Genomic DNA, 170446 nt, shown 5'->3' with positions numbered 1-170446 from the left:
ACAACGTGGTGGGCGCGCGGATCGTGCCGGTGTTCGCCGCCGACCAGGGCGCGTTCTTCGCCTTCACCCTCGGCATCGTGGGCATCATGGGCGGGGTGTTCCAGATCAACCCGATCTGGAACCTGGGTCCCTACAACCCCTCGCAGGTGTCGGCGGGTTCGCAGCCGGACTTCTACATGATGTGGACCGACGGCATGGCCCGGTTGATGCCGCCGTGGGAGCTGTACATCGGCAACTACACCGTGCCTGCGGTGTTCTGGGTCGCGTTGATCATGGGCTTGGTGTTCGCCGTCCTGATCGCCTATCCCTGGATCGAGAAGCGGCTCACCGGCGACCGGGCCTACCACAACTTGCTACAACGCCCGCGTGACGTGCCCGTTCGCACGGCGATCGGCGCGATGGCGATCGCGTTCTACGTGGTCCTGACCCTGTCGTGCGTCAACGACATCATCGCCTACAAGTTCGATATCTCCCTGAACGCGACCACGTGGGTGGGCCGGATCGGCATTCTGCTCGGACCTCCGCTGGCCTACTTCCTGGCCTACCGCATCTGTCTCGGGCTGCAGCGCAGCGACCGCGCGGTGCTCGAGCACGGCATCGAGACCGGCGTGATCAAGCGCTTGCCGCACGGCGAGTACATCGAGGTGCACCAGCCGCTCGGCCCGGTGGACGAGCACGGTCACCCGATCCCGCTGGAGTACCAGGGCGCGCCGGTACCGAAGAAGATGAGCAAGCTGGGCGCGGCGGGCAAGCCGGGCACGGGCAGCTTCCTGCGGGCGGATCCGCGCGAGGAGAGCGAGCGGCACTTCGCGACCGAGCACGAAGAGGAACGCAAACAGCTCGCCGTGCTGCGCACGGTTCAGCAACGGGTGAACGGTGACGGAAACGGCTCCGGCCACCGATGATTCGAGGGCACCGCCCCTCCTGCCCGAAAACCGCGAAGGCCCCGAGTCCACGCGACCCGGGGCCCGCTTTGCCTTGTTCAGGCGATTCCGGAGCGGTTCAGCCGCGCCGGAACTCTCCCGTCGAGACCCCCGTTAGGAATGCATCCCACTCACCCGGCGCAAACGCCAAGACCGGGCCACTTCCACTGTCCTTGGTGTCACGAACCGCGACACTGCCGTCGACGAGAAAAGCGACTTCCACGCAGTTCCCATCCGGACCGCTGTATGTGCTCTTGCGCCACACAGCGCCCGTCCAATCAACCTCCACGGCACTAGCTCCTTTGCTGCGTCGAGAGCGAGATTTCTCCTGACATCGTTCCAGCTAGCATCGGTACCCGACTCCGGAAGCCGAATCCCGTGGTGCACTCCTCGCCGGAGCGCACATTCTCGGTGCGTCGATATCGCACATCGAGTTCGAGAGGAAATTAACCTCGCGCGGGGCCTGTCCCCGCGCGGTAACACTAGCAGGTCCCTCGAAAGTTTGCCGGGCTCTTGCCTATTCAATCATCGCAACCACACACGTTTGCGAAGCAGGGAAGTTGCGGGAGCATTGCCAGCCCGTGGCATTCATTCCCAGCACCGGCGTACCACAATGTATTTAACGGATGTGATTGCTCTGTTATCGGACGACAATTCGCGCACGGCCACGGGCCGCGTCGACGCCGCGGCGGCGGCCGTGCATGATGGAACCTATGGTCGAACGCGCTCGCGACGACGCAGGTCGTGCCCGTAATGCCCGTCCGCGCGACCGCCTCGGGCGTCCACTGCCTCCCGGCAGCACCGGAGTTGCCCGAATTCCCGACGATCTCGATCTTCCACCCCAGCAAACCTTGGCCTTCGCCCAGCAACTGCTGGACGACGGACTAGCATTCAACGCACATGAGGTTTTAGAGGCCGCGTGGAAGAACGGACCGTTCGCCGAGCGGATGCTGTGGCAGGCGCTCGCGCAGTTCGCTGTCGGGCTAACCCACATACAGCGCGGAAATCCCAAGGGAGCGCGTACACTGCTCGCCCGCGCTGTGTCGCGGTTGACGGCATACCGCCCCGAGAGTGGGCAGGCGCCCTACGATATCGACCTCACCGGACTGGTCGCGCACGCCGAATCACTACTCGCCACGCTGGCGGCCGGCGACGAACCGTCCGAGGCCGACCTGCGGCCGCGTCTGCGCGTCTGACCGCCCGGCTTTTACCATGGCCGACGTGCGCACCTCATCGTCTACCAGCCGGGCCCGTGCCTGAGCCGGGCGCGGGCCGGTATGCGCCGAGCCCGTCCGGGGACCTGCACCTGGGCAATCTCCGCACCGCGCTGCTGGCCTGGGCGTTCGCTCGCTCCACCGGCCGCCGGTTCCTGCTCCGCATCGATGATCTGGACCGGGTGCGCCCCGGTGCGCAGCAGCGGCAGCTGGAGGATCTCGCCGCGATCGGCGTGGACTGGGACGGACCGGTGGTACGCCAGTCCGATCGATTGCCGCGGTACGAGGCGGCCATCGAACGCCTCACCGCCGCCGGGCTCACCTACGAATGCTTCTGCACCCGAAGGGAAATTCAGAAGGCCGCGTCGGCGCCACACGGGCCGTCGGGCGCCTACCCCGGCACCTGTCGCACGCTGAGCGCGTCGGCGCGCGACCGGTGGCGCGCCGAGGGCCGCCCGGCCGCGCTGCGCCTGCGGGCCACCGCGACGCAGTTCGAAGTGCACGACGAGCTGCACGGTCGCTACCGCGGTCCGGTCGACGACGTGGTGCTGCGCCGTGGCGACGGCATCCCGGCCTACAACCTCGCCGTCGTGGTCGACGACGCGGCACAAGGCGTGGACCAGGTGGTGCGCGGTGACGACCTTTTGCCGTCGACCCCGCGACAGGCATACCTCGCGACGCTGCTCGACCTTCCGGTGCCGCGCTACGCCCACGTGCCGCTGGTGCTCAACACCGAACGGCGTCGACTGGCGAAACGGGATGGGGCGGTGACACTCCGCGAACGCTTGGCGCTCGGCAACACGCCGGAGGAAGTAGTCTCGGCACTGGCCGCTTCGCTCGGCTGCGCCGCGACATCGTCGTCCGAGCTACTCGCGCGTTTCGACGCCGGGCGGCTACCCCGCGAACCATGGATACTCGACGTGAATGGGTTGTTGCAACGCAGCCGATGTCCGTAACGTACGCATCGTCCAACTACTGATCAATCGACGAGGACAAACAACTATGACAAGCGGTGGGTACGACCCCAACCAGTATCCGCAGGGCGGGCAGCCGTACGGGCAGCCGTACCCGCAGGGCGGCGACCAGTACGGTCAGCAGCCTCAGTACGGGCAGCAGCCGCAGTACGGGCAGCAGCCCCAGTACGGGCAGCAACAGCCGCAGTACGGCCAGCAGCCGCAGTACGGGCAGGATCCCTACGGTCAGTACCCGCAGCAGCCCGGGTTCAACAACTACGGCGGCCAGCCGGGCGATCTCGGCACCCGCATCGGCGCCCGCGTCATCGACGCGATCATCCTGATGATCCCGTACTTCATCCTCTACCTCCTGGTCAACAACTCGGTGGGCCTGACCATCGGTCTCGGCCTGGTCTGGACCCTGGTCCAGCTCGGCTACTTCGTCGGCATGGAGACCTCGCAGGGCACCACGCTCGGCAAGAAGATCCTCGGCCTGAAGGTGCTCGCCCCCGGTGGCGCCGCGAAGATCGACCCGGTCACCTCGCTGAAGCGCAACGTGTTCGTCGCGGCGAACATCATTCCGTGCGTCGGCGGCCTCGTCTCGCTCGGCTTGGCGATCTACATCATGGTCACCATCTCGCAGGACCCGAACAAGCAGGGCTGGCACGACAAGTTCGCGGGCGGCACCCAGGTCGTCAAGGCCTGATCCGCCACAGCGGCACCGAATGCGTAGGGGCGCACCCGAATCGGGTGCGCCCCTGCTGCTTCCCGGCCCGCGCCGCTACGCGCTGGTCGCTCCCGCGATGATCACGACGACGAACCACAGGATGCCGAGCACGATCGCGCCGACGCCGATCCAGATGCCGGCCAGCGCCATGCCGCGCCCTTCTTGACCGCTCTGCTTGATCTGGTTCAGTGCGACCACGCCGAGGATGATGCCGACGATCGAGCCGAGCCCACAGGTGACGAACCCGACCAGCGACGAGATCAGCGCACCGATCGCCATGCCGTTGGTGCCCTGCGCCGGGACGCCGTAGGGCTGATAGGGACTCTGATAGCCGTAGTTCGGCTGGGGGTACGGCTGTTGCTGATAGGGCGGGTACTGCGGTTGCGGAGGCGGCGTCATCGGCTGCGAGGGCGGCTGTACCGGGTACTGCGGCGCCGACGGGTAACCCGACGGCGGCTGCTCAGGGCTCGGGTACTGCGGCACCGAGCTCTGCCCACCGGACTCCGGCGACACGCCTTGGCCGCCGTACTGCTTCCACCACTCGTCGGAATCGCCGGGATTCGTCATTGCTACAGCGTATTCCACAACCTGGTTGGATGATGCGGGTGAGTGAGTCGAAAACCACCCAAGAGCACGGCGGGCCTGGGCGCCCCGCGGACCATGCGGCATTTGCCCAGGTGGCGCGGGGGTACTACGCACCGATCGTGGCACTGTTCACTGCGACCTTGATCATTTCCAATATCTGCGCCACCAAGGGGGTGGAGTTCCTCGGCGATCGCTCGGTGTCGCTGGGGCCGCTGCAAATCCTGCCGATCGCCACCGACGGCGCCTTCTTCCTGTTCCCGCTGGCCTACATCCTCGGCGACGTACTGAGCGAGGTGTACGGCTTCCGCGCCACTCGGCGCGCCATCTACTACGGCTTCGCCGGACTGCTGCTGACGGTCGTCTGCTTCGCCATCGCCATCCGGCTGCCCGCCGCGGGGTTCTACGAGAACCAAGAGGCGTTCCGCACCGTCCTCGGGACGACGCCGCGCCTGGTCGTCGCGGGTCTGGCCGGGTACTTCGTCGGCCAGCTGCTCAATTCCGCGACGCTGGTGCTGATCAAGGAGCGGACGAAGGAAAAGTACCTGTGGGCCAGGCTGATCGGGTCGACCATCGTCGGCGAACTCGCCGACACGCTGATCTTCTGCTCGATCGCCGCGGGCGCCATCGGTATCGACACCTGGCAGCAGTTCGTCAACTACGTGATCGTCGGCTTCATCTGGAAAACGCTCTGCGAGGTAATTGTGCTTCCGATCACCTACCGGGTCATCGCGTTCCTCAAGAAGCACGAACCCACCTACGCGCCCACGCAAGGCGATCCGCTGCGCACCTGACGAAATCACACAGAACTTCTCCCACTCCCCCAGCGGCCCAGTGTCTCGGCCTTGTGTTCATCGAAGTAGCCGCCCTCGATGCTGTCCCGGATACGGTCGACCAGGCGAATCGTGAATCGCTCGTTGTGGATCGTGCACAGCGTGGCCGCGAGCATCTCCTTGGCCTTGAACAGGTGGTGCAGGTAGGCGCGCGTGTAGTTGGCGCAGGTGTAGCAGTCGCAGTTCTCGTCGATCGGGGTGAAGTCGCGACGGAAACGGCTGGTGTTGATGTTGAACCGGCCGGTGTCGATGTAGATCGCGGCGTTGCGGGCAACCCGGGACGGGTTGACGCAGTCGAAGGTGTCCGCGCCGTTCTCGACGGCGGTGAAGACGTCCTCCGGTTCGCTGATGCCCAGCATGTGACGCGGTTTGTCCTCGGGCAGCTCGTCGCAGCACCATCCGACGATGGCGCCCAGGTTGTGCTTCTCCAGCGCGCCGCCGATGCCGTAACCGTCGAATGCCGTTCCCCCGCTCGCGCGAATCGACTCGAGCCCGCGACATGCCTTACGGCGCAGGTCCTCGTACTGCGCGCCTTGGACGACGGCGAACAGCGCCTGGTACGGGCGGTGGGTGCGGGCGGCGGTCAACCGCTCGTGCTCGTCGATGCAGCGCTGCGCCCACTCGTGCGTTCGCTGCACCGAGCGCTCCTGGTAGGCACGGGTATTGAGCAGGGTGGTGAGCTCGTCGAAAGCGAACATGATGTCGGCGCCGAGCTGGTGCTGGATGCCCATCGACACCTCGGGGGTGAACCGGTGCGCCGAGCCGTCGAGGTGTGAGCGGAACGTGACACCGTCGTCGTCCACGGTGGCCAACCGCTCTTTGCCGGGTGCGATCACGTCGTCGCTGCGGACGTCGACCGCCTCCATCGCCAGCACCTTCTTGAAGCCCACACCCAAGGACATCACCTGGAACCCGCCGCTGTCGGTGAAGGTCGGTCCCGGCCAGTTCATGAACGCGCCCAGCCCGCCCGCTTCGTCCACGATGTCGGGGCCCGGCTGCAGGTAGAGGTGGTAGGCGTTGGCCAGCAGCGCCTGGGCGCCGAGCTCACGCATGGTCTCCGGCAGCACCGCCTTGACCGTCGCTTTGGTGCCCACCGGGATGAAGGCGGGCGTGGCGATCGGACCGTGCGGCGTGGCGATCACCCCGGACCGGCCGTGCCGCCCGTCCAGGCGCGTACCGACGGTGAAGGAGAAGGATTCGGGACCGGGCACCCCGCTATCCTCGCAGTTCGCCGATCGCAGACCGCGGCAGGCCGCCGGTCGGCGCCGGTGGCCGGATCACACCACTCCCGCGAACTGGGCGTTGTACAAGCGGTAGTACGCCCCGCGTTCGGCGAGCAGGCGTTCGTGCGTGCCGTGTTCCACGATCCGGCCCGCTTCCATGACGACGATCAGATCGGCGTCGCGAATGGTGGACAGGCGGTGGGCGATGACGAAGCTGGTCCGGTCGCGACGCAGCGCGGCGGTTGCATGTTGCACCAGCACCTCGGTGCGGGTATCCACCGAGCTGGTCGCCTCGTCCAGGATGAGGATCGACGGTTTGGCCAGGAACGCGCGCGCGATGGTGATCAGCTGTTTCTCGCCCGCGCTGACCCCGGAGCCCTCCTCGTCGATGACCGTGTCGTAGCCGTCGGGCAGGGCGTGCACGAAGCGGTCGACGTAGGCGGCGCGCGCCGCGGCGAGGATATCCTCCTCGCTCGCGTTCGGGTTGCCGTAGGCGATGTTCTCCCGGATGGTGCCGCGGAACAGCCAGGTGTCCTGCAGGACCATGCCGATGCGCGAACGCAGGTGGTCCCGGGTGATCTCGGTGATGTCGACGCCGTCGACCGTGATCGCGCCCGCGTCCAGTTCGTAGAACCGCATGAGCAGGTTCACCAGCGTGGTCTTGCCCGCGCCGGTCGGGCCGACGATGGCGACCACATGGCCGGGCTCGGCCACCAGGGAGAGCCGCTCGATCACCGGCTTGTCGGGTTCGTAGCGGAACGAGACGGCCTCGAATTCCACCCGGCCGCGGTCGACCGGGCGGGCGTCGGCCATCACCGGGTCCGGACTCTGCTCCTCGGCGTCGAGGATCTCGAAGATCCGCTCGGCCGAGGCGACGCCGGACTGCAACAGGTTGGCCATCGCGCCGAGCTGGGTCAGCGGCTGGCTGAACTGGCGGGAGTACTGGATGAACGCCTGCACCTCACCGAGCGAGAGGCTGCCCGTCGCGACTTTGAGGCCGCCTACCAGCGCGACCAGCACGAAGTTCACGTTTCCCAGGAACATGATCGCGGGCATGATCAGGCCCGAGATGAACTGCGCTTTGAAGCTGGCCTGGTAGAGCTCTTCGTTGCGCTGGTCGAACTCCTTGCCGACCTCGCGGTTGCGGCCGAACGCGGTGACCACCTCGTGCCCCGTGTAGGCCTCCTCGACCTGGGCGTTGACCAGTCCGGTGTACTTCCACTGGTTGACGAAGTGCGGCTTGGACCGTTTCGCGATCTGCGCGGTGACCACGATCGCGGCGGGGACGGTGAGCAACGCGATCACCGCGAGCGCCCACGAGATCCAGAACATCATGACCAGGATGCCGAGCACCGAGAACACCGAGATGAGTAGCTGGCTCATGGTCTGCTGCAGGCTCTGGGAGACGTTGTCCACGTCGTTGGTCACCCGGCTGAGCACGTCACCGCGCGGCGCGGAGTCGAAGTAGCGCAACGGAAGCCGATGGATCTTGTCCTCGACGTCGCTGCGCAGCCGCTTCACCGTCCGGTTGATCACGATGTTGAGCAGGTACCCCTGCAACCACCCGAAGACGGCGGCGCCGATGTACAGCGCGAGCACCACGGCGAGAACCCGGCCGACCGCGCCGAAGTCCACTCCCACGCCGGGGACCACGTCCATGGCGCCGAGCATGTCCGCGAAGGTGTCGTCGCCCTCGGCTCGCAGCGCTTCGATCGCTTGTTCCTTGGTCACGCCGGGCGGCAGTTGCTTGCCGACCACGCCGTCGAAGACCAAGTTGGTCGCCTTGCCGAGAATGTAGGGGCCGAGGGTGTTCAGCACCACCGACGCGAGGACGAGCGCGATGATCAGCCCGACCTGCAACCGTTCCGGGGCGAGCCTGCGCAGCAGTCGTTTCAGGGATGGTCCGAACGATTTCGCCTTGCTGTCCGGAGCACCGGGACCGGGCATTCCGGGTCTCATCGCGCCTCCTCGGCACTCAGCTGCGACTCGACGATCTCCCGGTACTCCGAGCAATCCCGCATGAGTTGCTCGTGGGTGCCGACACCCGCCATCGCGCCGTCTTCGAGCACCACGATCTGGTCCGCGTCCCGGATGGTGGCTATCCGTTGGGCGACGATCAGGACCGAGGCGTCGGCGGTCTCCGGCTTCAGCGCTTCGCGCAGCCTGGCGTCGGTCGCGACGTCGAGCGCGGAGAACGAGTCGTCGAACAGGTACACCCTCGGCTTCTTCACCAGCGCTCGCGCGATGGCCAGCCGTTGACGCTGACCTCCGGAAACCGTTGTGCCGCCTTGGGCGACGGGGGCTTGCAATCCCTCCGGCATCTCCCGCACGAAATCGGCGGCCTGCGCGATTTCCAGCGCACGCCATAGTTCCTCGTCGGTGGCGTGCGGATTGCCATAACGCAGATTGCTCGCGACCGTGCCGGAGAACAGATACGCCTTCTGCGGGACGAGGCCGATCTGCGCACGCAACACCTCGAGGTCGATATGGCGGACGTCGGTGCCGCCGACGTAGACCGCGCCGTCGGTGACGTCCATCAACCGGGGGATCAGGTTGACCAGTGTGGTTTTCCCGGAGCCGGTGGAGCCGACGATCGCGGTGGTGGTGCCGGGACGCATCTGGAACCGGATGGCTCTCAGCACCGGCTTCTCCGCGCCGGGGAAGGCGAACTCGGCGAATTGGATGTCCACGACGGCCGGGTCGTCGGTGAACGGCTGCGGCAGGCGCGGCGGGTGGACCGAGGATTCGGTGTCGAGCACCTCGCCGATCCGGTCGGCGGAGACCGCGGCGCGCGGCGCCATCATGGCCAGGAACGAGGCCATCATCACGGCCGTGAGGATCTGCATGATGTAGGACAGCAGCGCGGTGAGCGAACCGATCTGCATGTGCCCTTCGTCGATCGCGTGCCCGCCGAACCAGATCACCGCGACGGCGGTGACATTGCTTATCAGCATGACTGTGGGGAACATCAGCGCCATCAACCGGCCGACGCGCACCGCGGTATCGGTGAGTTCGGTGTTGGCCAGGCCGAACCGCCAGGTCTCCTGCCGTTCCCGCACGAACGCCCTGACCACGCGGATGCCGGTGATCTGCTCGCGCAGCACCCGATTCACCTCGTCGATCCTGGCCTGCATGTCCCGGAAACCGGGCACCATCTTGGAGATCAGCACGGCCATGGACAGCCCCAGCGCGGGCACCGCGATCAGCAGCAGCCAGGACAGACCCAGGTCTTCGCGCAACGCCATGATGATGCCGCCCACGCACATGATCGGCGCCATCACCAGGATGGTCGCCGACATCACGACGAGCAGCTGAACCTGCTGAATATCGTTGGTATTGCGGGTGATCAGGGAGGGCGCGCCGAACATCTTCACTTCCCGCGCGGAGAATGTGCCGACGCGGTGCAGCAGCGCGCCGCGCAGGTCGCGGCCGGCGCCCATGGCGGCCTGCGCGCCGATATAGACCGAGGCGGCCGACGCGACGATCTGCACGCCCGTGACCGCGAGCATCCACAAGCCGGTGGTCCAGATGTAGCCGATATCACCTTTGGTGACGCCGTTGTCGATCAGGTCCGCGTTCAGGCTGGGCAGATACAGCATCGCGATGACGGAGATCAGCTGAAGCACAACGACCCCCGCGAGCTGGGCGCGGTAGGGGTACAGATGTGTGCGTAGCAGTCTGGTCAGCATGATGAATCGCAGGCTACCGGCTGTCGGCGCGATACGTCGTGGAGATTCCTGACCTGCATGAATGCTCTCCCGTCGGGGTGTGCGCGGAGTCAGCGGCGCGCCCAGGCGCCGGGATCTTCGGTGAGCGCTTCGACGAATCCGGGCAGCCGGTTGCTCGCGATGTCGGCGATGGTGACGTTCTCCAGCACCGCCCGGATGTTGACCCGCAGCGCGATCCACACCCGCTGCAACGGCTCGGCCGCGCCGGAATAGTGGACGTCCTCCGGTCGCGCACCGCGCACCGAGGCCAGCGGGCCCTCGATCGCGCGGATCACGTCGGCGATGGAGATCTCGGCGGCGGGCCTGGCCAGCCAATAGCCGCCGTCCGGACCGCGTCTGCTGATCACCAGTTCGGCTCGGCGCAATTCGCCGAGCACGGACTCGAGCACTTTGGGTGGAATTCGCTGGGCGGTCGCGATCGCTTCGGCCTTCACCACCGGTGCGACCTGTACGAGCGGTGCGCCGAGCCCGAGCACGGACTGGTCGAGCCGCGGCGCACTTGCGATTTCGAGCAGCGTTCGCACCGCGTAATCGACCTTCGCGGTGATGTGCACAGCGATGACTCCTGGCGTCGAGGTGGGATAGCTCGAATCTACGCGGCGCCGCCACCTGCCAGCACGCAGGTCGCGGCATCCAGCAGTGAGGATTCCACCACCGAATCGTCCGCACCAGGCACGAGTTCCTTGGACACCAGCGCCACCCCGATCACCTCGAGCGCCGCGCAGGCGCGCAACTGCGCCTCGTCGGTGGCGTCCGGTCCGGCCAGCCACTCGCGCAGCGCCCGGCTGGCGTCCATCAGATCCGGATAGCGGTCCGCCATGACGTTGACGATCGCGACGGTGTCGCGCACGACGAGCGCACCGGCGTCACGGTGATGGATGAGGCCGCGCAAGTAGACCCGCAGGACCTGGCGAATGCTCTCGGCGTCGTGCGGCACCTGGTCGAGATCGTCGACTACCGAACGCATGTGATCGACGATCGGATCGATGATCGCCAATAGCAGATCGAGCTTCGACGCGTAGTGATAGTAGAGTGACGCCTTTGTGATTCCTACCGCATCCGCGACCTCGCGCAGGCTGGTCTGCTCGAATCCTTTGGCGCCGAACAGCTTCATCGCGGCCTCGCGAATCGCGCTTTTAGTGCCTCCACCTGCGGCGACAGCGCCGGGTGTGTCACGCACAGACATCCGATGATCCTCTCATCACCTTCACATCGAGCGAATATCGCCCGGCAGAATAGAGGTTGTACCTCCGCTTAGCTCCTGGGTAGTCTACCTACCGCACGGTAGGCAGAAAGCGTCAGTGGAGGCGGAGACAGGCAGGGCATCTCCGCGAGAGTGCTGTCTACACGCAGAACCAGCACGATCCCAGTCATCGCTAGGAGAAACCACTCGTGTCCGTTTATCTGTATAGATGGGGAAAGTTCGCTTTCCGCAGGAAATGGATAGTCCTTCCCGTCTGGCTCGTCTTGTTCGTGCTCCTCGGTGGCCTCGGAGCACAGCTCAGCAAGCCGATGACGAACGACTTCAGCCTGCCGAACCTGCCCTCCGAACGCGCCAACGAGATCCTCGACAAGCACTTCCCCGGCGCCTCCGCCGCGTTCAAGTTCGACGCCGTCACCGGCACATACGTCATCGGCGCGCTCGAGGGGCAGAAGCTGACCGACCCGGCGAGCCGTGCGGCGCTGGAAGCGTTCATCGCCAAGCTGGGCCAGCTCGACATCGTCGATCACAGCAAGCCGGTGGTCGACCCGGTCGAAGCGGCCGAGCAGATGGGCTGCCTGTCCGCCCCTGATCCCGCGCAGTGCAGTGGCGCGCCGCTGAACGTGCTCAGCAAGACCGCGCCGGAGACGGTGGCGGTGATCAACGTGCCGTTCACGATCAAGACATTCACCGACGTGACCGACGAGCATCGCGCGGCGGCCTACGACGTGGCCGCCGACGCGCGCAACGCCGGGCTCACCGTGGAGATGAGCGGCTCTATCGCGCAGAAGCAGGAAGCCCCCAGCGGCAAGTCCGAGATGATCGGCATGGCTGTCGCACTGCTGGTGATGATCGTGGCGTTCGGCGCGATCGTCGCCGCTTTCGTGCCGATCGTCACCGCGATCGTCGGCCTCGGCGCGGCCACCTCGCTGATCATGGTCGGCACCTCGGTGATCGAGGTGCCCAGCTTCACCACGTTCCTCGCCTCGATGATCGGCATCGCGTTGTCCATCGACTACGCGCTGTTCATCGTCTCCAGGTACAAGCACGAACTGGCGGTGCAGGATTCGCCGGAAGAGGCCGCGGGCAGCGCCCTCGGCACGGCCGGTTCCGCTGTGGTGTTCGCCGGCCTGACGGTCATCATCGCGCTCGCGGGCCTGAGCGTGGTCGGCGTCAAATTCATGACGTTCATGGGTCTGGGTGGCGCGATCGCCGCCGCTTTCGCGGTGCTCACCGCGATCACGCTGATGCCCGCCCTGCTCGGCGCGTTCGGCCGCTTCCTGTTCAAGCCGAAGTTGCCGCTGATCGCCCAGCACGACCCCGAGGACGACAACTCGGTCACCAACGGCATGCGCTTCGGCAGGCTGATCGGCAAGGCGCCGTGGGCCGCGCTGCTGCTGAGCATCGTGGTGCTCGGCGCGCTCGCCGCCCCCGCCACCGGCCTGAACCTCGGCCTGCCCGGCGAGGACAGCATGCCGAAGACCTCGACCGTCCGCAAGGCCTACGAGCTGCGCACCGAGGGCTTCGGCGAAGGAAGTAACGGCATACTGAACGTGGCCGTCGATCTGGCCGACGTCCCCGCCGACAACCGCGATGCGGCGGTCGAGGCGCTGCGCACCAAGCTCGCGTCGTACCCGGGCATGGATTACGTGACCGCGCCGCAGTGGAGCGAGGACAAGCAGGGCGCGCTACTGGACGGTGTGCCGAAGTCGGGACCGAACAACCAGGCCACCAAGGACCTGGTGCAAGACGCCCGTGAAGCCGAAGGCGCGCTGCGGGCCGAGTACGGCATCCAGTACGGCGTCACCGGGACCACGGCGATCTACGCCGACATCGACCATGTGCTGCTCAGCAAGATCGTGCCGTACCTGGCGATCGTGGCGGGCGCCGCGTTCGTCCTGCTGATCCTGGTGTTCCGTTCGGTCCTGGTGCCGCTCACCGCGGCGCTCGGCTTCCTGCTGTCGATGGCCGCGACCTTCGGTGCGACCGTGCTCGTCTTCCAGGAAGGCGCGCTCGGCCTGATCGAGGATCCGCATCCGCTGGTGAGCTTCCTGCCGATCATGCTGATCGGTCTGGTGTTCGGTCTGGCGATGGACTACCAGGTATTCCTGGTGACCCGGATGCGCGAGGAGTTCGTGCACGGCAAGTCGCCGACGGACGCGGTGGTCGCCGGTTACCACCACGGCGCCCGCGTGGTGACCGCGGCGGCGATCATCATGATCTCGGTGTTCGGTTCGTTCCTGATGGAGACCGACGTGACGGCCAAGTCCATGGGCTTCGCCTTGGCGGTCGGCGTGCTGCTGGACGCGTTCGTCGTCCGGATGGTGCTGATCCCGTCGTTGCTGGTGATCATGGGCAAGTGGTCGTGGTGGATGCCGAAGTGGCTCGACCGCATCCTGCCCGACATCGACGTCGAGGGCACGAAGCTGCGTGAGTTGCAGCAGCGTTCGGCCGAGACGGCGAAGCAGCCGGTCGGCGTCGGCTGATCCGACAACCGTCACTCGGCCCCGCACCCGGATCTCTCGGGCGCGGGGCCGAGTGCGTTTCAGGAGCTGGGTTGCGGAAGTTCGCACGCGCCGACTCTCGGGTTCACCCCGACGTAGTTGAGCGGACCGGCGAGGGCGGTGAGACCGATCGTGCCCCAACCGGCGCAGTTGATCGGAGGGCCGCTGTCGAAATAATGCCGCTGACCGGCTGCCAGCAACCCGATCGCCAGCCATGCCAGCAGCAGGAACCCGAACAGTTGGGAGCCCGCCCCTGGACCGCGCCTGGCACGCGCACGGCGTTCGTAATCGCGCATCTCATCGGCTCCTTCCGTGCTCCTCCCATGGGGCGGATACCCGGAATGCACACAGTTACCTAAATAATCGCTGGTAAAACCGCATGAGTGCATCTTTAGCTAATATTCAGCTTACGCAATGTGAGACCCGACCGTGTCACTTGCCGCCCCACCTCACACGACAACGGACGGCCAGGCGGCGCACCGCGCCTGGCCGTCCGTCCTCAGTGACGCTCGACTACGGACTCGGCTGTGGGACGTTGCAGTCCTCCACCTTCGGGTTCACGCCCATGTAGTTGAGCGGCCCCGCGATGACCGTGACGACGACGGTGCCGAAACCGGCGCAGTTGACCGGCCCGCTGTCGAAATAGTTGCGTTGTGCCGCGGCGATCACGCCGATCAGCAACCAGACCAAAACGATTATGCTTCCGATTCTCATGTTTCTCTCGCGCATCGTTCCCGCGCGGATTGTCCGACGGCGCATCTGGCATCGCGTCCTTCCCGCACTTACCGTATCGGGCGTATACCCCGGATTCCGTCCGATATCCGTCGCCGCACGGCAATTTTCGGGCCTTGTCGGGGTACGGGCGGGCGTGGGTCGTCCGCTGGTACCTTCGGCGAGCGTGGCGCTGCTGCAGTGGTCGATTCCCGGGTGGGTGATCCTTCTCGTGCTAGTGGCGGTCTACGAGCTGACCGTGAACAAACGCCGCAGGCGCCGCCGCGCTCCGGTTTCCGGCACGTTCACCGACGAGTTCACCGCGCTGTTCTACGCGACCAAACGTATGGAACTGGATCACCGGGAATCGGTGTCCATGCTGCGCGACGAGCAGGAGGGGGACGCGCCCCCACTGGTCGCGATCGACCTCGACCGCCGCAAGGTTGTGCTGCGCAGGAACGTGAGCGGATAGCGAATTCCCCTGCACGCCTGCGAAGGCGACGGTGCTCGGAGCAGAATGAGGCCCATGCGTGGCTCGATGAGTGAGAGATGGCAACGGTTCGGCGAGCACCTCGAGTCCGCGCCGGGGCGGTTGCCGAGCGGGGTCCGCAAAGTCCTGCGCGCGAGAACCGCCGCGACCGCGGACTCGCACGAGGACATCGCGCCGGAACTCGCCGCCTTCGCCGAACTCGTGGCCGACCGGTCCTACCGGGTCACCGAGCAGGACATCGCGGCGCTGAAGACCGCCGGGCACGACGACGACGAGATCTTCGAGGCGACCGCCGTCGCCGCCTACGGCGCGGCGGACCGGCGCTTGCGGGCCGCGCGCCGAGCGTGGGAAGGATAAGAAGATGTGGCTCGAGGCTGTACGGTCCGGGCACGACCGGCCGACCAGATTCATGCTGTGGACGATGCGGCGGTTCAGTGGCGTCGAGGTCCCCGCGGTGCTGAAAGTGCTCTTCTATCGGCATCGGTTCTTCGGCTCGCCGCTGTCGGAGTCGATCCAGGACGTCATGCGCGGACCTTCGTACTGGACCGTCGCCGAACGCGAGATCTTCGCGACGCACACCTCCCTGGCCAATGAGTGCCCGTTCTGCGCCACCTCGCACGAGGCGATCGCGGGCGCGTACGTCGACGCCGACGTGGTGACCCGCGCGCTGGCCGACGGCGCGGACTCCCCCCTGCGCCCCGAAGCGCGCGTCATGCTCGGCTTCCTCGCGAAAATGGCCCGTGACCCGGACGGGTTGACTCCCGAGGACGCCGCGGTGGTCCGGCTGGCGGGTGTTTCCCGAGATGCGTTCGACGAGGCCGTCTGGGTGGGCACGTACTTCAACGTGATCAATCGGATGATGAACGCGGTCGGGGCGGGCCCGCTGGAGGGCAGGCAGCCCAGCGTGAGCGCCCGATTCATCAAACTCGCCGGCTACCGCATGCCGGCGCCGGTGACATTGTTCTCACGCGGGGTCTGACCGGCGTTTCGAGCGATCCGCTCGCGTACCGGATGGTTTTGTGTTCTCCTCGAATGGTGAGCCAAGTCCACTTGGGGCACATTTTTCACATCGCCGGCAGTCCTGCTGCCGACGATGTTCCGACCGCGCTGGTCGACGTGCCGGACGGGGCTCTGATAATCGACGTTCACGGCCGGGTCGCATTTTGTGGATCACGCTCCGATATCCCGGCCGAGTATCGCGTCGAAACAGTGTTCGATCATCGGCCCGGATTCCTGCTTCCCGGGTTCGTCGACACCCATGTTCATTTCCCCCAGACCTTCGCGGGTGACGCTTACGGCGGTGGCCAACTGCTGGAGTGGCTGGAATCGTGCATCTATCCCGCGGAATCCCGGTACGCCGACCCGGAATTCGCACGGTCGGCGGCCGCCGAATTCTGTACACGGCGCATCGCCGCGGGCACCACGGCGGCGATGGTCTTCGGCTCGGCGTTTCCACAGGCGCAGGACGCGCTGTTCACCGAGACGCGCAGGTGTGGTCTACGGATGGTCGGCGGGCGCGGTATCCAAACGACGGGAGAGCGCTCGGCGGCAGCCCTGATCACCACCGAGGACGACGCCATCCGGCTGACGAGCGAGGAGATCGACAAATGGCACGCGGCCGACACCGGTGACATGAACACCGCGCTGTTGCACGTGGCGATCGTGCCACGCTTTTCTCTGGCGGTGACTCGCCGGACCTTGGAAAACCTCGGCGAATTGTACGATTCGGTGCGCGGACGCGGCGTCTATTTCCACAGTCACCTCAACGAGAACAACCGTCCGGGAACCGGCGAAGTCGACGCCACCAAGCAGGCGTACGGCGTGGCCACCTATCTCGACACCTATGACGGCAAGTTCCTGCCCGGTTCCGCGGCAGGGGGCAAAAGCCTGCTGGGCAGGCGCAGCATCCTCGCCCACTGCGTGCACTGCCAGGACGTCGAGCTGGGGCGGATGGCCGAAACCGGCACGTCGGTCGCGCACTGTCCGGTGTCCCAGCAGTTCCTCGGCTCGGGCACCATGCCGTGGAAGCGGACGCTCGCCTCGGGAGTCACGGTGGCCGCGGGCACCGATTACGGCGGCGGCGACGAATGGCTGATTCCCCAGGTGCTGTCGGCCGCGTTCAAAGTGCACATTTCCGAACCGGGAGAGCACGGCGTCTCGATGCACCCGGCGGAAATGCTGTTCACCGGCACGCTGGCGGGCGCGCGTGCCTTGGATATGGAAAATCGGTTCGGGAATTTCGACGTCGGTAAGGAAGCCGATTTCGTCGTTGTCGAACCGGCGCGCGTTCCGGCGCTGGAAAGCATGCTGGCGCACGGCATTCGTTCCGAAGACCCCGCACTGGCCCGGGATCAGACGCTGTTCGCGTTGCTGATGGGCATCCGCGAGCCCGCGATCGCCGAGGTCTACGTGCAGGGTCGACGCATCGACGTCCTATAGCTTTCGATGACCGCCACCGCCACCGCCGTCACGGTCTTTCACCGACCGGCGCACGACGCGGATTTCCGGGCGTGGTCGGCCAGGATGACCGAAATCGCCCGATGTGTAGACGGATTCGTGAACTCCTCTGTGTCGGTTACCGAACACCCGCTGTTCGAGCCGGGATTCAGCGTAACGTTCCGATCCGAGCCGTCGCTGCACGAATTCTTGGATTCGACCGAACGGGCGAGCGTCCTTTCCGAGGGCGAATCCCTCGGCTTCCACTGCAAGAGTGCGGATCTGATCATCGTCGAAGGCGAGTCACCGCCGCCCGGTATCGGCGTATTCCGGCACAACGTCGCGCCCGGCAAGGAAGCGGAATTCCAGGCGACCGAGGCGCGTCTCGTCGCCGCGAGTTCCAGGTTCCCGGGATTCGAAGGCGCCGCCTTGTTCCCGTCCGACGGAGGTCGGTGGTTTTCAGTGCTCCGCTTCCGCACGGCACGGCAGTTGTCGGAATGGATGCGCTCGTACGAACGCGCCGCCGCCTTGCCGGAATTGCGCTCGAAGCTGACCGAGGACTTCACCGTGGACGCGCACACCACGCCGTTCGGCTCTACGGTGCGAACGGTCGGCGGCGAGACCAGGATGACCCCGACGTGGAAGACCGCGATGCTGGTGTTGCTGGTGCTGTACCCGACGGTGATGGTGCTGTCGCGCTTCTTCGGGCCCGTGCTCGACCGGCTCGGTGCGCAACCGTGGCTGGCGTTGTGGCTGAGCCAGATCGTGAGCGTGGGCTTGATGAGCTATTTCCTGTCGCCTGCGGTCGCCACCTATTTCCGCCGGTGGCTCGATCCGGTCGACGGTGCGGGCCGCCGGATCAGCATCGCCGGGGCAGCGGTGATCATCGCGCTCTACGCGCTGACGCTGCTGCTGTTCGCGTCGGTGCGATGGTTGCAGTACTGGGACTACAACGACTGAACGGCTCAGGACAGGTCGAGATGGCGGTTCATGGACATCGCCGCCTCGGCCAGCTCGGGGAGCTCGAGCACGGTCACGCCCGCCTGCCGCAGCTTCTCCACACCGACGCAATTCACGACGAACGTGGACGGCTCACGCCACGCGATCACCACGACCGGGATGCGTGCCCGCAGTATCCGGTCGGTGCACGGCAACCGGTCCTTCGTCGCGCGTTCCGAGCAGGGTTCCAGCGTGCTGTAGAGCGTGGCCCGCCCCAGCCGCGGATCCTCCGAATCGAGCTTGCCGAGCGCGGCCTCCTCGGCGTGTTGCTTCGGGTCGGACTCGCGGGAGTAGCCGGTCGCGATCTCCGCCCCGTCGGCGACGATCACCGCACCCACCGAGAACGCGCCCTCGGCCACCGGGCACAGTCGCGCGAGCGCGATCGCCCGGTTCATCCAGTAGTGGTGGTCGGGCTCGGTCACCGGGACGACCTCCTTCAGCGGTCTATGCAGAAGAAAAGCCCCTCACCTGGTCGAACAGATGAGGGGCTGGAGCGGTGGCGGAGGGATTTGAACCCTCGGAGGGGGGTTACCCCTCACACGCTTTCGAGGCGTGCTCCTTAGGCCGCTCGGACACGCCACCGCCGACAACCATACCGGACCCTCGCCGGATCACTAAATCGCCAGGAGGCATCAGCGCTGGGTGCGGAAGAACGCGTCGAGCAGCGCCGCGCATTCGTCCTCCAGCACGCCGCCGCGCACCTGGGGCCGATGGTTGAGACGACGGTCACGCACCACGTCCCACAGCGACCCGACGGCGCCGGTTTTCGGCTCCCACGCACCGAAGACCAGACGGCCGACCCGCGCGAGCACCAGCGCGCCCGCGCACATGGTGCACGGCTCCAGCGTGACGGCGAGGGTCGCGCCCTCCAGCCGCCATCCGTCGCCGTGTACCGCGGCGGCACGGCGCAACGCCAAGATCTCCGCGTGCGCCGTCGGATCGCCGAGCGCTTCTCGCGCGTTCGCGGCGCGCGCGAGTTCCCTTCCGGTGGAGTCGAACACGACGGCGCCGACCGGCACGTCACGATCACCGGCGGCCGCCGCGGCGTCGATCGCGGCGCGCACCATTTCGGCGTCCGAAAGGCTCGGGCCGTCCGGTAGAACGCCCACGTCAGCGCGGCAGTTTGTCCAGCACCGCGGCGAGTTCGTCGGCGAAGCCGAGACGCTGGGCGATCATGCCGAGCTGCTCGTCCGGATAGAGCTCGGTCTCGGCGAGGATGACGCTCAGTACCGGTTCGGGCAGGCCGAGATCGGCCAGCACACCGAGGTCGCCCTCCTCCCACGGCTCGACGTCGTCCAGTTCGTCCGGGTCGATATCGGGGATTTCCACGTTGAGCGCCTCGAGCACGTCCGCGGCGATGTCGTAGTCGATCGCGGCCGTGGCGTCCGACACCAGCATCCGGGTCCCACTCGGCGCGGGTCTCAGCACGATGAAGAACTCGTCGTCGATGTCGAGTAAGCCGAACACCGCTCCGGAGCTGCGCAAAGCCTTCAGTTCGTTTTCCGCGGCGGACAAATCGGTGAGTGCGTCCCGGCTCAGCGGACTGCACCGCCATTTGCCTTCTTCGCGGACAACCGCCACTGCGAACCCTTCCACGTCGTCGTAATCGTCCGACGCCGCCCTGTTCGTGCCCGAGCGCTGTGCTGCCATGGCCGCAACGGTAGTCTGCTCGAGCTCAAATGTTGAAGTCGTATGCCAATCTGTTCCGGTGACTTCGGTGAAGAAAGCACCCGTATGCGTCCTCGGGACCGGTTTGATCGGTGGGTCGCTGTTGTGCGCGGCCGTCGCCGCGGGTTACGACGGCTGGGGATACAACCGCTCAGCGACGGGGGCGCAGGCCGCGCGCGCCGACGGGTTCGATGTCACCGAGGACTTGCCCGCCGCGCTGCGCCGCGCCGCGGAGACCGACGCGCTGATCGTCGTCGCGGTGCCGATGCCCGCGGTGGACCACATGCTCTCCGCGATCGCGACCTACGCGCCGGACTGCGCGCTCACCGATGTGGTGAGCGTCAAGGCGCCGGTCGCGGCCGCCGTGCGCGCCCGCGGTCTCGCCGACCGGTACGTCGGCGGTCACCCCATGGCGGGCACCTCCGAATCGGGGTGGGCCGCCACCGATCCCGCGTTGTTCCGCGATGCCGTGTGGGCCGTCGGCGTGGACGAGGGCACGAAGGTCGACCCGTGGACCCGCGTGGTGCGCCTGGCGCTGGATTGTGGCTCGGTGGTCGTACCGGTGGTGGCCGCGGAGCACGACCGCGCCGTCGCGCGCATCTCCCATCTGCCGCATGTGCTGGCGGAGGCACTGGCGCTGGCGGGCGCCGCGGGGGGTGATCTCGCGCTGGGACTCGCGGCCGGGTCGTTCCGGGACGGCACCCGGGTCGCGGGTACCGCCCCCGATCTGGTTCGCGCCATCTGCGAACCGAATTCGGCCGCGTTGCTGGAAGTGCTGGACGAAACCCTCACGGTCCTCGGCGACGCGCGCGACAGCCTGCGCGAGGAACAGTCCCTCGCGGATCTGGTCGAGGCCGGGCACGACGCGCGACGACGCTACGACTCCGCGCGGCGCCGGCCGATCACGGACATCCGACCGGGCGAGCGGGATTGGCTGGAAGACCTGCGGGCGGCAGGCGAGCGCGGTGGCGTCATCACTCAGCTGAGTTGACCTTCCGCCCACCGGCGCCGCCTCAGATCCGCTCGGCCAGGCCCGGGTAGTCCAGGAGGAAACCGTCCGCGTCCACCGTGACCGTCGCGCTGGAGACCGGCGACAGCACGCTGATGCCGCCGGCGGCGCTGCTGTAGATCAGCGTGGCCTCCTGCACGAGCAGGTCGGGCAGGCGCACATAGACCACCGGGACCTGGACTTCCTCGACCGCGTGCTGCAGGTCGTAGCGCCGGATCGGCAGGGTGTTGAAGAACGGGCTGAGCACCACGTCCACGTCGAGTGCCCCGGCGAAGGTGGAGCGGACGTGGTTGCCGCCCGCGTCGACGAGCCAGTAGTTCTCCTCGTCGCGGGCGATCGAGGCGTGCCGCTCACCGGCGGCGGTCGTGGTACGCAGCGACAGTCGTTTGGTCGCGCCGTTCTCGTCGGTGACCAGGTCGTAGGAGGCGCTGAACGCGGGGTGGTCCGCGCTCGCGCCGCCGATCATGCGCCCGGCGGCGCGGATGCGGTTGCCGTTGAGTTGCACCCGCACCGACTCCATCCGCGTCGCGTCGTGGGCGCGCCAGGTGAGGATCGCCGGCCACCGGGATTCCTGCGGGCTCGCGGCGGGGCGCTCGGGGTCGGAGGCTGGGGTCGTCACGTATCTACCGTAAGCGACACCCGGCCCCGGCCCGCACAACCGTCGCTGATCACACGAGCGACTCCCGCCAGGCGGCGTGCAGGTCGGCGAACCGGCCGGTCCCCGCGATCAGGGCTTCCGGCGCGCCGTCCTCGACGATCCGGCCGGACTCGAGCACCAGCACCCGGTCGGCGATCGCCACCGTGGACAACCGGTGGGCGATGATCACCGCCGTGCGCCCGCGCAGCACGGTCTCCAGCGCCCGCTGCACCAGCCGTTCACTGGGGATGTCCAGGCTCGAGGTGGCCTCGTCCAGCACGATCACGGCGGGATCGGCCAGGAACACCCGTGCGAACGCGACCAGCTGCCGCTGCCCGGCCGAGAGCCTGCCGCCGCGCTTGCGCACGTCGGTGGCGAAGCCCTCGGGCAGCGCCTGCACGAAGTCGTACAGACCGACCGCGCGCGCCGCGGCGTACACCTCCGCGTCGGTGGCCGTGGGCCTGCCCAGCCGGATGTTGTCGGCCACCGAACCGGAGAACAAGTAGGACTCCTGGGTGACCATCACCACGTTGCGGCGCAGGTCGGCGTCGGAGAGATCACGCAGGTCGACGCCGTCCAGGGTGACCACGCCGCCGGACGGGTCGTAGAACCGCGTCAGCAACTTCGCCAGTGTCGACTTGCCCGCACCGGTCGCACCCACCAGCGCGATCACCTGCCCGGCGGGAATGTCCAGGGTGAACTCCGGCAGCACCGGTCGCGTGCGGCGGTCGGACTTGCCGAAGATTCCCGAGTCCGAGTCCGAGTCCGACGGCACCGCCTCGGCGTCTTCCCCCGCCTTCGGCGCCCCGGCCGAGGCATGACCGGTATCGCCACCACCGGAATCGGCCGTGGGCGCGCTTCCGTAGCCGAACCACACCTTCTCCATCCGCACCGCGCCGGACGCCTTGTCCAACGCCACCAGGTGCGCGGGCTCGGGCACCGACGGCTCCTCCTCGAGCACACCCGAGATCTTCTCCAGCGCGGCGGCCGCGGACTGGTAGGCGTTGAACACCTGCGCGAGTTGGTCCAGCGGACCGTAGAACTCGTTGAGGTACAGCAGGTAGGCCGCGAGCACGCCGACCGCGAGGTCACCCTCGATCACCCGCCAGGCGCCGACCACGATGACGGTCACCGTGGTCAGGTTGCCGAGCAGTTTGGTCAGGCCCGCGTAGTCACCCATGCCGCGCATGGCCGCGGTGGTGGCCTGGCGGTATTCCGCGTCCTCGACCGCGAGCACCGACTCGTTGCGCTGCTCCCGGCGGAACGCCTGCACCGCCCGCATGCCGCCCATCGACTCGACGAACTGCACGACCACCTTGGCGATCGCGCCGCGCGTGCGGCGATAGCCCGCCCGCTGCCTGCGCTGCGCCCAGCGGGTGACCACCACCAGCGGGACGAAACCGGCCAGCACGATCGCGGCGAGCGCCTGGTCGAGATAGATCAGCAGCACCGCGATGGTCAGCACCGACAGGATCGCGCTGAGCGCCTGGTTGAGCGCGCTCTCCAGCAGTTCCTGCAAGGTCTCGATGTCACCGGTCAGCCGCGCGACCACCTTGCCCGAGGTGTACTTCTCGTGGAAGGCCACGCTGAGTCGCTGCATGTGCGTGAACGAACGCACGCGCAGATCGAACAGCACGCTCTGGCTGAGCCTGCCGGACACGCGCAGGAAGGTGAACGTGCTGACCACGTTCAGCAGGACCGAGCCGAGGTAGCCGGTCACGGTCCAGGCCAACGGCGCCCAGTTCCCCTCGGCACCGCGCGCGATGCCGGTGTCCAGCGCGTAGGCGACGAACAGCGGCGCCGACACCATCGCGGCGTTGTCCAGCACGATGAGCAACAGCCCGAGCGCGGCCAGCTTGCGGTAGGGCCGGACCAGATCGAGCAGCAGGCGCCGGGAACGACCGGCCAGCACCAAGTTGCCGGTCTGGGTGACCTCCTTGTCCTCGCTCGCGATGCCGCGCCAGTCCCCCGCCTCGTCCGCGCGTGCGGGATCACTCTGCGGAGTGACGTCTTCCGTGTCGACCGCCGTGGTACTCATCGCTGCTCACCTCCCATGAGTTCTCGGTAGTTCCTGCTGGTACGCAGAAGATGCTCGTGGGTTCCCTCGGCGACGATCCGGCCGTCGGCGAGCACCGCCACCCGGTCGGCCAGCGCCGCCGTGGACGGACGATGCGCGACCAGCAGCGTCGTCGCATGGGCCAGCACGGTGCGCAGGCGTTCCTGCACCCGCTCCTCGGTCTCCACGTCCAGGGCGGACAGCGGGTCGTCGAGCACCATGATCCGGCTGCGCTCGCCCGCACCGGTGAGCACCGCGCGAGCCAGCGCCAGTCGCTGCCGCTGGCCGCCGGACAAGCTCAGGCCCTGCTCGCCGATCCTCGTGTTCAGGCCCCAGGGCAGGTCGTCCACGAACTCGGTGGCCTGCGCGACATCCAGCGCGCGGCGCACGTCGGCGTCCGTGGCCGCTGGGTCGCCGAGCGCGACGTTCTCCCGCACACTCGCGGAGAACAGCACCGGGTCCTCGAACGCGACCGACACCAGCGAGCGCAGGCCGGCGACTCGCATCGCCGCGATGTCGATGCCATCGATGGTGATGGCGCCACCCGTCACGTCGTACAGGCGTGGGATCAGGTTCAGCAGTGCGGTCTTGCCGCTACCCGTCGCACCGACCAGCGCCACCGTCTCACCGGGACGCACTCGCAGCGACACGCCCCGCAGTACCTCGCCTTCGGCCTCCGGAAAAGCGAAATGCACTTCGTCCAAACATAATTCGCCGCGAATATGCTCGGGCGGATCCACCGGGTCGGCCGGGTCGGTGATATCGACCGGGGTGTCGATGATCTCCCAGTACCGATCGGCAGCGGTACGCGCGTCGTTCAGCTCGGCGAGCAGGAAGCCGGTCCAGATGATCGGCCACTGCAGGAAGGTCGCCAGCGTGATGCCCGCGATCAAGGTGCCCAGCGTCATCGTGCCGTGCGCCACCGCGTAACCGCCGTAGCCGAGGGCGAACGCGATGGCCAGCTGCGGCAGGCTCACCATGCTCGACCACAGCGTCGCGTCCAGGCGGGCTTTCAGCAACTCGGTCTGCCGCAGCTCGTGCGCCTGGGCGGTGAAACGGCGGCCGAAGTACACGCCCCGCCCGAACGCCTTGAGCACCCGCACGCCCTGCGCGGACTCCTCGGCCGTGGTGGCCAGGTCGCCGGACTGGTCCTGCGATCGCCGCGAAGCCAGCGAATACCGGCGCTCGAAGCGAATGCAGATGGCGGCCAACGGAATCGAGATCACCACGAAGATCAGGCCGATCTGCGGGCTCAGCGCGATCAACACGAGCAGGCCGACCGGGATGATCACGGTGTGGATGAGCAAGAACGGCCCCGCGAAGGAGACGAACCGGCGCAGGGTGGCCAGATCGTCGATCGCACGCGACAGCAACTGCCCCGACTCCCACGCGTCGTGCCTGCCGATCGCCAGCGCCTGCAGCTTGCGAAAGATCCCGGCGCGCAGAGTGATCTCGAATCGAGTGGCTGGAGCGGCGATCAACCAGCGGCGTCCCCACACGCCGGCCGCCTCCAGCAGGCCGAGCACCAGGACGACGGCCACCGGCCCGAGCGCGCCCGCGAAATCACGATGTGCGACCGGGCCATCGATGATCCGCGCGATCATCAGCGGAATCACCACGGCGGTCAGGCCGGCCAGCAGTGCGAGTCCGCTGGCGGCGAGCAGGATGCCGACGTGCGGACGCAGGTACGGCCAGAATCGGCGCAGTGAGTGCAGGCGGCCCGTGGCGGCGGGCCGCCGCGTTCTGTCGACCTCCGGTTCGGCCGACGAAACGTGCAGCGCGACAGACAAAACTCCCCCTCGAGGTATGTGACTGGCGGCAGAGAGCGGGACCTCCGGTGATGTTGGCATCGGAGTCCGACATTCCAGGGTCGCACCGCGGCGTGCCTCGACCAACCGATTTTCCGGCCGCCGCCGGACATCCGCGCTCGTCGAGGCGCCGGGTTCGACACTCATTCACCAAGCCAACAACCTCGAGCGAGCTCGAGGTCAAGCCGCGCGGATCTACACCCGGTCGTGTGCTGATCGTCGCTGGTCACCGACCCCGACCGCTACCGCGAGGTGGTGTCGTTCCCCCCGTTCCGGTTCTAGTTCACGACCACGCTCTCGGACTCCCACTCCTGCGGCGCGTCCGGGAACGCTTGCTGCTGATGACCGCCGCGCAGCGTCCCTTCCAGATAGGCCGCCCGGCAGGCGCGGCGGGCGATCTTGCCGCTGGAGGTGCGCGGGATCGAGCCCGCGGGCACCAGCAGCACGTCCCGGACCATGACGCCGTGACGGCGCGCGATCGCGGCGCGCACGGTGTCGGCGACCGGCTCCGACTCGAGCTTGCCCGCACGGGTGTTGCGCTCCGCGACGATCACCAACTGCTCGGAGGTGTCCTCGGCGTCGAACGTCAGACCGGAGTGGCTGCCCTGCTCGAAGACCAGCGCGGGCAATTCGTTGGCAGGCACCGAGAACGCCGCGACGAAGCCGGGGCGCAGCGCCGTGCTGCATTCCTGGGCCGAGAACTCCAGATCCTGCGGATAGTGGTTGCGGCCGTCCACGATGACCAAGTCCTTGACCCGGCCGGTGATGTACAGCTCGCCGTCGAGATACGCGCCGAAATCGCCGGTGCGCATCCAGTTGGCGTCCTGCGGCGTGCCCTCCGCGTGACTGCCCTCCGGCAGCCGCTCGGCCAATTTCGCGCGGAAAGTGGCCTTCGTCTCCTCGGGACGCCCCCAGTAACCGATGCCCATGTTCTCGCCGTGCAGCCAGATCTCGCCGACCTCACCGTCGCGTCGCTCGGTGCCGTGCTCCGGGTCGACGATCACCGCCCACTGTGACCGCGCTACATAACCGCAGGACACCTGCGCGATCGCGTTGTCGGCGTCCGGCGCGACCTCGACCATCCGCCCCGCGTTCAGCTCGGCTCGATCGACATGCACGACCTTCGCCTTGTCCTCGGCCTTGGTGGCGGAGACGAACACCGTCGCCTCGGCCATGCCGTAGCACGGCTTGATCGCCGTCTCCGGCAATCCGTACGGCGCGAACGCGTCGTTGAATTTCTTCATCGACGACACCGAAACCGGTTCGCTGCCGTTGATCAGCCCGATCACATTGGAGAGGTCCAATTCCTCGCCGGGCTTGGGCTTGCCGCGCGCTGCGGCGTGCTCGAACGCGAAATTCGGTGCGGCGGCGAAGGTTCCAGCGCCGTCGGAGGCCGCGGCAAGTTCTTTGATCCAGCGGTAGGGCCGGCGTACGAACGCGCTCGGCGACATGATCGTGATGAATCCACCGCCGACGGTCGGCAGAATCACCGCGAGCAGGCCCATGTCGTGGAACAGCGGCAGCCACGTGACTCCGCGCGAGTTCTCCGTGACGCCGATGGCGTCGATCATCTGCAGCAGATTCGTGCCCACCGCGCGGTGGGTGATCTCCACACCCGCGGGCGTCCGGGTGGATCCCGACGTGTACTGCAGGTAGGCGACGCTGTCGATGTCGATGTTCGGGCGCACCCAGGAGACGCCGACACTGTCCGGGATCGCCTCCACCGCGATGATGCGCGGCCGCTCCGGCGGCGGCAGGTGCCGGAAGAACTTCCGCACACCGCCTGCCGCGGAACCCGTCGTGAGGATCACGGCGGGTTTGCAGTCACCGAGCACCGCGTGCAAGCGATCGGTGTGACCCTGTTCCTCCGGATCGAACAACGGAACCGCGATATTGCCCGCGTACACCGCGGCGAAGAGCGAGACGACATAGTCGAGCCCTTGCGGGGCGAGAATCGCCACCCGGTCCCCCGGCTGCGTGACCTGCTGCAACCGGGCCGCCACCGCGCGCAGGCGCACACCGAACTGCTGCCAGGTGAGTTCGTGGTATTCGCCGTCCTGTTCCCTGGAGTAGTCGATGAAGCGGTAGGCGAGGCCATCGCCGTTCTCGGTGCTGTGCTTGTCGACGAAGTCGATCAGGGTCCTGTTCCCGCGGATTTCGATCTTGCCCTGATCGTTCAGAAAGTCGTCGAAGGTTTCGTCGATCATCGCCTTATCCTTTTCCAGCGCACAGACACTCGGGCCGTGCAATGACACCGAACACAGGTCGATAACGAAGCGTCGGGAAGGCTAGCAGGTGTCCCGGCCACCTGGCGGTCAGTACCGGCCGAAGGCGAGCGCTACATTGTGCCCGCCGAATCCGAAGGAGTTGTTCAGGGCGTAATCGATACGGCCGGGCCGGGCCGCGCCGTGCACCACGTCCAGCTCGATCTGCGGATCCTGATTGTCCAGATTCAGCGTGGGCGGCACGATCTCGTCCCGCACGCTGAGCACCGTGATCACCGATTCGAGCGCGCCGACCGCGCCGATGGAATGACCGAGGGCCGATTTCGGCGCGTAGACCGACGCATGGTCGCCCACCGCCTGGTGGATCGCGCGCGCCTCCGCCGTATCGCCGATCGGCGTGGCTGTCGCGTGCGCGTTGACGTGCGTGATGTCGCCCTTGGCCAGACCGGCCGTCCGCATCGCCCGCGTCATCGCGCGCGCGGCGCCGACGCCCTCGGGGTCGGGCGCGACCAGATGGAAGCCGTCGGAGGTGACGCCCGCGCCCATCAGCCGGGCGTGAATGGTCGCGCCGCGCGCCTTGGCGTGCTCCTCGGTCTCCAGCACCATCAGCGCGCCCGCCTCGCCGAACACGAAACCGTCGCGGTCGGCGTCGAACGGACGCGAAGCGCTCTTCGGCGCGTCGTTGCGGGTGCTCATGGCGCGCATCATGGTGAACGCCGCGATCGCGATGGCCTGGATCGAACCCTCGACGCCGCCGGTGACCACCACGTCGGCGTCACCCATGACGATCATCCGCCACGCGTTGGCGATCGCCTCCGCGCCGGACGAACAGGCCGACACCGGCGTCGACACCCCCGCGCGGGCACCGAGTTCCAGCGCGACGCATGCCGCGGCGCCGTTGGGCATCATGGCCTGGACGGTGTACGGCGAAACCTTGCGGTAGCCCCCGTTGTGCAGCTTGTCCCGAGCGTGGATGAGCGCCTCGGGTCCGCCGAGCCCGGTGCCGATGGACACCCCGAGACGGTGCTTGTCCACTTCGGGGCTGCCCGCGTTGCGCCAGACCTCGCGCCCGAGCACGATGGCCAGCTGCTCCACGTAGGCGAGCTTGCGGCGCTCGTCCGGGTCCAGGTACGCGGTGGGCGGCACCTTCAGATGCCCGCCGATGCGCACCGGCAGCTCGAATTGGTCGATGAAATCGTCATCCAGGGTGTCGATGCCGCTGTCGCCGTTGAGCAGGCCCTTCCATGTGGAGTCCACGTCGGCCGCCAGAGACGTGGTCGCCGCCAGGCTGGTGACCACAACGGAGGGGAATTGTCCGTTCCTGCTGGAAGGCAAAGGCATGTTTTCGCTCACTTTCCCTAGCGTCGCTCTGGAACTTCGTCGAGCAAAAGCAATGCGCGAGCGCGCCACCAGGATCGTGGGCGGCCCGCGGTGGAACGCAGGCGGATCGACCGGTCATCACGTCCTGTGCGACCACCCCTGTGCATTATTGGAAAAACGCACCGATCGCACCGCGTGACACGCGGACCGTACCAGGTGCCGGGGACGATGGTCCCGATGTTCGGGGATCGCCCCGGGCCGACTCGAGTAACCTGCTCCCCGGGCACGGGACGCGTGGGGGCGTCCGGTGTGGACGCGAGAAAGGGAAGGTCGTTGACGGGCGTGCGGATGGTCGGGCTGTTCGCCGGGATCGGCGGACTCGAGCTCGGCCTCGGCAGGCACGGCTGGCACACCGAGCTGCTGTGCGAGATCGAGCCCGGCGCCCAAGGCGTGCTCGCCGCCCGATTCCCGGACGTGCCGCTGCATTCCGACATCACCCGGCTGCGCGCCATCCCGGCGAGGACGGAACTGGTCGCGGCGGGATTTCCGTGCCAGGACCTCTCCCAGGCGGGACGAACCGCCGGAATCACCGGCACGCGCTCGGGTCTGGTCGACGAAGTATTCCGGCTGGTGCGCCGCAAGCGCGGCCCACGCTGGCTGCTGATCGAGAACGTGCCGTTCATGCTGCAGCTGGGCCGCGGCGCAGCCATGCGGCACATCACCGGCGCGCTCGACGAACTCGGCTACACCTGGGCCTACCGGGTGGTGGACGCCCGCGCGTTCGGCCTGCCCCAGCGCAGACAGCGAGTGCTCATGCTGGCCTCCCGCACCGAGGACCCGCGCGGCGTGCTGTTCGGTGAAGACGCCGGTCCACGGACCGTCGGCGATCCCGCGTTCGACCCGTGCGGTTTCTACTGGACCGAGGGGGTGCGCGGCCTCGGCTGGGCGGTGAACGCGGTGCCGACGCTGAAGGGCGGCTCCGCGCTCGGCATCGCCAGCCCGCCCGCGGTGCGGCTGCCGTCCGGGGAGATCGTCACGCCCGGCATCGCCGACGCCGAACGCCTCCAGGGCTTCGACGCGGGCTGGACGGCGCCCGCGACCGACGTGCCGGGTGTGCGGAAGGGCCACCGCTGGAAGCTGGTCGGCAACGCGGTGAGCGTTCGGATGGCGTCCTGGGTGGGGGCGCGGCTGGCCGCTCCGCTCGATCCGATCCCCGGCGATCAGCCGCTGGCTCCGGGAACGCCGTGGCCGGTCGCCGCGTGGGGTCACAACGGTGCGGCTTATCGCGTGCCCGTCTCCACCTGGCCGGTGCACGAGCCCTACGAGGACCTGACCCACTTCCTCACCGACGCGCAGTTGCTCTCCGCCCGTGCGACAGCCGGATTCCTGCGCCGGACCACCATGGGCAGTCTGCGTTTTCCGCCCGGATTCCTCGCCGACGTGGAGAGCCATCTGGACCGGATGGGCGGTTGGGCGGCATGACCCAGCGGCCCGCTACCGACGCCGCCACCAGCGCCCGGATGGCGCGCCAGCGGCGCACCGGCACCGATGCCGAACTCGCGCTGCGCCGGGAACTGCACCGCCGCGGGCTGCGCTACTACGTCGACCGCGCACCGATCCGCGGGCAGCGACGACGCGCCGACCTGGTGTTCCCGCGCCGGCGAGTCGCCGTCTATGTGGACGGCTGCTTCTGGCACCGCTGCCCGCAGCACGCCACCGATCCGAAGAACAACGCCGACTGGTGGGCGGCCAAACTGGCCGGAAACGTGGCCAGGGATCGAGCCACCGACGCCGCGCTGATCGCGGCGGGATGGCACGTGATCCGCGTCTGGGAGCACGAGGATCCCGTCAGCGCGGCCGACCGCGTCCAAGCCGCGCTGTCAGCGGCGTCGCACCCGCACGAGTGAACGTGGAGCGTGGGCGGCCAGGTAGCCGGACACCACCATCACCGTCATGACCGCGATTCCGGCGGCGGCGGCGGTCGCGAAGCCGAGCATGGGGAACCTCCTCGAGTTGCAGCTGTCGTCCAGCGTGCCGGGCGAAGCTGACAAGACCCTGTGTGCCGGATGGTAATGACGTGTGCGGCCCGCCGCTGCCCGGCGCGCTCGAACACGCCGCACAATGGAAACGTGGCGGGTGGCTCGCAGACCTCCGTTCGGCGTATCCGACCGGCATCGGTGCTGGTCGCGGCCGCGATCGCACTCGCTGGGCTCTGCTATTCGTCCTGGGTCCTCCAATTCGCGCTGAAAATCGACCTCAACCCCCTCGACTCCTTCCTCAGCGAACTCGACGCGGAGGGCAAGCCGTACCGGGAGGTGTTCGCGACCGCGGACCTGATCGTGGGCGCATCGCTCATGCCCGCGGCCATCGCGGGGCTCCTGTCGTTTCCCCGACGCGGGTTGACCACCGTCGGCTGGATCGCGCTGTTCTGCTTCGGCGCGGCGACCATCGCCGACGCCCTGCTGCCGCTGCGCGACTGCACTCCCGGCGAGAGCGGGTGCGGCGGCCCGAGTGAACTGTTCCCGCAACTGCACCAGCCGCACGCACTGACGAGCACACTGGCCGTCACCTCGATCGCGGTCGCGGCGTTCACCTTCGACCTGGCCGCGTTCCGCTACCGGCGATTTCGGGTGCTACGCGAATTCGGCCTGGTGGTGTTGGTGATCGGGTCGCTGGCGACGGTGTGGATGCTGGTGGCCGACAACCTGCCCGGCAACCACGCCCTCGGGATCGCGCAGCGCATTCAGGTGGGCGCGATGTCGCTGTGGTTGATCGCGCTGGCCGCGGCGGTCGTCGTGGAAGAACGGGAGCGGACCGAACCGGGCTGATACCTACCCATTGCCGCACATCGTGTGGCAACATGTCGGCCACCCTCGCGGCCAGCGGAGCGTTGCGGTATTCGGAGCGGGCCGGTGACCTCGGTGGATACGGGAACGCGAGGCGGCGTGCGATGCTTTCGCCCATGAGCGATCGCGTGAACATCTCCTCGGGTTCGGAGTTCGAAGACATCGTCGGCTACTCGCGGGCGGTCCGGCTCGGCAATGTCATCGCGGTCAGCGGGACCACCGCTTCGGCCCCCGGCGGCACGGCGGTCGGCGGCGACGACATCGGCGAGCAGACCAGGGAAACGCTGCGGCGCATCGGCTCCGCCTTGGAAGAGGCGGGTGCGAGCCTGGCCGACGTGGTGCGCACCCGCATCTTCGTCACCGATATCGCACGCTGGCCCGAGGTCGCCAAGGCGCACGCCGAGGTGTTCGGCGAGATCCGTCCCGCGACGGCCATGTACGAGATCAAGGCTTTGATCACCCCGGCCCTGCTGGTCGAGATCGAAGCCGACGCGATCGTCGGCGGGTAGTCCGCCCCTCCTCTGCGAACCCGGCCTGTCGTCGGCGGCGGACCGGGTTCTCCCTCGCTATGGTCGAAACCGTGACCACCGCCGCCTCACAGACCCCCGTGCAACTCGACACCGTCGCCGAGGCGACCGCCCGCCTGCTCGACACCATCCGCGGCCTCGATGAGCACGCCGTCACCGGCCCCTCCGCACTGCCCGGCTGGACCCGCGGCCACGTCCTTGCTCATCTCGCCCGCAACGCCGACAGCTTGGTGAACCTGCTGCTGTGGGCGCACACTGACGTCGAGATCCCGCAATACGCCAGCGCTTTCCTGCGCGACCACGACATCGAGGCGGGCGCGGCCCGTCCGCTCACCGAGCATCTGGCCGACAACGAGGCCGCCGCCACCCGCTTCCTCGCCCTCGCACGCTCGCTCACCGACGACGCTTGGCGAGCGCAAGTCCGCACCCGCCAGGGCCGGCCGATCCCGGCGACCGAAATCCTGTGGATGCGTCTGCAAGAGGTCGAAATCCACCACGTCGACCTGAACGCGAACTACCACCCCTCCGACTGGCCGTCCTCCTTCGTCACCCGCATCCTCTCCCAAGTCACCGCCGACCTCACCCGCCTCACCGCAGACACCCCCCTCGAGCCGTTCACCCTGCGCGCCATGGACTCCGACTACACCGCCACCATCGGAAGCTCCCCCGCCACCCACACCATCTCAGGCCCGTCCTCGTCCCTCGCCGCGTGGTTGATCGGCCGCAGCACCGGTTCGGATCTGACCGGCGACCTGCCGAGCCTGCCCGCCTGGAAGTAGATCCCGCACCGCCGGCTACGAAGGGTTGTTCCGATGCACCGAGTGGCTCATCGACCCATCGGTTGGGTTGACGAGGGTCGAAGGAACCGATGGACCGAGTCGGCGAGTCGGCGCATCTCCTCGCCTGCTTCCAGCGCCGTGACCACGGTTGCGGTCCAGCTGTCCGGGCGCGAGCAGGTTTTCGATGATGGGTACCAGCGGTCGGCGACGACGAGTGTTCCTACGTTCCATCGAACCTTGTAGTCCAGCTGCCGCCTTAATTCACCCCACCCCGCGTCGGCGATAGAGCCGGCCAAACGGCGGTTACGCACCATTCCGGCGATATTCAGATTCTCTACGACGATCGTCCCGTAGCGGGCGGTGAGCGCGGTCGTCAGTTTGTGCAGTCCATCAACTCGTGCCCGCACTACCCTCGCGTGCAACCTCGCGATCCGGCGATTGGTGGATCGCAATCGCTTCGATGGCTCGTCGCGCGAATCCGAGCTCGCCGCAAGACGGCGGCGAGCGGCCTGGCGTTGCAACCTCCGTAACTTTTTCCGGGCCTTGTCGAGATGCTTGGGGTTCGGCAGCATCCCCTCTCTGTCGGTCAATCCGCGTACAGGCTCGGAAAGCACCGCTAGATGCTTTACTCCGAGATCCACGCCCACTACGGCATCCGGGCGACCAGCCTTGTTCGCCGATCGCTCCACCTCCACGGAGAACGATACGAACCAACGTCCATGTCGCGAAGACACGGTGGCCGAGCGAATTCGTGCAGTGCCGTCATCGAGTCGGCGTGCGAGCTTCCGGGTCGATTCGCAGGTCCGCACAATGCCGATCCGGGGAAGCTTCACGTGGCGTCGGTCAGCGGCGGCCAGCCCCATCGCCCCGGTGGTGAATCGACACGATGCGCCGGTTCTCCGACCTTTGAATCGCGGAAAGCGGGAACGTGCGCCACGGCGGTTCCCCGCACGGGACGAGGACCAGTTGGTGAGGGCAGTCGACAGATTCGCTATGCCGCTGGAATACGCTTCCTTCGAGTTCTCCCGCCACCAGGGAGCGACTTCGCCCTTTACCTGGTTCCAGCGTTTACGCAGCTCATAGGCCGACCATCCCACCGCTGGCGTCAGCTCGCTTTCTGCGATGCCGTAGGAACGCTCCGCCGCTCGCTGCCGAAGGTTCACGCTAACCAGGTCAAGCGCCCAGTTGAACGCGAATCGCTGCGCCCCGCAGTGGGAGAGCAACATTGCCACCTGACTGGGGGTCGGATTCAAAGCGAAGCGATATGCCTGCACTACATGTACGACCAGCACGTCACCGCTGACACTCATACGCCGCCCCCGTATAGCGATATCCGATTACGCCCCCGAACTCGTTCCCCTACCTTCGCGTCTGGGTCCCACTGCCGCGGAGTCGCCCCGCTGGCAAGCTCCCGCCCACGCTCCAACGTAATGAGAATTGCACCGAGGCTCCCGGCGTGACCGCCGAAAGCCTCAGTTCGGTGCGCCCGGAGAGACTCGAACTCCCAACCTTCTGATCCGTAGTCAGATGCTCTATCCGTTGAGCTACGGGCGCATGTGTTATTCAGTTGTACCCGGTTTCCCGGGCGTGGCGGAGGCGAGAGGATTTGAACCTCCGGTCCCCGTGAAGGGACAACTCATTAGCAGTGAGTCCCATTCGGCCGCTCTGGCACGCCTCCTGGAGCCTTCTCTTCGAGGGCACCGGTCCTTTCGAACCGCCGAGCCCAAAGGTTACAGCAGCTACCGTTCAGATCACAAAACGGCTGGTCAGCGCAGGTTGCTGTCGAACCAGTCGAAGATTCTGGTCTGCGAATCGACGGTCTCCATGTCCTCGTCCGCCTCGGGGGTGTCGGCGCGGTGGTGCAGGCCGGGGTAGGTGACGACCAGGCTGGCGACCGCGGCGCGGGCGGTCGCGTCACGCAACTGGTCGACCTGGGCGGGCGGGGTAGCCGGGTCGTCGACGCCGAACAGGCCGAGCCACGGCGCCTGTAGGTGGGGAGCGGCGCGCACCAAGGCGTCGGCCTGGTCGGTGAGCGGCTCGATGATGCCGGGCGAGGCTACGCTCACCGCGGCGCCGATCGGACGATTGGTCGCGACGAGGAACGCGGCGGTGCCCGCGGAGTCGAAACCGAGCACGCCGATGGTGTCGGGAAACACCCCGCGCCGGGTGAGCCAGTCGAAGCAGGCGTCGAAGTCTTCGAACAGCTCGTCGCCGAAGACCCCGCCGCCCGCCTGGCCGTCCTCGCGATGGAAGAGTTTGGGTGCGACCACCGTCCATCCCTCGCCGGCCAGTGCGTTCATCAGGTCGCGTAACGCGCCGGTGAACTCGCCGGACTCGTGCAGCAGCACGATTCCGCCACGGGCATTTCCTTCCGGCTCCACCACCGTGATGGGCACCTGCCCACCGCTGGTCGGCCGCACTTCTTCCCGGTCGCTACCCCGCAGCGGGGCCATATCGTCGTAGGTGCCCGACATGAAACCAGCCTAGGGCGAGTTGCTGATCTTCGGTAGAAATTGCACGTGAGGGCCTATCGCCCAGAGATTTTCCGGTAGGCCGATCAGGCCTTCCACGGCACGGATTAGGGTTGGAGTGTGACAGCGCAGATCCGGCCGGACCTCGAATCGATCCCGGCGTACACCCCCGGCCGCAGCAATCCCGGCGCGGTCAAATTGGCCAGCAACGAGACGACCGTCGGTCCGCTGCCCGCCGCCGCGAAAGCCATCGCCGAGGCGGCCGAGCTGGCCAACCGGTATCCGGACAACCAGGTCACCGAGCTGCGCACGGCGCTGGCCGAGTTCCTGGGGGTCGGCTTCGACAATATCGCGGTCGGGTGCGGCAGCGTCGCGCTGTGCCAGGAGCTGGTGCAGATCACCTGCGCGTCGCCGTCCGACGAGGTGCTGTTCGCGTGGCGCTCGTTCGAGGCGTACCCGATCGTGACGAAGGTGGGCAACGCCACCGCCGTGCAGGTACCGCTCACACCCGGCCAGGTCCACGATCTGGACGCGCTGGCCGCCGCCGTCACCGAGCGGACCAAGTTGATCTTCGTCTGCAACCCGAACAATCCCACCGGCACCGCCGTCGGCAAGGCGGCGCTGGTCCGGTTCCTGGACGCGGTGCCGTCGCACGTGCTGGTGGTGCTGGACGAGGCGTACTACGAATACATCCGGCTGGCGGACCGCCCTGACGGCGTCGAGCTCGGCCGGACCAGGCCCAATGTGGTTGTGCTGCGCACCTTCTCCAAGGCGTACGGCCTGGCCGGGCTGCGAGTGGGCTACGCGGTGGGCGACCCGGCCGTGATCACGGCCCTACTGAAGGTGCACATCCCGTTCAGCGTGAACCGGCTCGCGCAGGCGGCGGCGATCGCGTCGCTGGAGGCCCGTCACGAGCTGCTGGATCGCACCGACCTTCTGGTCGCCGAACGCGCGCGCGTGCGCGACGCGCTGGTGACGGCGGGCTATCCGGTGCCGCCGAGCGAGGCGAATTTCGTCTGGCTGCCGCTGGGCGCGCGCAGCGCCGAGTTCGGCGAGGCGAGCGCGACGGCCGGCGTGCTGGTGCGGCCGTACGGAACCGACGGGGTGCGTGTCACCATCGGTGACCCGCACGAGAACGACCTGTTCCTGAGCTTCGCCGGTGCGCCGGATGTGCTCGCGCGGTTCCTGGGTTAACGAACGCCGATCGCGGGCGCGATCGTGGGCCACGAGAGGGCCAGCTCGTCCTCCCAGTACGGCCAGGAGTGCGTACCGGTGGCCCGGAAATGCGCGGTGACCGGAATGTCGAGGGACCGCAGTCGATCGGTGAGCCGCCTGGTGCAGGCGTTGGTCGCGGCCTCCAGCGGCCCGCCGAACGTGATGGCGCTGGGAAGGTCGACGTTCGGGTTGCCCGGCACGTCGTGCACGCCGGGCAGGCCGCTGCCGACCGAAAGATAGATCGTCTTGCCGCGCAGCGCGTCCGCGTGCAGGGTGACGTCGTGCGCGAGCCAGGCCGGATCGTCCTGCTTGCCGAACATGTTGTCCGGCTCGCCCATGTAGGTGGCGACCACGGCGCGCGCCTGCGCCTGGCCGATGTCGGTGCCCATCGAGAAGCAGCCGCTGTGCGCCGCGATCGCGGTGTAGAGCGCCGGTTGCCGGAACGCCAGCATCATCGCCGCCTCCGCGCCCATCGAGACGCCCATGACGGCGTTGGTGCCGTTGCCGTCGAACTCCGCGTCGATCAGCGGAGGCAGCTCCTTGGTCAGGAACGTCTCCCACTTGTTCGTGCCGAGCACCGGGTCGGGCTGCTGCCAGTCGGTGTAGAAGCTGGCGGGACCGCCGACGGTGAGCACGACGTTGACGTCCTTGTCCGCGTAGAAGCGGTCGGCGTGCCCGAGTTCGGTCCAGTTGTTGCTGTCGGGGCTCGCGCTGCGGCCGTCGAGCATGTACACGGTCGGACGCGGGCGCGACTGGTCGCGCGGCAGCAGAACTTGCACTTCGACCACCCGGCTCATCGCGGGCGAGGCGACGTAGACCCGTAGCCACCGATCGTGGATCGGTTCGATGCGCTCGATCCGCGCGATGGAGGGTCGCTTGGTGGTCGGCTCGGCCGGGCCGGGACCGTCGGAGGACCCACTGTTCACCGGCGGCGGTTTCCCGGGGACCGCCGTTACCTGGGAAGCACCCAATCCCACCGCACCGGAGACAAGTGCGGCGCTTATCAGGGCGCTGGAGACCCAACGCCGCACCGCGCGCCGAGACAGCATGCGACCCATCCTGCCAGAGCCCCCGCAGGTGGGACGACAGCCGTCGCCCTGGCGGGGCACGCGTGTGGCGCTCATCGCGCGGCCAGTCCGTCCTGCCAGCGTCGCTCCACTCCGGCGAATCGCCAGACCGCGACGGCGACCGCCCAGGTGAGCACGAACAGCCCCACGATGATGTAGCCGAGATCACCCAGGTCCAGATTCCCGACCCAGGCGACCACACCCGACTCTACTTCGAGTTTCTCGGCGAAGATGGAGACGATTTCCTGCCCTCCGATCAACAGCGCGACCGCGACCGACAGGCCGGTGATCACCAGGTTGTAGTAGATCTTGCGCACCGGCCGAGCGAAGGCCCAGTCGTAGGCGTAGCTCATGAACGACCCGTCCAGCGAATCGAACAGCGCCATGCCCGCCGAGAACAACACGGGCAGCACCAGAATCGAGTACCAGGGCAGCCCGGTCGCCGCGGCACCGCCCGCGATCACCAGCAGCCCGACTTCGGTGACGGTGTCGAAACCGAGGCCGAACAGCACGCCCACCGGATACATGTGCCGCGGCTCGCGGACGAGACCGATCACCGGCCGCAGCACCCGGTTGAGCAGGCCCCGGCTGTCCAGCTGTCGTTCCAGCTGCGCCTCGTCGTACTCGCCGAGGCGCATCTGCTGGAACACCCGCCAGATGCCTACCAGCGAGGCCAGATTCAGCAGGCCGATCAGGATCAGGAACGCACCTGACACGCCGGTTCCCCACAGGCCCGTCCAGCGTTGCAGGGCGGAGTCCTCATCCTCCAACCCGGACGCCAGCGCCCGCACGCCGAAGGCGAGCAAAGCCACCAGTACGAAAACTACGGTGGAATGGCCGAGCGCGAACCAGAAACCGACGGTCTGGACCTTTTGTTTCCCGCTCTCCGCCACGAGCTTTCGCGTGGTGTTGTCGATCGCGGCGATATGGTCGGCGTCGAACGCGTGCCGCATGCCGAGCGTGTACGCCGTCACTCCCAGGCCGACGCCGAATACCGAACCACCGATCACATAGTGGCCCGGCACGACGAACAGCAGAAGCGTCCCCCAGCCGAGGATATGAAGCACGACGACGGTGATCGCCATACCGATGACACTGCGCACGAGCGAACCCCTCAACCCTCGAAAAGCAGATCGGGTCAACGATACTGGACACCGCCGATTCGGGCCCGCTTCTTCTGCCGACCCAGCAAATCCAGCAAATCCAGCAAATCATGGCACACCGTCAGCACACCCGCCGTACGCTGTGCGGCGAGCCTCCTCCGGGTATCGAACTAGGACGGGCATGATCGCGCATCCATACCATCAGCACCGAGGTCATCGCACTATGCCGTGGCGTCCGAAGTGGACCGTCCGCCCGGTTTCCAGTCGTGGACATCGCGCCGGTATTCGAGTAAGTCCCGTTCCGAGGCTATTTTCTGGCATCCGTTCCGAGTGCCGTCGTGGGCCACCTGCCGCGAATCGTTGCCGCCCGCGCTTCCGCGCGAATTCTCTGCTCGACTCGCCTGTTTCATCGCAGCACCAATGCCCGACCGGAGAAAATCGTGAATCCAGTGTCACCCGTCTCCTCGATCGAGAACGAATCGCACACAGAACCTTTCATCCCCGATCTGCGACGCCGCATGCGGGAGTGCGACGAGTTCTTCCGGCTGCCCGAACTGGCGCACTTGAGCGCTCAGCGCAGGCGTGGCGCGCTCGAGCAGCTCGAACAGACCGGCGCCTATCTGCAGACCGCCGAGGAGATCCTGATCGGAGCCAAACTCGCCTGGCGAAATCACGCGCGCTGCGTCGGCCGGAAACATTGGCGCTCCCTCAAATTGCTCGACGCCCGCCGCGTGCGCTCGGCCCGCGAGCTGGCCGAGGTCTGCTGGCAGCACCTGCACATGGCCACCAACGGCGGCGCCGTCCAGTCGATGATCACCGTCGGCCCGCCGCGGCAACCGGACGGCCGCGAGTTCCGCATCGTCAGCCCGCAGATCATCCGATACGCGGGCTATCGCAACGGGGATGGCACGGTCACCGGCGACGCCGCCAATATCGAGCTCACCGAATTCGCCGTGCAGCTCGGGTGGCAGGGGGCCGGAACGCCTTTCGACATCCTTCCGTTGCTGATCAGCACGCCGGACGAGCCGGTCCGCTGGTTCGAGATCCCGCCCGAGCTCGCACGCGAGGTGGAACTCGAGCACCCGGAGTTCGAGTGGTTCGCCGGTCTCGGACTGCGCTGGCACGCGCTGCCCGCGGTGTCGAACATGAATCTCGAGGTCGGCGGCATGACGTACCCGTTCGCGCCGTTCAACGGCTGGTATCTGGGCGCGGAGATCGGCGCGCGCAATCTCAGCGACGCCAACCGCTACAACATGCTCCCGCTGATCGCGGAGATGATGTGCCTGGACACCAGGGCCGAGCGCAATCTCTGGCGCGATCAGGCCCTGGTCGAGCTCAACCGCGCGGTGCTCTACAGCTTCCGCAAGGCGGGCGTGTACATCGTCGACCACCACACCGTCGCCAAGCAGTTCTGCGATCACGTCAAGCGCGAGGAGGCCGCGGGCCGCGCCTGCCCCACCGACTGGTCCTGGATCAACCCGCCGATCTCATCCGGGCTGACCCCGACCTTCCACCGCTACTACGACCCGCCCGACCTGGACATCCGGCCGAACTTCGTCCGCAGGGATTTCGATGCCGACATAGGGCTGTGACCACATTGCTGGAAGCCCGGTGCTTGTCCATGCCACGAAGATCGAAGTGCCGGTTTCTTTGCGGAGACGGAGGGATTTGAACCCCCGGTCGCTCTCGCGACGCTCGCTTTCAAGGCGAGTGCATTCGGCCGCTCTGCCACGTCTCCAGGGACCTGATCGTAGCGGACGCCTCAGCCGGAGTGCTTGCCGATTTCCTCGTCGACGCGTTCGAAGACGTCACCGATCACTTCGAGCTGGGCGGGGGCCAGCAGGTCGATGAAGTGGCGGCGGACGGCTTCGACGTGGCCGGGCGCCGCGGCTTCGAGGCGGCGCATGCCCTCGTCGGTGAGTTCGGCGAGCACCCCGCGGCCGTCCTCGAGGCAGGTGTTGCGGCGGACCATCCGCTGGGCCTCCAGCCGCCGGATCTGATGGGTCAGCTTGCTGCGTGAGGACAACACGCCGTCGGCCAGCTCGCTCATCCGCAACGAGCGGTCGGGCGCCTCGGAGAGCAGGACCAGAATCCGGTATTCGGCGACGGTCAGGTCACTATCCCGCTGCAACTGACGATTCAGCGCCGTCATCAGGCGCTGGTGGCCGTCCATGTACGCGCGCCAGGCACGCTGCTGGGCCGGGGTCAGCCAGCGGGGCTCGGCCACGACACGACCGCTCGGTTCGGGATGCACGGTGGCCATTCTATGCCCGGCGAACTGCGTAAATGATCGGCTGCCGCAGGTCAGCGCACCATGGACAGCAGTGCGCGGCTCACCGCGGCCGGGTTCGTGCAGCCGGAGAGGCCGAGCGCGGAGTCGAAATCGGCGAGGAGGATTCGAAGCGCGTGCCGAGCCCCGGTGGCGCCGGCGAGGCCGAGGCCATAGGCCCACGGCCGCCCGTACAGCACGGCCTTCGCACCCAGGGCCAGCGCGACGAGCACGTCGGAACCGGTGCGCACTCCGGAGTCGAACAGCACGTCGGCACGGTCGCCGATGGTGGCGACCACCGCGGGGAGCGCGTCCAGCGCCGCGATCGAGCCGTCCACCTGACGGCCGCCGTGATTGCTCACGACCACCGCGTCGGCGCCCGCGTCCACCACCTGGCGCGCGTCGTCGGGATGCAGGATGCCCTTCACCGCGATCGGGAGGTCGGTCCATTCGCGCAGCCGCGCCAGATCGGCGAGCCGCAGCGTGTGGTTGCCGAACAGCCCGGCCCAGATGAGGATGGCCGTCCGCATCGCCTCGTCGCTCTCCTCCGGTGCGGCGGCGAGTTTGCCCCGGAACACCGGGTCGGACAGGTAGTTGGCGATGCCTTTGCCGTGCAGGAACGGCAGGTGCGCGTGTTCCAGGTCGCGCGGCCGCCAGCCGAGGGTGGGGGTGTCCACGGTGACCACGATCGCCGAAGCTCCGGCCCGCTCGGCACGCCGGACGAACGAGCACGCCAGTTCGTCGTCCGCAGGCCAGTACAACTGGTACCACCACGCACCGGCCGCCGCGCCCACGTCCTCGATGGTCGAGGAGGCCGCGGTGGACAGCACCGTGCCGATGCCGAGTTCCTTGGCGACCTCGGCCACGATCACCTCGCCGCCCTCGTGCAACAGTTCGAGGACGCCGATCGGCGCGGTCAGCACGGGCGCGGCCAGCTTGGTGCCGAGCACCTCGACCGACAGATCCCGGGCGCCCGGGCCGGTGGAGCCGCGCAGCATCCGGGGAAGCAGGCGGTAGCGGTCGAAGGCGGACCGATTGGCCGCGGCGGTGCGCTCCGCGGACGCGCTGCCCGCGACGTACGCGAAGGCGACCGGATCCAGCCGCTCCCGCGCGAGCGATTCCAAACCCGCGGCGCTCATGGGCAACTCGGGGGTCACGTCACCCAGCCCGCCCAGGTAGATCTCGTTCTGAAAGTCGATGAAGCCGCCGCTCACCCCCGGAACGGTAGTCCGTGACGCCGGTCACCGCAGGCCGCTTGCCAGATTGCGTTCCCGCGTTCCGTTTCCGCGCCACGCTCGCCGCACCGCGCCCATCGGTCCGACTCGGGGGTCCGCGCGCAGCGCCGCGTAGCGGCGGAGCACTATGGCACGGTGCGCGCGATAGATCTGAAGAGTTTCGGCGGCCCCGAGGTGATGTCCTGGGCCGAGGTGCCGGATCCGGCGCCCGGCCCTGGGGAAGTGCTGATCGAGGTGGCCGCGGCGGGCGTCAACCGTGCCGATCTGTTGCAACGTCAGGGTTATTACCCGCCGCCGCCCGGCGCCAGCCCGTTCCCCGGCCTCGAATGTTCCGGTGTCATCGCCGAAATCGGCGACGGAGTGCGTGAGTGGACGGTGGGGGATCGGGTCTGCGCGCTGCTTTCCGGCGGTGGTTACGCCGAACGGGTGGTGGTGCCCGCGACGCAGGTGCTCGCGGTTCCGGACGGCATGGACCTGGGCGCGGCGGCCGGGTTGCCCGAAGTGGCGGCGACCGTGTGGTCGAACCTCGTGATGACCGCCGATCTGCGCGCGAACCAGCTGGTGCTGGTCCACGGCGGCGGCAGCGGGATCGGCACGCACGCCATCCAGGTCGCCCGCGCCCTCGGCGCTCGGGTGGCGGTGACCGCCGGATCGGCCGAGAAGCTGGCGCGCTGCGCGGAGCTGGGGGCGAGCGTGCTGATCAACTACAAGGAGGACGACTTCGTCGCGGCGGTGCGCGCCGAGGAGTCCGGCGCGGGCGGCCCCGGCGCGGACGTCATCCTGGACAACATGGGCGCGGCCTATCTGGGGCGCAACGTCGACGCGCTGGCCGAGCACGGCAAATTGGTGGTGATCGGCATGCAGGGCGGGGTGAGCGCCGAGCTGAATCTGGGTGCGCTGCTGCGTAAGTGGGGCACCGTCCACGCCACCAACGTGCGCGCGCGGCCCGCCACCGGTATCGGCAGCAAGGCCGAGATCGTCGCCGAGGTGCGCGGCCGGCTGTGGCCGCTGATCGCCGACGGCACGGTCGCGCCGGTCATCGCCGCCGAACTGCCGATCGAGGAGGCCGCCGACGCGCACCAGCTGCTGGACTCCGGTGAGGTGTTCGGCAAGGTGGTGCTGCGGGTGAAGGAACTCTGAGGGCGGCGGCGCCGCTCACTCCAGCGCCAGCAGCGCTCTGCCGAGCTGGTCGATCTCGAACTTGGTGGTGTAGGGCGCGAGGCCGATGGTCACCGCGCCGCCCTCGTCGTTGACGCCGAGCGCGTCCAGCAGCCTGCTGCCGCCGTGCACGCCGCTGACCGTGCCGATCCGGTTGTCGGCGAGCTTGGCCGCGACCTTCTCCGCCTGCATGCCCGCCAGCGTGAAGCTGACCGTGGGTATGCGGGTGGACGCGCGGCCGATCACGGTGAGACTCGGGATCGAGTCCAGCACACTCATCAAGTGCTCGAACAGCTGGTCGTGATAGTCCTGCAACGAGGTGATCGACATCTCCAGGCGTTCGCGCCGAGTGCCGCGCGCTCGCTCGTCCAGCCCGGCCAGGAAGTCGATCGAGGTGGTCAGGCCGGCCAGCAGCGCGTACTGATGCCCGCCGACCTCGAGTCTTTCGGCGCCCTTCGCATAAGGGTTCAACGACATGGACGGGATCCGGTCCAAGAACGCGGGGTCTCGGAAGACCAGCGCGCCGATCTGCGGACCGCCCCATGCCGGTGCGCTCAACGCGACGACGTCGGCATTCAGTTCATCGATGTCGATCAGGGCGTAGGGCGCGGCGCCGAACGCGTCGGCCACCAGCAGACCGCCCACCTCGTGCACCCGGTCCGCGGCAACCCGCACGGCGGGAGCGGAGCCGACGATCGGCGAGGCGGCGGTGAGCGCGACCAGTCGCGCGGTGGGCCCGATCAGTTCCTCGAATTGCCACGACGGCATCTCACAGGTCTCGATCTCCACCTCGGCCCAGCGCACGTGCGCGCCGTAGCGGTTGGCGATGCGCAGCCATGGCGCGACGTTGGCCTCGTCGTCCAGCCGGGACAGCACGATGCCGGTGCCGAGGCCGAGCCGGGAACTCAGCGATTCGGCGAGCCAGGCCAGCAGGACCGCGCGGTCGGGACCGAGCACGACGCCCGCCGGATCTCCGCCGACCAGGTCCGCGACCGCTTCGCGGGCCGCGTCCAGGATCGCTGCGCTGCGCACGGCCGCGCCGTGGCGTCCGATATGCGAAAAGGAAGAGGTTCGAAAACCCGTCGAAACCGCGCGGGATACCGCGTCCGGAACCAGCATGCCGGCTTGCGGGTCGAAATGGATCCAGCCGTCGCCCAGGGACGGTATCAGGCCCCGAACCCGCGCGACGTCGTAAGTCATGCTGGCCACTCTAAGGGCAGCGGGCGAGCCTGTGTAACCGCGTTCCCCTCCGCATCGTGGCGAGAGCACAGCGACCTGGGACTCAGCATGGCGACCGACTTTCGACAAATCCGAACCACACGACCCGAACAGAATAGAACGCCGACCTCGCACGGCGGCGTGGACCGGTGACGGGCGCCGAACCCCGTACCGACGCCCGGCGCGGGAGCACCGGCTTAGCGCGTTCGGACCGGACACGACATGATAGGGACCATGACGCACTCGGATGAGGCACCGGACCACATCGTCGTTGTCGGACCCGACGGCAGGCCGTTGGCCATCCCGGCGGCAGCCGGATCGGATGCGCCCTTCACCGCGCAGGTGGTGACCGACGACGATAGTAAGGACAAGTCGGACGACCGGGGCGACTCCGGCGAAGCGCTCGCCGACATGGTCGAGCAGCCCGCGAAGGTCATGCGGATCGGCACGATGATCAAGCAGCTGCTGGAGGAGGTACGGGCCGCTCCCCTGGACGACGCCAGCCGCATTCGCCTCAAGGAGATCCACAAGTCCTCGGTGCGTGAGCTGGAGCAGGGGCTCGCCCCCGAACTGCGGGAGGAGCTCGAGCGGCTCACCCTGCCGTTCACCGACGACACCGCCCCGACCGACGCCGAGCTGCGGATCGCCCAAGCCCAGCTGGTCGGCTGGCTGGAGGGCCTGTTCCACGGCATCCAGACCGCGCTGTTCGCCCAGCAGATGGCGGCCCGCGCCCAGCTCGAACAGATGCGTCAGGGCGCGTTGCCGCCCGGCATCCACGCCGCCGACCCGCGCGGCGGCCAGGCCGGCCACGTCACCGGCGGTTCCGGCCAGTACCTGTGAGACCGGCGACGCGGTGTGCCACACGGTGGTCGTAAGCCGCAGGGGTAGTCTCGTGCACCGTGCCCGCCGCTGCCGCTCGCTCCGACTCGGTCTCCGACCCGGGTGCGGTGCGTCCTGAAGAGAGCTCAGTTGGTTCCGATGACCAAGCGCGTTCAGATGACAGCTCGCCGACCTCCTCGGCCGAGCACACGGTGCGTTCCGGCGACGACTCACCGGAGTCTCCGGTGAGCGCGGCCGCGCCGCAGGCGCAGACCCTGCACTCCGGAGCCACCGAGGCGAAGATCGTCTCGGACTCCCAGACGTTCCGGCGGGCGTTCCAGGACTTCGCGGGCGGATTCTCCCAGCGTGAGCTGTGGCTTTCGCTCGGCTGGCAGGACATCAAGCAGCGTTACCGCCGCTCGGTGCTCGGCCCGTTCTGGATCACCATCGCCACCGGCCTGCAAGCCATCGCGATGGGCGTGCTGTACGCGGCGCTGCTCGGCCAGCCGCTGCGCGAGTACCTGCCCTACGTGACCGTCGGGTTGATCATCTGGAATGTGATCCAGGCGAGCATCCTCGAGGGCTCGGAGGTCTTCATCGCCAACGAGGGCCTGATCAAACAGCTCCCTTCCGCGCTGAGCGTGCACGTCTACCGGCTGGTGTGGCGGCAGCTGCTGTTCTTCGCCCACAACATGGTCATCTACGTGGTGATGCTCGCCGCGTTCGGCGTCTGGCGCAATCTCGGTGTGGCCAGCCTGATGGCGATCCCGGCGATCGTGCTGATCTTCCTGAATTCCATGTGGGTGTCGATCGTGTTCGGCATTTTCAGCACCCGCTACCGCGATATCGCGCCGATTCTCGGCAGCACCACGCTGATGCTTTTCGTGCTGACTCCGGTCATGTGGACGACGAAGACCCTGGAATCGCAGATCGGCACCGGCGATCGCGCGAAACTGGCCGAGATCGTGCCGACGTTCCACTATCTCGAAATCGTCCGGGCGCCCCTGCTCGGCGAACCTCAGGAACTGCGGCATTGGCTGATCGTCGGCGCGATCACCCTGGTGGGCTGGGTCGTGGCGATCTTCGCCATGAAGCAGTACCGTTCGCGCGTGCCGTACTGGGTATAGGAGCGCCCCGATGAGTCGTGTGAGTATCGAAACCCAGGACGCCTGGGTCGAATTCCCGATCTTCGACGCCAAATCGCGGTCGTTGAAAAAGGCGTTCCTCGGCAAGGCGGGCGGCGCGATCGGGCGCAACAAGTCCGACGTCGTCGTGGTCGAGGCACTGCGGGAGATCAACCTCTCGCTGCGCGAAGGCGACCGGGTCGGCCTGGTCGGCCACAACGGGGCGGGCAAATCGACGCTGCTGCGCCTGCTTTCGGGCATCTACGAACCCTCGCGCGGCAGCGCGCGCATCCGCGGGCGGGTCGCGCCGGTGTTCGACCTCGGCGTCGGCATGGACCCGGAGATCTCCGGCTACGAGAACATCATCATCCGCGGCCTGTTCCTCGGGCAGACACGCAAGCAGATGCTGGCGAAGATCGATGAGATCGCCGATTTCACCGAGCTCGGCGAGTACCTGTCCATGCCGCTGCGCACCTATTCCACTGGTATGCGCGTGCGCCTGGCCATGGGCGTGGTCACCTCGATCGATCCGGAGATCCTGCTGCTCGACGAGGGCATCGGCGCGGTGGACGCGGAATTCATGAAGAAGGCCCGGCTGCGGTTGCAGTCGTTGGTGGCGCGTTCCGGCATCCTGGTCTTCGCCAGCCATTCCAACGAATTCCTCGCGCAGCTGTGCGATACGGCGCTGTGGATCGATCACGGTCAGATCCGCCTGCGTGGCGGCATCGAAGAAGTGGTGCGAGCCTATGAGGGGCCGGAGGCGGGGAATCACGTCGCGACCGTGTTGCGCGAAATGGAAGCAGAACGGGCCGCCTCGACCGAGCCGGAGGCCGGGGCGAACGAACGAGAATTGGAGCGGAACCAGGCATGAGTGGTCAGGCCCGGAGACGGCAGCGAAGTGTGACCACGCAGGGCCCCACTCATGCCGACAACAGGCACAGCATGAGTGGTCAGGCCCGGAGGCGGCAGCGAAAGGCGACAGCATGAGTGAGCCGACCGGGCAGGACACCCCGATCGACGAAGGGGCGCAAGCCCGGATCGGCTCCGCGCCGGAGGAGGGCGTCGAACTCGACGACCTCACCGCCCCGCTCCCGACGGAATCCGCGACGCCGAAGCCGGACTCGCAGCAGCGCATCGTGGCCGTCGTCGTCACGCACAAGCGCCGCGAACTGCTCGCCGAGTCGCTGAAGGTCGTCGCGTCCCAGTCCCGGCCGGTGGATCACCTGATCGTGGTCGACAACGGCAACGAGCCGGAGGTCGCCGACCTGGTGCGCGACCAGCCGGTGGAATCGACCTACCTGGGCTCGGCGCACAACCTCGGCGGTGCGGGCGGATTCGCGCTCGGCATGCTGCACGCGCTGAGCATGGGCGCGGACTGGGTGTGGCTGGCCGACGACGACGGCAGGCCCGAAGGTCCCGACGTGCTGTCGGTCCTGTTGGACTGCGCGAACCGGCACGGCCTGGTCGAGGTCTCACCCGTGGTCTGCGATATCGATGAACCCGACCGCCTCGCCTTCCCGCTGCGCCGCGGCGTGGTCTGGCGACGGCTGCGGTCGGAACTCGGCGACGAGGATTTCCTGCCCGGCATAGCCTCGCTGTTCAACGGCGCGCTCATCTCCGCGCAGGCGGTCGACGTGATCGGCGTGCCGGATCTGCGCCTGTTCGTGCGCGGCGACGAGGTGGAGGTGCATCGCAGGCTGGTGCGTTCCGGGCTGCCGTTCGGCACCTGCCTGCAGACGGCGTATCTGCATCCCAACGGCGCGGCCGAGTTCAAGCCGATTCTCGGCGGCCGGATGCATACGCAATACCCCGACGATCCGGTGAAGCGCTACTTCACCTACCGCAACCGCGGTTACCTGATGTCCCAGCCCGGCATGCGAAAACTGCTGCCGCAGGAATGGATCCGTTTCTCCTGGTTCTTCCTGGTCACCCGTCGCGACCCGGCCGGCCTGAAGGAATGGTTCCACCTCCGCTCCCTCGGTCGCCACGAGCAGTTCGGCAAGCCCGACTGATCGGTGGACTCGCACACTCGGTCCCTGCCATCGGCTCAGCGGGTGCGAGGCGCACGTTCCGATAGATGGAACGGAAATTCGGTTGTGCGGAGCGCGGGCGAGTGCCAGAGTTGGTGCACTGCGAGAGAAGTAAGGAGGTGTGGACCGTGTCGAGGAACGTTCGGTTTGTCGTGTCTTGGCGAGCTGACCTCGGTCATGCCGCCACACGAAACTCCTGCTCATTCTCCGCTCGCTGAACCCCTCGTCGGGTTCAGCGCCCGACGAAGGATTCCTTCCATCATGGTCGACCACGACCTTCTCGTCCCTTACGGCTGGACCGAAGCCGTTTCCGCCCGGTACGCCTCGATGATCAAGGAAGGCTGTGTGCCCGCGCGAGTGATCCGCATGGATCGCAGTGAATGCGACGTGGCCACGCCGACCGGGCTCGCTCGCGCCCGCTGCCCGCGCCCGGATTACGAGGTCAGCGGGCTGTGCACCGGAGACTGGGTGACCGTCGACGCCACCTCGGCGGTACGCGGGTTGCTCCCGCGCCGGTCGGCGATCGTGCGGTCGTCGGTATCCGGCCGGTCGCAGGGCCAGGTGCTCGCCGCCAATGTCGACACTGTTCTGATCTGCACCGCCGCCGACGGCGACGTGGACCTCGGCCGCATCGAACGCATGCTCGCGGTGGTCTGGGAAAGCGATGCCCAGCCGATCGTGGTGCTCACCAAAGCCGACGCGGCCTATGACGTCCCGGTCGAGGAGGTGCGCGCCGTCGCGCCCGGCGCGGCCGTGCTCGAGGTGAGCGCGAACACCGGCGCGGGCCTCGATGTGCTCACCGCGATGCTCGGGGGCACCGTCGCCTTGATCGGGCCCTCCGGTGCTGGGAAGTCGACCCTCGCCAACGCACTGCTCGGCGCGGAGATCTTCGCCACCAACGCGGTCCGCGATGTGGACAAGAAGGGCAGGCACACCACGGTGCACCGGGAGTTGCGCCCCCTTCCCGGCGGCGGCACGCTGATCGATACCCCTGGGCTGCGCGGTATCGGATTATGGGACGCGACCGAAGGGATCGAGAAGACCTTCAGCGACATCGAATCCCTTGCCGCTCAGTGCCGTTTCGGCGATTGCGCACACCGCGGCGAACCGGGGTGCGCGGTGCGGGAGGCGATCGACAACGGCGAGCTCACCCAGCGCAGGCTAGACAGTTACAACAAGCTGGCGCGGGAGAACGAGTGGATGCAGGCGCGCACCGACAAGCGGCTGCAAGCCGAACGCGATCGGGCTTGGCGGGGCATCACCAAGCAGCACCGCAAGATGTTCCGGGAGAAGAACTCGCGACGCTGATCGAGCGGGGGCACGGTAGGGTGCCCCTCGCATCGTTCGCTATCTGGGAGGGATAGATGAGTCAACCCGGCGGGTACCCGCCACACGGCCAGCAGCCCGGCCAATGGCCTGGGCAGCCGGCGTTCGGTCAGCAGCCGGCAGTCGGCCAGTACCCGCCTCCGCAGGCGCCCGCGCAGTACGGGCCGCCCGCGGGGCAGCATCCGAGCCAACCGCATCTCGCTCAACCCCAGCTGGGGCAGCCGCCGTACGGACAACCCGCGCCGCAATACGGCCAGCCGCAGCCATACGGTCAGCCCCAGCAGTTCGGGCAGCCGCAACCGTACGGCCAGCCCCAGCAGTTCGCTCCGCAGCAGGGCTATGGCCAGCCCGCCGACCCGCCCGGCATCACCATCGATGCCTCGTACTCGATCTGGACGTTCCTGCTCGCGCTGACCAAGCCGAAGATCCTGGTCAACGGCCAGCGGGTGCCCAATACCCGCTGGGGCGCGAATCACATCCCGGTCGGGCCCGGCCAGTATCACGTCCGGGTCACCACCCCGTGGTTGTTCGACATGGGTCCGGCGAATGTGACCGTGCCGATCGCCGAGGGACAGGCCACGCGGTTCTACTACAAAGCGCCGGTGGTGATCTTCCTCAACGGCGCGATCGGACCGGTTCCGCAGAAGGCGCCGGGCATGTTGTTCCTGTACATCGTCTGGGCATTGGTCGCAGTGATGTTCCTGCTGAACATCCTGATCATCGCCACGATCTGAATCGCGGAGAGGGCACCGGCGCGCCGGTGCCCTCTCTTCGCACACCCTATGCAACTGGTTGCATAGGGTGGTGGTTTACGATTGGTCTGCAAGCGCGTACAGCCGCCGGCTGCTGCCCGCGGCGGAAACGAAGGAGCAGGTCACATGACGGAACCGGGATCCAAGCCGCTAGCGGGCCGGACGATGATCATGTCCGGCGGCAGCCGCGGCATCGGGCTGGAGATCGCCAAGCGGGCCGCGGCCGACGGCGCCGACATCACGCTGATCGCGAAGACCGATCAGCCGCATCCCAAGCTTCCCGGCACCATCCACACCGCCGCCGCGGAACTCGAGGCGGCGGGCGGGCAGGTACTGCCGTTCGTGGGTGACGTCCGGATCGACGAGTCGGTGGCCGAGGCGGTCCGGCAGACGGTGGAGCGCTTCGGCGGCATCGACATCGTGGTGAACAACGCCTCCGCGATCGACTTGTCCCCCACGGACGCGCTGCCGATGAAGAAGTACGACTTGATGCAGGACATCAACTGCCGGGGCAGCTTCCTGCTGTCCAAGCTGAGCATCCCGCATCTGCGCGAATCCGCGAAGGCGGGGCGCAACCCGCACATTCTCACCCTGTCCCCGCCGCTGAACCTGGACCCGAAGTGGGCGGGCATGGCGCTGGGTTACACCATCGCCAAGTACGGAATGTCATTGACCACGCTGGGGCTGGCCGAGGAACTGAAGAACGACGGCATCGGCGTCAACTCGCTGTGGCCGCGCACCACCATCGCGACCGCCGCGGTGAAGAACCTGCTCGGCGGCGAGGAGATGATCTCCACCTCGCGCACCCCCGACATCTACGCCGACGCCGCCTACCTGGTGCTCACCTCGCCCGGCAAGGAGAACAGCGGCAACTTCTATATCGATGACGAGGTCCTGGCCGCCCACGGCATCACCGACCTGGACAGGTACCGCGTCACCCCGGGCGACGCCGAACTCACCACCGACCTCTTTCTCTGACCTCTGACCGCCTCCAGGCCGCAGTCAGGTGCAGCGACGGCGGCCTGCAGTGGGGAACGGGCAAGTCAGCCCGTCCCCCACGTACCAACGCCGATCAGCTGTCGCGCCGGGAGTTCTCGATCCCGTACAACCGCTCCCAGTTCTCCCGGCTGGTGAGCTCCGGCATGGCGGCGCGGTACTGCGCCTGCAGGGCGGGCAGTTCCCGGCGCAAACGACGCAGCACGCGCACCATGCGGCGCAGCAACCGCATCGCGCGGGCCTTGTCGCGCCTGCGCACCCGGACGCCGGACTGCGAGGCGTCGGTGACCACCACGTGGTCGAACAGCGAGACATGCCACCAATAGGCGTCTTCCCTGGTGACGCCGATGATGCCGTGCTGGGTGCGGCCCAGCCACTGGTTGATCGCGCGCTTGATCAGCACCAGCAGCGCGCGGCTGGGTTCCCCACCGGCTCGACGCAGGGTGATGTCCGCCGAGCGGACCGGCGGCGTCGCAGCGGGGTGCTTGATCGTCTCGGGGTAGTCGGCCCGGCTGGTGCGCGCGGCGGCCAGCGCTTCGATACCGCCGTCACGCAACACCTTCGGGCCCTCGAGGAAGTCCTCGATGCCCTGCAAAGTGGTGTGCACCAAGCCGTACTGCATCGCCACCAGCTGCTCGGACATCTCCCGGAACAGCTTTCGGCTGATCTCCTTCCCGTCCAGTTCCGCGTGCATGGAACCGACGATCAGCGAGTTGCGCGTGCTGAAGTAGCGCGCCCAGTCGTCGTAATCCTTCCAGTAGAAGTCCGCGTGCCAGACCGCGGCGTTGGGCAGCGTGACGGTGACGAAACCGTGCTCGCGCGCCCGGACGCCGTACTCCACGTCGTCCCACTGGAAGAAGATCGGGATCGGCAGGCCGATCTTCGCGACCACCTCGGCCGGGATGAGGCAGGTCCACCACGCGTTGTAGCCAGCGTCCACGCGGCGTTCCTGGTTCTTCTTCAGCATGCTCGTGTTGCGCAGCGCCTTCGGCACCTTCTGGCCGTGCCGCAGTCGGTGCAGGTGCACCTCCTCCGCGCCGACGTTGAGGTAGTCGGGGTTGAGCAGGAACAGCATCTGCGCGCCGACCAGCGTCGGCTCGACCGTCAGGTTGGCGAACGCGTTGAGGCGCAGCACCGTCTCCGGCTCGCACAGGATGTCGTCGTCCATCAGGATGACGTCGGCGTGCTCGTTGACCGCGGACACCTCGTAGAGCCCGCGGGTGAAGCCGCCCGCCCCGCCGAGGTTCGGCTGGCGCAGGTAGCGCAGCTTTCCTTCGAAGACCGGCACGACCTCCTGGTAGCGCGGCCGGTTCTCGACCAGATCGGTGCCTTGGTCGACCACGTACACCGCGTCGATCGCGGCGAGCACGGTCGGGTCGGAGGCGAGCGCCGCGACCGTCTCGGCGCAGTCCGCCGCGCGGTTGAAGGTGCAGATCGCGATGGCGACCGGGCGAACGCGCTCCGGCGCGACGCCGGTCCAGGTCAGCTCCGCGATGCCGAGCGCGCCGCCGATGGCGTCGAACTCCAGCCACAGCGCGCCGCCGTCGACGTACTGGTCGAGCGGGGCGCTCAGCGTCACCGAGCCGCTCGCGTCGACCCGGGCGTTGTCGATGATTCTGCGGTGGCCCGCGATGTCGGAGGCCACCAGGCGGATCTTCGCCTTGGCGACCACGTCGAGCACCATGGTGACCCGTACTTCGGTGACCGTGGTCCAGCGCTGCCAGTAGCTGGCGGCGAACCGGCCGAAGTAGGTGTTCGTGTGCGCGGTCGCGCCCTTGTCCAATCTCAGTGTGAGGCGTTCCCGGTGCGCGCCGCCCTTCACGACGGCGTACAGCTCGTCGCTCACTCGCGCCGACGGACCGGTGAAGATACCGCGCTGCAGCACTAGCCGGTCCGGCGCCCGATGGTCGGCCCGCAGCGCGGCAGGCGCCTCAGCGGCCGTCGAGCGATCGTTTGTTTCGGTAACGGCCTCGATAGCCGACTGATCCATGAAATCCTCGAAATTCTCATTGTGCCGGACGGGACAGACACGCCCCTCGATGCCTTCACGGCGGGGGTGAGGATATCAACCGCCCTCTGCGCTTGCCCGCCGTACAGCCACGCCGACGTGTGCTCGAACAATTGCTAAACGTTCGCCGATTCGTTTTCGGTGGCGCTGCCCGTGCCTGCGCGCGTCCCGGTGAAGACGAACTTGTCGTAAGCCCAGTACCGGAATACCACGGCCACGATCTGCCCGATCAACGTACCGGAGATGTTGTCCGACAGCGGGCTGGACAGGTCGAGCACGTACCGGGAGAAGCCGAGACAGCCCAGTTGCAGGCCGATCGCGACCACGTTGAACACGGCGTACAACAGGTATTCGCGCCCGGGATTGTCGGTCTGTTTGTGCGCGAAGGTCCACCACTTGTTACCGAAATAGGTCACCACCGTCGCCACCGCGATCGCGATGATCTTGGCCGGGAGTGGGTAGTGATAGAGCACGCCCTCGCCACCCCAGAAGACCAGGAGGTTGTACGTGCCCGCGTCGACCAGGAAACCGATCGCGCCGACCACCAGGAAAGCGCCGCCTCTGCGCAGCGCGGTGAGCACCTTGCGAAGGACCGTTGCGGTCTCCTGCGTGACTGGCTCGCCCGCGGGTGCGGTGGACTCACTGGATGGCACCGCCCGACGGTACCGCAGGCTCGGGGAACCGCCCGCGAGGGTGAATTCCGCTCCCGCGCGCGGTGAGGTCGGCCACGCACGAGCTGTGAGTTGCCTGTACCCTCCCCGTGTTCCCACATTCACCACCGATCGCGAGGATTGACCCGGGTGGACTCCACCGAGCTCCGTATTGCCGCCGTGGTTCCGTGTCACAACGAAGAGGCTTCGGTCGCCAAGGTCGTAGCCGATCTGCAGGCCGCTGTGCCGGGAATCGTCGTCTACGTCTACGACAATCTGAGCACGGACAAGACCGCCGAACGGGCCCGTGAGGCCGGGGCGATCGTGCGGCACGAACACACCAAGGGCAAGGGCAATGTGGTGCGCCGCGCCTTCGCCGACATCGAGGCCGACGTGTACTTGATGATCGACGGCGACGACACCTACGAGGCCTCCGCCGCGCCGCTGATGATCAAGACGCTGCTGGACGGCCCCTACGACCACGTGCTCGGGGTGCGCAAGCAGGACGAAGGCGCCTCGGCCTACCGCACGGGACACGAGACCGGCAACAAGGTGCTCAACGGCGTGGTCGGAAAGGTGTTCGGCGACAACGTCGAAGACATGCTCTCCGGCTTCCGGGTGTTCTCCCGGCGGTTCGTCAAGAGCTTCCCCGCCGTGTCGCGCGAGTTCGAGATCGAGACCGAGCTCACCGTGCATTCGTTGCACCTGCGGGTGCCGCAGACCGCCGTTCCGGTCGGCTTCCGCGATCGCCCGGCGGGCAGCGAGAGCAAACTGCGCACCTACCACGACGGGTTCAAGATCCTCGCCCTGATCATCGGGCTGGCCCGGCACGAGCGGCCGGTCGCGTTCTACGGCTTGTTCGGCACGCTGAGCTGGCTGGTGTCGATCATCCTGACCATTCCGATCGTCGTCGAGTTCTACAACACCCACGAGGTGCCGCGATTCCCGACGCTGTTCCTCGGTTTCACGCTGTTGCTGCTCGGCAGCCTCGCGTGGACCGCGGGCCTGATCCTCGACGGCATCCGCCGTTCCCGTCACGAGGCCGCGCGCCTGGTCTACCTGCGCTACGCCGCGGTGGGCGCGGAGGACTTCCGCACCTCCGGCGACGGCGCTGCTGCCCGTGACGGCGGAGCCCTGCGTTGACGACCTCGGCGGATCCGACCGCGACGCCGGACAAGGATCTGAACGAGCCCGCGGACACCGCACCGCTACCCGCGACCGACACCGCACCGCTACCGGCGGTGGACGCCGAGGCCGCGAAGGCCACCGGCACGGACCGGGCGGCCCGAGGTTTCGCACACCGAATGGTGACGCGACTAGGCGGGGCGACGATCGCCTTCACCCTGCTGGCAACGATCTTCGGCGCGCTGTTCACCGTCCTCACCCCGCCGTTCTGGGGTCATGACGAGATCACGCAGTTCGGCCGGGCCTACCAAGTCGCGCACGGCGGATTGCTGCCCCAGCGGATCCACGACGATCGTGGTGTCGCCTACGGCGGCGATGTCCCGTCCAGCATAACCGTGCTCATGGGCTACGCGCTGAAGGACTACACCACCAACCCGGACGAGCCCGACCCCATGGTGGGCGACCCCGGCCGCTACGACCAGTTGACCGGAGCCGCGGTCTCGGACGCCACCGAACCGGTCTGGTTCACCAATACCGCCGCCTACTCGCCGGTCCCTTACATCCCGGCCGCTATCGGCATCCGCCTCGGCGAGCTCTTCGGACTCGACGTGGGCGGCCTGCTCCTGCTCACCCGCCTCGCCGGGCTGGTGGCCTACCTCGCGGTGGTCGGGTTCGGGCTGTACGCGTTGCGCGCCCACCGGGTGCAATGGCTGGCGTTCACCGTCGCGGCGCTGCCGATCGCGGTGTTCCAAGCGGGCACGGTGACCGCCGACACGATGACCAACGCGCTGGCCATCATGGTCTCCGCGCTGCTGGTGAAAGCCATGTTCCTCGGCGAGCGACTGAACCGGGTCGAGATCGGCGCGCTGTTGGCCGCGACGATCCTGCTGCCGGTGAGCAAGCCGACCTACGTGCTGCTCGCGCTGCTGGTGGCCCTGGTGCCCGCCGATCGGTTCGGGTTCAGTGGCTGGCGGCGCGGGATCCCGTGGGCGTTCGCCGCGACCGGCGCGCTCGCCTTCGCGGTGTGGATGAAGATCGCGGCGCCGACCGGCGACGGCATGGGCCTGATGCGGCCGCAGCACCAGTGGCACTCGGTGCGTCCGGGCGACCAGCTCAGCGGCATCCTGCGCGATCCACCGGAGTTCGCGCACGTGTTCGGCGAGAGCATCGCGCTGCGTGACCAGCGCTGGTTCAGTCAGTTCTTCGGGGAACTCGGCTTCGCCTACGTCGACGTGCCCGCCCTCTCCATGCTGGCCTGCCTGCTGGCGTTCGCGGTGAGCATCGGCATCGCCGAACGGATGACCGCTCCGGCCTTCCGCCGCACCCTGATCGTCGCGCTCACCATGGCCGCGAGCGTCGCGATGATCTACGTGACCCTCTACATGTCGTTCACGCCGGTCGGCTACTACATCGTCGACGGCGTGCAGGGCCGCTATTTCGTGCCCCTGGCGATCGTCGCGCTCGCGGTGCTGCTGCGCTGGATGCCGTTGCGGCTCACCGATTCCGCGGGGAAGACCCCCGCGCTGGGCCCGGCCGTCACCGTACTGGTGGCGACGAGTGTGGCGCTGGTCGCGGCGGCGGCGAAGTACTACACCATCGTGTGGGGCTGAGCGGCAGGAGAATTCGACAGTGGCGCTCCGGGGCTGGTCCCCGGGGCGCCACTGTCGTTCAGTCGCCCGCCGTGCTGAGCGTCCGCTCGCCTGCCGCGAGATAGGCGCGCTCGGTGTCGGCCTTGTATGGGCGCCACCAGGCTTCGTTGTCCCGGTACCACCGGATGGTCGCCGCCAAGCCGGCGCGGAAGTCCGCGTACCGGGGCCGCCAACCGAGTTCGGAACGCAGCAGTGTGGCGTCGATGGCGTAGCGCTGGTCGTGGCCGGGCCGGTCGGTCACGTGGTCGAAATCGTCGGGGTCGCGGCCGAATTCCGTGAGGATCATCCGCACCACGGACTTGTTGTCGAGCTGGCCGTCGGCGCCGATCAGATAGGTCTGCCCGATCCGGCCGCGGCGCAGGATCTCCCACACGGCGCGGTTGTGGTCGTCGACGTGGATCCAGTCGCGTACCTGGTGCCCCGCCCCGTAGAGCCGAGGACGCACGCCATCGATCAAGTTCGTGATCTGGCGCGGAATGAACTTCTCCACGTGCTGATAGGGCCCGTAGTTGTTACTGCAGTTGGAGATCGTGGCCCGCACGCCGAACGAGCGGGTCCACGCGCGCACCAGCAGATCGCTCGAGGCTTTGGTGGCCGAGTAGGGGCTGGACGGGTTGTACGGCGTGGTCTCGGTGAACGCCGGGTCGTCCGGGGCGAGGTCGCCGTAGACCTCGTCGGTCGACACGTGGTGGTAGCGCACATCGTGCCTGCGCACGGCTTGCAGCAAGGAGTAAGTGCCGATGATGTTGGTCTGTACGAACGGCCACGGCTCGGCGAGGGAGTTGTCGTTGTGCGACTCCGCGGCGAAATGCACCACCGCGTCGACCCCGCTGACCAGTTCGTCCACCAGGTCGAGGTCGGCGATGTCACCGTGCACGAAGTCGATGCGGTCGGCCACCGGCCCCAGCGAGGCCCGGTTCCCCGCGTAGGTCAGGGCATCCAGGACGATGACGGTCGTATCCGGATGGTCGGACACGACCTGCTGGACGAAGTTCGCGCCGATGAACCCGGCGCCGCCGGTGACGAGCAATCGCACCCCATGACTGTACGTGGGGCCGGGTCGCCCCGACGACGGACTCGGGAACCGGTGCGGCGGAAGGCCCACCAGGTTTTCCAACTGTGACCTTCGTCTCACCTTGCTCCCAGAGGCTGGAACGCGCGGAGCGGTCTATTTCTGGAAATCCCCGGTCAGCCCCCACATTTCCGCTACCCCACCATGTCGTGAGTCACGGCGGTGAACAAAATTTGAATAAATAGTCACAACGGGTTCACCACTCGTTAGCTGGTCTAGATTTTGCTCATCTAGTCCCCTCCGAACGCTTTCACATCGAGGTTCCAAACAAATGCTGATGAGGAAATTCGCCGCGACGTCGGCACTGCTGATCGCGGCCCTCGGCGTCACCGCCGGCACCGTGAACGCGGCTCCGGCCGCCGAAGCCGAAAACGGCGCGGTGAACTTCACCGCGCAGACCACCGACACCCAGTCCATCATCTCGACCGATGCCGGTTCCATGGTCGTGGAGGATGGTGTCTTCAAGGTCAAGGCCGCCAACGGTGATGTCCTCACCGGCATGCCGCTGACCTTCCGGGTGGACGAGTTCGAGTTCCCGATCGCTGCCGAGATCGCGGACCGCACCGCCACCCTGACCCCGCAGTTCGACCTGGCGCACGCGACTTACAAGCCGGTCGCCCTCCCGTTCGAGGACAAGGCGCCGTGGAAGAGCGAGTACGACCGTGAGGTCGCCGCGTTCAACCGCTTGAAGGACACCATCTCCACCGGTGCCGCCATCGGCACCCTGGTCGGCGGCATCGGCGGCGGCGCCGTCGGTTGCGTGCTCGGCGGCATCGCCGGCGCCACCGTTGCCTCGGCGACCATCATCGGCCTGTTCGGCCCGTTCATCCCGGCCGCCGCCATCGGCTGCCTCGGCGGCATCCTCGCCATCGGCGCGCTCGGCACCCTGGCGGGACAGCTGCTGATCACCGCCCCGGTCGCGATCGGTGCGGCGATCCAGTACTTCACCACGATCAACCAGCCGTTCACGCCCGCCAAGTAAGCATCGGCTGAACGCACACAACTGAATTCGAAAACGGAAGCCCCGTCCGCGTTATCACGCGGGCGGGGCTCCGTTATTCCTATCGCTGGCCCGAAGGTGAACACTCGCTGAACAAAATGGAACTTATTGATTTTCCCCGGGCTGACCTGCACTATCAAGAACAGATAATATCGATCCGAATCCAGAGTGCCCTGGGCGCACGCGCCGAACGGCGCACCCTGGACAGGACGCGAGCCCCGTCCCGGCGCGATGCGGGGCGAGGCTCGCCTCGAAAGGCCGAACGGTCAAGCCGTTCGTGCCTGTTGGTCGTCCGCGACGCGGGCCCGCACGAAACGCGAGACCCGCGCCAACGCCGCCCTGCTCTCCGGCAGGCCCGGCGCGATGCTCATGAAGGCGTGGACCTGGCCGCGCCACAGCTCCAGCGCGTTCGGCACGCCCGCGGCGGTGAGCCGCTGCGCCATCAACTCGGAATCGAACCGGAGCACCTCGTCCTCCGCCGCGACCAGCAGCACGGGCGGAAGCGCGGACAGCGTCGCGTTGACCGGCGAAAGACTCGGATCGAGCAACCCGTCGACCTCGGCGCCGAGGCGCACCACCGCTTGCAACGCCGACAACGGGATGTACGGGTCTCGCGAAACATTCACGTAGTCCCGCTTCGCCGCGTAGTCCAGGTCGAGCAGCGGGCTCAGGCCGACCAACCCGGCCGGCGCGGGCAGTCCCGACTCCAGGGCCAGCAGCGCCGTCGCGAAGGTGAGGTATCCGCCCGCCGAGTCGCCCGCGAAGACGATCCGCGCCGGATCCGCGCCATGGCGCAGCAGCCAGCGGTAGGCGGCCAGGCAGTCGTGCACCGAGTGGGTGATGCGCGTGCCGGGCAACTGGCGGTACTCGACGTTGATCACCGGCAGCCCGGTGCGGCGGGCCAGGCTCCCGGCGATCGGCCGGTGGCTGCGGGTACTGCAGATCGCGAAGCCGCCGCCGTGCATGTAGAGCACCGCGCCGTGGCGTAGCGCACGCGCCGCACCGGCCGGGCGAAGGATCTCCAAGCGCAGACCGTGCAGCGTCACCTGTTCTCGATCGATGCCCTGCGGCTGCGGACGCAATCGCGCCAGCCCGTCCACCGTGGCGGCGCCGAACGGAATGGTCGCCCTGGTGACCGGCAGCGTCCGCAGCATCGGCCGCACCACGCCCATGCAGGCGGCCAGCAGCAAGCGCGATTGCGCGCTGGGGCCTTCTGGATTCATCACCACGCCGGGCTCGCCGTCTCTGCTCGCCATCGCGCACCTACCTAACAACTGGCGCGCCGAATCACGACCGGACCGAGGTCGCCCAGGCGAGCTGTCGGCGCTGACATCTCACGCAGTGTCTTTTCAGAACACCACGCGCACCGTGACCTACGCAACAGAATCGCTCGATACCCCCGGAAGCGAAACGATCGTGACCGAATCGAGGACTACTCGGAACCTCACCGAATCCCGGCGCCGTGAAACTGGCAGACTCCATGCATGCGCGGAATCATCTTGGCGGGCGGCACCGGCTCCCGGTTGCACCCGATCACGCGCGGGGTGAGCAAGCAGCTGGTCCCGGTCTACGACAAACCGATGGTCTACTACCCCCTTTCCACGCTGATGCTCGCGGGGATCAGGGACATCCTGGTGATCACCACCCCCGAGGACGCAGCGGCGTTCCGGCGGCTGCTCGGCGACGGCGCCCAGCTCGGGCTGTCGCTGAGCTACGTCATCCAGCCGGAGCCGGACGGCCTGGCCAGGGCCTTCGTCCTCGGAGCCGACCACATCGGCGGTGATTGCGCGGCGTTGGTACTCGGCGACAACATCTTTCACGGCCCCGGCCTGGGCACCAGTCTCAATCGCTTCCACGGGATCGACGGCGGCGCGGTGTTCGCCTACTGGGTGTCCGACCCGACCGCCTACGGCGTCGTGGAGTTCACCGAGGGACGCGCGGTGTCGATCGAAGAGAAGCCGAAGGTCCCGCGGTCGAACTACGCCATTCCCGGCCTGTACTTCTACGACAACGACGTGGTGGAGATCGCCCGTTCGCTACGTCCGTCGGCGCGGGGCGAGTACGAGATCACCGACATCAATCGCGCCTACCTGGAGCAGGATCGGCTGAGTGTGGACGTGCTCGCCCGCGGCACCGCCTGGCTGGACACCGGCACCTTCGATTCCCTGCTCGACGCGGCCAATTACGTGCGCACCATCGAGGAGCGGCAGGGCCTGAAGATCGGCGTGCCCGAGGAGGTGGCCTGGCGGATGGGCTTCATAGACGACGATCAGTTGTGCAGGCTCGCCGAACCGATGGTCCGTTCCGGTTACGGCCGCTACCTGCTCGATCTGCTCGAACGCGGACGGGACTGGTGAGCATGGAATTCCGGGAACTCGCGGTGCCCGGCGCGTGGGTGATCACTCCGCGCCAGCACGGTGACGATCGCGGCATGTTCCTCGAAGGGTTCAAGGCCTCGGAGTTCGAGAAGGCGACGGGGCGGCCGTTCGACCTGCGGCAGGTGAACTGTTCGGTGTCGGCGGCCGGGGTGCTGCGCGGCATCCACTACACCGAGGACCCGCCGGGTCAGGCCAAGTACGTGACCTGTGTGCGCGGCGCGTTCCTCGACGTGGTCGTGGATCTGCGCCGCGGCTCGCCGACCTACGGGCGCTGGGACAGCGTGCTGCTCGACGACGTCGACCGCCGCTCGGTGTTCCTGTCCGAAGGACTCGGCCACGCGATCCTGTCCCTGGAAGACGGATCGACGGTCACCTACCTGTGCTCCCTGGAATATCAGCCCGAGTTCGACCACGACATCGATGCGTTCGACCCCACGCTGAGCATCGAGTGGCCGCGGGTGGGGCGGGACGGCCGTGAACTCACCTTCGTCCGCTCCGCGAAAGACACTGTCGCGCCGCCATTTTCCTGAGCCGCTGACGGCACAGCGGACATAGCCGGTCGAAACCCGCACCGGCAGAGCGACTGCGAGACAGCGCCGAGCGCCGCCACCCGGTGTGGTGACGGCGCTCGGCGACCGGTACGACGGTCAGCTGACGAGTTCCAGCTCCTTCGTCTCCTCCGCCGCCCGCTCCCGGCCGCGCGACCGCGGCGTGAAGGCGAGCAGGGCGACGAGCGCGCCGACGATGGACACGCCCGCGGCGAACTCCAGGCCCGGGCGGTAGGTGTCGAGCATCCCGGCGGCGGAGATGTCGGCGTGCGCGCCGGAGGCGATGATCGCGGTGGTCACCGCCAGCACGATGGCCGCGCCGACCTGCATGGACGTCTGCAACACCCCGGCCGCGAGGCCCTGCTCATCGTCATCGATGCCGTTGGTGGCCTGGATGTTGATGGCGGGGAAACCGACCCAGCCGATGCCGATGAGCAGCACGGCGGGCAGCAGCATCGTCAGGTAGGAGGGCGCGGTGTCCAGCCGCAGGAACAGCAGGTAGCCGACGGCCATCACGACCATGGTGACCGCGATCACCGGCCCGGTGCCGAAACGATCCACGAGCTTGTCGGAGAAGAACGCCGACAGCACGACCAGCAGACCGACCGGGAGCAGCGCCATCGCCAGCTTCAGCGGCGACCAGCCGAGGGTGTCCTGCATGTAGAGGGTGACGATGAACTGCCAGCTGAAGTAGGAGCCCGCCACCGCGACGATCGCGAGACTGGCGCGGACCAGCGAGGACTTGCGCAGGATCCCGAGGCGCACCAGCGGGTAGCGCACCCGCTTCTCCACCGCGACGAATCCGGCGAAGAGCGCGACGACCGCGAGGAACGAACCGATGGTGCGCGCCGACGCCCATCCGGCTTCCGGCGCGGCCACCACCGTGTAGACAAGCAGCAGCATGGCCGCGGTGGACAGCAGCGCCCCCAGCAGGTCGTGTCCGCCTTCCTCGGCGGGCTTGTCTTTGGGCACCAGCACGTAGGCGGCGACCAGCGCGGCGACCGCGATCGGCACCGGCAGCAGGAACGTCCAGCGCCAGCCGACGCCGGTCATCAGCCCGCCGAACAGCAGGCCCATGGAGTAGCCGCCCGCGCCGAACACCGTGTAGATGGACAGCGCCTTGTTCCTGGCCGGTCCTTCGGCGAAGTTGGTGGTGATGATGGACAGGCCGGTGGGCGCGGTGAACGCGGCGGCGAGGCCCTTGATGAAGCGGGTGAGGATCAGCAGCGGGCCGGAGCTGACCAGACCGCCTGCCAGCGACGCGACCGCGAAGACCGCGAGCGCGATCAGGAAGATCTTGCGCCGCCCGAGCAGGTCGGCGGTGCGGCCGCCGAGCAGCAGCAGACCGCCGTAACCGAGCACGTACCCGCTGACCAGCCATTGCAGGGTGGACGTGGACAGATCGAGTTCCGCGCCGATGGACGGCAGGGCGACGCCGATCATCGAAACGTCGAGGCCGTCGAGGAACAGCACGATGCACAGCGTGATCAGCATGCCCCAAAGCCGGGCTGACCATCTGGTCGGATCGGTCGCCTGCGCGGCCGAGAGCGTTGCCGGTGAAGTCATGCGGGGAAGATTACATGCGTGCGCATTAAATGCCAACACATAAGATGCAGTTGCATGAACATGGCGTGCCCACTAAGATGGGGCCATGTCGAAGCCGACCACCGTGAAAACGGCCCGGGGCGCTGCCGCGCCCACCGGGCTGGTTGGGGAGTGGCGGGAGCTGCTCGACCGGCACGCGGCGGTGAGTTGCGCGCTCGAGAAGGCGCTGCAGAACGGTCATTCCATCGGGCTGAGCGAATTCGAGACTCTGGATCGGCTGGTCGACGCGAACTGCGGCGATTACCGGATGAGCGATCTGGCCGGCGACATCCACCTCAGCCAGAGCGCGCTGTCGCGGGCCGTCGCCCGATTGGAGCGCGACGGTCTCGTCCGGCGCACCATGTGCGCGCAAGACCGTCGCGCCGTGTTCGTCTGCCTCACCGAGAAGGGCCGCGAGGTCTATGAACAGGCCGTGCCCACCCACCGGGCCGTGCTGAGCGATACCTGGGATCTGCCGGGCCCGCCGAAGTGCTGATCAGCGCCGGATAGAGGTCCGGTTCACAGCGACGCGCGTGCCTTCTCGATGCCCGCGCGAGCGTCGACCGCCGCCGCCTCGATACTCGCGAATGCCCTGCGGAAACGCGCGATCTCAGGCTCTTTGTCCACATACACCGGCCCGGTGAACGCCTCGACGTACACCACCGGCGGTTCGGGCGGCTCGCCGGAACGCACTCCGGGGAACTCCAGCAAGACGAATCGGCCTGAGGTCAAGCCGTCGTGATAGCCACAGTCCATCGGCACCAGCCGGATCCGGATGTTCGGCAACTCGCCCATGCGGAGCAGGTGGTCGAGCTGCTCGGCGGCGACCGCCGGGTCGCCGATGCGCCGTCGCAGCACCGCCTCATCGATCAGCGCGTCCAGGCGCAGTGGCGCGTCGGCGCGGGTGACCAGTGCTTGCCGGGCCTGGCGTAACCCCACCCTGCGGTCGATCTCGTCGGCGGACAATTCCGGATATGCCGCCGCGAACACCGCGCGGGTGTAGCCCTCGGTCTGCAGCAGGCCGGGGACGAGTTCGTTCTCGTAGGTGAACAGCCTGGTGGCCGCCTCTTCCAGCCCGATGTAGACGTCGAAGCCTTCCGGGATCACGTCGCCGTAGGAGGTCCACCATCCCTTGGCCTTCGTGTCGCGAGCCAACGCGCGCAGCGGTTCGAGCAGTTCGGGCGGCGCGCCGTAGACCTTGCACATCGCCTCGACATCGAGGCCGCGCAGCGAGGTCTGCCCGGTCTCGATCCGCCAGATCTTCGCCTCCGACCATTCCAGCTGCTGCGCGGCCACCCGAGTGGTCATCCCGGCCCGATTGCGCAGATCGCGTAGTTGCCTGCCGAGCTGCCGCCTCGGCATGGTCGAACCGGTCGTCCCTTGCGGTAAAGCCATGCTTCCCCCCTGTTTCGCCCTTGTCCGGCCGCACCGTGAACCATGCCCGGTCTGCGACGCGACCCACCCTCCCGGACACCCACGGTGGATGTGCCGGGTATCCGAACAGCATTGTCGACAGTGAAACTCACACTGGTCACTGTGCGTGTCTCAGCTAGGTCGTTGTCTCCAGCGAGTCAAAACACTTCCGGACGGCGCGTTTTCGTCCCCTACCTGCGCGGGTTTCGCTTGCGGAAGCGCCAGAACTGCACCGCCCGAACGTCTTCGGACAACTGGTTGACCGGCTCGGCCACGTCCGACAACGCCTGGAACAGATCATCGGCCAGCTCGCTGATGTGCTCCACCCTGGTCGCCAGGCGGGAGGCGTTCACCAGGAACTCGAGCATCAGCCGGACGGCGGCCGCGATGGTCAGGCCGAGCGGCACGCCGAGCACCGCCGCGAGCACGCCGAGCACCGCGGACACCCGCCACGCCGAAACCGTCAGCGTGATGGGGACGGCGAAGGCGAACACCAGCCCCAGGATGTAGGCCAGCGGCAAGAGCGTGCGGGTCGCCGGGCGGTGGAACTGCACGTCCACCAGGGCGCGCGCGGCCGCGGAGCTCCACTGCACGAACGCGCGCGGGCTGCGGAACGGCTCGGAGTGCTCCTCTTCGTCGGCGGCGGCCCCCGACCGCCGCTCGGCCGCCGACTCCTTCCACGCGAGCCAGCGCGATTCGGCCTCGAACTCCGCCGCGTCCGCCGCCTGGCCCTCGACGGGCGCACCGATGCCGTCGGATTCGTCACTCATCTCGTGTCCTCCTCCGGACTTGACGCTCATGCTGTGTCTTCCTCGGCATGCGCGGGCCCTCCGTGGTCACGCGAGCTACCGCCTCCAGGCCTGACGCTCATGCCGGAATCCTCCTCGCACGAGGCGACCGGATCCAGCCGGAAGCGCACGAGACCGGAATTTTCGCAACGGCAACATCAATCACACCATCCACAGCAGCCTCGCAGCTCCGGCACAGCGAGCGGTCCGGCTCGCGGCCGAATATAGCTGCGTGGCAGCCATTACGAGCCACCTGGAAGTGCCCGGCCGCACGCGGACGAACCCCCTCGGAAATGAGACGTAGGCGACACTCCGGAAATTCTTCCGAAGTTCGCGTAACGCTCGCGGCGGCCCCCGCCGATACGACCCATGAATGCAGGACCCAGAGATCTACCGGGGAATGGAGAAGACAGTGCGCACCACGTTTCCGACTTCCGTCACGGCGGCCGAGCTGACCGCCGCTGCGCAGGACTACAACCAGCGCGGGTGGACGGTCGCCGAAACGGCCAACGGTCTGAGCCTGATCACCGACGACGACCTGTCCGGCATCGAGGTCTCCGGCGAACTGGCCGGCGAGGTCCGCCGCTTTCTGCGGGCGAACAACCTCTCCGGCGCGGTGATCGAGATTCCCGGCTCGGAGCGACGCGAGATCCACCTCGTCACCGGCGTCCGCAAGGCCGAGATGGCGTTGCAGGCGCTGCGCGAGGCCGGCGCCACCGTGTACACCGACGGCGCGGGCATCCCGCTGCCGCCCACCCAGCTCTCGGTCGGTTCGGCCTGCTGGGGCGTGTCGCCCGCCGAGGCCCGTTGGGTGCCGCCGGTCGTCGCGATCGCCGCGGCCGTACGCGCCGCCACCGCGTCGCGCCGCGCGAAGCTGACCATCGCCTGCTGAACGACGCGTTTCTGATCGACTTCGCCTGCTGATCGCGGGTCGGGGCCGCGCTACCCGGCCTGTTTGCGACCGGTATCCGTCCCGGCGCTCCGGATCCCCACCCCGGAGCGCCGCCGGGTACCGGTCGTTTGGCGTCGCCGATTTCAAGCGTTCTCTTTTCAGTTCCACCGCCGGACGCCAAGATGGGGTATGGCCCCGATCACGCAATCGCGCAATCTGCTGCGGACCTGCCCGCTCTGTGAGGCGGTCTGCGGCCTGGAAATCACCCTGGACCCAAGCGACCACGTGACCTCCGTCCGCGGCGACCGCGACGATCCCTTCAGCAAGGGCTTCATCTGTCCCAAGGGGGCCAGCTTCGGCCATCTCGACGAGGACCCGGACCGGGTCACCGAACCGCTGATCCGTGATCGCGCGACCGATACCTGGCGCACCGCGACCTGGGACGAAGCTTTCGACCACATCGCCGAGCGGTTTCCCGCCGTCGTGGCCGAGCACGGAAACCAGTCGGCCGCGGCCTACTTGGGCAATCCCAACGCTCACACTGTGGCGGGCACGCTGTACGTGCCGATCCTGCTGCGCGCCTTGGGCACCAGGAACATCTATTCGGCCAGCACCGCGGATCAGATGCCCAAGCAGGTGGCCAGTGGGCTGATGTTCGGTGACCCGCTGACCGTGCCGGTGCCCGACCTGGACCGCACCGATTATCTGCTGATGCTCGGTGCGAACCCGCTGGAGTCGAACGGCTCGCTGTGCACCGCACCCGATTTTCCGGGCCGATTGAAGGCGCTACGTAGCAGGGGCGGCCGTTTCGTGGTGGTCGATCCCCGGGTGACGCGCACCGCGAAACTGGCCGACGAGCACCTGTTCATCCGGCCGGGCAGTGATGCCTACCTGCTGTTCGGCATCGTGCACACGCTTTTCGCCGAGCAGTTGACCGACCTGCGCGTCGATGTGACCGGGCTGGAGGAATTGCGCACGGCCGCCGCCGCGTTCGACCCGGAAACGGTCTCGGCCCGCACGGGCGTCCCGGCGGCCACGATCGTGCGGCTCGCCCGCGAGCTCGCGGCGGCCCCGACCGCGGCGGTGTACGCCCGCATCGGCACCTGCACCGCCGAATTCGGCACCATCACCCAGTGGCTCGTCGAGGCGATCAACGCGCTGACCGGAAACCTCGACTCCCCCGGCGGCGCGATGTTCGCCACCGCCGCGGCCGGCGGCATCCCGCGCACCAGGCCGTTCCGCACGGGGCGGTGGACCAGCCGGGTTCGCGAGCTGCCCGAGGCGATGGGCGAACTGCCCGTCGCGACGCTCGCCGACGAGATCATCACACCGGGGCAAGGCCAGATCCGCGCGCTGATCACAGTCGCCGGGAACCCGGTGCTGTCCGCGCCGAGCGGGGCACGCCTGGACGAAGCGTTCGCCCAGCTCGACTTCATGGTCAGCGTGGACCGCTATGTGAACGAGACCACCAGGCACGCGGACGTCATCCTCCCGCCGCCGCGCCCGACCCAGTCCGCGCACTACGATTTCGCGCTGTTGCAGTTCGCCGTGCGCAACTACGCCCGCTACTCGCGGCCGCTGGTGCCGCTGGGTGACCGGCCGTCGGAGCCTGCCGTGCTGGCTCGTCTGGCCGCCGCGCTGACCGGCAGGCCGCACCGCGGCTCGGATGGGATCGATCCGCTCACCGCTGTGGATGAATTCGTGATCGCGGGCCTGCTGCAGAAGGCCGGGCTCGCGGACCGGCGCGGCGACCTGATCGGGGAGACCAGCACCGAGCAGCGCATCGACCTGATGCTGCGCCTCGGGCCGCACGGCGAATGGAACGGCGGCACACTCAACCTGCGAGTGTTGCTGGACAACCCGCACGGCATCGACCTCGGTCCATTGCAACCGCGCCTGCCGGGCGTGCTGCGCACGGCGACCGGACGCGTGGACCTGGCCCCGCAGCCACTGCTCGACGACGTGGCACGGATGCGGGCGCGTCTGTCCGACGCCGCCCCGGAGATCGTGTTGATCGGGCGGCGGCAACTGCGGTCCAACAACAGCTGGATGCACAACATCGCGACGCTGGTGAGCGGATCGAATCGCTGCACCCTGCACATCAATCCGGCCGACGTGGCGCGACTCGGGCTCGGCGACCGAGCGGTGGTGAAGTCCGCAGCCGGGACGCTGACGGTCCCGCTGGAGCCGACCGAGGCCATCATGCCCGGAGTGGTGAGCCTGCCGCACGGCTGGGGCCATATCGACAGCACGCAGACCGTGGCCCGCGAGCACGCGGGCGTCAACGCCAATGTGCTCACCGACGATTCGGTGATCGACGCACCCTCCGGCAATGCCGTGTTCAACGGGGTTCCGGTCACCCTGATCCCCGCCTGAGGGCACCGCACATCACTTGGCAAATCCCGACCGGCCGGAAATAATTCCGGCCGGTCGGCTCTTAGCTAATCTATGGAAATCCTTGCGTGACACGGGAATCGCGGGCATCATCTACGTGGATTTCGACGTTTTACCGTGCGCTCCTCATCTAAAATTGGCGCGATCTCGGTGCGGCCGCGGTTCAACGTCGAGCCTGGCGGACCCCGGATTCCGGCGACCAGAGGGGGCGGCAATGCCCGGCACACACAACGGCAGCGATGGCGAGCGTGAGCTGCAGGAACGGTACGGAACACAAGATCGAGCCCAGCGTTTCTACGACGATCAGGTGCTCGATCGGCTCAATCCGACGATGATCGAATTCATCGGCCGGATGGATATGGCGTTCATCGCCACAGCGGACAAACGCGGCGAATGCGACTCGACTTTCCGGGCCGGGTTACCCGGTTTTCTGCACGTCATCGATGAGCGCCGAATTGCCTACCCGGAATATCGTGGCAACGGCGTGATGGCCAGTCTCGGCAACATTCTGGAGAACCCGCACGTCGGGATCCTGCTCATCGATTTCGTGCGGGACCTCATCGGACTGCACATCAACGGTTCGGCACACATCGTCTCAGACCCCGCCCTCCGCAGCGTCGTGCCCGACCTGCCCGTCAACCACAAGGGCCGCGCCGCCGAACACTGGGTGGTGGTCGACGTGGAAGAGGCGTACATCCACTGCCGCAAGCACATCCCGCACCTGGTGCCCGCTTCGCGCGAACAGCGCGAGTGGGGCACCGACAACGTCCGCGCCAAGGGCGGCGACTACTTCGGCGCGAAGGCAGAGAAGACCGAACTGGCAGGCTCGCTGTTCACCGGTGCCTGAGAGCCGGTATGCGCCCCAGCCCGCCCAGCATCAGCCGTTCCTCCGGAGATCGCGGGCGCAACGCGGGGCCGTGAGGCCACCAGTCGCCCACCTCGACCAGACCGGGTTCGACCAGTTCCAGACCGTCGAACAAGGCGGCGATCCGTTCGCGAGGGCGGAACCAGCCCGAACCCAGCCCGTGGACGAAGCGGTTCTCGAGTTCACGGGCGAGCCGATGGGCGACGGGATTGTCGGCCGGGTCGAGGTAATGGTTGAGCGCGATATATGAACCGGGCGGCAGGATCTCGGTGTACTCGCGGACGATCCGGGCGGGGTCGAGTTCCTCGGGCACATGGTGCAGGACGCTGGACAGGATGACCGCGAGCGGCCGATCTCGCTCGAGGTGATCGGCGGTCTCGGACAGGACGTTTCGCGGTCGCGTGAGATCGGCCTGCACGTATTGGACGCCCGCATGCCGTGCGAGCAGCGCACGGCCGTGGGTGCAGCAGAGCGGGTCGTTGTCCACGTACACCACCCGCGCTCGCGATTCGTGCTGATGCGCGACTTCGTGAATGTTCCGGAAGGCGGGCAGTCCGGCTCCGATGTCCACGATCTGGTCGATTGCCGCTTCGCAGACGAGATAGCGCACGACGCGGTCGAGCCAACGCCGTGTCGTCAGCGGCACTTCTCGCATCCGAGGGGCGATCCGCAGGATGTCGTGGAAGAAACGGCGGTCGACCTCGTAGTTGTCTTTACCGCCCAGGCTGTAGTCGTGGACGCGGGCAATGCTGGGGCGGGTGGGGTCGGGCCCGACCGGCGAACGCACTCCGGGGACGGGCGATGATCCCGTCCCCTCCTCTCCCGGCAGGCGGGACCAGGGGCCGTTCACGCCGACACTCGACGCTCGACGACCAGCGGGCAGGTGGTGGGCAACGCCCGGGCCTGCATCCACGTCACAGTGCCCGCCACCTCGGCAGCGCGCGGACGCTCGCAGCACACCCTTTCGTGACCGATGCGACGCTCCAGCACCGCCATCGCGATCAAGTAGTTCGCCGTGAACCACAGGACGGCGACCCCGGCGATGACGCTCGCGACCATCACCCGCGAACCTCGAACGGCTGGTCACCGCTTCGCGGCATCGAACGCGACCCACGCCAGGGCATCTGATCAGCCCACGCCCGGATCGCCCGCACGACAGCGACGCCGGAGGGGCGAAACGAGTTGGCAGGCGGCTCGATCCACTGCCGAATCGCCCCCGCCGACGCGGTAGGCGACGGCAGCGCAATAGTCGCCCCCGCACGCGCAACCGACACATCCAGCCGGAACAGCTCGGCGAACAGCCGCATATCGTCGGTCTCACCGAGATCGGGCCGAATCAGGAACGTCCACCTGCCCGAGCGCGGATGACCGACGATCGGGCCTACGGAATTGCCCTGGCCGTGCAGGTGCGCCCGCACCGCCTGCCCCAGCCGCGCGGGCATCGTGATGCCCCAGACGCTCCCCGCACGCACAACGATCCGCCCGAGCCCAGGCGGGTCGATGACAGCGGGCAAACCGCATGCCCGCCGGTAGAACTGGCACCGCGACACCGGAGTGTCCTCGAACGGCTGATGGTCCATCTCGAAAGCCCCCTACTCGGATCGAACGTCATGTGGAGCGCGCCCGGTGCTTCCCGCGGGATCGGAGAGCCACTTCTCAGCCCTTTCCGACCAGGGCGCGTACGTCAAGTGGAGCATCCGTACAACCGCTGAGACCCAACTACTCTGAATATTCAGCACGATTTTTCTGAAGCGCCAGCGTGTGATTCAGCCTGGATGCGAGGATTCTCCGAGGTGGAGAAAGCCGAGATCAGAAGGGGTGGAGAATGGAAGGCTCTACGGTTCCACGCAGACAGCTGGGTCGCCACTTGCGCGAACTTCGAACGGGGGTCGGACTCACGATCGCGAACGCGGCCGAACTCATGCAATGGAGCCCGACGATGTTGCAGCGGGTCGAAAAAGGGCAGGTAGACAAGGTCCGGGACGCAGACATCAAAGAGCTGTGTCGGATCTACGACGCAGCTCCGGAGCAGATCGACGCACTGGTCGGCTTAGCGCGCCAAGCGAACGCACCCGAGTGGTGGCATGCCTACGGTGATCTCATCCCTGAGAACTTCGATGTCTACGTGGGGTTGGAGAACTCCGCGAAGCGATTGACTGTGTACCAGTCCGAGCTGGTCCCTGGCCTGCTTCAGGTGCCTCGGTACATGCAGGCGCTCATCACTGCCAAACGACCGGACGAGCGTGCGTCAGAGATCGAGCGACGCGTTCAACTGCGAATCAAGCGGCAGTCTTTGATCACGCGGCCGGTTGGTCCGGTTGAGATGGACGTGGTCATTCACGAGTCGGTGCTACGCCAGATCATCGGTTCCAAGAGGGCGATGACGGAACAGACGCGTGCTTTGCTCGACTCCAGCCGTCGAGCGAACATCACGCTCCGGGTTCTGCCGTCCGACGCGGGCTACCCCACCGGTGATCAGATCGGCCCATTCACAATCCTGGAATTCGGCACAGACAGTAAGGGCCGTCCGATCGAGCCGCCCGTCGTGTATATGGAAGGCTTCACGGGCGCGCTCTACGTGGATAAACCCGGCACGGTGCGGCGGTATGGTGAGGCATACGAGGTGCTCCGGAGCGCGGCCATGGACGTTCAGGACAGCCGCAGACTTCTCCGGGAGCTAGAGAAGGAGTACGGGCGTGATCAGTGACCTATCGGAAGCACGGTGGTTCAAGAGCACCCACAGCGGAGCCAGCCAGGATTGCGTCGAAGTGGCATTCCTCGACGGTGACAAGATCGGCGTTCGCGACTCGAAGAACCCCACCGGCCCCGCACTGGTCTTCACCCCCAGCGAATGGGACGCCTTCACCGCAGGCGTGACGGACGGCGAGTTCGACCGCCCCTAGCCACACCACCAACACGGCCCGGTCCGACTCGACGGTCAGGTCGGGCCGTGTTGCATGCTCCGCCGTGGCGTCGAGCGAGGAGCACACGGGAGTTCGACCGCTCCTGAGTCGGGTGATGCACAGCGCCGCTCCTTCCCAGTGCGTGACAGGTTGGCCCGGTTGAACCTTCGGCGTCGAACAGAATGGCTACCATGAGCCGACTTCCTACGCTGTCCGCCCCGGAGATCGCTACAGATCGTCTCGTGCTGCGCAAGGCGCATGACAATGACCGTGCGGGACTCATCGACCTACAGACCGATCCCGCGGTTCGGACCTACCTCGGTGGTCCACGCTCTCGCAGCGACGTCGAGCAGTACCTCAACGCGATCGGCGTCGCCAACGTGACGGCCGCTCCCGGTGTCTACGTCATCGCCGACAACAACACGAATCTCCTCATCGGGACGCTGATGCTCTGCCGCCGGTCTGCCGATCAACCCGGACACGTGACCGAGGACGGCGAAGAACTGGAACTGACCTATGTCCTTCGCCGCGATGCCTGGGGTGCCGGGTTCGCGTTCGAAGCCGCGTCCGCCGTGCTGCGCGCCGCCGCCACCGAACTGCCCGACCAGCCGGTTCTGATCGTCACCCAAACCGCCAACGACCGTTCATTGAAACTCGCGACCCGTCTCGGTTTTCAGCCTGTGGGTACGTTCGAAGCATTCGGCGCACTACAGACCCTCGCGACCGCACGCCTGCATTCATTCAAGGTCTGATTCCACCCGGATCAGATGCGTCGCTGATCCATATCTCCGTCCAGTATGCGAAGAGTTTTTCGAACGGCGGGGGGTTCGTAGCGGTCGGTAAGGCTCCGCGATCGGCCTGTTCACACGCTCCTCGAGTTCGGCACGGACAGCGAGGACGGTCCCATCCGTAAGGGCACGGCTGGTCATCTACTGACGCCGACCGGTCCGCTTTCCGTCCGCATGTCACAGGCGGTCGAGCTGTCTCGTCTCGGGTTCCGACAGGTTCTGAGAAGAACGCGCCTCCCCGAGCAAGGAGCAGACTATGAGCGAGCAGATCACACACCAGAAGGTGGCACTGGTCACCGGAGCGAACAAGGGAATCGGCCGTGGGGCTGCCGAACAACTCGCCGCGCTGGGCATGACGGTTCTGATCGGCGCCAGGGACTCCCGGCGCGGCGAAGAGGCCGCCGCGGCGGTGCGAGCGACCGGCGGCGACGCGCACGCGGTCACCCTCGACGTCACCGATCAGACCGTCGTCCAGGAGGCCGCGCGGCAGGTCGAGGAGCGCTTCGGCCACCTCGACGTGCTGATCAACAACGCGGGCATCACCGGCTCCGGACAGGTCTCCCCCGCGGACGCCTATGATCAGGTCCCCAGCTCTGTCGACCTGGACATGGTCCGGACGGTGTTCGAGACCAACGTCTTCGGGGTGATCGCGGTGACCAATGCCATGCTTCCGCTGCTGCGACGGTCACCGGCGCCGCGGATCGTCAACGTCAGCAGTCACGCCGCGTCGCTGACCCTCATGAGCGACCCGGACGGCCCCTTCGCGGCGCTGCTGCCGTCGGCGGCGTACTCGCCGTCCAAGTCCGCGCTGAACGCCCTGACCGTGCACTACGCCAACGAGCTGCGGAAGGAAGGCATCCTGGTCAACGCCGTCGCCCCTGGCTACGTCGACACCGACAGCAACAATCACACCGGGTTCCTCACGGTCGCGGAGGGCGCCGCGATATTGGTGCGCCTGGCCACGCTCGGTGCGGACGGACCGACCGCCGGATTCTTCAGCGCGGAAGGCCCGGTGCCCTGGTGATGCCTGCCCACTATGGACCGGGGCGCGGGCGACAGCCACGCCGCGCCCCGTGGCTACCAAGGATCGAGAAGGAGCAGGCGTGAGTCGGATCGAGGAGTTCCAGGAGCTTCGGCCACTGCTGTTCTCCATCGCCTACCGGCTCCTGGGCAGCGTGAGCGAAGCCGAGGACGCGGTCCAGGAGACCTGGCTGCGCTTCGCGGCTTCCCCGACCGAACCCGACTCGACCAAGGCGTTCCTGTCGGCCACCGTGAGCCGGATCTCGATCGATGTGCTGCGCTCGGCACGCGTTCGCCGGGAGGAGTACGTCGGGCCGTGGTTCCCCGAGCCGCTGCTGGCCGACCCCTACCAGGACCCGCAGCGCTCGGCGGAGCTGGCCGACTCGTTGTCGATGGCGGCTTTGCTGCTGCTGGAGCGGCTCAGCCCGCTCGAACGCGCGGTGTTCGTGCTGCGGGAGGTATTCGGGTTCGGATTCGGCGAAGTCGCCGCCGCCGTGGGGCGCTCGGAGGCCGCGTGCCGACAGCTCGCGGTGCGGGCACGCCGCCACATGGACACCGGCAGGCCCCGATTCGAAGCCGACCGAACCGAGCGCGAGAAGCTCGCCGGGAGATTTCTCGACGCCTTCCGGGACGGGGACGTCGACGGGCTGACCGCGCTGCTGGCCGCCGACGTCCAGATGGTCGGCGACGGCGGCGGCAAGGCCCCGCAATGGGCCGACCGCTTCGTCGGCGCCGAGAACGTGGCCCGAGCGCTCGCCGCGCTCCTCCCGCTTTTCGCCCGGATCGGAGCGCATGTGGAGCCGCACCAGGTGAACGGCCAGCCGGGCGCGATCTTCCGCGACCGGGACGGCAAGGTCCTCAACACCTGGGCGCTCGACATCCTCGACGGACAGATCCAGACGATCCGCACGGTGAACAATCCCGACAAGCTCGGGCACGTAGGTCCGGTAGGGGATGCTTGGGCGGCACTGCGTGAAGTGAATCAGACCGGCAAGCTGATGAATTGAGACACTCTGACGCCCTTCGCCGGTCAACCCCGCTCGGTCGCCACGGTTACCCCGTGTCAGGTCGGCTCGCGGAGAAGAGCATTGATGTCCAGAGTTTGAAGGTGTTGTCGTACGCGCTCGGCGAAGGCCGGCGCTCCGGCTGCCTTCAGTCTCTCCGGTAGTGAGACGCTGCTGGTATCGCTCCTGCGAACGTAGTAGACAAGTTGTTCCGCTGTGACCGCCCGGACGATCTGGGGTGCCGAGTCATCGATGAGTTCGAAAAAATCGTCGGCCGAGTAGATCTCGTACGGAAGATCGTCCATGCGGGTGAAGTGTTCGACGTTGTCGGTCAGAAGGATGTCGACATCGGCATAGACCGCAGCGCAATGGACGTGAGCATCACCCACGTCGGGATAGGCGATGGTACGGTCGATCGTATAACCCGTTATCCGCCCTTTCTCGAACGTGTTCTCGAGTGTGCGTCGCACGCCGCCGACTTGGGCGTCATCCAGCAAGGGATTCTTCTTACGTAGGTGATAGTGGAACTCCACCATGATGTCGTCGGTCCACATGACCTCGAACATCTCATTGCCTGGATGAAGGTAGAGCAGCGCCAGCCAGTCCCGTAGCGTGCGGGAGAACAAAACGTTGGCATCGACAAGAACGTTCGTCCCCCGCCCGCTGACCATGACGGACATCGTACAAGCGGACGGAGCGCCACTCAGCGCTTACAGGATCGACCAGATAGCGCCCTGGCGGTCAGTAGACCACTCCGAGCTCGTCCTCGAGTTCGCGCAGCCGATCAAACGCCTTCCGTTGCGCAGCACGCTGAATCTCTCTGTGCGCCAGAACATCCCTGCTGAAAAGACGCGTGTGCGAACCGACCCTGTGGGAAGGCAGCTTGCCCTCGTTCACCAGCTTCATCAAGGTCGGCCGCGAGACACCCAACATCTTGGCGGCGACAGTCGTAGTCACCTCGTTCGGGAGACTGCCCACGGTTACGGTGCAGCCTCGGCTGATGAGGTCGAGGATCTGAGCGATCAACGCGGTGAGCTCGGCGGGCATCTTGACAGACTCCCCATCCCGGACTTCGACTGCGATAGTCGCGTGCGCCGATGCGGCACCGCGCGCCTTCTCCACTCGATCCTTGAAAGCCCGAGCCTGCTCCACCTCACTGGCACTGATCGACAGAACTGCCTTTTCGTGGCGAATGCCGGATGCACCCATGGGACTCGAACTCCTCTCCGCTCTCGCAGGTACTACCCAACGTAACCTCTTGCACTTATAAGTGCAATCGCTCCGAGCCCGGGTTCGTCCCCGATCTAGCGGATCTTGAAGATCACCAACCGCTGGACGACGAAGTTGATGACGGTCGCGGTGCCCTGGGCGATGACGAAGGCCAGCGGCTGACGCCACCATTCCTCGGGGAGGGTGAAGTAGAGGCCCGCGTTGATGCCGACCTGCACCGCGAAGGTCACCGCGTAGAGCAGGACGACGGCGAGGAAGCGGGCGCGGCTGGGCGGGGCCTGGAAGGTCCAGCGGCGATTGATCAGGTAGGCCGTCGTGGTGCCCGCCACGAATCCGATTGACTTGGCGACGTTGACCGGGAGGCCGACGAGATTGAGCAGCAGGCTGTAGAGCCCGTAGTCGACGACGGCCGAGAATCCGCCGGTGAGGGTGAACCGGACGATCTGCGTCTTGAGGTCGACATCGGTGCTCTGTTCGATTCGGCGCTCCCGGGACCCTGCGTGGTTACGCACGCTGCCTCCTTCGGGCCCGTCGCTCGCGCCGCCAGGCTCGTCGACCAGCGGCAACTCTGCCGGGAGCGGCAGGTGGGGTTCGGCTTGCACGCCGATGAGCGTAGCGGCGAACAGGCGACCGCACGGATTCGGTTCTGAACGACGCGTACGTCACTACCCATGGGTGTAGCGACCCCGTCCCCATCTGCCGTCATACCTGTAGCCTCTATGCCGATGTCCACGAAAGCTCCGACCGCCACCAAGACAACCGGGAACGACAAGGGCGCCGGCGTCACGAACGACGACCCCGCCGCCGGGAACGCGTTCACTCTCCCGACGCGTACCCGTACGTTGACCGGGTGGGGTCGCACCGCACCCACCTCTTCCGAAGTGCTCTCGACCAGCGATCCCGAACTGATCGCCAAGGCTGTGGCCATGGTCGCCGAGGACAACGACGGCAAGCCCGCCCACCTGCGGCGCGGCGTGATCGCCCGCGGCCTCGGCCGCTCCTACGGCGACCACGCGCAGAACGCGGGCGGCCTGGTCGTCGACATGACCGCGCTGAACAACGTCCACCGCATCGACCGCGACACCCGCATCGTGGACGTGGACGGCGGCGTCAGCCTGGACCAGCTCATGAAGGCCGCGCTGCCGTTCGGGCTCTGGGTGCCGGTGCTACCCGGCACCCGCCAGGTGACCATCGGCGGCGCGATCGCCTCCGACATCCACGGCAAGAACCATCACAGCGAGGGCAGCTTCGGCAACCACGTGCGCTCGATCGATCTGCTGACCGCCGACGGGCAGGTGCAGCACATCACGCCGAAGCGCAACGCCAAGCTGTTCTGGGCCACCGTCGGCGGCAACGGGCTCACCGGCATCATCCTGCGCGCGACCATCGAGATGGTGCCGACGGAGACCGCCTACTTCCTCAACGACGGCGTGAAGACCACGACCCTCGACGAGACCATCGCCGCGCACAGCGACGGCAGCGAGTCGAACTACACCTACTCGAGCGCCTGGTTCGACGTGATCAGTCCGCTGCCCAAGCTGGGCCGCGCCACGATCACCCGGGGCAGGCTGGCCAAGCTCGACGAACTGCCCAAGCGGCTGCGCAGCAAGCCGCTGAAGTTCGACGCGCCGCAGCTGATGACCGTCCCGGACATCTTCCCGAACTGGACGATGAACAAGTTGACGCTGATGTCCATCGGCGAGGCGTACTACCGGATGGGCGGCAACTACACCGGCAAGGTGCAGAACCTGACGCAGTTCTATCACCCGCTGGACATGATCGCGGAGTGGAACCGCGGCTACGGCTCCAACGGCTTCCTCCAGTACCAGTTCGTGGTGCCGACCGAGGCGGTCGAGGAGTTCAAGCGGATCATCATCGATATCCAGGCGTCCGGGCACTACTCGGCGCTGAACGTGTTCAAGCTGTTCGGGCCGGGCAACCAGGCCCCGCTGAGCTTCCCGATGCCGGGCTGGAACATCTGCGTCGACTTCCCGATCAAGCCGGGCCTCAACGAGCTGGTCGGCGAACTCGACCGGCGGGTGCTCGAGTTCGGCGGGCGGCTGTACACGGCGAAGGACTCGCGGACAACCGCCGAGACCTTCCACAAGATGTATCCCCGGATCGACGAGTGGATCAAGGTCCGCCGCAGCGTCGATCCCACAGGCGTTTTCATGTCCGATATGGCGAGAAGGCTGGAGCTGCAGTGATCAATGCCGTTGGTAACCCGCAGTCGATTCTGCTGCTGGGTGGCACCTCGGAGATCGGCTTGGCAATCTGCGCGGAGTACCTGAAGAAGGGGCCCGCGCGCATCACCCTCGCGGCGCTGCCCGGCGATCCGCTGCGTGAGGCCGCGGTCGCCCAGATGAAGGCAGCGGGCGCGAGCCAGGTCGACGTCGTCGACTTCGACGCGCTCGACACCGACGGGCACCCCAAGGTGATCGACGCCGCGTGGGACACGGGCGACGTGGACGTCGCCATCGTCGCTTTCGCCCTCGACGGCGACCCCGAGGAACTGTGGCGCAACCAGCGCAAGGCGGTGCGGGTCGCCCAGGTCAACTACACCGCCGCGGTTTCGGTCGGCGTGCTGGTCGGCGAGAAGATGAAGGCGCAGGGCTTCGGGCGGATCATCGTCCTGTCCTCCGTCGCCGGTGAACGGGTGCGGCGCTCGAACTTCGTCTACGGGTCGACCAAAGCCGGCCTGGACGGTTTCTACCTCGGCCTCGGCGAGGCGCTGCGCCCGCACGGCCCGCGCGTGCTGGTGATCCGGCCGGGGATGGTGCGGACCAAGTTCTCGGCGCATGTCAAAGAGGCCCCGCTCACCGTCGACAAGGAAGATGTGGCGGCGCTGGCGGTCGCGGCCTCCCAGAAGGGGAAGGAACTGGTCTGGGCGCCAGGCGGCTTCCGCTACGTGATGATGGTGCTGCGGCACGTCCCGCGCGCGATCTTCCGCCGACTGCCGATCTGAGTCTCGGCGAACGGGCTCGGACCCGGTGCCCGCGTGGTCATCGATCACGCGGGCATTTATCGTTCGACGAGTCGACCCAGTGATTCCGGAGGCGCCATGCGAGTAATCGAGTGTGACGAGCGCGGAGCGGTCCGTTGAGCACGGTGACCACGACGGGTGACGCGCCCCCGCGCCCCGCCGAGCCGGCGCGCCCGCCGAGCCGGACGGCGCTGCTGCTGCGGCAGGTCGCCTCCGGAGCCGGTGAGGCCGCGCTCGCGGCGACCGTCGCCGCGGTGGTGGCCGCCGCCGGGCTCGTCGCGTTCTCGATGGTGCAGTGGCCCGCGTTCAACTCCTCGAACGTGACCAGGGCGCTGACCACGGTGGGGCAGGTCGGCGCGGCGGTGATGCTCGCGGTCGCGATCGCGCTGCTACGGCTGCACAAGTGGCCGTGGGCCGCGAAACTGCTGTCCTGGGCCGGGATCTCGACCTTCGTCACCTTCACCCTCGGCATGCCGCTGGCGGCGACCGAGTTGTATCTGTTCGGCGTCTCGGTGGATCAGGAATTCCGCACCGGATTCCTCACCCGGCTCACCGATTCCGCGGCGCTGCGCGACATGACGTACGCGGATCTGCCGCCGTTCTACCCCGCGGGCTGGTTCTGGATCGGCGGGCGCGCGGCGAATCTGCTCGGCATGGACGGCTGGGAGGTGTTCAAGCCGTACGCGATCGGCTTCCTCGCGGTGGCCGCGGTCGTCGCGCTGGTGCTGTGGTCGCAGCTGATCCGCGCGGACTGGGCCGTGGGCGTCGCGGCGGCGAGCACAGCGGTGACGGTGGCCTATGCCGCGCCCGAGGCGTACAGCGCGGTCATCGTGGTGCTGCTGCCGCCCGTGCTCGTGCTCGCCTGGGGCGCGCTGTACCGGCCGCAGGAGGACGTCCGGTCGGGCTCGACGGCGGAGGATGCCGATCGCACCGCCGGTGGTTGGGGCGCGGTCGTCGGCACCGGACTGTTTCTCGGCTGGGCGGCCACGTTCTACACCCTCTACTTCCTGGTCGCCGCCTTCGCGGTCGCTGTGATGGGGCTGCTGGCGGCCGTGCTCGCGGTGCGTTCGCAGCGCGCCGCCGACCATCCACGCCGCGCCCGCGCGGCAACCGGCTCGGGCCGACCCGCGTGGCGCGCGGCGGTGCCGCCGCTATCTCGGCTGGTGGTGATCGCGATGATCTCCGGTCTCGTCGCCCTTCTCGTGTGGGCGCCGTACCTGGCCAAGGCGCTGCGCAGCACGACCGCGAGTTCTGGCACCGCCCTGCACTACCTGCCGGAAGCGGGCGCGCGGCTGCCGCTGCCGATGTTCGAGTTCTCCCTGCTCGGAGCACTGTGCCTGCTCGGCACGGTGTGGCTGGTGCTGCGCGCCGCGTCGTCGCGACGGGCCCAGGCGCTGGGGATCGGGGTGGCGGCGATCTACCTCTGGACGCTGCTGTCCATGGCGGTCACCGCGGCGGGCACCACGCTGCTGTCGTTCCGCCTCGAGCCGGTGCTGCTGGTGCTGCTGTCCGTCGCGGGCGCGTTCGGGTTCGTCGAAGGCGCGCGGGCGATCTATCAGGCGTTGAACGAGCCCGCCCGGTTCCGGCTGATGGCGATCGTCGTCGCGACGATCGGCGCCTTGGCCTTCGCCCAGCACATCCCGCACGTCCTGGCCTCGGAGATCACCACCGCCTACACGGATACCGACGGCGACGGAAAGCGGGCCGATCAACGGGCCCCTTCGGCGGTGTCGTTCTATCCGAAGGTAGACGCGGCGCTCACCGCGCAGACCGGTCGACCACGCTCGGACACGGTGGTGCTCACCGCCGACACCAGCTTCCTGTCCTTCTATCCCTACTTCGGCTTCCAGGCGCTCACCTCGCATTACGCCAATCCGCTCGCCGACTTCACCGGCCGCGCGGGAGCCATCGAGGGCTGGAGCAAGCTGAAGACGCCGCAGGAACTGCTCGACGCACTGGCCGCGAGCCCGTGGCGCGCGCCGGACGCGTTCCTGTTCCGGCGCAGCGGCGACGCCTACACCTTGCGGCTGGCCAAGGACGTCTACCCGAACGACCCGAATGTGGCTCGCTACACGGTGAGCTTCCCCAAGGAACTGTTCGCCGACGCGCGTTTCACCACCACCGACATCGGGCCGTTCACCCTCGTCACCGTCCGCCGCTGACCTGACCTCCGCCACTCCCCCGAATTCGCTGCGATTGAACTCGCGCGAAGTGGTTACCCCTCTCGTTTGTCGGTCCACGCACAGCGTGGTTGGGTACGGAGGCGCTGTCGAGGAGTGATGCCCGGGTGACACGAGCACAGGACGTCGAGTCCGGCGAACAGGCGGGATCGGCGGCGGTCGCGGTCGCGGCGGACGAGGCGACGGCGGCCGGAGTGCTCACCCGCCCCGTGCGCGCCCGCCGGATGCCCCGCCTTCGAATCAGCGGCGATCCGCTCGTCGGCGTCGGCTACCTGGCGCTGGCCGCGGCGGTGCTCTCGGGCCAGTGGCGCGACACCGACAGCGGGTACCTGATCAAAAGCGGTCAGGACCAGACGATGTGGGAGTGGTTCTTCGCCGTCACGGCGCACTCGGTGGCGACTCTGAGCAACCCCCTCGGCACGCACCTGCAGAACTTCCCGGCCGGGGTGAACATGATGGCCAATACGGCCATGTTCGGCGTCGGCGTGCCGCTCACACCGATCACCCTGCTTTTCGGACCCACTGTCACGTTCGTGCTCGTGCTCACCCTCGGCCTGGCCGGGACGGCGTTCGCCTGGTATCGCCTCTTCGCCCGGGAACTCGTCGACGCACGGGTCGCGGCGGTGATCGGGGGACTGTTCTGCGGCTTCGCGCCGGGAATGATCTCGCACGCCAACGCGCACCCGAACTTCGTCGTCTTGCTGCTGCTCCCGATCATCGCGGGCCGGTTGATCCGGATGGCGCGACGAGCGGCCGGGACGGAGCCGGACCGGCCGCACGGACGGGTGCGCGATGCCGTCGTCCTCGGCCTGCTGGTGGCCATGCAGATCGCGCTCGGCGAGGAACCGCTGTTGATCTTCGTGCTCGCGTTCTCGCTGTTCGCGGTCGTCTACTACCTGCATTCGCCGGGCACCGCGCTGCGCGTGACGCGGCGGATCACCCCCACCCTCGGGCTGGCCGCCGTGATCACGCTGGCGCTGGCCGAGATCCCGCTGTGGTGGCAGTTCTTCGGTCCGCAGAGCTATCGCTCGATCGACCACGGGCCGATGGGCAACGACCTCGAAGCGCTGGTGCAGTTCCCGTCCGAATCGCTGGGCGGGGTGTTCGCGCCCGGGGAGAACGTGGCGATCAACCCGACCGAGCAGAACGCGTACTTCGGCTGGCCGCTGCTGCTCCTGGTGGTGTTCACGCTGGGACTGCTGTGGCGCGACCGTCTGGTGCGTGCCGCGGGCGTGGTGATCGCGGTCTTCGGCGTGCTGTCGCTGGGCGCGGTCGCCACCATCGGCAAACAGCCGACCGGCATCGAACTGCCGTGGCGATGGGCCGAAGAGGTGCCGCTGCTGAACACGGTGCTGGAGAGCAGGCTCAGCATGGCCGCGATCCCCGCCATCGCGGTGGTGCTCGCGCTGGCGAGCGAACAGGCGGTGCGCACCTGGAGGCAATCGGCCGGAGACTGGAAGCCGCTCGCGTGGTTCGCCGCCGTCACCTGTGCGCTGCTGCCGCTGACGCCGACCATTCTGCCGGTGGTCGCACGTGCGCCGACGCCGGATTTCTTCGCCGACGGCACGGTCCGCCGCTACGTCGGCGACGGCTCGGTGGTCATGGTGCCGCCGCCCCGGCCGCCCGACGCGCGGGCGCTGCGGTGGCAAGCCGACGCCGGCTTCTCCTTCCCCTTGGCGGGTGGTTACTTCGTCGGCCCGACCAGCACGACCGGGAAAGGCATCTACGGCCCCGAGACCCGCCCGACCACCGCGCTGCTGGTACAGGCGCAGGACACCGGCGTGGTGCCGCCGATCGACGCCGACGTGCGTGCCCGCGCGCTGGAGGATCTGCGGTACTGGCACGCCGACGTCCTGGTGCTGCCCGCGACGAAGAACGGTGATGTGCTGCGCGAGACCGTCACTCAGCTGCTCGGATTCACGCCGACGCGAGTCGAGGACGTATGGCTTTGGGACGTTCATACGCTGCGCTCGTCGGGGGCAGTCGGGATCACACCGGACGGTAGCTAGCATCAACCACCGTGCGACCGGACCGATCTTCTCGAGCGTTCACCCGTATCCGCTGGATCGCCCTCGTCTCCGGGCTTCTCGGATTCCTGCTGGCGTTGCTGGCTCCGCTGCTGCCGGTACGGCAGGATCGGGCGAGCCTCGACTGGCCCGAGCCCGGCGCGGCGAGCGTCGCGGCGCCGCTGGTGTCCTACGAGCCGCTGCGGTTTCGCGCGACGCTGCCCTGCTCGCTGACGGGCGAGATCGGAGCGGCGGGCACCCTGCTGTCCACCGCTCCGGTGGCCTCCGGTCAGGCGGCGACCAAGGGGCTGGTGGTCTCGGTCGCCGACGGAGCGCTGTCGGTTGTGCTGCGGGACGTCCCACTGCTGTCGGCGCCGCTGGCCGAGGTCGGCTCCTGCGCCACGCTAGACATCGAGTCGAACGCCGCCGCGACGACCGCCGAACTCACCGGCGTGACCCGGCAGGACGGCACGCCGTTCCGGTCCACGGTCACCCGGGACATCCGGCCGCAGATGGTGGGCGTGTTCACCGATCTGGACGCCGGGCGGCTCACCGGCGCGCAGGTGCACGCCGACATCGACTCCCGTTTCTCCTCGACGCCGTCGCCGCTGAAGCTGGCCGCGATGATCGCCGCCGCCGTATTCACGCTGGTCGCTCTCGTCGCACTGCATCTGCTGGACACAACCGACGGACGCAAACCGCGGCGGTTCCTGCCCGCGCACTGGTGGCGGGTCACTCCCGCGGACGGCGTCGTGCTGGGGATATTGGCGCTGTGGCACGTCATCGGGGCGAACACCTCCGATGACGGCTACATCCTGAACATGGCGCGCGCCTCCGAGCACGCGGGCTATATGGCGAATTACTACCGATGGTTCGCGGTGCCCGAGGCTCCGTTCGGCTGGTCCTACGAGGTGCTGGCCTGGATGGCGCGGATCTCCGACGCCAGCCTGTGGATGCGGCTGCCCACCTTGCTGGCCGGGGTGATCTGCTGGCTGGTGATCAGCCGGGAGGTGCTGCCGCGCCTCGGCGCCAGGGTGCGGCGCAACAAGGTCGCGCTGTGGACGGCGGGCCTGGTGTTCCTCGCCTTCTGGCTGCCCTACGACAACGGTCTGCGCCCCGAGCCGCTGATCGCCGCGGGCGCGCTGCTCACCTGGTGCTCGATCGAACGCGCCATCGCGACCGGACGGCTGCTGCCCGCCGCGGTGGCCGTGCTGATCGCCGCGTTCTCGCTCGCGGCGGGTCCCACCGGTCTGATCTGCATCGCGGCGCTGATCGCCGGCTCGCGACCGGTGCTGCTGATCATCATCAAACGTGCGCGCGGGGTCGTCCCGGTCCGGACCGGCCCCGACGCGGACGCGGCCGCCGCGGGCTCCGCCGAAGCCGCGGCCGCGGTGAACGCGCCCGCGGACGTGCGCAAGCCGTCCCGAGCTGCCACGATCTTCCGATTCGCCGCGCTGCTCGCACCGGGCCTTGCCGCGGGCACGCTGGTGCTCATCGTGATCTTCGCCGACCAGACGCTGGCTACGGTGCTCGAGGCCACCCGCGTTCGCACGATCGTCGGCCCGAACGTCGCGTGGTTCGACGAGCGCACCCGCTGGGACTCGCTGCTCATGCTTTCGCCCGACGGTTCGCTGGCGCGGCGGTTCGGCGTGCTGGTGATGTTGCTATGCCTGCTGGTCTGCGTGCTGCAAGTACTGCGCAAAGGACGGATTCCCGGCACCTCTCGCGGCCCTTCGGTGCGCATTCTCGGCATCGTGTTCGCGTCGCTGTTCCTGATGATGTTCACCCCCACCAAGTGGACGCACCACTTCGGCGTGTACGCCGGACTGGCCGGATCGCTGGCCGCGCTCGCCGCGGTCGCGGTGGGCACCACCGGCATTCGCTCGCCGCGCAACCGCGCCCTGTTCGCCGCCGCCGTGCTGTTCCTGCTCGCGGTGACCTTCACCGGATCGAACGGGTGGTGGTACGTGTCCAGCTACGGTGTGCCGTGGTGGGACAAAGCGCCGCTGATCGCCGGTAAGGGGCTGTCCACGTTGTTCCTCGGCCTCAGCGGCGTCGCGTTGCTGGTGGCCATCTGGCAGCACTACCGCGAGCCGTACCGGCGCGAGAACGCCTCGGCGCCACGCCGATTCGATCGCTGGGCGTCGGCACCGCTGACCGTGGCCGCCGCACTGCTGGTGATATTCGAGATCGCCTCACTCACCAAAGCCGCGGCCACGCAGTACCCCGCGTACTCGATCACCAAGTCGAACGTGGAATCGATGCGCGGGGATTCGTGCGCCTTGGCGAACGAAGTGCTGGTGGAGACCGATACCGCCGATTCGCTGCTGCAACCGTTGACCGGATCGCCCGCGGACGGATTGGCGGCGCAGAACAAGGGATTCACACCGAACGGGGTCGCGCGTGACCTCACCGCCGACGCCGAGGAAACGGTCAGCGGCGGCGCGAACTCGGTGGAGGGGGATTCCGAGAACAAGACCACCAAGACCACCGGCGCGGGCACCGGAGGCGGCACCACCGAGCAGGTGGGCGTCAACGGCAGCTCCGTCGCGCTGCCGTTCGGCCTGGACCCGGCCGAGACCCCGGTGCTCGGCACCTACCAGGACGGCGAACAGCAGCAGGCGAAGCTGACCACCCAGTGGTACCGGCTCGACCTGACCGACAGCATGCGCCACGACCCCGCCTACCAGGTGCTCGCGATCACCGCTGCGGGCCGGATCCGGTCGGTCGACGCCGACGGCGTGCTCACCTACGGGCAGGAACTGCACCTGGAGTACGGCGTCCGCGGCGCGGACGGCGAGGTGCGCACGCTCGGCTCGATCGACCCGCTGGACATCGGTCCCGCGCCGTCCTGGCGCAACCTGCGGGTGCCGCTGGATCAGCTGCCGGTGGAAGTGAACGCGGTGCGGCTGGTCGCGGTCGACAACGACATCACGCCCAAGCAGTGGCTGGCCGTCACCCCGCCCCGGCTGCCCAAGCTGGCGACGTTGAATTCCGTGGTGGGATCGCGGGATCCGGTACTGCTCGACTGGCACGTCGGTCTGGCTTTCCCGTGCCAGCGGCCGTTCGACCACAAGGACGGCGTGGGCGAGATCCCGCAGTGGCGAATCCTGCCCGACCGCGTCGGCTCCGACGCCTCCAACGCCTGGCAGGACGACATCGGCGGCGGCCCACTCGGCTGGACCGGCCTGCTTCTGAAATCCCAGACCGTCCCCACCTACCTCGACCGCGACTGGGCACGCGACTGGGGCTCCCTCGAAAGATTCACCCTCTACGATCCGGACGCCGAACCCGCCACCATCGACGTCACCGTCGAAACTCGCGACGGCCTCTCCAACGACGACCCCATCCGCATCCGCTGATCCGGCGGTGGGACGCTGATGCGCACCGAATCGCACAGCGTCCCACCGTCGATGACTCCACTGACTACGCGGCCGTGTGCCCGGTAACGGCTGATCAGGGCACTAGGACCAGGCGGCCGCGGAGGCCTCCGGCGGCCAGGCGTCGGTGGGCGTCGGCGACGGAGGTGAGGGGAAGGGTCTCGGCTACGCGGAGGGTGAGTTCGCCCGCATCCACTCGCGCGACCAAGTCGTCGAGTTGGGCACGGTCCGCCCGGACCAGGACCGTGCGCACATCGATGCCACGCAACGGGATCGGGGTGTTGGGAACGCTGATCGACACGAACCGCCCGCCGCCGCGCACTGCCGCGAGGGTCTGCGGGCCGAGTGCGGCGGCGTCCAGGGCGGCATCGACGCCGCCGGGGATCAGCGTGCGTACGGCATCGGGGAGGGACGCCTCGCGAGGAACGAAATCGGTGGCGCCCAGCGCACGGACCGTGTCCTCGTCGGCGGGCGAGGCCGAGGCGACCACCCGGACTCCGCGTGCCGCCGCCAGTTCGACGGCGAAACCGCCTACCGCTCCGGCCGCTCCGGTGACCAGCAGCGTGTCGGTGGACGCCGGATCCAGCGCGCGCACCGCCTGGATCGCGGTGAGACCGTTGAGTGGAATCGTGGCCGCCTGCACCGCGGACACCGAAAGCGGAGCGGGCGCGACGTTCCCGGCCTCCAGCACCACGTAGTCGGCTTGCGCGCCGAGAGAGACGTCGAGCCGGTCGCTGATGCCGATCACTGACTGACCCACGGTGAACTCCGTGACACCCGCTCCGATCGCGTCCACCGTGCCCGCGACATCCCAGCCGATCCCCCACTGCTCGCGCGGCGCGGCGAACGGCGTGCCGCCCACACCCGCACGCACCATCAAATCCACGGGATTCACCGTCGCCGCCGCGACCGCGATGCGGATCGTGCCCGGACCCGGCTGCGGCGTAGGCACTTCCACGATCTCCACCACGTCCGTCCGGCGGACTACTACTGCACGCATGACGTTCCTTTCTCTCGTCCGCCGACCAACCTAAGAGCAGTTACTATCTGTCGGGTAGTAGTTACCTGGAAGTGCATTAGAGACAGCGAGGTGCTCCGATGGCGACGATGACTGCGGCGCAGCGCCGTGACATGGCCAAACAGCGATACGACGCGTACATCGCCGAGTGCCCCTCCCGGCAGTTGCTGGACCGCATCAGTGACAAATGGGTGAGCCTGGTGCTCGCCGCGCTCGCCGACGGCCCGCTGCGCTACGCGGAGCTGAACCGGACCATCGCGGGCGTGAGCCCGAAGATGCTCACTCAGACGCTGCGCGTACTGGAGCGCGACGGCTTGGTGGAGCGACGGATCACCGCGGAAGTCCCGGTTCGCGTCGACTACGAACTCACTGCGCTGGGCCACAGCCTCCAGCCCGTCATGAGCGCGGTGAAAGCGTGGGCGGAGGCGCGCATGGACGAGGTGATCGCCGCGCGGGCGCGTTACGACCGTTCCGGGCAGTAAACCGGTTGTCCGGTCTGAAAAATATGCTCCCACCTGTGGCTATGCATCGCAGGACGAATCGGGTCGCCGGCCTTAATCTGAATGCCATGACAACGGCATTCGATGATATGGATCTGCGCGATCTTGTCGGACTGCTCAGCGAAGAGGAACAACGGGAGCTGCGGCCTGCGGTGCTGCGCGTGCTCGGCCGCCTCCCTGCGCAAGAAGTGCTCCGGCGCGAGCTCGGTCTTCGACTGAAGGTCTGAGCGCCCGGTACAGCACCGGCGTAACACGGCAGGGCCGCCGCGCGGGATTCTCCTGCGCGGCGGCCCTGTGTCTGGGCTCGGGCGCCGCTCAGCCCGATAGCCGGCTCGCAGCTGACGCTATTCTCGCGAGTGCGCCGCAGCGCGGATGTCCTCGGCGCGTGCGGATGCTCGAGCGAGGCGGCCGTCTGTGGTGATCAACGGGATGTCCAGTTGCTCGGCGAACTCGACATAGAGAGCATCGCTCAGCCTGAACGCAGCCCGCCGGGTCCAGGCACCTTTGGTCAGGTTCAGTAGCGGATGGCGAGTCAGTGGCGCGCGCGAGGCGGCTGAGTGCGGTTTCGACGTCGGTATCGGTCAAATCGCCCGCTCGGTTCAGTCTCCCCAGCGCGTACACACTGATGTGTGTATAAATCGCTCAGCGGGCGGGCTGGCTCGGGCCGCGTGGTGACAACGACAGGGCCGTCGGATCGGCGGTTATACCGACGCGACGGCCCTGTGCTGTCCAAGATCCCCCGGTGGATCAGAACACTCGCAGGTTGCCCGGGGACCACAAGCCCGAGCGGGTCACCGTGCCGGTGTCCAGCTTCGCCGGGGCCGCGTTGCGGTCGTACTGGTCGTAGCGCTCCAGTGAGCCCCAGTCACGCGCCCAGTCGTCCTTCAGATAGGTGGGCATGGTTACGGACTTCGCCAGCATCTGCGCGAACCCGAGCGGGCCGCCGAATTCCTCGGCCTGCCAGGTGTTCGTCGAGCTGATGGCAAGCGGACGGTCCGGCAGGATGCGGTAACCGGGCACCTCGGCCACGCCGTTGCGGTGATCGAACGGCCGCTGGCACGGGAACTGCAAGCCCACCGCCCAGTCGAGCAGAATCGGCTGCTGCGACCCCAGCAAGCTGTTGAGCGACCGCAACTCCGGCATCCGCGGCGGCGTGAACGCCAGCCACTGATCCCCGATCAGGATCGGGTCGTTGGCGACGATCCGGACCGCGTCGGCGTCGGGCGCGATCTCGTCCACCGGCACCCGCAGGTTGCGCCAGGACGGGAACGGGCCGATGTCGCGCGGCAGGTAGGTACCGAGCTTTTGCACGCTGCCGTCGGGCAGCCGCTTGCCGTAGTCGACGGTCAGCGACTGGCCGTACTTCATCGCGCCGGTGTCGTCGAAGGAGAGGATGCGTCCCGCTGCCGAGATCACCACCAGCGGCTTGTCCGCCGAACGGGCGGGCAGCTGGTACCAGCTCGAAGTGACGTTCGCGGGCTGCTGCACGCCGTTCTGGTAGCTGCCGAGGATCGGCGTGGTCGCCGGGTCCAGGCCGAACGGCAGGGCGACGGTGGAGCCGTTGACGCCGAGCGCGCCCTGACCGCCGCCGGTGCCCGCGCTCTGCCCCTCCGCGAACGCCGCGCCGACCGACTGGGTGGAGGTGTTGCCGGTGCCCGGCTTGACCTCGACACTGTCGGCGGACAGATCGTTGGGCACGCCGTTGGGGTCGAATCCGACCGGATCGACGCCCGCGAGCGGGTCGGCCGGATTGGTCAGCGGGCGCGCGGGATCGATGATCGGCTCCAGCTTGCCGCCGTTGGGGTCCGGCTCCACGAGCACGTCGTTGGCCAGGCCGCAGGTGCTTCCGCCGAGCGCGTCGATGTTCGACCGGGCCAGCGAGTACGCCGGATACTGCGAGACCGCGCCTTTGACCAGCGAGAGCACCTCGAGCGCGACCATCAGCGCGGCGACCACGGTCAGCGGAATCGCGGCGAACCGGCGGATGCGCCTTCCGCGCGCCGTCTTCGCCGACGGTTGCGGCTTGGTGTAGTCCTCCCGCAGCGTGTACCAGCCGACCAGCGCGAGCGCCAAGCCGAACAGCATGAGCATGATGGTGTTCGACTGGTAACCGTGCAGCGAGATGCGCTTGTCGAACCACGGCACGCCGAAGCTGGAGACATACCAGTAGCCGTTGATGCCGGAGAACGCCACCGCCAGCACGAACAGCAACCCGGCCAGGAAAATCGCCCGGTTCTTACGGGCCCGCAGCGCGCTCGCCGAGACCGCGACCGCGGTGACCGCCGCCAGCGAGCCCGCGATGCCCGCGTAGGCGCCGAAGTGGTGGGTCCACTTGGTCGGGTTGAACATCATGAAGAAGATGGTTCCGAAGACCACGCCCATCAGCCGCCAGGTCGGCCCGCTCGCGATACCCGGCACCTGCCTGCGCCGCAGCAGCACCAGCATGGTGGTGAACAGGCACAGCAGCATCACCAGGAAGGCGAACCGGCGCGACAGCGAGCCGTCGACCGTCTCCACGAACAGGTAGTAGTAGCGCAGGTAGTCCTCGTACCAGGCCAGGTTCGGCCCGGTCACCTGACGCACTCGGTTGGCTTCCTGAATGCCCGCGAACGTCTGGTCGCTGTAGACCACGGTCAGCACGAGCACACCCGCGGCGGCGATCGGCGCGAGCAGCGGCAGCGTCGAACCCCACCGTCCCGCGCCCACCGCCGCGAACCGCCGATGCTTGCGCACCACGATGCGCACCATGGGACGGATACCGGCCAGCAACGCCGCCACACACATCAGGCCGGTGGGCGCGGCGGCCAGCGTGAACGCCGCGACCAGGATGGCCACCGCGGCGGGCAGCAGGCGACCGGTCGCGATGGCCCGCTCGATCGACACCCAGGTCAGCAGCGCGCCGAGCGCGACGATCGGCTCCGAGCGCAGGCCGTTGTCGAACGGCAGCCAGAACGCCAGGAACACCAGTCCGCCGGTCCACAGCGCCACCTTGCTGGTGCGCACGCCGCGGCCGAGGCGGGGCACGACCTCGCGGCTGATCACAAGCCAGCACAGGATCGCGCAGGCCAGCGCGGGCAACCGCACCCAGGGGCTGGCCGTCGAGATCTCCGCGAAGACCTCGATCACGTAGTAGTACCAGCCGAACGGCGCCTCCGGCACGCCGTACCAGCGGAAGTAGTTGGCCATGTAGCCCGCGTGCGGGGCCACCCGCACCATGCTGAGGATGTAGCCGTCGTCGGAGGTGTTCGCGCCCGCGAAGTGCCACAGCAGCAGCGTGCCGACCACCGCGCCGTCCGCCCAGGTCGGCTTCAGCCAGTTCGCGGGCAGGAACCGGCGGTGCCCGCGCCCGTCACTGCTGTCGAGACGGGCCAGCGCCGCCAGCGCGATCAAGGTGCACAGCACCGCCGCGATCATCGCGATCAGCTTGATCGCGGTCGGGCTCGAGGAGAACCGGGTGTCGACCGTCATGTCGAACGCCAGTCCGGCGGGCGCCGCGCCCTTCAGATCGGAGAACACGCCGACCACCTGGGGCCGCAGATCGCCGCTGAGCTGCCCCTCCACCGGTACGGTGACCAGCTCGCTCGCCCCGGGCGCCCCACCCTCGACCGGCCGCTCAACCTGCTTGGTGAGCCCGTTGAACACACCGTAGGTGCGTTCGCTGTCGGAGCTGATGCTCAGCGACGTGCACTCGCCCATGCGGCTCCGGTCGGCGGACACCACGACCGCGTTGCGGTCGATCACGTCCACCGATGTCTCCGAGACCCGCACGAACAGGGCCTCCAGCGCGGCCCGGTCGCCCTGCGGCGGCGCGGTGGCCAGCAGCATGCCGCCCCGCTCGGGCAGCTGGGCGATCGTTTCGCACGGGATCGTCGCCTTCAGGTCGATCGGGACCTGCGACATCAGCGGCGCCTGGACATTGCCGATCGTGCCACCCTGCGGCCAATTCAGCACCGCGGTGGTCTGCGTGACCGGTAAGAACGGCGTCGCCAATGCGAACAGAGCGCCGAGCAACCCGGCCAGGAGTGCGATGAGGCGGGCGGTCCGGAAATCGTTCGGGTTCACCACCGGGGCAGCGGGTGGTTTCGTCAGAACAGCGGTTGCGGCGTCGGGCACGGTTGGCAATGCTATCTGCCCGTCTGTTCGCGCGGGCGGCGCGTGGCCGGGAGAAATCCCGGGTCCTCAGTATGTTCGGAACAGACTGCCAGAATGTTGTGCCGACGGGCTGGAAAATGTCGTCCGGAACCCGCTATGGGCGGCCAACAGACCCCGTAGTGCTGACCGATGACGAGCACAATGGAAAGGTGGGCCTATGACCAAGGTTAATCTCACGACGAACTACGGACCGATCGTCCTCGAACTGGACGATCAGAAAGCGCCGAACACGGTGCGCAATTTCGTGGACTACGTGAACGCGGGCCACTACAACGGCACGATCTTCCACCGCGTCATCCCCGGCTTCATGATCCAGGGCGGCGGGTTCGAGCCCGGTCTGCGCCAGAAGGGCACCAACGCCCCGATCCAGAACGAAGCGAACAACGGCTTGAAGAACACCAAGTACACCGTCGCGATGGCGCGTACCAACGACCCGCACTCGGCCACCGCGCAGTTCTTCATCAACGTCTCCGACAACGATTTCCTCAACCACTCCGCACCCACCCCCGCGGGCTGGGGCTACACCGTCTTCGGTGCGGTGAGCGAAGGCACCGAGGTGGTCGACAAGATCGCGGGCGTCGCCACGTCCTCGGCGGGCATGCACCAAGACGTGCCGGTCGATGACGTCGTCATCGAATCCGCCACCGTCGGCTGATCTTTCGGCACATACGACGCGAATCGGGCCGCACCTCAGAGGGGTTGCGGCCCGATCGTGTTCCGGATGCTACAGCGGCAGCAGGTGGTGCTTGCGCGGGTTGCGGGCAAGCGACTTGTCCCGCAACAGCTGCAGCGCGCGACGCAGTTCGAGCCGGGTCGTCGACGGCTCGATGACCGCATCGATGTATCCGCGCTCGGCGGCCACCCACGGCGTCGCCACCGTGGCGTTGTAGAAATCGATCATCTGCTGGCGAATCGCCGCGCGCTGGTCCTCCGGCGCGGCGTCGATCTGCTTGGCCCCGATCAAGCTGACCGCGCTCTCGGCGCCCATGACCGCGATCCGCGCGGTGGGCCAGGCCAAATTGACGTCGGCGCCCAGCTGCTTGGAGCCCATCACGGCGTAACCGCCGCCGTAGGACTTGCGGATCACCACGGTGACCTTCGGCACCGTCGCTTCGACGTAGGAGAACAGGAAGCGGCCACCACGCTTGATGACGCCGATCTTCTCCTGTTCCACGCCGGGCAGGAAGCCGGGCGTGTCGACAACGAACACCAGCGGGATCTCGAACGCGTCGCACAGGCGCACGAAATGCGCTGCCTTGTCCGAGGCACGCGCGTCCAGCGCGCCCGCGTACACCATCGGCTGGTTCGCGACCACACCGACGCTGCGTCCGTCCACCCGGGCGAACCCGGTGATGACGTTGCGGCCCGCCGACGCTCCGACCTCGTGGAAGGCGCCGTCGTCGAAGATGCGCAACAGGATCTCGTGCATGTCGTACCCGGCGTTGTCGGAGTCCGGGACGATCGAGTTCAGTTCCAGGTCGCTGTCGGTGGTCTCCGGCTCCAAGCCGGGATTGACGATCGGCGCCAGTTCCTGGCAGCTGGTGGGCAGGTAACTCAGGTAATCGCGCACCCACTCGAACGCGGCCGTCTCGTCCTTGGCGACGTGGTGGATGTTGCCGTACTCCGCCTGGCTGCGCGCGCCGCCGAGTTCCTCGAGGCTCACGTCCTCGCCGGTGACCTCCCGGATCACCTTCGGCCCGGTGACGAACATGTACGCCTCTTCGGTCGCCACCACCACGTCGGTGTTGATGGGCGCGTAGACGGCGCCGCCCGCGCACTTGCCGAGGATCATCGAGATCTGCGGAACCAGACCGGACAACGGCTCCTGCCGCCGCCCCAGCTCGGCGTACCACGCCAGCGAGGTCACCGCCTCCTGCACGCGCGCGCCGCCGGAGTCGTTGATACCGACCACCGGGCACCCGACCTTGGCCGCGTACTCGAGGATCCCGGCCACCTTGCGCCCGAACATCTCGCCGACCGAACCGCCGTAGACGGTCTGGTCGTGCGAGAACACCGCCACCGGCCGGCCTTCCACCAGGCCGTGCCCGGTGACCACGCCGTCGCCGTAGAGCGCGGCGGGATCACCCGGTTTGCGCACCAGCGCACCGATTTCCACGAAGGTTCCCGGATCGAGCAGCATGTTGATCCGGTCGCGGGCGCTGGGGATACCCTTCTTCGCTCGCTTGGCGACCCCCGCTTCACCCGCCGGTTCCTGCGCTAGTTCCAGTCGCTTGCGCAGGTCGGCGAGTTTTTCGGCAGTAGTGCTCACTTGGCCCCTTTCGCCTCGATCGCGGCGAGCTTCGCGGTCAGGTCGGCTCCGATCTTCCCGATCCGCGGTTCATCGATGATCTGCAGGTGGTCGCCGGCGATGTGGACGACCTCCAAATTCGGGATGTACTCGTCCCAGCCGCCGTTCGGCACTCGGTCGGCGAAGCGCGGCTCGAGCTCGATCATCCCGTCGTGATAGCGATCGGCGAGGTAGAGCACGACGTTGCCGTCGTAGTGCGAGGGTTGCGTCCGAGCGAGATGGCGACTATCGATCCACGAGGTGCGCTGGTGTTCGAGCACGCCACCGGGGATCTTCGCGCCACTGATTTTGATCAGGTCGCTGATCATCTTGAACTGTTCTTCGTCGGAGGCCGCTGCCAGCGTCTCCAACTGATCACGGTCCAGCTCGCCGTCGACACCGTAGGTTTTCTTGGCGAACGCCTGGTAGCGCTCGATCCGGCGCACGCGCTCCTCGGGACTGTTGTCCTCGCCCTGAGTCGGGATGGCCAGATCGATCAGGCCGACCATGCGCACGTCCGCACCCTCGGCGCGCAGCAACTGGGCGGTCTGCATGGCCAGCACCGCACCCAGCGACCAGCCGTACAGCACGAACGGACCGTCACCCTGGATCTTGCGCAGCTCGGGCAGGTACTGGCGCGCCCGTTCCTCGATCGACCCGTCGACCCGTTCCAAGCCGTACATCGGCGTCTCGGCGGGCAGTCGCTTCATCAGCGGTTCGTACACCAGCGTGTTCCCACCCGACGGATGGAACACGAACACCGGCACGGCGTTCGAGCCCTCCGCGCGCGGTCGCAACGGACGGACGAAACCGTCCACATCCGCGCCGCTGTCCTGGAGTTCGCGGACGATGTCGGCGAGCTGCTCGATGGTCTCGCAGTCGAGCACGTCGTCGACGGTGACCTCGGCCTTGACCCGCTCGGTCAGGCGCGCGGCCAGTTTCTCCGCGGTGTCCTCGTCGAGGATCGGCAGCGTGTTGAAGATGCCTCCGGCCGACTTACCGGTGACAACCGCCCAGGTGGCGAAGGTCAGGCGCTCGGCGGCGTCGCGCGGCGGGACGTCGTCCTCGTCGGTGGGCTGCTGCGCGCCGCCGAACACCGCCGCCGGAGCCGCCTGGGCAACCGGTGAGGCGGAGGGAGCAGTGTCGGTTTCGGGAGCCCTGTTCGCATCCGGCGTAGTCGCTGCCGCGGGCGCCGAATCGGCCTCTGCGACCGCGCTTTCCGGTGTGGCATCGACCTCCCCGGCCGTACCGGCGTCCGGCGACGCGCCCGCCACCGCGGCGACCGGGTCGGCTCCGGTGGCCAGGGCGGCACGAGCCGTGGCGATGAAGTCGGCATCGACGGTCAACTCGCCGGCGCCGCCCGCCGCCTTGTCGGCGGCCTGCTGTTCGGCGATCGCCTGCACCTCGTCGCGGTGCTCGATCGCGTACCGCAGCACCTTGCCGACCTCGTGCAGGCTGGCGTCGCGCACGGCCTGCACCTGCAACTGCGGGATGTCGAACTCGTACTCGACGCGGTTCTTGATGCGCATCGCCATCAGCGAGTCCAGACCGAGTTCCATCAGCGGGATCTCCATCGGCAGATCCTCGACCGCGTAACCCATGGACTCCGCGACGATCAGCGCGAGCCGCTCCTCGACGGTCTGCGTGCCGTTCGGATCCCAGCGGTCACCGAAGGTCTCCACGACCTCGATGTCGGCATCGCCCTGCGTCTGCGCGGCAATCGCCGGAATCGGCTCGGCCGCAACAAGTTCCGGCAGCGGGGCGCCGGAGGTGACGACGGCGTCGAACACCGAGCGGAAGGCGTTGCCCTCCTTGGCGTGGACCTGCACCGAGGCGCCGCCGGGATGCGGGGTCAGCGTGGTGGTGAGGGTGCCCGCGGCCGGGATCGGCGCGTGCGGGATCGCCGCGCCCAGCGAGACGTCGCCGAGCACCTGCGCCGCGGCGGCTGTCACCAACGCGGCGAGATCGGTCACGGCGGACGCCTGCACCTCCCACACGTGCCTGCCGTCCGGCAGCGCGACGTGCGCGCCGGGAACCCGGCCGTTGCCACCCGTGGACAACCGGACCTTCGGCCAGTACTCCTTGCGCACGAACGTGGTTCGCGGCACGTCGGCGTAATCGCCCGTGCCGAGCAGCGAGAACAGGTCCACCTTGTGCCCGTGCACGTACAGCTGGGCGAGCGCGGCGATGACGCCCGCGGACTCGTCCTCCTTGCGCTTGAGCGTCGGGATCAGCTGCGCGTCGTGCACGCCCGCCGCGAAAGTGGTGCCCAGCACCTGCATGAGGGCGACGGAATTGGGCGCCAGCTCCAGGAACGTGGTGTGGCCCGCGTCCACCGCGAGCTTCACCGCGTTGGTGAAGTACACGCTGTGGCGCATGTTCTTGACCCAGTAGTCCTCGTCGTGGATCGGGTCGCTGCCGGTGCGGAAGTACTGCTCCTTGTGCACCGTCGAGTACAGACCGGCCTTCAGCTTGGTCGGCTCGATGCCGGCCAGTTCCGCGGCCAGCTCGCCGAGCAGCGGATCCATCTGCGAGGTGTGGCCCGCGCCGCGGGTTTGCAGAACCCTTGCGAACTTGCCCGCCGCCTCCACCTTCGCGACGATCGCCGCGACCTGCTCCTGCGGGCCGCCGATCACCGTGTTGGTCGGCGCCGCGTACACCGCGACCTCGACGTCCGGGTAGTCCGGCAGCAGGTTCGCGACATCGTCGGCGCTGTACTCGATGAGCGCCATGTTGCGCACGTCGTCGTCGCTGATCATCTGCTCGCCCTCGCCCATCAGGCGGGAACGGGCGCAGATCACGCGCACGGCGTCCTCGAGTGCGAGACCACCGGCGATGTACGCGCCCGCGACCTCGCCCATGGAGTGGCCCACCACCGCTTCGGGCTCCGCGCCGTGCGCGCGCAGCAGAGCCGCCAAGCCGACCTGGATGGTGAAGATGCCGACCTGCGAGGTGCCGACGTTGTAGTCCTGGCTGTCGTCCAGGAACAGCTCGCGCACCGAGTATCCGGCCTCGTCCTGCACCAGCTCGTCGACCTCGTCGACGGCCTCGGCGAAGATCGAGTTCTCCAGGTAGAGCTGCTTGCCCATCTTGCGGTGCTGCGCGCCGAAACCGGCGAGCACCCACATGGGTCCCATGGCCGCGGGCGCGTCGGCGGTGAAGACGCCCGGACCCGGCTTGCCCGCCGCGATGGCGCGCAGTCCCGCGATCGCCTCCTCGTGCGTCTTGGCGAGCACCACGCCACGCGAACGCCAGTGACTGCGCTTGGCCAGCGACCGCGCCACGTCCGCGAGCGGGGTTCGCGCGCCCGCCTCGGACTCCAGCCAGTCGGCCAGCTCGGCGGCCGCGCGGCGGCGACGTGACGGCAGGTAACCCGACACGGGCAGAATCTGCGGCAGCGGCTCGGTGCGCTCGGAGGTCCATTCGGCGACGGGCGCGGCGGCTTCGACGGTCGCCTCGGTCACCGCGTCGATGGCGTCGGATTCCGCTTCCCGGTCTTCCAGCGCTTCCTCGTCCAGCTGTGCCTCGAGCTCGGAGAACGGCGCCTGGGTCTCGGCCGCGGCAGGCACGTACTCCTGCACGACGATGTGCGCGTTGGTGCCGCCGAAGCCGAAGCCGGAGATACCGATAGTGGCCTTGCCGCTGTAGCGCGGGAACTCGGTGGGTTCGTCGACGATCTTCAGGTGCGCCTGGTCCCATGGAATGTAGGGGTTCGGGCCGGCGAAGCCGATGTTCGGCGGGATGACGTTGTGCTGCAACGACATCACCACCTTCGCCAGGCTCGCCGCACCGGCGCCCGACTCCAGGTGACCGAAGTTGGTCTTGGCCGAACCGAGCAGCGCGGGCTTGTCGGCGTCACGCCCCCGGCCCACCACCCGGCCCAGCGCGTCCGCTTCGATCGGGTCACCGATCAGCGTGCCGGTGCCGTGCGCCTCGATGTAGTCGACCGAGGACGGTGCGATGCCCGCGTCCCGGTAGGCGCGGCGCAGGACCTCGGCCTGCGCGTCCGGGTTCGGGGCGAGCAGGCCGTTGGACCGGCCGTCGTTGTTGACCGCGGATCCCTTGATCACGGCGTAGATCGTGTCGCCGTCGCGCTCGGCGTCGGCCAGGCGCTTCAACACCACCAGCCCGCCGCCCTCGGAACGGACCATGCCGTCCGCGTCGCTGGAGAACGCTTTGATGTGGCCGTCCTTGGCTACGCCGCCGTTGGCGTCGAAACCAAGCGTGGCCATGGGCGCGAGCAGCATGTTCACGCCACCGGCCAGCGCCAGGTCGGCCTCGCCGTTGCGCAGCGCCCGCACCGCCTCGTGCACGGCGACCAGCGTCGACGAGCACGCGGTGTCGACGGCCACCGACGGGCCGCGGAAGTCGAAGAAGTAGGAGACCCGGTTCGGGATGATGGAGCTGACGCTGCCCATGATCGCGTACGCCTCGGCCGACGCAGGCACGTTCGGATCGCGCTCGCTACCCAGCCCGAGCGCCGCGAGCAGCATGAAGTCGTTGCCCGAGGAGCCGATGAACACGCCGACCGGCTCGCCCTTGAGATCGCTGGCCGGAATCCGGGCGTGTTCCAGGGCCTCCCAGGTCAGCTCCATCATCAGGCGCTGCTGCGGATCGACCCGCTCGACCTCGACCGGCGACATGGCGAAGAACTCGGCATCGAAGCCTTTGACGACCTCCTGATCGAGGTAGCCGCCCTTGGTGTTGGCCTTCTCGATCGCTTCCGCCAGCTGCGGCTCGGCCATGAACTCCGACCAGCGTCCCTCCGGCCGCTCCCAGATGCCGTCACCGCGGCCGATGAGGAAATCCCACGTCGACTCGGGGGTGTCTCCCGCGCCGGGCAGTCGGGTCGACAGACCCACGATCGCGATGTCGTGCGCCTCGCCGGGACGGTAGCCCGCGGTGTAGAAGGCGTCGTCCTTGGATTCCTCCGGCACGTCCGGCTCACCGTTGATGATCCGCTCGGCCAGCGCGGCGATGGTCGGATGCTGGTACACGATCGTCGCGTTCAGCATCACGCCGGTCAGTTCCTCGATGTCGCCACCGAGGGCGATGGCATCGCGCGAGGCGAGCCCGAACTCCTCCATCGGCCGGTCGACGGTGATCTGCTCGATCGGTTGCCCGGTCGCCTCGGAGACCCAGCGCCGCAGCCACTCACGCAGCTCCGCCACCGACATGTCGGTCGGCGCGCCGCCCGTGGCGGACGCGGCCGGGGCCGCCGCGTCGGCGACGGTCTCCGCGGACGGGGTGTCGGTCGTCTGGGGGGGCGTGCCCTCGTTGTCAGCCATCAATTCCTCAAGCTACCTGTCTGCGTACCGGGCGTACCGTGAAATGACGCCCGGCGCGTGGGAAGGTCGGCGCCGAGCGTCGATGGTCGGTCCGAGGCCGCCCCTGGCAATTACTCTTCCGGTGCATCGGGGAAAGCCTGCTGGGTGTAACCACCCCGCAGCGTTCCCTCCAGATAGGCCGCCCGGCAGGCGCGGCGGGCGATCTTGCCGCTGGAGGTGCGCGGGATCGAGCCCGCGGGCACCAGCAGCACGTCTCGAACGGTCACGCCGTGGCGCTGCGAGACCGCCGCGCGCACCGCGTCGGCGATGGGCAGCGGATCGGCTTTACCCGCACCCGGACCCCGCTCGCCCACGATGACCAGCTGTTCGGAGGCGTCGTCGGCGTCGAACTGGAGGCCGGAATGGCTGCCCTGCTCGAACACCTCGGGCGGAAGCTGGTTGGCGGGCACGGAGAAGGCCGCGACGAAGCCGGGCCGCAGCGCGGTGCTTGCCTCCTGCGCGGAAAACTCCAGGTCCTGCGGGTAGTGGTTGCGGCCGTCCACGATCACCAAGTCCTTGACGCGGCCGGTGATGTAGAGCTCGCCCTCGAAGTACACGCCGTAGTCGCCGGTGCGCATCCAGTTCGCGTCCGGCTCGGTGCCTTCGGCGTGGCTGCCCTCCGGCAGGCGCTCGGTGACCTTGTTCTGGAACGTCGCCGCGGTCTCGTCGGGACGACCCCAGTAGCCGATGCCCATGTTGTTGCCGTGCAGCCAGATCTCGCCGACGTGCCCGTCGGGCAGCTCCCGGCCGCCGCCACCGGACTCCACCGACTCCGGATCGACGATCGTCGCCCACTGCGAGAGCGCGACATAACCGCAGGACACCTGCGCGATCGCGTCTTCGTGGGATGGGTCGACCTTCACCATGCGGCCCGCGTTGAGCTCTTTGCGGTCGACGTAGGTGACCTTCGCCTCGTCTTCGGCCTTGGTGGCGGAGACGAACAGCGTCGCCTCGGCCATGCCGTAGCAGGGCTTGATCGCGGTCTTGGGCAGGCCGTAGGGGGCGAACGCCTCGTTGAACTTCTTCATCGACGAGGTGGTCACCGGCTCGCTGCCGTTGATCAGACCGATGACGTTGGACAGATCCAGCGACTCGCCGTTCTTCGGCAGACCACGCGCCGCGGCGTGCTCGAACGCGAAGTTCGGCGCGGCGGCGAAGGTTCCGGCGCCGTCGGAGACCGCGGCCAGTTCCTTGATCCAGCGGTAGGGGCGGCGTACGAACGCGCTCGGCGACATGATGGTGATGTACTTGCCGCCCACGGCGGGCAGGATCACCGTCAGCAGGCCCATGTCGTGGAACAGCGGCAGCCAGGTGACGCCGCGCGAGTTCCAGTCCAGGTTGATCGCGTCGACCATCTGCAGCAGGTTGGTGCCCACCGCGCGGTGGGTGATCTCGACACCGGCGGGCACCCGGGTGGAGCCCGAGGTGTACTGCAGGTAGGCGATGTCGTCGATCGCGATGTCCGGCCGCACCCAGCTCTCGCCGACGCTGTCCGGGATCGCGTCCACCGCGATGATGCGCGGGCGCTGGGCGGCGGGCAGCGAGCGGAAGAACTGCCGGACCCCGGCCGCGGAGGAGCTCGCGGTCAGGATGGCCGAGGGCTCACAGTCGCCCAGCACCGCGTGCAGGCGATCGGTGTGACCGGGCTCGTCCGGGTCGAACAGCGGGACCGAGATGGTGCCCGCGTAGATCGCGGCGAAGAAGGAGATCACGTAGTCCAAGCCCTGCGGCGCGAGGATCGCGACCCGGTCGCCCGGGTTGGTCACCTGCTGCAGTCGAGCGGCCACCGCGCGCAGCCGAATACCGAACTCACGCCACGTCAGCTCCTGCGCCTCGCCGTCGCGCTCGCGCGAGTAGTCGATGTAGCGATACGCCAGGGTGTTCGCGTCGTTCCGGGTGTGCTTCTCGACGTGATCAACCAGGGTGTGATCCTCGGGAATGCGGATGTTCCCGGTTTCGTCCAGGTAGTCGTCGAAAGTCTCTTCCATTCCTTCTTCTCCTCCGAGGCACACGCAGCAAGACGGCGAGAACGCCGCTTTTACCTGTGAGGCCCCGACTCGCTTTCGCCCGCGGGTGCTCCAAGTGCAGAGCCGGCCTGCAGATTTTGTGCGGTCTGCGCGGTGACCGCTATCGGCTAGATGTACTCAAACCAGGGTCATGTTACAGAGAAGACCGGCTCACTCGTCCCGCAGCAGGGGAATAACGGGGGCGAACGCGTCCATCTGGGTGGGGAATACACCGACGTAGGACATCGAGGTGAGTTGCCGCACACGGCGGATCTGCTCGGCGATCTCCTCGAATGTCCCGATCGCCACGTAGGGCGAGTTCAGGATGTCCTCGACGGACAGCTGAACGTCGACCTCCAGGTTCGGGTGCAGTCCCCGGTCCAACGCCGACAACGCCATCTCCGCGGTCTTCTCGCGATCGTCGGTGATCACGACGGCGGTGATGGCCCAGTTCAGTTCGATGTCGGCGAACCGGTCACCGGCGGCCTCCTTGATCAGATTCACCTTTTCCACGGCCTTCTCGATGGTGATGCCGGAGAGCAGGCCCTTGCCGTTCTTGGTGGTCACCGGAACGACGGAGACGATGTCGGCGTGCTTGGCGGCCAGGCGCAGCATCTTCGGACCGCCGCCGCCGGTGCAGATCGGCGGGCGCGGGCCCTGCCGCGGCCGCGGCGTCCCCTTGATGCCGCGGACCTGGTAGTGCTTGCCTTCGAAGGTGCACTCCTGGCCGCGCAGTAGCACGTCGAGAATGGTGAGCGCCTCGTCCAGCTTCTCCAGCCGGACACCTGGCGACTCGTAGGCAATGCCCGCGTTCTCGAACTCCTCCTTGATCCAGCCCGCACCGAGGCCGACCTCGAGCCTGCCCTTGGACAGCACGTCGATGGTCGCCAGATCCTTGGCCAGCACGACGGGGTGGCGGAAGCCGTTCGCCAGCACCGACGTACCGAGCCGGATCTTCTCGGTGGCCTGGGTCAGCGCGCCGAGCGCCGCGATCGGCCCGATCTGCTCGCCGAGGTGATCGGGCACCACGAAGGTGTCGAAGCCGTACTCCTCGGCCTGCTGAGCGGTCTGCACGAACTTGCGCGCACCGCCCTCCTGCTTGTTTCCCTCGCCGGCCGCCGCGAAGCGGAACGGGCGCAGCGGAGTGCCCAGCGCGGTCAACGCAGCATCCGCGTCACGGCTCTCCGTGGTGGCCGGTGCGGCGGCTTCTGTCATGAACTCATGCTCCTGGCTGTAAGGAAAATACGGGCGCGACGCCCGCCCTCGGTCTGCGCTGCGCTGGCGCCCGGCGTCGCGATCACCAGCGCACTTTACAGCGTGCTTCCCGACTCGAGTTGTGCTTGTCACGCCAATCGGGTGCGGGGTATCTCACGGCCTGTGAATTTTCACGAATGAGGGGGATGCGGCGCTGCTTCGATGAGACCTGCGGCCCAGTTGGCCGTCCACTGCGTCGCGGTGGTGCCGTCGCCGTCTACGACGAAACCGTTGTAGAGGGCGTGCACGGGGTTCCCCGCCGCGCGGACCAGGGCGTTCACGCTGCCGAGGATGTTCCACGGGCTCAGTGCCTCCCGCGGCGCGTCGCAGATCAGATCGCCCGGCGCGCACATCGTGTAGGTGCGATCGGCCAGCGCGCCGAAGCCCCCTTGACGCGGACCGGTCATCGTGATGCCGGGCACGTTCAACCCCCTCAGCGCTACTTCGGCACCCACCCCGGGCGGAGGCGTGCCGATCTGGATCGCCTGGCCCGGACCGTTCTCCCCGGTGCGGCGTCCGTCGGCGATCAAAGCCACGCCGAGCACCAGGTCGGCGGGCACAGGGCCGTCGCCCGCGCCGATCTGCGCGGCGACGTCACCCGCGATCACCGCCCCCTGGGAGAATCCCGCGAGCACGTACGTCGTCAACGGGCACTCCCGGTGACGTGCCGCCATGACGTCGATCATCCGCTGCGTGCCCTCGGATCGGCTGTTGTTGTAGGACTGCTGGCCGTCCGGCGGAATCGCCACCGGATTGGAGAACTGCGCGACGTACGGAACGGTGTATACCTCCACCCGGTCACTCGGGAACCGCTGGGCGATCGGGCCGGTGACATTGAGCATCAGCGACACCGGATTGGCGGTCGGATTGTGCGGATCGTCGAAGCTGTTCGACTCCCAGGTGCCGGGCACCGACATCATCTGCACGTCCGGACAGCTGGCGGGCTGCGAGGTCGGCCGTTCCGGCGGCTTCGGCCCCGGGCCGGGCGGGCGCAAACGCCCCGCGAACAGATACCACAGCAGCAGGACCACCAGAACGATCAGCAGGACGACGCCGACCGCGACGAGACATCCCGCCGGCTTGGACCGGCGGGAGGTCGAACGGGCACGCGAACTCACTGGCAGTACGTGGCGCGAGCGGTCGAGATGTAGATCTGCCCGGCCTTCTCCACCGGCATCTTGGCCGGATCGAAGGACGGATCGGAACCCGCCATGGCGTTGACGAAGGTCATCAGATCCTGGTCGGACGCGCCTGCGGCGGTGCCCTGGCAGACGTAGGCGCCGATGCTCAGCGCGATGTCCGGGGTCGAGGGCGTGACACCCTGCTTGGACAGCTCGTCGAGGAACCGCTTGTCCTTGTCGGTGAGCTTGGAGGTGTCCGCGGGCGGGACGGCTTCGGTCGGCACCGGCTGCGGGCGCTCGGGCGCCACGGTCGTCGTGGGCGGCTCCTCCGGCGCGGGAGCGGGCTGCCCCGTATCGGCGGGCGACGGCGCGGCAGACGGCGTCGTTGTCGCCGCCGCCGTGGTGCGGGTAGGCGTCGGCGTGCTCGTCGCGGTCGAATCATTGTCGCCGCACGCGGCGAGCAGGCCGGTCGCAGCGATCGCCGCAACCACGCCGAATACCTTTCCACGGGTCCGATGCATGAATTCTTGTCCTCGATCTGTCGCTGAGCGGGGGTCGGGTCGCCCCCCAGGCTAGCTGTGTCTGATTTGCCGCGCCCTCGCACGGCGCGTTCGCGGGCCTCTCATAGCTCGTGTTCGAGCCGGGCTGCGTCCGTCACGTGGCGGGTGATCTCGCATCGTGTCTCGACCGGCTCTCACAGGCTGTGGACTTCCGTTTTGCCGTCGCGCACCGTGATGAATCCTCCTTGGAAGTTCTGCTGCAAGCCCTCGGAGATGGGGAACTCGTCACCGGTGGGATAGCCCAGTTTGCCGTTCTCGTAACCGGTCTCGCGCCAGGCGTCCAGGATCGGGCCATTGCGGACCGCCCACGCGCCCGACACCGGGCTCCAGTAGATGTTGCCGCCCTCGAAGCGGCTGAACCGGCCCAGATCCCTCAGCGCCTGCTCCTCGGCGAGCGGGAATCCGAGCGGGCTGTTCTCGAAGCCCAACTGGGCGTATTTGTCGAAGATGAGTCCTTGGACACGGTGCACGCCGGTGCCCTGGCTGTAGTAGAACGGACCGTTCTCGAACGCCTGCACCGCACCGTCGCGGCTCGGCGTCCTGATCTCCGGTGCGATCGGGTAGCCGGCGGGGCCGCGCTCGAACCCCTGCTTGGCCCACTCCTCGAGGATCGCGCCACGGACCATGTGCGCGCCGGTCTGCGGCGTCCAGTACAGCGAGCCGTGCTGGAAGGTCTGGAACCTGCCGCGGCCGTCCGCCGGCGCGCGCTCCTCGCTGGTCGGCAACCCGAGCGCGCCGGTGGGTCCGGCGGCCGCCTGGTAACCGGCGCCGAGCACGCCGCCGACCGGGTACGCGCCGCTGTCCGGGGTGAAGAACACCCGGCCGCCCTTGAAGTCCTGAGCCGTTCCACCCGCCACCGCGTACTCGCCGGTGAGGCATTCCCCGAGCCAGCCGGTCGCGGCGGCCACCGCACCGATCGCGCCGCTGGTCTGGCAGTTCGGTTTGCCCTGGTCGACGCCCAGCGCGAGCGCCGCCTGGTTCCAGGACTGACGCATCTCGAAATCCCAATACGGCCAGGAATGGGTACCGGAGGGGCGGTAGTTCACCTGTGCCGGGATGGCCAGCTTGGACAGCTTGGTCACGAAGTTCTGCGAGGTGAGCCGGGACAGGATCTCCAATCCCATGCCCGCGACGTTGGTGCTGATTCCCGGAATGCCCAGGGCTTGGTCGTAGGGACCGATCGCGCCGCTGCCGCTGGAGACGTAGAGACTGACCCCCCGCAGCTTGTCGGCCAGCGCGTACGGGTCGTGTGCCTCCCACGCCGGGCCGGTCTGCGGGCCCCACATGGCGGCGGAGTCGAATCCGCCCGCGTCGCGCATGGCGAACTCGATAGCTTGTGGCATGCCCAGCGTCGTCGTGGTCAGGAAGCCGGAGTACGACGCGGCGTGCCGCACGAAGCCGGGATTGCGGGCGGCGAGGAACATCGCGGCCGTGCCCCCCATCGACAGACCTTCCACTCCCCGCACGTTCGTCGCCCGCCAGTGACTCTCGAGCAGCGGCGGAAGCTCCTTGGTCAGGAAGGTCTCCCACTTGTAGGTGCGGCCGTTGTCCGGCTCGAGCCAGTCGGAGTAGAAGCTGGACTGCCCGCCGACCGGCAGCACGACGGTGACGTTCTTGTCGGCGAAGAAATCGACCGCCCCCGCCTCCTTCGTCCAACCGTTCTCGTCGTCGGTCGCACGCAGGCCGTCGAGCAGGAACAGGACGGGGAAACGGGCCTCGGGGCGGGCGTTCCAGTCCCTGGCCAGAAGCAGCTGCACCTGGATCGGCACGCCCATGGACGGCGAGGTCACCCACATCGCGACGCGACGGTCACTGAGCCACCGCACCTTCTCGAGCGCGGGCGCGGCTGCGGCCACCGTGGGTTCCGCGGCGGCGGGAGCCTCGACGGACATGCTCGCGGCTAGGGGGACAACCAGTGCGGTGGCGAGCAGCATGAGCCGCTCGCGTGCCGACCGAACGCCGAGACGCCCACGTGTGCCCCAGCTACCGCACATAATCCCTGCCACAAGAGCTTTGTACTCTCGTTATAGCAATGATCACTGAAGACACGCGCTGCGCAGCAAACTCTGTTCGCTATGTCGCGATCGGGACTGCCCCCGAACGCAATTCAGGCCGCACCGAATCGGTGCGGCCTGAATGCGTGCAGGTGGCTCAGATCACCAGGCGCCGGTGGCGTCCAGGATCATGTTGCGCGAGGCGAACAGCTGGCCCTCCCAGTACTTCCAGGAGTGGGTGCCCGCGGCCGGGAAGTCGAACCGGGCCGGGATACCCAGCGAGTTCAGGCGAGCCTGGAACGCGCGGGTGTTCACCAGCGACAGGGCTTCCAGCGCCATGGCGTTACCGGTGTTGAACACCCCGACCGCCGAGTTCGGCTGATCGAACTGACCCGGCAGGCCGCTGGCCGCCGAGATGTACATCGGCAGACCGCGCAGCTGCGGCGCGAACACGAACGGGTCCATCCGCAGCCACTGCGAGCTCCACGGCGCCGCCATCGAGTCGACGTTGTAGCGGCCGGCGTCCAGCATCGCGATGCGGATCGCCTCGCGCATACCCGGCGCGGAGATGTTCAGGTAGCCCGAGTAGGAGGCGGCGAACTTGAACTGATCGCGGTGGTAGGCCGCGAGAGCGAGCGCCGCGCTACCGCCCATGGACAGGCCGACGACCGCGTTGTTGGTGCGCGAGACGCCGTAGCCCTCCAGGAAGGCAGGGAGTTCCTTGGTGAGGAAGGTCTCCCACTTGTAGGTGGTCTTCTGGCCGTTGAGGTTCGACGGCGCGTACCAGTCGGTGTAGAAGCTGGACTGGCCGCCGACCGGCATCACCAGGGTGATGTTGTCGCCTGCGAACTGCTGCAACGCGTTGGTCTCGAACGACCAGGCGTTGCGGTCGTCGCGAGCGCGCAGACCGTCGAGCAGGTAGAGCGCCGCGTTGCCGCCGCGCGAGGCCCACTGCACCTGGACTTTGATCGGGCCCATGCTCGAGGGGACCATCAGGTCCTCGAAGCCACCCGCGGGTGCTCGCAACACCGGTGCGTGCGCCGACGGCGCCGCGGTGGCGAGAGTCGGGGTCGCCAGGCCTGCGGCGGTCGGTAGCGCCAGTACGGCGGCACCGACAGCCAGAATTCGATTACGCCAACTACGAGGCGCGCCTCGCCGTCCCGACGGTGTTCTCTTCGGCGCGGCCGCCCTGCCGAAACGCATGAATCCTGCTCTCTTTCTGCTGTTGTGGTGCCATCCGCCACCCGAGGGGCGAAGCGGCACCCGTGTTGCCAACGAGACGCGCGTCACGGACCCGGTCCCGACAATCCGATTCCGTGACGGCGCTACAACGATCTGGTCACACTTGCGCTCGCTGGACGATATTCGACGCCCTTCGCTTTAGCAAGATCCGGGGTCTTTCCACTGGCCGAAATCCATCCGTTCACGCAAGGTAATGATGCGGTGACCTTATCGCGTTCTCCCGGTGATGTCGTCCTGGATCGCAAGATATTTGCGCTCCGGGCGAGAACTGTCACCGACCCGAGATCTTCGCAATCCCGACATCGGCCACACCCGGCTGCCCGGACGCGCGTCCAGGAGACGGGATGCATTCCCGCTTCCGGCCCGTGACCGGACCGTGATCGGGCCCGAGATCTGCTGTGATTGCCACGGTGCGAACCTCGAGCAAACAACTACTACCACCGATGACCATACATCAGCGATCACATAGCAAACGCTAGGCAGGCCCCGCCGGGGCGGCCGAGCCCGTAGCTCGACCACTCCTGGCACCCGTGCGTCATCCAGCGCCTCCGGCATCAACTCTCGAGTAGGGCTCACCGACCAGCACAATCCGACAATCCAACGAACGCCGTTCTTGCCGGTAAACCTGAGCAAAAGCGCGAGATTCGCACCATCGGAACCCTCTCGGGTGCGAGTCTTACGAGCGCCGTTCGCGGCCCGGCTCGTGTCCGGGCGGGCGAAGCGCATGCGACGAAGTCGCGAATCTCGCCCGTTCGGACACGAGCCATAAGAGGGCCGCGAACACGCAGCGCCGCAGGCGCTGCAAACCCACACAGGCGCCGCGAAACCAACACGCGCCGCGAATCGAACTCAGCCGATGTGCGCCGACATATCCGGGATCATTCGCTTGGCCTCGTCGGACCAGTTGTTCCAGGCGTGAATTCCGAACGGGGGGAAGGAGTAGACCGCGTTGCCGCCGCCCAGCGTCGACATCCGGACCTGGAACGCGCGGGTGTTCGCCAGCGCCAGGGTCTCCAGTCCCATGCCGTTGAGGGTTCCGAAGCTCGGTGGGTCGGTGGCGGCGGGCAGGCCGCTGGCGGCGGCGACCCACAGACGGGTGCCGTTGCGGACGAGGTTGGGCGCGAACACGAACGGGTCCATGCGCAGCCACTGGGGGCTCCACGGTGGGGCCATCGAGTCCACGTTGTAGCCGCCCGCGTCCAACATGGCGGCGCGAATCGCCTCGCGCATGCCCGGCGCCGAGTTGTTCAGGTAGCCGGAGAACGAGCCCGCGAAGCTGAACTGGTCCGGGTGGTAAGCCGCGAGGGTCAGCGCGGCGCTGCCGCCCATCGACAAACCGAAGGCGCCGTTGCGATACGGGTTGAACCCGAGCCGGTCGCGCAGCGCCCAGCGCAAGTTGTTGGTCAGGAAGGTCTCCCACTGGTACCGGTAACTCTTGCCCGGCCCGCCCGCGAACCCGTTCAGACCGCCGGAACCGCTGCTGGAGCCGCTGCCCGCCGGGATGCCGAAGAATTCGCTCGGCGCGATCCAGTCGGCGTAGAAGCTCGACATGCCGCCGACCGGCATGACTACGTTAATGTTCCAGCTGGCCAGTACTTCCGGGATGTTGGTCTCGATCTCCCAGCCGTTCAGATTCTCCGGCGCACGCATGCCGTCCAGCACGTAGGCGACGCGATTGGTGTTGCCGTCCGCGGCGCGCAGAATCCTGGTCTTGATCGGCCCCATGCCGGATTCGACCCAGAAGTCGAAGGCGGCGGGGTTGAACGCCGCCGACGCCGTGGCACCGGTGCCCGCGATGGTCGTGCCGAGCGGCAAGAGCATCGCGACCGCGACGCCGAGGACGGACCGCCGTAACCACGAACCGGCGGTTCGGGACCTATCGGGTCCGCGCTTCCTGCCCGCACTTCGCATCACATTCGACCTTTCCCTCGGGCGGCCTGATCGGCAAATGTCTAGCGATCTCCACCAGCACCCTCATCGGACACCGGGACGCGACCTCCGCCGAGTCGCGGACGGGTCGACCTCAGTGCATGTTGTTCGCCTATCAATCGGCGACGAATGCCTTCATGTTGCTGGATGGTGATCCAGACCACAACTACCGAAGCCGTTTTCTCTTCCATTCGTTGCCGACGTAGCCACGGATCACCGTCCGAAAGCCGAAAGACCGCTTTGCGCCAGTGGCGCAAAGCGGTCTTCGGGTCTCGACTACGGGCTTATTACCCGATGTTCGCGGACAGATCCGGAATCATCCGGTAGACCTCTTCGGCCCAGTAGTTCCAGTTGTGCACACCCACGGCCGGGAAGTCGTAGGTGACGTTGTTCGCGCCCAGAGTCAGCATGCGGACCTGGAAGGCCCGGGTGTTGGCCAGCGCCAGCGCTTCCAGACCCATCGCGTTGAGCGTGTTGAAGCTCAGGCCGTCGGCCGCGGTCGGCAGACCGCTACCGGCGGAGACCCACAGGCGTGTGTTGTTGGCCTTCAGTCGCGGCGCGAACACGAACGGGTCCATCCGCAGCCACTGCGGGCCCCACGGCGGCGCCATCGCGTCGATGTTGAAACCGCCTGCGTCCAGCATCGCGACACGCAGCGCCTCGCGCATGCCCGGCGCCGAGATGTTCAGGTAACCGGAGTACGAACCGGCGTAACGGAACTGGTCGGGGTGGTAGGCCGCCAAGGTGAGCGCGGCGCTGCCGCCCATGGACAGGCCGAACACGCCGTTGCCGTTCGGGTTGAACCCGAGCCGGTCGCGCAACGCCCAGCGCAGGTTGTTGGTGAGGAAGGTCTCCCACTTGTAGGTGCTGGCCTTGCCCGGTCCGCCCGCGGAACCGGTCAGCAGGCCGGAGCCGGAGTTCGCCGAGCCGGTGGAGGAGGAGCCCGAGCTGCCCAGGCCGAAGAAGTCGCTGGGACCGTTCCAGTCGGCGTAGAAGCTGGACGGGCCGCCGACCGGCATGACCACGTTGATGTTCCACTTGGTGAGTTCGCGCACGACTTCGGTGTCGATCTCCCAGCCGTTGAGATCCGTGCGCGCCCGCATACCGTCCAGCGCGTACACCACGCGCCCGGTGTTGCCGTCGGCGGCGCGGAAGACGCGCGACTTGATCGGCCCCATCTCGGAATCGACCCAGAAGTCGAAGCCATCCGGATTGAACGCCGCGGACGCCGGGGCGGCGGGGCCTGCCACCGACACCCCGAGCGGCAGCAGAACAGCCAGCGACACCAGCACGGACCGCTTGAGCCAGGACCCTGCTTTTCGAGTATTAAGACGACGCCCGATAACGCCTCGCATCAGTTTCGACCTTTCGTTTTTCACAAGCGACAGCGGCAAGCCGTCCACACGGTAACCCGCCGATGCCCGCGACCCATGGACGCCAGGCCGGGCATACGGTCGTAGCGTATATCGGTACCGGCACGGCGGCGTTATCAAAAAGAGATAAAGCGGCGTACGCCACTTTTGTCGAACCCGCACGACGGGCCATGGGGCGGCGTGCTCCGGGCCCGGCGTACTTCCTCGGTTCAGCGTCGCGCGATCGGCTGCGGGAACGGATCGGCCAGTCCGCACCGCTGGATCTCGTACTTCGGTACCCGGTCGATGCGGTACTTCGCGAACCGCAGCGCGTTGCGTACGTTGTGCCGGAAGCGCTCGAAGGTGAGCGGGTCGCGGGAGGAGATCAGCAGCGCCTGGGTATCGGGGCAGGACATCGCGGTGCGCGCCTGGGTCACCCACTTCTCGTCGAGATACCAGGGCATCCACGGTTTCTTGTCCACCATGCCGGTGTCCACCACCACCCAGTCCGGGTACAGGCTCTTGTCGTGCCCGATCCGGCCGTCGACGAGCCGGTCGGTGTGCGCCGCCAGCGGGTAGGCCAGGCCCATCGGGTCGATCACGTGCACGTCCAGCGGGACGTTCATGCTGGTCATCCCGAGGTTCAGGAAGTAGACCGTGTGCCCGGCGCCACCTGCCGGAATGGGCTGGGGCGGCGGAGCCACATACCAGAACATGAACGAGGGCGAATTCAGCAGCAGGCCGCCGTTCGGGCTGGCGGTGATGTCGTTGACCATCGCGCGGATGCGCGGATAGTCCAGGTAGTCCTCGGCCAGGATCGGGTGATCGTGCCCGGTGTTGAGCACGTAGTACACGCGCTCGTCGACGATGCCGGTCGAGGTGATCTTGGTGCCGGTCTTGATCGCGGTGGTGTCGGCAGCGAACAGCGCCCAGCCCGCGACGCCGACGAACGCGACCGCCAGCGCCGCGAAGGACCAGTCCGCGCGCACACCGCCGACGGGCACCCGGATCGGAAGTACCGCGACCGGAAGCACCAGCAGGAACAGCTGCGGCAGCAGCATTCGGCCGTGCATGAAGTCGCCGCCGACCCGCAGCGCGTACAAGGTCAGGAGAAAACCGCTCACGAGGACCAGAGCGACCACGGCACCCGGCGAGCGCAGCCGCTCCCGAACTCGGCCGACGGACCATCCGCGCGTCTGTTCGCCATCGGAGTCCGCGGTCCCGCCCGCGCGCCCGCGTGCGGCGAGCACACCGGCGAGCAACAGCACCAGCAGCGGCGCCCACAGGAAGTACGGGCCGACCAGGTCCCAGAGGTAGGTCAACCCCTGCCCCCACTTGGCGCCGCCCGCGTCTTTCGCGACGGCGGTGTTCGGGTAGGGCAGGCCGTAGTAGCCCATCCGCCAGATCTGGTAGCCCAGTGGGACCAGCCCGGCCACCGCGACGATCGCCGCGCGCAGCACGATCGGCCGCAGCTTGCTCTCCGGCATGGGGGCCAGGAAGATCATCAACAGCGCCAGCGCGCCGACCAGCGTCATCTCCGGACGGATCAGCGGAGCGAGCCCGGCGAGGAAGACCACTCCGAGCAGGCCGGGCAGGCGCACCGTCTTCGCCTGGCTCCAGCGCATCAGCTGCCACCACAGCAGGCCGATCCAGCAGATCACCAGACCGCTCTCCAGGCCGGAGGTGACGTAGTCGCGGGCCGGAGGCAGTGCGATGTAGACCAGCACACCGGCGGGCAGCAACAGCCCGGCGCGAGTGCCGCCCCACAGCCGCGCCGAGCCGAGCATGGCGAACACGACCGCGGCCAGCGACACCGTGAGCGCGACGCCCAGCACCACGTACTCGAGCCGCGCCTGGGTCAGCCAGCTGAAGAACCAGACCAGATAGGTCCACGCGGTGCTCGTGTTGGCTTCGACGCGCTCGCCCGCGTTGAAGACGGGACCGTTGCCCGCCAGCAGGTTGCGCACGGTGCGCAGCACGATGAGACCGTCGTCGGCGATCCACCGCCGCTGCCAGCCTCCGATCGCGAAAAGGACAACGGTGAGGACGATCCCACCGACGAACGTGGCTCGGGATAGACGTACGAACCGCGACACGGAGCCCGTCGGCTCATCGGCCGACCGCCTCGCCGCGTATTCCGTTTGCTCCGCCACCAGCATCTCGTCAGGTGAGATAGACAGCGACACCTACCGCTCCGATCCAGGCGATTGCGAGGAACTGGAGGATTCGGTCCCCCAGCGCGATCTCCTCTGGTTCTCCGGCCTCGCCCCCATCGACGTCGACCGCGTAACGCAGGATTGCGATGGTAAACGGGATCATCGAGATCGCGAACCAATTGGTGTCTTTGATGCCGTCCTGCTGGAACGCCCAGAGCCCGTAGAACACCACCACCGCCGTCGCGGCCAGGGTCCAGATGAAGCGCAGGTAGGTGGGCGTGTAGTACTCCAGCGACTTGCGGATCTTGGCGCCGGTGCCCAGCGCGATCTGCAGTTCCGCGTAGCGCTTGCCCGCCGCCATGAACAGCGAGCCGAACGCCATGATCAGCAGGAACCATTGCGACAGCTCGATATCCGCCGCCGCGCCACCGGCAACGGCGCGCAGCAGGAAGCCCGAGGACACGATGCAGATGTCCAGCACGGCCTGGTGTTTGAGTCCGAAGCAGTAGGCCAGCTGGATACCGATGTAGACCGCCATCACGACGGCCAGCTGCCAGGACGCGAGGAAGGATCCCGCGATCGATCCGGCCAGCAGCGCCGCCGACAGCAGGTAGGCCAGGTTCACCGGGACGACGCCCGCGGCGATCGGCCGGAACCGCTTGGTCGGGTGCGCCCGGTCGGCTTCCACGTCGAGCGAGTCGTTCACCAGGTAGATGCCCGAGGCCGCCATGCAGAACACCACGAAGGCGATGCCGACGGGCGCGAGCACGTTGACGTCGGTGGCCGTGCCCGCGGCCAGTGGGGCGGCGAGCACCAGGACGTTCTTGACCCACTGCCGCGGACGGACTGCCTTGAACAGACCGCCGGCCAGCGTCTTGGGCGGACCCTTGACTACCGCCTCGGCGAGGTCGGCGCCGGTCGGCTCTTCACTCATGTCAACCAAGGCTCTTTCTTGTGCGGTCACTGTCGAGTCTCTTTTCGGCGGCGAGCAGGGCGGCGGCGGACGCGGCGCCGAGCGCGGAACCGGCGAGCACGTCGGAGGGGTAGTGCACCCCGAGGACCACCCGGGAAAGCAGCATCGGGGGGACGAGCACCGCTGGCAAGGGTAGCCCGGTCAATCTGCCGAGCAACACGGCCGCCGCGGTGGTCGAGGTCGCGTGCGAGGACGGAAAACTCAACTTGCTCGGCGTCCCCACGTTGACCTGCACCGATGGGTCGTTCGGGCGCGGACGGCGAACGACGCGCTTGATCACGATCGAGGCCGCGTGCGCGCCGACCGCCCCGACCGCTACCCCGGCCCACTGTCTGCGCCGCGGCTTGTCCACCAGCCAGCCGGCGGCGGCGATGCCGATCCAGCCGAGCGCGTGCTCACCGAAGTGCGACATGCCGCGCGCGGCGGACACCACGGCGGGCTTGCCGCCGAGGGCGGCCTGCACGGCGTTGATGATCGCGACTTCCGGGGGCGCGGTCGTGGCACGCTCGTCCAGAGGAGGCGCGGATACCGGGCCGCCGTGGCCGTTCGCGCGCTGCGGCGGCAGGCTCACCGCCGCGTCGTCGGCCGCGCTCGCTCCGAGACTCACTGCTGCTCACCCTTCGTGTCGATGCCGAAGACCTTCTCCCACGCCGCGGTGCTGGTCAGCTGCGAGTGGGCGGCGCGGTAGCGCTGCTGCATCTCCGGGAAGCGGGCGGCCAGCTCCTTGCGCAGGCGCATGGCCTCCTTGAACAGGCCGAGCGCCTGGCGGGGGTCACGCTTGCGGTAGACGACGCCGCGGCCGTCGGCCGTGGTGACGGTGACGCCGTCCACCTGCGAGAGCAGGAACCAGCGCGCGTCCAGCGTCGGCACGTTCAGCTGCGGGGTCTGGTGATGATCGGTGTGCGCGGGCCGGAAGTTGTGCACCACGCCCTTGGCCAGCCGGACCACCTTGGCGATCGGGTTGGCGGGCTCGCCGACAGCTCCGACGCCGATGTGGCTGGCCAGCGGCAGTTCGGTGGAGGAGGGCAGGATCACCGCGTCCGGGTACTGCTTGCGCAGTTCGTGCACCGCGCCCAGCGCGCTGGGCAGCAGCTGGAACAGCCGTTCGGGTCCGGCGAGGAAGTCGCGGATGGCCAGGTTCTGGATCGCGACCGTCGAGTACTCCAGGCACAGCAAGTGCTTCAGCGTGGCCTTGATCGTGTTGACGACCATGGCGCGCCCGTTGCCCGGCAGGTGCAGCGAGGCGACGACCAGGCGATTGCGCAGGTGGAAGTACGCCTGCCAATCGATGGCGTCGTCCTTGTCGCTCCAGGCCATGTGCCACACGGCCGCGCCGGGCAGGGTGACGGTCGGGTATCCGGCGGCGCGGGCGCGCAGTCCGTACTCCGCGTCGTCCCACTTCAGGAACAGCGGAAGGGGCTGGCCGAGTTCCTCGGCGACGCGGCGCGGGATCACGCAGGTCCACCAGCCGTTGAAGTCGACGTCGATGCGCCGGTGCAGCAACTTCGAGTTGTCCCGGTCCTTGAGCGGGTACTTCGAGAAATCGTGGTCGTACTCGACGTTCGGCGCGGCGGTCCACATGAAGATGCCGCGGTCGACGACCTCGCCCATCACGTGCAGGTGCGAGCGCTCCTGCAGATTGAGCATCTGGCCGCCGACCAGCACCGGCGACTTGGCGAAGCGGGCGAAGGCCAGCGCGCGCAGGATCGAGTCGGGCTCGATCTCGATGTCGTCGTCCATGTAGACGATGTACTCGGCGTCGCTGGTCTTCAGCGCCTCGTACATGACCCGGCTGTAGCCGCCGGAGCCGCCGAGATTGGGCTGGTCGTGGATGGACAGGCGATCACCGAGCGCCGCCGCCGATTCCGCGAATCCGGGCTCGTCGACGACCTTCTTCGTGCCCTGGTCGGGGATGATGACGGCTTCGATCTTCTCCAGCACCAGCGGATCCGAGCCGAGGGCGGCGAGAGTTTTCACCGCGTCGGTGGGCCGGTTGAAAGTGGGCATGCCGACCGCGATGCTGCCCTCGCCGGGCGCCTCGACCGGCGCGTACCAGCCACCGGACAGCAGCGTGACCGCCGTGTCGGTGGTGATGTCGAACCAGATCCAGCCGCCGTCCTCGAACGGGGCCAGGTCGGTCTCGAATTCCACCACCACCGAGTCGGCGCCCGTCGCGACCGCGAATTCCTTGCCCTGCACGTGGATTCGCGAGCCGTCGGCCTTGGAGCGGTACATGTCCACCCGGCCGTGACCGGCCAGTTCCAGCCGCAGCACCACCGACGAGAGGATGCTCCAGCGCCGCCAGTAGCTCGCGGGCAGCGCGTTGAAGTAGGTGCAGAACGAGACCTCGGACTCCGCGCCGATCGACAGCGACGTGCGCGTGGTCGCGTGCGCGCGCCGGGCGTTGGTCTGCGACTCCTCGACGTAGAGCGTGCGCACGTCCAGCGGCTCACCCGGCCGGGGCAGGATGATGCGCTGCAACAGCGACTTCGCACGGGTCTCGGTGGTCATGTCTTCCAGAATGGATTGGGCGGTCATCGTGCTCCTAAGCCTCCTGGTCCACGAGCGGCGCGCCGTCGGCGAGGTGCGGCTGGAGCACGTTGTCGAACATGCTCAGCGCGCTGCCGATGGCCATGTGCATGTCCAGGTACTGGTAGGTGCCGAGGCGGCCGCCGAAGACGACCTTCGCCGCCGCGGTCTCCTTCTTGGCCAGCTCACGGTAGGCCAGTAGTTTCGCCCGGTCCTCCGGTGTGTTGATCGGGTAGTACGGCTCGTCACCGGTCTGCGCGAACCGCGAGTACTCCCGCATGATCACGGTCTTGTCGGCGGGGTAGTCGCGCTCGGGGTGGAAGTGGCGGGGCTCGATGATGCGGGTGTAGGGCACGTCCGCGTCGTTGTAGTTCATCACCGAGGTGCCCTGGAAGTCGCCGACCGGCAGCACCTCGGTCTCGAAATCAATGGTGCGCCAGCCCAGCTCACCCTCGCTGTAGTCGAAGTAGCGGTCCAGCGGCCCGGTGTAGACGACCGGCGCGTCCGGGTTCTCGGCGCGCAGCTGCTCGCGCACCTCGAACCAGTCGGTGTTCAGCCGCACCTCGATCAGATCGGAGGCGGCCATGTTCTCCAGCCACTTCGTGTAGCCCTCGCGCGGCAGGCCCTCGTAGGTGTCGTTGAAGTAGCGGTTGTCGAAGGTGTAGCGGACCGGCAGCCGGGTGATGTTGCCCGCGGGCAGTTCCTTGGGGTCGGTCTGCCACTGCTTGGCGGTGTAGTCGCGCACGAACGCCTCGTAGAGCGGGCGGCCGATCAGCGAGATCGCCTTCTCCTCGAGGTTCTGCGCGTCCTTGGTCTCGATCTCCGAGGCCTGCTCCGCGATCAGCTTGCGCGCTTCCTCCGGCGAGAAGTAGCGGCCGAAGAACTGGGAGACCAGACCCAGGCCCATCGGGAACTGGTAGGCCTGACCTTTGTGCATCGCGAAGACGCGGTGCTGGTAGCCGGTGAACTCGGTGAACTCGGTGACGTAGTCCCACACTCGCTTGTTGGACGTGTGGAACAGGTGCGCGCCGTACTTGTGGATCTCGATCCCGGTCTCCGGATCCGGCTCCGAGTAGGCGTTACCGCCGAGGTGGTGGCGCCGTTCGATCACCAGAACCCGTTTACCCAGCACGGTGGCGGCGCGTTCGGCAACGGTCAGCCCGAAGAATCCGGAGCCGACGACGATCAGATCGAACTGTGAGGCGGAATGGACGGAGTTACCGGGGGACGATGCGACGGTCACGGGAGCCCAGAGTATCGGAAGTCCCCGGCGCGTCCGGGTGGAGTCGGAAGTGCGCCGAGCGGCACCGCTCGCCGCACCCGGTTTCACGCCCTCGACCTCTGGATTTCGCCGGTTGTTCGCTGAAAGGATTCGGCTGGCAACTGACCGGCTGTTTACTCCCCTGGCCGGCTCGTCGCGCCCGGTTCCGCGGTGTTCGCAGCGCTCCGCGAGCCGCCTCGAGCCGTGGCGCGATCAAGGCGGCTTTCCCACGCGTGGGCAGGGCTCAGGCCGGGAAGCCGACGTCGAGTTCGACCTCGTCCCGCTCGGTGTACAGCCGCCAGTAGTGGTCACCGAGTTCGTCCGCGCTGATCCGTACGAGCTCGAGACCCTCGGGGATCAGTTCGGGATGTTCGTCGACGATCTGCGCGGCCTTGCTGCCTTCGATCAGCGCGCCGATGTTCAGCAATCCGACGTAGACGCCGGTGCCGCGTAGTTCGATCTCCAGCTGGCGCAGGTAACCGCGTTGCGCCGCCAGGGCGATGCCGAAGTTCGCCAGATAGGGCGCCGGGAAATACTCCGAAGAGCCCGAGGTGAACAGCAGCGCGCCGTCGCCGCGCTCCACCATGCCCGGCGCGAGGGCCCTTGTCACCAGGATCGGTGAGTGCAGCTTCAGCGCCATCGGCACCGCGAGGGAGGGGACGTCCACCTCCAGCGTCGATGGCAGCCGGTCGCTCATGTTGCCCGCCGCGCCGTGCATCGCCACGTCGATCGGCCCGAAGGTCGCCTCGATGTTCTCGATCACCCCGGTGACCTGCGCGGCGTCGGTGACGTCCGCGGGGAAGGCGGCGGCTTCGACGCCTTCGGCCGTCAGCTCCTCGGCGTGCCGCCGCGCCTTCTCGGGGTCACGCCCGATGACCGCCACCCGGAATCCCTCGCGTCCGAATCGCCGTCCCGTGCCGACACCGAGCCCGGGGCCGTACCCGAAGATCGCGATCGTCTCGGCCATTTTCCCTCCCGCTTAAGTTGAGACATAGTTCAAGTTCACAGTCGAGACTATCGCAACTTGAACCCATGCTCAACATATGGAGTGACCCGGCTTTGTCAGCCGGATTTGTAGGATCGGGCCGTGGACAAGCCGTTACGCAGCGACGCCCAGCGCAATCGGGACGCGCTCGTGACCGCCGCCCGCGCGGTCTTCACCGAACGCGGTCTCGACGCACCGCTGAAGGAGATCGCCGCGCGCGCGGGAGTCGCCATCGGCACCCTGTACAACCGCTTCCCCACCCGCGACGACCTCATCGCGGCCGCGGTCGAGGACCGGATCGAAGCGGGCAGCCGCATCGCCGAGGACGCGCTGGCCATCGACGATCCCTGGGAGTCGTTCGTCTACTTGGTGGAGCGGGTCTGCGCTTTGCAAGCCGCCGACCGGCTACTCAGCGAACTGGCGGTTCGCACCGCCCCCAGCCGCGCCATCGCTCGGGCACAGGAATACGGCCACGGCCTGATGCGCCGGATCATCGCCCGCGCCCAGGAAGCCGGCGTCCTGCGCGCCGACTGGGTACTCGAGGACATCGCCTTCATCACCTGGTCACACACCAGAATCGTCGAGGCGACGGGTCACATCGCCCCCGAAGCCTGGCGGCGCCACCTCGGCTTGGTACTCGACGGCCTACGCGCGGAGGCCGCCCATCCACTCCCGGTCCCCCCGATCACCGAAGACCAACTGATGCACGCGCTCGGACGGGGCGACCGCACTTCGACCCCGGAATGAATGACGGCCGGTACGCGGGTGCGCGTACCGGCCGTCGGTAAGGCGGGATCTACAGCCGCTGCTCGGCGTAGATCTTCATCGCGTCCCGCACGTACTCGGCGGTGCCCGCGCCGTGCACGTCGTAGTTGACCGCGAAGCGCGGGTCGGCGACGTACATCTCGCCCAGGTTGATGAACGCTTCCTTCACCACCGGCCGCCCCTGCCAGCCGACGCCGATCCAGTCGTAGTGGCGCTGGACGATGGCCTGCACCTCGTCGCTGTCGAGCGCGAGCCCGTCGGCGTGCGCCCGGCCGTAGTCGGCGGCGATGTCGAGATGGGTCTGCTGGAAGGCCTTCCGGTCCGCGTCGGACATCGAGCGCCACCAGCGGTCGCCGCTCTCGTAGGCCTCCTTGCCCCAGCGTTCGATCACCTCGTCCTTGTACTTCGTGTGGTCGAAGCCGTCGAAAACTTCTGCTGCCACGAGTTGTTCACCTCTTTCCGTCTTGTGCAGCGTGGTTTGCACCGACTCGATCTGCCGCCGGATCCGATCCTGTTCCTGCCGAAGCAGTTGCAGGTGCGTGCGCAGCGCGGCGGCGGTGTCCTGCTCTCCGGCGAGGACTTCGGCGATGACCGGAAGGCCGAGGCCGAGTTCGCGCAGCAGCAGGATGCGTTGTAACCGCACGAGGGAGCCCTGGTCGTAGTAGCGGTACCCGTTGGCGCCGATCCGGCTGGGCGGCAACAGCCCGAGCTGCCCGTAGTGACGCAGCGTGCGACTGGTGGTACCGGCCGCCTTCGCCAGATCCTGAATGGACCATTCCCCGGTGACCATGACCTGTCCTCCCTCCTTGCTCTCGTCGGTATAACGAGCATGCAAGTTGACGTTACGTCAAGGTCAACCCCTGATTCGCCGCGATTTCTCGACCGCCAGCGCAGCGCGAACGTGGACGCGGCTGCCGAAAGCCCGCTATGTGAGTTCCGCGCCACCACCAGCCGCATCAAAAGAATCCGTGCCCTAGACACCAGATCGGCTGGAACCTCGGTTGGCGAATCATCGGCCTGCCAGAGGCCGTGCCCGCTTACGGCCGCTGCCATCAGCGGGCACCGCCCCAGCATTGGCGGACGCCCAGCGGACGTCGTTGTACCGCCTGGTGCGGCGACACCGTCGGTTGAGTCGCCCTCCGGGGCTGGGCCGCGTCGCCGGGGTGAGTCACCCCCCGGGCTGGGCCGCCCCTCCGGGCTGGGCCGCACCACCAGGCTGGGCCGCACCACCGGGTTGCGCCACACCCCCAGGCTGCGTCACACCACCGGGTTGCGTCACACCACCGGGTTGCGCCGCACCACCAGGCTGGGCCGCACCACCAGGCTGGGCCGCACCACCAGGCTGGGCCGCACCACCGGGCTGCGTCGCCCCACCAGGCTGGGCCGCACTACCGGGCTGCGTCGCCCCACCAGGCTGGGCCGCACCACCAAATCCCGCCGCACCACCAAGTCCCACCGCACCGCCAAGTCGAGGCGAGTCACCCGCAGCAGGTGCGTGACTGGGCGGGATCCCCTGTGCTCCTGGTGCTTCCGGCACCACTTGCAACATCCGCGAGTAGTCGACGACCTGCGCGCCCAGCGCGGGCGTCACGACGATGACGCCGTTGGTGTAGTGCCGGTAGGTGCCCGCCCGTTGCGGCAGGATCATCTCGGGACCGAGCGGCGCACCGATTCCGCTGCTCGCGCCGCCGATGCGGCGGTATTCGGCGTCGATCGCCGACTCGGTAACCGACGCCTGCTCGCGCGGATCCTCGGTGGGGGCGGTGGTCACCAGCTCACCGGGCGCGGGGCCGACGTCGAGAGTGTCGATGCCGGCGGGTTCCGCACCGTCCGGCGCGGCGGAGTACTCCGCCCGCAGGATCCGGCCTTCGCGCAGCAATACGGCGCCTGCCGTGGCCGCGACCGCTGCCGACGTTCGCGAATCCTCCTTCGCGGTACCCGGATACCGCTGGCAGGCAGTTGTGTCGCAGGTCCGCGCGTACGGATAACGTTGTTCGGCAAGGGCATACGAACGCGCCGCGATCGCCTGGGCGCGCAGCGCCTCGGCCGCGCCTTTGTCCGCCCAGTTGGCCTGCACCTCGGCCGGGACCACACCGAGCAGATAGTCCTCGACGTCCACCTGGTTGATCGTGCGGGCCGCGCCGTCCTCGAGGGCGACGCCGAGCGCACCGCGATACGCCGAACCACCACACAGCGTGAGATGTTCCGCCGCAGGGCGATTCGTGCTGGGATCGATCGGGTGAATCCAGGGGTCGTCGGTCGCTGCCTGCCACAGCACCTCGCCGTCGCAGCCGTGCGTGACGACCACATTCGCGCCACCGCCCGGCAGAGGCGTCAGGTGCGCGGCCTGGCCGGGTGTGACTTCTCGGCCCGCCACCCGCGCACCGGCGGCGGCGAAGGCGTCCAGGGACGAGTCGTCCTGCGCCATGAGCCGCACCCGGACGGCTGCGGGCGCGACGGTGGCGAGCGCCGCACCGGGGTAGTAGCGCGCGAGGATGCGTTCGGCTCCCCAGCCCTGCCGCGCGCTCTCGAACGCACCGACCTGACTCATGCCGCGCCCGTGCCCCGGCCCGACCAAAGGTCGGTAGGGAGCCCCTTCCGGCCAGCTGGACAGCACTGTGCCAGCGATAAGCCCGATGCCGCTGAGCAACATGGAGTTCAGCGCTGCGCGGCGGATGGTTCGCCGACTCCGCATCCGGGATCGACGTTCGAAGAAACTCCTTATTACCAGCACTCTTGTCCCCTGCACGCTCGCTCTACGATGCATTCGTTCACTTGCCAGGACATTCCAGGACGGGGTTGATCCGTAACCTTTCGGACACGTTCTCCGACCACGCGCAATCAACGAGCTACATTCAGGCAATCACATAATCCTCAACAAGAGGTTTAGCAATGTGACAATTGTGGCTATTGTGACCATTGATACATCAGGAAGTAACCCCGGAATCACTCATGATCACTGGTTCGACCTGATTGGAGACGCTCGTGCGGTACCGCAAACCGAAACGTCCCTACGTACTCCCGGTGGTCACCACCCTCGCGGTCGCGGCCCCGCTCGCCACGCTCGCGCCCAGCGATTCCACCGACTACCGCACCGCCACCAACAGCGAACTGGCCGCCGTATCGGCCGAACTGGCCGAGGTAGCGCTCACGCAGGCTCCCGATATCGTCTTACCGCTGCGCGAACTCACCGGGCTGACCATGCCTGAGCTGCGCCTTTCCGACCTGCGCATGCTGCCGACTCCGGAGTCCATCGCGATGCCGGACCGACCACCGCTACCACCGGATGGACGGCTATCCGAGCGAATACGACTACCCAGCTCGAATTCCGACCAAACCTCCGTCCCGGAGATCGCTTCGAGCCAGCGGGCCGAAAACTCGAATTCTCCTGCTCAGACAATTTCCCAACCCACCACAGGTAGTGTCCGATTCATCGCGGATCCCGGCCGGCTCCAGCCCGGAACCACGCCCGACACTCCCGCGCTGTCTCCTGGGGCTGTGACCCCTGAATTGATGAGCCAGGTGGGGGCCCAGGTCAAAGAACTCTCCAGCGACACGCCGTTCAGCATGGTCGCGCTCACCGCCGAAAAGCTGGCGGACACCAAGGCCACGATCCGCGCTCGGCAGCCCGACGGCACGTGGGGGCCGTGGTACGAGACCGAACCGGTCGACACCCATCGCACCGACCGTTCCGGCCCGGGCGCGACCGACGGGACCGAACCGATCTACGTCGGCAACACGAACGCCGTACAGGTGCTGGTCACCCGCGAGCAATCAGCGGCTCCGACGATCCGGCCGGTGGCGCAGCCTGGCCCGATCGCGGACGATCCGGCCCAGCCGGACACTCCGGCCGGACAACCCGTCCCGCGGCCGGACGATCCGGCCCAGCAGGTCGCAGACCTGACCGCCGTGCTCATCGATCCGGGCCGCGGCGCCGTCGACGGCTCGCTGCACGACGTCGCCGCGCCGTTGCCAGGCGGGCCGAGCGTCATCACCCGCGCCCAGTGGGGCGCCGACGAGTCCATCCGCTGTGACCAGCCGACCTATGACGACAACCTCGGCGGCGTCACGGTGCACCACACCGCGGGCCGCAACGACTACAGCAAGTCCGAGTCGGCGGGGATCGTCCGCGCGATCTACACCTATCACGCGAAGACGTTGGGCTGGTGCGACATCGGGTACAACGCGCTGGTCGACAAGTACGGTCAGGTCTTCGAAGGACGCTCCGGCGGTCTCGACCGGCCCGTGCAGGGTGCACACGCGGGCGGCTTCAACGAGAACACCTCGGGCGTCGCGCTGATGGGCAACTACGAGTCCGAACAACCGACGGACGCGGCGATCGAGGCGATCGGGGCTTTCGTGGGCTGGCGCACCAAGGTCGCCGGTCTGGACCCCAAAGGCTCCACCACGATGTACTCGGAGGGCACCTCGTTCACTCCGTATGCCCGGGGCGAGGCGGTGCGGTTGCCGATCGTCTTCGCACACCGCGACGTCGGCAACACCACCTGCCCCGGCGACGCCGCGTACGCGCTGATGGATCGGATCCGCGACATCGCCGCAGGCACTCCGGGCGCCTCGGGCGGACACAACAGCCAACTTCCCGCGATCGATGAATCCGACGTGGCGGATCTCGCGGCGCTGACCACGAAGCTGCTGAACATGGTGCACGACAACATCATCGCCAGGCACTGGTCGCACTCCGGCGGACCGAACGGACCACTCGGCACCGCCCGGTCCGACGTGCTGCCCACCGCACAGGGCCGGCAGTACGCGAAGTTCTCCAACGGATACGTCTACACCGCGGCGGACGGTCGGGTCGTCGAGGTTCTCGGCACGATCCTGGACCGCTTCCTGCAACTCGGCGCCGAAACGGGCGTCCTCGGGCTACCGCTGCGCAACGCCTACCCGGTCCCGGACGGCCTGCGCGCGGACTTCGAGCGCGGCTCCCTGATCCTCAACCAGCTCACCGGCATCGTCACCACAGTGTGGAAGACCTACAACGACACATACCAGGAACAGATGGGCCGCGAACCGGTCGGGGCTCAGATGAGCGCCCCGCTTCCGGGCAGCGCCCCGGCTCAGGTGAGCGCCCCAGCTCCTGACCGCGAACCGGCTCACCTGAGCGCGCCGGTTCTGGACGGTGCCCCGGCCCCTGGCAGCACCCCCGCTCCCGGCAGCACCCCAGTTCCCGGGAGTGGCCCGGTCCCTGGCAGTGCCCCGGCTCCCGGCAGTGCCCCGGCTCCCGGCAGTGCCCCAGCTCCCGGCAGTGCCCCAGCTCCCGGCAGTGCCCCAGCTCCCGGCAGTGCCCCAGCTCCCGGCAGTGCCCCAGCTCCCGGCAGTGCCCCAGCTCCCGGCAGTGCCCCGGCTTCGGGCAATGCGCCCGCTCCGGGCGGCACCCCAGTTCCGGGCGATGCCTCGGCCCCGTCGGTCTCTATTCCCGGTAGTGCCCCCGCACCAGCTGTCAACCAGGTTCCAGAGGCGCGTACCCCGCTCCCCCGGCCACCCGCTCCGGCGGGAAGTCCCACCCCGATCGGTCCGGCGCCCGCGAACACACAAGACCCGGCTGCCGTTCACACCCCTCACGGCTCGGCACCCGCAGTCACCGACCCGGCCGCGGTGGCCCCAGCCGCTTCACCCTCACCCGAGGGTTGAACCAGAACAACTTCGCAGATGACACACGGTTCGGAGCTCGGCTATACGCCGGGCTCCGAGTCGTTTCGATACGCGTTCCGCGTCAGGGCCGCGGACAGGCAGCGCGAAAGCGCGGCGAATCGAACACAACTCATACCCACCAGCGTTCGAGGACGCGCGCGACGCCGTCGTCGGAGTTCGATTCGGCGATCTCGTCGGCGGCCGCCAGGGCTTCGGGGTGGGCGTTGCGCATGGCGACGCCGTGGCCCGCCATGGTGAGCATGGGGACGTCGTTGGGCATGTCGCCGAACGCGACGATGGTGGCCGCGTCCACGCCGAGCCGCTGGGCGACCACGGTCAGACCGGCGGCTTTGGTGATGCCGGGCGCGGACAGTTCGATGAGCCCGTGCTCGGTCGAGTAGGTGATGTCGGCTCGCTCGCCGATCAGCGGCGCGAGCACCGAGCGCATGTCCGAGCTGCGCGCGCCCGGTAGTCGGATCAGCATCTTGATGGCGGGCGCGTCGATGACCTCCTCGCGGGCGACCGAGGTGTCGTCGGGATTCAGCCAGGCGTGCTCGTATTGGGGCGAGCTGACGAATTGCGGCGTCACCGCGTCGTGCGCGCTCTCACCGACGCGTTCGGCCGCGAGACCGCAGCCCGGCAACGCCCGCTCGGCGAGGTCGGCGAGCCAGGCGAGCGTCGGCACGTCCAACGTCATGCTGGCCAGCACCCGGTCGGTGGCGCTGTCGTAGATCACCGCGCCGTTGCCGCACACGCACAGCGGCGCGTAGCCCAGGCCCTGCACCACCGGATCGATCCAGCGCGGCGGCCGCCCGGTGGCCAGCACGAACGGCACACCGTCGGCGATCAGGGCGCCTACCGCCGCCTTGGTCCGCGCGGTCACCCGCTCGTCGTGATCGATGAGCGTGCCGTCCACATCGGTGGCGACCATCTTCGGCTTGGGCAGGTGCGGGGGCGTCACCCATTCCATCCTGCCGGACGACTCCGGGCCCGTGCCCGGCCCCCGTGGCCGGACGATACTCGGACATGCCCGGATGTCATGTGGCACGCGCGCCCGCAAGCACGTCCTTATGATCGGGGACTAATACCGACGCTGGCACGTCCAGCCGAAAGACCAGAGGACTGATGACCGGCTTCCTGCTACGACGCGCGCTCAACTATGTCGTGCTGTTGCTGCTGGCTTCGTTCCTGACGTTCAGTCTGGCGTCTCTGACGTTCCGGCCGCTGGACAGTCTCGAACAACGCAATCCGCGCCCGCCACAGGCAGTGATCGACGCCAAGGCCGAAGAGTTGCATCTCGACGACCCGATTCCGGAGCGCTACCTCACCTGGATCAAAGGGATCCCGCACGGCGACTTCGGCACCACGCTCGCCGGTCAGCCGGTGAGCGAGGAGCTGCCACGGCGGGTGGCGGTGAGCCTGCGGTTGCTGATCGTCGGCTCACTGGTCGGCACGGTGCTCGGCGTTCTGATCGGCGCGGCGGGCGCGATCCGGCAATACAAATTCAGCGACTACTTCACGACGGTGGTGTCGCTGCTCGTTTTGAGCACGCCGGTGTTCCTGCTCGCGACGCTGCTGAAATATGGTGCGCTGGAGATCAATTCGCTCACCGGATCGCAGATCTTCCTCTATACCGGCGAGACGTCGGCGAGCAGGATCGACGGGTTCTGGCCGCAGTTGCTCGACCGCGTCCAGCATCTGATCCTGCCCACCACCGCGCTGGCTCTCGGCGCCATGGCCGGTTACAGCCGGTACCAGCGCAATGCCATGCTGGATGTGTTGCAGAGCGATTTCATCCGCACCGCCCGCGCGAAAGGCCTCACTCGCAGCAAGGCGCTGTACAAGCACGGCCTGCGCACGGCGCTGATCCCGATGGCCACGCTGTTCGCCTACAGCCTCGGCGGCCTGATCACCGGAGCGACGTTCACCGAGAAGATCTTCGGCTGGCACGGCGTCGGTGAATGGCTGGTCGACTCGATCAACGCCCAGGACCTCTACGTGGTGGTGACGGTCACCGCGTTCGCCGGACTGGTCGTGCTGGTGTCGGGTCTGCTGTCGGACATCGTGTACGCGTTCCTCGACCCCAGGGTGCGTGTGGGATGAGCGACCGGCCCGTAGGAGGGGCAGCATGACCGAAGCCGAAATCATCGTCCAGGGCGCTCCGGAGGTCACCGCGACCGGACGGCGCAAGCTGGTCCTGCGGCGGTTCCTGCGCAACAAGCCCGCCGTCGCGGGCGGCCTGGTCCTGATCGCGCTGTTCGTCGCGAGCTTCGCGCTGCCGCCCTTGCTGCCCTACGACTACCAGCAACTGGACTACACGGCCCTGTTGCAACCGCCGAGCCTGGATCATCCGTTCGGCACCACCCAGATCGGTCAGGACGTGCTCGCGCAAACCCTGCGCGGATTGCAGAAATCTCTGGTGATCGGCCTGTGCGTCGCGCTGTTGTCCACCACGATCGCGGCCACCGCCGGTTCGCTGGCCGGATTGCTCGGCGGCTGGACCGACCGCGCGATCATGTGGCTGGTCGATCTGCTGCTGGTGGTGCCGAGCTTCATCATCATCGCGCTGTTCGCGCCGCGCACCAAGGGCAGCGGTTCCATCCTGCTGCTGATCGTCCTGCTGTCCTGCTTCGGCTGGATGATCTCGGCGCGGATCGTGCGCGGCCTGACCCTGAGTCTGCGTGATCGCGAATTCGTCCGGGCCGCACGGTACATGGGTGCGCCCACCCGCACGGTGATCCTCAGCCACGTCATCCCGAACATCGCCTCGATCCTGATCATCGACACCACCCTCACCGTCGGCTCGGCGATCATGGCCGAGACCGGGTTGAGCTTCCTCGGTTTCGGTGTGCAGCCGCCGGACGTGTCGCTGGGTTCGCTGATCGCGGCGGGCACCAAATCGGCGCTGACCTATCCCTGGTTGTTCCTGTTCGCCGGCGGTCTGCTGATCCTCACGGTGCTCTGCGCGAACCTGGTCGGCGACGGACTGCGCGACGCGTTCGATCCCGGCGCCAAGGGGGCACGGTCGAAGAAGAAGAAGGATCGAGCATGACAGGCGCGGGCGCCACCGAGAAGAAGGCCGAGACGACCGCGGCCGCACCACTGCTGGAGATCACCGATCTGCGGGTGTCCTTCCCCAGCGAGGAGGGCCGGATCGACGCGGTCCGCGGAGTCACCTACACGGTGTCCGACGGCGAGGTGCTCGCCATCGTCGGTGAGTCCGGTTCGGGCAAGTCGGTGTCCTCGCTGGCGGTGATGGGGTTGCTGCCGGAGCAGGCGCGGATCACCGGGTCGATCCGGTTCCGCGGCCGGGAGCTGCTCGGTCTCGGCGATCGCGAATTGTCCAAGCTGCGCGGCAGTTCCATCAGCATGGTGTTCCAGGACCCGCTCTCCGCGCTCACACCGGTCTACCGGGTGGGCGAGCAGATCGCGGAAGCCCTGCTCGCGCACGGGAAGATGGGCAGGAGCGAAGCCACGAAGCGGGCGGTGGAGTTGCTCGACCTGGTCGGCATCCCGGATCCGGAGGTGCGGGCCAAGGCGTTTCCGCACGAGTTCTCCGGTGGCCAGCGCCAGCGCGTGGTCATCGCGATGGCGATCGCGAACGATCCGGGGCTGATCATCTGCGACGAGCCGACCACCGCGCTCGACGTGACCGTGCAGAAGCAGATCCTGAACCTGCTGCGCAAGGCGCGCGACATCACCGGAGCGGGTGTCATCATGATCACCCACGACATGGGCATCGCCGCGACGCTGGCCGACCGCGTCGCGGTCATGTACGCGGGCAAGATCGTCGAAACCGCTACCACCACGGCGTTGTTCAACGCGCCGCGGATGCCTTACACCGTCGGACTGCTCGGCTCGATCCCGCGTATGGACGGCCCGCCGCGGCGTCCGCTGATCCCGATCGTCGGTGCGCCGCCCGCCATGCACTCGCTGCCGCCGGGATGCTCGTTCGCCCCGCGCTGCCCGATCTCGATCGAAGAGTGCGGGGCCGCGGAACCGCCGCTGGAGCCGATCGATCCCGGGCACGGCGCGGCCTGCATACGCACTGCCGAGGTGGGCACGGATGCGCTGTTCGAGGCCTATCGCCGCGAGATCGCCGAGCCGGAGGCCGAAGCAGAGGTGCATTCGGAGGTGGTGCTGCGGGTCTCGGACCTGGTGAAGGTCTTCCCGATCACCTCGGGTGTGCTGCTGCGCCGTCGCAAGGGCGAGGTCAGGGCGGTCGACGGCATCAGCTTCGAGGTGCGTGCCGGGCGCACGTTGGCGCTGGTCGGCGAGTCCGGCTCCGGTAAATCCACCACGCTCACGCAGATCCTCGACCTGGTTTCCCCACAGGCGGGCACCATCGAGATCATGGGCAGCGACGTCGCTTCGCTCAGCAAGGCGCGCAGGCGGGAGATCCGCCGGAAGATGCAGATCGTCTTCCAGGATCCCACCGCCTCGCTGGACCCGCGCCTGCCGGTTTTCGACGCGCTCGCCGAGCCGTTGCGCATCGACGGGCGGTCACGGGCCGAAATCGCTCGCCGGGTACCGGAATTGCTCGAGCAGGTCGGGCTGCGCCCGGAACACGCCGACCGCTACCCCGCCGACTTCTCCGGTGGCCAGAAGCAGCGCATCAGCATCGCCCGCGCGCTCGCGCTGGATCCGGAGCTGCTGGTGCTGGACGAGCCGGTCTCCTCCCTGGACGTCTCCATCCAGGCGGGTGTGCTGAACCTGTTGCGCGACCTGCAGACCGAGCGCGGCCTGTCCTACCTCTTCGTCTCGCACGACCTGTCCGTGGTGCGGAACCTGGCGCACGACATCGCCGTCATGTATCGCGGCAAGATCGTGGAATACGGTTCGGCGGAGCAGATTTTCGCGGCGCCCACACACGAGTACACGCGGGCGCTGATCGATGCGGTGCCGGTGCCGGCCGTGAGTCGGTAGAGAGGAGAGCGCGATGCGGATCCGATCCACGCGAGGCTGCACCCGGCCACGCTCGGCGCGCTGGGCGGTTCCGGTCGTCGCGCTCGGACTCGTGGTAGCGGGGTGCGGCGCGGACGGCGCCGAGTCGGCGACGGGGCTGTCCGACGCGCTCGGCACCACCAGCGACATCAATCCGAGGAGCCCGGACGAACTGCGCGAGGGCGGCAACCTGCGCCTGGCCACCACGTCGTTCCCGGCGAACTGGAACACGCTGTCCAACGACGGGAACGACGGCGAGATCGGCGACATCGAGCGGCCGCTCATGCCGCGCGCGTTCACCACCGACGCCGCGGGCCAGCTCACGGTGAACAAGGACTACTTCACCGATGTCCAGTTGACCGGAACCGATCCGCAGCAGGTGACCTACACGATCAATCCGAAGGCTGTGTGGTCCGACGGCGCCCCGATCACCTGGGAGGACCTCCGCTCTCAGGCCAACGCGCTGAGCGGCGCCGACAAGCGCTTCCTGATCGCTATCTCCAATGGCTTCGACCGGGTCGAGAAGGTCGAACGGGGCGTCGACGACCGGCAAGCCGTCATTACGTTCAAGCAGCCGTACGCGGAGTGGCGCGGCCAGTTCGCCGGCAACATGGCGCTGTTCCCGAAGTCGGTGACCGGCGATCCCGAGGCGTTCAACCACAGCCTGGTCGACCGCATGGGTCCGACGGCGGGCCCGTTCGTGGTCGAGTCGACCAACCGTGCCCAGGGCCGCATCGTCTTGGCTCGCAACCCGAAGTGGTGGGGCGAGCGGCCGAAGCTGGACACCATCACCTACAGCGTGCTCGATCGAGTGGCCTGGGTGGGCGCACTGCAGAACAACGAACTCGACGCGGTGCGGCTGAGCACGATCGACGACGTCAAGACCGTCCGCAGCACCTCGGGGCTGGTCGTGCGCCGGGCGCCGGGTAACCGGTGGCGGCACATCACGTTCAACGGGGCCCCCGGCTCCATCCTCGCCGACCCGAAACTGCGCGTGGCGATCTCGAAGGCGATCGACCGGCAGGGCATCGCGACCGCCACCCAGAACGGCCTGGTGGAGAACCCGAAGCCGTTGAACAACCACGTCTTCCTGCAAGGGCAGGAGGGCTATCGCGACAACAGTCTCGGCTACGATCCGGCAGCCTCGGCGAAGGAACTCGACGATCTGGGCTGGAAGCTCAACGGCGACGTCCGCGAGAAGGACGGCCGCAAGCTGGTCGTCCGCGACGTGATGTACAACGACCCCACCTGGGTGCAGATCGCGCAGATCATCCAGCAGAACCTGGCGGCCGTCGGGGTGGGGTTGCAGATCGACACCCGGCCGGGCGCGGGCTACTTCACCGACGTCATCCAACCCGGTGATTTCGACGCCGCCCAGTTCATCTTCTCGGGCGACGCGTTCCCGCTGAGCAGCCTCCCGCAGATCTACGCGTACCACCCTGACGACCTACAAGGTAACTTCGGTCGCATCGGGTCGCCGGAGCTGAACGCCTTGATCGATCGCACCCTTTCGGAGCTGGATCCCGCGAAGGCCATCGAACTGGCCAATCAGGTCGATCGCGCGGTCTTCGAAGAGGGCCACTCACTACCGCTGACCCAATCCGAGGGAAACTTCGGCGTTCGCGCCGACATCGCCAACTACGGGTCTCCCGGACTGGCGTCCTACGACTACACCAAGATCGGTTTCCTGAAGTAGACACGCAGCAGCGCTGCGGGAAGGAGCGGACCATGCGGATTCGTTCACTGACGACACGACTGGCGGTCGCCGCCGTCGCGATCGGATTGGTGGCCTCCGGATGTAGTTCGGACGACGAGGGCGCTCCCGCGGGCTCTGCCGCCGAACTCGGCACCACCAACGACATCAACCCGCACGACGTCGGCGAGCTGCGCGACGGCGGCAACCTGCGGCTGGCGATCTCGGCGTTCCCCGCGAACTGGAACGCCCTGTCCAACGACGGGAACGACGCCGAGACCGGCGCCCTCGAACGGCCGATGATGCCACGCGCCTTCCGCACGAACGCGGCGGGCGAGCTGTCGATCAACACCGACTACTTCACCGACATCCAGCTGACCAGCACCGAACCGCAGCAGGTCACCTACACGATCAATCCCAAGGCGGTGTGGTCCGACGGCACCCCGATCACCTGGGAGGACATCCAGTCCCAGGCCAACGCGCTCAGCGGCGCGGACAAGTCGTTCCTGATCGCCAACAACAGCGGCTTCGACCGGGTCGAGAAGGTCGAACGCGGCGTCGACGACCGGCAGGCGATCATCACGTTCAAAAAGCACTACGCCGAGTGGCGGGGACAATTCGCGGGCAACACCTTCCTGTTCCCCAAGTCCGTCACCGCTACGCCGGAGGCGTTCAACAAGAGCCTCGTCGACGGCATCACGCTGACCGCGGGACCGTTCATCGTGCAGTCCACCGACCGGGCGCAGGGACGCATCGTGCTCGGTCGCAACCCGAAGTGGTGGGGTGACACTCCCAAGCTCGACACGATCACCTTCAGCGTGCTCGACTCCGCCGCGCAACTGCCCGCGCTGCAGAACAACGAGATCGACGCGGTCGGGCTGGGCACGCGCGACGACTTGCGCACCGCGCGCGACACCCCCGGCATCGCCATCCGGCGGGCTCCCGGCAACAGCTGGAACCACTTCACGTTCAACGGGGCTCCCGGTTCCATCCTCGCCGACCAGAAGCTGCGCGTGGCGATCTCGAAGGCGATCGACCGGCAGGGCATCGTCACCGCCATCCAGAACGGCTTGGTGGAGAACCCGAAGCCACTGAACAACCACGTGTACATCCAGGGTCAGGCCGGTTACCAGGACAACAGCCTCGGCTTCGACCCGGCGGCCGCGGCGAAGGAACTCGACGACCTGGGCTGGAAGCTCAACGGCGACGTCCGCGAGAAGGACGGCCGCAAACTCGAGTTCCGCGACGTCATGTACCAGGAGGACACCTGGGTGCAGATCGCGCAGATCATCCAGCAGAACCTGGCCGCGATCGGCGTCAAGATGAACATCGAGACCAAGCCGGGCAGGGGCTTCTTCACCGAGGTGATCCAGCCGGGCAACTTCGACGTCGGGCAGTGGACCTGGGTGGGTGACCCGTTCCCGCTCGGCAGCCTGAACCAGATCTACGGCTACAACCCGAACGATCTGCAGGGCAACTACGGCCGCATCGGGTCGCCGGAACTGAACGCGCTGATCGAGCAGACGGTGTCCGAACTCGACCCGAAGAAGGCGATGGAATTGGCCAACGAGGTCGACCGCAAGGTGTTCGAGGAAGGCCATTCGCTGCCGCTGATGCAGTCCGCGGGCAACGTCGGTGTGCGCGCCGACCTGGCGAACTACGGCGCCGCGGGTCTCGCGTCACTGGACTACACGAAAATCGGTTTCCTGAAGTGAGTTTCGGATCGGGCCACCCGCTGGCCTATCCACTCACGGTGACGCTCGGCGCCCTGGCGGTCTGTGCCGCTTGGGCGCCGTTCGGCACTCTGGATCAAGTGGCGGCCATTTCGGCCGTCGCGCTCGGCATCGTCGGCTACACGGGGTATCGGCTCGCCGTCGCCTTCGGCGCGCTTCCGTTCTGGCGCTCGGGCAGCGCGCGAACGGCGCGGGTGACTCGCCTCCGACAGCAACATCGCCTGGTCAGCCGGTCGTGGTTGCAGGTCGAAGGCACCGGCCGGCCGCGTTGGCTTCCGGTCTACTTCGACCCGGCACTGGTCACCCTTACCGAGAACGAGGCGGAACTCGACCGCGCGATCCACGTCGACGGGCGACGCCTCTACCCGTCCGGACGCATCCGCGACGTCGAGCCGCCCGGCCGCCTCATCGACAACCCCACCCGTCCCGACCCCGACGCGCCCGTTCTCATCGCGAAGTCCACCCGGCTGCGCCGCCGACTCCTGCTCGACGCGCAATCCACCGTCGCCGCCCCCATCGCCGCGCTCCTGTGGGTCTACCTCGACGGGGGCGGCCTTCCCGCCTTCCTCGCCGCCACCACCGTCGCCGCCGGGTGCTCGATCTGGCTCTCCGCCATCGGAGGCTCCGACCCCACGTGAAATCGGGCGGATGCTACTTCGTCAGTCCCCAACCGGCCGGATTGGAAACGCTCTCCCGGGAAATGCCGGAACCGGTGGCCGGGAAGCCGCCGAACCGTTCTCGGTGCAGATCGGCGAAGAAGTAGCACATGGCCCCGCACTCCGCGTCGAGCACAGCCACTTCGGGGTCGGCCACCACGGCGTCGTAGAAGTCACGACCCATCGCGACGATGAACCCCCGGCAGTACAGGAAGCCGTCGTCCGAGCCGTCCGTGACCTGCTGGATGTCGGCGCGGTCGATGTCGTACAGTTTCCGCTCCAGCACCCGGTCCAGCACGGTGAGTTCCTCGGCCGACAGCCCCGCACTCAGCGCACGCAGATGGTCGAGGAACGCGTTCAGATGCTCGTCGATGGCGTATGCCTCGTCGTCGTTCTCCCGGTGGATCAATGTCTTCCGAAGCGCGGCAGGCTCGGCGCCTGTCCGCTCCCACGCCGACTCGACGATGCTCCAGAACCGCGACTCGTCAGCGGCGGTGGGGATTTCACTCACGGCGCCGGACGCTACCAGAGCAGCCCGTCCGACAACGCCCGCGACCGAATTGGTCTGACCACTTGACCTCCTGACCAGTAAGGCGCACAGTGGAGCCATGGCGTTGCAACCTGTGGTCAAGCGGTCGGTGTCGGCGGATGTGTTCGAACAGATCGCCGCGGACGTGCTCAGCGGCGAGCTGGCGCCCGGAGCGACATTGCCCAGTGAGCGGCAGTTGGCCGAGGCGCTCGGCGTGTCCCGGCCCGCGGTCCGAGAGGCGCTACAGCGGCTGGCCGCCGCCGGGCTGGTCTCCGTGCGGCAGGGAGACGCCACGACGGTGCTGGACTATCGGCGCGGCGCGGGGCTGGAGGTGCTGCCCAGGCTGCTCGTACAGGCCGGGGAACTGGACCCGGCCGTCGCGCGCAGCATTCTGGAGGCCCGGCTGCACAACGGGCCGAAGGTGGCGGAGCTGGCCGCGCGCCGGGTCGGAGCGGTCGGAGCGAACGAGGTACGCCCGCTGCTGGAGGCCTCGGTCGACGCGCTCGCCGCCGAAGAAGATCCGATCGCCCAGCAGCGGCACGCGATGGAGTTCTGGGATCACGTGGTGGACGCCGCCGACTCGATCGTGTTCCGGCTGATGTTCAACATGTTGCGCGCCGCCTATGAACCGGCGCTCGCGGCGCTGGCCCCGATCATGTCCGCCGAGGTGGGCAACGTCGAGGCATACCGCGAATTGGCCGCCGCCATCGTGGCGGGCCGGCCACAGAAGGCCGCCACCAGCGCTCGAGCGCTGCTCGAGCCGGCGACCACCGCTCTGATCGAGGTCCTCGGCGGACCGCCGGTCACGCACAGCTAGGAACCACCATGACGAAACCCAAGGCATCCGATCGCGATCCGGTCGAGGTCCAGGCACGGGCGCGGGTGCGCCGCGACGAGCGGGCGCTGCGCCGTGGACTCACCCTCGGCCAGGCTTTCGCCGAATTCCTCCGCCACCCCTCGCCGTGGATGATCGGGACCACGCTGGTGGGCGCACTGATCGCCCGGCTCGTCGTCGGCGATTGGCAGCCGACGGATCTGCTGGTTCCCGCCGTGATGCTGGCGGCTTTCCCGGTCTTCGAGTGGATCGTGCACGTCACCGTGTTGCATTGGCGGCCACGGCGGCTCGGTCCGATCGCGATCGACAGCGAGTTGGCCCGCAAGCATCGCGAGCACCATGTCGATCCGCGCGACATCCCGCTGATCTTCATCCCGACGAAGACGCTGTCGGTGCTGGTCGTCGTGCTCATCGCGCTGGGTGTGTTCGCATTCCCGCGCCTGGGCCTCGGGCTGACCTTCCTGATCACCATCACCCTGCTCGGCCTCGGCTACGAGTGGACGCATTACCTGATCCACACCGACTACAAGCCGAAACGCGCGCTGTACCGGGCGGTTTGGCGCAACCATCGCCATCACCATTACAAGAACGAGCACTACTGGTTCACGGTCACCAGCTCGGGCACCGCCGACCGCCTGTTCGGCACCTATCCCGACCCGGCCACGACCGAAACCTCACCCACGGCACGCAACCTGCATTCGACCTGATCACTGCCGCCCCGCGACACCCCAGCGGGGCGGCATCCGTGAGCAGCGCCCTCAGCCACCGCTCGCGCCCGACCATTCCACTCGAACCGAGCAACTGCCGTCCCGCGACAACTCTGCGGGGCGGCACTCGCGAGCAGGGCCACATCTTCATCCGCCGCCTGCCTGGCACCTGAAACGGATCCAGGACGCAGAGAGCAGGAAGACCGCAGTATGCGGATCGTCCTCCGGACCCGCACGCCGAGCCCGGCCCGTGACCTTCGTCGCGGACCGGGCTTTCGTCTGCGCCGGGCTTGATGGAAATATACCCTAGGGGGGTAAGGTAAAGAGGAAGCACGGACAACCGCACAAGGAGAACGACCATGAGTACCGCCACCACCGTGACCGTCACCGGCATGACCTGCGGGGGCTGCGCCACTTCGGTGCGCACCGAGATCGGCCGCATCTCCGGCGTCGAATCCGTCGCCGTCGATCTCGCCGCCGGACTGGTGACCGTCGAGAGCGCGAACCCGGTGGAGCGCACCGAACTCACCGCCGCCGTGGAGCGCGCCGGTTACGCCGTCGCCGACTGACGGACGGAGCACACCGATGAACGCATCCACCAAATTCGGCGGCTTCGCCCTCGGCCTCGCCGCGATCTTCGGGCTCGCCCTCGCGGCCGGTTCGGTCATCGGGCCGGAGCCCACCGAATCCGCCGCCCATGACGCGGCAGCTCACGAGGGTGGCCCCGCCGACCGGGGTGAAGTCCACCCCGACGCACTACCTGGAGGAATGATGGCAACCGACCGCGGCTACACCCTGCGGCTGGACACGACCCAGACCACCGCCGCGGCGAACGCGCCGCTGCACTTGCGCATCCTCGACCGGGACGGAAAGGCCGTCACTCGCTACGTGCGTACCCACGACAAGGATCTGCACCTGATCGTCGTGCGGCGCGACATGGTCGGCTACCAGCACGTGCATCCGGTGCTCGACGGCAACGGAACCTGGAGCGTCCCGCTCGATCTCCCCCGCGGCGGCGACTACCGGGTATTCGCCGACTTCACTCCCGAGGGCGGCGACAACCTGACTCTCGGCGCGGACCTGCGGGTGGCGGGCGCCTACGACCCCCGGCCCCTGCCTGCCGCGACCTCGACCGCCGCCGTCGGCGACTACACCATCACGCTGGACGGCGTCGTCGTCCCCGGCCGGACCTCGACGGTTACGCTCTCGGTGAGCCGCGCGGGCAAACCGGTGACCGACTTGCAGCCCTACCTCGGGGCTTATGGACACCTCGTGGCACTGCGCGCCGCCGACTTGGGCTACCTGCACGTCCATCCCGAAGGCCACCCTGGCGACGGTGTCACCGCGGCCGGGCCGAACATCACCTTCGCCGTCACGGCGCCGAGCGCGGGCGATTACCGCCTGTTCCTCGACTTCCAGCACGAGGGCGTGGTCCGTACCGCCGAATTCACCCTGACCGTCGCGCCGGGCACCCCCGCCGTGGACGCATCGACCCACGAAGAAGACACTGGTCAGCAGCCGGCGCCGCACGGTCACGGACACTGACCCGCCGACCGTCCGCACCGCGTCGCACAGAACGGAGCAACCACGATGACCACCGCGACACAACCGCCGCCCTCCGGGCAGGTCGAACTCGTGATCGGTGGAATGACCTGCGCGTCCTGCGCCGCGCGCATCGAGAAGAAGCTCAACAAGCTCGACGGTGTCACCGCCACCGTGAACTACGCCACTGAAAAGGCCCGCGTCGAAGTCACCGGTGACGTCTCACCGGACGAGCTGATCACGACCGTCGAACAGGCCGGTTACACCGCCGCCCTTCCCGCCCAGCCGGAACGGTCGGAGGAGGCCGTCGCCGAGGACGACCCCGCCGCCGCCCTGCGCACCCGCCTGCTGGTCTCGCTGGCGCTGTCGGTGCCGGTGATCGCCATGGCGATGATCCCGGCCTTGCAGTTCACCAATTGGCAGTGGCTGTCGCTGACGCTGGCCGCGCCGGTGGTGGTGTGGGGCGCGCTGCCGTTCCACCGCGCGGCGTGGACCAACCTGCGCCACGGCGCCGCGACCATGGACACCCTCGTGTCGATGGGGACGCTGGCCGCCCTGGGCTGGTCGCTGTACGCGCTGTTCTGGGGCACCGCGGGCACCCCGGGCATGACACATCCGTTCGAGTTCACCATCTCCCGGATGGACGGCACCGGCAGCATCTACCTCGAAGCCGCGGCGGGCGTCACCACATTCATCCTGGCCGGGCGCTTCTTCGAGGCGCGCGCCAAGCGGCGTGCGGGTGCCGCGCTGCGGGCATTGCTCGAGCTGGGGGCCAAGGAGGTCTCCGTGCTCCGCAACGGGACCGAGCAGCGCGTTCCCGTCGAGCAATTGGCGGTCGGCGATCGGTTCGTGGTGCGGCCCGGTGAGAAGATCGCCACCGACGGCATCGTGGTGGAAGGTTCCTCGGCCGTCGACGCCTCGATGCTCACCGGTGAATCGGTGCCGGTGGAGGTCGGCGCGGACGACGCCGTGGTCGGCGCGACCGTCAACGTGGGCGGCCGGATCGTGGTGCGCGCGACCAGGATCGGCTCCGACACCCAGTTGGCGCAGATGGCGAAGCTGGTGGAAGACGCGCAGACCGGCAAGGCACAGGCGCAGCGGCTGGCCGATCGGATCTCCGGGATCTTCGTGCCGATCGTGATCGCGCTGTCGGTCGCGACGCTGGGATTCTGGCTCGGCGCCGGCGGGTCCGTGGCCGCGGCGTTCACCGCCGCGGTGGCGGTGCTGATCATCGCCTGCCCGTGCGCGCTCGGTCTGGCCACGCCCACCGCGTTGATGGTCGGCACGGGACGCGGCGCGCAACTGGGCATTTTGATCAAGGGCCCCGAGGTGCTGGAGTCGACGCGGCGGGTCGACACGATCGTGCTGGACAAGACCGGCACCATCACCGCGGGCAAGATGACCCTGCTCGAGGTCGTCCCCGCCGAAGGCGAGGAGGTCTCGCGGATCCTGGAACTGGCCGGAGCGCTGGAGGACTCGTCCGAACACCCGATCGCCCAGGCCATCGCCAAGGGTGCCCGCGAGCGGGTGGGTTCGCTGAAGCCGGTCGAGGGCTTCGCGAACGTCGAGGGCCTGGGTGTGCAGGGCATGGTGGACGGCCATGCGGTGCTCGTCGGGCGGGCCCGGCTGCTGGCCGACTGGTCACAGCACCTCGACGACGACCTGACCCAGGCGATGCGCGCGGCCGAAGCCGAGGGAAAGACCGCCGTGGCGGTGGGCTGGGACGGCAAGGCCCGCGGGGTGCTCGTGGTGGCCGATGCGGTGAAGGCGACCTCGGCGGAGGCGGTTTCCCAACTGCGCGCCCTCGGCCTGACACCGATCATGCTGACCGGCGACAACCGGGCAGCCGCCGACGCGATCGCCGCGCAGGTCGGTATCGACGAGGTGATCGCGGAAGTGCTGCCGCAGGACAAGGTCGACATGGTCAAGCGGCTGCAAGCCGAGGGCAAAGTGGTTGCGATGGTGGGCGACGGCGTGAACGACGCCGCCGCACTCGCCCAGGCCGATCTGGGGCTGGCCATGGGCACCGGCACCGACGTGGCCATCGAAGCGGGCGACCTGACCCTGGTCCGCGGTGACCTGCGGGCGGCAGCGGACGCGATCCGCCTGTCCCGCCGCACGCTCGCGACCATCAAGGGCAATCTGTTCTGGGCCTTCGCCTACAACGTGGCGGCGATCCCGCTGGCGATGGCGGGCCTGCTGAACCCGATGCTCGCGGGCGCGGCGATGGCGTTCTCCTCGGTCTTCGTGGTCACCAACAGCCTGCGGCTGCGTAGCTTCCGATCGACAGCGCGATAACGAAAAACACCGGACGGGACGGCACGCGTAGTGTCGTCCCGTCCGGGCAACCGCCAGGAGGTCTCCATGTGGGCATTCGCCGAACGCGCAGCGCAGGTTGCGCGGCATCCAGCGGCCAGGTGCGTCGCCGCATGCCTGCTCGCAGCCGCCGCCCGAGCTCTACGCCCGAGTGACGCCGATTCCGGCAAAGCATGCGCATAACGCCATGGGCGAGCGTACCCCCGGCACACCGAAATCCGAAATGGAAAAACAGCTCAGCCGCGCAGCGTGGTCACCGTGACCAGATCGGGCCGCAGGAACGACCCGTACACCTCGATCGACACCCCGCCGGTCGGGGATTCGCCCGCCCACCGGGCGTGCTCGGTGATGCCCTCCGCGAGCAGCGCTTTCGCTCCAGGCGACCAAGCGACGGCTACCTGACTCAGCGCGGGCCCGAGGTTCAGGTTGGCGATCGCCGCGGATTCGTTGTTGTCGAAGTAGACCTCCGTGCCACCCGGGAACGGGTTCACCGCCACCGCGGACGCACTCGCGCCACCGAACGCGGCGGCCGAACCTCCCGCAACGAGCGCTACCAAGACGGTCATGACCCGTCGACGCATCCGAATCCCCTTTTCATGTAAGCGCACCGGCCCTTCGGCCGGTCATGTCACCCTTGCCGAGCAGGCAGCATTCGGCAATTCGATGTGATGCCAATCACAGACAGCTTACTGTGCGCTTTCGACAGCGCCGAACGCACTCGCATGGTCGGTCGCCCATTCGGCGAATGTCCGCGCGCGGCCGAGAATTCGGGCCACGTTCGCGGTGACGATCGCATTGCCTCCCGCGCGCACGTAAGCCTGGCCCGCCAGTGCCCCGTCCGCGTATTCGACGGACATTCCGGACGCCAGCATGTATTCGCGCGCCTCTGCTTCCGGAATGTCCACGACATCCACCGGACGACCCGCGACGGCAGCCAAGGTGGCGGCCAGATCATGGGTGGTGCGCAGTTCCGGACCGGTGAGGTCGTAGATCCGGCCCGCGTGCCCAGAGGACACCAATGCTTCGACGGCGACCCCGGCGACATCGCGGGGATCGATCACCCCTTGGGCGGCATCACCGGTCATATTCGGCACCGGCTGCCCGGAGCGAATCGCATCAGCCCAGCTCAACGTATTGGAAGCGAAGGAACTCGGACGCAGGATCGTCCATTCGACGCCGCTGTCTCGCGCGGCCTGCTCGCCGGATAGATGCCACGTGCCGACGCGGCCGAGTCCGGCATCGCCGGTACCGATGGCGGAGAGCTTGACGAGGCGGCCGACCCCCGCGTCCCGAGCGGTGGTGATCAGGGCTCGATCGGCCTCCACGTACTCCGGTCCGAGCACACCGACGAAGAAGGCCACCCGCGCGCCGCTCATCGCCTCGGCGATGGACGCGAGGTCGAAGTAGTCACCACGCACTACTTCGACGCCCGCCGGAACCCGGGCACGACCGGGGTCCCTCGTCACGGCCCGGACCGGCTCACCGCGTTCGGCGAGCTGCCGGATTATTTCACTTCCGATGGTGCCCGTGGCACCGGTGATCACGATCATGCGAACCACCGTGCCGGGGCATACGCCCTGGTCTCTAGGAAATTTCGGCACACCTCGCCGGGCCTGCGCTGCCTACAGTGGATGCGGTGACCACCCTGCTGCGCCCGTCCGTCGTGACCGCCGAGCTGATGGAGGAGTCCGCACCGGCGCCGGATTCGCTGCGGGCCTGGCTGACCGAATCCGGCCGCATCCCGACGGTGCGCGACCTGCCCGAATCGTTCGCGCACATTCCGCAGACGGCGGCCACGATCGTGCTCCGCGCCGAGCACAGCGAGGGCGGGGACGCCGACAGCTATCCCCGCGGCATGCGGACGCAGACCGGCGATACCCGTGTCGCGCTCGTCGTCGGGCCGCAGACCAAGGCGATCTATTCGCGCGCGAGCAAACCCGCGGGCTGCCTTCGGCTGCGGTTGGCCCCGGGTGCGGTCCCCGCCCTGCTCGGGGTTTCGGCGGCGGACCTGACCGATCGCGTGGTGCGACTGCGCGACCTGCCCGGTCCTGCCGCTCACCTGGCCACCGAGCTGATCCAACTCGAACAGGACGAGGTCGTCGCGTACCTCGAGGACGAGCTGCCGCGCCGTATTCCCGACAACCCGGCCTACCGCGCCCACCGCCGATTGCTCACCGCCGCCGTGGCCGCCATCGGAGCCGACCACCCACTCCCGATCGCCGCGCTGGCCGCGCGGCTCTCCGTCAGCGAGCGTCAGCTCCGCAACCTGTTCACCAGCGGGATCGGCGTCTCTCCTAAGCACTTCGTCCGTATCGCCCGCCTTCGGCGCGTTCTCTCCCGAGCCGAAGACACACCGTGGGCCGACCTCGCGGCCGCCACGGGCTATTACGACCAGTCCCATATGACGGCCGACTTCCGCAGGCTGATGGGCGTCGCGCCGACGTCGTTCCTTCGGGGTGAGATCCCCACCCCTTCTCCTTGTCGTGCCCTCACTCATCTGCGCTGATCGGACCCAATTTGGCGAATCTCGAAGTTCGACTCCGGACCTTTCCGGATTTGCCGGCTGTCCGGACTCGGAGTCGGCGTAGCGGCACGGGCGGTCGGCATTCGCTCGCCTTCGGTCGGCGGGTAGAGCGGACGCTCGCAGTACAAGCGTTCGCAAGGTAAACGAGGTAAGCCCGCTACTCCATCGAGAAAGATCTCCACCGCGTCCGGGTAATGCGCGTGCCGCCACTCCCGCGCGAACGTCATCGCCGCCGAGACACACGCGGCGCAATCCAGCCGCAGACCGTGGAGGAACACACTGACGTGAACGTCCGTCTCCGATGCATTCGTGGATGAATCGCCGCACATCACGCACCTGATCCCAGAGTTGGCGCCGAGCGACGGCGTCGAGCTTCGACGGCGTTCGTATGGGCGCGGCGAAAGTATCGGTAGTTCTCACGGCTGACGATCACGGCCGCAACGAGCGTCGCGCAGGAGAGGAAATCGCAGTCGCGGTGCAGCTCGAGCGCCTGCCTCGCACTCTCGGGATCGGAGACAGGCCAGTGCGGATTATCGTGCGCGAGCCGGTATCGCAACTCCTCGACGCTGAGGAACCGCCGAGCGCGCATCTCCTCATCCGGCATGGGGAGCCATTCCGGACCCCCGCCGAGTACGCGGCATCTGGTCCGCCCACGCCCGAACGGCTTCGACCACGACCGCACCCGAGGGACGGAAACCACTGCGCGGCGGCACTATCCAGCGCCTGATCGCACCGACCGATGCTGTGGGCGAAGGCAGCGCGATCGTCGCTCCCGCCCGCGCGACCGCCACGTCCAGCCGGAACAACTCGGCGAACAGCCGCACGTCATCGGGCAGATCCGGCTGGATGAGAAACGTCCACCGTCCCGAACGCGGATGCCCGACAACGGGTCCCAGCGCCACACCTCTGCTCTGCATGTGCGCCTTGACCGCCTGCCCCAGCCGAGCGGGCATCGTCATCGCCCACACCGATCCCGCACGCATCACGATCCGACCGAGTTCGGGAGGGTCGATCACGGCAGGCAGACCGCATTCCCGCCGATAGAACTGGCACCGTGACAGTGGAGTGTCGCCCCAAGCTTCCATTCGTAAACCCCCGCTCTTATTCGAAGACAATTGATGCGAGCGGCGACCCGACTGCGCTTCGGACCGCCCGCTACCAGGCGCTACGTAGTAGTCTCGAATGAATCCGTTTGGCGCGGAGTCGATTTGCCGTCCACAAAAGTCCACAGAATCGGGGTGCGTGGGATCGATGGAGAATCCTGGATCACTGCTCCGGGCCGCCAGGCAAAGCCGAGGAGTCAGCCTGGCCGCGCTCGCGGCGAAGACGAATTACAGCAAGTCGTTGCTCGGTATGTTGGAGAACGGGCAGCGGGAGGTGAAACAGCAACACATCATCGGCTATTCACGCGCGCTGAACATCCCGATAAGCGCCCTCATGACCCCCTCACCGGACCCGATCCGTATCGCACACGAATGGCTGGTGGCAGACTCCGCACCGAAGACGCATGCCTCCGCTGGGAGACGGGTGGGCGATTCCTTGGCGACCGAGATGGAACGCCGCGTGGTCGAACTGCGGCACCTGGATGACAGCATCGGCGGAGAGGAACTATTCCCGCTGGTATTACGAGAGTTCGAGAGCGCGCGGGAGGTCATCATCGAATGCAGCTATTCCGAACGAGTGGGCAAGCGACTGCTGGTCGTAGCCGGTGAACTCGCCCAACTGGCGGGCTGGGTAGCGAGCGACGCAGGCAGGTATGGCGACGCACAAGGTCTGTATCTGAGCGGTGCGTCAGCGGCTGATGACGCCGGAGACCGCGTCTTGACGGCGCAACTGCTGTCGAGTCTGAGCTATCAGATCGCCAATGTCGGCAACCCGCACGAGGCAGCGCTGCTCGCACGCACCGCCGTCAAGGGAGCGACCGATGCGCCTCCGGTAGTCCGGTCGTTGCTCACCGACCGCTTGGCGTGGGCATGCGCACGCACACGCGATCCCGACGCAGCCCAGCGAGCGCTCGATGCGGTGGACGACGCCTACGACCGCCGTTCACCGGACATTCCCGAGCCCGAGTGGGTGTATTGGGTGGACCGTACCGAGATAGACGTGATGGCCGGCAGGTGCTTCGTAGAACTGGACGAGCCCCGAAAGGCACACTCATTACTCTCCGGAGCGATCGAGCAACTCTCCACCGACCGAGTCCGTGAGGTAGCCCTGTACCGCACCTGGCTCGCGGAGTCATACCTGAAGACTCGTGACCTGGACGCGGCACGGGCCACCGTTCGCGAGGCACAGACCGCAGCCGACACCGCGCACTCGGCACGTCTCGACCGACGCATAGCCGAAATCCAAGCAATGCTCGTCTGAATCACGCGTACCGATCGAACCACGGGCCGGAGAACCATCGCGCCCGGCCGGACACTTCGCTATCCCGATCAAAGGCAGAGATGGTCAATCGACGCGACTACTACCGAGATCCCGCCGCTCCGAGAGCCAATAGTCTGGTTCCGGGTGGGTCCGCTCTGGTCGTCGACGACGAAGGCGCGATCCTCATGCAGCGCCGAGCCGATTCGGGCAACTGGTCTCTGCCGGGCGGCACCATGGAGATCGGCGAAACCCTCGAGCAGTGCGTGATTCGGGAGACCAAGGAAGAGACAGGACTCGATATCGAAATCACCGGTCTCCTCGGTATCTACACTGATCCGCAGCATGTCATCGCCTACTCTGACGGTGAGGTGCGCCAGGAATTCAACATCACCTTCTACGGCAAGGTAGTCGGGGGGCGGTTGACGGTCAGTGACGAGCCCACCGACGTCCGATTCTTTTCGGTCGAACAGCTCGCAGGCGAACCCGTGCACGAGTCGGTCCGCCTCCGCCTGCGGCATCACGCAGAGAAAAGAACGCGACCGTACCTAGGGTGATCCGATAGCGGTGCCGCCCTGTCGGCGCTCTTTGGCCCGGCGTCGCCGTTCCATTTCCTCCCGCTCCAGGACGGCGGCTTGCGCGAGAGTAGGAGCAGTCCCGCCCAGCCGGACGGGCACCCAGCGGGCGCCCGGCTGCATCGGGTAGTTCTGCTGCGCTCGGTCCAGCAGCTCGTTCATGCGGGTGCGCAGTGTGGCGGTGAGTTCTTCCGCCGGTTCGGCAGGCGGGATGGGGTCGCCGATGCGGATGTGCACCGGGAACTTGTGACGGCCGAGCTGTCTAGGAATGTCTTTGGTCCAGATCCGGTGGGCGCCCCAGATGACCAGCGGAACGATCGGGACGTCGGCTTCCACCGCCATGCGCGCCGCGCCGGACTTGAATTCCTTCAGCTCGAAGCTACGGCTGATCGTCGCCTCGGGATATACCACCACCAGCTCGCCCTCGCGCAGCGCCGTCACCGCGCGGGCATACGATTCGGCGCCCGCCGTGCGGTCGACGCCGATCGCTTTGCAGTGCTTCATGAGGAAGCCCACGATGCCGTGCTCGAGCTCTGCCTTCATCATGAACCGGACATTGCGGCCGGACTTCCGCCCGACCAGTCCGACCTCCATGAAATCGAGGTAGGCCGTGTGGTTCACGGCCAGCACCGCGCCGCTGGAGCGCGGAATTTGCTCTTGCCCTTCGATATCGATGCGCAGACCCTGGGCGAAGAAGATGGCGCGGGCCAAGCCGGTGAGGATGTCGTAGACCGGTTCCCGCGCCATCACAGCTCCCGTTACTGATCCGCCGCGTCCTCGCGGGCGGCCTTCGCCTCGGCTTCGGCGGCGTCCATCGCGTCCGCCTCTTCCAGGGTAGGAGCGCTGCCGCCCAGTCGGGCCGGAACCCAGTACGCCCCGGGCTCGTGCACGTAGTCCTTCTGCAGGTCCAGCAGCATCTCCTGCATGGTCGAGCGCAGCTCGGCGGTGAGTTCCGCGGCGGGCTCGAATGGCTGGATCGGCTCGCCGACCGCGATCGAGATGGGCGTGTTGGTGCGACCGAGCCGTTTCGGGAAACCCTTCGTCCACACCCGTTGCGCGCCCCAGATGACGATCGGGATGATCGGCACCTCCGCCTCGATGGCCATGCGCGCCGCGCCGGACTTGAATTCCTTGATCTCGAAACTGCGGCTGATCGTCGCTTCGGGATACACGCCGACCAGTTCGCCCCGGCGCAGATATTCCACCGCGGCCTTGTAGGAGTCCGCGCCCGCCGAACGGTCGACCGGGATGTGCTTGAGCGCCCGCATGATCGGACCGGAGATCTTGTCGTCGAAGACCTCTTTCTTGGCCATGAACCGGATGTAGCGCTTCGGGGTGCGCACCGGCAGGCCCGCGTAGGTGAAGTCCATGTAGCCGGTGTGGTTCACCGCCAGCACGGCGCCACCCCGGGCGGGAATGTGTTCATCACCCTTGACGGTGAACTTCAGACCTTCGATGAAGAAGACGGTTCGGGCGAGCCCGATGATCGTCCGATAGACGGGTTCCACAAGTCCGCTAGCGTAGTCGCTGCCCGCCCCCACCGGCAGATCGCCGCCATCGAGCCGCACCGGAGCCAGGACGCGTGAGCAGCCCGAACCGAACGCCCGGAGAGAAGAGGATCGTCGAAGTGGAACGCGCCCGACCGGTACCGCGCGAGTACGACCGCCGTTCAGCGAGTGTTCGGACTCGGGCGTCCGCCGGGCGAGCCGCCCGGGGTGCGCTCATCGGCGGCTTGATCCTGATCGGAACGGTCGCCCTGACCGGTTGCGACTCCGTGGTCGGCATTCCGGAGGAGAGCGCGCCGCAGGCGGCCGTCCGAACCACACCACCCGCCGCCGTCCCGACCACGCCGCCACAGAGCACCTCGGCGCTGCCCCCGGTCCCCGCCGACGCTCCACCGGTCGGCGCGGTCACCGGGCTGCCCGCCGCCGCCACCGCGATGCAGCGCTGGGCGGCCGACCTACGATCGCACACCATCGCCGAAATGCAGGAGAAGTGCTGGACCGTCGCGCCCAAGAACGTGGCCGACATGTACCAGGACCAGCAGGAGATCCTCACCGCTTTGGCGCAGCCTGGCACGGCGACCGAGCAGGCGGTCGTCTGGAAGAGCTCGACGACCACGGTCGCTGCGGATCGCGCCGAGATCGAGACCGGCTATGCCTGCCCACGCGTCGCCGCGGCGGGCGCGGAGATCGCCTACAACGACGCCGATGCCCGCCACACGGTGCGCCGGTACCTGTCGCGCTTCGTCGGCACTCCGCTCGACCCCGCCGACAAAGAGGGCGACTACCCTTTGATCTGTAAGGCGTCCCCGGCGACCTGGGACCCCAAAGGCACCGGGCGTCCGAGCCCCGCCCCGCTGGCCGACAACCAGGGCGTGCTCACCGGGGCCACAGAGTTCGCCGACCAGCAGATCCGGTCGGAGCAGGTGAACACCGATTACATCGCGGTGCTCGTACCGGTGACCAACTCCTCCGGCGTGACGCAGACCCGCACCTTCACCTTGCGGTCCGAGCCGGACGGCTACTGCATCGGCGACGTCTCGCCATAACTACTACCCTGGTTGGCTGGCAACAGCAGGAGGAGCAGCTAGTGCAGATCACCAGCGTCGGACACGCCGGATTCCATATCCGCACCGCGGCCGGGTCGATCCTTTGCGATCCCTGGGTGAACCCCGCGTACTTCGGTTCCTGGTTCCCGTTCCCCGACAACACCCAGCTGGACTGGGACGAGCTGGGGGCATGTGACTTCCTGTACGTCTCGCATCTACACCGCGACCACTTCGACGCCCGGACGCTGACCGAGCACGTGAACAAGGACGCGACCGTGCTGCTGCCGGATTACCCGGTGCCCGACCTGCGGCGCGAGCTCGAACAACTGGGCTTCCATAAGTTCTTCGAGACGGAGGACTCGGTCAAGCACACGGTGACCGGTCCCGGCGGCGACCTGGACATCATGATCATCGCGCTGCGCGCGCCCGCCGACGGCCCGATCGGCGATTCGGGGCTGGTCGTCTCCGACGGCGAGACGACCTGCTTCAACATGAACGACGCGCGACCGGTCGACATGGACGTGCTGCACGACGCGTTCGGCCACGTCGACATCCACCTGCTGCAGTACTCGGGTGCGATCTGGTACCCGATGGTCTACGACATCCCGGCCCGCACCAAGTCGAACTTCGGCAAGCAGAAGCGTCAGCGCGGCATGGACCGGGCCCGCAGCTACATCGAGCAGGTCGGCGCGACCTGGGTGGTGCCTTCGGCCGGTCCGCCGGTGTTCCTGGACGACGAGCTGCGCTACCTCAACGACGATCGCGGCGACGAGGGCAACATCTTCCCCGACCAGAAGGTGTTCCTGGAGCAGATGCAGATCCACGGAAACGCGGGCGGCATCCTCATGATCCCGGGTTCGGTCGCCGACGTGCGCGGCGCCGAGCTGACGTTGACCCATCCCAGTGACCCCGCCGAGATCTACGACAACAAGGCCGAGTACATCGAGCGGATGGCGCAGCGGCTCGCGCCGGTGCTGGAGGCCGAGAAGGCGACGTGGGAACGCGGCGAGGGATCGCTGCTGGAACCGTTGCGGAAGTTGTTCGAGCCGATCATGTCGCAGAGCGATGTGATCTGCGACGGCATCGGCTACCCGGTCGGCTTGGTGATCGGCGAGGAAACCATCGTGCTGGACTTTCCCAAGCGCACGGTGCGCGAGCCGATCGAAGGCGAGGGCCGCTACCGCTACGGCTTCCGCATCGCGCCGGAACTCGTGCGCACGGTGCTGCGCGACCGCGAGCCGGACTGGGTGAACACCATCTTCCTGTCCACCCGCTTCCAGGCCTGGCGGATCGGCGGGTACAACGAGTTCCTCTACACCTTCTTCAAGTGCCTCACCGACGAGCGCATCGCCTACGCCGACGGCTGGTTCGCCGAGGCGCACGACGATTCCGCCTCCGCAGAGCTCAGTGGATGGGAGGTGCAGCGCCGCTGCCCGCACCTGAAGGCGGACCTGTCGAAATTCGGAGTTGTAGAGGGCAACACCCTCACCTGCAACCTGCACGGCTGGCAGTGGGACCTGGAGTCGGGTCGCTGCAAGACGTCCAAGGGGCACGAACTGCGCTCGCGCAAGCTCGACTGAACCCCGCGTTCCGGCCGGCGCGTACACGCCGGCCGGAAGCGATTGCCGAGAGATTTCTACATATTGGTGACTTCGCGGACAAGCCTCGACGACCACGGGCACCACATACAGCCGGGCAGGAATGCGCCACACGCCTCGTCCAGGTGGTCGTTGACGTACATGATGCTGGCGTCGCAGACCTCGATCGCCATGGTGAAGAACGTGATGGTCTCCGGGTCCAGATGGAAGTCCCAGCCCGGGTTGTAGGGGGCCGGAAGCTTCCGGATCCGTCCCATGACGTGCACGGACATCTGTTCGTCACCCGTCAGGATGCGGCGGGCTTCCTCGATCCGCTGCTGGTTGTTCAACTGGATGATGAACTCTTTGCCCGAGTAGTCGGTGAATGCGAAGAGCGCCATGTCTTCCCCTCTTGTCGGTGGGTCCTCTGGTCGATGGATGGCGAATTCCGCACCGGTGCGACTCGATCCTATCCGCGCCGAGCCCAGTATTTGCTGATAATTTGCCAAACAGCTGATAACCGGGCTCGGGTCGGTCTCGGCGGCGAAAAAGAGGTACGCCCCGAAACTAGATTCCCGCCGTGATCCTGCTGCGCTGCGGCTTACGCGGCGCTGATCGCACCTTGCCGGTCAGCTCCCGGATCGCGATGCCACCTCTGGCGACCGGCGCAGCGACACGTCCGTCGGGGTCGATCAACACCGCGGACGGGGTGCCGCGCACCCGGTAACGCAGGGCCGCCTCGTTGCCCTGCTGCACGAGAGACGGGATCGCGCCCAATCCCTGCTCGATACCCCAGGCGGCTTGCTCGGCGGCATCGCCGTTGCCGACCGCGACAATCGTCAGCGCGTGTGCTGTTCGCGCGTGCCAGCGGGGCAATTCCCGGGCCAGCGCCGCACACAGCTCGCAGCCCGGATGCACGAAGACCAGCAGCACCGACTTCGCCGCGGCCAGCAGATCCTCGAGCGTGGTCTTCCTGCCCTCGGTATCGAGCAATTCGAACTCCGGCGCCACCGCCCCGACCGGCAAGCCCTCCGCCCCCAAGGTGGACAGCGCCTGCTCGTCCACCCGGCGGCGCAGGATGCGCAGCTCACCCGCCAGCCATACCAGCACCGCGACCAGCGCGGCCACCACCGCACAGCCGATCGCGTTGTCGGCGGGCAGGCTCATCGGCACCCGCGGATGTGTCTGCGCGCCGAGGGCGACGATTACGGCGAGCGCGGCGAGAAGGCCGTTGCGTATCAGCGTCTTCGGCCCGATCGGCGCGGCGCTCGCACCACCGAAGCAGGAACACGACGGATGCTCACCGCGCCGCAGCAAGCGAGCGATCGCCGCCGTGAAGACGGCGAGCAACAGCAGCGCCGCCAGCGCGGCCACGCCGGATACCCACGGAAGCAACACGCCGGCCGCGATGATCGACTCGGCGATCGGCAGCCCCCAGGCCACCGTCGGCGCCCAGCGCAACGGTATCCCGAAATCGCCCACCGCCTGCCGCGTCGCACTCCGATCCGCCAGCTTGCCCCACGCCGACAGCCCGAAAACGACACACAGACCCAGCCGCGAAACCCACACACCGTATTCGATCAGCATGAGCGCACCCTCCCACATTCATGCGCTTCGGACATGAATGCGCGAGGAGTGTCCTCAGGACTGCGAGCGAGTGGCGACGGCGACCGCGATTAGAGTCAGCACACAGCCGATGACCGCGGTGACCGACAGGCCCGCGCTGGTCGGGGCCAGTACGTCGAGGATCACCGAAACCAGCAACTGCCCCGCCACCGAAGTGAGCCCCAGCAGCAGGACACCGATCCAGCGAACCGTCAGCGCGGCCAGCGCGATGAACGCGACGCCGATGAGCCCGCCCAGATACAGCCACGGCTCGGCGGGGAATTCGGCCGGACCGCCGGTAGCGGCGGTCACCACGGCCGCGAGGACGAGCAGAGCGACCAACCCGACACAGAAATTGACCATCGCCGCCGAGAGAGATCCGCCGACGGCGCCGACCTTGCCGTTCACCGCCTGCTGCCACGCCAGGCCGATGCCTGCCAGCGCGGGCAGCACGATCAGCAACGCCGTCGGGGTGCCGCGCAGCGCTTCGGGAACCGAGAGACCACCATCGGTCGCGCCGGTGTTGCCCGATCCGGCGATCAGCACCGCGACCACGCCGAGCGCCGCACCGGCCAGACGTACCGCGGTGACCGGCGTGCGGCCGCTCGGGCCGAGGCCGAGCCGATCGACCACGAGGCTGCTGAGCAATTGGCCCGCGACGGTCGCCACGGTGAACGCGGTGACCCCGATGGCCGCGACCGTCAGACCCTGGCACGCGACGAAGAACGCGCCGCACAGACCGCCGAGCAACTGCCACGGCCGCAACGCGCCGTCGGACAACGCGCGCCGCACCTGCCGCATGCCGTCCCGCTGGCGCGCGCTCACCGCGAACACCACCGCGAGCGCCAGCAGTCCGGTGGCGAAACTGATGGTGGCGGCGGCGATCCCGTCCTCGAGTCGCGCACCGAGCGCGCCGTTGATCCGCCCCTGCACCGCGACACCGGCACCGATCCCGAACCCGAAAACCAGTCCCACCCTCGCCTGCGCACTCACGACCCGCACGCTACCCAACGGACCCCGGCGACGAGCGGCTCATGTTCGCGGTGCCACTCGCGGTCAGTCGGAATGGGAAGGAAGCCAGCGCGGGGCGAGGGTGGCTATGGCAAGGATGGACCCACCGAGGAGGGCCAGGAGGGTGGACATGGAGAACCAGAGCGTCACCAGGGCGGCGAAACCGAAGACCACCAGGGCGAACACCTCCCCGAGGAGCCCGGAGACGGAGGTGACGGTGGCCCTGGCCGGGCCTTCGATGGCGTCCTGAAGACGGGCTCCCGCGACGATTCCGGCGTTGTAGACGATGCCGTAGGAGATTCCGATCGCCGTGAAGCCGAGACCGGTCAGCGGGTAAACAGCGTCCGGACGGCCGGTCGCGAGCCCGGCGACCAACGCGCCGGCGAAGAACAGCAGACCCGCGAAACCCACCGCGACCGACATCGTCCGGCCCGACATCCCTTCGGTGCGCCCCGCCAGTACCGAACCGGTCAGCGAACCCAGCACGGTGAGACCGACCAGCAGCGGCACCACGGCTGTCGAGACGCCCGCTTCCTCCGCCAGCAGGGCGAAGTACTCGTCGAACGCCGTGATCCCGAACAACAGCGCCTCCAGCAGCACGCCACAGCGCACGGCCCGCACCCGAACCGCTTCGCCCACACCGGCCTTCAGCATGGTGAGGTATCGCGCGAACGGCCGCGCGGGGTTCGCGAGGTTTCCCGGCTCGATCACCGCGACCTCGGAGGCGAACTCGCCTTCTCCGGTGCGCTCATCCACGACCAGAGCACCGGACACGCCAGCGGGCTGCGCGGGCGATGCCTGCTCCTCGTCTTCCAGATCGTCCACATTCGTAGCGGAGACCGCCTTGGGCGCCGTGGGCAGCGACAGCGCGATCAGCGTGTGCAGGGCCGCGACCGCGACGCTCGACCAGCCGACCAAGGCATAGCCGCCATAGAGGTAGAGGGGCGTCGCGGCGACGATGGCGACGACGACGGCCGCTTCCGCGCCCGCGCGGGTGTAACCGAGGATGCGCGGGTAGGCCGCAGCTTCACCGCGGGCCGCGAGGTCGTCGTAGAGCAGCGCCTCGAACGTGCCGGAGGCCAGAGCGCCCGAGGTACCCCACAGCACGAAACCGGCGGCGAAACCGCCGAAGGAGGGCGCTACGGTCCACAGCGCGAAGCCTGCCGTCAGCAATACGCCGCTGAGCACGAGCAGCCCACGCCGCGAGACGGTGTCGGCCCACGCACCGGAGGGCACCTCGAGCAGGAACGAGGTGGCAGACCAGATCGCGAACAGCAGGGAGATCTGCCCCGTGCTCATGCCGTGGTCGGCGAACAGCAGGGCATACAGCGCGTACAGCGGAATCAGTTCACCGATGCTCTTGAAGAGCACCGCCCGAACCGTCAGCGAGCGCAGATCGAGCGTGCGCGCGCTACCCGCTGAACGGGCGCGCAGCGATCGGGCGAATCAACAGCCGTAGATGAGCAAACGCATGTGCAACAGCATGCTCACGGTCGGCTCGCGCCGTCAAGCGAATTACGGCAGCGGCACCCAGCCGTTGGCGGCGACCGAGTCCCCGTCGCCGAGTTCCCGATCCGTGACGCCGGGGCCGACCCGGCCCTTGTTCTCGTTCAGGTCGCTGATCAGCTCCGACACCGGATGCGAATCGCTGTAGTGGTAGCCCTGCGCGAGCGCGAAGCCCAGTTCGGTGAGCACCGCGGCTTGGTACTCGGTCTCCACGCCCTCGGCGATGACCTGCAAGTCCAGCGCATTGGACAGGGCGGCGATCACGCCGAGCAACGGCGGCGCGGGCGAGTCCGAGCGGATCGCCGCGACGAAGGACTGGTCGACCTTGAGGATGTCGCTCGGCAGGGTGGCAAGCCTGCTGAGCGAGGAGTAGCCGGTGCCGAAGTCGTCGATGGCGATGCGCACGCCCCGGTCGCGCAGGGTGTGCAGATTCTCGATCGCGGTCTGCGATTCGGCGGCCAGCTCGCTCTCGGTCACTTCGAGCACCAGCTGATCGGCGGGCCACCCGGTGCTCGCGAGGATGCCCGCCACCCGGTCGGCGTAGCCGGCTTCGGCCAGCTCCAGCCCACTGACGTTCACGTTCAGCGTCAGGTCGAGCTGGGCGAAGGTTTCCTGCAACCGTGCCGCGTCCGCGCAGGCGCGGCGCAGCACCAGCTCGTCCAGATCGGCGATGAGGTCGTACTCCTCGGCGACGCGGATCAAGCCCTCGGTGGTGACGTCCGGCTGCGCGCTGGAAGACCAGCGCAGCAACGCCTCCACGCCCACCGCCTTGCCGCCGCCTTCGGTCAGACTGACGATCGGCTGGTAGTGCACGTCGAGGGCGCCGCGGTCGATGGCCTCGCGCAGCTCCACCGCGAGCGGCAACTGCCGGGAGGACTCCAGCACCGTCCGATTGCGTCCGGCCTGCTTGGCCCGGTACAGGCCGACGTCGGCACGGCTGACCAGCAGCGACCCGGACTCCCCCGGCTGCCAGGAGGTCACGCCTGCCGAACAGCCGGTGGTCACCGCCGCGCGCAGCTGTTCGGTGAGCAGGATCGCGGCCTGCTCGGTGGTGTTCGGCAGCAGCAACGCGAACGCGTCGCCGCCGTAGCGCGCAAGGCGCTGGTCGGGGGCCAGCAGTTTCGACCAGGTGTCGGCCACCCGTTGCAGGACGGCGTCACCGGCGCGGTGACCGAGATGGTCGTTGATCTTCTGGAAGCGGTCGAGGTCGACCAGCACCAGCGCGAGTCCCTGCTCCGTCCTGGTGGCCTGCTGGATCGCGGTGTTCAGCGCCCGGTCGAAGCCGCGGCGGTTGAGCAGGCCGGTGAGCACATCGATGTCGGCTTCGGACGCCATCCTGGTCAGGATCCCGACGACGACGCCGACGCCGAAGGTCACGCCTGCCGGGATCAGCCCCGCCCACCACGGCAGCCCGGGAGTCACCGGCCGCGCGGGCAGCACCCACAGGCACAGCACCAAGGCGAACGCGATATGGGCTGCCGCCTGCGACCAGGCGAAGAACAGGGCGGCATCGCAGGCGATGAACACGTAGAACGCCGCGAGGCTGATCGCGCCCACGGTGTTCGGGAAGGAGTGCACCGCGATCGTCACCAGTACCGTCGCGATCGCCACGTAGACGTGATGGATCGAATGCGGCAGGCGCGGCCCCCACGCGAGCAGCGTCAAACCGAGCGCCAGCGCTACCGCCGCCGCTCCGCCCACCAGCGGCCGATTACCCTCCTCGCCAGGGGCGATGGCGGTGATCAGTAAACCGAGCACACCGCCCATGACGTAGAACGCCCCGGTGGTCCGAGCCATGACCATAGCCGTCGCCAACGCAGACGCGGCCCGCACCCGGGTTCGGGTATCGCCGCGAGACCCGATTCCTCGCACGATGAATAGCCTAAACATAAGGAATCCCGCCGGTTGCCACATCCCGGGAATCCGGCATGGCGAACGATTGGCTATTCACCTGAACGTCATTCGCGCGTAGTCAGTTCGACGGTTGGAGCACGTCGGTACCGACAAATGGGACGAGCGCGGGCGGCACACGAACCGACCCGTCGGCTTGCTGATGGTTCTCCAGGATGGCCACGATCCAGCGGGTGGTCGCGAGCGTGCCGTTCAAAGTGGCGGCGATCTGCGGCCTTCCGTTCTCGTCCCGATAGCGGATGCTCAACCGGCGAGCCTGGTAGGTGGTGCAGTTGGACGTCGAGGTGAGTTCCCGATAGGTCTGCTGGGTGGGCACCCACGCCTCGCAGTCGAACTTGCGCACCGCCGAGCTGCCGAGATCACCGGCCGCGACATCGATCACCCGGTAGGGCACCTCGATCGCCGCGAGCATCTCCTGTTCCCAGGCGAGCAGGCGCTCGTGTTCGGCGTCGGCCTGGTCCGGCGTGGTGAAGACGAACATCTCGACCTTGTCGAACTGGTGCACCCGGATGATGCCGCGAGTGTCCTTGCCGTAGCTGCCCGCCTCCCGGCGGAAACACGACGACCAGCCCGCGTACCGCTTCGGCCCGCCGCTCAGGTCGAGGATCTCGTCCGAGTGGTAGCCCGCCAGCGGCACCTCCGAGGTGCCGACCAGGTAGAGGTCGTCGTCGGCGAGGTGGTAGACCTCGGCCGAGTGCCTGCCGAGGAACCCCGTGCCCGCCATGACCTCGGGGCGCACCAGCACCGGCGGGATCATCATGGTGAAGCCGTTGGCCACGGCCTTCTGCGCGGCCAGTTGCAGCAGACCCAGTTGCAGCAGCGCGCCGTAACCGGTCAGGAAGTAGAACCGGGCCCCCGATACCTTCGCGCCGCGCTCCATGTCGATCAGGCCCAGCGACTCGCCGAGCTCCAGGTGATCCTTCGGCTCGAAGTCGAATTCCCTCGGCGTGCCGATGGTTTGCAGGACGACGTAATCGTCCTCGCCGCCCGCGGGCGCGCCTTCCTGCACCACGTTCGAGATGGCGCGGTGCGCGGCGTCCAGATCGGCGTCGGCGGCGTGCTGGGCGGCCTCGGCCTCCTTGACCTTGACCGACATCTCCGACGCCTGCGCCAGCAGCGCGGACCGCTCCTCCTTGCTCGCCTTACCGATCAGCTTGCCCATCGCTTTGTGCTCGGCGCGTAGGTTGTCCGCGGTGGCCACCGCGGCGCGCCGCGCCGCGTCCGCCTCGAGCAGCGCGTCGACGAGGGCGGGGTCTTCGCCGCGGGCCCGCTGCGAGGCGCGCACCGCGTCGGGGTTGTCCCGCAGGAATCGGAGGTCGATCATGAGCCACCAGCCTAGTGGTCGGTGTGTTGCCGTTTCACCCCGATATCCCAGGATGCGGTCCATCGGCGCTCGATCGCGCGCATAGTGGGCTTGTGGGCACCCCTTTCGACGAGACCGCCATCGACAACGCGCTGGCCGACCTCGCGGCGGGCGAGAAAGCCTGGGCCGCGACCCCGCTGCGCCGCCGCCGCGAACTGCTCGACGAGATCCACGCCCGGACCGGCCGCTTCGCCGAGGACTGGGTGCGGGCCGCGTGCGTCGTCAAGGACCTCGACGAGAACTCCCCGTCGGCGGGCGAGGAATGGATGTCCGGCCCGCTCACCCTGCTCCAGGCCACCGCCGCGCTGTCGGCGACCCTCGCCGCACTGGAGACCGGGCGCAGCCCGCTGACCGATATCACGCTGCGGGAAGCTCCGGGTGGACGGGTCGCGGTGCCGATCCTTCCGCTCGGCGTCTACGACCGGCTGCTGCTCAACGGTTTCCGCGGCGAGGTGTGGCTGCGGCCCGGCGTCGACGCGGGCACCGCGCGCAAGCGGGCCGGACTCGGCCAGCTCGATCCCACCGCGACCGGCGGGATCGGCGCCGTGCTCGGCGCGGGCAACATCACCTCGATTCCGCCGTTGGACGCGCTCTACGAGCTGTTCGCGCACAACCGGGTGGTCGCGCTGAAGCTCAACCCGATCACCGACCCGCTGTTCACCGTGTTCGAGATGGTGTTCGAACCGCTGCTGGAGCTGGGCGTGCTGCGAATCCTCACCGGCGGCGCGGAGCAGGGCGGCTACCTGGTGCGCCACCCCGATGTCACGCACGTGCACATGACCGGCAGCGCGCAGACCCACGACGCCATCGTGTGGGGCCCCGGCGCGGAGGGCGCGCAGCGCAAGAAGGACAACCGGCCCCTGCTGGACAAACCGATCACCAGCGAGCTGGGCGGCGTCTCGCCGACCATCGTGGTACCCGGCGACTGGTCCGCCGCCGACCTGCGCTACCAGGCCGAGCACGTGGCGACGCAGCGGCTGCACAACGGCGGCTACAACTGTGTGGCCGCGCAGGCGGTGGTGATCGGCTCCGAGTGGGACCGCAAGGGCGAATTCCTCGCCGAGCTGCGCCTTGCGATGGAACGAGCGCCACAGCGCACCGCGTACTACCCGGGCAGCGACGCCCGTGTCGCCGGGGCGCTGGCCTCGTATCCGGAGGCCGAGCGTCTCGGCGCGGGGCGGGTGCTGGTCGACGGGTTGCCGCCGACCGGCACGCCGCTGCTGCGCACGGAGTACTTCTCCCCCGTGCTCGGCGTGGTGGAGCTGCCCTACGCGGGCGGTGAGTTCTTGCAGCGCGCGGTGGACTTCGCGAATGCCGAGCTGACCGGGACGCTCGGCGCGAACGTGCTCGCCCATCCGACGACCATTCGCAGGCTCGGCATCGCCTTCGACCGCGCCATCGAGCGGCTGCGCTACGGCGCGATCGCGGTGAACACTTGGACCGGGCTGGCTTTCCTGACGCCGCGGGCCGCTTGGGGCGCCTTTCCCGGGCACACCCTCGACGACGTGCAGAGCGGGATCGGCGTGGTGCACAACGCCCTGCTGCTCGACGATGTCGAGCGCACGATCGTGCGCGGACCGTTCCGGCCCGCGCCGCGCTCGCTGCTGGGCGGCGAACTCGCACTCTCTCCGAAGCCGCCGTGGTTCGTCGACAACGCCACCGCCGCGATCACCGGGCGCAGGCTCACCGAGTTCTACGCCGATGCCAACCCCGCCCGGCTGCCCGGAGTCTTCCTGTCGGCGCTGCGCGGCTGACCGCGACGCGCCGGTGCCGCGCCGATCGGGGCAGGTCGTGGCACCCCGGCACGGACGCTGCCATGATGGACCGCGATGTCCTCCGAACATGTGTCCCGGTCCCCGCAGGCGCCCAAGCGCGGCGCGTCGTCGCGCGCCGACTCGGTACGGCGCTCGTTCGACTCGGCCAAGGCCGCGCTCGCCGACAGCAAGCTGCGCGACTTGCATCTCTCGGCGCACACGTTGCGCTGGGGCCTGCTCGCGGTAGCCGTCGGCGCCGTCGTCGCGGCCCTGGTGACGCTGTTCGTGACCGGCTTCGACAACGAGAAGGGCCTGGAAGCCCACAATCCCGCCGCGCCGGCGCCGCCCGTCCTGGACAAGGAGTTCGGCACCGCCGCCACGGGCGATTGCCTGAGCTGGACCAAGCCCGACCGGTCCGACCTGGTCAAGGTCAACTGCTCGAACAAGCACATGTTCGAGGTCGCGGCCGACATCGATATGAGTCGCTATCCGGGCAAGGAGTTCGGCCCGGGATCGCGGTTCCCCGACTCGTTGCGGCTCACCGAGCTGAAGGAAGAGCACTGCGTGCCCGCGGTGCAGGAGTACATGTCCGGCCGCTTCGATCCGCGCGGCAAGTACATCGTCGGGTTGATGTACCCCAGTCCGGACGGCTGGCAGCACGGTGACCGAACGCTGCGCTGCGGCTTGCAGGTCGCGGCCAGCGTGGGCACCCCGCCGTCGGCGGGCAGCGCCACCGAGCACGATCAGTCCAGGGTGTACGGGCCGGGCGTGTGCCTGGGCATCAACCAGAACCTGCCCACCGATCCCGTGGACTGCGCCCAGCCGCACGCCGTGGAGATCGTCTCCACCATCGATCTGGGCGCCCACTTCACCGGCGGCCCGCCCGCGAAAGACGACCAGGACAAGTTCATGGAGGAGGAGTGCGGCCGCACTTCGACCGAGTACCTGGGCGCGCCGGACGTCATCCGCAACAAGACGCTCACGCTGTTCTTCGACTACATCGACGCCCGCAGTTGGATGGCGGGCAGCCGCAAGCTGGACTGCATGATCGGCAAGGGGGCTGATCGGGAAGGCTTCGCGCCGATCACCGGTTCGGCCAGAGGCGACATCCTGATCAACGGCCAGGCTCCGGTGCCGCCGCCGAACAGCGGCCGTTCCACGCCCACGCCGCTGCCCGGCGCCGCCCCACTGCCGCCGCAGCCCCAGCCGAGATAGCCGAGCGCCGATGCCCGTTTCGATGTCCGCCGACCGGTTCGAGGAATTGGTCGGCGACGCATTGGATCTCATCCCGTCCGAGCTGGCCCGCGCGATCGAGAATGTGGTCGTGCTGATCGAGCCGCGCAATCCGGAGGATCCGCATCTGCTCGGCCTGTATCACGGCATCGCCCTCACCGAACGCGACAGCCAATACGGCGGAGCGCTTCCCGACACCGTGACCATCTACCGCGACGCCATTCTCGAACTCTGCGCCGACGAGTCGCAGGTGGTGGAAGAGGTCGCGATCACCGTGATCCATGAGATCGCACACTATTTCGGCATTGACGAAGACCGCCTGCATCAGCTGGGATGGGGCTAGTCTGAACGAGCTGTATTGCGCGCCCCTGGCGAGGGGTGTGTAATCGGCACGGAGATCGAAAAATTGGGGATTCGATGGAACCGATCGCGTTGCTGTCGCGTCCTATCACTCGAAGGGGGAATTCTCGTGGTTCCGCCCCACAGCCACTAGAAGGAGTCGAGTCATGGTTGGACATGTACTGATCGCACCCGAAGCCATTCTCGCCGCCGCGGCCGAACTCGACCTCGTCGCCGAACGTCTGGCCGCCGCCGCGGCGATCACCGCGCCCGCGACGCACGTGCTGCCCTCCGGCGCCGAGGAGGTCTCCTTCCTCAGCGCGAGCCATTTCAACCAAGGCGCGATGTCGCACGACCGTGCGATCGCGCAGGCGATCCTGGAATGCCACCACGCGGCGGCGACGCTGCGCACGCAGTTGGCCCAGCATGTCGCCGGTGATGTGGTGCGCGCCGCCGGCATCAGCGCCATCCAGGTGTAGTTCGGGCATACAGTTCCATCAGCTGAAGCAGGGGAGAAATCGAACATGGTTGCAGGAGTCACCGGGGTGATCTGGGCTGCGCGCCCGTCGGAGATCAATTCGGCCACCCTTCACGCGGGCGCGCACGCGATTCCGATCTCGGCCGCCGCCACCGCCTGGGGCGGTCTCACCGCCGCCTGGGTCGACGCTACGACGACCGTCGCCAGGGTGATGGCCGAACTCGGCGTCGGAATGCAGGGCATCAACGGTATCGCCGCGCTGAGCAAGCTCACGGGTTTCCTCGGCTGGTCCGAGCAGCAGGGCGTCCAAGCCGCCGCGATGGGCGCGAAGGCCGCGGCGAACGCCACCGCCTACACCGTCGCCTCGCTGGCGATGCCGAGCCCACCCGAGATCGCGGCCGTCAACACCGCCTTGGCCGCGTCGGCGAACCCACCGGGCGTGCTCAGCGGCGCGTTCGAGGTCGCGGAGGTCGCCAGGCACGCCATGGACATCCGAGCCGCGCTGGTCATGGAAACCTACGAGGCCGCGACCAGCGCCATGGTCGCCACGCCTGCCGAGTTCGCGCCGCCGCCGCCGATCGCCAAGGGCGCCGGAACGGCCAGCCCCGAACAGGCGGCGGACACCGCCGGCGAGGTCCCGGCGGATCCGATCCAGGCGGCCGTCGCCGCCACCCAGGCGTTCTTGAGCAACCCCGGCGTGGCGAGCGCTGCCACCCAAGCCGCTCAGGCCGTCGGCTCGATCGCCACCACCGGTGTCTCCACCGTCGGAAATGTCGCAGGCAGCGCGATCGCCGCGGCGACCAGCACCTCCGCGCCTGCCTTCTCCGGTATGGCTCCGATGGCCATGGGCGCCGGGGCGGCGGCCACCGCTGCCGGCGCGGCGACCCGCGCGGTGTCCTTCTCCGGCCTCGGCTCGGCGGCAGGCATCAGCAACGGCTCGCTCAAGCTGCCGGAAGGCTGGGGCTCGAGTGGCACGATCGGTGGCGGCTCCGCTCCGGTGCAGGAAACCGTCGCGGTCAAGGCCGTCGACGCGGCGCCGGTCCGGCCCGCGAACACCGGCAACGGCAACCCCCTGCTCGGTAACCAGGTCCGCAGCGACGAGGACGACGAGGCCGAGCACAACGGTCGGGACTACCTGCGGTCGACCGAGCACTTCAACGACGGCCGTCTCACCGCCGATGGAGTCATCGGCGGTGACTTCAGCGGGACGGGTAGGTGACCGTACTCGGTGCGGGCCGCGGCCCGTCGACGCTCGAGTCGGTCGTCCTGTCGCTCGACGAGATGCAGTTTCTCATCGAGAAACTGCAGATCGAAGTTCCCGTTGTGTTGAACGCTCGGGCACGCTACGACAACGTGACCGATCACCGAGCGGCGATGGACGCGGCCGCCGAGTCGCTCGCGCAGCGGGAGCTGATCCTGGATGGCGCGCTGCACCGCGACTTGGAGAATCGGCTGCGCGCGCTGAACCGGCCTCACTGGATCATCGCGCTGCGGTTGGTCGTCGACGGGTGGGTCAGCCGCTTCTGTCTGGCGAAGGGCGCCGACCTCCTGGTCGTCGCCCTTCGGGGACAGGACTCCTATGTCATCGATGAGGCCGGAATCGATCTGCCCGGTACGGTTCTCGCGGCGCTCGGCTACGCCGAGCCGCTCGAGTTGTACGGGATGAACGCTCCGACCGAAGAGCTCGCCACAATCTTCGGCGACACCGGCGACGCCGCGGCCACCGCGCAACGGCTGACGAAGGTCGGCAACCCCACGCACGATGCGAAGACCTTGGCCGCGGCCCTGGTCGAGATCCACTCGTACGCCGAGATCGTCGGGGTGATCTACGGGGACGGCACCCGAGACGTGGCAGACAACCACATCGCCGTCTTCAATACGCGCGCAGGACGATTCATCGCGACCGCGAGCAAGTCCGACGACGGCGTGAAGTGGACGTCACTCAGCAGCGGAACCCCCGCGCGACTGCGCACGGCGGTGCAAGATCTGATCACCTCTTTGCCGGAACGCGAGGATTTCCCGACCAATCCAAAGCTTTCCTGAACTCACCGAGCAACCGTCGCTAGCCCATCGGATCGTCGGAGGTCGGCGAGACGTCATATCCGAACGGCGGCGTGAACCGGCCCCAGCGAATGCATTCCCACCCACCATCGGGCATCGGTACCAACTCGATGGTCTCGGTGTTGTCCAAGTGATTGTTCGTCGTGAACGGCGGGCGTACATCCGCGAGCGTACGGCCGACCAGCCGCATGGCGGCGCCGTGAGTGACCACCATCACGTCGCCGTGCCCGTCGTCGTCGGGCGAAAGATAGGTGTCCCGCAATTCGGCGATCGCGGGCAGGAAACGGTCCAAGACGTCCTGCGCGGATTCGCCACCGGGTACCCGAACCGTGAGATCGCCCTCGTGCCAGGCACGGTAGATCCGCTGGAAGGTTCGGTGCGACTCCTCGCTGTGCTGTCCCTCCAGGTCACCGGCCTGTACCTCGTGCAATCCATCGAGCACCATCGCCGCGACACCGGTCGCCGCCTCGATGTAGCTCGCGGTCTGACGCGCACGCAGCGCCGCAGAGGAGAACAACACCTTCGGCGGGCGCAGCAGACCCTCACCGAACGTTTTGGCTTGTGCCGCACCGCGTTCGGTCAGCTGCAATCCGGGAATCCTGGTGTCCAGCAGCTTGGCGACGTTACCTTCGGTCTCTCCGTGCCGGACCAGAATCAACCTGCCGGTCATAGGTCCGCCATCCCCTTTCTCAACTGAATCAACCACTCCGCCGCCGCTTCGTCCGACGGTGGCGGCGTGCCCGCGGCCGAAGTCGCGGGCCAGGACCCGAGATAACGGATCCGCGCGGTGCGGTGCAGCGCCTTGAGCGCCTCGGCCACCGCCGTATCGTCGATGTGCCCGACGCAGTCGAGATAAAAACGGTAGGTGCCCATACCGGTTCGAGTGGGCCGGGACTCGATCCTGGTCAGATCGATGCCGCGCGTGGCGAATTCGGCGAAGGCGCGCATCAGCGAGCCCGGTATGTTCGGCAACTCCAGCACGATCGAGGTGCGGTCGGCTCCTGTGGGAGGCGGCGCCACCGTGGGCCGGGTGCACAGCACGAAACGCGTGATCGCCTGCTCGTGGTCGGCGACCCCGGAGGCCAGTGCGATCAACCCCAGCCGTTCTCCCGCCAGCGCGGTGGAGACCGCGGCATCGGCGTGGCCCGCCACCACGTCTTCGGCGGCCGCGGCGTTGGACGCCGAGATGTAGGACCGCGCCTGCGGCAGGTGTCGCGCGACCCACAGCCGCACCTGGGCGGCGGCCACCGGGTACGCGGCGAGGGTGCGCACATCCGGCAGCGCCGTGCCCGGCTTGCCCAGGATGGTGAAGCTCACCTCGAGTTCGGTCTCGGCCACGATCTGCAGACGCGGGCCGATTGCCAGCGAGTCGAGCGTCGCCGAGATCGAGCCCTCGACGGAACTCTCGATCGGCACCACGGCGCCGTCCGCGTCACCGGAGCGGATCAGGTCCAGCGCGGCCCCTTGGCTGGGCGCGGCAATCCGCTCGACGGGTCCGTCGAAGGCTCCCGAGGATTCGAGTTCTGCGAGGGCCATCTCGGTGAAGGTTCCGGAGGGCCCGAAGTACGCGATTCGCGGCACGGTTACGACATTACTTGCGCACCCGCCCGGCTCCCCACCGATTGCAAGGGCCAAGCCCACGCCCGGTATCTGTTCGACGGCCGCCCGAGCGGCGTTCAGCCTCCGTTGAGCACACGCAACGCGTCGTTCACCTGGTCGCCTGTCTCGGTCTCGACGGCGAGCAGGACGGAGCGGACCGCCTCGACGGCCGCTGGTTTCAGGGAAGTCAGAAAGGCGATATCGGGGTTGCGCAGCGCGGTGCCGATGTCGTCACCGCAGAGGGCGGCGGCCGTGGCCGCGACAATGGCCACCGCGCGCTCGCCGGAGGACGTGCGCGCGACGAAGCCGGTATCGGAGTGGGCCACCTGCGCGAGGAAGTCGGCGATCTCGTTGTCCGCAGCGTCCAGCTCCAGAGTCGGCGCGGCGGGGCTTGCGCCGATGTTGCGAACCAATCCGTCGACCAGACTGCGCCGCGCGGGCGTCGACAACGTCACCAGCACCGGTTCTCCGGATTCCGACCCTTCCGACACGCCCTCACCGTAACAACCCCGACCCAGCCGTCTCGACCCAGTTCGTCGCGCTCGAGTCGATCGGAACGCTTGCGGAAGCGGACAACGTCACTTAGCTTAGGGTAACCTAATCAATACGCTGAAGCGCCGCTCGCTCCACGGAGGTTTGTATGCCGCGTCCGACCCCGACCGTCGCACCGTCCACCGCCGAGCGGGTGCGCAGCGCGTGCGCCCACGCGGAGCAAGCGGTGCTGGCCATGCCGGGCATCGATCCGACACCCGCGTCCGTGCACCACGTACGGCAGTGTGGCGACGCGGTGATCGCCGTGCCGACAGCCTCGGTCGCCGCGCTCCTGGCGGGCAACTCCGGGGAGCAGGGTGCGCCCGCGGTGCTGGAGCTCACCGACCACGCCCCGCTGCCGCTGCGCGAGCCGGTGCGCGCACTGGTCTGGCTGCGCGGCTGGGTGCGCGCGGTGCCCACGCAGGCGCAGCGCGCACTGGCCACCGAGGTGGCCAAGGAGCACCCGCATCCCGCACTGCTCGACATCGGCTTCGGCGCCACCCTGCTGCGGCTGGTGATCGACTCCGCGGTGGTGGCCGACTCGACCGGCGCGGAATCGGTGAGCAGCGAGGAGTTACGGCTGGCCGCGCCGGACCCGTTCTGCGCCATGGAATCCGCGTGGCTACAGCACATGCAGGCCGACCACGCCGACGTCGTCGCCCAGCTGGCCAGGCACCTGCCGCCGCGTCTGCAGCACGGCGTCGTGCACCCGCTGGCCATCGACCGCTACGGACTCACCCTGCGGGTGGAAGGGCACGACGGCGACCACGATTTCCGCCTGCCGTTCAGCGCGCCTGCTGACGACATCGAGGCGCTCAGCCGCGCGGTACGCATGCTGGCCGGCTGCCCGTTCCTCAACGGCCTGCGCCGTATCTGATCCATCGGTTCACGGGCGCAACCAGCCCCCGACCATGGCCGCGGTTTCCTCGACCAGGCGCTCACGGTCCAGGTGCGCGGGCGGGTCGAGCCCGATCCGCAGGCTGCTGGCCAGGCCGACGCTGACCATGACGTACGCCTTCACGTCGAGTTCGTCGTCGGGCAGCGGTCCGAGCAGATGCAGCAGGTAAGCCCTGGTCAGCACGAGCAGTCGCCGTTCCAGCTCGCCGAAGCCGAGCCGGTCCAGCGACGCCCGCGCGGCCAGGGCGCGCACCAGCGCGCGACGCTCGATCAGCGCGTGCACGATGCCGCGCAGGCTGAGCGCGAACGACTCGCCCGGGTCCAGCGAGAGCCCGGTGAGCACCGCGGCGGTGAACTGCTCCTCCAGCTCGGCGAGCAACCGGGTGCGCAACTCCGCGAGGATCTCCTCTTTGTCGGCGAAGTACCGGTAGAGCGAACCGATGCTCATACCGGCGTGGGCCGCGATCCGGTTGGTCGAGGTGTTGTCGACGCCGCGCTCGGCGAAAAGCTGAGTAGCGGAGTGCAATATGCGATCGCGAGTTTCTCTAGCTCGCTCTTGTTTCGGGCTTTTTCGCCGGATATCACCCTCTGCGGACATCAGCGGGTTCTTGGTCGAAAAGCGAGTAGAAGGTGAGCATTCGCTCATTTTAGGCTGGGTCATGGCTCAGGACAGCACGGCGCCCGCGACGATCGCCGCCGTCCCCGACGGCACCGTTCCCACCGAATTCCGCTACTGGGATCAACTCGGCGACCCGCGCGTCCAACGAGCGCGCAAGCTGTGGCGCGCCGTTTTCCGGTTCGACCCGCAACCGTCCGAGGAACTGGTCCAGCGTTTCGCCGCCGCCTACTACCAGGCCGATCCGGTCGCCGAGGCATTCGTCGACGAGGTCTACCTCGGGCCGATCGGACCGAAAGCGGGGCGGGCCATGCTGGACCGAGCGCTCGCGCACGGAGTCGCCGCGGTCCCGGACGCGCCCGCCTCACTGATCCGGCTGTTCGGAGAGTTCGAGACCCCGCCCGCGTGGCTCGACCTCGCCGCGGTGGAGCACGGCGCGAAGGTGTTCCGACGCTGGGGCACTTCGGTATTCAGCTTCGCGACGACCAGCACGTTGGAGATGTACTCGGAGAGTTCGATCACCAAACCGCTGTCCTACACCGGCGGCTACGCCGGGGATCGGGCGCACAAACGGCAGATGGAGACGGTTCGTTTCTGGATCGACGTCTCCGAGCCGGGCGGGTTGGCGCCCGGCGCCCGCGGCAGGCAGACAGCCATGCGCGTGCGGATCATGCACGTGTTCATCCGGCGCAAGCTGATGCAGCGGCCGGAATGGGATCACGCGGCGTGGGGCGTGCCGATCAGCGTGGGCGACGCGACGTTGACGCTGATGGCGGGCAGCCTGGTGCCCGGCCTCGCGCTGTGGAGCGTGGGTCATCAGACCACGATCCGCGAGATCGAGGCGACCCTGCACTTCTGGCGTTATGTCGGTCACCTGCTCGGCGTCCAGCCGGACTGGTATCCGGCGAACTTTCGCGAATCCGTGCAGTTGATGTTCGCCGCGTTCGTCAAGCGAGCCCGCACCGCCGGATCGGACGGCGCGGAACTGGTCGAGTCGTACCTACCCGCCTTCGCGCCGAAGACGAACACGCCGTGGCGCAAGCGAATCCGCGACGAGATCAACTACCGGATGCAGATCGGCTATACGGCATTCTGGCTGCCGCCCGCGACCTATCGCAGTCACCGCATGCCCCGGCGCTTCCCTTGGGTGCTGCATCCGATCGCGCAGTGGCCGGTGTTGTTCGCGCTGGAGACCGCACGCAGACTGGTACCCGGTCTCGACCAGCTGGCCGACCGGGTCCAGCGATCGCGGCGCGAGACGTGGTACCGCAACGAAGTGGGCGACACCGACGCCGAGTTCCGGCCGGTGGAGGAGTTCCGACGCTGACGCGCCGCACACCGCGCCGGACGGGCGCAATAGATTCGACCCATGCGCGCGGAGTCCGATGCCCAGTGGGACGAGGCCGAGCCGACGGATCGGCAACGGCTGGCGATCAAACTCGAGATCGCCGTGGTGCTGCTGGTCACGTTCGGGCTCAGTGGACTCGGTGCCGCGCTCTCGCTGGTGGAGAGCGCGCTGGCCCCGGGCGGGGTCGGCGGTCGAACGGTCGCGCTGAACCCCTCTCGATCCACGCAGTCCACCATCGACCTGTTGTTCCAGCTGCTCAGCGTGCTGCGCCTGGTGGGGTGGGCGGCGCTGGGCCTGTATCTGCTGTGGCGCGGCGGCCTCGGACCGCGGCTGATCGGGCTGGCGAACCGGATTCGCTGGCGCGCGGACGTACTGCCCGGCGCGGCGCTCGCCGCGCTCATCGGATTGCCGGGATTGGGGTTGTACCTCGTTGCCCACGCCCTGGGCATCAGCGTGACGATCGTGCCCGCCTCGCTCGGCGACTACTGGTGGCGGCTGCCCGCCCTGATCCTCTCGGCCTGCGCGAACGCCTTGGCCGAGGAGATC

The 170446-nt window shown here is 67.9% G+C and carries 151 protein-coding genes and 4 tRNA genes (1 of these 155 only partly in view); 76 read left to right on the top strand and 79 right to left on the bottom strand.

Going from position 1 to position 170446, the window contains the following annotated elements:
- Positions 1 to 905, top strand: a 905-nt coding sequence (locus M8859_RS14160) for a cytochrome b family protein (protein WP_504928418.1), incomplete at its 5' end; no start/stop codon positions are given.
- A 97-nt stretch (positions 906 to 1002) separates the two neighbouring features.
- On the opposite strand, the gene M8859_RS14155 is transcribed toward M8859_RS14160, so the two are convergent.
- A complete protein-coding gene (locus M8859_RS14155; RefSeq protein WP_372492910.1) occupies positions 1003 to 1188 on the bottom strand; it encodes a DUF397 domain-containing protein in 186 nt (61 codons plus the stop codon).
- 448 nt (positions 1189 to 1636) lie between these two features.
- Here M8859_RS14155 and M8859_RS14150 point away from each other — a divergent pair, with 448 nt between their 5' ends.
- From M8859_RS14150 to M8859_RS14140, 3 genes are read left to right on the top strand one after another with little or no spacing between them, the layout of a single operon-like run.
- Positions 1637 to 2119, top strand: coding sequence for a DUF309 domain-containing protein (locus tag M8859_RS14150; protein WP_195069782.1), 483 nt, complete (start codon positions 1637 to 1639; stop codon positions 2117 to 2119).
- A 56-nt stretch (positions 2120 to 2175) separates the two neighbouring features.
- Complete coding sequence (gene gluQRS, locus M8859_RS14145) at positions 2176 to 3093, top strand: tRNA glutamyl-Q(34) synthetase GluQRS (protein WP_159922674.1); 918 nt, start codon at positions 2176 to 2178, stop codon at positions 3091 to 3093.
- Positions 3094 to 3139: 46 nt separating this feature from the next.
- Positions 3140 to 3796, top strand: a complete 657-nt coding sequence (locus tag M8859_RS14140) for an RDD family protein (protein ID WP_159922672.1) — start codon at positions 3140 to 3142, stop codon at positions 3794 to 3796.
- Positions 3797 to 3871: 75 nt separating this feature from the next.
- Here M8859_RS14140 and M8859_RS14135 read toward each other — a convergent pair whose 3' ends face one another.
- Positions 3872 to 4384 carry a DUF4190 domain-containing protein gene (locus M8859_RS14135; protein ID WP_159922670.1) on the bottom strand — a complete coding sequence of 171 codons (513 nt, stop codon included), beginning with the start codon at positions 4382 to 4384 and terminating at the stop codon, positions 3872 to 3874.
- Positions 4385 to 4413: 29 nt separating this feature from the next.
- Between M8859_RS14135 and M8859_RS14130 the strand changes: the two genes are divergently transcribed.
- Positions 4414 to 5193 carry a queuosine precursor transporter gene (locus M8859_RS14130; protein ID WP_159922668.1) on the top strand — a complete coding sequence of 260 codons (780 nt, stop codon included), beginning with the start codon at positions 4414 to 4416 and terminating at the stop codon, positions 5191 to 5193.
- A 5-nt stretch (positions 5194 to 5198) separates the two neighbouring features.
- On the opposite strand, the gene tgt is transcribed toward M8859_RS14130, so the two are convergent.
- The 5 genes from tgt to M8859_RS14105 all read right to left on the bottom strand — a co-directional run bounded on the left by tgt (position 5199) and on the right by M8859_RS14105 (position 11369).
- Positions 5199 to 6443, bottom strand: coding sequence for a tRNA guanosine(34) transglycosylase Tgt (gene tgt, locus M8859_RS14125; protein ID WP_195069783.1), 1245 nt, complete (start codon positions 6441 to 6443; stop codon positions 5199 to 5201).
- 66 nt (positions 6444 to 6509) lie between these two features.
- Positions 6510 to 8414, bottom strand: coding sequence for an ABC transporter ATP-binding protein (locus tag M8859_RS14120; protein WP_159922664.1), 1905 nt, complete (start codon positions 8412 to 8414; stop codon positions 6510 to 6512).
- The gene (locus M8859_RS14115; protein WP_159922662.1) at positions 8411 to 10144 is read right to left on the bottom strand and encodes an ABC transporter ATP-binding protein; all 1734 of its coding nucleotides are present in this window, start codon (positions 10142 to 10144) and stop codon (positions 8411 to 8413) included. The genes M8859_RS14120 and M8859_RS14115 overlap by 4 nt, the downstream gene beginning before the upstream one ends.
- 89 nt (positions 10145 to 10233) lie before the next feature.
- A complete protein-coding gene (locus M8859_RS14110; protein WP_159922660.1) occupies positions 10234 to 10737 on the bottom strand; it encodes an RrF2 family transcriptional regulator in 504 nt (167 codons plus the stop codon).
- Positions 10738 to 10775: 38 nt separating this feature from the next.
- Positions 10776 to 11369, bottom strand: a complete 594-nt coding sequence (locus M8859_RS14105; protein ID WP_159922658.1) for a TetR/AcrR family transcriptional regulator — start codon at positions 11367 to 11369, stop codon at positions 10776 to 10778.
- Positions 11370 to 11575: 206 nt separating this feature from the next.
- On the opposite strand from M8859_RS14105, the gene M8859_RS14100 reads away from it, so the two are divergent.
- Entirely contained in the window at positions 11576 to 13870 is a 2295-nt protein-coding gene (locus tag M8859_RS14100; protein WP_195069784.1) for an MMPL family transporter, read from the top strand.
- A 59-nt stretch (positions 13871 to 13929) separates the two neighbouring features.
- Here M8859_RS14100 and M8859_RS14095 read toward each other — a convergent pair whose 3' ends face one another.
- Positions 13930 to 14184: a hypothetical protein gene (locus M8859_RS14095; RefSeq protein ID WP_159922654.1), complete on the bottom strand. Its 255-nt coding sequence runs from the start codon at positions 14182 to 14184 to the stop codon at positions 13930 to 13932.
- A 217-nt stretch (positions 14185 to 14401) separates the two neighbouring features.
- Positions 14402 to 14602: a hypothetical protein gene (locus tag M8859_RS14090; protein ID WP_159922652.1), complete on the bottom strand. Its 201-nt coding sequence runs from the start codon at positions 14600 to 14602 to the stop codon at positions 14402 to 14404.
- A 184-nt stretch (positions 14603 to 14786) separates the two neighbouring features.
- Here M8859_RS14090 and M8859_RS14085 point away from each other — a divergent pair, with 184 nt between their 5' ends.
- The 5 genes from M8859_RS14085 to M8859_RS14065 all read left to right on the top strand — a co-directional run bounded on the left by M8859_RS14085 (position 14787) and on the right by M8859_RS14065 (position 18485).
- Positions 14787 to 15071 (top strand): DUF6191 domain-containing protein, encoded by a 285-nt coding sequence (locus M8859_RS14085; RefSeq protein ID WP_159922650.1) that lies wholly within the window; start codon positions 14787 to 14789, stop codon positions 15069 to 15071.
- Positions 15072 to 15137: 66 nt separating this feature from the next.
- Positions 15138 to 15446 (top strand): hypothetical protein, encoded by a 309-nt coding sequence (locus tag M8859_RS14080; protein ID WP_159922648.1) that lies wholly within the window; start codon positions 15138 to 15140, stop codon positions 15444 to 15446.
- 4 nt (positions 15447 to 15450) lie between these two features.
- The gene (locus M8859_RS14075) at positions 15451 to 16068 is read left to right on the top strand and encodes a carboxymuconolactone decarboxylase family protein (protein ID WP_159922646.1); all 618 of its coding nucleotides are present in this window, start codon (positions 15451 to 15453) and stop codon (positions 16066 to 16068) included.
- Between the two features lie 53 nt (positions 16069 to 16121).
- The gene (locus M8859_RS14070) at positions 16122 to 17528 is read left to right on the top strand and encodes an amidohydrolase family protein (RefSeq protein WP_249644322.1); all 1407 of its coding nucleotides are present in this window, start codon (positions 16122 to 16124) and stop codon (positions 17526 to 17528) included.
- A 6-nt stretch (positions 17529 to 17534) separates the two neighbouring features.
- A complete protein-coding gene (locus tag M8859_RS14065; protein WP_249644321.1) occupies positions 17535 to 18485 on the top strand; it encodes an antibiotic biosynthesis monooxygenase in 951 nt (316 codons plus the stop codon).
- Positions 18486 to 18490: 5 nt separating this feature from the next.
- Here the strand turns inward: M8859_RS14065 and M8859_RS14060 are convergent, their stop codons facing one another.
- The 4 genes from M8859_RS14060 to M8859_RS14045 form a co-directional block, all read right to left on the bottom strand.
- Positions 18491 to 18946, bottom strand: coding sequence for a cytidine/deoxycytidylate deaminase family protein (locus M8859_RS14060; protein WP_159922640.1), 456 nt, complete (start codon positions 18944 to 18946; stop codon positions 18491 to 18493).
- A gap of 72 nt (positions 18947 to 19018) precedes the next feature.
- Positions 19019 to 19106 (bottom strand) — tRNA-Ser (locus M8859_RS14055).
- 50 nt (positions 19107 to 19156) lie between these two features.
- Positions 19157 to 19591 carry a nucleoside deaminase gene (locus M8859_RS14050; protein ID WP_159922698.1) on the bottom strand — a complete coding sequence of 145 codons (435 nt, stop codon included), beginning with the start codon at positions 19589 to 19591 and terminating at the stop codon, positions 19157 to 19159.
- A gap of 43 nt (positions 19592 to 19634) precedes the next feature.
- Positions 19635 to 20174, bottom strand: a complete 540-nt coding sequence (locus M8859_RS14045; protein ID WP_159922638.1) for a tRNA adenosine deaminase-associated protein — start codon at positions 20172 to 20174, stop codon at positions 19635 to 19637.
- A gap of 58 nt (positions 20175 to 20232) precedes the next feature.
- On the opposite strand from M8859_RS14045, the gene M8859_RS14040 reads away from it, so the two are divergent.
- A complete protein-coding gene (locus M8859_RS14040; RefSeq protein WP_249644320.1) occupies positions 20233 to 21183 on the top strand; it encodes a prephenate dehydrogenase in 951 nt (316 codons plus the stop codon).
- A 22-nt stretch (positions 21184 to 21205) separates the two neighbouring features.
- Here M8859_RS14040 and M8859_RS14035 read toward each other — a convergent pair whose 3' ends face one another.
- The 5 genes from M8859_RS14035 to M8859_RS14015 all read right to left on the bottom strand — a co-directional run bounded on the left by M8859_RS14035 (position 21206) and on the right by M8859_RS14015 (position 29268).
- Positions 21206 to 21820, bottom strand: coding sequence for a putative glycolipid-binding domain-containing protein (locus M8859_RS14035; protein ID WP_159922634.1), 615 nt, complete (start codon positions 21818 to 21820; stop codon positions 21206 to 21208).
- A gap of 49 nt (positions 21821 to 21869) precedes the next feature.
- Positions 21870 to 23876 (bottom strand): ABC transporter ATP-binding protein, encoded by a 2007-nt coding sequence (locus M8859_RS14030; protein ID WP_249644319.1) that lies wholly within the window; start codon positions 23874 to 23876, stop codon positions 21870 to 21872.
- Positions 23873 to 25684, bottom strand: a complete 1812-nt coding sequence (locus tag M8859_RS14025) for an ABC transporter ATP-binding protein (RefSeq protein WP_223519999.1) — start codon at positions 25682 to 25684, stop codon at positions 23873 to 23875. The genes M8859_RS14030 and M8859_RS14025 overlap by 4 nt, the downstream gene beginning before the upstream one ends.
- Before the next feature lie 296 nt (positions 25685 to 25980).
- Positions 25981 to 27909 (bottom strand): long-chain-fatty-acid--AMP ligase FadD32, encoded by a 1929-nt coding sequence (gene fadD32 / locus M8859_RS14020; RefSeq protein ID WP_195069789.1) that lies wholly within the window; start codon positions 27907 to 27909, stop codon positions 25981 to 25983.
- A 108-nt stretch (positions 27910 to 28017) separates the two neighbouring features.
- A complete protein-coding gene (locus M8859_RS14015; protein ID WP_159922694.1) occupies positions 28018 to 29268 on the bottom strand; it encodes a KasA/KasB family beta-ketoacyl-ACP synthase in 1251 nt (416 codons plus the stop codon).
- Positions 29269 to 29595: 327 nt separating this feature from the next.
- On the opposite strand from M8859_RS14015, the gene M8859_RS14010 reads away from it, so the two are divergent.
- From M8859_RS14010 to M8859_RS13990, 5 genes are all read left to right on the top strand, one after another.
- Positions 29596 to 30729, top strand: coding sequence for a DNA cytosine methyltransferase (locus M8859_RS14010; protein WP_195069940.1), 1134 nt, complete (start codon positions 29596 to 29598; stop codon positions 30727 to 30729).
- Positions 30726 to 31154 (top strand): very short patch repair endonuclease, encoded by a 429-nt coding sequence (locus tag M8859_RS14005; protein WP_195069790.1) that lies wholly within the window; start codon positions 30726 to 30728, stop codon positions 31152 to 31154. Before M8859_RS14010 ends, M8859_RS14005 begins: the two co-directional genes overlap by 4 nt.
- Positions 31155 to 31376: 222 nt before the next feature.
- Positions 31377 to 32075: a DUF998 domain-containing protein gene (locus tag M8859_RS14000; protein WP_249644318.1), complete on the top strand. Its 699-nt coding sequence runs from the start codon at positions 31377 to 31379 to the stop codon at positions 32073 to 32075.
- 134 nt (positions 32076 to 32209) lie between these two features.
- Entirely contained in the window at positions 32210 to 32602 is a 393-nt protein-coding gene (locus tag M8859_RS13995) for a RidA family protein (RefSeq protein ID WP_159922624.1), read from the top strand.
- A gap of 71 nt (positions 32603 to 32673) precedes the next feature.
- Positions 32674 to 33399: a maleylpyruvate isomerase family mycothiol-dependent enzyme gene (locus M8859_RS13990; RefSeq protein WP_159922622.1), complete on the top strand. Its 726-nt coding sequence runs from the start codon at positions 32674 to 32676 to the stop codon at positions 33397 to 33399.
- A gap of 47 nt (positions 33400 to 33446) precedes the next feature.
- Here M8859_RS13990 and tnpB read toward each other — a convergent pair whose 3' ends face one another.
- The 4 genes from tnpB to M8859_RS13970 form a co-directional block, all read right to left on the bottom strand.
- Entirely contained in the window at positions 33447 to 34709 is a 1263-nt protein-coding gene (tnpB, locus tag M8859_RS13985) for an IS607 family element RNA-guided endonuclease TnpB (RefSeq protein ID WP_249644317.1), read from the bottom strand.
- Positions 34710 to 34880: 171 nt separating this feature from the next.
- Positions 34881 to 34953, bottom strand: a tRNA-Arg gene (locus M8859_RS13980).
- A gap of 34 nt (positions 34954 to 34987) precedes the next feature.
- A tRNA-Ser gene (locus M8859_RS13975) sits at positions 34988 to 35077 on the bottom strand.
- Between the two features lie 88 nt (positions 35078 to 35165).
- The gene (locus M8859_RS13970; protein ID WP_159922618.1) at positions 35166 to 35873 is read right to left on the bottom strand and encodes a dienelactone hydrolase family protein; all 708 of its coding nucleotides are present in this window, start codon (positions 35871 to 35873) and stop codon (positions 35166 to 35168) included.
- 117 nt (positions 35874 to 35990) lie between these two features.
- Between M8859_RS13970 and hisC the strand changes: the two genes are divergently transcribed.
- Positions 35991 to 37064 (top strand): histidinol-phosphate transaminase, encoded by a 1074-nt coding sequence (hisC, locus tag M8859_RS13965; protein WP_159922616.1) that lies wholly within the window; start codon positions 35991 to 35993, stop codon positions 37062 to 37064.
- Here hisC and M8859_RS13960 read toward each other — a convergent pair.
- Both M8859_RS13960 and nicT read right to left on the bottom strand, forming a co-directional pair.
- The gene (locus M8859_RS13960) at positions 37061 to 38134 is read right to left on the bottom strand and encodes an alpha/beta hydrolase (RefSeq protein WP_159922614.1); all 1074 of its coding nucleotides are present in this window, start codon (positions 38132 to 38134) and stop codon (positions 37061 to 37063) included. The genes hisC and M8859_RS13960 overlap by 4 nt on opposite strands.
- Positions 38135 to 38205: 71 nt before the next feature.
- Positions 38206 to 39255, bottom strand: coding sequence for a Nickel transporter NicT (nicT, locus tag M8859_RS13955; RefSeq protein WP_504928417.1), 1050 nt, complete (start codon positions 39253 to 39255; stop codon positions 38206 to 38208).
- 518 nt (positions 39256 to 39773) lie between these two features.
- On the opposite strand from nicT, the gene M8859_RS13950 reads away from it, so the two are divergent.
- A complete protein-coding gene (locus M8859_RS13950) occupies positions 39774 to 40847 on the top strand; it encodes a nitric oxide synthase oxygenase (protein ID WP_195069943.1) in 1074 nt (357 codons plus the stop codon).
- A gap of 61 nt (positions 40848 to 40908) precedes the next feature.
- On the opposite strand, the gene M8859_RS13945 is transcribed toward M8859_RS13950, so the two are convergent.
- From M8859_RS13945 to M8859_RS13935, 3 genes are all read right to left on the bottom strand, one after another.
- Positions 40909 to 40993: transfer RNA gene (locus M8859_RS13945), tRNA-Ser, on the bottom strand.
- Between the two features lie 24 nt (positions 40994 to 41017).
- Positions 41018 to 41428 (bottom strand): MarR family winged helix-turn-helix transcriptional regulator, encoded by a 411-nt coding sequence (locus tag M8859_RS13940; protein ID WP_195069944.1) that lies wholly within the window; start codon positions 41426 to 41428, stop codon positions 41018 to 41020.
- Positions 41429 to 41559: 131 nt separating this feature from the next.
- The gene (locus tag M8859_RS13935) at positions 41560 to 42738 is read right to left on the bottom strand and encodes a lactate 2-monooxygenase (RefSeq protein WP_249644316.1); all 1179 of its coding nucleotides are present in this window, start codon (positions 42736 to 42738) and stop codon (positions 41560 to 41562) included.
- Positions 42739 to 42894: 156 nt separating this feature from the next.
- Here M8859_RS13935 and M8859_RS13930 point away from each other — a divergent pair, with 156 nt between their 5' ends.
- Positions 42895 to 43899 carry an NAD(P)H-quinone oxidoreductase gene (locus M8859_RS13930; RefSeq protein WP_159922607.1) on the top strand — a complete coding sequence of 335 codons (1005 nt, stop codon included), beginning with the start codon at positions 42895 to 42897 and terminating at the stop codon, positions 43897 to 43899.
- A 15-nt stretch (positions 43900 to 43914) separates the two neighbouring features.
- Here the strand turns inward: M8859_RS13930 and M8859_RS13925 are convergent, their stop codons facing one another.
- A complete protein-coding gene (locus M8859_RS13925) occupies positions 43915 to 45117 on the bottom strand; it encodes a cysteine desulfurase-like protein (RefSeq protein ID WP_159922605.1) in 1203 nt (400 codons plus the stop codon).
- A 252-nt stretch (positions 45118 to 45369) separates the two neighbouring features.
- Here M8859_RS13925 and M8859_RS13920 point away from each other — a divergent pair, with 252 nt between their 5' ends.
- From M8859_RS13920 to M8859_RS13890, 7 genes are all read left to right on the top strand, one after another.
- The gene (locus tag M8859_RS13920; RefSeq protein WP_159922603.1) at positions 45370 to 45975 is read left to right on the top strand and encodes a bacterial proteasome activator family protein; all 606 of its coding nucleotides are present in this window, start codon (positions 45370 to 45372) and stop codon (positions 45973 to 45975) included.
- Between the two features lie 224 nt (positions 45976 to 46199).
- Positions 46200 to 47081 (top strand): galactan export ABC transporter permease subunit Wzm/RfbD, encoded by an 882-nt coding sequence (gene wzm / locus M8859_RS13915; RefSeq protein WP_195069795.1) that lies wholly within the window; start codon positions 46200 to 46202, stop codon positions 47079 to 47081.
- Positions 47082 to 47091: 10 nt separating this feature from the next.
- A complete protein-coding gene (gene wzt, locus M8859_RS13910) occupies positions 47092 to 47949 on the top strand; it encodes a galactan export ABC transporter ATP-binding subunit Wzt/RfbE (protein WP_195069796.1) in 858 nt (285 codons plus the stop codon).
- Positions 47950 to 48061: 112 nt separating this feature from the next.
- Complete coding sequence (gene glfT1, locus M8859_RS13905) at positions 48062 to 49090, top strand: galactofuranosyltransferase GlfT1 (protein WP_236565363.1); 1029 nt, start codon at positions 48062 to 48064, stop codon at positions 49088 to 49090.
- A gap of 279 nt (positions 49091 to 49369) precedes the next feature.
- On the top strand, positions 49370 to 50416 hold the full coding sequence (rsgA, locus tag M8859_RS13900) for a ribosome small subunit-dependent GTPase A (protein ID WP_249644315.1): 1047 nt from the start codon (positions 49370 to 49372) through the stop codon (positions 50414 to 50416).
- Between the two features lie 56 nt (positions 50417 to 50472).
- Positions 50473 to 51168: a chromosomal replication initiator protein DnaA gene (locus M8859_RS13895; protein ID WP_223519974.1), complete on the top strand. Its 696-nt coding sequence runs from the start codon at positions 50473 to 50475 to the stop codon at positions 51166 to 51168.
- Positions 51169 to 51312: 144 nt separating this feature from the next.
- Entirely contained in the window at positions 51313 to 52164 is an 852-nt protein-coding gene (locus M8859_RS13890; protein WP_195069797.1) for an SDR family oxidoreductase, read from the top strand.
- 94 nt (positions 52165 to 52258) lie between these two features.
- Here M8859_RS13890 and M8859_RS13885 read toward each other — a convergent pair whose 3' ends face one another.
- Both M8859_RS13885 and M8859_RS13880 read right to left on the bottom strand, forming a co-directional pair.
- Positions 52259 to 54172 carry a glycosyltransferase gene (locus tag M8859_RS13885; RefSeq protein WP_195069798.1) on the bottom strand — a complete coding sequence of 638 codons (1914 nt, stop codon included), beginning with the start codon at positions 54170 to 54172 and terminating at the stop codon, positions 52259 to 52261.
- A gap of 134 nt (positions 54173 to 54306) precedes the next feature.
- Complete coding sequence (locus tag M8859_RS13880; protein ID WP_159922593.1) at positions 54307 to 54843, bottom strand: GtrA family protein; 537 nt, start codon at positions 54841 to 54843, stop codon at positions 54307 to 54309.
- Positions 54844 to 54990: 147 nt separating this feature from the next.
- Between M8859_RS13880 and M8859_RS13875 the strand changes: the two genes are divergently transcribed.
- Positions 54991 to 55983 carry a glycosyltransferase gene (locus M8859_RS13875; RefSeq protein WP_159922591.1) on the top strand — a complete coding sequence of 331 codons (993 nt, stop codon included), beginning with the start codon at positions 54991 to 54993 and terminating at the stop codon, positions 55981 to 55983.
- A complete protein-coding gene (locus M8859_RS13870) occupies positions 55980 to 57575 on the top strand; it encodes a DUF2142 domain-containing protein (protein WP_159922589.1) in 1596 nt (531 codons plus the stop codon). The genes M8859_RS13875 and M8859_RS13870 overlap by 4 nt, the downstream gene beginning before the upstream one ends.
- 58 nt (positions 57576 to 57633) lie before the next feature.
- On the opposite strand, the gene rfbB is transcribed toward M8859_RS13870, so the two are convergent.
- Entirely contained in the window at positions 57634 to 58650 is a 1017-nt protein-coding gene (gene rfbB / locus M8859_RS13865; protein WP_195139637.1) for a dTDP-glucose 4,6-dehydratase, read from the bottom strand.
- Between the two features lie 307 nt (positions 58651 to 58957).
- On the opposite strand from rfbB, the gene M8859_RS13860 reads away from it, so the two are divergent.
- The gene (locus M8859_RS13860; RefSeq protein ID WP_159922585.1) at positions 58958 to 59668 is read left to right on the top strand and encodes a DUF8020 domain-containing protein; all 711 of its coding nucleotides are present in this window, start codon (positions 58958 to 58960) and stop codon (positions 59666 to 59668) included.
- A gap of 284 nt (positions 59669 to 59952) precedes the next feature.
- On the opposite strand, the gene M8859_RS13855 is transcribed toward M8859_RS13860, so the two are convergent.
- The gene (locus tag M8859_RS13855; RefSeq protein ID WP_249644314.1) at positions 59953 to 60942 is read right to left on the bottom strand and encodes an alpha/beta hydrolase; all 990 of its coding nucleotides are present in this window, start codon (positions 60940 to 60942) and stop codon (positions 59953 to 59955) included.
- A 228-nt stretch (positions 60943 to 61170) separates the two neighbouring features.
- On the opposite strand from M8859_RS13855, the gene rfbA reads away from it, so the two are divergent.
- Together rfbA and M8859_RS13845 are read left to right on the top strand one after the other, a co-directional pair.
- Positions 61171 to 62043 (top strand): glucose-1-phosphate thymidylyltransferase RfbA, encoded by an 873-nt coding sequence (gene rfbA / locus M8859_RS13850; RefSeq protein WP_159922581.1) that lies wholly within the window; start codon positions 61171 to 61173, stop codon positions 62041 to 62043.
- 2 nt (positions 62044 to 62045) lie between these two features.
- The gene (locus M8859_RS13845; RefSeq protein ID WP_195069946.1) at positions 62046 to 62594 is read left to right on the top strand and encodes a dTDP-4-dehydrorhamnose 3,5-epimerase family protein; all 549 of its coding nucleotides are present in this window, start codon (positions 62046 to 62048) and stop codon (positions 62592 to 62594) included.
- A 117-nt stretch (positions 62595 to 62711) separates the two neighbouring features.
- Here M8859_RS13845 and M8859_RS13840 read toward each other — a convergent pair whose 3' ends face one another.
- Positions 62712 to 64178, bottom strand: a complete 1467-nt coding sequence (locus M8859_RS13840) for an MFS transporter (RefSeq protein WP_159922579.1) — start codon at positions 64176 to 64178, stop codon at positions 62712 to 62714.
- 85 nt (positions 64179 to 64263) lie between these two features.
- Here M8859_RS13840 and M8859_RS13835 point away from each other — a divergent pair, with 85 nt between their 5' ends.
- Positions 64264 to 64692, top strand: coding sequence for a MarR family winged helix-turn-helix transcriptional regulator (locus M8859_RS13835; RefSeq protein WP_159922577.1), 429 nt, complete (start codon positions 64264 to 64266; stop codon positions 64690 to 64692).
- Between the two features lie 23 nt (positions 64693 to 64715).
- On the opposite strand, the gene M8859_RS13830 is transcribed toward M8859_RS13835, so the two are convergent.
- Positions 64716 to 65591 (bottom strand): helix-turn-helix domain-containing protein, encoded by an 876-nt coding sequence (locus tag M8859_RS13830; RefSeq protein ID WP_249644313.1) that lies wholly within the window; start codon positions 65589 to 65591, stop codon positions 64716 to 64718.
- Between the two features lie 209 nt (positions 65592 to 65800).
- Entirely contained in the window at positions 65801 to 66379 is a 579-nt protein-coding gene (locus tag M8859_RS13825; protein ID WP_249644312.1) for a DUF4282 domain-containing protein, read from the bottom strand.
- A gap of 391 nt (positions 66380 to 66770) precedes the next feature.
- Between M8859_RS13825 and M8859_RS13820 the strand changes: the two genes are divergently transcribed.
- From M8859_RS13820 to M8859_RS13810, 3 genes are all read left to right on the top strand, one after another.
- Positions 66771 to 67289 (top strand): hypothetical protein, encoded by a 519-nt coding sequence (locus M8859_RS13820; protein WP_223519962.1) that lies wholly within the window; start codon positions 66771 to 66773, stop codon positions 67287 to 67289.
- Positions 67290 to 67478: 189 nt separating this feature from the next.
- Positions 67479 to 69665 (top strand): molybdopterin-dependent oxidoreductase, encoded by a 2187-nt coding sequence (locus M8859_RS13815; RefSeq protein ID WP_249644311.1) that lies wholly within the window; start codon positions 67479 to 67481, stop codon positions 69663 to 69665.
- A 232-nt stretch (positions 69666 to 69897) separates the two neighbouring features.
- On the top strand, positions 69898 to 70530 hold the full coding sequence (locus tag M8859_RS13810; protein ID WP_159922568.1) for a pyridoxamine 5'-phosphate oxidase family protein: 633 nt from the start codon (positions 69898 to 69900) through the stop codon (positions 70528 to 70530).
- Here M8859_RS13810 and M8859_RS13805 read toward each other — a convergent pair.
- Genes M8859_RS13805 through M8859_RS13795 form a run of 3 tightly spaced genes read right to left on the bottom strand, consistent with a single transcriptional unit; the run spans position 70517 to position 72128 of the window.
- Complete coding sequence (locus M8859_RS13805; RefSeq protein ID WP_249644310.1) at positions 70517 to 71398, bottom strand: SAM-dependent methyltransferase; 882 nt, start codon at positions 71396 to 71398, stop codon at positions 70517 to 70519. The genes M8859_RS13810 and M8859_RS13805 overlap by 14 nt on opposite strands.
- A complete protein-coding gene (locus M8859_RS13800; protein WP_159922512.1) occupies positions 71395 to 71610 on the bottom strand; it encodes a hypothetical protein in 216 nt (71 codons plus the stop codon). Before M8859_RS13800 ends, M8859_RS13805 begins: the two co-directional genes overlap by 4 nt.
- Positions 71607 to 72128, bottom strand: coding sequence for a DNA-directed RNA polymerase subunit beta (locus M8859_RS13795; RefSeq protein WP_236565356.1), 522 nt, complete (start codon positions 72126 to 72128; stop codon positions 71607 to 71609). The genes M8859_RS13800 and M8859_RS13795 overlap by 4 nt, the downstream gene beginning before the upstream one ends.
- Positions 72129 to 72373: 245 nt before the next feature.
- Between M8859_RS13795 and M8859_RS13790 the strand changes: the two genes are divergently transcribed.
- The 5 genes from M8859_RS13790 (at position 72374) to M8859_RS13770 (ending at position 76266) form a co-directional block, all read left to right on the top strand.
- Positions 72374 to 73255, top strand: a complete 882-nt coding sequence (locus tag M8859_RS13790; protein WP_195069804.1) for a helix-turn-helix domain-containing protein — start codon at positions 72374 to 72376, stop codon at positions 73253 to 73255.
- On the top strand, positions 73245 to 73451 hold the full coding sequence (locus M8859_RS13785) for a DUF397 domain-containing protein (RefSeq protein WP_195069805.1): 207 nt from the start codon (positions 73245 to 73247) through the stop codon (positions 73449 to 73451). The genes M8859_RS13790 and M8859_RS13785 overlap by 11 nt, the downstream gene beginning before the upstream one ends.
- A gap of 242 nt (positions 73452 to 73693) precedes the next feature.
- Positions 73694 to 74203, top strand: a complete 510-nt coding sequence (locus M8859_RS13780; RefSeq protein WP_249644309.1) for a GNAT family N-acetyltransferase — start codon at positions 73694 to 73696, stop codon at positions 74201 to 74203.
- A 292-nt stretch (positions 74204 to 74495) separates the two neighbouring features.
- A complete protein-coding gene (locus M8859_RS13775; protein WP_159922504.1) occupies positions 74496 to 75263 on the top strand; it encodes an SDR family oxidoreductase in 768 nt (255 codons plus the stop codon).
- Between the two features lie 79 nt (positions 75264 to 75342).
- On the top strand, positions 75343 to 76266 hold the full coding sequence (locus M8859_RS13770; RefSeq protein WP_195069807.1) for an RNA polymerase sigma-70 factor: 924 nt from the start codon (positions 75343 to 75345) through the stop codon (positions 76264 to 76266).
- A gap of 56 nt (positions 76267 to 76322) precedes the next feature.
- On the opposite strand, the gene M8859_RS13765 is transcribed toward M8859_RS13770, so the two are convergent.
- From M8859_RS13765 to M8859_RS13755, 3 genes are all read right to left on the bottom strand, one after another.
- Positions 76323 to 76943 (bottom strand): PIN domain-containing protein, encoded by a 621-nt coding sequence (locus M8859_RS13765; RefSeq protein ID WP_249644308.1) that lies wholly within the window; start codon positions 76941 to 76943, stop codon positions 76323 to 76325.
- Positions 76944 to 77004: 61 nt separating this feature from the next.
- The gene (locus M8859_RS13760; protein WP_236565354.1) at positions 77005 to 77472 is read right to left on the bottom strand and encodes a helix-turn-helix domain-containing protein; all 468 of its coding nucleotides are present in this window, start codon (positions 77470 to 77472) and stop codon (positions 77005 to 77007) included.
- A gap of 95 nt (positions 77473 to 77567) precedes the next feature.
- Positions 77568 to 78005 carry a GtrA family protein gene (locus M8859_RS13755; protein WP_370523778.1) on the bottom strand — a complete coding sequence of 146 codons (438 nt, stop codon included), beginning with the start codon at positions 78003 to 78005 and terminating at the stop codon, positions 77568 to 77570.
- A 213-nt stretch (positions 78006 to 78218) separates the two neighbouring features.
- Here M8859_RS13755 and dprE1 point away from each other — a divergent pair, with 213 nt between their 5' ends.
- From dprE1 to M8859_RS13730, 5 genes are all read left to right on the top strand, one after another.
- Positions 78219 to 79700, top strand: coding sequence for a decaprenylphosphoryl-beta-D-ribose oxidase (gene dprE1, locus M8859_RS13750; protein ID WP_321212397.1), 1482 nt, complete (start codon positions 78219 to 78221; stop codon positions 79698 to 79700).
- On the top strand, positions 79697 to 80458 hold the full coding sequence (gene dprE2, locus M8859_RS13745; protein WP_159922499.1) for a decaprenylphospho-beta-D-erythro-pentofuranosid-2-ulose 2-reductase: 762 nt from the start codon (positions 79697 to 79699) through the stop codon (positions 80456 to 80458). Before dprE1 ends, dprE2 begins: the two co-directional genes overlap by 4 nt.
- 215 nt (positions 80459 to 80673) lie before the next feature.
- The gene (locus tag M8859_RS13740; RefSeq protein ID WP_372492909.1) at positions 80674 to 82638 is read left to right on the top strand and encodes a galactan 5-O-arabinofuranosyltransferase; all 1965 of its coding nucleotides are present in this window, start codon (positions 80674 to 80676) and stop codon (positions 82636 to 82638) included.
- A 212-nt stretch (positions 82639 to 82850) separates the two neighbouring features.
- The gene (locus M8859_RS13735) at positions 82851 to 84665 is read left to right on the top strand and encodes a glycosyl transferase (protein ID WP_372492908.1); all 1815 of its coding nucleotides are present in this window, start codon (positions 82851 to 82853) and stop codon (positions 84663 to 84665) included.
- 11 nt (positions 84666 to 84676) lie between these two features.
- A complete protein-coding gene (locus M8859_RS13730; protein ID WP_249644306.1) occupies positions 84677 to 88024 on the top strand; it encodes an arabinosyltransferase domain-containing protein in 3348 nt (1115 codons plus the stop codon).
- Positions 88025 to 88118: 94 nt separating this feature from the next.
- Here M8859_RS13730 and M8859_RS13725 read toward each other — a convergent pair whose 3' ends face one another.
- A complete protein-coding gene (locus M8859_RS13725; protein ID WP_195139624.1) occupies positions 88119 to 89042 on the bottom strand; it encodes an NADP-dependent oxidoreductase in 924 nt (307 codons plus the stop codon).
- 98 nt (positions 89043 to 89140) lie between these two features.
- Here M8859_RS13725 and M8859_RS13720 point away from each other — a divergent pair, with 98 nt between their 5' ends.
- Together M8859_RS13720 and M8859_RS13715 are read left to right on the top strand one after the other, a co-directional pair.
- The gene (locus M8859_RS13720) at positions 89141 to 89542 is read left to right on the top strand and encodes a winged helix-turn-helix transcriptional regulator (RefSeq protein ID WP_195069810.1); all 402 of its coding nucleotides are present in this window, start codon (positions 89141 to 89143) and stop codon (positions 89540 to 89542) included.
- Between the two features lie 86 nt (positions 89543 to 89628).
- A complete protein-coding gene (locus M8859_RS13715; protein ID WP_249644305.1) occupies positions 89629 to 89787 on the top strand; it encodes a hypothetical protein in 159 nt (52 codons plus the stop codon).
- Positions 89788 to 90307: 520 nt separating this feature from the next.
- On the opposite strand, the gene M8859_RS13710 is transcribed toward M8859_RS13715, so the two are convergent.
- A complete protein-coding gene (locus tag M8859_RS13710; RefSeq protein ID WP_159922487.1) occupies positions 90308 to 93673 on the bottom strand; it encodes an arabinosyltransferase domain-containing protein in 3366 nt (1121 codons plus the stop codon).
- 196 nt (positions 93674 to 93869) lie between these two features.
- On the opposite strand from M8859_RS13710, the gene M8859_RS13705 reads away from it, so the two are divergent.
- On the top strand, positions 93870 to 94367 hold the full coding sequence (locus tag M8859_RS13705; protein ID WP_159922485.1) for a peptidylprolyl isomerase: 498 nt from the start codon (positions 93870 to 93872) through the stop codon (positions 94365 to 94367).
- Between the two features lie 69 nt (positions 94368 to 94436).
- On the opposite strand, the gene M8859_RS13700 is transcribed toward M8859_RS13705, so the two are convergent.
- The 16 genes from M8859_RS13700 to M8859_RS13625 all read right to left on the bottom strand — a co-directional run bounded on the left by M8859_RS13700 (position 94437) and on the right by M8859_RS13625 (position 120670).
- Complete coding sequence (locus tag M8859_RS13700) at positions 94437 to 95981, bottom strand: acyl-CoA carboxylase subunit beta (RefSeq protein ID WP_159922483.1); 1545 nt, start codon at positions 95979 to 95981, stop codon at positions 94437 to 94439.
- On the bottom strand, positions 95978 to 101287 hold the full coding sequence (gene pks13, locus M8859_RS13695; protein ID WP_283779639.1) for a polyketide synthase Pks13: 5310 nt from the start codon (positions 101285 to 101287) through the stop codon (positions 95978 to 95980). Before pks13 ends, M8859_RS13700 begins: the two co-directional genes overlap by 4 nt.
- Positions 101288 to 101397: 110 nt before the next feature.
- Positions 101398 to 103314 (bottom strand): long-chain-fatty-acid--AMP ligase FadD32, encoded by a 1917-nt coding sequence (gene fadD32, locus M8859_RS13690; protein WP_159922479.1) that lies wholly within the window; start codon positions 103312 to 103314, stop codon positions 101398 to 101400.
- A gap of 189 nt (positions 103315 to 103503) precedes the next feature.
- On the bottom strand, positions 103504 to 104547 hold the full coding sequence (locus M8859_RS13685) for an LLM class F420-dependent oxidoreductase (RefSeq protein WP_159922477.1): 1044 nt from the start codon (positions 104545 to 104547) through the stop codon (positions 103504 to 103506).
- Positions 104548 to 104717: 170 nt separating this feature from the next.
- Positions 104718 to 105710: a cutinase family protein gene (locus tag M8859_RS13680; protein ID WP_283779666.1), complete on the bottom strand. Its 993-nt coding sequence runs from the start codon at positions 105708 to 105710 to the stop codon at positions 104718 to 104720.
- Positions 105701 to 106198 (bottom strand): DUF732 domain-containing protein, encoded by a 498-nt coding sequence (locus M8859_RS13675; RefSeq protein WP_236565353.1) that lies wholly within the window; start codon positions 106196 to 106198, stop codon positions 105701 to 105703. The genes M8859_RS13680 and M8859_RS13675 overlap by 10 nt, the downstream gene beginning before the upstream one ends.
- Positions 106199 to 106401: 203 nt before the next feature.
- Positions 106402 to 108201: an alpha/beta hydrolase-fold protein gene (locus M8859_RS13670; RefSeq protein ID WP_159922471.1), complete on the bottom strand. Its 1800-nt coding sequence runs from the start codon at positions 108199 to 108201 to the stop codon at positions 106402 to 106404.
- A 222-nt stretch (positions 108202 to 108423) separates the two neighbouring features.
- Complete coding sequence (locus M8859_RS13665) at positions 108424 to 109464, bottom strand: alpha/beta hydrolase (RefSeq protein ID WP_223519919.1); 1041 nt, start codon at positions 109462 to 109464, stop codon at positions 108424 to 108426.
- An 888-nt stretch (positions 109465 to 110352) separates the two neighbouring features.
- Positions 110353 to 111414, bottom strand: coding sequence for an alpha/beta hydrolase (locus M8859_RS13660; RefSeq protein WP_159922469.1), 1062 nt, complete (start codon positions 111412 to 111414; stop codon positions 110353 to 110355).
- A 305-nt stretch (positions 111415 to 111719) separates the two neighbouring features.
- Positions 111720 to 112787 (bottom strand): alpha/beta hydrolase, encoded by a 1068-nt coding sequence (locus M8859_RS13655; protein WP_159922554.1) that lies wholly within the window; start codon positions 112785 to 112787, stop codon positions 111720 to 111722.
- A gap of 227 nt (positions 112788 to 113014) precedes the next feature.
- Positions 113015 to 114943: an arabinofuranosyltransferase AftB family protein gene (locus M8859_RS13650; RefSeq protein WP_249644328.1), complete on the bottom strand. Its 1929-nt coding sequence runs from the start codon at positions 114941 to 114943 to the stop codon at positions 113015 to 113017.
- A gap of 4 nt (positions 114944 to 114947) precedes the next feature.
- The gene (locus tag M8859_RS13645; protein WP_159922467.1) at positions 114948 to 115874 is read right to left on the bottom strand and encodes a decaprenyl-phosphate phosphoribosyltransferase; all 927 of its coding nucleotides are present in this window, start codon (positions 115872 to 115874) and stop codon (positions 114948 to 114950) included.
- A 1-nt stretch (position 115875) separates the two neighbouring features.
- A complete protein-coding gene (locus M8859_RS13640) occupies positions 115876 to 116427 on the bottom strand; it encodes a phosphatase PAP2 family protein (RefSeq protein WP_159922550.1) in 552 nt (183 codons plus the stop codon).
- Between the two features lie 89 nt (positions 116428 to 116516).
- Entirely contained in the window at positions 116517 to 118451 is a 1935-nt protein-coding gene (locus M8859_RS13635; RefSeq protein WP_195069814.1) for a glycosyltransferase, read from the bottom strand.
- 7 nt (positions 118452 to 118458) lie between these two features.
- On the bottom strand, positions 118459 to 119685 hold the full coding sequence (gene glf / locus M8859_RS13630; protein ID WP_195069815.1) for a UDP-galactopyranose mutase: 1227 nt from the start codon (positions 119683 to 119685) through the stop codon (positions 118459 to 118461).
- A 262-nt stretch (positions 119686 to 119947) separates the two neighbouring features.
- Complete coding sequence (locus tag M8859_RS13625; RefSeq protein ID WP_159922461.1) at positions 119948 to 120670, bottom strand: SDR family NAD(P)-dependent oxidoreductase; 723 nt, start codon at positions 120668 to 120670, stop codon at positions 119948 to 119950.
- Between the two features lie 120 nt (positions 120671 to 120790).
- Between M8859_RS13625 and M8859_RS13620 the strand changes: the two genes are divergently transcribed.
- Positions 120791 to 121435 carry a TetR/AcrR family transcriptional regulator gene (locus tag M8859_RS13620; protein ID WP_159922459.1) on the top strand — a complete coding sequence of 215 codons (645 nt, stop codon included), beginning with the start codon at positions 120791 to 120793 and terminating at the stop codon, positions 121433 to 121435.
- Positions 121436 to 121484: 49 nt separating this feature from the next.
- Here M8859_RS13620 and M8859_RS13615 read toward each other — a convergent pair whose 3' ends face one another.
- Both M8859_RS13615 and M8859_RS13610 read right to left on the bottom strand, forming a co-directional pair.
- Positions 121485 to 122243: a MerR family transcriptional regulator gene (locus tag M8859_RS13615; protein ID WP_159922457.1), complete on the bottom strand. Its 759-nt coding sequence runs from the start codon at positions 122241 to 122243 to the stop codon at positions 121485 to 121487.
- A gap of 378 nt (positions 122244 to 122621) precedes the next feature.
- On the bottom strand, positions 122622 to 124004 hold the full coding sequence (locus M8859_RS13610) for a SpoIID/LytB domain-containing protein (protein WP_249644304.1): 1383 nt from the start codon (positions 124002 to 124004) through the stop codon (positions 122622 to 122624).
- Between the two features lie 434 nt (positions 124005 to 124438).
- Between M8859_RS13610 and M8859_RS13605 the strand changes: the two genes are divergently transcribed.
- Positions 124439 to 127105: an N-acetylmuramoyl-L-alanine amidase gene (locus M8859_RS13605; RefSeq protein WP_249644303.1), complete on the top strand. Its 2667-nt coding sequence runs from the start codon at positions 124439 to 124441 to the stop codon at positions 127103 to 127105.
- Positions 127106 to 127235: 130 nt separating this feature from the next.
- Here the strand turns inward: M8859_RS13605 and M8859_RS13600 are convergent, their stop codons facing one another.
- Positions 127236 to 128075 (bottom strand): HAD family hydrolase, encoded by an 840-nt coding sequence (locus M8859_RS13600; RefSeq protein WP_159922453.1) that lies wholly within the window; start codon positions 128073 to 128075, stop codon positions 127236 to 127238.
- 155 nt (positions 128076 to 128230) lie between these two features.
- On the opposite strand from M8859_RS13600, the gene M8859_RS13595 reads away from it, so the two are divergent.
- Genes M8859_RS13595 through M8859_RS13570 form a run of 6 tightly spaced genes read left to right on the top strand, consistent with a single transcriptional unit; the run spans position 128231 to position 136113 of the window.
- Positions 128231 to 129208: an ABC transporter permease gene (locus M8859_RS13595; protein ID WP_159922451.1), complete on the top strand. Its 978-nt coding sequence runs from the start codon at positions 128231 to 128233 to the stop codon at positions 129206 to 129208.
- Between the two features lie 25 nt (positions 129209 to 129233).
- Positions 129234 to 130157 (top strand): ABC transporter permease, encoded by a 924-nt coding sequence (locus M8859_RS13590; protein WP_159922449.1) that lies wholly within the window; start codon positions 129234 to 129236, stop codon positions 130155 to 130157.
- Positions 130154 to 132031 (top strand): ABC transporter ATP-binding protein, encoded by a 1878-nt coding sequence (locus tag M8859_RS13585; RefSeq protein ID WP_195069817.1) that lies wholly within the window; start codon positions 130154 to 130156, stop codon positions 132029 to 132031. The genes M8859_RS13590 and M8859_RS13585 overlap by 4 nt, the downstream gene beginning before the upstream one ends.
- Before the next feature lie 13 nt (positions 132032 to 132044).
- A complete protein-coding gene (locus M8859_RS13580; RefSeq protein WP_159922445.1) occupies positions 132045 to 133745 on the top strand; it encodes an ABC transporter family substrate-binding protein in 1701 nt (566 codons plus the stop codon).
- Between the two features lie 32 nt (positions 133746 to 133777).
- A complete protein-coding gene (locus tag M8859_RS13575; protein WP_195069818.1) occupies positions 133778 to 135457 on the top strand; it encodes an ABC transporter family substrate-binding protein in 1680 nt (559 codons plus the stop codon).
- Positions 135454 to 136113 (top strand): hypothetical protein, encoded by a 660-nt coding sequence (locus tag M8859_RS13570; RefSeq protein ID WP_236565351.1) that lies wholly within the window; start codon positions 135454 to 135456, stop codon positions 136111 to 136113. Before M8859_RS13575 ends, M8859_RS13570 begins: the two co-directional genes overlap by 4 nt.
- A gap of 13 nt (positions 136114 to 136126) precedes the next feature.
- Here M8859_RS13570 and M8859_RS13565 read toward each other — a convergent pair whose 3' ends face one another.
- Entirely contained in the window at positions 136127 to 136642 is a 516-nt protein-coding gene (locus tag M8859_RS13565; RefSeq protein WP_201295181.1) for a DUF4240 domain-containing protein, read from the bottom strand.
- Between the two features lie 97 nt (positions 136643 to 136739).
- Here M8859_RS13565 and M8859_RS13560 point away from each other — a divergent pair, with 97 nt between their 5' ends.
- The 5 genes from M8859_RS13560 (at position 136740) to M8859_RS13540 (ending at position 142042) form a co-directional block, all read left to right on the top strand.
- Complete coding sequence (locus M8859_RS13560) at positions 136740 to 137477, top strand: FadR/GntR family transcriptional regulator (protein WP_159922439.1); 738 nt, start codon at positions 136740 to 136742, stop codon at positions 137475 to 137477.
- A gap of 8 nt (positions 137478 to 137485) precedes the next feature.
- On the top strand, positions 137486 to 138202 hold the full coding sequence (locus tag M8859_RS13555) for a sterol desaturase family protein (protein WP_159922437.1): 717 nt from the start codon (positions 137486 to 137488) through the stop codon (positions 138200 to 138202).
- A gap of 359 nt (positions 138203 to 138561) precedes the next feature.
- Positions 138562 to 138771: a heavy-metal-associated domain-containing protein gene (locus tag M8859_RS13550; RefSeq protein WP_159922435.1), complete on the top strand. Its 210-nt coding sequence runs from the start codon at positions 138562 to 138564 to the stop codon at positions 138769 to 138771.
- 16 nt (positions 138772 to 138787) lie between these two features.
- A complete protein-coding gene (locus tag M8859_RS13545; RefSeq protein ID WP_195069821.1) occupies positions 138788 to 139747 on the top strand; it encodes a DUF8832 domain-containing protein in 960 nt (319 codons plus the stop codon).
- Positions 139748 to 139792: 45 nt separating this feature from the next.
- Positions 139793 to 142042: a heavy metal translocating P-type ATPase gene (locus M8859_RS13540; RefSeq protein ID WP_195069822.1), complete on the top strand. Its 2250-nt coding sequence runs from the start codon at positions 139793 to 139795 to the stop codon at positions 142040 to 142042.
- A 254-nt stretch (positions 142043 to 142296) separates the two neighbouring features.
- Here the strand turns inward: M8859_RS13540 and M8859_RS13535 are convergent, their stop codons facing one another.
- Both M8859_RS13535 and M8859_RS13530 read right to left on the bottom strand, forming a co-directional pair.
- Positions 142297 to 142641 carry a hypothetical protein gene (locus M8859_RS13535; RefSeq protein ID WP_249644302.1) on the bottom strand — a complete coding sequence of 115 codons (345 nt, stop codon included), beginning with the start codon at positions 142639 to 142641 and terminating at the stop codon, positions 142297 to 142299.
- A gap of 105 nt (positions 142642 to 142746) precedes the next feature.
- Positions 142747 to 143610 (bottom strand): NAD(P)H-binding protein, encoded by an 864-nt coding sequence (locus M8859_RS13530; protein ID WP_159922427.1) that lies wholly within the window; start codon positions 143608 to 143610, stop codon positions 142747 to 142749.
- Between the two features lie 86 nt (positions 143611 to 143696).
- Here M8859_RS13530 and M8859_RS13525 point away from each other — a divergent pair, with 86 nt between their 5' ends.
- Positions 143697 to 144566, top strand: coding sequence for a helix-turn-helix domain-containing protein (locus tag M8859_RS13525; RefSeq protein WP_201295180.1), 870 nt, complete (start codon positions 143697 to 143699; stop codon positions 144564 to 144566).
- A 346-nt stretch (positions 144567 to 144912) separates the two neighbouring features.
- Here M8859_RS13525 and M8859_RS13520 read toward each other — a convergent pair whose 3' ends face one another.
- Together M8859_RS13520 and M8859_RS13515 are read right to left on the bottom strand one after the other, a co-directional pair.
- On the bottom strand, positions 144913 to 145188 hold the full coding sequence (locus tag M8859_RS13520) for a hypothetical protein (RefSeq protein WP_195069823.1): 276 nt from the start codon (positions 145186 to 145188) through the stop codon (positions 144913 to 144915).
- Entirely contained in the window at positions 145178 to 145669 is a 492-nt protein-coding gene (locus M8859_RS13515; protein WP_159922425.1) for a DNA-directed RNA polymerase subunit beta, read from the bottom strand. The genes M8859_RS13520 and M8859_RS13515 overlap by 11 nt, the downstream gene beginning before the upstream one ends.
- 166 nt (positions 145670 to 145835) lie before the next feature.
- On the opposite strand from M8859_RS13515, the gene M8859_RS13510 reads away from it, so the two are divergent.
- Both M8859_RS13510 and M8859_RS13505 read left to right on the top strand, forming a co-directional pair.
- Positions 145836 to 146948: a helix-turn-helix domain-containing protein gene (locus tag M8859_RS13510; protein ID WP_249644301.1), complete on the top strand. Its 1113-nt coding sequence runs from the start codon at positions 145836 to 145838 to the stop codon at positions 146946 to 146948.
- Between the two features lie 80 nt (positions 146949 to 147028).
- On the top strand, positions 147029 to 147502 hold the full coding sequence (locus M8859_RS13505) for an NUDIX domain-containing protein (RefSeq protein WP_195069825.1): 474 nt from the start codon (positions 147029 to 147031) through the stop codon (positions 147500 to 147502).
- Here the strand turns inward: M8859_RS13505 and M8859_RS13500 are convergent.
- A complete protein-coding gene (locus tag M8859_RS13500; RefSeq protein WP_195069826.1) occupies positions 147494 to 148267 on the bottom strand; it encodes a lysophospholipid acyltransferase family protein in 774 nt (257 codons plus the stop codon). The two genes, M8859_RS13505 and M8859_RS13500, sit on opposite strands and share 9 nt — an antisense overlap.
- 11 nt (positions 148268 to 148278) lie before the next feature.
- The gene (locus tag M8859_RS13495) at positions 148279 to 149028 is read right to left on the bottom strand and encodes a lysophospholipid acyltransferase family protein (RefSeq protein ID WP_159922417.1); all 750 of its coding nucleotides are present in this window, start codon (positions 149026 to 149028) and stop codon (positions 148279 to 148281) included.
- A 119-nt stretch (positions 149029 to 149147) separates the two neighbouring features.
- On the opposite strand from M8859_RS13495, the gene M8859_RS13490 reads away from it, so the two are divergent.
- Together M8859_RS13490 and M8859_RS13485 are read left to right on the top strand one after the other, a co-directional pair.
- Positions 149148 to 150071 (top strand): hypothetical protein, encoded by a 924-nt coding sequence (locus tag M8859_RS13490; RefSeq protein WP_236565349.1) that lies wholly within the window; start codon positions 149148 to 149150, stop codon positions 150069 to 150071.
- A gap of 41 nt (positions 150072 to 150112) precedes the next feature.
- On the top strand, positions 150113 to 151651 hold the full coding sequence (locus M8859_RS13485; protein ID WP_195069827.1) for a Rieske 2Fe-2S domain-containing protein: 1539 nt from the start codon (positions 150113 to 150115) through the stop codon (positions 151649 to 151651).
- Positions 151652 to 151707: 56 nt separating this feature from the next.
- Here M8859_RS13485 and M8859_RS13480 read toward each other — a convergent pair whose 3' ends face one another.
- The 6 genes from M8859_RS13480 to serS form a co-directional block, all read right to left on the bottom strand.
- Positions 151708 to 152049, bottom strand: coding sequence for a BP74-related protein (locus M8859_RS13480; RefSeq protein WP_159922411.1), 342 nt, complete (start codon positions 152047 to 152049; stop codon positions 151708 to 151710).
- Positions 152050 to 152215: 166 nt separating this feature from the next.
- Complete coding sequence (locus M8859_RS13475) at positions 152216 to 153235, bottom strand: MauE/DoxX family redox-associated membrane protein (protein ID WP_159922409.1); 1020 nt, start codon at positions 153233 to 153235, stop codon at positions 152216 to 152218.
- 54 nt (positions 153236 to 153289) lie between these two features.
- Positions 153290 to 154246 carry a DMT family transporter gene (locus M8859_RS13470; protein WP_195069828.1) on the bottom strand — a complete coding sequence of 319 codons (957 nt, stop codon included), beginning with the start codon at positions 154244 to 154246 and terminating at the stop codon, positions 153290 to 153292.
- 63 nt (positions 154247 to 154309) lie between these two features.
- Complete coding sequence (locus M8859_RS13465) at positions 154310 to 155635, bottom strand: MFS transporter (protein WP_195069829.1); 1326 nt, start codon at positions 155633 to 155635, stop codon at positions 154310 to 154312.
- Between the two features lie 144 nt (positions 155636 to 155779).
- Entirely contained in the window at positions 155780 to 157567 is a 1788-nt protein-coding gene (locus M8859_RS13460; RefSeq protein WP_249644299.1) for a putative bifunctional diguanylate cyclase/phosphodiesterase, read from the bottom strand.
- A gap of 175 nt (positions 157568 to 157742) precedes the next feature.
- Positions 157743 to 159005, bottom strand: a complete 1263-nt coding sequence (gene serS, locus M8859_RS13455) for a serine--tRNA ligase (RefSeq protein WP_159922403.1) — start codon at positions 159003 to 159005, stop codon at positions 157743 to 157745.
- Between the two features lie 92 nt (positions 159006 to 159097).
- Here serS and M8859_RS13450 point away from each other — a divergent pair, with 92 nt between their 5' ends.
- The 6 genes from M8859_RS13450 (at position 159098) to M8859_RS13425 (ending at position 164891) form a co-directional block, all read left to right on the top strand.
- Positions 159098 to 160798, top strand: coding sequence for an aldehyde dehydrogenase family protein (locus tag M8859_RS13450; RefSeq protein ID WP_249644298.1), 1701 nt, complete (start codon positions 159098 to 159100; stop codon positions 160796 to 160798).
- Positions 160799 to 160873: 75 nt separating this feature from the next.
- Positions 160874 to 162013, top strand: coding sequence for a septum formation family protein (locus M8859_RS13445; RefSeq protein ID WP_159922399.1), 1140 nt, complete (start codon positions 160874 to 160876; stop codon positions 162011 to 162013).
- A 10-nt stretch (positions 162014 to 162023) separates the two neighbouring features.
- Positions 162024 to 162374 (top strand): metallopeptidase family protein, encoded by a 351-nt coding sequence (locus M8859_RS13440; protein ID WP_159922397.1) that lies wholly within the window; start codon positions 162024 to 162026, stop codon positions 162372 to 162374.
- 163 nt (positions 162375 to 162537) lie between these two features.
- Positions 162538 to 162849: a PE domain-containing protein gene (locus M8859_RS13435; RefSeq protein ID WP_159922395.1), complete on the top strand. Its 312-nt coding sequence runs from the start codon at positions 162538 to 162540 to the stop codon at positions 162847 to 162849.
- 45 nt (positions 162850 to 162894) lie between these two features.
- A complete protein-coding gene (locus M8859_RS13430; RefSeq protein WP_249644297.1) occupies positions 162895 to 164067 on the top strand; it encodes a PPE family protein in 1173 nt (390 codons plus the stop codon).
- Positions 164064 to 164891 carry an ESX secretion-associated protein EspG gene (locus tag M8859_RS13425; protein WP_249644296.1) on the top strand — a complete coding sequence of 276 codons (828 nt, stop codon included), beginning with the start codon at positions 164064 to 164066 and terminating at the stop codon, positions 164889 to 164891. The genes M8859_RS13430 and M8859_RS13425 overlap by 4 nt, the downstream gene beginning before the upstream one ends.
- 19 nt (positions 164892 to 164910) lie before the next feature.
- Here M8859_RS13425 and M8859_RS13420 read toward each other — a convergent pair whose 3' ends face one another.
- The 3 genes from M8859_RS13420 to M8859_RS13410 form a co-directional block, all read right to left on the bottom strand.
- Positions 164911 to 165579 carry a histidine phosphatase family protein gene (locus M8859_RS13420; protein ID WP_249644295.1) on the bottom strand — a complete coding sequence of 223 codons (669 nt, stop codon included), beginning with the start codon at positions 165577 to 165579 and terminating at the stop codon, positions 164911 to 164913.
- Positions 165576 to 166490: a prephenate dehydratase gene (gene pheA, locus M8859_RS13415; RefSeq protein ID WP_249644294.1), complete on the bottom strand. Its 915-nt coding sequence runs from the start codon at positions 166488 to 166490 to the stop codon at positions 165576 to 165578. Before pheA ends, M8859_RS13420 begins: the two co-directional genes overlap by 4 nt.
- A 95-nt stretch (positions 166491 to 166585) precedes the next feature.
- Positions 166586 to 166999: a hypothetical protein gene (locus tag M8859_RS13410; protein WP_249644293.1), complete on the bottom strand. Its 414-nt coding sequence runs from the start codon at positions 166997 to 166999 to the stop codon at positions 166586 to 166588.
- A 149-nt stretch (positions 167000 to 167148) separates the two neighbouring features.
- Here M8859_RS13410 and M8859_RS13405 point away from each other — a divergent pair, with 149 nt between their 5' ends.
- Positions 167149 to 167916, top strand: a complete 768-nt coding sequence (locus tag M8859_RS13405) for a DUF2470 domain-containing protein (RefSeq protein ID WP_159922383.1) — start codon at positions 167149 to 167151, stop codon at positions 167914 to 167916.
- 9 nt (positions 167917 to 167925) lie between these two features.
- Here the strand turns inward: M8859_RS13405 and M8859_RS13400 are convergent, their stop codons facing one another.
- The gene (locus M8859_RS13400) at positions 167926 to 168462 is read right to left on the bottom strand and encodes a TetR/AcrR family transcriptional regulator (RefSeq protein WP_159922381.1); all 537 of its coding nucleotides are present in this window, start codon (positions 168460 to 168462) and stop codon (positions 167926 to 167928) included.
- Positions 168463 to 168595: 133 nt separating this feature from the next.
- Here M8859_RS13400 and M8859_RS13395 point away from each other — a divergent pair, with 133 nt between their 5' ends.
- Positions 168596 to 169879, top strand: a complete 1284-nt coding sequence (locus tag M8859_RS13395; protein ID WP_249644292.1) for an oxygenase MpaB family protein — start codon at positions 168596 to 168598, stop codon at positions 169877 to 169879.
- A 42-nt stretch (positions 169880 to 169921) separates the two neighbouring features.
- Positions 169922 to 170446: the 5' portion of a CPBP family intramembrane glutamic endopeptidase gene (locus M8859_RS13390; protein WP_159922377.1), read on the top strand. Its footprint extends 270 nt past the window's final position; 525 of the gene's 795 nt are visible here — the first part of the coding sequence; the start codon lies at positions 169922 to 169924; the stop codon falls past the right edge of the window.

This window comes from Nocardia sputi (genome assembly GCF_023501985.1).
The sequence above is the reverse complement of the archived record's forward strand: the minus strand, read 5'-3'. Positions and strand labels throughout refer to the sequence as shown.

Excerpts from the sequence above, each read along its gene's own strand:
- M8859_RS14150 (WP_195069782.1), top strand. The coding sequence starts at position 1,637 with ATGGTCGAACGCGCTCGCGACGACGCAGGTCGTGCCCGTAATGCCCGT.
- M8859_RS14140 (WP_159922672.1), top strand. The coding sequence starts at position 3,140 with ATGACAAGCGGTGGGTACGACCCCAACCAGTATCCGCAGGGCGGGCAG.
- M8859_RS14135 (WP_159922670.1), bottom strand. The coding sequence starts at position 4,384 with ATGACGAATCCCGGCGATTCCGACGAGTGGTGGAAGCAGTACGGCGGC.
- M8859_RS14130 (WP_159922668.1), top strand. The coding sequence starts at position 4,414 with ATGATGCGGGTGAGTGAGTCGAAAACCACCCAAGAGCACGGCGGGCCT.
- M8859_RS14120 (WP_159922664.1), bottom strand. The coding sequence starts at position 8,414 with ATGAGACCCGGAATGCCCGGTCCCGGTGCTCCGGACAGCAAGGCGAAA.
- M8859_RS14115 (WP_159922662.1), bottom strand. The coding sequence starts at position 10,144 with ATGCTGACCAGACTGCTACGCACACATCTGTACCCCTACCGCGCCCAG.
- M8859_RS14105 (WP_159922658.1), bottom strand. The coding sequence starts at position 11,369 with ATGTCTGTGCGTGACACACCCGGCGCTGTCGCCGCAGGTGGAGGCACT.
- M8859_RS14095 (WP_159922654.1), bottom strand. The coding sequence starts at position 14,184 with ATGCGCGATTACGAACGCCGTGCGCGTGCCAGGCGCGGTCCAGGGGCG.
- M8859_RS14090 (WP_159922652.1), bottom strand. The coding sequence starts at position 14,602 with ATGAGAATCGGAAGCATAATCGTTTTGGTCTGGTTGCTGATCGGCGTG.
- M8859_RS14080 (WP_159922648.1), top strand. The coding sequence starts at position 15,138 with ATGAGTGAGAGATGGCAACGGTTCGGCGAGCACCTCGAGTCCGCGCCG.
- M8859_RS14075 (WP_159922646.1), top strand. The coding sequence starts at position 15,451 with ATGTGGCTCGAGGCTGTACGGTCCGGGCACGACCGGCCGACCAGATTC.
- M8859_RS14070 (WP_249644322.1), top strand. The coding sequence starts at position 16,122 with ATGGTGAGCCAAGTCCACTTGGGGCACATTTTTCACATCGCCGGCAGT.
- M8859_RS14065 (WP_249644321.1), top strand. The coding sequence starts at position 17,535 with ATGACCGCCACCGCCACCGCCGTCACGGTCTTTCACCGACCGGCGCAC.
- M8859_RS14050 (WP_159922698.1), bottom strand. The coding sequence starts at position 19,591 with ATGGTGCGCGCCGCGATCGACGCCGCGGCGGCCGCCGGTGATCGTGAC.
- M8859_RS14045 (WP_159922638.1), bottom strand. The coding sequence starts at position 20,174 with ATGGCAGCACAGCGCTCGGGCACGAACAGGGCGGCGTCGGACGATTAC.
- M8859_RS14030 (WP_249644319.1), bottom strand. The coding sequence starts at position 23,876 with ATGAGTACCACGGCGGTCGACACGGAAGACGTCACTCCGCAGAGTGAT.
- fadD32 (WP_195069789.1), bottom strand. The coding sequence starts at position 27,909 with ATGATCGACGAAACCTTCGACGACTTTCTGAACGATCAGGGCAAGATC.
- M8859_RS14015 (WP_159922694.1), bottom strand. The coding sequence starts at position 29,268 with ATGCCTTTGCCTTCCAGCAGGAACGGACAATTCCCCTCCGTTGTGGTC.
- M8859_RS14010 (WP_195069940.1), top strand. The coding sequence starts at position 29,596 with ATGGTCGGGCTGTTCGCCGGGATCGGCGGACTCGAGCTCGGCCTCGGC.
- M8859_RS14005 (WP_195069790.1), top strand. The coding sequence starts at position 30,726 with ATGACCCAGCGGCCCGCTACCGACGCCGCCACCAGCGCCCGGATGGCG.
- M8859_RS13995 (WP_159922624.1), top strand. The coding sequence starts at position 32,210 with ATGAGCGATCGCGTGAACATCTCCTCGGGTTCGGAGTTCGAAGACATC.
- tnpB (WP_249644317.1), bottom strand. The coding sequence starts at position 34,709 with ATGAGTGTCAGCGGTGACGTGCTGGTCGTACATGTAGTGCAGGCATAT.
- M8859_RS13970 (WP_159922618.1), bottom strand. The coding sequence starts at position 35,873 with ATGTCGGGCACCTACGACGATATGGCCCCGCTGCGGGGTAGCGACCGG.
- M8859_RS13960 (WP_159922614.1), bottom strand. The coding sequence starts at position 38,134 with ATGCTGTCTCGGCGCGCGGTGCGGCGTTGGGTCTCCAGCGCCCTGATA.
- M8859_RS13950 (WP_195069943.1), top strand. The coding sequence starts at position 39,774 with ATGCGGGAGTGCGACGAGTTCTTCCGGCTGCCCGAACTGGCGCACTTG.
- M8859_RS13940 (WP_195069944.1), bottom strand. The coding sequence starts at position 41,428 with ATGGACGGCCACCAGCGCCTGATGACGGCGCTGAATCGTCAGTTGCAG.
- M8859_RS13925 (WP_159922605.1), bottom strand. The coding sequence starts at position 45,117 with ATGACTTACGACGTCGCGCGGGTTCGGGGCCTGATACCGTCCCTGGGC.
- M8859_RS13920 (WP_159922603.1), top strand. The coding sequence starts at position 45,370 with ATGACGCACTCGGATGAGGCACCGGACCACATCGTCGTTGTCGGACCC.
- wzt (WP_195069796.1), top strand. The coding sequence starts at position 47,092 with ATGAGTCGTGTGAGTATCGAAACCCAGGACGCCTGGGTCGAATTCCCG.
- glfT1 (WP_236565363.1), top strand. The coding sequence starts at position 48,062 with ATGAGTGAGCCGACCGGGCAGGACACCCCGATCGACGAAGGGGCGCAA.
- rsgA (WP_249644315.1), top strand. The coding sequence starts at position 49,370 with ATGGTCGACCACGACCTTCTCGTCCCTTACGGCTGGACCGAAGCCGTT.
- M8859_RS13895 (WP_223519974.1), top strand. The coding sequence starts at position 50,473 with ATGAGTCAACCCGGCGGGTACCCGCCACACGGCCAGCAGCCCGGCCAA.
- M8859_RS13890 (WP_195069797.1), top strand. The coding sequence starts at position 51,313 with ATGACGGAACCGGGATCCAAGCCGCTAGCGGGCCGGACGATGATCATG.
- M8859_RS13885 (WP_195069798.1), bottom strand. The coding sequence starts at position 54,172 with ATGGATCAGTCGGCTATCGAGGCCGTTACCGAAACAAACGATCGCTCG.
- M8859_RS13860 (WP_159922585.1), top strand. The coding sequence starts at position 58,958 with ATGCTGATGAGGAAATTCGCCGCGACGTCGGCACTGCTGATCGCGGCC.
- M8859_RS13855 (WP_249644314.1), bottom strand. The coding sequence starts at position 60,942 with ATGGCGAGCAGAGACGGCGAGCCCGGCGTGGTGATGAATCCAGAAGGC.
- rfbA (WP_159922581.1), top strand. The coding sequence starts at position 61,171 with ATGCGCGGAATCATCTTGGCGGGCGGCACCGGCTCCCGGTTGCACCCG.
- M8859_RS13845 (WP_195069946.1), top strand. The coding sequence starts at position 62,046 with ATGGAATTCCGGGAACTCGCGGTGCCCGGCGCGTGGGTGATCACTCCG.
- M8859_RS13840 (WP_159922579.1), bottom strand. The coding sequence starts at position 64,178 with ATGACTTCACCGGCAACGCTCTCGGCCGCGCAGGCGACCGATCCGACC.
- M8859_RS13835 (WP_159922577.1), top strand. The coding sequence starts at position 64,264 with ATGTCGAAGCCGACCACCGTGAAAACGGCCCGGGGCGCTGCCGCGCCC.
- M8859_RS13830 (WP_249644313.1), bottom strand. The coding sequence starts at position 65,591 with ATGGCTTTACCGCAAGGGACGACCGGTTCGACCATGCCGAGGCGGCAG.
- M8859_RS13825 (WP_249644312.1), bottom strand. The coding sequence starts at position 66,379 with ATGAGTGACGAATCCGACGGCATCGGTGCGCCCGTCGAGGGCCAGGCG.
- M8859_RS13820 (WP_223519962.1), top strand. The coding sequence starts at position 66,771 with ATGCAGGACCCAGAGATCTACCGGGGAATGGAGAAGACAGTGCGCACC.
- M8859_RS13815 (WP_249644311.1), top strand. The coding sequence starts at position 67,479 with ATGGCCCCGATCACGCAATCGCGCAATCTGCTGCGGACCTGCCCGCTC.
- M8859_RS13810 (WP_159922568.1), top strand. The coding sequence starts at position 69,898 with ATGCCCGGCACACACAACGGCAGCGATGGCGAGCGTGAGCTGCAGGAA.
- M8859_RS13795 (WP_236565356.1), bottom strand. The coding sequence starts at position 72,128 with ATGGACCATCAGCCGTTCGAGGACACTCCGGTGTCGCGGTGCCAGTTC.
- M8859_RS13790 (WP_195069804.1), top strand. The coding sequence starts at position 72,374 with ATGGAAGGCTCTACGGTTCCACGCAGACAGCTGGGTCGCCACTTGCGC.
- M8859_RS13775 (WP_159922504.1), top strand. The coding sequence starts at position 74,496 with ATGAGCGAGCAGATCACACACCAGAAGGTGGCACTGGTCACCGGAGCG.
- M8859_RS13765 (WP_249644308.1), bottom strand. The coding sequence starts at position 76,943 with ATGTCCGTCATGGTCAGCGGGCGGGGGACGAACGTTCTTGTCGATGCC.
- M8859_RS13760 (WP_236565354.1), bottom strand. The coding sequence starts at position 77,472 with ATGGGTGCATCCGGCATTCGCCACGAAAAGGCAGTTCTGTCGATCAGT.
- dprE1 (WP_321212397.1), top strand. The coding sequence starts at position 78,219 with ATGTCCACGAAAGCTCCGACCGCCACCAAGACAACCGGGAACGACAAG.
- M8859_RS13725 (WP_195139624.1), bottom strand. The coding sequence starts at position 89,042 with ATGCGTGCAGTAGTAGTCCGCCGGACGGACGTGGTGGAGATCGTGGAA.
- M8859_RS13720 (WP_195069810.1), top strand. The coding sequence starts at position 89,141 with ATGGCGACGATGACTGCGGCGCAGCGCCGTGACATGGCCAAACAGCGA.
- M8859_RS13715 (WP_249644305.1), top strand. The coding sequence starts at position 89,629 with ATGACAACGGCATTCGATGATATGGATCTGCGCGATCTTGTCGGACTG.
- M8859_RS13705 (WP_159922485.1), top strand. The coding sequence starts at position 93,870 with ATGACCAAGGTTAATCTCACGACGAACTACGGACCGATCGTCCTCGAA.
- pks13 (WP_283779639.1), bottom strand. The coding sequence starts at position 101,287 with ATGGCTGACAACGAGGGCACGCCCCCCCAGACGACCGACACCCCGTCC.
- fadD32 (WP_159922479.1), bottom strand. The coding sequence starts at position 103,314 with ATGGAAGAGACTTTCGACGACTACCTGGACGAAACCGGGAACATCCGC.
- M8859_RS13685 (WP_159922477.1), bottom strand. The coding sequence starts at position 104,547 with ATGACAGAAGCCGCCGCACCGGCCACCACGGAGAGCCGTGACGCGGAT.
- M8859_RS13670 (WP_159922471.1), bottom strand. The coding sequence starts at position 108,201 with ATGCTGCTCGCCACCGCACTGGTTGTCCCCCTAGCCGCGAGCATGTCC.
- M8859_RS13665 (WP_223519919.1), bottom strand. The coding sequence starts at position 109,464 with ATGCGTTTCGGCAGGGCGGCCGCGCCGAAGAGAACACCGTCGGGACGG.
- M8859_RS13660 (WP_159922469.1), bottom strand. The coding sequence starts at position 111,414 with ATGCGAAGTGCGGGCAGGAAGCGCGGACCCGATAGGTCCCGAACCGCC.
- M8859_RS13655 (WP_159922554.1), bottom strand. The coding sequence starts at position 112,787 with ATGCGAGGCGTTATCGGGCGTCGTCTTAATACTCGAAAAGCAGGGTCC.
- M8859_RS13650 (WP_249644328.1), bottom strand. The coding sequence starts at position 114,943 with ATGCTGGTGGCGGAGCAAACGGAATACGCGGCGAGGCGGTCGGCCGAT.
- M8859_RS13645 (WP_159922467.1), bottom strand. The coding sequence starts at position 115,874 with ATGAGTGAAGAGCCGACCGGCGCCGACCTCGCCGAGGCGGTAGTCAAG.
- M8859_RS13635 (WP_195069814.1), bottom strand. The coding sequence starts at position 118,451 with ATGACCGCCCAATCCATTCTGGAAGACATGACCACCGAGACCCGTGCG.
- M8859_RS13625 (WP_159922461.1), bottom strand. The coding sequence starts at position 120,670 with ATGGCCGAGACGATCGCGATCTTCGGGTACGGCCCCGGGCTCGGTGTC.
- M8859_RS13615 (WP_159922457.1), bottom strand. The coding sequence starts at position 122,243 with ATGGTCACCGGGGAATGGTCCATTCAGGATCTGGCGAAGGCGGCCGGT.
- M8859_RS13610 (WP_249644304.1), bottom strand. The coding sequence starts at position 124,004 with ATGAGTCAGGTCGGTGCGTTCGAGAGCGCGCGGCAGGGCTGGGGAGCC.
- M8859_RS13600 (WP_159922453.1), bottom strand. The coding sequence starts at position 128,075 with ATGGAATGGGTGACGCCCCCGCACCTGCCCAAGCCGAAGATGGTCGCC.
- M8859_RS13595 (WP_159922451.1), top strand. The coding sequence starts at position 128,231 with ATGACCGGCTTCCTGCTACGACGCGCGCTCAACTATGTCGTGCTGTTG.
- M8859_RS13590 (WP_159922449.1), top strand. The coding sequence starts at position 129,234 with ATGACCGAAGCCGAAATCATCGTCCAGGGCGCTCCGGAGGTCACCGCG.
- M8859_RS13585 (WP_195069817.1), top strand. The coding sequence starts at position 130,154 with ATGACAGGCGCGGGCGCCACCGAGAAGAAGGCCGAGACGACCGCGGCC.
- M8859_RS13580 (WP_159922445.1), top strand. The coding sequence starts at position 132,045 with ATGCGGATCCGATCCACGCGAGGCTGCACCCGGCCACGCTCGGCGCGC.
- M8859_RS13575 (WP_195069818.1), top strand. The coding sequence starts at position 133,778 with ATGCGGATTCGTTCACTGACGACACGACTGGCGGTCGCCGCCGTCGCG.
- M8859_RS13560 (WP_159922439.1), top strand. The coding sequence starts at position 136,740 with ATGGCGTTGCAACCTGTGGTCAAGCGGTCGGTGTCGGCGGATGTGTTC.
- M8859_RS13555 (WP_159922437.1), top strand. The coding sequence starts at position 137,486 with ATGACGAAACCCAAGGCATCCGATCGCGATCCGGTCGAGGTCCAGGCA.
- M8859_RS13550 (WP_159922435.1), top strand. The coding sequence starts at position 138,562 with ATGAGTACCGCCACCACCGTGACCGTCACCGGCATGACCTGCGGGGGC.
- M8859_RS13545 (WP_195069821.1), top strand. The coding sequence starts at position 138,788 with ATGAACGCATCCACCAAATTCGGCGGCTTCGCCCTCGGCCTCGCCGCG.
- M8859_RS13540 (WP_195069822.1), top strand. The coding sequence starts at position 139,793 with ATGACCACCGCGACACAACCGCCGCCCTCCGGGCAGGTCGAACTCGTG.
- M8859_RS13535 (WP_249644302.1), bottom strand. The coding sequence starts at position 142,641 with ATGCGTCGACGGGTCATGACCGTCTTGGTAGCGCTCGTTGCGGGAGGT.
- M8859_RS13530 (WP_159922427.1), bottom strand. The coding sequence starts at position 143,610 with ATGATCGTGATCACCGGTGCCACGGGCACCATCGGAAGTGAAATAATC.
- M8859_RS13520 (WP_195069823.1), bottom strand. The coding sequence starts at position 145,188 with ATGCCGGATGAGGAGATGCGCGCTCGGCGGTTCCTCAGCGTCGAGGAG.
- M8859_RS13515 (WP_159922425.1), bottom strand. The coding sequence starts at position 145,669 with ATGGAAGCTTGGGGCGACACTCCACTGTCACGGTGCCAGTTCTATCGG.
- M8859_RS13510 (WP_249644301.1), top strand. The coding sequence starts at position 145,836 with ATGGAGAATCCTGGATCACTGCTCCGGGCCGCCAGGCAAAGCCGAGGA.
- M8859_RS13505 (WP_195069825.1), top strand. The coding sequence starts at position 147,029 with ATGGTCAATCGACGCGACTACTACCGAGATCCCGCCGCTCCGAGAGCC.
- M8859_RS13500 (WP_195069826.1), bottom strand. The coding sequence starts at position 148,267 with ATGGCGCGGGAACCGGTCTACGACATCCTCACCGGCTTGGCCCGCGCC.
- M8859_RS13480 (WP_159922411.1), bottom strand. The coding sequence starts at position 152,049 with ATGGCGCTCTTCGCATTCACCGACTACTCGGGCAAAGAGTTCATCATC.
- M8859_RS13475 (WP_159922409.1), bottom strand. The coding sequence starts at position 153,235 with ATGCTGATCGAATACGGTGTGTGGGTTTCGCGGCTGGGTCTGTGTGTC.
- M8859_RS13460 (WP_249644299.1), bottom strand. The coding sequence starts at position 157,567 with ATGGCTCGGACCACCGGGGCGTTCTACGTCATGGGCGGTGTGCTCGGT.
- serS (WP_159922403.1), bottom strand. The coding sequence starts at position 159,005 with ATGATCGACCTCCGATTCCTGCGGGACAACCCCGACGCGGTGCGCGCC.
- M8859_RS13445 (WP_159922399.1), top strand. The coding sequence starts at position 160,874 with ATGTCCTCCGAACATGTGTCCCGGTCCCCGCAGGCGCCCAAGCGCGGC.
- M8859_RS13440 (WP_159922397.1), top strand. The coding sequence starts at position 162,024 with ATGCCCGTTTCGATGTCCGCCGACCGGTTCGAGGAATTGGTCGGCGAC.
- M8859_RS13435 (WP_159922395.1), top strand. The coding sequence starts at position 162,538 with ATGGTTGGACATGTACTGATCGCACCCGAAGCCATTCTCGCCGCCGCG.
- M8859_RS13430 (WP_249644297.1), top strand. The coding sequence starts at position 162,895 with ATGGTTGCAGGAGTCACCGGGGTGATCTGGGCTGCGCGCCCGTCGGAG.
- M8859_RS13420 (WP_249644295.1), bottom strand. The coding sequence starts at position 165,579 with ATGACCGGCAGGTTGATTCTGGTCCGGCACGGAGAGACCGAAGGTAAC.
- M8859_RS13405 (WP_159922383.1), top strand. The coding sequence starts at position 167,149 with ATGCCGCGTCCGACCCCGACCGTCGCACCGTCCACCGCCGAGCGGGTG.
- M8859_RS13395 (WP_249644292.1), top strand. The coding sequence starts at position 168,596 with ATGGCTCAGGACAGCACGGCGCCCGCGACGATCGCCGCCGTCCCCGAC.